Origin of the sequence: Salinimicrobium sediminilitoris, assembly GCF_020866905.1 — a bacterium.
Lineage (GTDB): Bacteria > Bacteroidota > Bacteroidia > Flavobacteriales > Flavobacteriaceae > Salinimicrobium > Salinimicrobium sediminilitoris.
In genome coordinates this window covers 230,687-447,169 of sequence record NZ_JAIVCC010000013.1, presented here as the reverse complement: position 1 = coordinate 447,169, position 216,483 = coordinate 230,687, and the positions used below count along the sequence as shown (strand labels likewise).

The following is a 216,483-nucleotide window of genomic DNA, read 5'->3' as shown; positions in this document are numbered from 1 at the left end:
ATATCACCCACTAAAGTGGGAACTTTCAAGTTCCAAAAAAATACAAATTCCAAAATATCTGCAAACCTGACAGGTCTCCAAGACCTGTTAGGTTTTTCGTTCCCAGACTACCTGTCTTTTGGGGGAGGTTGTGGCTCATTGTAAAGTAGAAATTAGGTGTTGGTCACTGGTTCTCCCGATAGCTATCGGGACAGTATCACCCACTAAAGTGGGAACTTTCAAGTTCCAAAAAAATACAAATTCCAAAATATCTGCAAACCTGACAGGTCTCCAAGACCTGTTAGGTTTTTCGTCTTCAGACTACCTGTCTTTGGGGGAGGTTGTGGCTCATTTTAAGTAGAAATGAGGGGTTGGTCACTAGCTATCGGGACAATATCACCCACGTTTGGAATTTTAAATTCCAAAATACAAATTACAATATCTGCAAACCTCAGAGATTTTAAAATCTGTGAGGATTATTTATCTTCGCTTTGAGCCTTTAGTTAAATCAACTCCATCACCCTTTCCAAAGCCATACCTCGCGATCCTTTGATCAATATGGTTCCTGCATTGAACTCTGATGGCTGAAACCAGGCCCTAAAAGCTTCAAAACTTTCAAATTTTTTGATCTTTTGAGAGGTGGTTTCTGTCTGGCTAAAATTGGAACCTATTGCGTAAACTTTATCTACAGGAGAGGTGGAGTAGTCGTCCAGTAATTGTTGATGTTCTTTTTTAGCTTCGGGACCCAATTCAAACATGTCTCCTAAAATGGCAATTTTTGGAGAGCCATCCATCCCGCTTAGGTTTTCGAGAGCTGCAGCCATACTGGAAGGATTGGCATTGTATGCGTCCAAAATGATCCTTCGGTTATTTTTTAGAATGATCTGTGATCTATTGTTCTGCGGACTGTATTCTTTTATAGCTGCAGTGATCTCTAAGGATGGAATTTCAAAATATGTGCCCACGGTATAGGCAGCCGCCATATTGGTGCCATTATACGCTCCTGTAAGCTTACCGCAGATCTTTGCTCCTTCTACCTCGATCCCTGCATAAGAATCTTCTCTAAAATATTTCAGGGTAACATCGGCTTTTTCAGAAGATCCAAAGCTGAAAACATGTGGATAGGAGGTTTCTTCTTTTTGAAGTGGATCATCCAGGTTCAGGAAAAGCAACTTTTTATGCTCTTTTAGATGGTCATACAGTTCCTTCTTGCCCTTTATTACGCCTTCCACGCTTCCGAAGCCTTCAAGATGGGCTTTACCAAAATTGGTGATGTAGCCATAGTCGGGCATGGCGAGACTGCACAGGAATTCAATTTCCTTTTGATGGTTGGCACCCATCTCTACAATACCAATTTCGGTCTTTTCATTCATGGAGAGAAGGGTAATTGGTACTCCAATGTGGTTGTTGAGATTTCCTGTAGTAGCCACAGTTCTGTACCTTTTTGAAAGCACTGCATTGAAAAGTTCTTTGGTGGTAGTTTTACCATTGCTGCCGGTAAGGGCAAGGATTGGAAGACCCAGGTGTTTCCTGTGGAATGATGCCAATTGCTGCAGTGCTTTAAGACTGTCTTCAACCTGGAGCAACCTTTTATCTTCATTTGGAAGATCTTCGTCAATAACTGCATATAATGCTCCTTTCTCGAGAGCTTCAGCAGCAAATTCATTGGCGTTAAAGTTTTCTCCTTTTAAGGCAAAGAAAATACTGTCCTTCCTGATCTTTCTTGTATCGGTGCTAATTCCGGAGCTATTTAAAAAAAGCTGGTGGAGTCTATCTATGTTCATAAAATAAAGCTATAAAAAAAGCCCTAATCAAATTAGGGCTTTCACATTTATATTTTCAGGAATATTAATTCTTTGCTGTCTTGTTTTTGTTGAGAGACTTGGAGCCTACTCGTGACATTGCATTTCTAAATCCAATATAATCGGTCGCCATATCCTGTGGGAAATATCTTCTTTGTGCAGGGTCCAACCAGTATGCACGGTCTCTCCAGCTTCCTCCCTTATATACACGTACGTTGTCATCTACAAGGGTTGTGCGACCTGTTGAAGTGTCGTACTCGAGGCTTTGCCCACCAACACTGTCTACAGTGGCAGTGTGTACAGGGGAATTATACATTCGTTTGTTTGGGTCTGCCATATCTTCATCCCCGAAAGAATCATAGTATCTTGAGGATTTCCTGTCACCATCTCTAAAGTTTCTTTGATCGCTTTCATTGAAGTTCGTACGAAGGTAAGTGTCTTCAGATGTGATAGGGACTGTTTTTATTTCTCCCGGAAGATTTCTTGCCACTATTCTTCCGTTGCTTAATGTATCATATTCAATTTCATCTACTCCCAATACCTTTACAGTTCCATCTTCTGTAATAGCGTGCTTAGTGTAAACATTACCTCGATAGTAGTTGAAGTCGTTAAATTCATCATCTACGATTGGGCGGTAAACATCGGCAACCCATTCGGCAACGTTTCCGGCCATATCGTAAAGTCCGAAATCATTTGGCTCATATGATTTAACTTCGGCAGTGATATCGGCACCGTCATCGCTCCATCCCGCAATTCCGCCGTAATCTCCATCGCCTTGTTTAAAGTTTGCCATTTGATCTCCACGTTTTCTAGCATCACCGCTTCGGGTGTACTGGCTGTCCCATGGATATTTTTTTCTTCCGCGGTAAACATTATAATTTCTAATCCCTACAAGTGCAAGGGCGGCATATTCCCACTCTGCTTCGGTAGGAAGACGATATTCAGGAAGTAGAACCCCATGCTTACGTTGCACGTAAAGGTTTGTACTATCCTCGGTCATATAACGATCTGTTTTATTTCCTCCACGTACAATACTGTCATTCCCGCCATAGGTCATGCTTGGTGCGTTAAGATAAGTTTCAGTGTTGAAAGTTTCACCGGGTTCGGCAGCAAATCTTGCGCCCTCGAGTGTGAATCCTTCCTTTTCAAGACGAAGTTCGTTCACTCTGTCTGTTCTCCATTTACTGAATTCAACAGCCTGGATCCAGCTCACTCCAACAACAGGATAGTTTGCATATGCAGGGTGACGCAGGTAGTTATTGGTCATGGTTTCATTATAACCCAACCTGTTTCTCCAAACCAAAGTATCTGGTAAAGCTCCCTGGTAGATATTTCTATATCTCTCTTCACTTGGAGGGTAAACTCTTTTTAAATAATCAAGGTATTCCAAATACATAAGATTTGTTACCTCGGTCTCGTCCATGTAGAAGGATTGAACGTGTTGCTGAGTAGGAGTGTTATTCCAGTCATGCATTACATCATCCTGCACACGTCCCATTGTAAAGGTTCCACCTTCTACAAATACAAGTCCTGGACCTGCTTCCTGCTCGTCATAGTCGGCATTGTAGTTAAAACCACCTTCTTTGGAATTAATATCCCAACCGGTAGCACGGGAATTGTTCTTGTAGTCTCTGGAGTTGTTACAGCTAAAAAGGCCAACGCTTACAGCGACGGCAAAAAGAGCTTTTACAGCAACTTTATTTCTCATATTCACAATATCTTTTATAGCAATTATGGCTTTGCAATATAGTAATTAACGCAAAACTACCAAGATTATTTCAACCGAAACGAAATCTTGTAGTTTCCTGTAAATCTTTATGATAACGCGACTTATAATGGTTTATTTCATGGCCTGCCACAACCTGAAAGTAAAAACATTGGGGCATTATACGGCAAAAGTAATGGTTTTTTGTCAACTTTTTTCTTTTCTTTAAGGTTCAGTGGAATTGATCTTCCGGTTTGTGAAGCTTATAGAAAAGGTCAATACAGGGTCAAACTTGAGAAAACACAGGAAAGTGGAGGCTCTGCATAAGCTTCTGTTAAAATAGACGTTATGTTAGGGTAAAATTGAGAAATTCGGTTCTTATAACTTATTCTAAAGGTTTTCGGGTATATTTGTTAATTATTAATAGTCCTATGAAAAAATTATCACTCTTCACCATATCGGTGATTTTGCTGTTTAGTGGGAAATCTTTTGCTCAGGAAGAACGTGATCGTGTGATCACCACGGCGGCTTCTACTTTAATGATCGCGGCCGATGCCCGTGCTGCCGGGCTTGGTGACCAGGGAGTGGCAACCTTTCCCGATGCCTATTCGCAACAATGGAATCCAGCCAAATATGTTTTTGTTGAACATCAGCAAGGTTTGGGCGTGAATTATACTCCTTATTTAAGTGAATTGGTGAATGATATATTTCTAGGGAATATCACCTATTATAATAGGATAAGTGAGAGAAGCGCATTTGGAGCAAGTTTAAAGTATTTTAGTATGGGTAATATTGAAGCCCGTGACTATCCAGACGAGGTGGCCAGAATCCTTAGTCCAAACGAATTCACCCTTGATCTTTCCTATGCGCTTAAATTAAGTGAGCATTTTTCTATGGCTGTAGCGGGAAGGTTCCTGCGGTCTGATCTTAAGATTGCAGAACTTGATCCAGATGCTTCTGCCGCCAGTACATTTGGAGTGGATGTGGCAGCTTTTTATCAAAGTGACCGCATTGACTACACAAGTTTTGACGGGCGATGGAGAGCAGGAGCAAATATTTCCAATATTGGACCTAAAATTAAATATGATGCCGGCGGGCAGGAAAATTTTATTCCTACCAATTTAAAACTGGGTGCAGGATTTGATTTTATCCTGGATATGTCTAACAGGATTGGCACTTATATAGAGTTCAATAAACTTCTGGTTCCAACCCCTAAAGATTTTGATCTTGATGGAGATATGGATGCAGAGGACATTCAGGAGTATAATTCTATTGGGGCTATTGAAGGTATTTTTAAATCTTTTGGAGATGCTCCAGATGGTTTCAGTGAAGAAATGAAAGAGGTGACCTATGCTTTAGGAGCCGAATATGTGTATCAGGAGGTTTTCTCCCTAAGGACAGGATATTTTCACGAAAGTCCTGAAAAGGGATCCCGTGAATTTATTTCTTTCGGGGCCGGGTTTAGGCATACAGTGGTAGATATCGACCTTTCTTACCTGTTCTCAACTTCCGAAGTCGTGAGTCCGCTGGAAGGAACACTGCGGTTTGGATTGACCTTTAACTTTGGAAGGCAATATGAACAGTATTAGTGATTATTTCAAGCTATAGCTGTTTTTTCCATTATGCATATCTTTGAATTACGAAACCAGAACTTAATATACTCCCGGGCTCTTTAGTCGCGGGAGCTTTTTTCTATAGAAACACCAAAAATGAAGACAATTACAATAAGTGCCGATCTTGAAGTTTACGACAATGAAGCTGAATTACCCGGTGATGTACAAAGTTTGATGGAGCAGGCAATTGAAGCCCGGGAGAAATCTTATTCTCCTTATTCACAATTTAAAGTTGGAGCAGCAATTCTTCTTGATAATGGAGAAGTAGTTACCGGAAGCAATCAGGAAAATGCATCCTATCCCGCAGGACTTTGTGCTGAGAGGACAGCCATTTTTTATGCGGGAGCAAAATATCCAAAAGCCAAAATTCTCAAAATGGCTCTAACCGCCCGGTCAGAAAACCATCAAATGGAGGTGCCTACGCCGCCCTGTGGTTCATGCCGCCAGGCTATTGCCGAGTACGAGGTAAAGCAGGAACAGCCCATTGAGATCTATTTCATGGGTGAGAAAGGGAAGGTGGTAAAATCCAGTTCTATTTCAGATCTTTTGCCGCTTATTTTCGACAATTCCTATCTATAACGTTTTCGCGCTTTTTCAAAGAGAAACTGTTTTTAGTTCCTTTTGAAAATAGTATTTTTGTGTTTCGCTTGGCGCAAGCATCGCTTAGCCTTAAAAATAAGTAGTTAAATGAAGAAAATCACAAAAGCCACTTACCTTAAGTGGTATGAGGACATGTTGTTTTGGCGTAAGTTTGAGGACAAACTGGCGCAGGTTTACATTCAGCAAAAAGTTAGAGGCTTTTTACACCTTTATAACGGGCAGGAGGCTATTCTTGCAGGTGCTTTACATGTAATGGATCTATCGAAGGATAAAATGATCACCGCCTATAGAAACCACGTTCAGCCAATTGGAATGGGAGTGGATCCAAGAAAGGTGATGGCCGAGTTGTATGGTAAGAAAACAGGAACTTCCCAGGGAATGGGTGGTTCTATGCATATTTTTTCTAAAGAACACCGTTTTTACGGAGGTCACGGGATCGTAGGAGGGCAAATTCCTCTTGGTGCCGGGCTTGCTTTTGCAGATAAATATTTCAAGAGAGATGCCGTTACGCTAACTTTTCTTGGAGACGGGGCAGCAAGACAGGGTTCGCTTCATGAGACCTTCACTATGGCTGTAAAATGGAATTTACCTGTAGTCTTTTGTGTAGAGAACAATGGTTATGCAATGGGAACTTCGGTTGCACGTACTTCAAAAAGTACAGAAATATGGAAACTTGGTCTTGGATATGATATGCCTTGTGGTCCTGTTGATGCAATGAATCCCGAGAAAGTGGCCGAGGCTCTTGATGAAGCAATTAAAAGAGCACGTAAAGGTGAGGGGCCAACTTTTCTTGAGTTGAAGACCTATCGTTATCGCGGGCACTCTATGAGTGATGCCCAGCAGTACCGTACAAAAGATGAGGTGGCCGAGTATCAAAAAATCGATCCAATCACACAGGTTAAGGATATCATCAAAAAGAACAAATACGCTACAGATAAAGAAATAAAAGAGATCGACAAGAAAGTAAAAGATCTTGTTTCTGAATGTGAGAAGTTTGCTGATGAGTCAGATTACCCAGAAGTGCAGACCATGTATGACGTAGTGTACGAACAAAAAGATTATCCGTTTTTACCCCATAAATTATAAGAATTATGGCAGAAGTTATTAAAATGCCACGTCTTAGCGATACCATGGAAGAGGGTGTTGTGGCAAAGTGGTTAAAACAAAAAGGTGACAAAATCGAAGAAGGGGATATCCTGGCCGAGATCGAAACAGATAAGGCGACCATGGAATTTGAATCTTTCTATGAGGGTACCTTGTTGCATATAGGAATTGAAGAAGGAGAAACTGCACCTGTTGATGCGTTGCTTGCCATTGTAGGAGAAGAAGGAGAGGATATTTCCTCACTTTTGGATGGAAAGGATGATGCATCACAAGACTCTTCTAAAGCTGACTCTAAGAGCGAAGCTAAAGCTGAAGAAAAGGCTGAATCTTCTTCAAAAGAAGATACCTCAGTTTCAACAGAAGATGCTTCTGAAGAAGGTGAGATCCCTGAAGGAGTAGAAGTGGTTAAAATGCCACGTCTTAGCGACACCATGGAAGAGGGAACTGTTGCTTCATGGTTAAAGAATGAAGGAGATGAAGTAGAAGAAGGAGAAATTCTTGCTGAAATTGAGACCGATAAAGCGACCATGGAATTTGAGTCTTTCTATTCCGGGACTTTGTTATATATAGGAATTAAGGAAGGGGAGACTGCTCCTGTAGATGCAGTTCTTGCTATCATTGGCCCTAAAGGTACAGATGTTTCTTCTATTGTTAAAAGCGGTGGGGCTGCAAAACCTGCAGCTTCCAAAAAGCAGGAAGATAAGAAAGAAGAGAAAGCTGAGGAAACCGAAAAGACTGAGCAGAGCACTACAACTTCAGACGGAAAGCGCATTTTTGCTTCTCCGCTTGCGAAGAAAATGGCCGAAGATCTTGGAATAGACCTTGCCGACGTTAAAGGTTCAGGAGAGAATAATCGAATTGTCAAAAAAGACATCGAGAACTATAAACCTTCAGAAAAAACTGCAGAGGCCAAACCGGTAACTGCGGCTTCACAGGAAGAAAAAGCTCAGCCTTCGGCAGTGCAAACTTATACTCCTGCAGGAGAAGAAAGTTTTGAAGAGGTGAAGAATTCTCAAATGCGTAAAACCATTGCGAAGAGACTTGCCGAATCTAAATACAACGCTCCTCACTACTATCTAACCATTGAGGTGGATATGAGTAATGCAATGGCAAACCGTAAGCAGATCAATGAAATTCCAGATGTCAAAGTTTCTTTCAATGATTTGGTGATAAAAGCTTCTGCCATGGCTTTGAGAAAACATCCAAGGGTGAATTCTCAATGGACGGGAGATACTACTAAAATAGCCAAACACATCCATATGGGGGTTGCAGTTGCAGTAGATGAAGGACTGGTAGTTCCGGTTCTTAAGTATGCAGATCAAATGTCATTGACTCAAATTGGTGGTAACGTTAAGGAACTTGCAGGAAAGGCACGAAATAAAAAGCTACAGCCCCAGGAAATGGAAGGCAGTACTTTTACCGTCTCTAACCTTGGAATGTTCGGTATTACAGAATTTACCAGTATCATCAATCAGCCAAACTCGGCAATTCTTTCTGTTGGAGCAATAGTTGAGAAGCCTGTGGTGAGGAATGGAGAGATCGTGGTAGGAAATACCATGAAGCTTACTCTTGCTTGTGATCATAGAACTGTAGATGGTGCAACAGGAGCACAATTCCTTGAAACACTTAAAACCTACATAGAGAATCCTGTGACCATGTTGGCATAAGGAAACCTGTAGACTAATACTTAAAAATCCCGCTTTTCGCGGGATTTTTTTATCTTTAGCCACATGAGAAAAAAAACCCTTACCGTCTTTGTTACTCTGGTGCTTTTAGTCCTCCTTGGCTGTAAACAAACTCAGAAAGTATCTGAAAATTCTAACCCTGAACCCATCACAGAATTTGATTCTTCCACGCAAATAGCTATTGAAGAAGCAATAACTAAAGATGGAATTAGCAGCATCTTGAAATATCTGTCTTCAGATGAACTGGAAGGGCGAAAAACCGGAAGTGAGGGTATTGACAAAGCAGCCGATTATATTCAAATCATTCTAAGAAAGAGCGGGGTAAAACCCTTTTTTGAGACCTATAGAGATTCTTTCCAGGTGAAGGATATGGCAGGTTTTAATGTTGTGGGTCTTGTAGAGGGCACAGATTCCAGCTTAAAAGATGAATATATAATTATTGGTGCTCATTATGACCACGTTGGGATAGTGGAGCCTGTAGAGGGCGATTCAATTGCCAATGGAGCTAATGACAACGCGGCAGGAACCACAGCTGTTTTGAAATTAGCCGCATACTTCGCTGAAAATCCTCCTAAAAGGAGTATTTTATTCACTCTTTTTTCCGCGGAAGAATTAGGCCTTGTTGGAGCAAAACATTTGGCAGAAAGGCTGGAAAAAGAAGCTATAGACCTTTATGTGATGTTCAACATTGAGATGGTGGGCATACCAATGATGGATAAAGATTATCTGGTTTACCTTACAGGTTATGAAAGGTCAAATTTCGCTGAAAAGTTCAATGAATATTCAAATAATCAGGTTCTGGGTTTTCTTCCCCAGGCGAAAGAATATCAGCTTTTTAAAAGGAGTGACAATTATCCCTTTTTTGAGAGGTTTAATGTTCCGGCACAAACAATTTCTTCGTTTGACTTTACCAATTATGAATATTACCATCATGTGAATGATGAATTTGAAGAAATGGATCTTGACCATTTAGAAAATGTTATTGAAAGCCTTATTCCGGGATTGACCGCAATGGCCAATTCCCCCGAGAAGGAAATTAAGATGCACACGAAATGAAAAATATAATTATAACAGGAACCAGCCGTGGGATTGGCCTTGAGCTGGTAAAAAAGCTGGCTGGCGAAGGGCATAAAATATTAGCTCTTTCAAGAAACACTAAACCGGTTGAGACGCTGAGATTGGAAAATGTACAAACTTTTCCTTTTGATATCACTGCGGAAGCTGATCTTGAAAAAGCAGTGGGATTTGTAAAAGAAAACTGGAGGCAAGTGGATATCCTTATTCACAATGCCGGAGCTATCATAAATAAACCTTTTGAAGAAATAACTTCCGAAGAATTTGAAAAAGTTTACAAGATCAATGTCTTTGGAGTAGCAGCTCTTACGAGAAAAATGCTGCCGTTAATGAACAAAAAGGGACATGTTGTGACGGTAAGCAGCATGGGAGGCGTTCAGGGCAGCATGAAATTCCCCGGCCTTTCTGCTTATAGCTCAAGCAAAGCAGCGGTGATCAACTTAACCGAAATTCTTGCTGAAGAATATAAAGAAACCGGTCCGTCATTTAATGTATTGGCTTTGGGTGCAGTGCAAACGGAAATGCTGGAAGAGGCTTTCCCCGGCTATAAAGCTCCGTTGCAACCTTCGGAAATGGCTAAGTATATAGCAGATTTTTCCCTTACCGGAAATAAATTTTATAACGGAAAATTACTGCAGGTTTCCAGCAGTACCCCCTAGGATAATGAAAAATATTCTCGAGAAATATATACCCACTCATGCCGTCGAGCCAATATTTGGCTTGATTAAAGTGAATAATATACATCTCAAGATCGTGAATGAAAGGAAGACCCGGCATGGGGATTATAGGAATCTGCCCGGAGGAACGCATCAAATCACTGTTAACGCCAACCTCAATAGATACCGTTTCCTTATCACCCTGGTTCATGAAATTGCACATTTGGTAGCTTTTGAGCATTTTGGAAGGCAAATTAAACCTCATGGTGCAGAATGGAAAAGAAGTTTTCAAAAACTAATGTTGCCATTCATTAGGCCCGAGATCTTTCCTGCGCAGTTACTTCCTTTGATCGCCCGGCATTTTAAGAACCCCAAGGCGAGTAGTGATACAGATGCTCATCTTGCTGTAGCTTTAAAACAGTTTGATGAGGATAACGATAAAAACTACATTTTTGAGATCCCGCATGGTGGAATATTCAGGATCTATAACGGTAAAGTTTTTAAAAAAGGAGAAAGACGTATTAAACGATACGAATGCCTGGAGGTCAAAACAGGAAGAATTTACCTTTTTCAACCCAATGCGGAGGTGGAATTATTAAAAACAGCCAATTAGTATGAAGGAAAATAATTTTGCAGTTTTAATGGCTGGGGGAGTAGGTTCAAGATTTTGGCCGGTAAGTACAGCAGCAAGACCTAAGCAATTCCGGGACCTGTTAGGAAAGGGGGAAACATTGATTCAAACCACCTTCAACCGACTTGTAGCGCTTGTACCACCCGAAAATATTTATGTGCTTACCAATGAAAGTTATGAGGAGCTGGTAAAGGAGCAGTTGCCACATTTAAGCGCAGAACAAATTGTACTTGAACCTGTAATGAGGAATACTGCGCCTGCAGTATTACTGGCGGCTCTTAAGATTAGAAAAAAAGACAGTAATGCAGTAATGATTATGGCACCCAGTGATCACTGGATAGAAAATGAAAATGCTTTTTTAGAAGACATTACAACTGCTTTTGAAGCTGCAAGAGGTGAGGATAAAATTGTGACTTTGGGAATTAAACCTACTTTTCCCAATACCGGGTATGGCTATATTAAATTCGATCCTACATGGAATGACAAAGTAAAACCTGTTGATGTTTTCACTGAAAAACCTTCATATCAGGTCGCCAGGTCTTTCTTTGATAGTGGTAAGTACCTATGGAATGCGGGAATATTTATATGGAATGTTGATTACATAATCAGATCCTTCCAAAGAAACCTACCCGCGATGTACAAATTGTTTTCCAAAGAAGAAGATGTTCTTAATACTTCCGCAGAAAAGGCTTTTATAAAAGAGAATTTTCCGGCAGCAGAAAATATTTCGATTGACTACGGAATTCTTGAGAAGGAAAAGGGAACGGTATATGTCATTCCGGCTTCTTTCGATTGGAACGATCTGGGTACCTGGGGATCCCTATATGACGAAAGTGTAAAGGATGAAGATAACAATGCAGCTTTAAATGCACGTCTCTATTCCGAGAATGCAACTGGAAATATAATTTCTTCAGATAAAAATAAAGTAGTGGTTATTGAAGGTTTGAGAGACCATGTAATTGTAGATGAAAATGAGATCCTGCTTATAGTGCCGCGGGCGAAGGAGCAGGATATAAAGGGCCTAAGGGAGCGGGTTCAGAAAAAATTTGGAGAAAATCTTGGTTAGTTAATGGAAAATAATTCAGGAAGTAATACGATTTCACCCTCGGGAGAAGAAAACAAAGGCAGGACTGTTCTAAAGGAGATAAAGGAATTCTTGCGGGAACTCCTGGATATACATGATGATACAGATCGTGAGACGACGCTGGAGATAGTGAAGCGCGATATCTCTTTTAAAGGACATAATGCCTGGATCCTTATATTTTCGATATTTGTGGCTTCTATTGGCCTTAACGTGAGTAGTACTGCCGTTGTCATTGGTGCCATGTTAATTTCACCTCTTATGGGACCGATCGTAGGAATAGGATTTTCGGTTGCCATTAATGATATAGATACGCTCAAGCGAAGCCTTGTAAATCTAGGGGTGATGGTAGTGCTTAGTGTACTTACTGCTTACCTGTACTTTCTCATTTCCCCTATAAAAGAGGAAACTCCCGAACTGGTCGCCCGTACCTATCCTACCATTCTGGATGTCCTGGTTGCCATCTTTGGCGGAATGGCATTGATAGTTGCCAAGACCAAGAAAGGTGCAATTGCGAGTGTGATCATGGGAGTAGCTATTGCCACAGCCCTTATGCCGCCGCTTTGTACAGTAGGCTACGGGCTTGCAACTGCACAGTGGAACTATGCAGGTGGTGCTTTATATCTCTTTTCGATCAATTCTGTCTTTATTGCTTTGTCTACTTTTTTAGTAGCTAAACTTCTTAGATTTCCATTGGTAAAGTACGTAAACAGTAGGCACCGTAGAAACACAGCCCGGCTTGCATCTTTAATCGCCATTCTGGTGATGATCCCGAGTATCATTCTATTTGTGAATTTATTAAGGGAGCAGGTCTTTGTAAGTAAGACAAAAGAATTTGTGGATGAGGTGATTAACTATCCCGGCGCTGAGGTCTTTAAATTTGAGCAAAATTACAAGACCAAGATCATAGAGGTCTATCTTATTGGCCGCACAGTTCCCCAGGAACAGATCGCTGAGTGGGTTGAGCAGATCAAGGAGAAACCTAATCTTGAGGATGTGGTATTGGAAATCTATCAGGGATCAGATCAAAGTTCAGAAATGGCAAGCCGACTTTCCTCGCAAGTAAGAGCAGGGATCCTTGAAGACCTGTATGTGAGGAATCAACAGCTGGTAGAGGATAAGGATGCTCGTATCCAGCTTTTGGAGCAGGAATTGGTGAAATATAGAAGTACGGGAATTCCTTTTGAAGCTATTTCAAAAGAAGCCAGGATCAATTATTCAGGGATTCAGGAAATGAGCTATGCCAACAATCTTGTGACTAACTTTTCTAAAATAGACACTATTCCAACCTTTAATGTTAGATGGTCTTCTAATTTAAGCCCTGCGGCGCGAAGAGCCGAAATGAATAAACTGGAGCAATGGCTGCAGTTAAGATTAGCACTTGATACTCTGGTAGTGAGAACAGTTAATTAATTTAAAGCCCCTGTTGCTGTGCCTCACGCACTTTTTTAAACAGGTCTGAGGAATAAACGAAATCGGTTACTGTTTCATCGTCAGTCTTAAAGATCTTCGATTTATCACCCTTCCAGGCAAGCACTCCATCTTTTAAAAAAGCAATATTTTCGCCTATTTCAAGGAGAGAGTTCATGTCATGGGTAATGACCACCGTAGTAATATCATATTCCACAGTAAGTTCGTGAATTAGATTATCAATAACAGTAGCAGTATGAGGATCAAGACCCGAATTTGGTTCATCACAAAATAAATATTTTGGTCTGTTCACAATAGCGCGTGCAATTGCAACACGTTTTTGCATCCCGCCACTTATTTCTGCAGGATATTTTTTTCCGGAATCCACGAGGTTTACTCTTTCAAGAACCTCATCAACCCTGGTTTTTAATTCACTTTTTTTCTTTTTTGTAAACATTCTCAAAGGGAACATCACATTTTCTTCCACTGTCATAGAATCAAATAATGCCCCTCCCTGGAACAGCATGCCCATTTCCTGTCGCAAATCCCTTTTTTGTTCATCATTAAAGGTGGAATAAGGTTTGCCGTCGTATTCAATAGTGCCTTTCTCGGGGGTAAAAAGTCCTAGCATACATTTCATCAATACGCTTTTACCCGACCCGGACTGACCTATTACCAGGTTAGTTTTCCCTGTCTCAAATACGAAATCAATCCCTCTAAGGATATGCTCATCTCCAAAACTCTTATGTAAACCTTTAACTTCTATCATTAGCTGAGTAATAATTGAGTAACTATGTAATTCGTAACAATAATAACCACACTGGTCCAGACAAAAGAGGTAGTACTCGCTTTCCCTACTTCAAGAGAACCTCCTTTCATGTAGTAGCCATGGTAAGAGGGGATGGTGGCCAGTATAAAAGCAAAGAGGAAGGTTTTAAAGAATGCGTAAAAAAGATGGTATGGATCAAACTCTTCCTGTAGGCCCTGTAAAAAAACTTCTGCCGGGACAAACCCTCCCATCACTGCCGCAGTGTATGCTCCCAAGACTCCCAGGAACATTGAAATCGCAATAACAAATGGATAGGTGAACATAGCAATGATCTTCGGAAAAACAAGGTAATTAAGGGAATTTATTCCCATTACTTCGAGTGCATCAATTTGTTCTGTAACCCTCATAGACCCTATACTGGAAGTAATAAAGGAACCTACTTTCCCTGCCATGATTATGGAAATAAAAGTTGGGGAGAACTCAAGAATAATAGATTGTCTTGCCGCAAAAGCAATAAGACTTTTTGGAATTAAAGGATTATTAAGATTGAGCGCCGTCTGTAATGCCACAACCCCTCCAATGAAGAAGGAAAGGAAAGCTACAATTCCCAGGGAGCCAATAATGATCTCGTCTATTTCCTTAAAAATCAATTCTTTTAAAACCGAGCGTTTGGTCATTCTTCCAAATACGCCTTTCAACATTAAGAAATATTCCCCAATAGACTGCAGGTACCTCATTTTAAGCTTTTGTAGCGGCTAAAATACTAATTTTTTGAAGGAATCTATTTAAGCTTAACTTAATCTTAAACTCCCCAAACTTTGTATTTTTACAACAAAATTTTTTAGATGAGATATTATATCCAGGTCTTTCTTTTGACCTTTTATTTTACAGCAGCCAGCGCACAGGAAACTTCTAACAGACCTTTTGATTCGGAAAAAGATCTTTATGCAACCCCTAAACTTGTAGTAGGGGTAGTAGTGGACCAAATGCGCTATGATTACATTACCAGGTTCTGGACTCACTACGGAGATGAAGGCTTTAAAAAACTGGTTTCTGAAGGATTTAACCTTAGAAACAATCATTTCAATTACGTTCCTACTTATACAGGACCCGGTCATGCTTCTGTTTATACTGGCGCTGCACCCGGTACTCACGGCATTATAGGAAATAACTGGTATAACAAATTTGAAAAAGAATATGTGTACTGCGTAGAAGATGCTTCGGTTGAGCCGATAGGAACTATGGATGAGGCCGGAAAAATGTCTCCTCACCGACTAATAACTACGACAGTGGCCGATGAAAACCGACTGCACACTCAAATGAGAGGCAAAACTATTGGAATTGCATTAAAAGATAGAGGAGCAGTGTTACCTGCAGGTCATACTGCCAATGCAGCCTATTGGTTTCATGGTGAAAACGAGGGTAATTGGATCACCAGTTCATTTTATACCAGCCAACTTCCGGAATGGGTAGAAAATTTTAACTCCTCTGGAAAAGCAGATTCTTATCTTAAACCCTGGACTACGGTTGCAAATATTGACAGCTACATTGAAAGTGGGGTAGATGTAAATGATTTCGAAGGTGGTTTTAGCGGCAAGGCAGATACCGGATTTCCTTATGACCTTGGAGCTTTAAAAGATCAAAATGGAGGATATGACATTATAAAAGCCACTCCATATGGGAATAGCCTTACCACAGATTTTGCCATAGCTGCACTTGATGGAGAGCAACTGGGGAAAGATATCCATACTGATTTTCTCACGGTGAGCTATTCTTCTACAGATTACATTGGTCATAATTTTGGGGTGAACTCTAAGGAAATACAGGATGTTTACCTTAGGCTGGATTTGGAGCTGGCACGGCTACTCAAAAATCTGGATGAGAAAGTAGGAAAGGGAAATTATACTTTATTCCTCACTTCAGATCATGGCGGAGTGCATGTTCCCGCTTATTTGGAAACAGTGAATATTCCCTCTGGATATTTTGAATTTGACGAGCTTAAAAAGGACCTTAATAATTTTCTTATGGGGAAGTACCAAAAAGAAAACCTGGTGGAGAATATCTCCAACAATCAAATATTCTTTAATTATAATGAGGTTCTAAAAATGGATGTTTCTTCTGAAGAACTTCAGCAAGAAATTGCCCATTTTCTCTTACAGTACGATAAAATTAACAGGGTGTTTACCAGAAGCCAGTTACAATCGGCTAGTTTTTCAGAAAAGATAGCATCGACTGTTGAGAACGGTTTTAATCAAAAGCGAAGTGGAGATGTTGTTATGGTTCTCGAGCCTTCGGTGATTTCCTATTCCCGCACCGGTTCTACTCATGGAAGTGGTAACAATTACGATACTCACGCCCCATTAATATTTTACGGAAAAGGAATAAAATCCGGAAATAGCCTGGAAAGAACAGAGATCGTTGATATAGCGCCAACAATTTCAGCTTTGCTTGGGATCCCTTTTCCTAATGGAGCAACGGGGCGGCCCCTGCATATGGTTTTTGAAAACTAATTAAAAGATCTTTGACAACATCTTTTTATACCGGAGCCTTCTAATGAAGGCTCCTTCTTTTTTACCCACTAAAAACGGCATTTTTGAAGCCTTTGCTCTTCGGAAGCCGTTCATGTAATCCAGCGCAAGCTTAAGATCTCCTTTTTTCATGGCAAGTTTAACTGAAGCAATTCCAGTAATAAACCAGCCGTAGCGGAGCTTGTAAAAAGCCTCACCCTGTTTCCATTTTGCTGCTTTATTATAAGTTAAGCCGGTAGGGCGCAGGTGTTTTACTGCCAAAGAAGGATCTGTTTTTATTTTCCAGCCATTGTACTGGGCCAGTAACTCATCAACTGTGTCCCAGCCCATGGAAGGCTTTAGTCCGCCAATATCTTCAAAGCAGGCTTTTCGATAGGCTTTGAGAGCACCGCGAATGTGATCTTTATCTGTAAGACTCTCCAGTTTCCAGTTTCCGTTTTTTTCCAAATGACAAAAGCCGCCGGCCATACCCACTTTGGGATCTTCCTCAAAATGTTTTTTTATGGTTTCCAGGTAATTTTCCGGGAAAATAAGATCGGCATCAAATTTACAGATGATATCAAATTCCCCATCCAGCTGCCCGAGACCAAAATTGAAAGCATTGATCACTTTACTGCCGGGTAAATGTGCTTCGGAAGAAGTAGTGCTCCCTAGAGAAATAAAAGGAAATTTTTCAGCGAAATTCTTTACAACTTCAGCAGTGTTGTCAGAGGATTGATCATCGACAACCACGATCTTATCCGGTTTCAGGGTTTGTTCTGAAAGGGATTTGAGGGTCTTTCCGATAAATTCCGCTTCATTATGGGCGGGAATGACAATGTAGAATTTCAATGCTGCAAAAACTTTCAGCTAAAGTACAATTTTTGAATATCTGTTTGAGCAGGAGAGCGTAAACTGAAAGATTTAAAAATCAGGAATGAACAGGTTTAACTTCAGAAAAGCAAAGGTGTCAAAAAAGGTATTTTTGATTATCCTTTTCTTTCGGCATAAACAGCGTAGTAGCGCGGAGTAAATTTCCGAAGCAGCGGTCTTATGCCAATCTTACTCACAGGATTTGTCCACTTATGGCGCTTCTTTATTTCCCAGCCTGCTTTTTCCAGCAACCAGTCGAATTGCCAGTCCTCAAATTCATGGTAATGCCTGTCCCACTTATCGGTTTTGCTTCGGTAGGCGGGAGAGAACCAAAGCCTTAAAGGCACACTTGCGACAAGTTTTTTAGCGCGGATATCCCTCAGCACATTGAAAGGCGCCACGAGGTGCTCAAAAATCTCAAAAGCGGTAACAATTTCGGCAGTGGAGGTCCTTACGCTTTCGGTATCCACGTCTAGGTCTTCTCCCCGTGTATTTGTGACGTGGTAGCCGTGTTCTTCCATCACCTTGGTGAATGGATTACGCACTCCCAGGTCCAGGATATTTGCCGGGGCAGGGGCGACACTCGTTAAAAAATCAGTGGTTTCTTTATATCGCTTATCGGGAAATGTTTTTTCGTACATTTTATAACTGGTACACAATGGCATTGATGTTCATCCCCGCACCAACGCTGGCCAGAATAATAACATCTCCTTTTTCTAAAGATTGCCCCTGCATTTTCCCTTTTAGGATAAGGTCGAGGAGAGTAGGCACCGTTGCAACACTACTGTTGCCCAGTTTGTCAATACTCATTGGCATGATTCCCTCGGGTACCTGTCTTTCGTAAAGCTTGTAAAAACGTTTTAGAATGGCTTCATCCATTTTTTCATTTGCCTGGTGGATGAGGATCTTTTTAACGTCGTCTATATTCTTTCCGCTTTTCTCAAGACAGCTCTTCATAGCATCGGGAACATGGCTTAATGCGAATTCATAGATCTTGCGACCATGCATCTTTATGTATCTGCGTTCGTCTTTTGCTTCGCGGTTGTTCGACTTTCCGAAGAAAATGAAATTTGCTTCTTCAAAAGAATAGGTTGCACTTTCATAAGCAAGAATTCCTCCCTCTTCTTCACTGGCTTCAATAACCGTAGCTCCTGCACCATCTGAATAGATCATGGAATCCCTATCGTGCTTGTCAACCACCCGGGAAAGAGTTTCAGAACCAATCACAAGGCATTTTTTGGCCATCCCGCTTTGAATAAAAGCTTTCGCCTGAATAACGGCTTCCACCCAGCCAGGGCATCCAAAAAGAATGTCATAGGCGACGCATTTAGGATTTTTTATGCGAAGCTTGTGCTTCACCCTGGTGGCAATGCTTGGAACGGTATCGCTCTGCAGGTCGTTATGAAGTACATCGCCATAGTTATGAGCGACAATGAGATAATCCAGTTCTTCGGGGTTGATCCCAGAATCTTCAATGGCGCTGTTTGCGGCCAGATAAGCAATGTCTGAATTGTTTAGCTCGTTATTAATATAGCGCCTTTCGGCAATACCGGTGATTGCCTTGAATTTCTCAATTATAACCGTATTCGACTGAGGAAAAACAGATCCGTCTTCATATAAAAACTTATGTTCCTGAAAATCTGAATTCCTTTCAATTCTTTCTGGAATGTAACTTCCTACGCCCGTGATTTTAATGCTCATTCTGTGTTAGTTAAGGTGTCGCCAAGTTTCAAAATTAATAAATGTATGGCCGGTTTCCTTCAATTTTTACTATAAAAATCACCTTTTATGGTATCGCTAAAAGATCATAGGAAATATTTTCTTCTGGTTAAAAAAGGTAAAGGTTTTCTGTCGATTACTTAATAATTTGTTAAAAAATAATTAACCAAAAAGAGAAAAGGCTGTTGAAAAACCCTGCGAAAGGTTAATCTGCACTTATTAAAGATTTAAATCTATCCGAAAATCAGATAAAAAAGTCTTTTAAACAAATCCAGATGAACGATTAATGATTTTTCAACAGCCTCCTTTTTGTTAATCCTCCATATATTCTTCTATGGGGGCACAGGTACAAATGAGGTTCCTGTCTCCAAAAGCTTCGTCTACTCTTCTAATTGAAGGCCAGAATTTATTTTCGGCCAGGTAATCCATAGGGAAAGCGGCTTTTTGCCTTGTGTATGGGAAATTCCACTCCTCTACGGTCAACATGGCAAGAGTATGCGGAGAATTCTTAAGCACATTATTTGGTTCATCTTCTTTGGCCTCATTAATTTCTTTCCTAATGGAAATAAGTGCGTCACAGAATCTGTCCAGTTCTTTTTTGCTTTCACTCTCGGTAGGCTCTATCATAAGAGTTCCTGCAACAGGGAAAGAAACCGTTGGTGCATGGAAGCCATAGTCAATAAGTCTTTTTGCAATATCTGTAACTTCTATTCCTTTTGCTTTAAAAGGCCGACAGTCCACGATCATTTCGTGTGCTGCTCTGCCACGCTCTCCACTGTAAAGGGTTTTATAATGCTCTTCGATTCGCGCTTTGATATAGTTGGCATTCAAAATAGCAAACTGTGTTGCTCTTTTTAGGCCTTCTGCGCCAAGCATCTTAATATAACCATAGGAAATTAGACATACAAGCGCAGAACCCCATGGCGCCGCAGAAATCGCGGTAATGGCATCATCTCCTCCGGTCTTGATAACAGGATTCCCCGGAAGGAAAGGTACAAGTTGCTCAGCCACACAAATAGGACCAACTCCAGGGCCACCACCACCGTGTGGGATAGCGAAGGTTTTGTGCAGGTTGAGGTGACAAACATCGGCGCCAATTACTCCGGGACTGGTAAGTCCAACCTGGGCATTCATGTTTGCACCATCCATATAAACCTGTCCGCCGTATTCGTGGATAATGTTTATGATCTCAACAATAGCCGATTCAAATACCCCGTGTGTGGAAGGGTAGGTGACCATTAAGGCTGCCAGGTTATCTTTATGTTTCAGAGCTTTTTCCTTAAGGTCATCAACATCGATATTTCCGGTTTCGGTAGATTTTGTAACAACTACTTTCATTCCCGCCATTACTGCCGAAGCCGGATTGGTTCCGTGAGCAGATGACGGGATTAGGCAAATATTCCTGTGGGATTCATTTCTGGATTCGTGGTATTTGCGAATGACCATTAGACCCGCGTATTCCCCTTGTGCGCCCGAATTGGGTTGCAGGGACGTACCGGCAAATCCCGTGATTTCTGTTAATTGCTCTTCAAGTTTCTTGAGAACGATCTGGTAACCTTCTGCCTGTTCAACAGGAACAAACGGGTGCAGGTTTCCCCATTGCGGGTAACTAATTGGCAACATCTCGGCAGCTGCATTAAGTTTCATTGTGCAGGAACCAAGGGAGATCATGGAGTGATTAAGAGAAAGATCCTTACGCTCCAGTTTTTTAATATATCGCATCAACTCTGTTTCTGAATGATAGGAGTTGAAAACCTCATTTTTCAGGAATTCTGTTTTGCGTTCTACTGAAGCCGGAATATGACTTTTTTCTGAAAGCTGGGAAACAGTTATGGTTTCTTTACCTGCAGCTTCAGCAAAAATGGAGACGATGGTGTTAATGTCATCGATATTGGTTGCCTCATTTAGAGAGATTGCAACAACATCTGAAGCCGGATAATAGAAATTCACTTCATTTCTTTCAGCAATTTCTTTAACTTTTGCGGCTTCAGCCTTTACCAGCACAGTGTCGAAAAAAGTAGAATTGAGCTGTGAATAACCTAGTTTTTCAACACTTTCGGCAACTGTTACGGCACAACTATGAACTTTGTTGGCAATAAACTTCAATCCTCTTGGACCGTGGTAAACCGCGTACATTCCTGCCATGACAGCAAGTAGCACCTGCGCAGTACAGATATTTGATGTAGCCCTGTCTCTTTTAATGTGTTGTTCACGGGTTTGCAAAGCCATACGAAGGGCAAAGTTGCCATCTGTATCTTTTGTAACTCCAATGATCCTTCCCGGAATACTTCTTTTATATTCTTCTTTGGTTGCGAAATAAGCTGCATGTGGACCTCCGTAACCCAGGGGAATACCAAACCGCTGAGTCGTACCTACAACCACGTCAACTCCAAACTCACCGGGAGCACGTAGCTTCACAAGGCTCAAAATATCTGCAGCAACTGCAGTTTTTATATTATTTTCTTTTGCTTTTGCAACAAAAGGGGCATAGTCATAAACCTGTCCCATCTTACCGGGATACTGAAGAAAAGCTCCAAAGAAATCCTTAAAGAAATCAAATTCTTCGTGATCTCCAATTACCAGTTCAATTCCCAGAGGGATTGCACGGGTTTTTAAAACATCAATGGTTTGGGGAAGCACAGCTTCAGAAACAAAGAATTTATTTACTTCATTCTTCTTTTGATCCCGCTCTCTTACTTCAAATAACAAAGACATAGCTTCGGCTGCTGCGGTACCTTCATCAAGCAAAGAAGCATTAGCCAGTTCGAGTCCCGTAAGATCGGCTACTACTGTCTGGAAATTAAGAAGAGCTTCCAGCCTTCCCTGGGCAATCTCGGCCTGGTAGGGAGTATAGGCGGTATACCATCCCGGGTTTTCAAGAATATTTCGCTGAATGACCGGGGGCGTTATAGATTGGTGGTACCCCAGACCAATATAAGTCCTGAAAACCTTATTTTTGGCAGCCAGTGAAATACTATGAGCGATGTATTCGTGCTCACTCATGGCAGGAGCCAGTTCAAGATCCTTTTTTAGGCGGATATCATCGGGCAGGGTTTCGTAGATTAGCTGGTCTATTGAATCAACTCCAATGGTCTCCAACATATCTTTTAGATCGTGTTCCCGGGGGCCTATATGACGTGTGGCAAAAGAAAAAGTATTCATCAAGTAAAAGTTGTGTTTTGAAGGGCGAAAATACGCAATTTCAACCTAAATTTTAATGATTTAGAGCAGCAAGATTTGCAAAGTTTTTCCATTCTTTATTCTGCTCTTAAACAATCATGAAGAAGATATTCGATTTCTATATTAACAGCAGTATACACGTGGCTTTGGCAGTTGTTTCCCTTTGCCTTATCACTGTGCTGTATTATGAAGTGGAACTGAATATTTTTCTTCTGTTTTTCCTCTTTTTTGGAGCTGTTTCGGGCTATAACTTTGTGAAGTATGCAGGGGTGGCGGGATTACATCATCGCAGCCTAGCCAGGGAGCTTAAAAACATCCAGGTTTTTTCTATTTTCTGCTTTACAGGATTGGTCTTTACGGTGTTTTTTATTGATCCTGAAATTTTACTTTGGAGTTCCTTTTTTGGCGCGCTAACTTTGCTCTACGCTTTACCGGTATTCAGTAAAAAAAGAAATCTTAGAAGTATATCTGGAATTAAGATCTTCATTATCGCATTCGTATGGGCGGGGGTGACAGTTATACTTCCAGTTTTAGGTGTCAAAAATGCCATTTTAGATGATCTATTATTGGAATTTCTGCAGCGTTTTCTTTTGGTAGTGGTGTGGATCCTTCCGTTTGAAATTCGGGATCTTAAATACGATCTGGAAAAACTGGGAACCATACCCCAGCGGGTAGGGGTGACGCCAACAAAAATTCTGGGATTAATTGTACTGGCAGTGGTAGTGATAATTGAATTTATAAAAGGTGCAGCCACCCTGGAAACTAAACTGGTGCTGGGAATAATAGCAGTAGTGACCGCTATTTTTGTTTGGAAAACCAAAGAAAATCAATCCCGCTACTTTGCTTCTTTTTGGGTTGAGGGAATTCCCGTGCTGTGGTTAATGCTTCTTTTGCTGATTAGAAACCTGTGAGTTTTCTTGTTTGATCTTTTCTTTAAAATTTTCTTTTTCCTGGTGAGAGCAGGCTTTTAAATCGGCTTTTTTCAACAAACCCGAAAGTTTCTTATTGTCCTGATAGTAATCCTTGCACATCCTGCAAAAGTAGAGGTGTAGTTTAAGTTTAATCTTCTCCCGGAGACTTACCTCCTTGTATTCGGTTTTTTCACAGAGTTCTGCTGCTTCTGAACAACTTAGTTTCATAAAACTTATTCCCTTCATATTAAAACCAGTTTTTCTCCAGGCATTTGGCCAGAGCAATTCTGGCCCTGTGAATGATAACCCAGAAGTTAGACGGACTAATATTGAATTCATTACAAATGGCCTCCGTATCTATGCCATCAATAGTTTTCATTTTAAAGATAGTTGCCTGCTTCTCATTAAGCTGGTCAAGGCATTCAAGAATTGCAAGTCCCAGTTCCCGGTTCTCCATTTGATCTTCGGCTGTCATGACAGAGAGATCTGCAACTTTTTCCTCCAGCCAGTCCCCTTCATTGTCGCTGTTGGGAAAATTCATTTTTACTTCTGCCTGCCCTTTAGACGAATTGTTGCGGCGGTAGTAATCAATGATCTTCCGTTTAAGAATGGAAATAAGCCAGGTTCTTTCCGATGCTTCCCCCTTAAAGTTCTTCATGGAATTTAGCCCGGCCAAAAAGGTTTCAGAAATAATATCATTCGCCACTTCCCGGTCATTTACCCGCACAATGGTATAGTTGAACAGGTAATCTGCATACCGGTCAACCCATTTTTCGGGATTAAGATGGTTCTTTTCCATTTCCTGAACGTGGTCTCTCTCTCAAAAATAACAAAAGATTCGGTTATAATTATCCTAAAACCTTGGGCTGTTGCTGCGGAATTTTTGGTGCTCCTTATTTCTTTGGAAGCAATCCTGCCCGTCGTAAAAGGGCTTCCGGGGCAGCTTCTTTTCCTCTGAAGCGTTTGTAGAGGGTCAATGGATGCTCTGTCCCTCCCTGGGAAAGTATCGTGTCCCTGAACTTTTTAGCGGTTTCCCTGTCAAAAATGCCATTTTCTGTAAAAAATTCAAAAGCATCGGCATCCAGTACTTCGGCCCATTTGTAGGAGTAGTAACCGGCAGCATAACCGCCCTGGAAAATATGTGAGAATGATGTGCTCATACAGTTCTCCTTTACTTCGGGGAAAAGTTGTGTGGGCTCAAAGACTTTGTCTTCATGCGCTTTCACATCTGTTATTCCTGAAGGATCTTTACTGTGCCAGCTCATGTCCAGCATTCCAAAACTTAGCTGTCTTAGAGTGGCCATTCCTTCATGAAAAGTGGCCGAATCTTTTATTTTTTCAATAAGCTCATCGGGAATAACCTCCCCTGTCTCGTAATGTTTGGCAAAAAGCTTAAGAGCATCTTTTTCATAGCACCAGTTTTCGAGTACCTGACTAGGAAGTTCAACGAAATCCCAAAAAACGTTAGTTCCCGAAATGCTTGGGTAAATTGTGTTTGCCAACATGCCGTGCAGGGCGTGGCCGAATTCGTGGAAAAGGGTGGTAACCTCGTTAAACGTGAGCAGGGATGGTTCCTCGTCTGTAGGTTTAGTGAAGTTGCAGACAATGGAAATATGCGGCCGCTCATTTTTATCGTGCTGGTGGTACTGCGATTTGTATGAAGTCATCCAAGCTCCGCCGCGCTTGCCTTCCCGTGGATGGAAATCTGCATAGAAAAGAGCGATCTCATTATCGTTCTCATCTGTAACCAAGTAGGTTGTAACTTCGGGGTGATAAACTTCAACTTCAAAAACCTGTTTGAATTTTAATCCGTAAAGTTTTTCTGCCACTATAAAAACTCCGTTGATCACATTATTCAGTTCAAAATATGGTTTCAGTTGTTCGTCATCAAGGTCAAAAAGTTTTTGCTTCAGCTTTTCTGAATAATAGGCGGCATCCCATTTTTGAAGTTGATCTAATTTGTCCAGGTCTTTGGCGAAATCTTCAAGCTCTTTAAATTCATTTTCGGCTGCCGGTTTAGCTTTATCCAAAAGTTCTTCCATGAAAGAATTCACTTTTTCGGGAGTTTCGGCCATTCTTTCCTCCAGTTTAAAATGGGCGTAAGTTGGATAACCGAGAAGATTAGCTTTCTTATGACGCAGCTTTACAATTTGCAGTACATTCTCCCGATTGTCCAGTTTATCACCGTGAAATCCTTTTGCACCAAAAGCTATCGCCAGTTCCTTGCGAAGTTCCCGGTTTTTAGCATATTTCATAAATGGAATGTAGCTGGGATAGTGGAGATTAAAGATCCAGCCTTCTTTATTTTTTTCTTTGGCCAGCATTCGTGCTGCGGTTCTCACACCTTTGGGTAGGCCATCAAGATCTTCTTCCCTGGTGATATGAAGTTCATATTTGTTAGTTTCTGCCAAAACATTTTCCCCAAAGTTGAGACTCAAGGCAGCAAGTTTTTTGTCTAGGTCGCGAAGTTCCTGCTTTTTCTCCGGATCCAGGTTAGCTCCGTTACGTTTGAACATCTTGTACTTCTTGTCCAGTAGGGTACTTTGCTCTACGTTGAGGTTTAGCGAATCTTTTTGTTTATAGACCTCTTTTACTTTTCGGAAAAGTTCCGGATCCTGGATAATATCATTTTTAAAGTCGGTAAGCACCGGGGAGATCTCCTGTGCCAGCTTTTGGATCTCATCGTTGGTCTCGGCGGAATTAATATTAAAGAAAATACTTGTAATTCGATCCAGCTGTTCCCCCGCAAATTCCAGGGCTTCCACCGTGTTTTCAAAAGTGGGAGGTTCATTTGAGGCAGTGATCTTCCTTATATCTTCCTTAGCCTCTTTAATGGCTTCTTCTATGGCAGGTTTGTAATGTTCAGTTTTTATCTTCATGAATGGAGCTGTATCAAACGGCTCCAAAAGTGGATTTCCTTTTATCATAATCACTTATATTGTAACGTTAAGAAACGTATTTTAACAAATTTTTTTAAAAACGTTCGGAAAGTTCTAAAATAATTCTTTACTTCACATGATCTAAAATATAAAGATAGTAGCTTTTAGGTTTTTGATTAATATATTTAGAATGGTTAATAAATACTATTAAAACAACAAGATGCTACTTAAAAGCCACGTGAAAACGTGGCTTTACTTTTTTACATTTTTGGAACCTTCAAGAACTTTCTGCTTTAAGCTTTCCTTATAATCTATAATTTTTTGGAGGATCTGGTTATCGGAACTACCAAGAATTTGTGCAGCGAGAATTCCTGCATTTTTCGCGCCATTTAAGGCCACCGTTGCCACGGGAACTCCGCCGGGCATTTGAAGAATAGAAAGGACAGAGTCCCATCCATCTATAGAATTACTGGATTTAACGGGAACTCCAATCACCGGAAGAGGTGAAAGGGAAGCGATCATCCCCGGGAGATGGGCCGCACCGCCTGCTCCTGCTATGATCACATTGATCCCGCGGGTATGAGCATTTTTGCCGTAGTCAAAAAGCTTATCGGGTGTACGGTGAGCAGAAACTATGTCAACTTCTACCTCTATTCCAAAAGATTTCAAAATATCTATTGACTCCTGCATTACCGGCATATCGCTGGTACTGCCCATGATGATCCCTACTTTGCTCATTGATTTGAAGTTGAGACCTACAGGTTTTTGACACTCCTGTGAGGTCTGTTATTAAATTTTATTCGCTTATTACTTTAATGGTATTTTTCACCTCTTCGGCAATTCTTCTGGCTTCAGCAAGATCGGCATTTACGATAGTTACATGGCCCATTTTTCTGAAAGGTCTGGTGACCTTCTTTCCGTAGATATGAGGGGTAACCCCTTTTAGCTTCAGAATGTCCGAAATGTTCTTGTAAACGACTTTTCCGGTATAACCTTCTTCACCCACCAGGTTGACCATTATGCCGCCGGTCTTACTCTCGGTTTCTCCTAGAGGAAGATCGAGAATTGCTCTTAAATGCTGTTCGAATTGGTTGGTAAATGCAGCTTCTATACTATAGTGGCCGCTGTTGTGCGGGCGCGGAGCCACTTCATTGACCAAAATTTCATCATCTTCTGTCTGAAACATTTCCACGGCCAGTAATCCAACGTGCTGATAAGCCTCGGAAACTTTTTTGGCCACTTTTCGGGCTTTTTCGGCTACAGAAGCATCAATTCGGGCAGGACATATTACATATTCCACCTGGTTTGCTTCAGGATGAAACTCCATTTCCACCACCGGATAAGTTCTCACTTCTCCTGATGGATTTCGTGCCACGATCACTGCCAGTTCATTCTTGAAGGGGATTAGATCTTCGGCTATGCAGGGAGTTTCGGGTAATTCTTCGGCAGTATTTGCGTTTTTAATTACACTCACACCCTTCCCGTCGTAGCCTCCGGTAGTACTTTTCCAAACTAAAGGTAAGAAAAGATCTCCTTTTTGGAGACCTTCTAAAAATGCCTTTTTTGAAGAGTATTTTTTATAGGGAGCAGTGGGAATACCGTGCTTCTCAAAAAAATCTTTTTGAATACCCTTATCCTGTATCTTCTTCAGGGTTTTTGAAGAGGGATAAACTTTTATTCCTTCAGATTCAAGTTTTTCAAGTGCCTCAACATTCACTCCTTCAATTTCGAAGGTGAGTACATCTGCTTTTCTTCCGAAGTTCACAACCGTCTCAAAATCCATAAGATCGCCCTGTGTAAATTCATCGCAGGCAATTCTGCAGGGAGCTTCAGCACTGGGATCGAGCACTACTGTTCTAATGTCAAACTTGCGTGTTTCATAAAGCAGCATTTTTCCTAATTGGCCTCCGCCAAGAATTCCGAGGGTAAAATCTGAAGAAAAATAGTTGATCATTAATGAGGTATTTCAGCAAAAATAATTTTAAAAATCTGAAATGCCGCAAGATTCGGTTATAAATGCACAGGGTTTAGCATCCTGAGTTGAATGGAATATGTATCTTTGCTTCCCAAAAATATTTTTGTTTTGGTACAACTACACGATTTAAAATTCACACCTTTTATTTCTGAAGCCGAGATCAACACAGGCATCGAAAAAGTGGCAGCGCAGGTAAACGCCGATTTTGAAGGAAAGAACCCGGTTTTCCTGGGCGTCCTTAATGGAGCTTTCCTCTTTGCAGCCGAACTTATCAAAAGATTCAAAGGAGACTGTGAGGTTAATTTTGTGAAGCTGAGGTCTTACGAAGGTACAGATACTACCGGAAATGTAGAATCGCTCATGGGGCTTACACAGCCTCTAAAAGGCCGAAATGTGATCGTGATTGAAGATATTGTTGATACCGGGAACACCCTGGTAAGTATTGATAAAATTCTTAAGAAGGAAAAAGTGAACCAGTATAAGGTCGCGACTTTGTTTTACAAACCTGCGTCTTATAAAAAATCTCTTGCCATAGATTATGTTGGTTTGGAAATTCCGAATGATTTTATAGTAGGATATGGATTGGATTATAACGGTCTGGGAAGGAATCTTACCCAGGTTTATAAACTTAAAAATACTAAAATGACAAACCTCGTGTTGTTTGGACCTCCTGGAGCAGGAAAAGGAACCCAGGCGTCAATTCTTAAAGACCATTACAATCTAAGGCATATCTCTACCGGAGATGTTTTTAGGTATAACATAAAGAATGAAACGGAACTTGGAAAGCTTGCCAAAGCCTATATGGATAAAGGCCAGCTAGTACCCGACAGTGTTACCATCGACATGCTTAAAGCTGAAGTAAGGCAGACAAAAGAAGGTAATGGTTTTATATTTGACGGTTTTCCACGTACAGTTGCACAAGCCGAAGCTCTTGAGGAATTTCTAAACGAGGAGGGAACCGAGGTAAGTGCGATGATCGCGCTTGAAGTAGATGATGAGATCCTCGTGGAGCGTTTACTTGAACGTGGAAAGACCTCTGGCAGGCCAGATGACGCCAACGAACTTGTGATTCGCAAGAGGATTAAGATTTATTACGAAGAAACTGCTATCTTGAAGCAGTTCTATTTGAAACAGGAAAAATATTACGGAATAAATGGTGTAGGCTCTATTGAAGAGATCACTGCACGATTAAAGAAAGCTATTGACCAGCTGGTTTAAGACCCGTGGGTAAAGAAAAATGTCATGACTGAAGGGAATTTTGTTGATTACGTTAAGATCCACGTAAGCTCCGGGAACGGAGGAAAAGGATCTGCTCACCTGCACCGCGAAAAATATGTTGCCAAAGGAGGTCCCGATGGTGGAGACGGTGGTAGGGGAGGTCATGTGATCCTCAAAGGAAACAAAAACCTCTGGACACTTTTCCATTTAAAATTTAAAAGGCATGTAAAAGCCGAGCACGGGGAACATGGAAGTAAACAGCGAAGTACCGGTGCCGAGGGTAAGGATGAGATCATAGAAGTACCTCTTGGTACAGTGATTCGTGATACCGAGACCCAGAATATTCTTCATGAAATAACAGAGGATGGGCAGGAGATAATTATTGCCGAAGGTGGAAAAGGCGGACTTGGAAACTGGCATTTTAAATCTTCTACTAACCAGACTCCGCGATATGCTCAACCTGGTATTCCCGGGGAAGAGAATGATGTGACGCTTGAATTGAAAATTCTGGCAGATGTTGGACTTGTAGGTTTTCCTAATGCAGGAAAATCAACTTTGCTCTCAGTCATTACTGCCGCCAAACCAAAAATTGCCGATTACGAATTCACTACTCTTAAACCCAACCTTGGAATTGTAGAGTATCGCGATTTTAAAACATTTGTAGTTGCCGATATACCGGGAATCATTGAAGGGGCTGCGGAAGGTAAAGGTATTGGTCATAGATTCCTTAGACATATAGAGCGGAATTCTACTTTACTGTTTCTTATTCCCGCTGATGCAAAGGATATCAACAATCAATATGAGATCCTTGTAGACGAATTGAGACGCTACAATCCCGAAATGCTGGATAAGGACAGGCTTATCGCTATCTCAAAAAGTGATATGCTGGACAGTGAACTAAAACAGGAACTTAAGTTGGAACTTGATCAAGTTCTTGACACACCATATCTGTTTATTTCTTCTGTTGCCCAACAAGGTCTAACCGAACTAAAGGATAAACTTTGGGAAATGTTGAATAGGGAACCTGTTTAAATCCTGTTAATCTCTTAATATTCAGAGGTGTTTTCTTTAAATTTAAAAAAAACACCTTATGAGAACTCTTAAACTAATTCTTGTTTGTGCAGTAATCTATTCCTGTGGCGGTCCACGTACAGTTTATGATTACGATGAGCAGGCAAATTTCAATTCCTATTCTTCAATAGCCGTATATCCTGAAATAAGGACAGGCCTCAGTGAACTTGACGAAAGACGACTTCTTTCAAGTGTAGAAAGTTTTCTGGCTTCCAAGAATTTGGCAGCAACCGGCGATCCTGATCTCTACCTTAATGTTTATACCGAGCAATATCAGGAACCTAGCCGCACTAATGTAGGATTAGGGATAGGAGGAACCGGTAGGAATGTTGGAGTGGGAGTGAGCGGAGGAATACCTTTGGGTGGACCCGAAACATTTCTAAGGCTTACTTTTGATCTTATTGATGTGGAAAATGATGCCCTGGTTTGGCAGGCTGTAGTCGACAGTAAATTTGATTTTGACTGGAGACCTGAGGAAAGGGAGCAGCATTTTGCTAAAATTGTGGAGGAAGCTATGGTAGGTTATCCTCCAAAAAGGTGATTTATGCTTTTCATTTTTTGCAAAATAAAAAGGCCCCGATCTCCCGGGGCCTTCTTTTTGGTTGGTTAGTTGTGTAATCTAATTCTCGTCCTGCTCTTCAGCTTCAGGTTGGTCCTGTAAATAAGGTGTACTTCCGGTTATTTCCGTGAATTCACTTCTTCGGTTTTTGGCATATTCAGCCTCAGTACACATGTTAGGTCTTGTACAGTCGTTTAACGGTACTTCTTCACCATATCCTTTAGACTCAAGTCTATCTCTGCTTATTCCCTGGCTTACCAGATATTCAAGTGTAGATTCTGCACGACGTTGGGAAAGATCCATGTTGTACTTATCAGAGCCACGAGCATCTGCATGAGATCCGATTTCTATTCTAAGCATTGGATAATTCTTCATGATCTCGGCAACACGGTTAAGAGTTGGTTTAGATTCCGGCTTAATAGTTGCTTTATCGAAGTCGAAGTAGATGTTACCAACTCCGGCGATCTGTCTTCTACCTGTTTCAGGATTGATCTCCATTTCTTCTTTTGGAAGAATTGGTGGTGTGTAATCCTCTCTTGTAAAAGCATAAAGGTTATCAGATCCTCTTCTATTAGAAGCAAGGTATCCCTTTTCTTCACCTTCTTTCAGTACAAATGCGAAATCATCGAATTCACTGTTTAACGAGTTTCCAAGGTTTTGGACTTCACCAAAGGAACCATTCTGCTGCTCACTTTTGAAGATGTCCAAATTCCCGTAGCCCATGTGACCATCAGATGTGAAATATAAAGTACCATCATTTGCGATGTAAGGGAACTGCTCACGATGAGCAGTATTTACATTAGGTCCAAGGTTAACAGGTTCTCCGAATGTTCCATCTTCATTAACAGCTACGCTGTAGATGTCAAATGATCCCATAGATCCCGGCATGTCACTTGCAAAATACAAAGTTGAGCCATCCTCACTTAACGTAGGGTGTTCTACAGAATATTGATCGCTTGTGAAAGGCAATGCTTCGATGTTGGTCCACTCTCCATCAACAAGCTCTGCACGGTAGATCCTTATCGTTGCAACAGGTACTTCTGCCCAATCAACCTTAACTCTTCTAGAATTGGTTCTGTCAAAGTACATAGTTTGTCCATCACTGGAAAAAGCGGCTGAACTCTCGTGAGTGTCTGTATTGATCTTATTATTGAATAATTCAATGTTGCTCAACTTTCCTTCATCGTCGATATTAGCCAGGTAAAGATCAAGATAAGGCTTCTTGTTCCAGGCGTAAATAGGACGATCCTGATTACGGGTAGAGGCAAAAACGATGCGGTCTCCCATAAAAGTGATCCCGAAGTCTGATGACGCTGCATTCTGCATTACCTGGTTTGTAGTGTAGGTATGAGATACGGCAGTGTCAAGTTTCGCAGTCCACTCTTCAAAATCTACAGTTTTGTTATAGTACTCGCTAAAGTACTCATCGGCTTCCTCATCTTGTCCGGTAGCACGCAGAGCGTGTGCAAACCTGAATGAATATTCAGGAGCAACCGTTCCATCATTGTACTTAAGAAAAAGATCGCGATAGGTTTCCGCTGCATTTCCCATTCTATTGGTAAAGAAATAAGAATCGCCCAATCTTTGGAGGACTTCCTGATCTTTATCCTGAACCAACCGGTATGCTTCAGAAGCATCCATGTAGGCTCTTTGATTATATAGGCGGTTAGCTTTCTTTACCTGCGAACTCTGGGCCATGGCCGAGAATCCAATAAGGATAGCTAAAAGTGTCGTATAAAGTTTTTTCATGTTTTTTTAGGTTTTAGAAGAATCTTGGGGATACGTTGTAACCTTTTGAAAGGCCAAGCAGGTCAAGGTCAAACAGCACCATGATTTCATGAGTACCATCATTAAAGTCACCAAGGTTTCCTGTAGTGTAGTCATAGGCGTATCCTATTCTAAGTTCAGGAGTGACTCTAAAATTGACAAGACCACTTACTGTTTCATCAAAGCGGTAAGCAGCACCTACCTCGAACCGATTGTAAAGTAGGACGTTTGCTGTGATGTCAACAGAAAGAGGGGCTCCTTCTACGGCACGGGCCATAAAAGCTGGTTTTAGCTTTAGGTTAGGGTTTAAATCGAACACATAACCTCCAGTTAGGAAGTAGTGAATGTTCTCTTCTCCTAAACGTGCCAACCCTGTTTCATTTTCCAGGTGCTTTGCAGTAAAAAGGTTTGGAGCCGATAAACCAACATAGTATTTATCTCCAAACCAGTAGGCGCCTACCCCAAAGTTTGGGAAAGCTTCACTGATGTTTTGGTTTGCCGCAGGATCGGTAACAGAATTTCCAGTTTCAAGGCCTCTAAGATCAGCATCAAAGAAGGTAACCCCTCCTTTGACCCCAAAAGACAATTTTGAAGTTTCAGTAACAGGAAGAACATACGCTACATCTACGTAAAGATTGTTCTCCTTTACAACATCTCCAATCTCATCATGAACAATGGAGATACCCGCTTCAAGCCTCTCAGTGAGTCCTGTGTGAGCGAAGAAATTCGCTGTTTCAGGTGCTCCGTCTATTCCGGCCCATTGGTTCCTGTAAATACCACCAACGTTAAGCATGCCCAGGTCATCTATCGCATAAGCGGGGTTGATCACGCTCATGTTATACATATACTGGGTATACATTGGATCTTGTTGTGCATTACCCTTTATTGAAAAAAGGGCAATGCAAGCAACTGTAAGAATTTTTATAAAAGAATTTCTCATTTGTTTTGAATGTTTCAAAATTATCTGCTTAAGTACAATTTACCTTGAGTAGGCGCTGTTTGTCCGTCGTTGTAGTACAATATGTAGAAATAAACTCCCACAGGTAATACCCCACTTCCAATCGAGCCTTCAGTAGAAGTTCCATCCCATCCTGGGTTTTCTCCTTTACCAACGTATACTGGCTCTCCCCATCTGTTGTAAATTTCCAACATGTGGTTAGGATATTCCGCAGAGATGCCTGTGATGGCAAAATAGTCGTTAATACCATCCCCATTAGGAGTAAAGATCTCAGGAATAACTATTGGACAGAAGTCAGCAGTCACCGCTAATCTTGTTGAACTTTCACAGCCTTCATCGTTTGTAGAAGTTGCGTAGTAAATAGTGCCGTCTGTAAGTGTAGTCATTCTACTTAATGGATCGGTACTTGTTGCAGTAGCATACCAGGTAATATCTCCATTAGCAGAAACAATCTCTTCAAGATCAGCAAGAGTTCCATCAATAGGAATGCACTCTGCGTTCGACACAAGAACAGGAGCATCTGAATTTGAGAAAGAAACTGTTAAGCTGGCAGCATCAGAGACACAACCGGCAACATTTGTCTGTGTTACGTAATAAGTTCCTTCGGTAAGTTCCTCTGTACTTCCTACTTCGGTTGCTAATGTCTCATCTGAATAAACAGTGAAAGTAGCATCAGCTTCTCCGGTGATATCCAGGTCGGCTATAGTGGCGCCATCAACATCACATTGTGTGAAAGGGGTTACAGTAGGAACTGCTGGACTGTCAGACAAAGTAACTGTTACAGAAGGTCTGTCGTCACAAATTCCTTCAACAGGACCGGCGTAATAAACGCTTCCATCTACAAGAACGGTGGTTACATCAAGTGCTTCTGTAGCATCTGTTGAAGAATACCAAAGAACTCCTGCAGGCATAAGATCGGCCACAGTTGGTTCGCTATCACAGAATGTTTGTTCTGTTACGGTTACTTCAGGACAATTTTGCTCCTGAGTACCTATTACCACAGTAACTGTAGCTGAAGCTGAACATCCATTCTCGCTTGTTACAGTGTAGGTGTAAACTCCTTCTTCATCGGTTGCAGGATCAAAGGTTCCATCAACTTCTTCTCCATCAAAAGTCCAGGTTCCGTCAGCTTCTGGCGTTCCGCCTAGTTCGTCAAAAAGATCAGCCGTTTCGGTAGCATCTTCTTCAAGATTTACTGTAACTGATTGACCTGCGTCTGGATTTTCAAGGACTGTAACCGTAAGTTCGACAGAAGAAGTACAATTTCCTGATCCGAGAGTGTAAATGGTAGTGAAATCCCCGCTCTGGTCTCCTCCCGTATATCTGTCAGCTAACTGTTGAATAGTTGGATTGAAAGTACCATCACGTGAAATTCCCTCGTCCAGTAAGTCTAAATAAAAATTTCTTACCGCAATTACATTTGGAAGCATTTCATCAATATCAGATTGGCAAACTTCTGTTGAATTATCTCCTCCTGCATTAGCATCACCTTCAATAACCTCAATTGTATACACAGCAGAATCCTGACCAGTAACACAATTAATTGATTCATCTACAGTATATGTAAAGGTAAAAGTACCCACACCCGCTTCGGAAGGATTAAACATGTTATTTTCAAGTTCTTCAAAATTACCAGACTGATTAGCATCTGCATTAAGGTATTCTGTAAGATTTAACTCTCCTTCAGAAGAACAGAAGGTAAGAGTAGTTTCTGATCCTGCATTTGCCTCTTCTACATCATTAATAGTAACGGTTAGTTCTGCGGAGTCTACACATTCTCCTTCACCAAGAAAATAGAAGGTGGTGAAATCTCCTGTTTGCTCTTCGTTAACGTATCGGGTGGTAAGTTCACTTAATGGTGGGTCAAAATACCCTGTCCTAGAAACATTTTCATCTAATAGGTTTAGATAAAACCTTCTAACACTTGCGCCTGTATTAAATAGATTGTCTACTTGATCACTGCAAAGAATTCTTTGTTTGTCAGATCCCGCGTTAGCACCTTGTATCACTTCTAATGTATAAGTTGCTGAATCTTCACCTTCTACACAACCAGTTGATGCATCTACAGTGTAAGTGAAAGAAAAAGTACCTACACCTGCTTCGGAAGGATTAAACATGTTATTTTCAAGTTCTTCGAAATAACCGGATTGATTAGCATCTTCATTAAGGTATTCTGTAAGATCTAACTCTCCTTCAGTAGAACAGAAGGTAAGAGTAGTGTCTGAGCCTGCATTTGCTTCTTCTACATCGTTTACAGTAATAGATAGTTCTGTAGAGCCTGAGCACTGCCCTTCACCTACTGTGTAAGTTGTTGAAAAGGTTCCAATTGGATTTTCGACAAATTGAGCTATTAAAATCTCTAACGATGGAGAAAATTCTCCGCCTTCATTAACATCTTCTCCTAATAAGGAATTAAATAATTCCAGAACTTCAGCTTCGGTCATATCTTCAACTTCAGTTATGCAGTACTGCAAAGCAACATCTCCTCCTGCATTAGCATCACCTTCAATAACCTCAACTGTATACGTGGCAGAATCCTGACCGGTTACACAATTAATTGATTCATCAACAGTGTATGTAAAGGTAAAAGTACCCACGCCCGCTTCGGAAGGATTAAACATATTGTTATTAAGTTCCTCGAAATAACCAGACTGATTAGCATCTTCATTAAGGTATTCTGTAAGATCTAACTCTCCTTCAGAAGAACAGAAGGTAAGAGTAGTTTCTGATCCTGCATTTGCCTCTTCTACATCATTAATAGTAACGGTTAGTTCTGCGGAGTCTACACATTCTCCTTCACCAAGAAAATAGAAGGTGGTGAAATCTCCTGTTTGCTCTTCGTTAACGTATCGGGTGGTAAGTTCACTTAATGGTGGGTCAAAATACCCTGTCCTAGAAACATTTTCATCTAATAGGTTTAGATAAAACCTTCTAACACTTGCGCCTGTATTAAATAGATTGTCTACTTGATCACTGCAAAGAATTCTTTGTTTGTCAGATCCCGCGTTAGCACCTTGTATCACTTCTAATGTATAAGTTGCTGAATCTTCACCTTCTACACAACCAGTTGATGCATCTACAGTGTAAGTGAAAGAAAAAGTACCTACACCTGCTTCGGAAGGATTAAACATGTTATTTTCAAGTTCTTCGAAATAACCGGATTGATTAGCATCTTCATTAAGGTATTCTGTAAGATCTAACTCTCCTTCAGTAGAACAGAAGGTAAGAGCAGTTTCAGAACCCGCATTTGCTTCTTCTAAATCATTGATGGTAACGGTAAGCTCTGCAGAATCTTCACATGCAGTACCTAAGCCAACAGTATAAATTGTTCTGAAATCACCAATGTTATTTTCTACATATTGCGCTATCAGTTCTTCAATAGAAGGTTCGAAAGAACCACCTTCCGTACCACCAGCCAGTGCTACATAGAATGCTCTAACATCCTCAGGAGTTTCTTCGAACAACATAGGTATGTCTGAAATACAGATAGTAGTGGAATTGTCTGTAACTTCACCTCCTTCAATTATTGTAAGAGAAATTTCAGCAGAATCTTCGCATTCTGTTCCTTCACCAATGATATAGGTGGTTGAAACTTCAATAGGACCACCGGTTTGATATTGAGTAATTAGTGATGTTAAAGGATCTCCAGTAAAATTGCCATTGGTATCTCTGTCTCCAATCCATTCCGCAAAGAAGATATCCGGATCCGGGGTGGGATCTGTCGATAAATATTCAGTCACTAAATCTACAATTTCAGATTTGCAGAAAACTAAATCCGCATCATCACCTGCATTCCCGCTTTCGAGGACTGTTACGGCAATTTCTGCAGAATCTGCACATTGATCTGTACCACCACTATAGGTTGTACTGTAAGTTCCTGTTCCGTCTCCGCTATTAAAGGCAGCTGTTATTTCAGCAACAGTTTGTGCAGAGAAAGTACCATCAGTATCAGCATCCTCACTTAATAATGACAGTAAAAGATTACGTGTATCGGTTTCGGTTAATGAGTCAGGTAATTCGGCACGACATACAGTTGTAGTAATATTATCTTCTCCGGCATTAAAGTCTTCCTCTATGGTAAAAGATAGTGCTACACTATCTTCACACCCTCCTTCAGTAGTAATAGTATAGGTCGTTGAAAAGCTTCTAATTCCACTCTGATATTGTGAAATAACTTCATCGATGCCTAGATTTTCAAAAATTCCATCAGTTGGAACGGTAGACCCCAGTTGCTCTGTAAAAAGTTCTCTTACCAATTGATCTGCAGGAGTACTTTCAAGACGACTGTCGATCTCAGACTGGCAATAGATGCCATCCCCAACTTGTTCCCCAGCATCTAAATTTTGAACTTCAACTATAACAGGTGTAACATTACTTTCACATGGAGGAAAAGGACTATTTCTGTCATTTACTATTTGAGTAGCATAGTAAGTTTGGCCATTAATGAGTTGAATGTCATTAGCTAATGGGGAATTGGCAGCTGCTGTTCTATACCATCTAATGGCTTGAGTGTTATCATAAGTCCCTTCTGCCTGTAAATCTGCCACAGTAGCTCCCTCACAAAAAACTTGAGGAGAAGTTGCTACTGGAGGAACTGGGGTAATAGGATTATATCCAACTGCAGCTCTCAAGGACGGGCATCCGGCTGTGCCGGTTGACGGCACCTGTGCAACAAAATAACTCTCACCCGGGGTGAGTTCGCCTTCAGCTTCGTTAGTGCCAAATTGAGTAGTGTAAACCTCTACTTGATAACCGGTCCGGGTAGCATTAAAGTAAATTGCCAGATCATCTGCTGTAAAATTAGTAGATGAACAAGGAGTTATTTCGAAACTAGGACTGTTTGGAAAAATAGTGTTGGTTGGCCGTTCTACAACGTTTACCGTTACAGTTACAGCAATACGCTCGCAATCTCCAGATGTTCCACCTATATAATAGGTTACTCCATCAGTTAAAAGCTCATCTTCCGGAATTGGTTGAGTGTCGTTAACATTGTCAGCAGTTTGATAAACTGCACTTCCATCTGTAACAATATCACCTATTGTCTGTAAATAACAAAAGGATTGTTCGGAGTCAGTACCACCCGGAGTAGGACATCCTTCCTGTCCATACATCGTGGTTCCGCTAAATAAAAATAAGGCAAAAAAGAGTAATGGTACTCCCTTCTTACCTAGAGTAAAAATTCGCATAGGCTTTAAGTGTTAAATTTAATCAATTTGTATTTATGGTTTTCATGGTTCAAATATACAGTATACATGCATATTAAAACTTAAACTCCTGTTAAGGCAGAGTTCAAGAGGGGCGCAGCAATGAGCTGTTTAATACGTTGAAGTAGGGGACGTTAAAAGTACAATTTTTTCATTAATAATATTTTTTTAGGAGTTTTTTTACATGCATAAAGTTAAAAAAGTTATTTGTCGAACAAATTGAACTCACAGTTGGACATAGGAACTGCCTTTTTGTTACAAATAATCCTATTATTTTTTTAAATAATTCTAAAGCCAGTCTTTCTGCGTATTGCTTTATATTTACTCAAAAAATAGAAAAATGCGGCTACATTTTATAGCAATTGGTGGTAGCGCGATGCATAATCTTGCTCTCGCACTACATCATAAAGGATATACAATAACCGGGAGTGATGATATGATTTATGAACCTTCCAGATCCAGACTTGAAAAGGAAGGGCTTCTCCCAGGTGAATACGGTTGGTTTAAGGAAAAAATCACAGAAGAAATTGATGCCGTTATACTGGGTATGCACGCCAGAGAAGATAACCCCGAACTGGAAAGAGCCAAACAACTCGGATTGGCAATTTATTCTTATCCGGAATTTTTATATGAGCAGTCAAAAGAAAAAACCAGGGTAGTCATTGGTGGTTCTCACGGTAAGACTACAATTACTTCTATGATTCTCCATGTTCTCAACTACCACCACAAAAATGTGGATTACATGGTAGGAGCACAACTGGAAGGATTTGACACAATGGTTCACCTGACTCAAGAGAATGACTTTATCGTGTTGGAGGGGGATGAATACCTTTCTTCGGCTATAGATCGTCGTCCAAAGTTTCACCTTTATAAACCAAACATAGCTCTGCTTAGCGGAATCGCGTGGGATCACATCAATGTTTTCCCCACTTTAGATGAGTACCTGGAGCAGTTTAAAATTTTTATAGATTCCATAGTTAAAGGAGGTATCCTTGTATATAATGAAGAGGATGAACACCTTAAAAAACTTGTAAAAGAATCTACAAATACCATCAGGAAACACCCATATAAAACTCCAGAGTATCACGTGGAGAATGAACAAACCCTCCTACATACTCCTGAAGGAGACATGCCGGTGTCAATCTTTGGGGAGCACAACCTACAAAATCTGGCAGGCGCAAAATGGATTTGTCAGCATATGGGTATAGACGAAGAAGATTTTTACGAAGCTATTGCCTCTTTTAAAGGAGCATCAAAAAGATTGGAAAAGATTGCCGAAACAAAAAGAACTGTGGTGTATAAAGATTTTGCTCATAGCCCCTCAAAGGTAATGGCTACTACAAAAGCGGTAAAACAACAATATCGCGACAGGCATGTTATAGCTTGCCTGGAATTACACACTTACAGCAGTTTGAACTCAGAATTTCTCCTGCAGTATCAATCGTCTTTGAATACCGCCGATGAAGCTGTAGTTTTCTTTTCTCCTGAAGTTGTGGAAAATAAAAAACTTGATCCTATCTCAAAAGAGCAGATATTAGAATCTTTTTCGAGAAAAGATCTTACTGTATATACCAATCCCTTGGACTTCAAAGAATTTTTAAAAGAACAGGATTATGATAATAAAGTACTCCTGTTGATGAGCAGTGGGAATTATGGAGGTCTGGATTTCGAGGAGATCAAGAACTGGATAACCTAAAATAGCATCTATGAATAGCTTCATTTTGCTATCTTTAAATAAATTGAGCCAATGAAACCTCAAAAATCATCATCTTTTACAATTAAGCATTGGGCAGAGGGAGACCGCCCCAGGGAGAAACTCCTTCAACATGGCAGACAACACCTCAGTGATGCCGAGTTGCTGGCAATTTTAATTGGCTCTGGAAGCAAGAATGAATCTGCAGTCGAGGTGTGCAAAAAAGTACTTTCCAAAGCTGGTGATAATCTTAATGAATTAGGGAGGTTTTCTGTAAACCAGCTAATGGAAGTAAAAGGGATAGGACAGGTGAGGGCTTTAACAATTGTAGCAGCGCTTGAACTTGGCCGTAGGCGCCGCTCTTCTGAAGCTTTGGAAAAGAAGAAGATTTCCTCAAGCACTTCAGTCTTTGAACTTATGCAGCCAAAAATAGGGGAATTGCCTCATGAGGAATTCTGGATCCTTTATCTAAATAATTCGAATAAGGTAATCCAGGAGCTGCCTCTTAGCAAAGGAGGTATAACCGGCACCTTAGTAGATGTTCGGCTGGCATATAAACAAGCATTGAATTTGGGAGCCACGGCCACTATCCTGGTGCATAATCATCCATCAGGGAATCTTAATCCGAGTGCAGCGGATAAACAACTGACTCAAAAATTCAAGACCGCGGGAGAGTCCCTTGATATTAAAGTTCTGGATCATCTCATAATAACCGAAAATTCCTATTTCAGCTTTGCCGATGAAGGCTTGCTGTAAAACCTAATCTATGCTGCTGGTATATACCCAGAAAATCACCCCAAGAATTACATATGTGTTTAAACACGTGTGTACACAAATTTTATGTTTACCGGTAGGTTTCACATCAAAAATTGAAGAATTTGTAGCACATGAAGGAATGAAACTTTCTTATGGCAAACAAAGTTTGGCAAATGAGGTTTTTATTCAGAATGTAGACCTTTTATTGGAGCAGGGAATAAATGATCTTGAGGTAAAGGTACAGGACTGGGATGAGGTACCTTGTTTCTTTGCAGTGGGGGAGGCTAGTTCTATTCCCTTTGATATTTTTGCGGCTTCATTTTACTTACTAAGCAGATATGAAGAGTATCTTCCACATGTAAAAGATGAAGAAGGAAGATTCCAGGCTAGTGAGAGTTTGGCTTTTCAGGAAGGTTTCTTAGAAAAACCCATTATAGATATTTGGGCCCGGAAATTTCAACAGGTCCTTGAGGATAAATTCCCAAATCAAAAATTTCCGAAACGGAATTTTAGCACGCAGACCATAATTGCTGTTACCGAAGCTTATTGCTATAAGAAGAAAGGAATTGTAAGGGTGGTGCTGGGACTGTTCCTGGACCTTTTTAGATTTAAGCCGAAGTACGTATTGCATAGGTTGCAGGTGATGACCAAATTTAAAAAGGATCCCTACGATATCTATTCTAAAGTAATTAGGTTCCTTAAAAAATACGATGTTCCAATGAAGTTTATGTTTCAGTTAAGTGACTTTTCCACATATGACAGAAATATAAATCACAATCGCCTGGAATTCCAAAGTCTTATAAAATCTGTTGCCGATTATGCCGAGGTAGGATTGCAACCGGGATTTTATGCCAACCAAAAATTTGCAGTTTTAAAAGAAGAAAAAAAGCGGCTGGAACAAATAATTAAGAGACCGGTTATAAGTGCTATTAATAACCACTATAACCTGTTGTTGCCCGATACTTATAATCACATGGTGGAACTTGATTTTCAGGACGATTTTTCCATGGGTTATCCCGAAGCTGTGGGCCTGAGGGCGGGAACCTGTACTCCTTTTCTTTTTTACGACCTGAATTTTGAAATAACCACACCTTTATTAATCCATCCCTACGCTATAAATTCTGAAGCTTTTAGTAAATTAAAAGAAAATGAAATAGAGTATAAGGTTCTGGAAATAAAACGACAAATTTCAATGGTAAACGGAAATTTAATTTCGGTATTCACGAATAAAGATTTTTCTGAATACGCCAATGCGAGAAGGAATTTTTCAATTTTAAAGATACTAAATGAAATTCAGTAATATTCGTCATATTTTTTTTGACCTTGACCACACATTATGGGACTTTGACCGCAACTCGGGTTTAGCTTTCAATTCGATTTTTGAAAAGCACAAGATCAAAGTGAGGCTGGAGGAATTTCTCGCCATTTACGCTCCTATTAATGCCGATTACTGGAAGTTGTACCGGGAAGACAAGGTCACTAAAGAAGATCTACGGTATGGCAGGCTGAAGGATTCTTTTGAAGGCATGAAAGTGAACGTTTCAGATTCTCAAATCAAGCAGTTGAGCATAGATTACATTGACCATTTACCACATCATAATTATTTACTTGCAGGCGCGCTGGAAATTCTTGAGTATCTTCAGCCCCAATATGAGCTTCACATTATCACAAATGGTTTTAAAGAAGTTCAACATAAAAAGTTGGAGAGTTCAGGAATTCTCAAGTATTTCAGAACAATTACAACTTCCGAAGATGTTGGAGTTAAAAAACCCCACCAGAGGATCTTTGAAGTAGCTCTGATTAATGCTGCTGCCAAAGTTGATGAAAGTATTATGATAGGTGATAATTTTGAAGCAGATATACTTGGGGCGAAGAATTTTGGAATGCAGGCCATCTTATATAATTATTATAAATCCGAATTTTCTGCAGATCATTACCAGGTGATGGAAATGGAAGAATTAAGGGGCTTTCTGTAATAAGCCGAGACCAATTTCGTTAGATAGAGAACTGTATGAACATGTCCCTCAAAAAAACATTGTCCAAAATAGCATTTTTGACGATCCTGCTCGTGTTTTCTTCTTGTGTGAAAGATGTTGATCTTGACCAGGCCGAAGATATCGTTCTCACCCCCGAAGCGGCTATTGATTTAGTATATTTCACTATAACTTCCGAAGATTTTGCCCCAGGTCCCGGAGTGGTGGAAACAGCAAGAGATGAGACAAGACTGGATTTTCTTGACGACGACTATATTCAGAACAGTCTTGTGCAGGCCGATTTTAACTTTAGGTTTACCAACACCTTTGAAAGTCCTTTGACAGCGACTATTAATTTTGTTTCCCCTGGAAATGCTGTGCAGCATACTATTATTATACCTGTTCCGAAGGGAAGCATTGGATCACCTGCGACTGTAGATCTTACAGAGATCATTAATGAAAATCAAATAAACAGAGTAAGAAGAAGTATTAAAGTGTCTATAGAAATTACAAGACATGAACCCCTTGCTGTTGAAGGGTCTTTGCAGCTGGAATCAAAAGGGTTCTACTACTTTGAATTCGAATAGATGAGATTAATTTTTTTCCTCCTCATAATGACCTTTTCCATGGCCGCCACGGCCCAGAATAAACAGCTCCTGTATAATTTTGATGACTTACCTCAAACGCTGCTTTTAAACCCTGGTGCCGAAACAAATTTTGACATGCATTTTGGCGTCCCTTTTTTTTCGCAAATTCATTTGTCTGCGGGGTCTTCAGGGGTGAATATGTACGATATTTTTAAAGATGATGGTGGTTCTATTAATGACAGGATAAAAGAATCTCTGCATAAACTTTCCAGGAAGGATTTTTTTACCATCAACCAGCAGCTAGAGATTTTCTCCATTGGATGGAGAGATAACAAAAGAAGGTACTATACTGCAGGGGTATACCAGGAGATGGATGCCATAGTCTACTTTCCCAAAGATCCTGCTTTACTCGCTTATGAAGGTAATAAGGATTATATAGGAAAGAACTTTGATTTTTCAGATGCTGCTTTCACTGCAGATGTGCTCAATGTGTTCCACATAGGATTTACAAATTATTATTCTAAAGATCTCAACTACGGCTTTAGGGGAAAGATCTATTCGGGAGTATTTAATGCTCATAGTGTTGACAACCAGGGTGTATTTAGAACTGAACTATCTCCCGAGGGCCCTAATCTTTATCGTCATTACATGTCAAATGTTGATGTCTTAATAAAAACGGCAGGTTGGGCCGATCTGGAAGATTCAAAAGATGATATGTCGAACCGGGAATTAATGAGTAATCTCGTTAAAAAAGCATTTTTAGGAGGTAATGTGGGGTTGGGACTTGATGCAGGTTTCACCTGGTATCCCTCAGATCAATATCGTGTCACCGGGAGTATCCTGGACATTGGATTTATGCGTCAGACTAATAATGTAGAGAACTACAGGTACTATGGAGATTATCAAACCGATGGTATTGAGCTGCTATTTCCCGGCACCCGGGAGTATTGGGATGAATGGGAAGATGATCTTGACAGGAATCTTAAAGATGAGACTCTTACTAATTCCTACACCACCTGGCGCCCTGTGAAATTAAATGCCTCCATAGATTATGGTTTTTCTGAAAACGCCGAACCTTGTAATTGCTACCGTCCTATGGGTAGGAGGAGGTATTTCAACCATCTTGGGGCGCAATTCTTTGCAATAAAACGTCCCCGGGGTCTTAATTATGCCACCACCATTTATTATGACAGGACCTTTAATGAAAATTTTAGAGGTAAGATCACCTACACAGCCGATTCTTTTTCATTTTCCAATATTGGACTCCTGGTTTCTGCCAAACTTTCAAATTTTAATGTTTATCTTGCTGCAGATAACCTGCTGGATTATACTAATCTTGCAAGAGCACAAAATGCTTCGATACAAATTGGTTTCCAGTTAATGTTTAGCAGAGAATGAAATCAATTATTCTATTTTTTACTTTGTTATTTGGAGTGACCGGAAATATTTTTGGACAGGACTTGAGCCACTATCAATATGTGAAAGTGCCCAATCAATTCGAGTTCCTTAAGCACCAAAATCAATATGAACTTAATGCACTTACCGCTTTTCTGTTAGAAAAGTATGGTTTCGAAGCCCTTTATGAAGAGGAGGTTCCGGCTGGCGTTGATCCCTGTAATGTGCTATTGGCGAATGTGCACAATAAATCTGGCCTTTTTAGATCCCGCCTTTATCTTACTCTTGAAAACTGTAAGGATGAGGTGGTATTCACTTCAAAAATAGGCGTGAGCCGGGAAAAAAACTTTCAAAAATCCTATCATGAAGCATTAAGAGATGCCTTTACTTCTTTTAAAGAACTTCGGAAGGATCCTGAGGTGATCATCGATCCTGTTCCCGAAACTGAAATGGCAGAAAAAAATACCACCCCAGGTGAAGTAATCATCGACCCGGTACCGGCCCCTGAAAAAGTTCAGGAAAAACCTTCTGAAGTTATTGTTGATCCTGTAATTACTTCAGAAGAAATGGAAAAGGCTGAAGAAGAAGAGTCTAATAGGACCTCTTCAGAAGATCATCTGCAGTTTGTAAATGGACCTGTTAATTATTTGCTGAAGCAAACTGCAGTAGGTTTCGAGTTATATAGAAAAGGGGAGAAGGAGAAGTTTGGAACACTACTAAAATCGGGAGGGGGAGAGAACTTTTTGTATTCCTCAAAAAACCTTTCCGGAAATGCCTTTTTTGATGCTCAGGGAAACCTGGTGGTTGAATATCTTGATCCTAATACCCAGCAACTGGTAAGCGTTATTTACAAGCGCAAGGGTCAATAGCCATATTTACCTTTCCACCTTTTGTTTAGAAAATCACGCTGTGCCTGTTCCCGCTGGTTATTACCCGGATTAAAGAAAGTGGTGTTGCTAATTTCCTTCGGGAGGAATTCGGCTGCCGCGAAATTTCCTTCGTAACTGTGGGCATATTTATAATCCTCACCGTATCCAAGATCCTTCATTAATTTGGTTGGCGCATTCCGTATCGCAAGGGGAACCGGGAGATTTCCTGTCCTTTTAACCGTGGCCTGGGCTTCATTAATGGCCATATAAGTGGCATTTGATTTTGGAGAGGTTGCAAGATAGATACAGCACTGGCTTAAGATAATTCGTGCCTCCGGGTGACCTATAGTAGAAACCGCCTGAAAAGTATTGTTGGCTAGTATAAGTGCCGTGGGATTAGCATTGCCAATATCTTCGGCGGCCAGGATCAATAATCGACGGGCAATAAATTTCACATCTTCACCGCCTTCTATCATCCTTGCCAGCCAGTATACCGCGGCATTGGGATCACTCCCACGGATGGATTTTATGAACGCCGAAATTATATCGTAATGCTGTTCCCCGGTTTTGTCATAGAGGACAGTATTCTGCTGCACTTTATCGAGCACCATTTTATTGGTGATCACAACCTGATCGCCCTCTTCAGAAGTTACTACCAGCTCAAAAATATTCAGGAGCTTCCTGGCATCGCCGCCGCTCAACCTTAATAAGGCTTCAGTTTCTTCTAATTTGATCTGTTTTTGAGAGATGACTTCATCTTCTTTCATTGCCCGCTTCAGCAGTGCAACAAGATCATCTTTAGAGAAAGAGTTAAGAACATAAACCTGGCTTCGCGAGAGCAAGGCCGGGATCACTTCAAAACTTGGATTTTCTGTTGTTGCACCAATAAGTGTGATCCATCCTTTCTCTACAGCTCCCAAAAGAGAATCCTGCTGTGACTTACTAAATCGATGGATCTCGTCTATGAAGAGGATAGGATTTTTTGTTGTGAAGAGACCATCACTTTTTTTAGCTTTCTCGATAACCTCCCTCACATCTTTCACGCCACTGCTAATGGCACTAAGGGTAAAGAACGGCCGGCCAGATTCGGTAGCAATAATATTAGCTAAGGTAGTTTTTCCTACTCCCGGCGGTCCCCAAAATATTATGCTGGGAATGATGTCTCTCTTGATTTGTTTACGCAGAGCAGCTTCAGGGCCCACGAGGTGTTGCTGGCTTAAGTAATCATCAAGGTTTTTAGGACGTAATCTTTCAGCTAATGGTTTATTCATGAGGTAAAAATAGTAAATTGAAATATGGTTCAGAAATGATTAAGATTCTTGTAAGGTTTAATGACGAAGTGACATATAAAAAAGTCTTTTACAAGAAAAGAGAGGAGGAAAATGACATTTTTAAATGCTTTAGCAGCCAATTATTTAAATGGTTGAATTTTTGTAATGAGAACAATATGAGAGTTCGGAAAACTGAAAAACATGAGCCGTTTATTTTTACAACAGGAGTTGTAGGGTACCCGCTTTTGTTTGTATTGGCCATCTGGATAGTATTTTGGATGGAGATTAGGTTTGGATGGGATTTCACCAACTTCGGAGTATACCCGCGGACAGTTGAAGGTCTAAGAGGAATAATTTTCTCTCCTTTCATTCACAGCGGGATAAAGCACCTTTTTCACAACACGGTACCGCTGTTCGTCCTTACTCTTTCCCTCTTTTATTTTTACAGAAAACTAAGTTGGAAAATCCTCTTTTTGGGGCTTTTACTTTCAGGGTTTCTTACCTGGCTAATAGGAAGGCCTGCTTTTCATATAGGAGCTTCAGGAATGATCTATGTACTGGCCGGTTTTCTTTTTTTTAAAGGTATCTTTTCAAAATATTACCGGTTGGTAGCTCTTTCTCTAATTGTTGTTTTCCTTTATGGAGGCCTTCTTTGGTATATTACCCCAATTGATCCCAAAATTTCCTGGGAAGGTCACTTGTCAGGTCTTCTGTCTGGATTCTTATTTTCGCTTATATACAAGAAGAACATTGCACGGCCACCAAAATATGAATGGGAAAAAGAAACTTATAAAGAAGAAGAGGATCCCTTTATGCGCCATTTTGATGCAAATGGAAATTTTATTGAAAATCCAGACGAAGGGGAAGAGCCGCAATATATTTACCACTATAAAAGATCTGAGGAGGATAAGTCCGGAAAAAGTGGAGATTCGCTCTAGGACGGCTATTCAAGCCTTTGCCTCACCACCTCATACAGGAATGCTCCACAAGCTACAGAAACGTTTAAAGAGCCAATGGTACCCAGGATAGGCAGCTTGGCCTTTGCATCAACCAGCTTAAGAACAGATTCCGAAATTCCTTTTGCCTCGTTACCCATAATTAGTGCAGTGGGTTGGTTGAAATCTACTGAATAAAGAAGGTCGTCTGTCTTTTCTGTGGCCGCTACTACTTTTATCCCCGAGCCCTGCATATAAAAAATTGCATCTTTAATATGGTCAACTTTTATGAGAGGGATCTTAAAAATAGCGCCTGCCGAGGTTTTGACCGTATCGGCAGTTACCGGAGCCCCACCTTTCTTTTGGATGATGATACCATTTACCCCCGAACATTCGGCTGTTCTAATGATAGCCCCAAAGTTGCGCACATCATCTACCTGGTCCAGTAAAAGGAAGAGAGGAGTTGTTTCTTTTTGGAGGGATTCTTCTACTACGGTTTCAAGGTCGGCGAATTCAACCGGGGAAATTTTTGCTACCACTCCCTGGTGATTGCCTTTCACTAAACGGTTCAGCTTTTCTACGGGTACGTAAGAAATGTTGTAATCGCCCGATTTTGTTTTTTGTTGCAACTCCTGAAACAATTGCCCGCTAAGGCCTTTTTGAATATAGATCTTATCAATAGTCTCATTGTTCTGCAGCGCTTCAATGACTGCGCGAATTCCAAAAATGGTGGTAGTATCTTCCATGGGACAAATATAGAGATAAAAAGGTGGCTTTGGATATCTGAAAAAGATTACCTCACCTCCCCGGCAGTGACCTCAATATATTTTTTTACAGAAACAGGTTTTCCTGTGCTGGTGAAGCCTTCAAGATGAACTTCAAATGTCCCTGGTACATCTGAGGTGTAGAATTCCAGATCTTCTGCGGGTAAATCCAACTCAACAGAAGGTGCCCAAAAGAGTTGTGTCCTTCGATCGGGTATTCTTGATAACTGTTCAGCAGACTGATTTCCATATGTTTGTTTGAAATAGTATTTTGTTGGTTCCGGAAGTTTTAAATCTACCTTTTTGATGTAATCCTGGTTGAGGATTTCATCAAAATTGCCTTCAATGGTCTTTACGTCAACTATTCCGGCAAAAATATGAGAACCATAAAAAATGTTATCTCTCAGGATGTTGATACTTTTTACATATTTAGCAGGATAAGTAATAAGCAGATCGTGATCCTGTACCATAGCACCGTCTACTATTAGCAATGTTGGAAGATTATAATTTGTAGCTCCCTGCGGCTGTCTCACTACGATCCTGGATTCCTCTTTGTTCGTGGCTATCCATGCAAACCTAATGATCTCTACAAAGGTTTCTTTTATAGTTTCAAACCGGGTGTAAGCATCAAGATCATAGACGGTTGGTTGCCTGACATAAAAGGGTTCTTTTTTCTCCAGTGCTTTTAAAGTGTCCGGTTTTACGCTGTAGTATGCGTTCTCAATCTGGTTTTGGACGCTGCGGTCGAGAATCCATTCTTCCATTTCGGGGGTGATGTGGAATTTTCCAAACTCTAGATCAGGTGCATTAATGTTTGGAAGGGGATCGAGTTGAATGGTCCAGTTTTCTGCATCTTCTCCAAGGACCTGCATCAAAGCTCCGGAAGTATCATAGCGATCATCTAAATTGATGTAAAATTTCCCCTCATTGTTTGTAGTTGCCACTTTGAAAATATAATCTTCGCCCGGGAGTGAAAAAGCCAGCTTATTACCGGCTAATTTAGGTTTAGCATCAGAAGTTTGGGGAACAATCCGTCCGGAAATAAGGTTCCCGCGCATTTCGGGCACAAAAACCGAATCTTTGCTGCTGTTTTGGTTTTTGTTTTTGAAAAGTTGAGTGAAATCTTCAGAAGTAAATTTCTTCGGAATATTAATGCTGTCTGTTTTGCGAATGGAAAGTGAGTAATTACCTGGGGCTCCTTCTAATTTTAGATTCACTTTTTCTCTCTTCCCAAAAAGGTCATTTTCCACTATAATTTTTACAGGTGCATCGGAAGTTTCTTTTAACCTAATTACGCCTGAATTTCCTTCTATAAGGAGGGAATCTTCTTCAGAATCTGCCGAAATTGCCGACTGATCGCCCAGATATGGATTTATAACTGCGACATCCCCGGCAAAAAAGGTTCCTTCATTCCTCATCCAGTTGGTATAGCCTAACAACTTATAATTTCCTGAAGGAACATTAGTAGGGATAAAAAAATCTCCCTGTCCCACCCCGTTCTTCAGGAGGATTTTATGTTTAAAAATAGTATTTCCGCCTTCACCCAGGAGTTCAATATAAGCAACCTTGCTTGTTTTACTTAACTGGTCAGTTTCCGCCTGGAGGTTGTAAAGCTTGTAATACATGTATTCTCCAGAGAATAATAAGGAAGAATTATAATGGACAAAGATCTTCTCTTGCGGGATTTCCTCTAAAAGTTCTGTGCCTTTAGAAAGGTCCAGAGCCTGGGCATTTAAAGAGCAGGGCAGGAGACACAAACTGAACAGTAAGACAGGTAAATATTTCATTTCAAATTTTATTCTTCCCAAAATTCAGGGACTTCATTGGTTCCATAAACTGTACAATCCACGCACTCTGTAGCTATGACCCGTATAGGGCCTTCTCCAATTTCTCCTTCCACAGGAGGGCCGGCCATACTAAGATAGCGAACAGTACCACCCTGTATCATACCAATTGGAGTGTCAAAATTTTCCCCCGGTCTAAAAGGTATACAGCTTTCAGGAAATTGAGGTCTTGGTTCATCAAACTCAAAAAAATCGTAATAATTGAAGTAGATCCTTTTTGTTGAGATATTACTGAGGGTAAAAAAACCCAGTACTTTCTCGTCTTCATCATTAAGAGAATACATATTTCCATTTACAAATCCCGGTTGGTTTTGGGAGAGTAAACTTTGTGAGCCGGAGATCTTTTTTAAAGTGGAGTAATAGGAATGCGCTTCCCTGGTAAGGGAGTAGCGTTTAACGAGTATACTGTATCGTTGTCCTAAAACCGGATCATCTTTTTGGATGAAGCGAACCAGGTAAGAGTCGAGATTATTTTCCCTTAGGGAAGTTGTATTGGACAGCAGGATCTCCTTCGAGGGTACCGTATTATAGCAAATTGTTTCATTACGGGTATTTGGCACAACCCTCCAGTTTTCTCCTTCAAATTCTATAGTGCTGCGAACTACATAGGGAGAAACAATCTTATAGGTTTCTTCATATTCATAAAGGGCATATTTCGAAGCAGCCTCAGAATTTTCGCTATCTACGAGTAAAGCAACTCCATCGTCTCCTTGCAAAATCATACGTTGTGCGTATAAATCGTCTATTTCATTCCCCGGCAGTAATTCTGCGGGTTCTGATGAATATGCGTCGCCACTCATAGTGTTAATAAGTAGTTGGTACTTATGTTGAGGCTGTACTCCAAATGCTGTGTTGGAAACATAATTTCCGGGTGTGGTTTCGTAAAAGGGGAATTCATTTCCGGCATCATCGGTAACTACGACATTGGCATGAGATTCCGGCTTTGGAAAATCTTCTTCAAGCCTGTAGGTCCTTGTAAGTTTTACTTCCTGAAACTTAACTTCATCTGTAAGAATTGCCTCGACCACCAATGCATCTTCAAAGGTTTCAGTTTCGAAATCGTAGGGTTCTACGCAACTGTTGACCAGGAAGGCTGCTGCCAGTAAGGATATAATTTTATATATGTGGTCTAAATTCATTCTCTCTAAATTTACACACTTAAAATTTAAAATTGTAGGTAATTGTTGGCACCGGGATAGAAAATATAGAACTCTTATATGCCTTTATCTCGCCTTGATCTGTCACAAAAAATACGGAGTAAGGATTGTTCCTGCCCAAAACATTGTAAATCGAAATATTCCAGAAACTGTGGGCAAATTTTTCAATCTTATGGTTCCCCTCTACATTGAAGCTCAGGTCAAGACGGTAGTAATCTGGGATACGGAATTGGTTCCGGTTGCTGTAAAGAACGTACTCCATTCCATTTTGCACATATTTTCCTGTCGGGTAAGTCACAGGCCTCCCTGTTTGATAAACAAAGTTTGCTGAAAAACTGAAACGCTGGGTAACTTTGTAATTAGCTACTACGCTTAGATCATGCGGCTTATCATAATTAGAAGGAAAACACTCTCCGTTATTAACCACTTCCTCCCTGTATTCTCCATCGAGTTGTATGTAAGAGCGGGAGTAGGTGTATCCCAGCCACCCATTTAATCTTCCCTCCGTTTTCTTCATTAGAAATTCTACACCGTATGAGCGGCCATTTCCTTGCAGTACTTCTGTCTCAATACTTTCGTTTAAGAAAAGTTGTGCACCAACTTTATAGTCGAGAATATTTTTAGATGTTTTGTAGTATCCTTCCAGGCTCAGTTCATATTCGTTATTGTCAAAGTTTTTATAAAGACCAAGCGAGTATTGATTTGCCTGTTGAGGTCGAACATATCTGTCTGTTAACTTGTAAGTATCGGTAGGGGAGACCGTGGTATTGTTGGATAAGGTGTGGATGTATTGGTAGGTGCTGTTGTAACTAAGTTTGGTTGAGAGATCTGGCATGATGAAATATCTCGCTGAAAATCTAACTTCCGGTCCACCATAGGTGTCCATCACTTCATTTTTTCCAAAGTATAGGGTGTCAATAACGGTATCATCATTTTTAGGAAGATCATCTTCATAGATCTTTTGTGCTTTCTCTCCCAACGCCGCATACAGGGAATAACGTACACCGGCATTGATCAAAAGGCGATCATTAACCTCGTAATTATCGGAAATAAAGACTGCCGATTCTAATCCTTTTTCCCCGGGAATTGTGAAGGGCTCAACATTCGATTCCGATCCTAGGGGTTTCAGCTCTCCCGGATGCACATTGTACAATTTACCTGAAATTCCATAGTCGAATTTATGGGCATCACTCAGCAGGTAACGCATGTTCAGTTTAGCCTCTGTTTCGTTAATGGTGTAGCCCGAGGAGAAATTGTTGTTCAATTCACTTTCGTAGTCAATATTGAATTTATAATTACTATTGGACAGTATTAAGCTTGCTTCGTTCTTTTTATTGATCTTATGGTCTGCACGTACTGAGAAAAGCAGGTTTTCATAGCTGTAGAGAGAATCTGAAGTTATACTGAAGTGGTCATGGCTAAAATAACCTGTAGTTTTTATAGATGTTTTGTCATTAATTTTGTGGTTGTATTTTGCTAAAACATCATAAAAAGAAGCTTTGCTATTTTTTAGTGATTCCTCTTCCAGAGTTTGCAATATCCATCCGGAATAAGTGCTCCGACCTCCTAACAGTAAACCCGATTTTTCTTTAATTACAGGAATTTCCAAAGCAACATTTCCCGTGACAGGACCTACAGACACTTCTCCTGCAAACTCTTCAGTATTGGCATCTTTTGAGGTAATATCAAAGACAGAGGAGAGTCTCCCACCATATTGTGCGGGGATACTTCCTTTGTAGATGGTCATGTCCCCGGTAGTAAAGGGATTAATTGCCGAAAAGATTCCGAAGAAATGTGCAGGATTGTAAATAACAGCATCATCTAAAAGAATGAGGTTTTGATCTGTTTTGCCACCGCGAACATTAAAACCGGCGGCACCCTCCCCGGCTGTTGAAATACCCGGCAGGGTAGCTGCAACTTTCATAACATCCCTTTCTCCCAGGATCAACGGGATATTTTTGATTTCTTCAATATTGATTTTCTCTTCTCCTGCGATAGAATTACTTACGTTTTCATCGGGATCGGATTCCAACAGGATCTCCCCTAAAAGTTCATAATCCTCTCTTAGGTTTAAGTTTAGGTTTCCATTATTGTAAATCACCAACCTCCTGGTGATATCCTCACTTCCCAGGGATCTTGTTTGTAAAATATGTACTCCTGCAGGAATTTTTAAAGAGTAGAACCCCTGTTGATTAGTCACAGTTCCAATATCGGTGCCTTTGATGAGAACAGCAAGGTTTGAGATTGGTTCTCCTGTTTCGAGATCTTTTACCAGGCCAGAAAGAGTGAAAGTCCCTGTTCCTGAGGTCTTGTCTTCTTTCCCTATATAAACTGTTTGTATTTCTGAATTTGGCCTGTCTTCCTGGCTGTAAAAAACAGGGTTATATTTTTTAGCAATTTCTTTTTTGATTTCTGAAGGAAGAGAGTCTTTTTTCGGGAAAAAACCCTGTGGCAATTCATCGTATACGATATTATTCCGGGTGATCACAATCTGGTTGTTATCCAAGCGGTAGAAGTTAAGAAGTGTCTCCGAAAGAATTTGTTGCAGTGCTTCCTCTACCGGTACATCTTTAAGATTGACTGTAATGTTGCCCTGGTTTACCCATTGTTCAACATAAAAGAATTTTAAATCTGTAGCCTCTTCAAATTTTAGGAGGGCCTGCTCTACAGTAGCATTTTCAAGGGTGATCGTGATTTTTGAAGATTCCTGGGCCATAAGTAGGCCACAGTTCAAAAGAAGCAAAAACGAAATGATTCTTCTCAATGTCTATTGTGTTTTTACAATTGGGAATTAAGGCTTTGAAGCAGTTGTGACAGGAAGCGATCTGGATTTTCTTTTCTTAGCTGCCTGTTGCTTCTATAGAAGATCCTAATTTGTTTTTCATGATCTGGAAAGATCTTTTGAACATCCCTTCTGGATTTTATTGGAAAGTATGAGTCCCCATAAAAGATCACGTGTTGCGGATCATCATTTTCAAATTCATAGTAGGTGAAATTCCTGTCCAGGTGCTTACTGATTTTCTTTACATGTTTTTTCAGTAACATTAACTCCGGCAGGTTCAGCAATACCTCGTGGAATCCCTGAACTTCGGAATTTTCTTTTGATGGTACTCTAATGAAATCGTGATTTCCAATTTTGAAGGAATCGACATTCTCCTTGTGTAGCTCAAAATTTGACACACCTCCTGAGTTCTCAAGTAGGACTAACAGGATGTCATCATAAATATTGTATTTTAAAGAAATATCAAAATAAGGTTGCCCGTCGTATTGTAGGTTTCCTAACACGAAATCTGATGAGAGGAAATATTTGTGCTGGTCGTTTCTAATTATATGTTGCTCCAGGTATTCAACGCCATTAGAGATTCCGGTATTTTCTAAAGCAATAGCCTTGTCAAACACTTTGTAGGAGGTTTCCAGCTCTTCACCATTCTGTGAATAGGAGGAAAGGGCTGTACCAACAAGCAGGAGGCCTAATAACGATAAATGGGTAGTGCGTTTTTTGATTTGTGAAAAGATTTTATTAAATCTGAATAACTCTTTGAAGTTTGCGGTACAAAAGAATTGGTATTATAGGTAAAAATACATTTTTTTTAGAATAAGCAATATTTACTTTCTAGAATTTAAGGGAGTTTTCTAAGAAAGAACATTAATTATATTAAAAAACAAAGCCACCTAAAATTCGCATTTTAGGTGGCTTTTATAATTCCAGGATTTTAAAATCCTTTTTCCTTTTATCTTGGAATTAATCTTGATCCCAGAATATTCGGGTTTGTTGTTCGTCACCTCCCATTGCGCTTATAGCAGCGGCCAGGTTCTCCCCATTAAGAGTTGCCTCTGTAGTAGGATAGGTGAATCTAAGTGGTACAGGAAGACCAGATTGTGCTGCGTTTGGCAACTCAGGAACATCAAGTTTTCTCCATGTAGACCATGCTTCGAAACCTCTGTTGTATAGAGCGATCCATTTCTGCATCCCTAATCTTTGTACCCATACAGTTTCATCCCATGCTACTTCAGGCTGAGCAAGATATTCATTAGCTTCTTCTTCGGTACCACCCCAGTAAAGGATAGAAGATGTGATAGCTTCATTGTAGTGAGCTTCAGCATCCTCTGTGATATATCCTCTTGCAGCAGCTTCAGCTATAAGAAATTCCACTTCAGTGTAGTCAAGGATAACACCCTCTAATGTTGGGTCTTCAAAAATTTCACTGTAGATAGTGCTGTTACCCTGGGTGTTTCCATTAGCACCATAAGTACCACCTTCGTACACACCTTCTCCAAGATTCTGAGCAAAATAATCATTTCTTCTTGGATCATCCAGTTCATTCATTACATCTACAATAGTATGTGCTGCAACGAAATCTGCACGACCAGATTGTACCAAATCTTCCCATAGAGGGTTAGTGTTTGGAGCAGATGCAAGATATTGAATTGTAGCATCGTCTGCGTGAGATTCAAAAACACCTGCGGCAATAGCTTCAGTAGCCATAGTTGCAGCTTTTGCGTCATCAACATTAGCATATCTTAAAGCTAGTCTAAGCTTTAAAGAGTTAGCGAATTTTGACCATTGTGCTGCATCACCATTATATATGTAATCTGCACCGCCGCCAAAACCTCCGGCTCCTGCTTCAAGTTGAGAAATTGCAGCATTCAATCTTACAACAAGATCTGCGTAAATTGCCGCGTCGTCATCATATACAGGCGTGGAATCATCAGCATTTAAAGCTTCTGTGTAAGGAATATCTCCAAAAGTATCAACCAGTACGTGCCAGGTAAATACCTGTAATACTTCGATCATAGCTTTTCTATTCTGAAGGTTAGCTTCAGTAAGAGTTGGATCGGGATTCTCAGTAAGGATCATGTCTGCTTCTTTAAGATCTTTTAATACATCGCGGTATAAAATAATCCATTGAGAACCATTGATGTTCCTTCCAATCAAGTCGTAATTCGCTTCATCGGTATAGGTGGTTTCGGTCCAGTACTGGGCCACCAGTCTAAAAATGTTCGTGTTAACATTTGTATTGACCATTTGGTCAAACAAATTTTTGGTTGCATTTGAAAACAGTACGTCTGCAGGAACTTCTGTTGGATTTTTCGTGTCAACGTTGACTTCCGAAAGATCATCAGAGCATGCAAAGACTGTTGCAGCCATAAAAAGGATGAAAATTATTTTCTTCATGATTTATATTTTTAAAATTGTAGTCTTACGTTAAAACCATATTCTCTGGATGTTGGAATGGCTCCAGACTGGTATCCCTGAATATTTCCAGAGCTTAATCCTGCTTCTGGATCTGAGTAAGGAATATTTTTGTCGATGATCCAAAGGTTTCTTCCTACTGCAGAAAGAGTAATATCTGTCATAGAAATTCTTTCAGATAAACTTGCTGGAAAAGAATAAGACAATGTTACCTCTCTTAGCTTTACAAAACTCGCATCGTATACGTGGTATGCATTAGGTGCATATCCGTAACCAATGGCGTTTGCATAATTCTCCATTTGAGTTCTTGTAGTATTTGGAGATCCATCAGGGTTAACTCCTTCCAATAATAGTCCACCACCATCGGCGATTGGGTCTCTTACAGGATTTCCAAGTTCATTAAGTCCAGCAGTCTTAGCCGGTACTCCGGTTGCGAAACCATACCAGGTATCAAGTGAGAAGATATCTCCACCTTCCTGTATATCAATAAGGAAGCTTAAAGAAATATCCTTGTAAGAGAAAGAGTTGGTAATACCTGCTTTCCAGTCTGGATTGATGTCCCCAATAACCTGTGGAGTTCCATCTACAACAAACCTTCCATTCGTTGGATTGATCACAGGACCGCTTCCATCTTCTAAATAAGTATAGTTAGTTCCCCAGATCGTTCCGTAAGGCTGTCCTACTGTAGCATTAATAGTTATCCCTCCCTGAAGTGCTGCCATTTGCAGGTTCTGGTTGTCTTCAAATAATGAAAGTACTTCACTTTCATTTTTGTACCAGTTGGCGTTGATTCTCCATTCGAAGTCTGTAGTTCTAATTGGGCTACCATAAACACCGAGCTCTATACCCTTGTTTTCGATCTCACCTGCATTTACCCATCTTCTTGTATATCCAGTTGCAGCGGAAACAGTTACTGGCATCAATTGGTCAACAGAATTAGACTGGTAAACAGCAGCATCAAAGCCTACACGTCTTTGGAAAAATGACATTTCTAGACCAGCTTCCCAACTTTTGGTTGTTTCACTCTTAAGATCTGGATTGTTTGCTGTACTGGAAACAGAATAAAGAGGAGTTGTAAAGTTAGTTGGACTAAAGTAAGTGTCATCTACAGACAATGCTGGTGCATAGTTACCTACTTCTGCATAGTTAGCTCTGAACTTACCAAAACTTAACCAGTTGTTATCAAGTAATTCTGAGAATACTAAACTTGTTGACACAGAAGGATAAAAATATACATTTTCCTCTTCTGGTAAGGAAGATACTGCATCAAATCTACCTGTAGCATCCACATATAAGAAATCTCTGTACCCGAAAGATGCACTGGCGAAGTAACCATTTGTATGAAGTTCTGTAACTTCTTCAGTTGGAGGCACCAGGAGGTTTACAGAGTTTGACAGGGCAAATAGACCCGGGATTACCAAACCACCGGTAGTTGATGCTCTCATTATGGAATTATCCATTCTTCTTGCTGTTACTCCTAAAATACCTGCAAGGTTAATATCTTCGTTAAGATCGTGATCGAAATTAAGAAGAAGGTCATAGTTAAGTTCTTTATAGTTTCCGTCATATCTGCGATAATGAGGTACCCCATTACTTCCTACGTTTCTTCTCTCTTCACGAAAGTCACTATAGTAATCCATAGATACACGTCCTGTGGCTGTAAGCCAATCTGTTAACGTATAGTTTATATTAAAGTTACCGTAAAGTCTGTTTCTTTCATCACTCTGATAGTTTTCATAAAGTTGCCAGTATGGGTTATCAGTGTAAATAGGAAGTAAATTTCCACCTTCAGCATTGGCATAGTTCCATGTGATGTTACGTCCGGTTTCGAAGTAGGCTCTTTTCTGAGCTTCAAAATCAACGTTTGCCTGGTTCCATTGACGCATAGACTGGAAAATGTTTGTTCCACTGTATCCTGTACCGTAACGTCCTTTACCGCTTGTATTGGTATAAGTGGCAGTAACTCCTGCAGTCAATTTATCGGTGAAGTCATGAGTAGCTTTTACATCTACCGTGTTTCTTCTTATATTACTGTTTGGAAGAATACCTTCCTGATCGTAAAGCGTATAACCTAATCTGTAGGTGCTTTTGTCAGTTCCTCCATCAAGTGAGATACTGTTGTTATAAGAAACCCCTGTTCTAAAAATAGATTCCGGTCCATTCTCTGCAGCTGTCCATGGAGTAGCTTGTAGGTAGTTTGGAGATTCAGGATATAAGGCGTCCCATTGGAATACCATTAAACTAGGATCAAATCTAGCACCAAAAGATGCATCCTCTGTAAAAGGAACAACAAGATCATCTGTCCCGTCTCCATCTACATCCCAGCTGTCGAAATAACCTGTTTCATAGAATTCTCCATAACCAGCACCGTATTCTTTTTGGTAATCAACAAAAGTGTCATCATCCATCTTCGAGAATGTTACTCCAGAAGAAATTGTAACACCGATGTCTTCATTTTTTTGACCTGACTTGGTAGTAATGATAATTACACCGTTTGCAGCGCGTGACCCATAAAGAGCAGATGCAGCAGCACCTTTCAATACGTTTACGGAAGCTACATCATCTGGGTTGATATCCATTGCGGCGTTACCATAATCGTATCCTCCTCTACCAGTAGTTTGGTCTGAGGTGTTGGTGTTGGCATTACTAATAGGCACTCCGTCAACTACGAAAAGAGGTTGGTTGTTACCTGTTAAAGAGGTATAACCACGGATGATAATATTAGAAGAACCACCTAAAGTACTACTTTTCTTAATGTCAAGACCCGAAACTTTCCCGGATAATGAATTGATAAAGTTTCCTTCTTTTGCGGTGTTTACTTCGGCTCCGCTAACCTCTTCGGTCGCATAACCGAGGGACCGTTTCTCCCTGGAAATACCCAGAGCAGTCACCACCACTTCTTCGAGTTGTGCAGCGTCTTGCTGTAGTACGACATCTATTGTATCTACGTTAGTAACAGGATATTCTGCAGTTTTCATTCCTAAATAGGAAAAAACCAGAACTTCACCCTGACTTACTTCAATAGAATAATTTCCGTCGAAATCGGTTTGCACCCCTTTGGTGGTACCCTTAACGAGTACGTTTACACCTGGGAGAGGCATTCCGTTACCATCGGTCACAGTACCCGTGACTGTGAGGTCTTGTTGTGCAAATGTTATTTGCACGACTAACGCCAGTAACAGCGTTAGCATTCCACTTAACTTTGTTTTCATTTTAAGATTTATTTGAATTAGCCAGTGCCAAATTTGACGATAAATTGTCATGTGAGCAACTTTTTTTCTTTAAAAAATCATTTTCAGTCTCTTTCGGGGTCAATATTTAGCTTTTATTTAACCTTTTTTATGATTTCGTGACATTAATGTAGTTGCCTTATTTATAGCTGAATAGAATGCGTAATAGGGGTGCAATAGATTTCCATCTTTCTGTTTGCATGTGTTTGTAATTAAATTTTAATATAAATTTTTCAGAATTATATTGCCAAGCTGTGTGGTTTGTTAAGAAGCTTAAAAAGTTATTCCTTCGTGTAAAATAATTTCTTGTATTTAGCGAATGTTGGACAGATCAAACTGCAGGAATGCGAATGGTTAGTTTTTTTAAAAAGATGATATGTCTGAAAATTAATTGCTTAAGATTTGATTAATTCGGTTTTATTTCTACCTTTGCAGACCTTTTTAAAAAAGGGATTATATCAAATAAATAATTAGTGTAAAAGAAATTATGCCAACAATTTCACAATTAGTACGAAAAGGAAGAGCCACAATTACCAAGAAGAGTAAATCGGCTGCTTTGGATTCCTGTCCTCAAAGACGTGGAGTATGTACTCGTGTTTACACCACTACACCTAAGAAACCAAACTCTGCTATGCGTAAAGTAGCAAGGGTAAGGTTGACTAATGGTAAAGAGGTGAACGCGTACATCCCCGGTGAAGGACACAACCTCCAGGAGCACTCGATAGTATTGGTTAGAGGCGGAAGAGTTAAAGATTTGCCTGGAGTAAGGTATCATATTGTGCGTGGAGCCCTTGACACCGCTGGTGTTGCAGGAAGAACTCAGCGCAGGTCAAAGTATGGTGCTAAAAAGCCTAAGAAATAATCTATTTCCACGGCAAGTAACAATTAACTTATTACAAAGAAGAAATGAGAAAAAGACAGGCGAAAAAAAGGCCACTTTTACCAGATCCAAAGTTTAATGATCAGTTAGTAACACGTTTTGTTAACATGATGATGTGGGATGGTAAGAAATCTGTTGCCTTTAAGGTATTCTATGATGCTATTGCAATCGTAGAAGAGAAAAAACAGGACGAGGAAAAAACTGCACTTGAACTTTGGAAAGATGCTCTTTCTAACGTTATGCCTCACGTAGAAGTGCGTAGTCGTAGAGTTGGAGGTGCTACTTTTCAAATCCCAATGCAAATTAGACCAGATCGTAAAGTTTCGACCGCTATGAAGTGGTTGATTTCCTTTTCCAGGAAGCGTAACGAGAAATCTATGGCTCAAAGATTAGCTGCAGAGGTTCTTGCTGCTGCTAAAGAAGAAGGTGCGGCTGTGAAGAAGAGGGTTGATACCCATAAGATGGCTGAAGCTAACAAAGCATTCTCTCACTTTAGATTCTAAAAAATGGCACAAAGAGATTTAAAATTTACTAGAAATATTGGTATTGCTGCGCATATTGATGCGGGTAAAACCACTACAACAGAACGTATCCTTTTCTATACCGGTATAAGTCATAAAATTGGTGAGGTGCACGATGGTGCGGCTACTATGGACTGGATGGAGCAGGAGCAGGAAAGAGGTATTACAATTACCTCTGCTGCGACACACTGTAAGTGGATGTACCGCGATCAGGAATTCACAGTTAATATTATTGATACTCCCGGGCACGTTGACTTTACTGTAGAGGTAGAGCGTTCACTTCGTGTTCTTGACGGGATGGTTGCTCTTTTCAGTGCGGTTGATGGTGTTGAGCCACAATCTGAAACTGTTTGGAGACAAGCCGATAAATATCGCGTTCCAAGACTTGGATTTGTGAATAAAATGGACCGCCAGGGTGCAGATTTCTTTAAGGTGTGTAAGCAGGTTAAAGAAATGCTTGGTGGAAATCCTGTTCCACTTCAAATTCCTATTGGGGATGAAATCGACTTCAAAGGAGTTGTTGATCTTATTTCCAAAAAGGCAATTGTTTGGAATGAGGAAGATTATGGAATGACATACGAGACTATTGATATTCCTGCAGAACTTGAAGAAGATGTGAATAAATATAGAGCTGAATTGGTTGAGGCGGTTGCCGAGTACGATGAGGCTTTAATGGAAAAATTCTTCGAAGACGAGAACTCTATTACAGAAGACGAGATCATTGCTGCGCTTAGAGCTGCAACAATTGATATGTCTATTATTCCTATGATGTGTGGTTCTGCCTTTAAGAATAAAGGAGTTCAGGCGATGTTGGATGCGGTAATGCGTTACCTTCCTTCACCGGTTGATGTTGAGGCTATCGTAGGTGTTAATCCTGATACAGAGAAAGAAGAAAGTCGTAAGCCACATGTGGATTCGCCTTTTTCTGCACTAGCTTTTAAAATTGCTACCGATCCTTTCGTTGGACGTTTAGCTTTCTTTAGAGTTTATTCAGGAGCGTTAGATGCGGGTTCTTATGTTCAGAACAACCGTTCTGGGAAAAAAGAGCGTATCTCGCGTATTTACCAGATGCATGCAAACAAACAACAGCCAATTGACAGAATTGAAGCCGGAGATATTGGTGCGGCTGTTGGATTTAAAGATATTAAAACAGGAGATACCCTTACAGATGAGAAACACCCAATTGTATTGGAGTCTATGTCTTTCCCAGAGCCTGTAATTGGTATTTCTGTTGAGCCTAAAACTAAGGCAGATGTGGATAAGATGGGTATGGCTTTGGCTAAATTAGCTGAAGAAGATCCAACTTTCCAGGTTAAAACTGATGAAGTTTCTGGACAGACGATTATTTCAGGAATGGGTGAGCTTCACCTTGAGATTCTTGTAGATCGTTTGAAAAGAGAATTTAAGGTTGAGGTAAATGAAGGTCAACCCCGTGTTGAGTACAAAGAAACAGTTACCAGAGATGCAGATCACAGAGAGGTTTATAAAAAGCAATCTGGTGGTCGTGGTAAATTTGGTGATATTGTATTCACATTAGGACCTGCAGACGAGGACTTTAAAGGACCTGGACTACAATTTGTTGATGAGATAAAAGGTGGTCGTATCCCTAAAGAATTTATTCCTTCAGTGGAAAAAGGATTTAGAGAGGCGATGAAAACCGGGCCAATGGCAGGTTTCACCATGGATACTTTAAAAGTGGTTCTTAAGGATGGATCTTTCCACCCTGTGGATTCCGATCAACTTTCATTCGAATTGGCTGCAAAAATGGGATATAAAGTAGCTGCTAAAAAAGCAGGTGCTGTGATCCTTGAGCCAATCATGAAAGTAGAAGTGGTTACTCCTGAAGAGAACATGGGTGATATAGTAGGAGATTTGAACAGACGTCGTGGACAGGTGAATAACATGTCTGACAGGTCTGGTGCAAAAGTGATCAAAGCTGAAGTGCCATTATCTGAGATGTTTGGATATGTTACTACATTGCGTACCCTTTCTTCGGGACGTGCAACCTCTACTATGGAATTTTCTCATTATGCCGAGACTCCTTCTAATATATCAGAAGCAATCATGAAGGCAGAAAAGGGAACCGCTAACGATTAATTTATCAGGAAAATGAGTCAAAAAATCAGAATAAAACTAAAATCTTACGATCACAACCTGGTAGACAAATCTGCCGAGAAGATTGTAAAAACCGTAAAAAGTACGGGAGCTGTGGTAACGGGACCTATTCCATTGCCAACTCACAAGAAGATCTTTACTGTATTACGTTCTCCGCACGTGAACAAGAAGTCTAGGGAGCAGTTTCAGTTGAGCTCATATAAGAGACTACTGGATATATACAGTTCTTCTTCAAAAACTATCGATGCCTTGATGAAACTTGAATTGCCAAGTGGAGTAGAGGTTGAGATTAAGGTGTGATAGCACTAACGGCTTCGAACCAGTTTCGGGGTCATACATGTCCTGAGCTTTAGGCGAGGGAAAAACGGTGAAAAATACATTCAGGATTGGAAGTGTTTTTCAATCCTGAATATTTTTAAATAAATATAAATTAATAACTAATAATTAATTATGTCTGGGTTAATAGGAAAAAAGATTGGCATGACCAGCATTTTTGACGAGAACGGGAAAAACATTCCCTGTACCGTTATCCAAGCTGGGCCATGTGTAATTACCCAAGTCAGAACCGAGGAGGTTGACGGGTACGAAGCTCTTCAACTTGGTTTCGATGACAAAAAGACTGCTAATAAGGCTGCCGAAGGGCATGCTAAAAAGGCCGGAGCCGCAGCAATGCGCAAAGTCGTTGAATTCAAGGGATTTGAAGGAGAGCACAAACTAGGTGATACTATCACCGTTGAGCATTTTACTGAAGGCGAATTTGTAGACGTTTCCGGTATTTCAAAAGGTAAGGGTTTTCAAGGTGTTGTTAAGCGTCACGGTTTTGGTGGTGTTGGGCAGGCGACTCACGGTCAACATAACCGTTTAAGAGCTCCCGGATCTATTGGTGCGGCGTCTTATCCTGCGAGAGTTTTCAAAGGAATGCGCATGGCCGGTAGAATGGGTGGTGAAAAAGTAAAAGTAGAAAACCTGAGAGTTTTAAAAGTGGTAGCAGATAAGAACCTTATAGTGATAAAAGGTGCTGTTCCAGGACATAAAAACTCTTACGTAATCATTCAGAAGTAATGGAAGTAGCAGTTTTAGATATAAAAGGAAAAGAAACAGGGAGAAAGGCAAACCTTTCTGATGCTGTTTTTGCAGTGGAGCCAAACAACCATGCTGTTTATCTTGATGTGAAACAATACCTGGCTAACCAACGCCAAGGTACTCATAAAGCAAAAGAACGTGCAGAAATTACAGGTTCTACGCGTAAGATCAAGAAACAAAAAGGTACAGGTACTGCCCGTGCAGGGAGTATCAAGTCTCCTATTTTTAAAGGTGGAGGTAGAGTATTTGGTCCACGACCAAGAAATTACTCTTTTAAGTTGAACAAAAGCTTGAAGAGACTGGCCAGAAAATCTGCGCTGTCTATGAAAGCAAATGACAACTCTATAATAGTAGTAGAAGATTTTTCATTTGACACTCCAAAAACCAAAAACTTTATTGAAGTTTTACAGGCTTTGGGGCTTGACGGGAAAAAATCTTTGATAGTGTTGGGTGACTCGAATAAAAACGTATATTTGTCGTCACGCAATTTAAAGGCCTCTGAGGTTGTAAGTGCTTCAGAATTAAGTACTTACAAAATTTTAAACGCAAATAATCTTGTGTTTTTAGAGGGGTCTCTAGAAGGAATTGAGTCGAATTTAAGTAAATAAGCATTATGAGTATCTTAATAAAACCTATTATTACAGAGAAAGCTACGGCAGATAGCGAACTTAACAATAAGTACGCTTTTGTAGTTGATAATAAGGCGAATAAGATTGAAATTAAAGACGCAGTTGAGTCTGCTTATGGTGTTTCAGTTACTAAAGTTCGTACCATTAACGTTCGCCCGGACAGAAAAACCCGTTATACAAAGACAGGTGTTGTCACTGGTAAAACCAGTGCTTTCAAAAAAGCACTAGTACAGGTGGCGGAAGGTGAAACTATTGATTTATATAGTAATCTCTAAGATTAAAAAAATGTCAGTTAGAAAATTAAAACCAGTTACCCCTGGTCAGCGTTTTAGAGTAGTGAACGGATTTGACGCGATCACTACTGATAAGCCGGAGAAAAGTTTATTGGCTCCGAACAAAAGATCGGGTGGTAGAAACAGTCAAGGAAAAATGACCATGCGCTACATAGGTGGTGGTCATAAAAAGCGTTATAGGATTATCGATTTTAAAAGAGACAAGCAGGGAATTCCTGCAACTGTTGCTTCTATTGAATACGATCCAAACAGAACTGCTTTTATCGCCTTATTGAATTATCAGGATGGTGAGAAACGATATATTATTGCTCAAAATGGACTTCAGGTTGGGCAGAATATAGTATCTGGAATGCAAGATGTAGCGCCCGAGATTGGGAACGCTATGCCTTTGTCTATAGTTCCTTTGGGTACTATTATCTCTTGTATTGAGCTTAGGCCGGGACAGGGAGCTGTAATGGCTCGTAGTGCAGGTGCTTTTGCGCAGTTAATGGCGAGAGAGGGAAAATACGCCACCATTAAATTGCCTTCTGGAGAGATCCGTAGGGTATTGGCTAGCTGTATAGCAACTATTGGTGCTGTTTCGAACAGTGATCACCAGTTGTTGATTTCAGGTAAAGCCGGTAGACATAGATGGTTGGGTAGAAGACCGAGAACAAGACCTGTGGTTATGAACCCTGTGGATCACCCAATGGGTGGTGGTGAAGGTCGTGCTTCTGGAGGTCACCCACGTTCTAGAAAGGGTATACCTGCTAAAGGTTTCAGAACCCGTTCTAAGACGAAGTCGAGTAATAAATATATTGTAGAACGTAGAAAGAAATAATAAGATATGGCACGTTCATTAAAAAAAGGACCTTACGTTCACTATAAATTAGAGCAAAAAGTTGCTCAGAATACAGAGTCTGGAAAGAAAGCGGTTATTAAGACCTGGTCAAGGGCTTCTATGATCACTCCTGATTTTGTAGGGCAAACTATTGCTGTGCACAACGGGCGTCAATTCGTTCCTGTGTACATTACTGAGAACATGGTAGGTCATAAATTAGGTGAATTTTCACCAACAAGATCTTTTAGAGGTCATGCTGGTGCTAAGAATAAAGGTAAAAGATAATTGAAGCTATGGGAGTTCGTAAAAGAGAAAGAGCAGAGCAGACTAAAGAAGCTAAGAAGCAAATAGCTTTTGCTAAACTAAATAACTGCCCTACTTCGCCAAGAAAAATGCGTCTGGTTGCAGATCTTGTTCGTGGTGAAAAAGTAGAAAGAGCGCTTCATATTTTGAAATTCAATTCTAAAGATGCGTCTAAGAGTCTTGAGAAGTTGTTATTGTCGGCAATTGCCAACTGGCAATCTAAGAATGAAGATGCAAGCATTGAAGATGCAGAGTTGTTTGTAAAGGAGATTCGTGTTGATGGAGGAAGTATGTTGAAGAGACTACGTCCTGCACCACAAGGTCGCGCACATAGAATTAGAAAACGTTCCAACCATGTTACATTGGTACTAGGAGCAAACAATAATACACAAAGCTAGTTAAGAGTATGGGACAGAAAACAAATCCAATCGGGAATCGTCTTGGTATCATTAGAGGATGGGAATCCAACTGGTACGGAGGAAATGACTACGGCGACAAATTAGCCGAAGACGATAAGATTAGAAAATACATCCATGCTCGTCTATCAAAAGCGAGTGTATCAAGAGTGATTATTGAGCGCACTCTTAAACTTGTAACCGTTACTATCACCACTGCCCGTCCTGGTATCATTATTGGGAAAGGTGGACAGGAGGTAGACAAGTTGAAAGAAGAGCTTAAGAAGATCACCGACAAGGAAGTTCAAATCAACATCTTTGAAATTAAAAGGCCAGAATTGGATGCTCATTTAGTGGGATCCAGCGTTGCAAGACAAATTGAGAATCGTATCTCTTACCGTCGTGCAATAAAAATGGCAATTGCGGCTGCAATGAGGATGAATGCTGAAGGGATCAAGATTGAGATCTCCGGGCGTTTGAATGGGGCGGAAATGGCTCGTTCAGAATCCTACAAGGATGGAAGAATTCCATTGTCAACATTTAGAGCCGACATCGATTATGCTTTAGTTGAAGCTCATACTACTTATGGTAGGCTGGGTGTTAAAGTATGGATCATGAAAGGCGAGGTATACGGTAAAAGAGAACTTTCTCCACTTGTTGGCATGGCCAAAAAACAAGGAGGAAAAACCGGAGCCGGACGAAGTGGTGCACCAAAATCACGTCGTAGAAAGTAATTTTTTAAAGTAAAGAAAAATGTTACAGCCTAAAAGAACAAAATATCGCAAGATGCAAAAAGGCCGTATGAAAGGTGTCTCTCAAAGAGGACACAGGCTTTCAAACGGGACCTTTGGAATCAAATCATTAGATTCAAATTTTGTGACTGCAAGACAAATTGAAGCTGCACGTATTGCCGCTACCCGTTATATGAAGAGGGAAGGTTCACTTTGGATCAAAATTTTTCCAGATAAGCCTATCACAAAGAAACCTCTTGAAGTACGTATGGGTAAGGGAAAAGGTGCTGTTGAATACTGGGCTGCAGTTGTAAAACCCGGAAGAATACTTTTTGAAGTAGGAGGAGTGCCTTTTGATGTTGCTAAAGAGGCTTTGCGCCTGGCAGCACAGAAACTACCTGTGAAAACTAAGTTCATTGTAGCTAGAGATTATCAAGCTTAATTAGACACGTCATGAAACAATCAGAAGTTAGAGAATTGTCTGTAGCAGAATTACAGGAAGAACTTGGTAAGGAAAGGAAAGCATATTCCGATCTTAAAATGGCTCACGCAGTATCGCCATTAGAGAACCCAATACAGTTGAGAACTGTAAGAAGATCTATAGCGCGTATTGCTACAGAGTTAACTAAAAGAGAACAACAATAAGTGTTATTCTGCTGAAAATGGAAAAAAGAAACTTAAGAAAAGAACGTATAGGTGTTGTTACTAGCAATAAGATGGTTAAGTCTATTGTGGTTTCAGAAACTAAGAAAGTAAAGCACCCCATGTATGGGAAGTTCGTTTTGAAAACGAAAAAATACATGGCACACGACGAAACAAACGACTGCAACATTGGAGATACTGTAAGGATCATGGAAACTCGTCCTTTGAGTAAATCAAAATGCTGGAGATTAGTAGAAATAATTGAAAGAGCGAAGTAATTATGGTACAACAAGAGTCTAGATTAAGAGTTGCAGACAATACCGGAGCTAAAGAAGTTTTAGTGATTCGTGTATTGGGCGGTACAAATAGAAGATACGCTTCTGTTGGAGACAAGATCGTTGTCAGCGTAAAAGAAGCTACACCAAACGGAAACGTTAAGAAAGGTGCAGTTTCAACAGCAGTTGTTGTTCGTACCAAAAAAGAAGTGCGCAGACCAGACGGGTCTTATATCCGTTTTGACGACAATGCGTGTGTTCTTCTTAACCCTTCAGGGGAGATGAGAGGTACACGTGTTTTCGGTCCTGTAGCACGTGAACTTCGTGATAAGCAATTCATGAAGATTGTATCATTGGCACCAGAGGTGCTTTAATACAGAAGTAAGATGAAAAAGCTTAAAATAAAAACTGGAGATAATGTGCGTGTAACTGCCGGAGACAATAAAGGTCAGGAAGGTAAAGTGCAGCAAGTATTTCTGGATAAGAATAAAGCCATTGTGGAAGGAGTGAACATGGTTTCCAAGCATGAGAAACCCAGCGCATCAAATCCTCAAGGCGGAATTAAGAAGAAGGAAGCACCTATTCATATTTCCAATCTTTCTTTAATTGACAAGAATGGTGACAACACCAGGGTTGGATATAGAACAGAGAATGATAAGAAAGTTAGGTTTTCCAAAAAATCCAATGAAGTAATTTAGTTATGGCGTACGTACCAAGACTTAAACAAGAGTATAAAGAGAGAGTGATCTCCGCTCTTACAGAAGAATTCAGCTACTCCAATCTTATGGAGGTTCCAAAACTACAGAAGATAGTTGTGAGCCGTGGGGTTGGTGCTGCTGTTGCAGATAAGAAACTTATTGACCATGCGGTAGATGAATTAACAGCTATCACTGGACAAAAAGCCGTTGCGACCATTTCTAAAAAGGATGTTGCTTCTTTTAAACTTCGTAAAGGGATGCCTATTGGTGCTAAAGTTACTTTACGGGGAGAAAGAATGTATGAATTCCTTGATCGTTTAATTACCTCTGCACTTCCACGTGTAAGAGATTTTAATGGGATTAACGCTACTGGTTTTGATGGAAGAGGAAACTATAACCTTGGTGTAACCGAGCAGATTATTTTCCCTGAGATCGATATCGACAAGGTGAACAGGATCAATGGTATGGATATTACCTTTGTAACCAGCGCACCTACAGATAAAGAAGCGAAATCATTGTTAACCGAACTAGGATTACCTTTTAAAAAGAATTAATTATGGCTAAAGAATCAATGAAAGCCCGTGAGGTGAAGAGACAGGAATTGGTAGAAAAGTATGCCGAGAAACGCAAGGCTCTTAAAGAAGCTGGTGATTACGAGGGCTTACAAAAATTACCAAAGAACTCATCACCTGTACGTTTACACAACCGTTGCAAACTAACAGGAAGACCAAGGGGGTATATGAGACAGTTCGGTATTTCCAGGGTTACTTTCAGGGAAATGGCGAACAATGGATTAATTCCCGGAGTTAGAAAAGCTAGTTGGTAAGATTATAAATTGGGAGAAGGTTCCCCGGTAATTATCGAGAGAAAACCCCTTCCGCAAATTAAAATAGATGAATACAGATCCTATTGCAGATTATTTAACAAGAATTAGAAATGCAGTTGCTGCAAGCCACAGAGTGGTGGAGATCCCTGCTTCTAAACTTAAAAAGGACATCACCAAGATACTTTTTGATCAGGGGTACATCCTTAGTTACAAATTTGATGATTCTACTGCCCAGGGCAGCATCAAAATTGCACTAAAATATGATAAGGTTACTAAAGAACCTGTTATCAAGAAAATTCAACGCATAAGTAAACCCGGTTTACGTAAATATGCCGGTGCCAATGAACTTCCTCGTATCCTAAACGGCCTTGGAATTGCTATTGTTTCTACTTCTCATGGTGTAATGACCGGAAAGCAGGCACAACAGGAAAAAGTTGGTGGTGAGGTATTGTGCTACGTTTACTAATATTTAAAGACGAAAAGAAATGTCCAGAATAGGTAAAAGTCCAATCACAATTCCACAAGGTGTTACAGTAGACATTAAAGACGGAGTTGTTACGGTAAAAGGAAAATTAGGGGAGCTAACTCAGGAGTTTTCTGAGATTGATATCATCATCGAAGATGGTGTTATCACTTTTGAGCGTCCCTCAGATAAAAAGGATCACAAAGCAAAGCACGGTTTATATCGCGCTTTGATTAGCAATATGATCGAAGGTGTTACTAACGGATTCACACATGAACTTGAATTAGTTGGTGTAGGATACCGTGCATCTAACCAGGGTCAAAAATTGGATCTTGCTGTTGGGTACTCTCATAACATTGTCTTAGATTTGGCTCCCGAAGTAAAAGTGGAAACAATTTCAGATAAAGGTAAAAATCCTATTGTGAAATTGACTTCACATGATAAACAACTGGTAGGCCAGGTAGCTGCAAAGATTCGATCTTTCCGTGCACCGGAACCATACAAAGGTAAAGGTATTAAGTTCAGAGGTGAACAGTTAAGAAGAAAAGCAGGTAAATCAGCTTAATAAGTAAGATTATGGCAGTTTCAAAACAAGATAGAAGAACTAAGATCAAGAAAAGGATCAGAAGAGATATAAGCGGTACTCAGGGCCGTCCAAGACTTTCAATTTTTAGAAGCAATAAAGAAATTTATGCTCAAATCGTGAACGATGTGGATGGAAAAACTTTGGTAGCTGCTTCTTCAAGAGATAAAGAAGTTGCATCTGCGACTGTAGAGAATAAAATTGAGCAGGCGGCATTAGTTGGAAAAGCTATTGCTGAAAAAGCTTTAAAGGCCGGGATAGAGACCATCTCTTTTGATAGAGGAGGATACTTATATCACGGAAGAGTAAAATCATTAGCAGAAGGTGCTCGCGAAGGAGGACTAAAATTCTAAAAATATGTATCAGGATTATAAAAACGTAGAACTTGTAAAACCGGGCGGACTTGAATTAAAGGATCGCTTGGTGGGTGTACAACGTGTTACTAAAGTTACAAAAGGTGGTAGAGCTTTCGGTTTTTCTGCTATTGTAGTTGTAGGTGATGAAAATGGTGTTGTAGGCCACGGGTTAGGAAAATCAAAAGAGGTAGCCGATGCTATTGCGAAATCAGTTGAAGACGCGAAGAAAAACCTGGTGCGTATCCCTCTAAACAAGGGTACCCTGCCTCACGAGCAAAAAGGTAAGTACGGTGGAGCCAGAGTAATGTTATTGCCGGCCGCTCCCGGTACCGGAGTTATTGCGGGTGGAGCGATTCGTGCAGTACTTGAGGCTGTTGGTGTTCACGATGTATTATCAAAGAACCAGGGTTCATCAAACCCTCATAATGTGGTGAAAGCTACTTTTGATGCTTTACTTCAGTTAAGAAGTGCAGAGACTGTGGCCCGTCAACGTGGTATCTCTCTTGAGAAAGTTTTTAAAGGTTAATAACAAGGAATAATGGGAAGAATTAAAGTTACACAGGTAAAAAGTGCAATCAAACGCACTCAAAACCAAAAACGTACTTTGGAAGCACTTGGTCTAAGAAAGCTTGGACAGGTTGTGGAGCATGAAAATACGCCAAACATCCTTGGTATGGTAAATAAAGTAAATCACTTAGTCTCTGTTGAAGAGACCAAATAAGAAATTCACATGGATTTAAGTAACTTAAAACCTGCGAAAGGTTCAGTTCAAAGTAACAGTAAGCGAGTTGGGCGTGGTGAAGGATCAGGGAAAGGCGGTACTGCTACCCGTGGTCACAAAGGTGCCAAATCTCGTTCTGGTTACTCCAGGAAAATTGGATTTGAAGGTGGGCAGATGCCACTTCAAAGACGTGTTCCTAAGTTCGGGTTCACTAACATCAATCGCAAGGATTACCAGGGGATCAACCTTGATACTCTTCAGGCGATGGTAGATGAAGGTAGAATTACCGATACGGTAGACATGAAAGTTCTTGTAGAGAACGGATTGGCCGGAAAAAATGAGTTGGTTAAGATATTAGGTAGAGGAGAATTAAAAGCAAAGTTGAAAATATCTGTTCATAAATTTACTGCCTCAGCAAAGCAAGCTATTGAAGCTGCTGGTGGTGAAGCCGTTACTTTATAATAGATAACAATGAAATTCATCAATACATTAAAGAATATCTGGAAAATCGAGGAACTAAAAAATAGAATTTTAGTGACCCTCGGTTTGTTGTTGGTGTATCGCTTTGGAGCACAAGTAGTGCTTCCGGGTATTGATGCGTCCCAATTAGCGAACCTCTCTTCTCAAACAGATGGAGGACTCCTTGGACTGCTTAACGCCTTTACCGGCGGTGCATTTTCGAATGCATCGGTTTTTGCTTTAGGTATTATGCCTTATATCTCTGCCTCGATTGTAGTGCAGTTAATGGGTATTGCAGTTCCATACCTTCAAAAGTTACAGAAGGAAGGGGAGAGTGGTCGTAGAAGAATCAACCAGATCACCAGGTGGCTTACCATAGCTATTACGCTTGTACAGGGGCCGGGTTATATTTATAACCTTTTTGCCACTTTACCGTCAAGTGCATTCCTTCTTGGAAGTACAGTAACTTTCGTTACTTCGTCGGTAATTATCCTTACTACAGGTACCATCTTTGCGATGTGGCTTGGTGAAAAGATAACCGATAAAGGTATTGGTAATGGTATTTCCCTTCTTATCATGGTAGGTATTATCGCCACTTTACCACTAGCATTCATACAGGAATGGGCTTCCAGAGTGACTCAGTCAGACGGAGGTTTAATCATGATCCTTATTGAACTGGTTATTTGGTTCGCTATTATCATGGCATCTGTAATGTTGGTTATGGCGGTGCGACAAATCCCGGTGCAATATGCAAGAAGAACTGCAAGCGGGGGATATGAAAAAAATGTATTTGGATCTAGACAATATATTCCATTGAAGCTAAATGCTTCTGGAGTTATGCCGATCATTTTCGCGCAGGCGATTATGTTCATTCCTGCCGCGGTAGCCGGACTTTCACAGTCTGAAACTGCCCAGGGAGTGACTGCTGCCTTTAGCGATATCTTCGGCTTTTGGTACAATCTGGTGTTTGCGTTACTAATTATTATTTTTACGTACTTTTACACCGCGATTACGGTACCTACCAATAAAATGGCAGATGATCTTAAGAGGAGTGGTGGTTTTATCCCCGGAATTAGACCCGGGACGGAGACTGCCGAATTTTTAGACCGCATCATGTCGCAAATCACCCTGCCGGGTTCTGTTTTCTTAGCGCTTATCGCAGTGTTCCCTGCTATTGTCGTTTCTCTTTTAGGAGTACAGGCCGGATGGGCATTGTTCTTTGGAGGAACATCATTGTTGATCATGGTAGGAGTTGCAATCGATACCATGCAACAGGTAAATTCATACCTGTTGAACAGACATTATGATGGTCTTATGAAAACCGGTAAAAACAGAAAAGCAGTAGCATAATGGCAAAACAATCGGCAATAGAACAAGACGGAACGATCATTGAGGCATTGTCAAATGCCATGTTCCGGGTGGAATTAGAGAATGGTCATGTAGTGACCGCGCATATTTCAGGTAAAATGCGAATGCATTATATTAAGTTATTGCCTGGGGACAAAGTGAAATTAGAAATGAGCCCGTATGATTTATCTAAGGCTCGAATAACTTACAGATACTAATAACTATGAAAGTTAGAGCATCAATTAAAAAACGAAGTGCCGAGTGCAAAATTGTGCGAAGAAAAGGCAGACTGTACGTGATTAACAAAAAGAATCCAAAATTTAAACAAAGACAAGGGTAGTTATGGCTAGAATTGCAGGTGTTGATATACCAAAACAAAAGCGAGGCGTTATAGCATTGACCTATATCTTCGGAATTGGAAAGAGCAGAGCTCAGGAAATTCTAAAAGAGGCCAACGTAGAAGAAGGGAAGAAAGTTTCAGACTGGAACGATGACGAGATCGGAAGAATCCGTGAAGCTGTTGGAGCCTTTAAAATTGAAGGAGAATTACGTTCAGAAGTTCAATTGAGCATCAAGCGCTTAATGGATATTGGAAGTTATAGAGGAATTCGTCACAGAGCGGGATTACCGTTAAGAGGACAAAGAACCAAAAACAACTCCAGAACCAGAAAAGGAAGAAGAAAAACAGTTGCAAACAAGAAGAAAGCAACTAAATAATAAGTAGGATGGCAAAAGCAAAAGCAGCTCAAAAGAAGCGTAAAGTTAATGTTGAGTCTATTGGAGAAGCACATGTTACTGCTTCTTTCAACAACATTATAATTTCGTTAACCAATAAGAAAGGTGATGTTATCTCCTGGTCTTCTGCCGGTAAAATGGGCTTTAGAGGATCTAAGAAGAACACTCCTTATGCAGCACAATTAGCTGCAGAAGACGCATCAAAAGTAGCTCACGAAGCAGGTCTTCGTAAAGTGAAAGTATTTGTGAAAGGACCAGGAAACGGTAGAGAATCTGCAATTCGTTCCCTTCACAATGCAGGAATTGAAGTAACTGAGATCATTGACGTTACTCCACTTCCACACAATGGATGTCGTCCTCCAAAAAGACGTAGAGTTTAATTAACAAGTATAACAAAAGTAAGCAAAGAGATCTGCGAAGGACAGTGACCTTAATTCCACGATCGCTTGCTTTATAACAAATTTTTCAATGGCAAGATATACTGGTCCAAAGACTAAAATCGCCCGTAAATTCGGGGAAGCTATTTTCGGAGATGACAAATCATTCGAGAAAAGAAATTATCCTCCGGGACAACACGGTAACAACCGTCGTCGCGGAAAAAAATCTGAATATGCTGTCCAGTTAATGGAGAAGCAAAAAGCTAAGTATACTTACGGTATCCTTGAGCGTCAATTTAGAAACATGTTTGAAAAAGCAACACGTGCCCAGGGAATTACCGGGGAAGTGCTTTTACAATTATGTGAGTCTCGTTTAGACAATGTTGTATACAGAATGGGAATTGCCCCTTCGAGACGTGCTGCAAGACAGTTGGTTTCTCACAGGCACCTAACTGTGAATGGTGAATTAGTAAACATTCCTTCTTACCAGTTAAAGGCAGGAGATGTAGTAGGAGTAAGAGAGAAATCCAAATCCTTAATAGCTATCCAGGATTCATTAGCTAATTCCAGCAGTGTATACGAATGGATCACCTTTAACAATGAGACCAAACAGGGAACTTATGTTTCTGTTCCGGGAAGAGTACAAATTCCCGAAAATATAAATGAACAATTCATCGTCGAATTATATTCGAAATAATAATTCACAGAAGTCGTAATATGGCAATATTAAATTTTCAGAAGCCCGATAAAGTTATAATGATTGATTCTACCGATTTCGAAGGGAAATTTGAATTTCGCCCTTTGGAACCAGGTTATGGATTAACTGTTGGTAACGCTCTAAGAAGAGTACTTTTATCTTCACTTGAAGGGTTCGCTATTACTTCGGTTCGCATCGAAGGAGTAGAGCACGAATTCTCAACTATCCCGGGGGTAGTAGAAGACGTAACCGAAATTATCCTGAATCTAAAGCAGATCAGGTTTAAAAGGCAAATTGATGAAATAGACAATGAAGCCGTTACTATTTCTGTTTCAGGTCAGGAGCAATTAACTGCAGGACACTTTCAGAAGTTTATCTCTGGTTTCCAGATCCTAAACCCAGATCTTGTGATCTGTAATATGGATAAGAAGATAAACCTTAATATGGAAGTTACCGTAGAAAAGGGTAGAGGATATGTTCCTGCTGAAGAGAACAAGAAAGCCAACGCTCCTATCGGTACGATCTATACAGACTCCATTTACACACCAGTGAAAAATGTGAAGTATAGCATCGAGAACTACCGGGTTGAACAAAAAACCGATTATGAGAAACTTGTTTTTGAGATCTCTACAGATGGTTCTATTCATCCAAAGGAAGCCTTGACTGAAGCTGCCAAGACTTTGATCCACCACTTTATGCTGTTCTCTGATGAGCGCATCACTTTGGAGGCCGATGAAATTGCACAGACAGAAACGTATGATGAAGAATCTCTTCATATGCGTCAGTTACTAAAAACCAAACTGGTTGATATGGACCTTTCAGTTAGAGCATTGAACTGCTTAAAAGCTGCTGAAGTTGATACCCTTGGTGACTTAGTATCTTACAACAAGAATGACCTTATGAAGTTCCGTAACTTCGGAAAGAAATCCCTTACCGAACTTGAAGAGTTGGTAAACAACAAAGGATTGAATTTCGGTATGGATCTTTCAAAATATAAATTAGATAAAGACTAGTCGCGGTTAATTTCGCAACTGTCAAAATTATACAGTAACCGTCATAGTTTGCTCCCCAAAATGGGTTGTAGCAAGATGATGAAACAAAAATGTCATGAGACACGGAAAAAAAATAAACCACTTAGGAAGACAAACCGCACACCGCAAGGCTATGCTTGCAAATATGGCTTGTTCCCTAATTGAGCACAAACGTATCAATACTACTGTTGCCAAAGCAAAAGCTTTAAAGCAATTTGTAGAGCCATTGGTAACCAAATCAAAAGAAGATACTACCCACAATAGAAGAATAGTTTTCAGTAAACTTCGCGACAAAGATGCGATCACTGAATTATTCCGTGAGGTAGCTCCTAAAGTTGGTGACCGTCCCGGAGGATACACCAGGATCATCAAATTGGGTAACCGTTTAGGTGATAATGCAGATATGGCACTTATAGAGCTTGTAGATTACAACGAGATCTATAACGTGAACAAACCAGAGAAGAAGAAATCTACTCGTAGAGCCGGTAGAGGTAAGAAATCTGCCGATACTGCTCAAACGAAGCCTGAAGCTTCTGCTGATGACAAGAAAAACGAAGGAAACGAGGAATAGAAATGACTCTTTCTTGATAAATTTTAAAAAGGATAAGCCGTTAAAGCTTATCCTTTTTTTATACCCTGAAATCAAGGTTCCAAAAAAGGTATTTTCAGGAATAAATTTTTAGAAAAGAATCAATATCATTTAGTTCAAAATTATCTGCTTCAAAAGTGATAATTTTGCAAAAGTTTAAAGAGGAAACACTTATGAAATACCAAACAAGAAAAAAAGCTATTCTGTTGCTTGAAGATGGTACGATCTTCCATGGGAAAGCTGTAGGGGATAAGGATGGAAAAGCCTTTGGGGAGGTTTGTTTCAACACCGGAATGACAGGTTACCAGGAAATCTTTACAGATCCTTCTTATTTTGGACAGATCATGGTAACAACGAACGCCCATATTGGCAATTACGGGGCGAATGAAGAAGAAAAGGAAGCCGACACAGCTCAAATATCAGGATTGATTTGTAAGAACTTCAGTTACTATCAAACCCGTCCCGCTGCCGATGAAACCTTAAAGGAGTTTTTGGATCGCAGCGATCTTTTCGCTATTTCAGACGTGGATACACGTGCTTTAGTGACCTATATAAGAGAGAACGGAGCTATGAACGCTGTGATCACTTCACAATTTGAAGATATGGAAGCTTTAAAAGAAGAATTGGCTGCCGTACCTAATATGGATGGTTTAGAGCTAGCTTCTAAAGTTTCAACAAAAGAACCTTACTTTTTTGGAGACGAAAATGCGAGATTCAAGGTGGCAGTTCTTGATGTAGGTGTCAAAAAGAGCATTTTAAAGCATCTTTCTAAAAGAGATGTCTACTGCAAAGTTTTTCCTTACAACGCTACCTATGCAGATATGAAGGCGTGGGAGCCAAATGGTTATTTACTTTCAAACGGTCCCGGGGATCCAAAGCCACTTGAAAGCGCTATCCAGGTCGCAAGGGAAATAATGGAAGATGATAAGCCGCTTTTTGGGATCTGTCTCGGTCACCAGATCATTGCTTTGGCTAACGGAATTTCTACATATAAAATGCACCACGGACATCGTGGAATAAACCACCCCATCTTAAACCTTGAAACAGGTAAGGGTGAGATTACTTCTCAAAATCATGGTTTTTCTGTGAACAAAGAGGAGACAGAAGCTCATCCCGAGGTTGTGGTGACTCATACTCACTTAAATGATCATACGGTTGCAGGGATCAGGATGAAGAATAAGAACTGTTTCTCAGTTCAGTATCATCCCGAGGCCAGTCCCGGTCCGAATGATGCTCATTATCTTTTTGATGAGTTTATCCATAACTTAATTGGTCAGCAAATTTCAGCTGAGTAATATTCTAAAGTTCCATAAAAAATCCTCTTCAAAAGTGTCATTTTTGGAGAGGATTTCTGGTTTCTAAGACTTCTGTTTTTACGTGACCTCCCTGGAGAATTTTTTTTTTGGAGTCATGGAGGAACCTGGTTATTCTTTTACTTTTTCATTATAATTTCCCGCTTAAAATATCTTTCAGTATTGCGATAAGATAATCACAAGTGTCCCGGGTTTTGGCTATTTCTAATGTTTGATGTGCTACTATAATTTTCAGGAGCTAAGTGCTAATCATCTACATCGTATTCGTTAATAAATTTCTCTTAATTCCCTTGAAGTAAAGCCTTTGCTTTTTACTATTCTTTTGAACTATTCGTATCTTGCAGGGGCAAAAAAAGATAATTAATTAAAATTTATAAATATGAGCATAATAATAAATATTCATGCCCGTCAAATTTTTGATTCTCGCGGAAATCCAACCGTTGAAGTGGATGTTGAAACCGAAAACGGAATAATTGGAAGAGCAGCAGTTCCTTCAGGAGCTTCTACAGGTGAACATGAAGCCGTTGAACTTCGTGACGGAGGTAAGGATTACATGGGTAAAGGTGTTTCAAAAGCGATCAAAAATGTAAATGAAGTTATTGCTGAAGAACTTCTAGGATATTCAGTTTTTGATCAGAACATAATCGATCAGGCAATGATCGAGCTTGACGGTACACCAAATAAATCAAAACTTGGAGCCAATGCTATTCTTGGGGTTTCTCTTGCAGTGGCCAAGGCGGCGGCAAATGAACTCAACATGCCTCTTTATCGTTACGTAGGTGGTGTTAGTGCTAATACGCTTCCGGTGCCAATGATGAACATTATCAATGGTGGATCTCACAGTGATGCTCCTATTGCTTTTCAGGAGTTTATGGTGATGCCCGTTAAAGCAAAAGATTTTTCCGAAGCTTTAAAGATGGGTACCGAGATCTTCCACAACCTGAAGAAAGTATTGCATGACCGCGGACTTAGTACAGCTGTTGGTGATGAAGGTGGTTTTGCGCCAACCTTAGACGGAACAGAAGATGCTTTGGACACTATCCTGAAGTCTATTAAAAATGCAGGTTACAAGCCGGGTGAAGAAGTTATGATCGCATTGGATTGTGCTGCTGCTGAATTCTATGAAAACGGAAAATACGACTATACCAAATTCGAAGGAGAATCCGGGAAAATTAGAAGCAGTGAAGAGCAGGCAGAATATCTTGCTGAATTAGCTTCAAAATATCCTATTATTTCCATTGAAGATGGAATGGACGAAAACGACTGGGATGGATGGAAAGCACTTACCGAAAAGATTGGAGATAAAGTACAACTTGTAGGGGATGACCTTTTTGTCACCAACGTTGAGCGTTTATCAAAAGGTATCGAGAACAAGATTGCCAATTCTATTCTTATTAAGGTAAACCAGATTGGTACATTGACCGAAACAATTTCGGCAGTAAATATGGCACATAATGCAGGTTATACTTCTGTTATGTCCCACCGTTCGGGAGAGACTGAAGATAACACCATCGCCGATCTTGCTGTTGCTTTGAACACAGGGCAGATCAAAACCGGTTCGGCTTCACGTAGTGACCGTATGGCCAAGTACAATCAACTTCTTAGAATTGAAGAAGAACTTGGAAGTGTTGCTTATTTCCCTCAGGAAAAAGCCTTTAAGATCAACAGATAGGTTGTCTCATTTTATACTTTAAAAGCCTTTCCTCTTCGAGGAAGGGCTTTTTATTTTAAAATATGATGTTCGTCATACTTTTTGATCTTTTACTCTCCTATTTTTAAGATGGTTCAAAATTAAGTAGATAGCTGGAAATTTAGCTGTCACAGAGATGTTTTATGGCTATTTCCCATTTTTTTGCAGAGTTGAGGAAAAGGGCTGCTCTGGCTAAAAATTAAGGTAGAATTTTGTAAATTAGCAATCCTGAAAATAAATTATAAGCAAATCCATAAAAAATATGTCAAAAGTAGCTACTATAAAAATAGATGGAAAGACCTATGATCTACCAATGGTTGTGGGCACCGAGAAAGAAGTTGCCCTGGATATCACCCAGTTAAGAGGGCAGAGTGGAGCAATAACCTTAGATCCCGGGTACAAAAATACCGGTGCATGTGAAAGTGCAATCACTTTTCTTGACGGGGAAGAAGGAATTTTAAGATACCGCGGATACTCCATCGAAGAATTAGCCGAAAAAGCTGATTTTCTGGAAGTAGCTTACCTTTTGATTTTCGGAGAATTACCAACCGAAACTCAGCTGCAAAAATTCAATACCGATATTCTTGATCAGAGCATTGTGAACGAGGATATGAAAACTGTTCTTAAAGGTTTTCCACAAACTGCACACCCTATGGGAGTTTTATCCTCTCTTACCAGTGCACTTACCGCTTTCAATCCAAAGTCGGTAAACGTGGATTCCGAAGAGGATATGTATAGAGCTATTGTAAAGATCCTCGCGAAATTCCCTGTTCTGGCTGCGTGGACCTTACGTAAAAAGAACGATCAGGTGCTTTATAATAAAGACACCAATATTGGCTATGTTGAAAGCCTCCTGAAAATGATGTTCCAGGATGATAATCCTAAGAAATCTTACAAGCAAAACAAAGTAGTGGTAAACGCACTGGACAAGCTGTTGATTCTTCATGCAGACCATGAGCAAAACTGTTCTACTTCTACCGTAAGAATTGTAGGTTCTTCTCACGCCGGACTTTTCGCTTCAATTTCAGCAGGAGTATCTGCACTTTGGGGGCCACTACATGGGGGAGCAAATCAAGCGGTAATTGAGATGCTTGAGGAGATCAAAGCCGATGGTGGTGATACTTCGAAGTTCATTGCTAAAGCAAAAGATAAAGATGATCCTTTCAGGTTAATGGGCTTTGGTCACAGAGTTTATAAGAACTTTGATCCAAGAGCAAGAATTATCAAGAAGGCTGCCGATGAAGTTCTGGGACAATTAGGTGTTGATGATCCAATACTTGAAATTGCCAAAGGCCTTGAGAAAACGGCTCTTGAAGATCCATATTTCGTAGACAGGAAATTATATCCTAATGTTGATTTCTATTCTGGTATTATCTACCGTGCAATGGGAATCCCTACAGAGATGTTTACAGTAATGTTTGCAGTAGGACGTTTACCTGGATGGATTGCACAATGGAGAGAAATGCGTTTAAGAAAAGAGCCTATTGGTCGTCCAAGACAGGTTTATATTGGAGAGACTAAACGTTCTTTTAAAGAGATAGAGAAGAGATAATATCTCTTTCAATCATAATTATGTAAAGCCCCACATTTGTGGGGCTTTTTTTATGGCTTCGGTTGTATGGAGCTACGGAATTTGGAAACCTAAATCTTTATGAGAATCCCGGTTTAAGCAGAAAAAAATTCCGAAGGAACAAAGTTCCACAAAGCTGCTTTAAAGAAACATTTTGTGCCCTTATGAGGGATGATTCCTTTTCTTATATTTGCAGCAAATTTGGGCACTATGAAACTGAATATTAAAAATGAAACTTCACGTTTAAGAGCTGTAGTCTTAGGAACTGCCGAAAGTCCGGGTCCAACACCGGAATATGAGCACGCCTATGATCCAAAATCAGCCGAGCATATCAAGGCAGGAACTTATCCTGTCGAGGAAGATATGGTGCGGGAAATGGAAGCTGTTCGTGAGGTTCTGGAAAGATATGATGTCAAAGTCTACCGTCCAAAACTGGTTAAAGATTTGAACCAGATCTTTACTCGTGATATCGCCTTTGTCATTGATGATAAATTTATAAAGGCTAATATTCTCCCCGATCGTGAGGAAGAAATAGAAGCCATTCAATATGTTATCGATCAAATGGACCCGGACAAAGTCATTGAATTGCCCGAAGATGTACATGTGGAAGGAGGAGATGTTATGCTTTATAATGATGATCTTTTTATTGGTGCTTACTATGGAGAAGACTATTCTCAATTTATAACAGCACGCACCAATCTTAAGGGGGTGGAGCATCTTAGGAAAATGTTTCCCAATAAAAAGGTGAGATCTTTTAACCTTAGAAAGTCAAACACCGAGGCGAGGGATAATGCCCTGCACCTGGACTGCTGTTTTCAACCTGTAGGCAGAGGGAAAGCCATACTTTATAAAGATGGATTTCTTAATATGGAAGAATACCAGTGGCTGGTCAATTTCTTCGGAAAAGAGAACGTATTTGAGATTACCCGCCAGGAAATGTTTGACATGAATTCCAATGTTTTTTCTATTTCTGAAGATGTGGTTATTTCAGAAAAGAACTTCACCCGACTTAATACCTGGCTCAGGGAGAATGGCATGAAAGTGGAGGAAGTGCCTTATGCCGAAATAGCCAAACAAGAAGGCTTGTTGAGATGTTCAACGCTGCCTTTAATAAGGGATTAAAAATTTTTATGAGACAAATCACAGATACTGTACTAATGGTGCGGCCGGTTGCTTTCAGGATGAATGAACAAACCGCCGTGAATAATTATTTTCAGGAAGGTCTGCACATGGATAACGAGCAGATCAATAAAAAAGCTCAGGAAGAGTTTGACAATTTCGTGGCGAAACTCCGAGATGTCGGAGTGAATGTTATTGTGGTAGATGATGACGAGAAACTGGACACTCCAGATTCCATTTTCCCTAATAACTGGGTCACCTTTCATGAGGATGCTACTGCAGCGATCTATCCTCTTTTTGCCGAAAACCGAAGAAGAGAACGCAGGGCCGAAATTTTTGACAAGATCGAAGCCGAAGGCTACCTCATAAAAGATGTAATTGATTATACCAGTGCAGAGGAGGAAGAACTTTTCCTTGAATCCACAGGGGTTCTTATTATTGACAGGGTGAATGAAAAAGCGTATTGTGCACTTTCTCCCCGCGCTAATGAAGAATTATTAATAGAATTTTGTGAGGATTTTGAACTTACTCCGGTCATTTTTACCTCATACCAAGATGTGGATGGTCGCAGGATGCCCATTTACCACACTAACGTAATGATGTGCCTGGCAGAGAACTTCGCGGTAATTTGCCTGGATAGTATTGATGATCCAAAAGAGCGGAAAAATGTTGTAAAACATTTGAAGTCAGACGGGAAAGAGATCATAGAAATTTCTGAAGCCCAACTCCATCATTATGCCGGGAATATGCTACAGGTACAAGGTGCCGACGGAAAGAAATACCTGGTGATGAGTGATGCAGCAAGAAAAAGCCTTTTGCCTGTTCAGGTCGCGGCAATTGAGAAACACTGTGATATTCTAAGCAGTGATCTAAGCACGATTGAAACCTGTGGTGGCGGGAGTGCCCGCTGTATGCTGGCTGAAGTTTTTCTTCCTAAGAAAGAAAATATGAAGGTTGTCTAAAGTTTTTTACGTCAACCTAAATTATAAATTATAAGCCCTTTCAAAAAGGGCTTTTTTTATATCTCTTTATTCCTGATCTTCTATTCTCGGCAGCGCCTTGTCTGCCTTGTAATGACGTAGCTTCTTTATAAAACTATGCACTTCGTGCTGTCCTGCGCCGGCATGGATCTTTATAAAATGATGATCCTTATAAAAGGAATATTCCTCTGCCCGGCCTTTGTATATTTTCAGCTTGTAAAAAGGAATTACAAGGGAATAAGTTTCCCCTCCGGCTTTAAAACTTATCAATACCCCTTTCGAACGCATTTCCAGCGTACAATTGGTTTGGCCTTCGTTTAAAACAAGCAGGTTGTAAATTTCAATACTTGCTGCAGTGACAGGAAGCTCGCGAAGACTCGTGCTTTTTAGCTCTTCTCTTTCTGCAAGGTTGAAAGGTTTGCCCACCAGGTCATTGATTTCTTCTCTTTTGTCACTAAAATCCTGGGAAATATTAAGTAGCATTTTCTTTTTTCTTAAAGATAAGCATTTGCGCGCAAACCCTTTAACCAAGCTCAAAATTCTGTTATCTTTGCGACTTCCTGTACCGGGCCTGCAGGTGATAAAAAGACAAAACAATGAATGTTCAGGACAAACTTTCCGCTCAGGTAAAAGAAGCGGTGAAAAATATTTTTGATGTAGATCTGGAAACGGTAGAATTTCAGCCTACCCGTAAGGATTTCGAGGGTGATATTACTCTTGTGACTTTTCCCATGTTGAGGCAAATCAAAACCAGCCCCGTCAAACTTGGGGAGGCTATAGGTCAATACCTGGTTGAGAATAACAAGGATATTCAAAAATTCAATGTGGTTCAGGGCTTTTTGAACATTGTTCTTGCAGATCAATCCTACCTGGATTTCTTCGGAAGCATGAAAGACAACACCTCTTTTGGAAGAACTCCTGAAAGGGAACAGTCGATCATGGTGGAGTACTCCTCGCCAAATACGAACAAGCCACTACATTTAGGACACGTAAGAAATAACCTTTTAGGATATTCTGTTGCCGAAATTCTTAAGGCTTCCGGAAAGAAGGTTTACAAAACCCAGATCATTAATGACCGCGGAATTCATATTTGTAAGTCCATGCTCGCATGGCAGCGCTTCGGAAATGATGAAACTCCCGAGACTTCCGGTCTCAAAGGTGATAAGCTGGTAGGGAATTACTATGTAAAATTTGATAAAGCTTATAAAGAAGAAGTTTCCTATTTGCTCGCCCAGGGAAAGACTGAAGAAGAAGCTAAAGCCGAAGCACCCATTTTGAAGGATGCGCAGGAAATGTTGCGTAAGTGGGAAGCCGGGGATAAGGAGGTAGTGGGGCTGTGGAAGACTATGAACCAATGGGTTTACGATGGCTTTGAGGAAACTTACCAGAAACTGGGAGTGGATTTTGATAAAAACTACTATGAAAGTGACACCTATTTACTGGGAAAAAATGTAGTTGCTGAAGGTCTCGAAAAAGGTGTTTTTTATCGTAAAGATGACGGCAGTGTTTGGATAGATCTTACTGAGGATGGTCTTGATGAAAAGATCGTGCTGCGTAGCGACGGGACCGCGGTTTACATGACCCAGGACATTGGTACTGCCATACAACGTGTGAAGGATTTTCATATCAACGGAATGGTTTACACCGTAGGAAATGAGCAGGATTATCACTTTAAAGTGCTTTTTTTGATCCTCAAGAAGCTGGGCTATGAATGGGCAGATAACCTTTACCACCTAAGCTACGGAATGGTTGACCTTCCCACGGGAAAAATGAAAAGTAGGGAAGGAACTGTGGTTGATGCCGATGATCTTATTGATGAAATGACGGCCACCGCCCGAAATATTTCTGAAGAACTTGGAAAATTGGATGGATATTCAGCAGCCGAAAAAGATGAACTTTACCGCATCATTGGCCTGGGAGCCCTTAAATATTATATTCTGAAAGTTGATCCCAGAAAAAGAATACTTTTCAATCCTGAAGAATCTGTCGATTTCCAGGGAAATACCGGTCCGTTTATTCAATATACTTACGCCAGGATCCAATCTATCCTTCGTAAAGCTGAATTTGATTACACCCAGCCAATTCTTGCTTATAATTTAAATGATAAAGAGAAGGAGCTAATAAAGCAACTTCAGGTATATCCTGAAACTATTCAGCTGGCGGCAGAAAATCATAGTCCGGCATTGATTGCCAATTACACCTATGAACTGGTTAAGGTATTCAATAGTTTCTATCAAAACGTCACTATTCTTGGAACCGAGGATGACACTGAAAAGAAATTCAGGGTGCAGCTTTCAAAAGCAGTGGGGGATGTTATTAAATCTTCCTTTGAACTTCTGGGGATTCAGGTGCCGGAGAGAATGTAGGTCGAAGTACGAAGGTAGAAGTGGGATTGTAGAAGTTAAAGATAACAGGTGTCAAAAATGTCATTTTTGACACCTGTTCCAGATGGAATTTTTTTCCGGGGGAAAAATAGAAATTATAAAGTTGAAGTGGAGTTGAAAAAGTTTTCACTTCAGCCTCAAATCATTAAATTTGCAACTGCCGACTATAGCCGGCGGTTTAAAAAAATCTGAGAGATTATGTTCGAAAGTTTAAGTGATAAGCTGGATAATGCCTTACACGTCCTTAAGGGACACGGGCAAATTACCGAAGTTAACGTTGCCGAAACCCTTAAAGAGGTAAGGCGTGCCCTTGTAGATGCCGATGTGAACTATAAGATCGCCAAGGAATTTACTACCACAGTAAAGGAAAAGGCATTAGGACAGGACGTGCTTACCGCTTTAAAACCAGGGCAGATGATGGTTAAGCTCGTTAAAGATGAGCTTACCCAGTTGATGGGTGGAGATGCAGAAGGAATTAATCTTTCGGGAAATCCATCGGTGATCCTTATGTCGGGTCTTCAGGGGAGTGGTAAAACCACTTTTTCGGGAAAACTGGCGAATTATTTAAAAACCAAGAAAGCAAAAAAACCTTTACTGGTTGCTTGTGATGTTTACCGTCCGGCGGCAATTAATCAGTTACACGTAGTTGGAGATCAGGTAGGAGTTGAGGTCTTTAGTGATGAAGGTAATCAGGATCCTGTTGCTATTTCTAAAGCAGCGATCGCTCACGCAAAAGCAAACGGTCATAACGTGGTGATCATTGATACCGCCGGTCGTCTTGCCGTTGATGAAGCGATGATGACCGAGATTGCCAATATCCACAGCGCCATCCAGCCGCAGGAAACACTTTTTGTAGTGGATTCGATGACAGGACAGGATGCGGTGAATACAGCAAAAGCCTTTAACGACCGACTAAACTTCGACGGGGTTATCCTTACCAAACTTGATGGGGATACTCGTGGTGGAGCGGCAATTTCCATTAAATCTGTCGTTAATAAACCAATAAAATTCATTGGTACAGGGGAAAAAATGGATGCAATTGATGTATTCTATCCTTCCCGTATGGCCGATCGAATTCTGGGAATGGGAGATGTTGTGTCTCTTGTGGAAAGAGCCCAGGAACAATATGATGAAGAGGAAGCAAGAAAGCTTCAGAAGAAAATTGCCAAAAACGAATTCGGGTTTGACGACTTCCTAAGTCAGCTTCAGCAGATCAAAAAAATGGGATCCATGAAGGATCTTATGGGTATGATCCCCGGGGCAGGAAAGATGTTGAAGGACGTGGAGATCGATGATGATGCTTTTAAACCAATTGAAGCCATTATCCACTCAATGACTCCCGAAGAACGTTCAAAACCTTCAGTAATTAATGCTTCCAGAAAAAAACGTATTGGAAAAGGATCGGGAACATCTGTTCAGCAGGTGAATCAGCTTTTGAAGCAATTCAACCAAATGAGCAAAATGATGAAAATGATGCAAGGCGGTGGCGGAAGAAAGATGATGCAGATGATGAAAGGAATGAAGTAAGTGATCAGTATTCGGTGATCAGTATTCAGAAAAATAAAAATTGATGAACTTTCAGGATTTATTTGCTTATCAAAAGTCTGTTTCACTGTCTATGCAAATATTGGAGATTTCAACACAATTCCCAAAGAAGGAGACTTACTCTTTGACCGATCAAATTAGACGCTCTTCCCGCAGTGTTTCAGCAGCAATTGCTGAAGCTTATAGAAAAAGAAATTATCCGAGGCACTTCGCAAGCAAATTGGCAGATGGTGATGCCGAAAATTCTGAAACACAAGTTTGGTTAGAATATGCTTATAAATGTCAATACTTAGCTGAAGGATCTTACAAGAAATTAATGATCGAAAGTGAAGAAGTAGGCAAATTAATTAATTATATGATTCTCAATCCCAAAAAATTTGGGGTGAAAACAGAAGAATAAATTCCAATATAAACTGATCACTGACCACCGATCACTGAACACTAAACATATGACTCTCCTCGACGGTAAAAAATTAAGCAACGAAATCCAGGATGAAATAGCCCTGGAAGTACAAAAAATGAAAGAGCGCGGGGAGAAAGTCCCGCATCTGGCTGCCATTATTGTTGGTAGTGACGGCGCAAGCCTTACTTATGTGAACAGTAAAGTGCAGGCTTGTAAAAGAGTAGGCTTCGAATCTTCAGAATTTCGCATGTCTTCAAATACCAGCGAGCTTGAGCTTTTGGCCAAGATCGAGGAACTCAACAACAATGATGATATCGACGGCTTTATTGTACAGTTACCACTACCTCCACAAATAAATACTCAGAAAGTACTTTTAGCAGTAAGTCCCGATAAGGATGTGGATGGATTCCATCCCACCAACTTCGGAAAAATGTCTCTTGACATGACTTCCTTTATTCCTGCAACACCTTTTGGCATTCTGGAGATGCTTGAGCGTTACAATATTCCTACTAAAGGAAAACATACCTGTGTAATTGGGCGCAGTTACATTGTGGGAAGACCAATGAGCATCCTCATGGGGAGAGAAGGCTTTCCAGGTAACTCAACGGTAACCTTAACTCACGAATTCACAAAGAACATTACCCAAATAACTTCGCAGGCAGATATTATTATAATCGCAGTAGGAATTCCCAACTTCCTTAAAGCCGAAATGGTCAAGGATGACGCAGTTGTCATTGATGTTGGTATCACAAGGGTGCCAGATGAATCCAAACCTAAAGGTTACAGGATCTCAGGTGATGTGGATTTTGAAAATGTTTCAAAAAAGGTAAGCTATATCACTCCAGTTCCCGGAGGGGTTGGGCCTATGACCATTGCCATGCTGCTGAAGAATACCCTGTTGGCCAGGGATACTCATCGCAGCAGAAAAATGGAGTTAAAGAATTAGATTAAGCATTTGCTTCTTTTGCCTCTGAAATTTTCCAATCCAGGTAAGCATGTAGATCGGACTCTATGAAGCGAACAGCTACTGTAAAAAGGGCGAAATCATCCACATAACCTACTCCGGGTAGAAAATCGGGTAACATGTCCATGGGATTGAATACATAGAGAAGTGTAAGGCCTATTGCTGCAATGGTAAACCATGGTGGAGCTGTGTATTCTCCCCTACGGTAGTCTTTTAACATACCAAACATGAGCTTTCCAAGTTCGGCGTACTTTTTCATTCCGGAATTGTTCAGCTTTTTATCAATGGCCTCTTTGTTATCCATTACCATATCCAAATCTCCGTCTTCTACTTTGGAGACCTCAGATTTCAGGTAATCTTTGTTGATCTTCTTTTTTACGTTTTCAAGCATAGCATTAATTTTTTAGGTTAAATCTTATTTTCTGTTTTTCCGTATTCGTGCTTGTATATCTTTAAGATAAGCAAAAACAGGGATACGAGCAAAGGCCCAAATATGAGTCCTATGAACCCAAAAAGGGGAACACCTACTACCACTCCAAAGAGGGTAATCAAAGGATGCACACTTGCAAGCCTGTTTAGGATGTAAAGCCGCAAAATGTTATCTGTGATCCCGACAATTACGAATCCATAGATCATAATAAAAATTGCCTGCCATTCCATTCCCATGGAATAAAGCAGGATCGTCACCGGGACTATACCAATGGCTGTTCCAATAAAAGGGACCATTGCCCCAATGGCAGTGATCACGAACCAGAAGAGTGGATCGGGTACTCCAACAATGAGGTAACCTATAAGAGCTACAATCCCCTGGAAAAATGCCACAAGTGGAATTCCCAGGGCATTCGATTTCACCATTTCATCCCCTTCATGCCCAATTACCTCAAGATTGTCTTCTCCAAGAGGGATGTAGGAGATAACCACATCCTTAAGACTATGCCGGTATATAAGCATATAATACAGGAGGAAGTACATGATACTTATAGCAATAAAGGCATTAAAAGTCCCGGCACCCAGTGATTGCAGGTTGTTAGAAAGCCAATCGGCGACCCTTGCGGAGTCGATACTCTTACTTAGATCATAACCTACGTAGATTTCGGCCTCGTTAATCTGATCTTTCACTGCCTGCAAAACCATTTCGGAATTTGCTACGGCCTTGCCGATCTTTGAGGTAAGCATAATGGCCGTAAGCGTGATAGGTACCAGAATTCCAATAAAAGAAAGGAACATGAGCATCGATGCAGCCATCACCGGTTTCCAGCCACGTCTCACCAGCCAGTTCATAGGTTTTTTAAGCACGACATAAAGCGTGATTGCTCCCAAAATTCCTGAGAGATAAGGTAATATCTCCCGAAAGATTAAAACCAAAAGGAAAATAATAAGGAGTAGTACGAACAATTGTCGTACTAAAGATGGTTTTAATCTGTTCATTTAAATTATGTAATTATTTTGCGAATAACTGGGCCGGGTTTTTAAAGGCTTTAAATTCTAGTGCATTGCCACAAGGATCTTTAAAAAACATGGTAGCTTGTTCCCCTGCCTGTCCTTCAAATCTAATATAGGGTTCAATAACAAAAGAAATGTCTTTTTCCGCAAGTTCTTTAGAGAAAGATTGGAAGGTATCCCATTCCAGGACTACTCCAAAATGAGGAATAGGTACATCTTTTCCATCTACTGGATTACTTCCCGTATTTCTTCCTTCGGAAGCCGCTTTATAATGGATCACCAATTGATGGCCAAAGAAGTTGAAATCTACCCAGTGGTCACTGCTTCTTCCTTCTTCGCAGCCTAAAGTATCCCTGTAGAATTTCCGGGCTTTTTCAAGGTCATCGACCGGAATGGCAAGGTGAAAAGGTTGAATCTTCTCCATGGATTAATGGTTTCTCAGGGCGCTGATCAATTCTTTTTTGCTCATTTTTGAACGGCCATCAATTCCCACTTCCTTTGCTTTCTTGTAAAGGTCTTCTTTACTGCGGTCCTCGTACTTCTCTCCTTTACCACCTTTCTCGCCGGAATTCGAAGAATTGGCGATCCTGGCAGCTTTCTCTTTACTGGCTCCTTTATCTCTAAGAGCTTCGTATTGATCTTCGTTTTTGATTCTGTTGTCTGGCATAATTTTTTTATTAAAAATAAGCAGATACAGCAGATAATTTGCTTAATTCTCTGTTAAGATTCCCTATTTCTGGGGTTATTTGGAGAATTGCGTTTGTGGTGGGATTTTTTTGAAGCCGTTCCTTTTGGCGCTTTTTTCTGTTTTGGTGGAGGAGTTTTTTGGTCCTGTTTTAAAGAGGCTTCTTCAGTCTTAATAGATTCTCCGGTAAGTTGGTCGAGTCCATCAAGTTCTTTTTGGGTGAGATGACGATACTGTCCAACTTCGACATTCAGTTTAATATTCATGATCCTTACCCGCTTGAGCTTTACTACTTCAAAGCCAAGATATTCGCACATCCTGCGTATTTGCCTGTTAAGGCCCTGGGTGAGTACAATCCTGAATGTGAATTTACTCAGTTGTTCTACCTCACATTTGCGGGTAACGGTGTCTAAAATGGGAATTCCCGATGACATTCTTTGAATGAAGTCGGCTGTGATTATTCTGTCAACCGTAACTATGTATTCTTTTTCGTGATTGTTTCGGGCCCTGAGGATTTTATTAACAATATCCCCGTCATCTGTAAGTAAGATAAGGCCTTCACTTGGTTTGTCCAGGCGTCCTATTGGAAAAATACGAGTGGGGAAATTAATATAATCCACAATGTTCTTTTTCTCGGCTGGATTGGTGGTGCAAACAATTCCGATTGGTTTATTAAATGCCAGGTAAACATTATCTTTTTTCGGCGGAACGATAAGTTCACCATTGACGCGTACTTCATCGTCCGGACTCACTTTAGTTCCCATTTCGGGCACCTGCCCATTGATCGTAACTCTTCCCTGTTCAATAAGTGTATCGGCCTTTCGGCGGGAGCAGTAACCTACTTCACTCAAATATTTATTTAACCGGGTAAGATTTTCAGAAGACATTTAGAAGTTTTAAAAAATTAATCCCAATCGATCATAAAGTATTTGATCTTCGCATCATCGGGAATTTGTGATGCCTGGATACGGGTTTGCGTATCATATCGCAGTTCCACAGGGAGCTGCTTTTTATCAATAGTAACGTAAATGTTCAAGTCATCTATAAAGACCACGGCTGCACTTAAGGTATTTTCAATTCTGGAAATATTGTAGTTTTCAACAAGGTCCTTAAAGGTGCTTTCTTTGCCTACTCCTTTAGCTGTCTTATAGCGGGGGTCAAGTACCTGGATAAATCCTATGGTGCTGGTAGAATCAAAAGCCTGTACCGGTTCTATTAAAAGAAGTTTATTACCCTTGTTGTCGTAAACTTCGATTTCATTGCTTTTTCGGAATAATTCGCTGGTGCCTACCTGTTTCACAATGGAATCTTCGGCAAAGATCGAATCAAGCTGATTAATTTTTATATCACTGGTCAAACGCCCAATGCTGTTGGCGCTAATTAAAAAAGGATCCTGCTCTTTTTCGCATGAAATAAGGAAGCCGGTTGTGATAAAAAGTAGAAGTAAAAGGGCTTTTCGCATTTTTGTAAGGTTATTTTAAAAGTTTATTGAGTACTCCCATGACACCTCTTATAAAAGTGGCACTGGTGAGAACTTTAATTACAGCTTTTTGAGAACCGTCACCAGATCTACTGCGCCGGCCCGATGTGGTTTTCCTTATTTTCTTTCTCTCTTCCGCGGCTTTTTCCCTGGCTCTTTCCTGGTCTGCCCTCTCAATTTTTTGGGTCAGGATCTCATACGCACTTTCGCGGTCAATTTGTTGATTGTATTTTTCCTTAAGAGCCGAAGATTCAATAAGTTCCTGTAACTCTTCCGAACTCAGGATGTCCATTCGGCTCATCGGTGCCCTTAACATTGTCGCCGCAAGGGGAGTAGGCCTTCCTTTTTCATCCAGTGCCGTCACCAGCGCTTCCCCAATTCCTAACGTAGTGAGTTCATTTTTGGTATCGTAATATTCTGAAATAGGATAATTTTCTGCAGCCAGTTTAATTGCTTTGCGATCTTTAGCGGTAAATGCTCTTAGTGCATGCTGAATTTTTAATCCCAGTTGCCCCAGCACATCTGCAGGAACATCGGCAGGATTTTGGGTGACAAAAAATAAACCTACGCCCTTTGATCTTATAAGTTTGACGATGCTTTCAATTTGATTAAGCAAAGCATCGGAAGCTTGATCAAAAATTAAATGAGCCTCATCTATAAACAGCACCAGCTTTGGTTTATCACTGTCTCCCTGTTCGGGAAAACTGTTGTAGACCTCGGCGAGGAGGCTTAGCATAAAGGTGGAAAAAAGCTTCGGTCGATCCTGAATGTCGGTAAGTCGTAAAATATTAATGTAACCGTGCCCGTCGCTGGTCTTTCTTAGCAAATCCTCGACCTCAAAAGATCTTTCGCCAAAAAAGAGATCTGCTCCCTGTTGCTCCAGTGCTACAATTTTCCGAAGAATAGCGCCGGTGGATGCAGATGAAATCCTTCCGTAGGACTTTTCAAACTCCTCTTTGCCATCTTCTGTCGAATATTGAAGGATTTTCTTTAGGTCCTTAAGATCCAGAAGTGGCAGGTGGTTGTCGTCACAGTATTTGAAAATGACCGATAATATTCCACTTTGGGCCGGGGAAAGTTCAAGGATGCGGGATAGGAGTACAGGTCCAAATTCACTGGCTGTAGCCCGTAGTCTTACTCCCTTTTCTTCGGAAAGACTCAGGATCTCCACCGGAGAAGCACTGGCTTCAAAAGGAAATTTCAGCTTGTCATGCCGAGCCTGGATAAAAGTCTCTCCGGCTGAAGGTTTTGCCAGGCCACTCATATCTCCTTTTACATCCATAAGCAATACCGCAACTCCCTTTTTTGAAAGGTTTTCAGCAAGGATCTGCAGTGTTTTGGATTTTCCGGTGCCGGTAGCTCCGGCTATAAGGCCATGCCGGTTCAAAGTTTTCAGCGGAATTTTTACTGCAGCATCTGGATAGACTTCCCCGTCATGCATGGCAGCACCCAAATAGATGTAATCACCTTTTGTTTGATAGCCGGAAGTAATATCTTCTGTAAAATGCTGTTTATTGAACACCTTCAAAATTTTTATAAATGTAAGAATTGTGAGGGATTAGACTCCTTTCTAATCCTTCGAATTTATCGAACTGCAGGATTAAGCATCTTAAAAGTTCCCTGTTCTGCATTCATCTCAGCTCTTATTCCATTGGGAATGGTGAAGTTATCGCTAATGTGCCCAATCATAGTGCCCGAAAATGCCGGAATATTTAATGGCTTTATAAAATGGTCCAGCACCTCTTCCATGGTCAAAGAGCCGTAGCCTCCTGCACCTCCCGGTTCGCAATCGCTGCATTTCCCGAAGATAAATCCGCTTATTTGGTCGAGTACACCTCCAAGTTGCAGTTGAGACATCATTCTGTCTACTGCATAGATCCGTTCCCCAACATCTTCCAGGTACAGGATCTTTCCCTCCCAGTTAGTAGGGAAATAAGGAGTTCCCATAAGCCCTGTGAGGACAGAGAGATTGCCTCCCAACAGTTCTCCGGTAGCCGAACCGGCAGTGATGGTCCTAATTCTATTGTTGGTTTGTGTTAGCAGTCCTCCCTTATCCACAGGATTGGAATATTGCACGGCGTCAGCTTCAAAAAGCAGATCCTTAAAGTGTTCGACTGCAAAAATATTCCAGGTTGAGGTTGCCAAAGGACCGTGAAAAGTCACCAGTCCTGTTTTTTTGTAAATCGCAAGATGTAGTGCGGTTATGTCACTGTAGCCTATAAATATCTTCGGGTTTTTTTGAATAGCTTCATAATCCAGTAAATTGAGAATACGTGCTGCTCCAGATCCCCCCCTTAGACATATGATGGCATTGATGGATGGATCTTTAAACATGAGGTTAAGTTCCTGTGCCCGCTCTTCATCTGTGCCTGCGAGATGGCCATATCGCTTTTTCACATGCTCTCCCAGTTTTACTTTAAGCCCGAGTGCCTGCATGGATTCCACTGCAATTTCATAAGGCTCAGATTCAAAAATGGCTCCAGAAGGGCTCACGATTCCAATAGTATCTCCCGGCTGAAGACGCTTTGGAAGAATTTCTTCCCCGATCCCGGTGTCAAAATTCATTAAAGCCGGTGCTACGCAGCTATATAGAGGTAAAGCCAGGCTACCAAATCCCATATTTTGTAAAAACTTCCTTCTTTCCATAATTAGTAGTTGAGGTAAAGTTCCCTAAGCACGTCGTCCATCCTGGATTTCACGACTGCTGTTGGTACCATATAATGATTATTCATAAAGCTAAAGATAAGGACCCTGCCCGATGATGTTATTAAATATCCGCTTAGGCTGTGGTTGTTGCTTAAATTTCCGGTTTTGGCGAAAACAAATGGAGGTTTGCCAACGGGAGCCTTGTAATCTTTCTTCAAACTACCCGAAACTCCTCCTGCGGGCAGCAGAGCGAAAAGTCGTTCCCGGGGAATTTCCCTGTATATTTTTTCCAGTACCCAAACCAGGCTTCGGGGAGTCAAGAGGTTGTAGCGGGAGAGACCAGAGCCATCAACCCATTTAATTTCATCGGGCATCTCCTTAAAAAATTCGTTTTGCACATAGTCAATTGCTATTTCTGCCTTAAGGGTATCAGAGATCTCTCCTGCAGCCATGAGGAGTAGCTGCTCGGCAAAAAGATTATCACTGTCCTGCAACATCTTTTTGTAAAGACTGTCCGATGGCCGGCTAAACAATTTATGCTGAAGATTTATATGCTTCGGAAGATTTCGGATTAAATTCACCTTTCTCTTCAGCGTATCGGAAAGCAGTCGTGCACTGAGTTCGGCTGAAGTAATGAAGGGCACCTGCTGTTCAAAAGCTGAATGTCTTAAAAGTGGAATTTTGAATCTGTTCTCTTTTAGATTTCGCTGAATCCCGGAAGAAAAGCCTGTACTGTCTTTTTTCATTTGATTTTCAAAAAAGGACGGTTCAGCTTTAAGGGAATCTTCAGGAGAAAAGCTGAAGTTCACAGTATTTCCATAAAGCGGAAAAGGAGAGCGTTCAGCAGAAAAGCTATAATTGTAATCATCCCATGCCCAACCTGGTCCAAAAGGTGTTTCTGTGGCTTCAGGATAAATGAGCATAAGGGTTTCGGAATGGGAATTAAAAAACTCCAGGATTTTAGAAGAATCGAAATCGCTGTGTAAAAAAGTAGGATCCCCGGTGGGGGCGAAATAAAGGGTGTCATTCGAAAATTCATATTTCAAAGCAGGAATTGAATCTTCAAGAATTTTTAATCCTGCGTAAAAGCTAAACAGTTTGATGTTGGAAGCAGGAGTGAAATATTTATGGGAATTGTGTTCAATAATCACTTTCCGGGAGTGAGGGTCATAAACCATGAACCCCGTGAACCGGGAATTGGAAGCTTCGGCCTTAGAAAAGCTCTTTTTAAGTTCCCGGCTTACATCTTTACCCGGCGCACAGGAAAAAAGGAGCAGAAATCCGAAGAAAACTGGAAGGATCTTTATGATTCGGCGTAAAACAGGCAAAAATTTGTTGCTTTAAAAGAAAGGGTTAAAGTAAGAAAACTTTGACAGGAGTCCGAAAAATTTATTGATCTGAAAGGGGTTCAAAAAATGCCATTTTTGACAGGTGTGCTTTTCTTTACTCCGCAGGGTCCGGTCATGGTTTTTATGTACCTTTGCCGGTTATGAATGAGAAGGAAATGAACGAATTGGTGGAGCAGGGAAATATGCTGCCGCTAATGGAGGAATTTTATACCATACAGGGCGAAGGTTTTCATAAAGGAACTGCGGCTTATTTTATAAGAGTGGGTGGATGTGATGTAGGCTGCCACTGGTGTGATGTTAAGGAAAGCTGGGACGCAAAATTGCATCCTCCTACCGGCGTGGAAACTATTGTCGACAATGCTTTAAAGAGCAGTAAAACAATAGTGGTTACAGGTGGAGAACCTCTTACATGGAATATGGAGCCGCTAACCAGCCGTTTAAAGGAAAAAGGGGCTAAGATCCATATTGAAACTTCAGGGGCTTATCCTCTTACGGGGACCTGGGACTGGATATGTCTTTCTCCCAAGAAAATTAAACTTCCTACCGAGGAGATCTATGAGGTTGCCAATGAATTAAAGGTGATCGTTTTTAACAAACATGACTTTAAATTCGCCGAGGAACAGGCGGCCAAAGTCAATGAAAACTGCATTCTTTACCTGCAACCCGAATGGAGCAACAGGGAAAAAATGATGCCTCTTATCGTAGAGTATGTCATGCAGAACCCAAACTGGAAAGTTTCCCTTCAAACGCATAAATATTTGAATATCCCATAAAAAAAACGCCCTCTTAAAAGGGCGTTTTTTAGTCTGTTTTCAATAGGTTATTGGGCCTCTTTGAATGGTACTATTACATAACTGTCATCCCAGCCAATGAAAAGATCGGCGCCATCATTACTTTTTGCGAAATTCATGGAAAGCGCGTCAATAGGTACAGGTGACTTTCTCACCGGCACGGTAATACGAGCTACATCTTTTTCTACATGATAATCATACGCACCCCATATGTTGGTGCTATTGTTTAGGATGATCGTCCATTCCTTTTCTCTTGGAATGGTGAAAAGTGTATAGGTCCCTTGTTTGATGGTTTTACCTCCTACCATAAGGTCCTGGTAAAGAGTAATTTCGGTTGCCTCGTTGGCTCCTGTTCTCCATACTTCTCCATAAGGTACCAGCTTTCCAAAAACTTCTCTGTCGCGGGTTTGGGGCCTACTGTAAAGCACTCTTGCTAAAGGTTCATTGTTTTCACCTCTAAACAAGGCGACATCCATAGGGCTTACATCAAGTTTTGAGAAGTTTGGACCGTCATTATCCTTTAAAGTTTCTGTTGTGTCCTGTGCATATAATTGGGTGGAAAGAGACCCGGCCAGAACTGCGAACATTATAAATATTTTCTTCATTTCGTCTTTATTTTAAATTTGGTTTAAATATAAAGCATGCTGTCGGATTTTTAGTTAAGATTTTCCTTATTTACCGTTAAAAAGATGGAAAAGTAAATCGGCGGGTTTAATGAAAAATTTTTACCCGAAACACCGGGTTTGGGATAAGTTCTATTTTGTGAATAAGCTGTTTCTTCTTTGGGTTTAAACATATCATTTAAAAATGTTGAGAGTATTGATTTATAAAAGTCTAATGCGTAAATACAATAGTTCATCTAACTTTTCTCAAATGGCTACAGGAGAGGTTTTTTCCACATAAATTGTTGATAACTTAGAGGCTTTAACAAAGGTGGAGGTGGATTTACAGGTATGATTTTGGTATATTTGTTCGTTATAGAAATTGATAAAATTTTAACGAATTTAAGTATGAGCGAAGAGGTTAAAAGAAGCAGTTATTCGGCTGACAGTATTCAGGCACTGGAGGGCATGGAACATGTGCGTATGCGACCTTCCATGTACATTGGGGATACTGGAGTGAGAGGCTTGCACCACCTGGTTTATGAGGTGGTAGACAATTCTATTGATGAAGCCCTGGCGGGACACTGTGATGTTATAAAAGTCACTATAAACGAAGATAATTCTATTACAACAGAGGATAACGGTAGAGGTATCCCTGTAGATTTACATAAAAAAGAAGGAGTATCTGCGCTTGAGGTTGTAATGACCAAAATTGGTGCAGGAGGGAAGTTTGATAAAGACTCTTATAAAGTTTCAGGTGGACTTCATGGGGTAGGTGTGAGTTGTGTTAACGCACTCTCCGATCATCTAAAAGCCACAGTTTACCGCGATGGTACTATCTGGGAGCAGGAGTACGAAAAAGGGAAGCCAATGTATCCGGTGAAATCTGTCGGTACGACAGATCTTAATGGAACTGTAGTTACTTTTAAACCCGATGTTTCTATTTTTCAGCAAACCTCCGAATATAATTATGATACCCTTGCCAGCAGGATGCGGGAACTTGCCTTTTTGAATAAAGGGATCACAATTACACTTACAGACCGCAGGGAGAAAGATGATAAGGGAGAATTTGTTTCTGAAGTTTTCCATTCAGAAGAAGGGCTTAAGGAGTTTATAAAGTTCCTTGATGGAACAAGAGAGCCTATCATTAGCGAAGTAATTGCGATAGAAGGGGAGAAAAACGATATCCCAGTGGAAGTAGCTATGGTTTATAACACTTCTTTCAACGAAAATCTTCACTCTTACGTTAACAATATCAATACACACGAGGGAGGTACTCACCTTGCCGGTTTTAGGAGAGGATTGACTACCACCTTGAAAAAATATGCCGATGCTTCAGGATTACTTGATAAACTGAAGTTCGAAATTTCAGGAGATGATTTCCGGGAAGGGTTGACAGCGATAGTTTCGGTTAAAGTTGCAGAGCCTCAGTTTGAAGGGCAGACTAAGACCAAGCTTGGAAACAGGGAGGTTACTGCTGCGGTTTCGCAGGCAGTTTCTGAAATGCTGGAAAACTACCTGGAAGAAAATCCTAATGATGCGAAGACCATTGTTCAAAAGGTGATACTTGCTGCGCAGGCACGTCATGCCGCCAAAAAGGCTCGTGAAATGGTGCAGCGAAAAACGGTGATGAGCGGGGGTGGATTGCCTGGAAAACTTTCAGATTGTGCATCCCAGGATCCGCACGAGAGTGAAGTGTTCCTTGTAGAGGGTGACTCGGCGGGAGGAACGGCCAAACAAGGTCGTGACCGTCATTTTCAAGCTATTCTTCCTTTAAGGGGTAAGATCCTGAATGTAGAAAAAGCGATGAGCCATAAGGTTTTCGAAAATGAGGAGATCAAGAACATTTATACTGCTCTTGGTGTCACAATAGGAACTGAAGAGGATAGTAAGGCACTAAACCTTTCCAAATTGAGATATCATAAAGTAGTGATCATGTGTGATGCCGATGTTGATGGAAGTCACATCGCTACTCTAATTCTTACTTTCTTCTTTAGATACATGAAAGAATTGATCGAGGCAGGTCACATATTTATTGCGACGCCGCCGCTATATCTCATTAAAAAAGGTAGTAAAAAGCGTTATGCCTGGTCCAATAAGGAGCGTGATGAGATCGCCAATTCCTTTAGTGGAGGGGTGAGCGTGCAGCGTTACAAAGGTCTTGGGGAGATGAATGCAGAGCAGTTATGGGATACCACTATGAATCCTGAATTCCGTACGCTACGCCAGGTAACGATTGACAATACAGGAGAGGCCGACAGGATCTTCTCGATGTTGATGGGAGATGAGGTGCCGCCTCGTAGAGATTTCATTGAAAAGAATGCCGTTTACGCTAATATTGATGCGTAAAACACCAGTAAATATTTAAAGAAAGCCCTGCAGAAATGCAGGGTTTTTTGTTTGTAGGAGTCTTCTGAAGAAGCTATACTTTTTTTATTATTTTTACTCAACTTCAAAAACAAACCTTGTGAAAAAAATCTTTTCTTTTCTTTTCTTGTTATTATTGTTTTCACCTGCTTCTGCCCAATCTGAAGACGTGAATGATTTTATTGATGACGTCCTTCTCATTGGTGGGGGATTTTCTGATCCTGCAGCCCAGGGAGCCGGCTACCAGGCCAGTGCGGGCTGGTTCAGTTCAGCAATACCTCTTGAAAAATGGGAATTTCGTTTATCTCTTTATGGTAATGCTCTTTTTGTACCTTCAGGTAAAAAGGAATTTAGTCTTTCGAATTCAGATCTTAAAATCCTACAGATTGACGGCGCTGAAAATGCTGTTTTGCCAACAGCTTTTGGTGGTGGCAGTTCCATAACCCTAAGTGGAGAAATTAATCTCAATGGACTGGTCATTCCTGTAAATGATTTTAAAGCCATAGAGGGAATTGGAAGGAGTTACGTTCCGCATGCTTTTCTTCAGGCCGCTGTAGGTGTTTCAGCAGGAACTGAAATCACTGTTCGTGCGATGCCAAAAGTTACTATTGATGGAGTTGCAGCCAGTACCTACGGAATGGGAGTAAAGCACAACTTGAGCCAGTACTTTGGCTACAATTATCCTGAAGATTTCCAATTTGCTCTGGGAGCTTCTTATTCCAAATTAACTGTAGGGTATGCATTTGATCCTACAGGGGCTGAAGGTTTAATTCTTTTAGATGAAATTGATGTTGATGCCAATCTTTTTATGGCTGAAGTTATTGGGTCAAAAAACTGGGGGCTCTTTGAGATCTTTGCTGCAGCCGGTGCAATGAATTCTTCGTTCAGCTACACCTTTGGTGGAACGGGACAGGTAGACCTTGTAAATGCTCAGGTTGACACTCTTGAGGATTCAATAATTCAATTTAAAGGAGACCTTGGTTTTAACGTACATTTTGACCGTTTCAGGTTGAGCGTAATGGGCACGGTAGGAGAATTTTTCAATGCGAATTTAGGACTTCATGTAAGGATTTAAAGTGCGGTTTTTGCCGTTAAATTTGAAGGAAAACTCCTGTGAAATTCGTACTTTAGCAGCACTGTTAGTCAAAATTAACCAAACTAATTTACAATGAAAGTTACTATAGTAGGTGCCGGAGCTGTTGGAGCCAGCTGTGCGGAATACATCGCCATTAAAAATTTTGCTTCAGAAGTGGTTTTAATTGATATTAAAGAGGACTATGCCGAAGGAAAGGCTATGGACCTTATGCAAACCTCTTCTCTTCTTGGATTCGATACTAAAATCACCGGAAGCACAAATGACTATTCAAAAACTGCAAATTCAGATATCGCTGTAATCACAAGTGGTGTGCCACGTAAGCCTGGTATGACCAGGGAAGAACTTATAGGCATCAATGCAGATATTGTAAAATCTGTCTCTCAAAGCCTTCTTGAGCATTCACCAAATGTGACTTTGATCGTGGTGAGTAACCCGATGGATACTATGACTTACCTGGTTCATAAAACCACTAAGCTTCCAAAGAACAAAATTATAGGAATGGGCGGTGCTTTGGATAGTGCCCGATTCAAATATAGAATTAGTGAAGCACTTGGCTGTCCGGCATCTGATGTTGACGGGATGGTTATAGGAGGGCACAGTGACACTGGTATGGTGCCATTAACCAGACTTGCCACACGTAATTCTGTACCTGTTTCAGAATTCCTTTCTAAGGAGCGTATAGAGCAGGTTTCAGAAGACACAAAGGTGGGTGGAGCTACGCTTACCAAAATGTTAGGAACCAGTGCATGGTATGCACCAGGGGCCGCTGTTTCTTCTCTTGTACAGGCAATTGCCTGCGACCAGAAAAAAATGTTCCCATGTTCTGCCCTTTTAGAAGGGGAGTACGGGCTTAATGATCTGTGTATTGGAGTGCCGGTGATCCTTGGCAAAAATGGAATTGAGAAAATTGTGGAGGTGGAACTTGATGATGCCGAGAAATCCAAACTGAAGGACAGTTCAGAGGGAGTTTCAAAAACCAATGATCTTCTCGACCTGAAGAAATAATTTTTCACGAAGAATAGCTTTAGAAGAAGCTTCTCGAAAGTGTCATTTTTGAGAGGATTTTTCCTGCCGTCAGAATCGCCGGCACCTCGGAGAAACCTCGATATGACAGTACTTTAGAGAAGCTTCTTATTTTAATTTTAAAAGTTAATTTTTTCAAAAAATATAATTGGGTTTTCTATCTTGAAAACCTATATTTGTCCGTTTTAAAAAAATGAACATAAATTAAAGAATAATGCAGAACAAGGGAATAATCAAGGTATTCGCAATATTGTTTGCCCTGGTATGTATTTACCAGTTGTCTTTCACATTTATTGCTGGCAATATTGAGGACGATGCCGAAGAATTTGCACAGCAGGAAATTCCGCAAAGTGTTGATAATTATGTCACCGCCCGGGAGAGAGCAGAACAGAGGTATCTTGATTCCATAGGGAATGAAGAGGTTTTTATGGGGATCACCTATAACACGGCCAAGGAAAAAGAGCTTAATAAAGGTCTTGACCTTAAAGGAGGGATCAATGTGATCCTTCAAATTTCTGTTAAGGACATTCTTAGAGAGCTGGCTAACAACAGTAAAGATCCTGCCTTTAACCAGGCATTAGTTAGAGCCGATGAGGCTCAAAAAACAAGTCAGGAGAACTACCTTGACCTCTTTTTTGATGCTTTTGAAGAAATTCCTGATGCACGTCTTGCTTCTCCCGATATTTTTGCCAACAGAAACCTTAGCGACGAGATCAATTTTGAAATGACTAATGAGGAAGTAAAGCCTATCATTAGAAGAAAAATTGATGAATCCATTGTTTCAGCATTTGAGGTTCTTAGAAAACGTATTGATAAATTTGGAGTTACTCAACCTAACATTCAGCGTCTTGGGTCTTCAGGAAGAATTCTTGTTGAATTACCGGGAGCTAAAGAAATAGAACGTGTACAGGACCTTTTACAAAGTACAGCTCAATTGGAGTTCTGGCATGTTTACAAGAGCAATGAATTTCAAAACTTCTTTGTGCAGGCCAACAACCTGCTTAAGCAGATGGAAGTTGAAGAAACGGCCGAGGCTAGTGTAGATACTGCAGAGGCAGAACAGGATGAGATCGATGCTTTATTAGAGTCGGCCAGTGATACAGCTCAAATAGCTGAACAAAACAACCCTTTGTTTGACTTAATGGCTGCTCCCGGTTTCCAGGGAGGACCTGTTTTAGCAACATTTAATATTGCAGATACTTCCAAAGTGAGGGAGTATTTAAATAATCCGCAGGTGCGAAACCTTCTTGAAGGTGAACAGCGTTATGCGAAATTCGTTTGGGGAATTGTAGATGAAGATGCTCAGGTTGCTCCATTGTATGCACTAAAAGGAAACAGACAAAATGAGCCACCACTTTCAGGTAGTGTGATCACAGATGCGACTCAGGCTTACGACCAGGTAGGTAGAGTGGCAGTGACTATGCAAATGAACGGGAAAGGTGCTAAAGTCTGGGAAGAGATGACAGGTTTTGCATCTGAAAATCAAAGCCAGATTGCTATTGTTCTTGATAATGTGGTTTATTCTGCTCCAGGAGTTTCGACCGGACCAATTTCAGGTGGAAGAAGTGAAATCACAGGGGACTTCAGCATTACCGAAGGACAGGATTTAGCTAACGTTTTACGTGCAGGTAAATTACCGGCTTCAGCAGATATTGTGCAGAGCGAGATCGTTGGACCGTCACTTGGTCAGGAAGCTATTGACAGCGGTATCACTTCTTTCGCAATTGCTTTGGTCCTGGTATTGCTTTGGATGATCTTCTACTACGGGAAGGCAGGTATTTTTGCTGATATCGCCCTCGTGGTGAATATACTTTACATCTTTGGTGTTCTTGCAGGACTCGGGGCGGTACTTACTTTACCCGGTATTGCCGGTATCGTTCTTACCATTGGTATATCTGTGGATGCGAACGTACTTATCTTTGAGCGTATTCGGGAAGAATATGCAAAAGGCAAGGTGCAGAAAGATGCGATTAGAGATGGTTTCAACAACGCTCTTTCTTCAATTCTTGATGCAAACATCACCACAGGTCTTACTGCATTGATCCTATTGGTTCTTGGAACCGGTCCTATTAAAGGATTTGCCACTACCTTATTGATTGGTATTGCAACTTCTCTTTTTACTGCGATCTTTATCACAAGATTGTTTATTGACAGGTATGCTAAGAACCCGAATAAGAGCCTTGACTTTTCAACTTCGGTTACAAAAAATCTTTTCTCTGGCCTTACCATTAAGTTTCTTGAAAAGAGAAAGACATTTTATATAGTTTCAGGAGTATTTATCCTTGTAAGTTTAGGATCATTGTTTACCCAGGGATTGAACCAGGGGGTTGATTTCGTAGGGGGTCGCAGCTACACAATAAGATTTGACAAGTCTGTAAATCCAACTGAACTTCAGGATGAGCTGGTTACCGAATTTGGAAGTGCAAGTGCCAAGACTTTTGGAGCTGCAAACCAAATTAAGGTTACAACAAAATATAAGGTTGAAGAAGAAGGAAGCGAAGTAGATGAAGAGATCACTCAGAAACTCTTTAGCGCAGTACAAGCTTATCTTCCTGAAGGAACAACTTATGCCGACTTTACTGTAGGAGGAGAGGGCGAAAGAGAGATTGGAATTATGCAGTCTATCAAGGTAGGTCCTTCTATTGCAGATGACATTAAACAAGCTTCAATTTGGGCGGTATTAGGATCCCTGTTGGTGATCTTCCTTTACATCCTGTTGAGGTTTAGAAAATACCAGTTCTCACTGGGGGCGGTAATTGCTGTTATTCATGACGTGTTGATCGTACTTGGTGTATTCTCATTGACGTATAAGTTCATGCCGTTTAACATGGAGATCGATCAGGCGTTTATTGCTGCTATCCTTACAGTTGTTGGTTACTCGCTGAATGATACCGTGGTTATTTTTGACAGGATAAGGGAGTTCTTTAATGAGCATCCTTCCTGGACCAAGAAAGACGCTATTAATGCCGCGATCAACAGCACGGTGAGCCGTACAGTAAATACCTCTTTGACTACCCTTGTGGTACTTCTTGCGATCTTCATCTTTGGAGGGGAAAGCATTAGAGGGTTTATGTTTGCTCTTATTGTAGGGGTGATAGTAGGTACTTATTCTTCTATCTTTATTGCAACTCCTATTACTTATGATACTTTTAATAAGGAGACTAAGAGAAGAAAACTGAAACAAAAAGAAACAGTGGCTTAGTCACAAGCTTCTTGAAAATAAGAAAAGAGCCTTCCCACCGGAAGGCTCTTTTTTTTGCCCTTTTTGGAAGGTAAAGAGGTGTTTATTGGCTATATGATTTAGATAGGGACATGATGTTGTGCCGGTTTATCAATCGGGAAGCGAATACACATACAAGTGGTACGGAAAAGGATCGAAATATAGGTTGCCTAATCCTGGAACCGGATCCTATGCGTCAAAAATGTTATTTCTGAAGGTTTTTTTCTCTGTTGAATGAGACCAAAGCTCTTCCATAGTTCAGTAGAAAATTACAAACCGAGCAGTTAAAAGAGGAGGGCAAAAGTATATGAAGTGCATTGCTGAAGCTATTTCAGGATTTTATAGATCGTAACTTCAGAAGGAATTAGATCTTTAAACACGAGAAACACCAAAAAGAGGGAGTGCAAAAGTCAATTTTGAACAGCTTAAAAAATGTCAATTTATAAGACTTTTTCTGCTATTCCCGATTTAGGATAAGGCTATCGCCTACAGTTAGGTTCCATTGATCTGAGAGTTCTGCATTCACTTCCAGAACGTATTGGGCCGGGGCTTCAGAAGGAATAGTTTCCAGGCTTTTTGGTTTGGCGTTTTTCGAAATGCTCACAATCCTGTTTTCTGAATCTAAAAAGATAAGATCCAGAGGGATATTGGTGTTCTTCATGTAAAAACCACGCGGTTCCTCTTTCTCAAAAATGAACAGCATTCCCTGGTCCTGTTCCATGGAATTACGGTACATAAGCCCTGTTTCCCTTTGATAATCATCATCGGCTATTTCCAGTTGTAGATGTTGGATAGTGTCTCCCGATGTCTTTACAAGATAAGCCTCAGCTTCCTGAGTGAAAGTGATAGGTTCTGAAATGGACTCCTGTACTTTTTCCGCCTTGTCCTTGCAGCCCGTTGCCAGAATGCCTGCGAACAGGAGGCTCAAAAATGACTTTTTCCGAATCATTTTACCCGGGTTTTTGGTGAAGGCCTGTACATAAAGTAAAAGCCGGCGAGAATAAATGGAACACTTAGCCATTGTCCCGTATTAAGCACCCAGTTTACCCTTTCACCTACTTGAGGTTCTTTCACGAATTCCACAAAGAATCGTACTGACCAAAGAAGAACGAGAAACAAGCCGAAGATATAACCCAGTTTTTCTCTTTTCAAAGTTTTCCAGTAGGTAAGCCATAATATTATAAAGACGATCAAATAACAGGCGGCTTCGTATAACTGTGCCGGATGCCTTGCAAAATCTTCACCTAATTTAGTAAACACCACTCCAAAGTCGCTGTTGGTGGGTTTTCCAATAATTTCGGAATTCATGAAATTCCCTATTCTTACGAAGATTCCTCCGCAAGCCACAGGAATCACAATCCTGTCCAGGATCCATAGTACCGGCTTGTGCAGCACATTGCGGCAATAAAGGTACATTGCCGTGATAATTCCAATGGCAGCTCCATGACTCGCAAGTCCTCTAAAGCCCGTAAATTGAAATTCAGGTTCAAATCGTACCGGCAGGAAGATCTCAAGAAGATGGTTTTGAAAGTAATCCCAATCATAAAAGATCACGTGTCCCAGCCTCGCACCAATGAGCGTGGCAAGAACAGTATAAATAAACAGGGAATCCAGCTTTTCTATGGAAACACCTTCCCTTTCATAAATGCTCTTCATGAGGTACCAGCCAATGGTAAAGGCCACAACAAACATTAAGCTGTAGTAATGTATTACGAAAAAACCGAGATCTATACCTTCGGAAGGATTCCAGTAGATTTGATTGAAAAGCATGAAGAAATTTTATTATTGGTAGGTAAATATACGTATTTGGTGCCTTTTCCGATTATTTTTCCTTCTGAAGTTTCTCCGGAACGGGGTCATAACCATGACCTCCCCAGGGATTGCAGCTTGCAATACGTTTAATTGAAAGCCAACTCCCCTTAAAAGCTCCGTGTTTTTGAAGCGCTTCAACCGAATATTGAGAGCAGGTTGGAGTATAGCGGCAGGTTGCGGGCGTAAACGGCGAAATGACTTTCTGGTAAAATCTTACCAGACCAATAAGAGGGTATGAAAGCCACTTTTTCAAAGGCCAATTTTTATTCGATAGTAAAACTTGTGCCGTCTTTACCGTCCTTCAGCTGTATTCCCATTCCTGCAAGTTCATCCCTAATTTTGTCGCTAGTAGCGAAATCTTTATTCGCCCGGGCCTCTGCTCTGAGCTTAATAAGCAAATCTACAGTGCCGGAAAGTTTATTGCTAAAATCGTTGTCTGCAGCTTCAGTTGTGTCTACTAAACCGAGAACCTCAAAAATAAAGTCGCTCATGGTCTTTTTTAGGAGCTCAAGATCTTCAGCAGTTATTTTAGCTTTTCCTTCTTTGAGAATGTTGATCTGTTTTACGGCTTCGAAAAGTTGTGCTATTAGAATTGGGCTATTAAAGTCGTCATTCATCGCATCATAGCACTTCTGTCTCCATTCGGCTATATCAAGATCAGATTTTTCTGAAGTTTGAATGTTTTCAAGACTGTGATAAGCATCCATTAGGCGTTGGAAACCTTTTTCACTGGCTACAAGGGCCTCATTGGAGAAATCGAGTATGCTTCTGTAATTTGCCTGCAGCATGAAAAACCTTGCTACAGTAGGGGCAAAACCTTTTTCAAGGTTAGGATTGTCCCCGGTAAAGATTTCATTGGGAAGAATGTTGTTACCTGTACTCTTGGCCATTTTTTTGCCGTTTAGAGTAAGCATGTTGGCGTGCATCCAGTAATTCACCGGTGTTTTGCCTGTTGCTGCTTCTCCTTGAGCAATCTCACATTCATGGTGAGGGAACTTTAGGTCCATTCCGCCGCCGTGAATATCAAATTCTTCTCCAAGATACTTGGAGCTCATTACGGTACATTCCAGGTGCCAGCCGGGAAAACCATCACTCCACGGGGAAGGCCAGCGCATAATATGCTGGGGCTCGGCTTTCTTCCAAAGTGCAAAATCCTGCGGATTTTTTTTATCGCTTTGTGCTGTCAATTCCCGTGTGTTGGGAATCATATCTTCAAGCTTTCTACCACTTAATTTTCCGTAATCGTGAGATTCGTTGAATTTTAATACATCAAAATAAACCGATCCATTGGCTTCGTATGCGTAGCCCTTTTCCAGGATATCTTTAATGATTTCGATTTGTTCTACAATATGTCCTGTAGCCGTAGGTTCGATGCTGGGAGGAAGGTTGTTGAATTTTTGCAGGATATTGTGAAAATCAACTGTATAACGCTGCACTACTTCCATAGGCTCGATTTGCTCGAGACGAGCTTTTTTTGCAATACGATCTTCCCCAGAGTCGGCGTCATTTTCTAAATGACCCGCATCGGTAATATTTCGAACATACCGCACTTTATACCCCAGGTGTTTAAGGTATCTAAAGACAAGGTCAAAGGAGATAAAAGTGCGACAGTTGCCAAGGTGAACATTGCTGTAAACCGTGGGGCCACATACGTACATGCCAATGGCACCTTCGTTAATGGGGGTGAAGACTTCTTTTTCTCCAGATAGTGAATTGTAGATCTTTAGTTCCTGCTGCTGGTAAAGTGCCATAGAATAGTGGAGAATTTAAAATTCAGTTTCCAGATTGATGTAGTCCAAAAAGTCACGTCGGGCTTCGGGATCTTTGAATCGGCCGCCGTATTCACTAGTGACGGTGCTACTTTCAATATCCCTTATTCCGCGGCTGTTTACGCAAAGATGTTTTGCATCAATAACGCAGGCTACATCTTCTGTTCCCAGAACTTCCTGTAGTTCTTTTACTATTTGCATTGTTAATCTCTCCTGTACTTGTGGACGCTTCGCGTAATAATCAACTATGCGATTCATTTTTGAAAGCCCTACAACAGTACCATTGGAGATATATCCAACGTGTGCTTTTCCAACAATTGGAAGCAGGTGATGTTCACAGGTAGAGTAGAGGGTAATGTTCTTTTCTACCAGCATCTCCCCGTACTTGTACTTATTTTGAAAAGTAGAGGCTTTTGGCTTTACCTGGGGATGTAACCCGCCAAAGATTTCGTTGACAAACATTTTCGCAACTCTCTTAGGGGTGCCTTTAAGACTGTCATCGGTAAGGTCCAGACCTAAGGTCTCCAGGATACTTTTTACGTCAACCTGGATGCGTTCAATTTTTTCTTCATCGCTTATATCAAATGCATCTTTGCGCATTGGTGTATCTGTGTTGGGGCTTACGAATGCATCTCCCATTTCATCAATAGCCTCGTCTATATTGTCTTTTTTCATAATACGTTATAAGGTACGGTCTAAACACTGTGTATTTAAGCTTGCAAAGATACATATTTAAACCCTTTTCTGGTAATATGTAGCAGCAAGTTCGATTGCAAAAAGGTCCTGAATTAAAAAAACAGCCCGAAGGCTGTTTTAGAATTTATATGTGAGATTTTACAACCCGAAACTTAGTGAAAGCACATAATTAGAATTTTCTCTTGAATTTCTAAAGCGATCTGTTAATCCGGTTTGATATAATTGAGGATTGTTTTCCCTTGAAGAATGGTCATACGCCAAATCAATTTTTATATTTCCGAAGTTATACCCAAGTCCTGCGGAATAACCTTCAAGGTCACCCACTGTAAATCCATTGCTGTAAGGGCTCTCCTCAAACCTGTAACCACCTCTAAGGCTCCAGTTCTCAATCCTGTATTCTCCTCCAAGTCTAAAAGTTGATGCTCCCTTCAATTCATTTGAAATAAGATCATTTTGAGCCCTAAAAGCAGGATCATCTGTAGGTTTAAATTTCGTGGTGGAATAATCTTTATATGTGTAGTCAAAGCTTATAAGGGCTGCTGAGCCAAAAAGATAGGCTAAACTTCCTGTATAACCGGCGGGAGTTTGCAACTTGTAATCGGGATAAATGTTCACAACATTTGGATCAACAATGGCCTCACCAAATTCCAGACTGTAAGTTTCAAGGTACTGAGTGGTTTCTTCAGAAATATTATACCATGTTGGAGATTCATAAGCTATCCCGGCTCTAACATTTTCACCAACTTTTGCCAGAGCACCCAATTGAAAACTAAATCCGCTTCCCAGGGTGCTAAGCCGGTCCTCAAAAAGTATTTCATTTATTTCACTTCCGGTGTTACTATTTACTTCAAAAAAGGAAGTCATTCTTTCATAATTGATGAAATGGCTATTCAAGTTAAGTCCCAGGTAAAGAAAATCCTGATATTGTGTTGCAAAGTTAAAAGAGAACTTACCGTTTAAACCGGTAGCAGCATAGGCATATTCCTGGTCGAAACTTCCTGTTGCAACATTAGAAGTGTAGGGAGCAAAAGGGCTGCTCGCGTTATCGGGTTCGTAATCATATAAGTAACCTTGATACCCCAAAAATGCCTGCTGGGCTGCAAATCCTTCTCTTTCTCCAAGATCGGCATAAACGCCTGCTATAGTTTCATTTCTTGTTAAATCTACTTCAAGTAAGTCTACAGGAATTCCTTGTGTGAATTCGAGAAAGTAGTTATCGATGGAACGAGTGTTAGTTCCAAAAGCTAAAAAATCATCCTCATAGCTGGATGATTTATTGTAATTAAAGCCAAGGCTAAATTTCTTCCAGTCTGCATTTTCATCAAAACTGTTGAATACAAAAACTGCCCCTGCCTGTCCTAGATCGGTATTTGAGTTAGAGTTACTATTGAAACCGTTCATGAAGCTCACCTCATTGCTGCTGTTCTCGACATTTAAGCTAAGAGTTGCAGAACTGTTGAGAAATACAGCCGAGCCGGCGGGATTTACATTTAGAGAAGAGATATCTCCTCCCAATGCCCCAAATGCTCCACTCATAGCACGGTAACGTGCTGTTCCATTAAGGTCTGTGCCGGAATACCTTACGGCATCTGTAATATTTTGTGCCTCTACAGACATAGAAATTATGGCTGTAAAGGCAAAAATCAATTTTTTCATTTATAAATTTTTAGTCTAGACTATTTTCCACCTCTTCCACGGCTGGACCTGCTGGAAGATGAACCGGTACCTGAGGACGAGGATCTCGTATTCGATGATGAGGATCTATAGGAACTATTGTTGCTCCTTGAAGAACGACTCGATCTTGCTTCCGGTCTCGGGTTTGAAGATGAATTGCTCCTTACAGCAGGTGACGATCGTCTTTGAGAAGAACTTCTGTAGGTATCATTTGTTCTTGTCGAAGAGGACCTAACCCTGGTTGAGCGGGTTTGATAGGTTCGATTATCATTAACCCTTGTTCCTGCAGCTCTGACATTTCTGGTGTTTGAATATCCCTGTATTCTGGAAATTCTACTTTCAGAATTAGCTTGTCTGTCGCGATAACTGTTAGAATAGCTGTCTCTGCGACCAGTATTATAGGCTACGTTGCTTCGATTGTAATATGGGTAGTAATTAGAGTAACCTCCGTATGGGTGGTAAGGGGAATATCTATGACCGTAGCCGTAGTAACCGCCCCATCCAAATCCCCAGCCAATGTTCCATCTCCAGGAATTATAAGTATATGGTGATCCAAAATAAAAGGGATCATAAAATCCATAAGGGTAGTATCTTGGACCCCAGAATGGATCGTAGAAGCCGGTGTAATAGGGGTAGCCGTATGGATAATAGAATGAACCATATGCAGGATAATTATTATAAATGTTTACCGCAATCTCATCTGGATCTGTTCCCCATGCAGCTCTACCGGGTTCATATTCCATGCCCTCTGCTCCAAACATGTTTTCATCATACTGGCCCGAGGAATATGATTCGACATCAGTAAAAATGGCTCCGTCTTGAGAAACAGCTCCAAATTGCTCGGCTTTTTCTCCAAAGAGATTTTTATAATAAAGGGCGTCTTCATAAGATTCCTCGTAATCATTAGCAGTATAAGCCTCGCCGCTTTGTGAGGAACTGTAAATTCCATCATTTTCATACCCGGCATACTGGTAAGAACTACAGGAAGCTAATAAAAACAGAGAGCCCAATGCAGGAAGAAGGCTTCTCACGTTTAAAAGCTTGTAGTATCGTTTCATGGCGTTGAATTTATTATTGAACAAAGATAAAAATAGTTAGTTTTGCACTAACTTTATTTCATTAACAAGGTGCAAGATTTGTGCCAAAAGACTGGAGATGGCAAAGAACCTCACTACAAGAAAAGAAGATTATTCGAAATGGTATAACGAACTGGTAGTAAAAGCCGATTTGGCTGAAAATTCGGCCGTTAGAGGCTGTATGGTGATCAAACCGTACGGTTATGCTATTTGGGAAAAAATGCAGGCGCAGCTTGATAAAATGTTTAAAGAGACCGGTCATCAAAATGCTTATTTTCCCCTATTTGTTCCCAAAAGTCTTTTTGAGGCTGAAGAAAAGAATGCCGAAGGTTTTGCAAAAGAGTGTGCTATTGTTACTCACTACAGGTTAAAGACCGATCCGGACAATGCTGGTAAGTTAATAGTAGATCCTGAAGCTAAACTGGAGGAGGAGCTCGTTGTTCGGCCAACTTCTGAAGCAATCATCTGGAACACGTATAAAGGTTGGGTCCAGTCTTACCGGGATTTGCCTATCCTAATCAATCAGTGGGCAAATGTGGTGCGTTGGGAGATGCGTACGCGCCTCTTTCTACGTACTGCCGAATTTCTTTGGCAGGAAGGGCATACTGCCCATGCTACAAAAGCTGAGGCAATAGCCGAAACTGAACAAATGAATAATATCTATGCTGAATTTGCTGAAAATTTTATGGCAATGCCGGTAATTAAAGGAAGAAAGACCGAAAGTGAAAGATTTGCAGGTGCTGTAGATACCTATTGTATTGAAGCCATGATGCAGGACGGTAAAGCCCTGCAGGCTGGAACTTCCCACTTTTTAGGTCAAAATTTCGCAAAGGCTTTCGATGTTAAATTTGCAAGTAAAGAAGGTAATCTTGAACATGTATGGGCTACTTCCTGGGGTGTTTCTACCAGGTTAATGGGAGCTCTTATTATGACGCACAGTGATGACAACGGACTGGTTTTGCCTCCAAATCTTGCGCCTGTGCAGGTAGTGATAGTGCCAATCTATAAGGGAGAAGAGCAGTTAGATCAGATCTCTGAAGTGGCGAATAAATTTGCTTCCGATCTTAGGGCACAAGGCATATCGGTAAAATATGACGATCGCGATACTCAAAAACCCGGATGGAAATTTGCCCAGTACGAATTACAGGGAGTGCCGGTAAGGATAGCTATAGGTCCCAAAGATCTCGAGAAAGGTTCTGTGGAACTGGCAAGAAGAGATACCTTGAAAAAAGAATTCATCGCTCAGGAGGATGTGGTGAGCAAAGTGAAAGGTTTGATGATTGAAATTCAGGAGAATCTGCATCAAAGAGCCAGAACCTTTAGAAATGAGCATATCACACCGGTAGAAAACTTTGAGGAATTTAAAAAGGTGCTTAAAGAAAAAGGCGGATTCATTTCTGCGCATTGGGATGGCACTGCCGAGACTGAAAACAGGATAAAAGAATTGACCAAAGCCACTATTCGCCTTATTCCGTTTAATGGAGAGAAGGAAGAGGGGACCTGCGTGTACACAGGAAAACCGTCTGTAGGGAGAGTTCTTTTTGCGAAAGCTTATTAATTTTCAAAAAATTTTCCTGAACATTTGCGGCATTGAAAAATAGTTGTATTTTTGCATCCGCATTTGAAAATAAATGGTCCGTTCGTCTAGGGGTTAGGACGCCAGGTTTTCATCCTGGTAACAGGGGTTCGATTCCCCTACGGACTACAAAGGTTTACAAGTCGTGTAAACCAGCTTTGAAATAATAATAATGGTCCGTTCGTCTAGGGGTTAGGACGCCAGGTTTTCATCCTGGTAACAGGGGTTCGATTCCCCTACGGACTACTGAGAAAGAATTAATTTAATAACAGTGTAATGGCAAATCATAAGTCATCGTTAAAGAGAATACGTAGCAACGAGACAAAGCGTCTTAGAAACCGCTACCAGCATAAAACTACAAGGAATGCCATCAAGAAGTTGCGTGATGCAGAGAAAGAAGAGGCAGAGACTTTATATCCTACTGTAGCTTCTATGATTGACAAATTAGCGAAGAAGAATATCATTCATGATAATAAAGCCGCTAACCTTAAGTCAAAGTTGGCTAAGCACGTTGCTGCGCTTTAATTAAGATAGTGTTCAATTTATAGAGAATGCCTTTCGTTTAAAAACGAGAGGCATTTTTTCGTTCTAAATATTAAGAAGTACCTCGCAGTGAAAGCTGCGGGGTTTTGTGGGATCAAGAACAAAAGTTGTGGACTAGCTAAATATTGTAGTTAATCTATAAAGGAAAAATTCTACATTTTTTACACCTCTGAATTGACTTCTAAAGGCTTTAATTTTTGCATTGAAAGATTCTGCGGAAGCATTTGTACTTCTATTTTTAAAGTAGTTTAAAATTGATCTGTAGTTGAGACTTATTGTGTTGGCGACGGTATTAAAGGATTTAAACCCTGATTCCTCTACCTCTTTGTACCAATGAGCTAATCTTGTATACCCTGCTTCAATAGTTGATGTTTGGTTAAATAGATTTCTAAGGTTGTTGACCAGTTCATAAGCTTTAGCAATGTCTGGATATTGATCGAATAAGATCTTAGCTCTTTCAGATTGACTTTCTGTCCATTTCGATGGGGTTTTGTATAGCAGATATCTACTCCTGGCCAACAATTGTTTCCTTGTGTCTCCATTGCTAAGATTCTTTGGTATATAACTTTGACCTTTCGTTTTTCCCTTCTGTATTTGCTCGTTTTCATAATCAATGGCTTCCCATCTATGTTTGATTCGGAGGTTCTGTAAGGCTTCAATAGCCAGCTTCTGAACGTGGAATCGATCTGTGACTTGGATTGCTTTAGGAAAACACTTTTGTGCAATGAGCTTCATTGAATGAGCCATATCTAAGGTGATCTCCTTTACCTTATTACGTTGAGAGGAGGGGATCTTCAGTAATTGCTCAATGATGGATTCTGCTCGAGTACCCGCTATAATAGCGACCAATGCTCCTTTTTTACCTTTAGCTTTTTTATTGGTGATGATCGTGTAGAGTTCTCCTTTGGACAAAGCAGTCTCATCGATGGAGAGATAAGGTCCCATATTCTCTGGAAAGATCAGCCATTTTCTGGCATGCTTCTTTTCTTTCCACTGTTTGAAGTCGCTTAGATAATCTTTGTATTGCCGCTGTAACTTCTTTCCATTGACACTGTAGAAACTACCAATGGTATGACAGTCTGAGGCTTTAGTATCGACTAATTTCTTTTAAAAAAGCAGCGAACTCGTTGGTCATACGTGTTCCCTGTGCTACTAGATTCCAATCTCTCTGCACTATCTGGCCGGTATCTTTATCCAGCCATCGACGGCGCTTTACATGAAGATAAACCGTGTTTCCCCGGAGCGGAAAGTCTTGAATAGTGATTTCTTTGTGGAAACCTTTAGACATTAAGATTCTGGAGGAATGTTCCTGGGGAGGGACATTACGCTCTTCAAAATAAAAATGAAGTATTTCTTTTTCTTTTCTACTCTTTACTAAATCAAAATTCTCCACAAGGAATTGTGGCAGTACAAGCTTAATCAGATCCAGGTAATTATTATCCACCTACAGTATTTTTCTGCAAATATCCAGATTTACTTCAATTCCTCCACAACATTTAGGAATGATCCGTTTTGTGATTTTAACCACCCCGTCCGCTACCGCGGACATCCCGCCTTAAAATAAGAAGGGGAGCCTTTGGTCTGTTTTACGACCTCTTGGAGGTCGTCGTCCGCTGACGGACATATCTGTCTCCGGACGTGTGTTCTGCAATTACTAAATGCGCCCCTCCTACTTGAGGAGGAATGTCCGCCACTGGCGAATGGGGGAGGTGCTCGTTCTATTCGATTCTTCTTTAGAACCGCCTTTTAGCTCCCCTCCTCGTTGAGGAGAAAGCGGACGGGGTGGTGCTCGTTTCCACAATTTTTCTCTTAAACCGTAAGACAAAAAAAATCCGGAGCATCAAAGATGTCCGGATTTTATCATTTTTGGAAGGTATGTTCCTTATCCGTTCATAGAGATCAGGAATTCCTCATTGTTCTTAGTTTGTTTAATTCTGTCATTGATGAATTCCATCGCTTCAACAGGATTCATGTCTGCAAGATACTTGCGCATCACCCACATTCTTTGTAGTGTAGTTTCGTCAAGAAGGATATCATCTCTACGAGTGCTGGAAGAAGTAAGGTCAATGGCAGGGAAGATCCTTCTGTTGGCAATTTTTCTATCCAACTGAAGTTCCATGTTACCTGTACCTTTAAATTCCTCAAAGATTACCTCATCCATTTTTGAGCCGGTTTCGGTAAGAGCTGTAGCGATTATAGAAAGAGATCCACCTCCTTCAATATTACGGGCAGCACCAAAGAATCTTTTTGGTTTGTGTAGTGCATTGGCATCCACCCCACCGGAAAGTACTTTTCCGCTGGCAGGTTGTACCGTGTTGTAAGCTCTGGCTAAACGCGTAATGGAATCCAGAAGGATCACTACGTCATGTCCACACTCTACCATACGTTTGGCTTTTTCAAGCACTATGTTTGCAACACGTACATGTTCATGAGCTTCTTTGTCAAAAGTTGAAGCGATTACTTCTCCTCTTACATTACGTTGCATGTCGGTCACCTCTTCAGGGCGTTCGTCAATTAGAAGGATGATCTGGTATACTTCAGGATGGTTTGCTGCTATCGCATTGGCGATATCCTTAAGTAGCATTGTCTTACCAGTTTTTGGTTGAGAAACTATCATTCCTCTTTGTCCTTTTCCAATAGGAGAGAACATATCTATTACCCTTGTCGAAACTGTGCTCTGTCTTTCAGCAATATTGAATTTTTCCTGTGGGAATAGTGGCGTAAGGTGTTCAAATGACACCCTGTCTCGTACTACCTGTGGAGCAAGACCATTAATTTTATTGATCTTGATAAGCGGAAAATACTTTTCTCCCTCTTTTGGGGGTCTTACCTGGCCAAGAACTGTATCTCCGGTTTTTAAACCGAATAATCTTATCTGTGACTGGGAAACGTATATATCATCTGGAGAAGAAAGATACATGTAATCTGATGATCTAAGGAAGCCGTAGCCGTCCTGCATGATATCAAGTACTCCTTCGCTTTCTATGATCGCGTCAAATTCGTAATCGGGTTCTTTATAGCGGTTTCGGTTATCGCGGTTCCCGGAATCTCTGTTCCCGCTGTCGCGATTTTCCCTGTTGCCATTATTGTCCCGGTTCCCGCTGTCACGATTGTTGTCCCGACTGTTATCACGATTTCCCTGGTTCCGGTTATCTCGTGGTTCCTTTTGACGGGAATCTTTGCGGTTGTCTTTTTGTTGATTTCGGGAAGAAGAATCCTTAGAAGATTGTTGTCTTGGAGAATCTTCTTTTTTTCCTTTTTGCTCACTCCTGTTGTCGGAAGAAGCTTTTGTTTCCTGAGGCTGCTCTTTTTTCCCTTCAGATTTCCCTTCAGATTTTCCTCCGGAAGTTTCTGATTTTTTATCAGAAGTCTTTCGCTGGTCTCCGGAGCTTTTTGGAGTGGTGGGTTTCTCTTTTCTGGGGCGGGTTTTTCGCTGATTCCTTCCGGAGTTTTGATCTTCCTGAGGCTGAGGTTTTTCTTCTTCGTCTGTCAGTGCCTCCTGAACTTTTTTCGGATTTGCCGCCTGGTAGTCGAGAATTTGGTATACCAGGTCAAGCTTCTTTTGCGTGCGGTACTTTGGAACCCGTAGCGTTTTGGCTATTTCCTGAAGTTCAGGCAGCTTTTTAGCCTTTAATTCTGAAATTTCAAACATGAATGTTCTTAAATAAAATTGGTCTTTGGTTTAACTAACCTTCTCGAGGAAGAATCGAAAAAATTTTTTGGAGTCTAAGTAACCTTTATTGAATTGGTTACGAATCGATACTGCAATTATACGACATTATTTTCAGATTATTAATATGGTTTCTAAAAAGAATCTGTTATTTTTGTGCCTCTATTGAAGAGAAATGCTACAAAGAATTCAGACTGTTTACTTGTTAACTGCGGCTTTTTTTAGTGCTGGTTTTGTCTTTATTTTTAAGCTGTGGAATGACCAGACAGGTAATGCGGTGTATATCGAAGATGTTTATACTGCTCTAGGTTTAACCTTGCTTTCGGCTTTGATCTCAATAGTTACGATCTTTTTGTTTAGGAATAGAAAGCTTCAGTTTGTGCTGGGGCGTATCAATATCTTATTAAACTTAATTTTACTAGGATTATTTGTCTATTGGTCCCTAACTATATCTGGAGAAACTTCGGTTTCAGAGAAAGGTATTGGGATGCTGACTCCTGTATTTTCTATCGTTTTTTTAGTGCTGGCCAATAAGGCTATAAAAAAGGATGAAGATCTTGTAAAATCTGTGGACCGGTTGCGATAAACCTTCTATCTTAGTAGTATTAGTGCGTAAAAACCCGAAGTGAAAGCTTCGGGTTTTTTAGTTCAAGGTTGGAAGTGGTTTAAAGTTTAAAGTTCAAGGTTCCAGGTTCAAGTTTGCAGAGGTGTTTGAATGTTGTCATCTCGACAGAGTTTTCTGAACCGAAGTGAAGAAAACGACGAGAGATCTCAACAGGTTTTCTACAAGGGTTGGGCAGATTTCTCAGTCACTGAAAAGGCTCCTTCGAAATGACATTTCATTTTTAGCCACTGATCCTGGTCTTAGTTGTTAGTTGTATATTGAAATTTTTTCTTTCCTAATGAACATCCAGAAAAGATCAATGTTTAGTGAAAAAAATCGTACTTCTAACTTTGTAAATCTAACTTCGATTTTACCGCCTACTTAAGCCTGCGCACTACCAACTTCAAAACCTCTGACCACTAAATACTGACCACTGACCCTACTTTTTCCCCAACTCAATCACTTCAAGATCCTTAATCTCCTTGCCATCGATCACAAATCTTAACATCGTCCTCACCTGGTGGAAGCCCTGCTTGCCTGCCGCGCCGGGATTCATATGAAGAACGCCGAGTTTTTTGTCATTCATCACCTTAAGAATATGGGAATGACCACTTATGAAGATCCTTGGGGGGTTAGCTTTTATTTCCTCTTTTACGGCAGGAGAGTAGCGGCCGGGATAACCTCCAATATGGGTGATCCATACATCCACTTCTTCACACATAAAACGGTTGTTAAGCGGAAATTCTTTTCTCACTTCTGCGCCATCAATGTTGCCAAAAACGGCTTTTAAAGGTTTAACTTTTTTCAGGGAATCGCTTACTGCAGTTGTCCCAATATCCCCCGCATGCCATAGCTCATCTGCGTCTTCTGCATATTTCAGGATCCGTTCATCCAAATGTCCATGAGTATCACTAAGAAGGAGTATTTTTTTCATTGAGAATTTTTATGGTGAGATTAACAATCTAAAGGCAGGAAGAATGAGCAGTTGCCTTTAATGGCTTATCTTTGTTTCTTTAATTTGCAAAAGTAGAAATTTAGATTGAGATATTTTTTGGAGCTGGAATACTTCGGAAAGGCTTATCATGGTTGGCAACGTCAACCTGAAGCAATTTCGGTGCAGCAAGTTGTTGAAGAATCTCTACGCACCCTGCTTCAGGAGGAAATCGAAGTAGTGGGTGCGGGAAGGACAGATGCCGGAGTACACGCCCGGCAAATTTTTGCCCATTTTGATTCCGAAGCAAACCTGTCCAAAAGTTTTATTTTCAGGATAAATTCTTTACTGCCAAAAGACATAGCGGTAAAAGATCTACTGTTTGTAAAAGCTGATGCTCATGCGAGGTTTAATGCTGTTTCACGCTCCTACGAGTATCACATCACATCACGAAAAAATGTTTTTGTTAATGATTCGGCTTATTTTGTAAAGAGGGAACTGGATGTGGAAAAGATGAACAAAGCAGCTAAAATTTTATTGCAATATTCAGATTTTAAATGTTTTTCCAGATCCAGAACAGATGTTCACACCTACAACTGCAGCATAGAGGAAGCAAGATGGGAGCAGCAGGATAGTACCCTTATCTTTTACATTACTGCCGACAGATTTTTGAGAAATATGGTAAGGGCCATTGTAGGTACCTTATTGCAAATTGGATTGGGTAAAATTGAAGTGCAGGAATTGCATCGAATTATTAAGAGCAAAGACAGGAGCAAAGCCGGAGCCTCTGTACCGGCTCACGGATTGTATTTAACAAGGATCTTGTATCCCAATAGTATTTTTAATTAATGGCAGCATCAACGGGAAACGCATTTGATTTTGGACTGTTTAAGCGATTGCTCAAATATGCGCACGTGTATAAGTGGGCATTTTATTTTGTGGCCGTTGCTGCTATCCTTTTATCCTTTCTAAGTGTAATGCGGCCTTATCTATTGCAGCTTACAATAGATAATTCAATTGTGCCGCAGGATAATGATCAACTCCTGTTCTACATAAGTCTTATGGTGGGAGTTTTACTCCTGGAGGTAATTTTTCAATTCTGCTTTATTTATTTCGCGAACTGGCTGGGCCAGGAAGTTATTCGGGACCTAAGGGTAAATTTATTTAAACACATGCTGCAGTTCAAAATGAAATATTTTGACAATTCTGCAGTGGGGCGCCTGGTGACCAGGGCAGTGAGTGATATAGAAACTATATCCAGTATTTTTAGTGAAGGTTTATTTGTGATCATAAGTGACCTGCTAAAAATGATCGTTATTCTTGGTTTTATGTTTTATCAAAGTTGGAAGCTTACTCTTCTTGTCCTGGTAGTGCTTCCTTTTATCTTGTATGCGACACGAATTTTTCAGAAGAAAATGAAATTGGCATTTGAAGAAGTTCGAACTCAGGTGGCGAATCTTAACACTTTTGTTCAGGAGCGAATTACAGGTATGAAGATCGTGCAGCTTTTCACCCGGGAAGAAAAGGAATATGAGAATTTTAAAGAGATCAATGATAAACACCGCAAGGGCTGGGTAAAAACCGTGTGGTATAACTCCATATTTTTTCCAATTGCCGAGATGGCGACTTCTATTACAATTGGTTTGATCGTGTGGTATGGAGGGTTAAGAGTTGTGGCTGGAAGCGAAGCCATTACTCTTGGGGTTATCGTTGCCTTCGTCGAATTGAGCCAGATGCTCTTTAGACCACTTCGTCAAATAGCCGATAAATTTAATACGCTACAAATGGGAATGGTGGCCGCAAACCGGGTTTTTGGAGTTCTGGATACAAAATCTTCTATTCCCGATAATGGCAAGACCGTGGTAGATCACCTTAAAGGAGAAATAGAATTTGAGGATGTTCGTTTCAGTTATGTTGGGGATGAAGAAGTTCTTAAGGGGGTTTCCTTTAAAGCCCAGGCGGGAGAAACTGTTGCTATTGTTGGAGCTACCGGTGCAGGAAAATCCACCATCATTAATTTGCTTAACCGTTCTTACGAAATCTCCAGCGGGCGTATTCTTATTGATGGAATAGATGTAAAAGATATTACTCTCAAATCACTTAGGGGAGAAATTGCCATTGTTCTCCAGGATGTTTTTCTTTTTGCCGATACCATTCTTAATAACATTACGCTCAACGATCCCACGATCACCAAGGAATCTGTGGTGCAGGCGGCTAAGGATATTGGTGTTGATGAATTCATTGCCAGTCTGCCGGGCGGTTACGACTATAACGTCAAGGAGCGTGGGGTTATGCTTTCTTCGGGACAACGTCAATTAATCGCATTTTTGAGAGCTTACGTGAGTAACCCGAGTATCCTGGTGCTTGATGAGGCAACTTCTTCTGTCGATTCCTATAGTGAACAGCTCATACAGGATGCGACGCTCAAGATCACCGAAGGTCGTACTTCAATTGTCATTGCTCACCGACTGGCAACCGTGAAAAAGGCCGATAAGATCCTGGTGATGGATGCCGGTAAAATAGTAGAAATGGGAACTCATTCCCAGCTGCTTAAGAAAGAGAACGGCTATTATAAAAATCTTTATGAGGTCCAGTTCATGCAGGAAGAAGAAACCCTTTAAACAAGGTCTGCTTTTAACTTTTGGACCAGATCATCCCTGTCTTCATACATGACAAATTCCCCGTCTTTAATATAAGAGATCTGTCCTGTTTCCTCGCTCACTACAAGGGCCAGAGCATCTGTTTTTTCAGTAATTCCTACGGCAGCTCGGTGTCTCAGTCCAAACCGTAGTGGTATAGTGCGGTCATTGGATACAGGCAGGATCACTCTGGTAGCGGTGATATAATTGTCTTCTATGACCAGCGCCCCGTCATGCAAAATACTGTTCTTGTAAAAAATAGATTCAATAATGGGTTGATTGACCAGGATCTTCATTGGGTCTCCACTTTGTTTAATAAAATCCAGACTGGTATTCCGCTGGATCACAATAAGAGCACCGGTATTGGTTTTACCCATGTTTTCGCACGCCTTTACAATCGCCTCAACGTCATTCGGGGTTTCAAGGTCATCCTTTATTAACTTCAATGTTTGAAGAAAGCGTCTTCTTCTGGCAAAATTAGTGGAACCAATCATGAGGAGGAATTTTCTTATTTCCTGTTGGAAAACCACTATTAAAGCAAACATTCCTACTCCTATGAACTCACCCAAAACACTACTAAGCATTTCCATACGAAGTAACTGCGTGAGCTTCCAGGCAAAATAAATGATCACGATCCCAATAAAGATGTTGACAGCTACAGTGCCTTTAACTAATTTATATATATAGTAGAGCAGGGCTGCAATAAAGATGATATCAACAATATCGAGAATGCGTAGATCTAGAAAATCCAAAGTAGGCGTGTGTTTTGGTAAATGTAAAAAAATATAGGTTAGTTTTTTAACTGCTGCAGTAATTTCACGCATTCCACCGCTTCTTTCACGTCATGTACCCGAAGGATATTAGCTCCTTTTAATAAAGAAACTGTGTTAAGAACAGTTGTGCCGTTGAGGGCTTCTTCTGGCGTTGTGTGAAATGTTTTATAAATAAGCGACTTCCGGGAGAGACCTGATAGGATGGGTAAATCCAGGTTTTTAAATAGTTCCAGGTGGGACAGTAATTCAAAATTCTGGGAAATATTTTTAGAAAATCCAAAGCCGGGATCTATGATGAGGTCATTGATCCCAAGCTCTCTTGCGCGGTCAATTTTTTCAGAAAAGTAGAAGAGGATATCTTTGGTAAGATCCTCGTATTGGTTGAGATCCTTCATAGTTTGAGGGTTCCCTCTCATATGCATCATGATATAGGGTACCTGCAGTTTTGCAACAGTTGCCATCATTTTGTCGTCAAGGTTTCCTGCGGAAATATCATTGATCATAGCCGCCCCTGCTTCCACACACGGTCGTGCCACTTCACTGCGGAAGGTATCTACAGAAATAATAATGTTCGGAAATTTCTTAATCAGCACCTCCACAACCGGAAGGATTCGCTGCAATTCTTCAGCTTCTGAAATATCTGTGGCTCCGGGCCTGCTGCTGTAAGCACCTATATCAATAAAATCTGCTCCCTCTTGAAGCATTTTGTCTGCCTGTTGCAGATGCTCCTCCAGGTTTTGTCTTTGTCCCCCATCGTAGAAAGAATCTGGGGTGATGTTAAGAATACCCATTACTTTGGGAGTGGAAAGATCTATTAGATGGCCTTTGCAGTTGATATACATCCTAAAAAATGCTGTTTTTTGGTTGGAAAAATTAACTTTGACAAAAAGAATAAAATCAGCGAAATTTACACAAATTACCCGTTTCTATGAAGGACACCTCTGCTCAATATGATTCTGTTATTGCCGAATGTCGCGGCCTTTTTATGAAGAAGATGAAAGATTACGGCTGTGCCTGGCGTATTTTGAGACTTCCCTCGCTTACGGACCAGATATTTATTAAAGCTCAGCGAATAAGGGGGCTGCAGGAAAACGAGGTGAGAAAAGTGGATGAAGGAGAAGTGCCCGAATTTATTGGTATCATCAATTATTCGGTAATGGCTTTGGTGCAGCTGGAAAAAGGAGTCGCAATACAACCCGATCTTTCAGTAAATGAAGTAGAAGAGCTTTATGATCGAACGATTGCACGTACAAAGCAGCTCATGGAAAATAAGAATCACGATTATGGGGAAGCCTGGCGGGATATGAGAGTAAGTTCCCTTACAGATCTTATTCTCCAAAAGGTCCTTCGAGTAAAACAAATTGAAGATAATAAAGGCAAAACCCTGGTAAGTGAGGGAATCGAAGCAAATTATGAGGATATGATCAATTATGCGGTTTTTGCTTTAATACATATTCACGAAAATAGCGAATTGAGTAAAACATAAAACGGTTTGATATGAAACTACTAGTAGGCATTTCCCGGTGGGTAACAGGTATTCTATTCATTTTTTCGGGATTTATTAAACTCAACGATCCTATTGGTTTTTCATTTAAACTGGAAGAATATTTTAGTCCTTCGGTGCTCAATCTGGAATTTCTAGCGCCATTTGCCCTGGTAATTGCTCTATTGGTGGTGGTCTTTGAACTAGTGCTTGGTGTCATGTTACTTATAGGCTACCTCCCAAAATTTACGACCTGGGCATTGCTTCTTATGGTTATATTTTTTGGCTTTCTCACCTTCTATTCGGCCTATTACAATAAGGTGACAGATTGTGGGTGTTTTGGGGATGCCATTCCTCTCACGCCCTGGCAGTCCTTTTATAAAGATATGTTCCTCCTGGTACTTATACTAATCCTCTTCTTTAACAGGAAATACATCACTCCTTATTTTGCCAAAGCCTCTCATAGATGGATCGTTTTTCTGTCGTTCATGCTCTGTTTCGTGTTTGCGTATTATGTATTGATGTACCTGCCGGTTTTTGATTTCCGGGCGTATAAAGAAGGGACAAATATTGAACAGGCTATGACCGTTCCCGCTGGAGCGCCCGAGGCAGTCTATGATTATCACTGGAAGTTTAGAGTGAACGGGGAAGAAAAAATCTACACTACCAGGGGCGCCTACCCTTCGGTGCAGGGAGAATTTATAGAAGTGGAAACCGAAATGGTCCAGAAAGGTTACGAACCTCCCATTCACGATTTCTCCATAGAAAAAGATGGAGAAGATCAAATCTCAACAATCCTTGCTGAAGATAAGCTCCTCATGATCGTTGCTTACAGCCTTCGCCGCAGTGAAAATGATGGTCTCCGCAAACTACAGGATGTAATTGAGAAGGCCCGCAGCAATGGATACAGGGTTGTTGGACTTTCGGCTTCGGGAGAAGACCTTAAGGAGAAAATAAATGAAAAATACAACCTGGACCTGGATTGGTATTTTAGTGATGAAACTGCTCTTAAGACCATCATTAGGAGTAACCCGGGGCTTGTGAAGCTTGAGGAAGGCACTATTCTCCAAAAATTGCACTGGAACGATTCCGACAAGCTTGAGCTTTAAAGGCTTCAAAAAAGGCATTTTCGGAAAGGAATATTTCTGCAGTAATTTTAGATAATACTCACTTCAGCAAAAAAAAAATCTTCTGAAAATCTGAAGCGAAAAAATTCAGATAACTTCAGAATTACCGGTGTCAAAAATGGCATATTTTATATCTCATTTTTCTTGGTTTTTCTTGGCTTTCCGCAGGTTCTTAAAGTCTGCAGCCTTATATTTGCACTTCCAAAACCAGCTAAAATTCCGGCTGAGTTAAACGGTTCATTATTAAGATTTTCCGGAGGGATTTTATAAAAGTTTTGGCTAAACCATCAAAAACAGAATACTAACTTACCATTAAACATTGATTATGAGAGATAAAATAGTAGCCGGAAACTGGAAAATGAATAATGATTTGGCTCAAACTGAAGATTTGCTGTCAAACATTAAAAAACTTTATAAGGAATCTGAAGGTGTAAGAGTGATTGTAGCACCATCTTTCACCAACCTGCACCACGCGTTTGAATCATTACGAAAGTCGTCCATTGACGTGGCTGCACAAAATATGAATGAGAACAGTGAAGGAGCTTATACAGGTGAGGTTTCTGCAAGAATGCTTACCAGTATTGGGGTGAAAACAGTCATTTTAGGACATAGTGAGCGCCGTGCCATTTATAAGGAAACAGATGAACTGCTGGCCAAGAAAGTAGATGCTGCATTGGAAAATGACATGGAGGTGATCTTTTGCTGCGGAGAGGAACTTAATGAAAGAAAAGCCGACAAACATTTTGATGTTGTAAAACGACAGCTGGAAAAAGGACTTTTTCATGTATCTGAAGCCAATTGGAAGAAAATTGTAATTGCATATGAACCGGTATGGGCGATTGGAACTGGAGAAACCGCTTCTCCCGAACAGGCACAGGAAATGCACGCCTTCATACGAAAAACTGTTGCCGAAAAATTTGGCAATGATTTGGCCAATGAGGTCGCAATACTCTATGGCGGAAGCGTTAAGCCTGGAAATGCCCAGGAAATATTTGCAAAAGAAGACGTAGATGGCGGACTTATTGGCGGTGCCAGTCTTAATGCCGAAGATTTTATGGCTATTGCCAATGCCTTTTAAAAATGGAGAATATGAATTATCTGGAGTTTAAATTTTTGATTGAGCCTCCACAACCGGCTTCCGAAATTCTTATTGCCGAGCTCGGCATGATGGGGTTTGAAAGCTTTGTGGAGAATGAAGACGGGATCACAGCATATATTCCGAAAGAAGAATATGATGCCGAGTCCATGACGGGAATACACATTCTCCAGTCCAATGAATTTGATATTTCCTTTACCCAGACCGAAATTGAACAGGTGAACTGGAATGTTGAGTGGGAAAAGAATTTCCACCCTATTGTCGTAAACGAGCAATGCGGAGTAAGAGCTCCCTTTCACCCAAAACCCGATGTGACTTATGATATAGTGATCGAGCCAAAAATGTCATTTGGAACGGGTCATCATGCGACCACTCACATGATGATTGAATTCCTGCTTGAGCAGGACCTGCAAGGGAAGAAAGTTCTTGATATGGGTTGCGGTACAGGGGTATTGGCCATAGTGGCCGAAAAAAGAGGCGCATCACAGTTGGATGCTATTGATATTGACAACTGGTGCTACCAAAATACCCAGGAGAATGTTGAGCGCAATGAGTGTATTAAGATTGAGGCTTTCGAAGGTGGGGCAGAGTTGCTCCAGGACCGTCATTATGATGTCATCATAGCTAATATAAACAGGAATATTCTACTGGAAGACATGCCGAGTTATAACAGATCCCTCAACCCGGGCGGTGAAATGTACCTCAGCGGATTCTATTCCGGAGATATCCCCGTGATAAAAGCGGAATGTGAAAAATATGGCCTGGAATATGAAGATTCCAAAGAGCGGGAAGAATGGGTGGCTTTAAAGTTTAACAAAAAGAAGGATTGAGAAGAAATTCTTATATTTGAAGCTGTTTTTGTAAATGAAAATGTCTGGTTATGAGCACACAAGAACAAGTTCTTGAAAAGAAGAAAGTAGAAAGCAAGGAGTCAAAGCTGCACGAGATCGTCCTCTATAATGATGACTACAATACTTTTGATCATGTTATAGAAACCCTTATTATAGCCTGTGATCACACACCCGAGCAGGCCGAGCAGTGTTCTCTGCTCGTGCATTATAAGGGAAAATGTACTGTGAAAACGGGTACGTATAAAGAACTCGAACCCCGCTGTGGAAAGTTGCTTGAAGAAGGCTTGACCGCCGAGATCGTTTAGATAGTAAAATCGTTTTTTATATGGGCAGGAGTTATACTCCTGCCTTTTTTTATCTGTATTAGCAAAAATACTGGATTATTATCTGCTCCAATCTAGTCTTTTATGAATTTATTAAGGATTTGTTCCTAAAACACTAATTTCCTGTTAAGCCTTTTTAGTAAGTTTGTAGTATGAAAAAACAGCAGATCCTATGGACTGCTCTCTTTCTTTGTCTAATCACGCTGCTTGGATGTCAGGACGGGGACAAGGAGGAGATGCCACCGCAGCCCTTGCCGGGTACCGCAGGGCATTATTACCTTTTGGGGTTGGAAACTTCAGATCCCGGGGAAAAACTCAGACTATACAATAAAGGCCTGGAGGTAATAACAGACAAGAGTGATACTTCTCTTGTAGCCTTACTCGATGGTAAGATCTATGCTTTCCGCATGCTTGACGAGCATGATAGTGTTCCTTTTTGGGTTGACAGCCTTATTGCCACAGCAGAGATGCAGGGGGATCTTTTTTACCAGGCAAAAGGCTATTTCAGGAAATCTCAAATTTATAGAAGGGTAAATCCTGAAGCCCAATTGCGAAATGCTTATTATTCGCGCAATTTGTACTTGAAGTTAGGAGACACCGCCCTGGCAGGTAGACGTTCGCTGGACATGGCAAATGCCCAGCTGGGACTGGGGGACTATCCCGGGAGCCAGGAAATGGCTACAGAAGCCTTAAAATATATAAATAGTGAAAGGGATTCTAACTATGTGAGTTCTGCACACAACGTGCTTGGTCTTTCTTATGGGGCGCAGGGGCTTTATTCGGAAGCACTTAAGGAATATAATCAGGCTTTAAATTACGCAGTTAACAGGCAGGATAGTCTAAGTTATCTGCACAATATCGCACTTCTTCACAAAGATCAGCACAATTACACCGAGGCGATCAACATCTTCAAAGAGATAATAAAATCTGAAGAAGTAGATGAGAATTCACGAATAAGGTTTCGGGAGAATTATGCTTTTACCCAATGGTTACAGGATTCTACCTTTAATTCGGGAATAATTCTTCAGGAAGTTTTAGAAAAGAGACAGGAGATAGGGGATAAGGAAGGTTTAATTGCCAGCTATTCGCACCTTTCCAATTACTACCTTAATAGTGATAAGGCAAAATCAAAATATTACGCCGAGAAATTTTATGAAACGGCTACTTCCCTCTCATATCCTACAGGTGAAATGGAGGCATTGGAAAGGCTTATCTCTCTTAGTGACGGTAACTCCAGGGATAAATATCTCGATCGATATCTCTTCTTAAATGACAGTCTTGAAGACGCCAGTACAAAGCTGAGGTATCAATTCGCGAAAATTAGATTTGATGAAGAACGAAAGGAGCAGCAAATTGACCTTTTGGAGGCCGAAAATGTAAGTCAGCAACTTAGAGCAGAGAAACTGCGCACGAGAAATATTGTTAGTTACCTCACCGCTATGGTAATTTTGATCCTTTCGGGAGCACTTTTTTACAACTACAGGCAGCGAACTAAAAGAGAAAATATTAAACAGATCTATCTTACAGAAAGCAGGATTTCAAAAAGAATACATGATGAACTGGCAAATGATATTTACCATGTCATGAGTTCGTTAGAGCCGGTAGCTCCACCGCCAATAGTAGACAAACTGGAAAAAATTTACCAACGAACCCGTGATTTTTCAAGGGAGAACAGTGAAATTCATACAGGAAGTGAATATCTACAGAATCTTCTCCATATGCTTTCTGGGGCTGTCCCGCCGGGAACCAGGTTGATCATACGTGGTGAAAACAGCATTAACTGGAACGGTCTTGAACCCGAAAAAAAGATCGTATTATATCGTGTGCTTCAGGAAATGATGGTGAACATGAGGAAACACAGCGATGCAAAACTCGTAGCGCTTATTTTCTCTCCTGAAAATGAAAATTTAAAAATAAGCTATTCAGATAATGGAGTAGGCTCCAAAAAGGACATCCTAGAAAACGGAAACGGAATAAAAAACCTGAAGGCACGTCTAAAAACAATTAAAGGAAATGCCGTTTTTGAAACCTCGGGGAAAGGCCTCAAAGCAGAATTTCTTATTCCATTTAGTTCTTAAAAAGCCGTTTGACTAAAAAAGATTTCCGGAGCTTATTTATTCGTCCTTTGCAGGTGGAGTGTATTTAAGAAAGTACATCTTATCTCCACTGGGATGATCCCATTCATTGAATAATTTAAAACCATACCGGCGATAGGCAAGACTTATGCGTCTTATCCTGGTTTCCGCGTAAATGGGAAGCTGCAGGTCCCTGGCAATTGCGTAGAACTGATTTTTCATGTCATAGGCCGTCTTGGCATCATCACTGCCACGGGCATCACTAAGAATTCCCCAAAACCAGCAGTAAAGGTATTCGCCTTCCTTTGGTCTTTGGGCCTTTACATACTTTTGCACTTTCAAAGCATTCAATCCCTTAGAAATTCCGGTAACATTAACTGCCAGTTTAATGTCCATAATAAGGTCTTTCCAGAAATTTTTGTCCTTACTGCTGGTTTTAAAAAGAATTGCTATCCCTTTTCCGTCTGGAGAAGTTATGAGCGCATCTTTTTCAATGGCTTTTTCGACCATGTGTTTCGCGAGGTAGTGAAATCTTTTTTCCCTTTTATGATCATCTTTAACGATCTCCATGGAAGTAGGTATTTCCTGTAGTAGGGTGGAGACGTTATCAATTATTTGCTGCTTGTTCAAGGAGTATTAATTTTTGCGAAAGATAGAAAATTGACTGCAGTTAAGCTTCTGTGAAAAAGGAAAAAATTTAAGTTCAAATGGGCTTCAGGAAAAAAATCATTAATATTTTCTCATCTTTGAGCAGGTTTGGAATGATTTTTACATTTGTTTACTGTTTAGCAAAATCTTATGAAAAAAATAGCAGCTCTTCTTATCGTACTTGTTAGCTTGAATGCAAGGGCACAATCTAATTCACAGCAGGATTCCCTTGCTCTTAGGAAACTTTATGATGTCGCTTTACTTCACGGGCAGGGTTATGCCTGGCTTGATCATTTGTCCAATTACATTGGAGGAAGATTATCGGGTTCGGTGAGTGCACAGCAGGCGGTAGAATACACTAAGGCCGAAATGGAAAAATTAGGTCTTGATCGTGTTTGGTTGCAGCCGGTAATGGTGCCAAAGTGGACGCGTGGCACTCCCGAATACGCTTACGTGCAATCCCAGGGAGGGCCTTCAACTATTGTAAATATACTTGCTTTGGGTGGTTCTGTTGCCACTCCAGATACCGGCCTTAGAGCCAATGTGATCGAGGTGCAGGGTATTGAAGACCTGGCGAGATATGGAAGAGAGCAGATCGAGGGTAAGATCGTTTTTTACAACCGCCCAATGCGTGCCGATCTTATTCACACTTTTGAAGCCTATGGAGGTTGTGTGGATCAAAGATATTCTGGAGCTGCCGAAGCTGCTAAATATGGTGCCGCCGGAGTAATAGTGCGATCGCTTTCTCATAAAATTGATGAGTATCCACACACTGGCTCTATGAGTTATGGGGATGTGCCAAATAATGAAAGAATTCCTGCAGCGGCAATTAGTACTAAAGATGCCGAGTACCTCAGCAGCATGCTTAAATTAAATAAGGACCTGGAATTTTATTATAAAATGAACTGCCGCAATTATGAAGATGTTGAATCTTATAATGTAATTGGAGAGATCAAAGGCAGTGAACGCCCAGATGAATATATCATAGTGGGGGGGCATTTGGATTCCTGGGATGTTGGTGACGGGGCTCATGATGATGGCGCAGGAGTTGTTCAATCTATGGAGGTGTTGAGACTGCTGAAAGAATCGGGAATCAAACCTAAAAGGACAATAAGAGTAGTGCTCTTCATGAACGAAGAAAATGGTCTTAGAGGCGGGAATAAATATGCTGAAGTTGCAAAGAAGAATAAGGAAAATCACATTTTTGCACTCGAAAGCGATTCCGGAGGCTTTACTCCACGAGGTTTTTCCTTTGAGGCGAGAGATTCCCAGTATGAAAAAATCCAGGGCTGGAAACCCCTTTTTGAACCCTATTTAGTTCATTACTTCGCAAGAGGAGGTAGCGGGGCCGATATTGGTCCCCTTAAAAATGGCAGCACGGTCTTAGCCGGGCTTCGTCCAGATTCGCAACGATATTTTGACCACCACCACTCCGCGACAGATACCTTTGATGCTGTAAATAAACGGGAACTGGAATTGGGAGCCGCAACCATGGCTTCGCTGGTTTACCTGGTGGACAAATACGGATTTGACGATATAGAAAATGAGTCCGAAATCCTGAAATAAAAAGAATGGCCGGGTTGTCGCCCGGCAATTAAACTTTCTATCTTTGCAGCCTCAAACTTTTAAGGTTGCAGCTTACAGCTTACACAAGAGAATTTGGTAAAAACCTGAACATTGCATATCCTGTGATGCTTGGGCAGCTGGGCCATGTTATGGTCGGCCTGGCCGATAATATCATGGTTGGCCAACTTGGAGCTGCACCCCTGGCCGCCGTATCTCTTGGCAACAGTCTTGTCTTTATTGCCCTTTCCCTTGGGATCGGGTTTTCTTTTGCTATCACGCCTCTTATTGCTGAAGCCGATGGTTCAGGAGACATCGAGACCGGGAAAAGTTACTTCCATCACGGGGTGATCATGTGCGGTATCAATGGATTATTTCTTTTTATCCTGTTGTTACTGGCCAAACCAATTTTATATCATCTTGACCAACCGCCAGAAGTGGTCGACCTCGCAATTCCTTATTTGGAGATAGTCGCATTCTCTATGATCCCGCTAATGTTTTTCCAGGCTTATAAGCAGTTTGCCGATGGTCTTTCCCAAACGCGCTATGCAATGTATGCCACCTTGATCGCCAATGTTGTGAATGTGGTATTTAATTACCTGCTCATATACGGGATCTGGATTTTTCCAAGACTTGAACTGGAAGGGGCAGCATTGGGGACCTTAATTTCGCGATTTTTTATGTTGTGGTTCCTGTGGGAGATCTTGAGGAGAAAGAAAAAATTCAGAAAATATTTTATCTGGTCCAAAAGAGGCCTGTTAAGGATTGATATTTTTAAAAAGTTATTTGCCCTTGGATTTCCTACCGCTTTACAAATGCTGTTTGAAGTTGCTATTTTTACCGCTACTGTTTTTCTCGCCGGTACTTTAGGAACAAATCCGCAGGCAGCAAATCAAATTGCCCTCAATCTCGCATCAATGACTTTTATGATTGCGGTTGGGTTAGGGGTGACCGCAACCATTCGCGTGGGAAACCAAAAAGGGAAAGCAAATTTTCATGAGCTTCGACGTATTGCGTTCTCAACTTTTTTACTCGTTTTCTTGATCGAAGCAGTCTTTGCGGTAGGTTTTATTTTGCTGAAGGATTGGCTTCCCACGCTTTATATCGATAATGCCGAAGTTATTTTACTGGCCGCCCAGTTGTTGATCGTAGCGGCCCTGTTTCAACTGAGTGACGGAATGCAGGTTGTAATACTTGGAGCATTAAGAGGGCTGCAGGATGTAAAGTTTCCAACGCTTATTTGCTTTATAGCTTACTGGATCATTGGTTTTCCTGTATCCTGGTACCTGGGGAAAGAATCTGCTCTAGGCAGCATGGGGATCTGGTATGGGTTACTCGCCGGTCTTACTGCATCGGCATTAATGTTGTATCTTCGGTTTAATTATTTAAGCAATAAATTATTACTTACGGTAGAGCCTGCGGGCCAGCCTGCCGAACAAAATGTACAATAGAAACTATGGACTTTCCAAAATTCCTCTTAGGTGATAATACAGATTATCCCGATGCAATTTTTATCATTCATACCGAATTTCCAAGGTTCATTATAAACCTGGAAAATGACGAGGTAGAATGGCTGGAAGATTTTGATGCAACCGATGAAAAGGAGCTTTCTTCTGAAGCCGAAGGCTTTATTCAACAGGCCACCGATTTTTATGACCGGGAAATTTCCAGATACGAAGACTAAATTATGGAGCAGTTGGTAGAACTGGATCACGAAATTTTCCTTTTTCTCAATAATCTTGGGAATCCCGCCTGGGATGACTTCTGGAATTTCATTACCAATAAGTTTGCGTCTATCCCATTTTACATGCTGCTTGTTTTTTTTCTATACAGGGCACTGGGATGGAAGAAGACTTTGCTAAGCCTCGTACTGGTAGCGGCGGTGATCACCTGTACAGATCAACTTTCCAACCTGTTTAAACATTTTTTTGAGCGTCCCCGCCCGTGCAGGCAGGAAGGTGTGATGGAATACGCACGATTTGTAGCAGTGAGGTGCGGCAGGTACGGCTATTTTTCTGCGCATGCAGCAAGTTCGGCAGCTCTTGTTGTGTTTCTTGGAATGATCCTCAAAACTTACTGGAAACACATTTTTGGAGTATTAATAGTCTGGGGGCTCCTGGTTTCCTACAGCCGTATCTATATCGGCGTACATTATCCCGGAGATATTCTTACCGGCTGGATAATTGGGATAGGAATTGGATATACTTTCTACCTGCTATTTCGATTTTTGCTGAAAAAGTATTTTAGTCCTTCCGTTTCAGGAGATAAAACTGCCTGATCAACCTGTCCTTATATCCCGAAGCTTCAGGATTGACGTAGTTGAGGTCATATCTTTCTGAAGACAGCATTTCAAAATCCCCTTTTAGAGAGTCTATTAGGACTGAATCCCGTTCCCTCATAATAATTCCGAATTTCTCTTCTTCAGGTAATCTAAGGTTTTCCCTGGTTAACTTCGGAATAGGTTTTCCAAACTCCCAAATGATCTCGGGGGTTTCAGTAGCATACTCATAGACCTGGAAACCACCGGCTTCAGAAACCTTCCGAAGTTCATCAAAATTCCTGAAATCCGGGTTTTTCAGAAAAGCGTTTGAAAGCGGAAATGCAAAGACAATTATTCCGCAGATAAAGGCAACAGTGAGATGAAAAATTTTCGGATATTCTCGCTTTTTCAGAAAGTATAATAAAGCAAGTCCAAGTCCGAAAAGTACTATGGATGCAGAGATATACCAGAACCAGTGACCTTCCAGTTCGAGCAGGAAGTAGCCGGCAACCGGGAATACTAGTCCTATAGTCGCGATCAAACCATGATTAAAATAAACAACCCAATTTTCCTTTTTTGGGAGTTCTTTGAAGTTTCTAAAGAGGTATTCTATATAAAAGCTGGTGTTTAAGGCCATGGGTATTAAAACCGGCAGGAGGTAGCGGGATTTTTTTTCGGGAATGATCGATAGCAAAACCACTGCAGCCAGGGTCCATAAAAGAGCGAATTTATAAGCCTTTTTATTCGAGACCCGCGTCTTCAAATAAGGATACAGTAAAGCAACAAAGGCCGGAATTGTCCATATTCCACTTTGGGTAAAGAAGCTCCAATAGTAATAAAATGGCCGTACGTTGTAATTTGTCCAGCGGGTAGTCTCCCTTGAGGTGATTTCTATAAACGAAACAGGATCTGCCAGTCTTACGTATAAAAACCACCAGCCACTAATGAAGAGGGCTATTATTAGAAAGATAAAAAAGGCTCTCCACTTTTTTGTAAATCCTTTGAAGCCATAAATACTTCCATAGGCGATAAGGAAAGGCAGGAGCAAGGCATAAAGGGAAACAGGTCCTTTACTTAAAAAAGAAAAGCCAAAAAATAATGCTCCAAAAATGGCATTTTGTATCAGGTTTTTTTCACTGCTAAAAAAGTTCCACAGAAAATAAATTGCCGCCATCATGAACGAATGGGTGAAAATATCCCATTGCCCATTTCGCCCCATGAAGATGATATAAAAAGAACTGGCCAGGATAAGCGTAGCCAAAAATGAATGCTTTAAAGTGACCCCCAGTTTCGGAATGAACCTGTAGAAAACGTAAAGCAGCAGGAGGGTTAGAAGGGCTGCCGGAAGTCGCATTCCAAAGATACTTCTGAATCCGAAGATCATGCCGCTTATGGCGGTCAGCCATGTAGGCAACGGGGGCTTTTCATAACGGGCTTCGGCGTTCATGGTGGTGAGGATCCAATTTCCATCGGTCACCATTTCCCGGGCCGTAATAAAATTACGCGCCTCCATAATGTTTACATAGATCACGTCGAGGTGGACCAGGAAGATCAGAACCCAGACAAGGAGGATGTAGAGCAGGTATTTTTTATTTTTAGTCATCTTCTCTTCTTATTAAAACCATATTCCTTACGTAGATCACACTTCCCGCCAGGTGTCCTACAAACAGGACAGGATCTTTCCGCAAAATTGCATAAATGAGGATCAAAACCGCGCCTGCAAAACTGAGGAGCCAGAACCCCATTGGTAATACAGACTTTTTTATCCTTTCAGAATAAACCCATTGATAAACAAAGCGCAATGTAAAAATTACCTGAGCGGTGGATCCTAATACCAGTAGCCATAATGGTATTTTGTCATTATAGAACAGGTTTTGAACGTCATAAACATTGTTGTTATATGAATAAATGAACAGAATTACCGGGAAAAAATAAAGAAAAAGCTGCAGCCATCGTGACATTTTTTTCCATTCTCCCTGTAACTGCATATTACGTATGTAGATAAAATAAGTAAGAGCCTGGCCCAGCATTATAGAGAAATCACTACGTAAGTAGCCATAAACGAACAGTAAGAAAGAAGCGAAAAGAGAGACCTTCCAGAAGTTGGAAGGGGTGAGAACCTTTTTTTGTTTTTCAGAAGCTATCCATTGTAGCAGGAGCCTGGCCGAGAAAAGGGCCTGGGCAATAAACCCAATAGTATACACCTGCCAGCTACTCATTCTTTTGAGCTACTTTGTAATTGATGTAATTCCTCCTCATCCACAAATAAGCAAAGCAATCTACAAAGGGACCCACGAGCCTATTGAGCAGGTGGAATTTCGCTTTCCCTGCGATCCTGGGGTAATGTCTCACGGGAACCTGTTTTATTTTACCATTTTGGAGAAGGATCATCGCGGGCAGAAACCGGTGCAGTCCTTTAAACATGGGAATACGTTTCGCATAATCTGCTTTGATTACTTTTAAGGGGCAGCCGGTGTCATCCATGCCATCTTGGGTAAAGCTGCGTCTTATACCATTTGCAACAAGGGAAGAAAGGTTCTTTTTAAAAGAATCTTTTCTATCGGTGCGCACCCCCGTTACAAGGTCATATTCCCCTATCTGCTCCAGCAGCAAATCAAAATCTTCGGGATCTGTTTGAAGGTCTGAATCTATATAGCCAATCAAAGGAGTTTCGGCACGATCAAAACCTGCTTTGATAGCCGAACTTAAACCGTAATTCTGGTCAAAAGAGATATACTTAAAAGCTGTGTTACGACGTGAAATTTCCTGAACCAGTTGAAGACTATTGTCTGTAGATCCGTCATTGACAAACAGGACGCAGGTTCTAATAGGTGCTTTTTGTATGTATTTATCTAATTCCTGCTCCACCCTTAATAAATTAGGTGCTTCGTTGTAGAGAGGAACTACGATAGTAAATTGGTATTCCATTAAAATTAAATATGCGCAAAGGTAGTAATATTACAATTTCTATACAGCCACAGGGTAAAGGCGCTTTTTAGAAAATTACTCGTTTCTTTGTAACCGTAAAACTCGAGAAAAAGACATTTAAATATGAAGGTATTAATAACGGGAGCAGCCGGATTCATTGGATCACATGCTGCGGAACGTTTACAAAAAGAAGGTTACACCGTGACCGGACTCGATAACTTTTCAGATTACTACGATGTTTCTTTAAAAGAGCTTAATGCTGAAACTCTTCGGAAAAAAGGAATTGAAGTGATCAAAATGGACCTGCGAAAGCCTGAAGCCTTTGATTCACTTTCTTCAAATTTCGACTTCATTATTCATTTTGCGGCTCAACCCGGAATTTCTTCTGAAAGTACTTTTGAAGAATATTTCAGCAACAATGTAATAGCCACTCAAAATCTCCTGGAGTTCGCTGAACAAAATGAAAACCTGAAGCATTTTTTCAACATTTCAACTTCTTCAGTTTATGGTCTCGAGGCAACTTTCCGTGAAACTGTAGCACCAAAACCGGCCTCCTGGTACGGAGTTTCAAAACTAGCCGCAGAACAGCTTGCGCTGGTATTGAGCAGGGGGAAAAAGATAAAGTGTTCTTCTCTAAGACTATTTTCTGTTTACGGCCCACGAGAACGTCCCGAGAAGCTTTATACCAAACTAATCGCCTGCGGATTAAAAGGAGGGGCTTTTCCTATTTTTGAAGGGAGTGAAAAACATCTAAGGAGTTTTACCTATGTAGGCGATATCGTCGACGGGATCTTTAAAGCCGTACAAAATCATGAATTGTTGGATGGAGAGATCATTAACCTTGGAGCCGAAGAAGAACACAAGACTCAGCAGGGAATTGAAATGATAGAGGAGATCCTTGGGAAGAAGATTGAACTTGAGGTAAAACCAAGAAGACAGGGGGACCAGTCCAGAACCTTAGCCAATATTCAGAAGGCGAAAAAAATGCTGGGATATCAACCAAAAACCACACTTAAAGAAGGGCTGCGGCTTCAGGTAGAATGGTACAGGGAAAATTTTCTATAGTTCCCGGTATTGCTGAAGCAAATAATTAGCTGCTTCAAAGGGAGTTGTTTCGTTGTTCTCCAGCGCTTCGAGCTGCTGTTTTAGCAATTTCTTGATCTCCGGATGGTTGTAAAAGCGGCTTTTTAAATGCTCATTAATCGTTTGTAATAACCAAAATTTATTCTGTTCATGCCGTTTTTTGCTGAAATCCCCGCCGGCTTTCATTTTTTGCTCATAATCTAAAATAAGCTCCCATACTTCAGAAATTCCCTCTTTATAATATGCACTGCAAAGTAAAACCTTAGGCTGCCAGCCACTTTCTTTGGCCGGATAAAGGTGCAAAGCCCTGCGGAACTCGGCTCGGGCTCTTTCGGCCGGTTTTTTATTTTCACCATCAGCTTTGTTGATGACAATAGCATCGGCCATTTCCATGATTCCGCGTTTTATTCCCTGAAGTTCGTCTCCAGCGCCGGCCAGTTTCAGAAGCAAAAAGAAATCGGTCATACTGTGAACGGTGGTCTCACTTTGTCCCACGCCCACGGTTTCAATAAGAAGGGTGTCAAAACCTGCCGCTTCACATAAAATGATGGTCTCACGTGTCTTTTTTGCCACCCCTCCAAGGGAATCTCCCGAAGGGGAAGGTCGAATAAACGCATTCTTATGGTTTACCAGGGTCTCCATCCTGGTCTTATCTCCCAAAATACTTCCGCCCGAAATTGTGCTGGTGGGATCTACCGCCAGCACTGCTACTTTTTTTCCGGCGTCAGCCAAATGGCCGCCAAGGGCTTCAATAAAGGTGCTTTTTCCAACTCCGGGTACACCTGTTATCCCAATCCTGATTGATTCATTTGCAAACGGCAGGCATTTTTCAATAAGTTGAGCGGCCTTTTCCTGTTGCTTTGGCTGGTTGGTCTCGACGAGGGTAATTCCCTGGCTCAGGGCTGATTTGTCCCCCGATCTAAGCCGGGCGAACATTTCATCAACCGTGAATTCCTTCTTGCGGGAATCCCTTATTTTTTTGGCCATTGCCGCGTTAATCTCCGATGAGGGGCGACTGCCTTCTTTTTCATGTAGAGCCGATGGATTTTTCAAACTGGGAATTAATTTTTAGGTGGAGATCTTATTTGTATATTGAAGTACTAAAATAATAAAATAAAAGATCATTATGAAGACATTGTATACTGGTGTAGCTACCACAACCGGCGGGAGAGAAGGAAGCGTAAAAAGTGATGACGGAGTTCTCGACCTAGATCTTAGTATGCCCAAATCCATGGGCGGTAATGGTGAGGAAAAGACAAACCCCGAACAACTTTTTGCTGCCGGCTATTCTGCCTGCTACGGGAGTGCATTGCAGGTTGTAGCCAAAAAACATAAGGTAGATCTGGGAGATTTTTCTGTGACAGCTTCTGTAGACCTTGGACAAACTGAAGAAGGAGACCTGCAACTTTCGGTCATTCTTGATTCTTACATTCCGGGGGTAGATGTGGAGACAGGCGAAAAGCTGGTAAATGAGGCGCACGAAATTTGTCCATACTCAAGAGCCACCCGCGACAACGTTGATGTAACGCTTAATCTTATGCTGGATGATGAGGAAGAATAGATTCTTCACGTTTTACCATTCAAAAAGGGCATTTTTTAATGCTCTTTTTTTATGACTTTATTTCAGAGAAATTAAAGATTTTCATCGTCTTCTGAATCCGGGTTATAGGCCAGGTGAAGGCTATTGTATACTGCTTCCACGTTGCGCTGGTTTTCCATGAGAACGATCAGGGTATCGTCTTCTTCGATTTGGGTAGCGCCGTTTGGAGTAAGAAACTGGCCATTGCGGGAGATCATTGCAATAATAGCATTCCGAGGAAAATGAATATCTACAATCCTTTTTCCTACGGTAAAATTATCTGGCGAAATGGTGATTTCCCGAATAAGGGACTTTGTGCCATCTGCGAGAAAGGCGTCAACAGGGGATATTCTTTTTGCCTTTTTTGGAAGTGCAACATGCAGCCATTTTGCAACTGTTGAGAGCGTAGTGCCCTGCACGAGTACTGAGGTGAGGGAAACAAAAAATACGATGTTAAAGATCATGTGCGCCTTTTCGATACCCGCCAGAAGGGGATAAGTGGCGAAAACAATTGGCACGGCTCCCCGCAGGCCAACCCAGGAAATATACCAGCGGCGGCGCATCTTCATTTTAAAGGGAGCAAGACTTAACATGACTCCTATGGGCCGGGCGATAAGAATAAGAAATCCTGAAATTAAAACCCCAAGACCAAGAACCGGGATAATATCACTTGGAAAGACAAGAAGCCCAAGAGTGAGGAAAAGAACGATTTGCATAAGCCAGGCAACCCCGTCAAAAAAGCGCATAATTGTACGTTTGTGGATGAGGTCTTGATTTCCAAGGTAAACTCCGGCAAGATAGACAGCTAAAAAGCCGTTTCCGCCCAGCCTGTCTGTAGCCGAAAAGGCCAGGAACATCAGGGCAATCGCAAGTACAGGATAAAGCCCTTCAAAATCCAGAGTGATTTTATTAATGATAATTTTGCTCAGCTTTCCGAAGAGAAAACCAAGCGCACCGCCAATGAGTATCTGTTGGAGAAAAAGCGGAATTATTGAAAGCAGACTTTGATCCTGGTTCACCACCAAACCCAAAAACGCTATAGTAAGAAAATAAGCCATGGGGTCATTACTCCCGCTTTCCAGCTCCAGCGTAGGTCTAATATTTGCTTTTAACGCCATGTTCTTTGAGCGAAGAATAGAGAAAACTGCAGCTGCATCTGTTGAGGAAACAATCGCTCCTAACAACAGTCCTTCATAAATAGTAAAATCTGTGATCGCCCAAACAAAGGTCCCCACAGAAAGTGCAGTAAAGAGGACGCCAAGGGTAGAAAGGGAGATTCCATGCCAAACAATAGGCTTTATACTCTTCCAGTTGGTGTCCAGACCTCCAGAAAAGAGGATGAAATTTAAAGACACTATACCTATAAACTGTGCAAGTTGAGGGTCATCAAATTCAATCTTTCCAATTCCTTCGGAACCTGCTAACATTCCCACCGAGAGGAAAAGTATAAGCGTGGGTACTCCAAATTTATATGAGGTTTTCCCTGCCAGGATACTTATAAGAAGCAGAATTGAACCTATTAAAAGTACATTCTCTGTGGTAATATCCATTTATAGGGCTTATTCTGTTTCGGCAAAGAAAACCAATTTTAGGCTTTTTTGGGGGTTATTGAGGTTGATTTTCCTTAAGTAACTGCGGAAATTTTTCCTTGAACCTGTTCATGCGGGGAACAGAAACATTCCGTATATATGGATCATTGGGATTAAGCTTCTTGTAATCCTGGTGATAATCTTCTGCCACCCAGAACTTTTGAAAAGGCAATACCTCTACAGCAATCGCCTTTTTATACTGGCCAGCCAGTTCTTTCATTTTTTGCTCAATGATTTTTTTTTGATCGGCATTTTGATAAAAAATGATCGAACGGTACTGGGAGCCGAGATCGGGACCCTGTCCATTTTTTTGAGTAGGATCCATTGAGCCGAAGAAAACATCTGTAAGAGTAGCGAAATCCACTACCTCGGGATCATAAATTACTTCTACTGCTTCGGCATGACCTGTCCGGCCGGTGTTACTCTCTTCATAGGTTGGGTTCTTAGTATGTCCGCCGGAATAACCTGAGACCGCTTCTTTCACCCCAGCTACACTTTCAAAAACTGCCTCCACACACCAAAAACAGCCACTGGCAAAATAAGCTCTTTTAAGACCATCCTGAAGAGGTACTTCCACCGGTTCGGCATTGGCTATTTCGGGTAAAGTAACCGGCTCGCCCGAGGAATTTCCGCAGGCAGTTAGACTGAAAAAGAGAGTTAAGATCAAATATTTCATTTCATTCTTTTTTATATGTTCCTTCTAATGTTTTCTTACCGTAAAGTGCATAATCTGTCACTACTTCTCCGTTTTTTGAGAACCCGAGCCAGTCGAGTTCTGCACTTCCGTCCTGTTGAAAGGTGAGAGTAGCCACGGGAGTATTGGTATCGAATTCATTCCAGGGCAAGACCCTGTCGGGGGAACTCTCTCTGGAAGCTGAGACGAAATATACATCTGCCGTGTTATCTCCTGTTTTTTTACACATAGCATTTATATACATCTTATCCTTGTCTATACACCACTCTGTGGCATGGTTGTATGAAATTTCTATGCATTCGCAGCTACAGTCAGCAGCTGATTTGTTTTCTACCAGTTTTCGGTATTTTCCTAAATTACTTTTCATAGGCTCAACTTCAGACAGGGCCACTTCTTTTTCTGTCTGTACCGCGTCTCTTTCTTCCTGGAGATTTCCGGGAGGCAGAGTGTCGGCAGAGATTGTGTCTGGATCTATTCTTTCAGAGGTGTCGGAGCTGCCCGTTTTTCCATCGTTGCAAGAGAATAAAACAACTGCTGTGAGAATGAAAAATATTTTTTTCATAGTTGTAAGTTTAGTTTTTAAAGTTAAGCCATACAAATTAGATTTCTGTGAAACAGATGTTAATGGAAAAAGAAACAAGATCGCTGCGCTTCAAGAAACAAGAGCCAAGATTGAGGTTTTAATGTTTAATAGTCTCAATAGTCAATAGTCAATACTCACATCTCAAATCTATTTTCAACAAAAAACCCCTCACTGTTGTGAAGGGTTTAAATACTTTATGGAAGTAAAATTAGAACTTTTGGAAAAGTTCATTCATTTTTTGTCTTTCTTCCTGTGCCAATTCTTCATCTACAAGGATTCTACCACTGTGCTCATCTGTAATGATCTTCCTGCGACCGGCTATTTCCATAATAACCTGCGGTGGAATGGTAAAAAATGAACCTCCAGATGCTCCTCTTTCAACAGGAACTACGGCAAGACCGTTCTTTACACTGGTACGAATTCTTTTATAAGCATTTACCAGGCGATCTTCAATTTGCTGTTCAAACTCTTTTGACTTGTCAAGAAGGGCTTTCTCTTCCTTCTCAGTTTCAGCAAGGATCTCATCAAGCTCTCCTTTTTTGTGTTCAAGGTGTTTTTGGCGTTCGGTCAAGCGTTCTCTCGTTTGCTCGATCACCTCTTTCTTCTGGTCGATCTGTGCACGGTACTCTTTGATCTGCTTTTCAGCAAGTTCTATTTCGAGCTCCTGGAATTCGACTTCTTTTGAAAGTGCATTGAATTCCCTGTTGTTACGTACATTTTTTTGCTGCTCGTTATATTTTTTGATCAATGCCTTCGCATCTTCTATCAAAACTTTTTTGGTGTTGATACCCTGGTCGATCACTTCCAGGTCGGCATCCATTTTCTCCATACGAGTGTTAAGGCCCGCAACTTCATCTTCTAAATCTTCTACCTCAAGCGGAAGTTCACCTCGTACATTTCTTATTTCATCCACGCGGGAGTCTATAAGTTGAAGATCGTACAACGCTCTTAACTTCTCTTCTACAGTAACATCGGATTTTTTTGCCATAGTTAAAAATACTTGATAGGATTGGTTTCTGTGTTTGATAAAACGACTGCAAAATTAGCAAATTTTTTCTTAAGAAAAGAGGCTAAGAGGTTTTTTGTGTACCGCTCACTTTCGTAATGCCCAACATCGGCCAGCACCAGTCTTTGCTCGGCTTTATAGAAGTCGTGATACTTAAGATCTGCAGTAATAAAAATATCTGCCCCGGCGGCTATAGCTTTATCAATGGCAAAACTTCCGCTTCCTCCCAAAACAGCAACTTTTTTAATTGGTTTTCCCAACAGTGATGAATGCCTTATGAGTCCACTTTTAAAGGTCTCTTTCACCTGCCTTAAAAAAGCCTTTTCTTCCATTTCTTCCTCGAGTTCTCCAATCATTCCAAGTCCAATTTGTTGATTGGTATTTTCAAGACTGGTGACCTCATATGCAACCTCTTCATAAGGATGACTGTCAAAAAGGGCATTTAAAATGTTCTTTTCAAGATGCTTCGGAAAGGTCACCCCAATCTGCGCTTCTTCCTCATAATGGGTTTCTCCTTTTCTTCCAATGACGGGATTTGATTCCTCATTTCCGCGGAAGGATCCACTGCCAATAAGATTGAAACTGCAGTGATCATAATTTCCAATAGTTCCTGCGCCGGCGGCAAATAAAGCCTCTCTAACACTTGCAGCATCATTCTTTGGAACAAAAGTGAGTAATTTCTTAATTGTGTTTCCCTGGGGGACAAGGATCTTCCTCTTATTTAGCCCCAGTTGTTCGCAAATTACGTCATTTACACCTTTAAAGCTGTTGTCAAGGGCAGTGTGAGTCGCGTAAATAGCGATGTCGTTCTTTATGGCCTTTAGCACAGTTCTTTCAACATAATTGCTGCCCGTAAGTTTTTTAAGGCCTGAAAAAATTATGGGATGAAAACTTATGATGAGGTTACAATTCTTCTCCAATGCCTCATCCACCACATCTTCCAGGGTGTCCAGGGTCACCAACGCACCTGTGACCTCGGTATTTGGGGAGCCGGTGAGCAAACCAACATTGTCATAAGCTTCGGCATAGGCAGTAGGAGCAAATTTTTCAATTTCCTGAATAACGTCTTTAATGAACATAATTTCTTTTTTACTGAAGAAGTCAAAGATAAATATTCTGATGCCAAGCGCATAAAATCAGAAAGTTTCTCTGGAGTTTTTATTTTCTTAGTGGATCTTCAGAAGAAATTTCCACAGAAACAGAGTTTCAAAAAAGGGAAATTTTAACTATAATTTTTTTTGCTGTTGCTATAAAAGATCTTTTCCGTTTCCTGAAAAAAATTACCTTCGCATCCATGTCTGCAAGAAAAATACTTTATCCTTTTTCCATTCTTTACGGGGGAGTGATGCGTGTGCGTAATAAGCTTTATGACCGCGGAATCTTACCTTCCCAAAGTTTTGACCTGCCTGTTATCGTGGTGGGCAACCTAAGTATGGGTGGCACAGGTAAATCTCCCATGGTGGAATATCTTACTCACCTGCTCAAAAAGGATCATAAAGTAGCAACTTTAAGCCGTGGTTATAGGAGAAAAACCAAGGGGTATATTTTGCTTTCGGGCAATGAACCGGCGACAGAAGTAGGGGATGAGCCCCTGCAGTTCAAATATAAATTTCCGGATGTTGTGGTGGCTGTAGATGAAGTTCGCACTCATGGAATAGCAGAACTGCTTAAAGAAGATCCAAAGCCCGGGGTCGTGTTGCTGGATGACGCTTTTCAACACAGAAGCGTTGCTGCCGGATTGTATATTCTACTCACTTCATATCAAAAAATATATCGCAATGATCTTGTGCTTCCCGCAGGTGACCTGAGAGAACCGGTTTCGGGAGCAAAAAGGGCTAAAGTGATCGTGGTAACGAAATGCCCTGCAGATCTTTCTTTGGAAGAGCAGATGGAGATAATCAAAAAACTGAAACCCACTCCCGAACAGGAAGTTTTTCTTAGTAGTATAGAATACAGCGAAACTGTTTTTGGAAGAAATAATTCCCTCAAATTAAAGGAGCTTCAAAAAACCCCTTTTACGCTGGTAACAGGTATAGCCAATCCAAAACCTCTTGTGGATCATCTTCAGGAATTAGGGTTGATCTTTGAGCATAAGGCATACAAAGATCACCATAACTTCACAGAAGCCGAACTGCGGGAACTTCAACACCAGGAGCTTATTATCACTACCGAAAAAGATTATATGCGGCTCAAAAATGAAATATCCAGAGAGAAGATCTTTTATCTCCCAATAAGGAACAGGTTCCTTCATAGAGGTGGGGAGTTTGATGCTCTGGTACTGGATTATGTGCAAAAAAAATGAGACCTTTTACAGTCTCATTTTTTATTATTTGGCTAATTCAAACTATCTTATACAATAACCTGAGTCAGACCTAAATCAAACCTCATGCCAGTTTTTTAAATCGTGGCTTTTTCCTGACTTAAATATTTATTTATTTTTTGAAAGAATTCTTCCGTTTTATACGGTTTAGGAATAATATCGTTAAAACCATTGAGATAAAATTCATCCAGGCTCTCTTCGAGGGTTACGGCAGTAAGAGCAATTATAGGAATGGTCTCATTGAATTTTCTTATCTCCCGGGTAGCCTCGATCCCGCTTATCCCGGGCATGTGGATATCCATTAAAATGAGGTCGAAATTCTCGTTTTCTGCTTTTGAAATTGCTGCAGTTCCATTGTCGGCCACGTCGCAAATGACCTTATTTTTTTCCAGGATTTTGCGGGTGATCATTTGATTGATCTTATTGTCTTCTACAATCAGAATTTTCTTTTCATGCATGATGTCGTTTGACAACGGCTCGGGAATTTCATTGATCTTCTTATCCTGAGGATTCGCCGGTTCAAGAGCTTCAAAAGTTAATTCAAAATGGAATAAGGAACCCTCTCCAAGTTCGCTTTCCAGGTGAATCTCGCTGTCCATTAAATTAAGCAGGTTTTTCACAATGGAAAGTCCCAGCCCGGTACCGCCAAATTTCCGGTTGATTTGAAGGGAACCCTGGGTAAAGTTCTCGAAGATCGCTTTTTGTTTTTCCTTGCTTATCCCTTCCCCGGTATCCTGAACTTCAAATCTTAAAAGTACCCTGCTATCCTTCTGGCTAAGGCGCTTTACACGTACCCAGATGTCTCCGTCTTCGGTGAATTTGATAGAATTGCCTATAAGGTTGATAAGGATCTGTGATATCTTAAGTGGATCTCCTTTTAATTTTCTTGGGATATCCCTGTCGAATTCGAGGTGCAGTTTAGTTTTCTTGTCTTCAGCCGAATTCTTTAATGCAATCAAGACATCTGTTATCCTCTTTTCTAAGTTGAAGGAACTCTCCAGCATCTCCACTTTCTTAGCTTCGAGTTTGTTGAGGTCAAGGATATTATTGATTAGAGAAAGCAGATATTCTCCCGAGAACTTGAGGGAATTGAGATGTTCCTTTTGATTTTCGGTTGGACTCTCTTCCAAAAGCAGGTGGGTTAAACCTGTCACTGCGTACAACGGGGTCCTAAGCTCGTGGGTAATGGTGGAAAGAAACTGCGCTTTAGCAAGAGAAGCTTTTTCGGCGTTTTCTTTGGCGGTAATTAATTCTGAATTCTTCTTTTGTAGCAGGTCATTTGCGCGGGCCCTGAGATTATTGTTTTTATAGAGGGAAAGGGTAAGAAGGGACAAAATAGTTATCAAAGCCACACTAAGAATAGTAGTCAATTTGTTGACCTTTAAATTTCTCTCTTTCTCTTCATTTTTTCTCGTCAACTCACTAACAGTGCTCTTGAGCGCATCAACCCCGTAGCGGGCATTTGCGTCCAGAGCTAAGGCCTCCCTGTTAAGGGCATCCAATGAATCCTGAATTTTATTGTTCTGCTTAAGAAGTGCCAGGGCCTCTGCAGGATTTCCCATTTGCTCCTGAAGCTGACTTTGAACCAGCATGGTATGCTGTACCATACCTGCAAAATTGTTCCTGCGGGCATATGACATACTTTTTTCTGCCTCGGCTATAGCCTCTTCCCATTGATCTGAAGCCTGATAGGCACGTGCTTTATAGAAGTGAACCCGGCCGCGCTCATATTCATTGTCGCTGCCACTAGACTTTAATTTTTCCTCGGCTGAATTAAGTAGTGTAAGGGCAGCATGTGGTCTATTTGCAGTATTTAAATAAAGAATTCCGCGGTTGAGGTCCACAATTCCAAGACCTTCAAGATCGTTCTGTTTTTTGTAAAGAGCTTCAGATAGATCGAAATATTCGGTTGCCCGATCGAACACTTTTTTGGCAGTAAAAATTTTTCCGAAGTTAAGATAGCTGTAGGCAAGGCCTTCCTCATCTTCTATATCCCGCTGTATCGAAATTGCCCGTTGCAACTCTGTGGCTGCCTTATCGTTTTCTTGACGTACATAATGCAGTTGTGCCAAAATACTACTGGAGAGGGCGATCAACCTTTGATGGTTGATAGATCGTGACAGTTCAAGAGCGGTATGCAATTCACGCATTGCCTGATCAAAGTTTACACTGTTGATTGACTCTTCTGCGTCTTCCAATAATTGCTCAATAGTGACATTGATTTCATCTGCTTCCTGTAGGTTTTTTTCCTGAGGATAGGAAAAGGAATAGAAAAACAACGCCACCATCAAAAGAGTAAAGTTCTTCATTGGGACCTTAATAACTTGCTAAATATAACTATTTAATTGATACATGGGAAATTAAATCAATGAGTCGGCTGGAATAACCAATCTCATTATCATACCATCCAATGATTTTCACAAAATTGCCTCCCACTACAGAGGTCATTTGCGCATCAAAAATACAGGAGTGGGTATTTCCGTTAATATCAATTGAAACAATAGGGTCTTCGGTATATTCTAAAATGTTTTTAAGAGGTCCTTCGGCAGCTGCTTTTTTAAAGGCGGTGTTTATTTCTTCAATGCTGGTTTCCCTTTCCACGTGAAGGGTCATATCTGTGAGGCTGCCATTTGCTACCGGCACCCTGATTCCACAGCCGCCAATAACCTCACTCAATTTGGGGAAAATCCTTGTGAGTGCCTTTGCTGCACCGGTGGTGGTGGGAACAATGGATTGCCCTGCAGCCCTGGCCCGTCGTAGATCTTTGTGAGGCTGGTCGTGCAGGCTTTGGTCTGTAGTGTAGGAATGGACAGTGGTAATATATGCTTGTTTTACTCCCGCCAGTTCATCTACGATCTTCAGCATGGGGGCAGCATTATTGGTAGTACACGAAGCATTTGAAATAATATCTTCTGTCCCGTCGAGGATGTTTTCGTTTACACCCAATACTACCATTTTTATGGAATCATCCTGGGGAGGAACACTTAAAATAACCTTTTTAACACCCTGTTGAAAATGTGGCTCCAGATCTTTCCGTGATTTGAATTTACCTGTGCTCTCAACTACCACATCGACCTTATACTTACTCCAGTTAATCTCTCCCGGACTCCTGTGATTCAGCACTGGTACTTCCTTTCCGTCTACCATTATAGTATTAGCGGTTGAAGAAATCTCCCTTTTTAGCACCCCATGAATGCTGTCATATTTGAGTAGGTGAGCAAGGGTGGGGGCAGTAGCAATATCATTAAGAGCTACTACTTCCAGGTTTTTATGGTCGAGTAGTAACCGGAATAAATTTCGTCCAATCCTACCAAAACCATTAATCCCAACCCGGATCTTTTTGTTTGTCCCTGCTGAAGGTTTTGTCTCCCCCATTAAGTGAGATGTTTTTGTGCTTTATAGGATGATCTTACCAGGGCACCACTTTCTACATGCCTGAAGCCCATCTCGAGGCCTATAGTTTCGTATTTTTTAAACTGCTCCGGAGTAATAAATTCATGAACCGGAAGATGTTGTTTTGTAGGTTGTAAATACTGGCCTATAGTCACAATGTCGAGATCAACTTCTCTCAAGTCTTTAAGAGTTTGGATCACTTCTTCTTCCTTTTCACCCAGTCCAAGCATAATTCCCGACTTGGTTCTCTTAACCCCCTGCTGCTTCAGGTATTTTAGAACCTGTAAGCTGCGTTCATATTTGGCCTGGATTCGCACTTCGCGGGTCAATCTTTTAACCGTTTCCATGTTGTGGGAAACTATTTCGGGATTTACTTCGATTATTCGGTCAATGTTTCTTTCCACTCCCTGAAAATCCGGTATTAAGGTTTCAAGAGTAGTATCGGGGTTCATACGTCGTATGGCACTTACAGTCTCTGCCCACATGATAGACCCCATATCTTTAAGGTCATCACGATCTACACTTGTGATCACCGCATGCTTGATCTTCATTAATTTTATAGAACGTGCGACTTTTTCCGGTTCATCCCAGTCCAGCGTTTCTGGTCTTCCGGTTTTTACACCACAAAAACCACAGGAACGGGTACAGATGTTTCCAAGGATCATGAAGGTTGCAGTTCCTTCTCCCCAACATTCGCCCATATTTGGACAACTTCCCGAGGTACAAATCGTGTGAAGGTTATATTTGTCCACCACACTTCTCAGCTCGGTGTACTTTTTTCCGGTAGGTAATTTCACCCTTAACCACTTGGGTTTTGGGGTTCTTTGAGTAGGGATTTGCTGTGTTTCCATAAGTCAGCAAAGGTACAATTAGAATGCCTAAAAACCAACGCTAATATGGAAGGCAAAAGTGAGTGCGGTTGGTGAGCAGGAAATGACTTTAAATTGGATTTTTTAAAGTGCGAATTCAGAAATAAGGAAGGAATCAAATCCTCTGAAGACTTTGTTGTCCGGTAAAGAGCCGGGAGCATTCCGTTATTAAAATAAGATCCCACTGAGTAATGTTCCCTGGTCAGGATCCTTTTTTCAGGAAGTTCTTTTTTCAATTACTTCCGATAAAAGTTTTTTTGCCCTCAGCAGTTTTACTTTCACATTGTTCATGGGCTCCTGTAGATGAGCCGCAATCTCTTTATAGCTCATTTCCTGAAAATATCTCAGGTTAATTACCTCCTGGTAAGGTGTTTTGAGCTTTTTGATATCTCTAAGAAGTTGGGCCAGGTTCTGTTCCGTAATAAGGGTGTCTTCGATGCTAGGCGTCTCATCGGCAATTCGGTGCACCCTGGCGTCCTCTTCATCGGTGGTGCGGGCCCTGATGGAGGCATTCTTCTTTCTTACCAGGTCCACATGAATGTTTTTTGAAATTGTAATGAGCCAGGTCTTAAAAGTATAGCTGGGATCAAAAGTATCGATCTTATCAAAAGCTCTTGAAAATGCCTGAATGGTTATGTCTTCGGCATCAGATTCGTTTTGGGTGCGCTTAAGCTGAAAACCATAAACATCATTCCAAAACCTGTCCAACAGGTAGTTAAAAGCCGCCTGCTTCCCTTTTTTAGCCTTCTCAATTTGTTCCTGAAGTAGATCGGGCTCTATTTCCAATGAGTGGGTTTTGAAATAATATTAGCAATAAATATAATTAATTGAGCTGAAATAAGGAACAATTCCAGAAAAGGAAAAACCCAGAAAAGATCTGTCTCGCCAAACTTCTTTCCGGAATTGTAAAAGACCATGCCCTGTACAACCCACCTTACGGCAAGAAGACCAAGGGCAGCTTGCCAAAAAGGACCAAATAGCAGGATGAAAAATAATATCCAGAAAAGTAGCTGGGTAGTGTAAAACAGCCCCAGCATAAATTGGTGTTCAACTTTATAATGGGAAGCAATGGAGACATGTCGTCTTTTTTGCGTGAACCATGATTTAAAATCCGATTTTGGTACACTGCGGGTGATCCCTAAAGGCGAAAAACACAAGGCGGTATTCCTTTTATTGGCTGCCTGGTTTACAAATAGATCATCATCTCCCGATTTTATATGTAGATGAGTAGCAAAACCATTTTGAGCAAAGAATTCTTCCGAAGTATAGGCAAGATTACGCCCTACTCCCATGTACGGTTTGCCCCAACCTGCATACGAGAAATACTGGATGGCCGTAAAAAGTGTTTCAAACCGGATAATTTTATTCAGGATGGAGCGGGTTTGGATAAAATATCCGCCGTAGCCAAGTACAATACTCTTTTTCTCCTCAAAGTGAGCGCTCATTTCCTTTAGCCATTGGCTGGTCTCGGGTCTGCAATCGGCATCGGTGAAGAGTAGATAAGGTTTTTTGGCCTTTTTAATACCCAGGGTGATCGCGTATTTTTTATTGGCCCAGAAGGCTTCATTATTTTGTACGTCAACAATTTTTAGCCTTGAATCACGACTTTGAAAATCCTCAAGCACCTCAAGGGTTTCGTCTATTGAAGCGTCATTGATTACCACCACCTCAAAGTCGGGATGATCCTGAGACAGGATCACGGGAAGAAAGTTTTTTAAATTTTCGGCTTCATTCTTTGCGCAAATAATAATCGAAACCGGAAGATTCTTATATGCGGGTGGATTTTCATTTTTAGCAAAGGCAAACTTTAAAAAGCCCAGGTAATAGCACAGGTTGATTAGGCCAATGAAAACAAAGGCAATAAGGATGGTTAGCATTTATGTGGCGGGAATTATTTTACCGTTTGAGGTTGATCACAATCTTTGGCTTCATCGGGTAATTTTCCGCAGTAACTACAGGCTTCTCCTTCTTTATTTAGAAAAGGACTTTGGCTGGCACAGGTACCGGCAAACTTCCCGTCTTTCTTTCCCCAGATTTTGATGGCGATACCGGCCACTGCAAGAGCTAAAAGGGCTATAGTGATTAATACGAGTTCCATATTCAAAAGTTTTGGCAAAAATAAACAATAATGTACAGTATATAAAAGGTATGCAAAAATTTGTCCAGCCTTTATTTGGTTCACTTTTTAAGGCTTAATTCAGGGAATTTTAACTTAAATTTATTTGCCTTAAATATGTTTTGGGTTTATATCACAATAAATTGCAGATAATGCTTTAAAACCAAAAATTATGAGTTACAAATTTTTAAAAATTGTCATAGTCGGTCTTTTAATTGGTCTTTCCTCCTGCCAGGATAAAGAGAATCGGGGGGATTCTGAGACAGAAATTTTTCCCGCAGAGGAGAAGAAGGATGAATTAAGAGAGGAAGATAGACCCATGCCTCGTAGTTATCTCCTTGCAAAAATGAGGGAGAATGATGAATTGAGCACCTTTACAGAAGAACTAAAAAGAACTGGTCTGGAGGAAGAATTCGAGGGTGAAGAAGGAATCTATACCATTTTTGCGCCTTCAAACGCAGCTTATGACAGGATTCCTGCCAAAGAGATGAAGGAAGGAGACACCCTGGAGGCAGGAGAGGGTCAAAAAGATCTTTTGCGCTATTATATGGTAGAAGGGGAATTGACCTTAGGTGCTCTGCGCGAAGAAATAAGAACTTCAGATGGTGGAAGATATGAATTTGAAACTGCACTGGGCGAGAAACTTTGGGCAGTTGAGGAAGGAGATGATATCGTACTTATTGATGTGTTAGGGAACAAAGCGAAAATTCTTACTTCCCAATTGGAAGAATATTATGGCGCCTATCACATCATTGACAACGTACTGGTTCCCGGTGAAAATAATGATGCCGAAGTACAGGAATAATATTGAAAGGATTATTGGTAGGCTTTTGTGAATAAATTTTCCTTTTAACTAAGGATTATAATTTGATATTGGTTTAACTGAAGCTTTTTAATAAATTCATATCTAAACAGTTAAATACAGGATATTATGAAGATTAAGAATATAATTTTATTTAGCGGACTCTTATTGCTGGGTTTCAACTCATGTAAAGACAATGAAAGAGAGGTAGATACAGAGGCTGAAACTCTTGAAATGCAGGAAGAGAATTTTGAAGAAAATGTGGAAGAGCTGCGTCAAAGAAATGCGACTGTAGACGCCATTGAAGGAAACCCCGAATTAAGCACTTTTGCTACAGGCCTTAATGTCTGGAACGTTGAGGATACCCTGGACCAGGTGACAGGATCTTATATGGTCTTTGCGCCAAGTAATAGAGCTTATAGTCTAGTCTACAGACAACAGGGGTACGATATTTTGACCACAACTCCCGAGGCTGTTATTCCCTACCACATCGTAAAGGCAGACTATACCATGGATGAACTTAGAAGTGAAATCCAGAATGCTAATGGTTCTCTTGTGCTTCCAACTTTTGAAGGGGAAAATATAACCTTTACTATGGAAGGAGATAAAATTGTGCTTACAGGCACAACTGGTTTGAAAGCCAATATCACCGAAAGTTTTGAGATAGCAAACGGTACTGCTTATATCATAGATAGTGTGTTGATGCCGGAAGGAATAGCCACAGTTACTATTACTACGGAAGAGTAGAACTAGTTTGAATAAAATGAATAAGGCCTCAAAAATGACATTTTTGAGGCCTTATTTATTTTTACCCTGTTCAAATAATATTGACCTCAGGGTTGATTTCAATTCCAAACATCTCCCGAATTTTTTGCTGAATTTTCCTCGACAGTGCCAGTATTTCCTGTCCTGTGGCATTTCTATAGTTCACAAGCACCAGTGCCTGTTTTTTATGAACTCCCGCATCTCCTTCCCGGAAGCCTTTGAGTCCGGCACGATCTATTAACCAGCCGGCAGGAACCTTCACATGGTCTTCATCGATCTCATAAAACGGAATTTCCGGAAATTGCTGCTGAAGGTCTTTTAGTGTTTCCTGTGAAACAATCGGATTTTTAAAGAAACTTCCGCTGTTACCCAGCTCCCTGGGATCTGGTAACTTTGATTGACGTATACTTATCACGGCTTTGGAAACATCTTCAATTGTAGGATTTTTGACACCCTGCTCTTCCAGGTATTGGTCTATGGCGCCATAGGAAGTGTTAAGCTTATGATCTTTCTTGTAAAGCCTGAAGCTAACGCTTGTTATTATGTACTTGCCTTTTGCTTCATTTTTAAAGATGGAATCTCTGTAGCCAAAACGACAATCCTCCCGGTTAAAGGTCTTTAATTCCAGGGTTTGTAAGTCCATTGCGGTACAACTTACAAAGCTGTCCTTAAGTTCCACACCGTAGGCGCCAATATTCTGAATTGGGGCTGTACCTACTTTCCCCGGGATCAATGAAAGATTTTCAAGGCCACCAAAGCCTTTATTTATAGAGAATAACACGAATTCATGCCAGTTCTCCCCGGCCATGGCCTGCACTACGACTTCATCTTCGGTTTCTTCAAGGATCTCACGGCCCTTCAGGTTTATGTAGATCACCGTTTGCTTTACATCTTTGGTGAGAAGCATATTACTTCCGCCGCCAAGGATTAAAAGCTCTGATGCATACATGTTCTTCAAAACCTCCCGAAGTTCTTCGACAGAAGTTACTTCCACTAATTTGCGGGCGTTCACATCTATGCCGAAAGTATTATATGGCTTAAGGGAAACGTTTGTAAGAACCTTCATATTTATCCTTTGTACTGCTTTAATGCTTCCTTTAGGAGCTCTATAGCTCTCAACAGGTTTTCTTTCTTAAGTACATAAGCGATTCTCACCTGGTTCTTTCCTGTGTTTGGAGTAGAATAGAAGCCGGCGGCAGGAGCTACCATTATAGTTTCGTTGTCCATTTCAAAGCTTTCCAGGAGCCACTTGGCAAAGTCTTCGGCATCTGCAACAGGTAATTCTGCAATACAGTAGAAAGCGCCTTTAGGGTTCGCTACTCTTACTCCCTCGATCTGCTCAAGACCCTGGACGAGGGTGTTTCTTCGGGAAGTGTATTCCTCAATTACTTCATCAAAATACTCCTGCTCGGTATCAAGGGCAGCTTCACTTGCGATTTGGGCAAAGGTCGGCGGGCTTAGACGTGCTTGTGCGAATTTCATCGCTGTAGCCATAAAGTCTGCATTTTTGGATACTACACATCCAATACGCGCGCCGCACATGCTATAGCGTTTGGAAACGGAATCAATCATAATGGCGTTCTGCTCCAATCCGGGAACACTCATGATAGAGTGGTGTTGTGCCCCGTCATATGCAAATTCGCGGTAAACTTCATCGGCCACAATGAACAGATCGTGTTTTTTGACAACTTCGGCCAATTGATCGATCTCCTCTTTCGTGTATAAGTAACCTGTGGGATTCCCGGGGTTACAAATAAGAATGGCTTTTGTTTTAGGAGTTATGAGTTTCTCGAATTCAGAAATTGGAGGCAGGGCAAAGCCGTCCTCGAATTTAGATTTTACAGGTACTACTGTAACTCCAGATGCTGTTGCGAAACCATTGTAGTTTGCGTAAAATGGCTCGGGAATGATCACTTCATCTCCTGCATCACAAATACTCCCCATTGTAAACATCAATGCTTCAGACCCACCTGTGGTGATGATCAATTCATTGGCCGAAATATTGATGTCATGCTTGCTGTAGTAGGCGGCAAGTTTGGTACGATAACTTTCGAAACCTGCAGAGTGGCTGTAGGAAAGAACTTCGATGTCGTTGTTCTTAACTGCGGCTAGGGCTTTCGCCGGAGTTTTAATATCAGGCTGCCCAATGTTTAGCTGATAAATTGTGCGACCTTTTTTAATGGCGGCTTCAGCGTAGGGGACCAATTTTCTTATAGGAGATTCGGGCATTGACTGCCCCTTGTTTGAAATGCGTGGCATACTTAAAATTTTGGCCTACAAAGTTGCAAAAATTAAACTTGACAACGATAATTTTCGTAATTTTTATGATATCCTAATTCGGCCGTCATGCTTACGTTTAAGCTGTTCATATTGCTGTTATGTGCCGCCATTACTTCCGGGTTTGGTCAGGAGAACTTCAGGATCAAAGATGGAAAGAAAAAGGACCGGATAAAATTTGAAATGGTCAATAACCTCATTATTGTACCAGTGGAACTTAATGGGACCCAACTTTCCTTTCTTGTAGATACAGGTGTAAAGACCACAGTATTACTCACGCTCAATGAAGAAGATACTCTTTTACTCAAATCGGCCGAAAGGATCTTTTTAAGGGGTATAGGCGGGGAAGAATTGATCAAAGCTTATAGATCTTCCAATAATGAGTTTAGGTTAGGAAATACAACCAGTACTAATCTTAATTTTTACGTCATTTATGACCCCGATATTAATTTCTCTCCCAGGCTGGGAGTTCCTGTTCACGGGATCATTGGCTACGATCTTTTTAAAGATTTTGTAGTGGAGATAAATTATCCAAGGCGCTTCCTTGTGCTTCACGATCCTGAAAAATACAGTAAAAAACTCAGAAGATATAAGGAAGTGCCCCTGGAGTTTTTTCAGGATAAGCCTTATGTGCAGGTGGGTCTTAACATTGAGGGAAAGGAGTCGAGGGCGACCTTACTTCTGGATAATGGTCTGAGCGACGCGCTATGGCTTTTCCCCGATTCCGAAAAGATACATGTTCCCCAAAATACTTTTCACGATTTTCTTGGCCGGGGCTTGTTGGGTGATGTGGTAGGGGAGCGTAGTATCGTTGAAACATTAACTATGGGAGAAGAGGTTCTAAATAATGTCTCTGCCTCTTTTCCCGATAGTCTTTCGGTTGAAGGATTAAAAACATATCACGCTCGCAACGGGAGTATGGGGGCAGAGATTCTAAAGCGGTTCCATGTAGTTTTTGATTACCGGGATCAAAAGCTTTACTTGAGGGGCAACAAATGGAGAAATAACGAATTCAGGCATAATTTAAGTGGGATAGTACTGGAACATAAGGGGTACCAGATTGTAGAATCTTATGAGGAAGTTGTGAGATCTATCTCTTCAAGGGAACTGAGTAAAAATGAAATCATCCTTGAGCCGTCACTCTATAGGAAGTTCGAATTAAAGCCAGCATTCCAAATAGCCAGGTTAAGACCAGATTCTCCTGCAATAAAAGCAGGGCTCAAGGTGGGGGATGAGGTGCTAAAGATCAATGGGCGTGACACCTGGAAGCTGGACCTTAATGATTTTAATAGCTTTTTTACCTCTGGAGAAGGTAGAAAAATTAAAATGCAAGTGCTTCGGAAGGACCAAAAGATGGAATTTGAATTTCAATTGAGAAATCCTTTAAAATAAAAAAGCCCCTCTAAAAAGGGGCTTCTAAAATGTCATTTTTGGAAAGTCTTATTCCAAAACCTTTCCTTTGATCTTGATCGATTTTGCAGGCTCTTCTGCATTAGAATAAACCGTGATGGTCTTTCTTATAGGGCCAACAATTTTAGTGTCATATTTAACCTTGATCTCGCCAGTTTCACCTGGAGCTATAGGATCTTTAGGTCTTTCGGGGATTGTACATCCACAACTTGATGTCACATCTGTAATCACAAGAGCAACATTTCCAGTGTTCGTGAATTCAAAGACGCGTACGCCGTCACTTCCCTTTGCTATTTCGCCATAGTCTATTACTTCAGACTTAAATTCGATTTTTGCTGTTTCCTGAGCCTGAACTGCGAAACCCACTAAAACGAAAATGGCAATTGCAATTAATTTTTTCATAGTTTTTAATTTAATCAGAATTGTAAATATACTACTAATCTGTTTATTGTAGCAAATAAAAAGGCAATCCACTGCTCTGCCTTTTTTAATCCTGAAGTTATAATTACTTTTGCCAAGATATTCCAAAAACCGCACCAAAGAATGACTGTAGCATCAAATTACGTAGCCCGGGAAGTTGAAAATAAATGGTATGACTACTGGATGAAAAACAATTATTTTCATTCTGAAGTTGATGAAAGGGAGCCGTATACGATCGTGATTCCGCCGCCCAATGTTACAGGGGTATTGCACATGGGCCACATGCTTAACAACACGATTCAGGATGTGTTGATCAGGCGGGCAAGGCTAAAAGGTTATAATGCCTGCTGGGTGCCGGGAACAGACCATGCTTCTATTGCTACGGAAGCAAAAGTCGTGGCCAAGCTTAAAGCTGAAGGAATTGATAAAAATGATCTTTCAAGGGAAGAATTCCTGAAGCATGCGTGGGACTGGACTCATAAACATGGCGGAATTATCCTCGAGCAATTAAAGAAACTCGGCGCTTCCTGTGATTGGGAACGCACCAAATTTACGATGGACGATGATATGTCTGCTTCGGTGATCAAAGTCTTTGTGGATCTCTATCGCAAAGGACATATTTACCGGGGATATCGTATGGTAAACTGGGATCCAGAGGCGAAAACCACGCTTTCCGATGAAGAAGTGATCTATCAGGAGCGGCAGGGGTATTTGTACTATCTAAAATATAAAATTGAAGGCACAGAAGATACGCTTACCATAGCAACCACCCGTCCCGAGACAATTTTGGGAGATACTGCAATTTGTATTAACCCAAATGATGAGCGTTTTTCCCATCTAAAAGGCAAAAAAGCAATTGTGCCTTTATGCGAGAGGGTTATTCCTATTATTGAGGATGAATATGTTGATGTGGAATTTGGTACCGGATGTTTAAAAGTGACTCCGGCGCATGATGAGAATGATAAGATGCTTGGCGACAAGCATAATCTAGAGGTGATCGATATTTTTCACGACGACGCTACCCTGAATTCCTTCGGAATGCAATACGAGGGATTGGATCGTTTTGAAGCCCGAAAGCAAATGGTGAGGGACCTGGAGGAAAAAGGGATCCTTGTTAAAACCGAGGAGCACGTAAATAAAGTGGGGACCAGTGAGCGCACCGGTGCCGTTATTGAACCAAAATTGAGTGATCAATGGTTTCTTAAAATGAAAGAATTGGCCCAGCCTGCTCTTGATGCTGTATTAGAAAAAGAGGTGAACCTGGTGCCCGATAAATTTGTAAATACCTACCGTCACTGGATGGAAAATGTTCGCGATTGGAACATTAGCCGTCAGTTGGTATGGGGGCAGCAAATTCCGGCGTTCTTCTATGGAGATGGCAAGGAAGACTTTGTTGTGGCCGAAACTCCTGAAGAAGCCCTTGAATTGGCCAGGAAACAATCTGGAAAAGATCTAACAGCGGCGGATCTAACACAGGACAAAGATGCACTGGATACCTGGTTTTCTTCTTGGTTATGGCCAATTAGTGTGTTTAACGGGATCCTGGAGCCGGACAATAAAGAAATAAATTATTATTACCCAACCAATGATTTGGTTACTGCACCCGAGATCCTTTTCTTCTGGGTGGCGCGAATGATCATTGCCGGATATGAATACAGGGATCAAAAGCCTTTTAATAACGTTTACCTTACCGGAATTGTGCGCGACAAACAGCGTCGTAAAATGTCAAAATCCCTGGGTAATTCCCCCGATCCTCTTGGGCTTATCGATGCTTATGGTGCAGATGGGGTTAGAGTAGGGATGCTTTTGAGCTCCCCTGCAGGGAATGACCTAATGTTTGAAGAAGATCTGTGTAAGCAGGGTGGGGCGTTTGTAAATAAAATATGGAACTCTTTTAAGCTGGTGAACTCCTGGGAAGTTTCAGATAAAGCTAAGCAACCCGAAGCTGCTAAAATTGCCATTCAGTGGTATAAGGCAAAATTCCAGAAGAGCCTGCAAGAGATTGATGATAACTACAAAAAGTATCGCATGAGTGATGCTTTAATGGCAACTTATAAGCTGGTGTGGGACGATTACTGTTCCTGGTTCCTGGAAATGGTGAAGCCGGTTTATGGCCAACCAATGGACAAAACAACTTTTGATGCAGTGACAGAGATCCTGGAGGACAATTTAAAGATACTCCATCCCTTTGTGCCTTTTGTATCTGAAGAGATCTGGCAGTCAATGAAAGAGCGTTTAGAAAATGAAGCGCTTATCATATCATCCTGGCCGGAAGTTGAAACCTTTGATGCTTCTTTAGTTGAAGAATTTGCAGTGGCTTCCGAAGTTATTTCGGGGATAAGGAGTATCAGGAAAGAAAAGAACATCTCTTATAAAGATCAGATTGAACTACAGGTGCTTAACAACGAAAATGTGGCCGGTACTTTTGATCCTGTTATCGAAAAACTGGGTAATATATCTACGCTTGGATACACAGATGCACAAGTGAAAGGTGCACTGTCGTTCAGAGTTAAATCGAATGATTATTTCATTCCTGTTGCCGGTGCGATAGACGTTGATGCCGAAAAAGCCAAACTTGAGGAAGAACTAAACTACACCCGCGGATTCCTAAAATCGGTAGAAAAGAAGTTGTCTAATGAGAAGTTTGTTGGCGGTGCTCCTGCAAAAGTTGTGGAGAACGAGAAGCAGAAAAAAGCTGATGCCGAAGCAAAAATCGAAGCAATACTGGCAAGCTTAGAGGCGCTTTCTTAAAGATTCAGGTTTTTTGAATAGAGTAGTTTCACCAGTTGGTTTTTGTTCTTAAAAACTAACTGGTTCATTTACTTTTCAAAGGTTTTCAAGGCATCTCGACAAAGTAGGTCCTTCCGTAGTTGAAAGGATCGAAAGGAGGTTTTCAGAACCTGTGAGGTTTGTGTTGGGACCAGAGATAATTATACTTTTCCAAAATGCAGAAGGCTGAAATTTAGATCTGCAAGGGTGGAGATTTTGTTTCTGTCACCGAATTATTGGAACCCCAAATTCTTTGTACCCAATATACCCAAGCTAAACTCTAAGTTTATGAGAAAGCTTTGGGTATACCTTTTTTAGGGCTGTGAAACAGAGATTTTCGGCAATTGACATGCCCGAAAACTTTCCGGTAAATGTGCTTTTTGGAACTGGTAAATTGAAAATTCCTTTCTTAACTAATCGACAATATTCTCATCGACAAGTTTAATGTATGCCTCCTTTGCTTCCTGCGGAGTCATGTTTCGCACCTGGAGCAGAGCGTTCAGTTTAAAGGCATTTTTGACGTCACTGTCCCCAGAAGGAATATATACTCGGGTGTGCTCTGTCGCCTGTTTATAAAAAGCATAGAGCTGCAGCATGATATCTGGAGGGAACTTCAGGGAAGTCTTACTGGCTTTTTCATAAGCCCTCAAAAATTCCTTATCAACTTCTTCAGGAGTCATGGCTGTTAGATTAGGAAACTTTGGCAATGAGACTAATTCCACCTTTTACTTTTTGATTCAGTTTAACTTCCAGAGGGGTGCCTAAGGGAAGAAATACATCTACCCTGGAACCAAATTTTATAAAGCCGCTGTCACTACCCTGTACAACTTCTTCGCCTACCTTGGCATAATTGACTATTCGCTTTGCCAGAGCCCCGGCGATTTGCCTATAAAGGATTTCTCCGGCAACTTTATTTTCAACGACTACTGTAGTGCGTTCATTTTCTTCACTTGCCTTTGGATGCCAGGCAACAAGATATTTTCCCGGGTGATATTCGCTGTATTTTACAACTCCACCTACAGGATGTCTCGTAACATGCACGTTAATAGGTGACATGAAAACAGAAACCATTAACCGCTTATCTTGAAAATATTCTTTTTCGTAGACTTCTTCAATGACCACTACTTTACCGTCAACCGGTGAAACCACATGAACATCGTTGATCTCAGTGTTTCTTTTGGGATTTCTAAAGAATTGGAGTACCAGGAAAAACAATATAATTGACCCCACAAGAATAACGACCCGAATCCAGTAGGTGAAAATAAAAGTCTGTGCAAGCAGGTTTACAATGATCAACAGGATCATCGCAGTTCCCATTATTTTATATCCTTCTTTATGAAACATAGTTTATTAGTTGTAAATAGGCATAAACAAAAGGGCTCGAGAAGATAATGCTATCCAGCCTGTCGAACAAGCCACCGTGTCCCGGCATTAGCCTTCCGCTGTCTTTGACCCCTGCCTGTCGTTTAAATTTAGATTGAATGAGATCTCCCAGGGTTCCAAAAATGCTTAAAATCACCGCTAATCCTATCCATTTTTCAATGTCCAGCAACCCGGTAAAGAAAAACACAAGATAGGCGGCAATTGCACTAAAAGTAAGGCCTCCCACGAAACCTTCTACTGTCTTTTTTGGAGAGATCCTTTCAAAGAGCTTCTTTTTTCCAAAATTTTTACCTACAAGATAGGCAAAAGTATCGTTTATCCAAATAAGGGAAAATATCCCTACCACCAGTTCTGGTGTGAAATCTCCGGTATAGCTGGGAATGAGAGTAAGAAAGATCATGGAGGCAATAAGATAGAAGATGATAATCACATACTTCTTCTTTTCAAAAAGCGGAATTTTATTGACCAGCATAAGGTCCTTGACCAAAAAGAGATTCACAAAAATGGTGATCATCAAAAGGACAAGGGTGGCATATGGACTCCAGCGCATGTAGCTGAAAATGACAAACAGTCCAATTAACAGAAAATATCCAAGAAAACTTTTAAGATGTAGCAGTCGCTGCAGTTCCCTTAAACAGATAACTCCAAATAATAGAAAAAGGGTGGTAAAGGCGAATTCAGAGGCGAAAATGGAGACCACGAGTATAGATACGTACATGACTCCCGATAAACCCCGAATAATATTTTCCTTCATATTACAGATCTTCCAGAAGCAGCAAATATAGGTTTTTTGTGCTACTTCCATAGCTCATAAAATCCCCTTCTTTGTTGGTCTCAAAATTCTTGATGGTTGTAATATTTGAAGGAATGCGATCTTTGTTTTTAAATTTAATGCCTCTTAGGCCTTCTCCAATTGCATCCACAAGCTTACTTGTAGAGGCAAGAATAACAAAATTATAAGGTAATTCTTTTAATTTCTTTTCCTTAATTTGATTCGAGGAAATGAGTATGGAGCCATCATTGGCAATGAGATACTCACAGGTGCTAAGAAAAAAAGCCGCTTCGCCAGAATAGCTGAATTCCAGATTCTGGTCAGAGAATTTCTCCCTTAAATTTTGATCAAAACAACAAGCTTCCTTTTCATACCAATCATTCTCCAACATGATGTTTTCAAATGTTTCTATCAACTCCTCGTTACTCTCACAATATAGAAATTTGCCGCCGTTGTTTTTAAAGTTGAGCATAAAACGCTCATCTGTTGGGAGCTTAACATCTGGCATGTACTTGCTACGGTCAGAATTATCTTCCTTATCCTGACCTTTGTCTGATTTAGATTTAGGGTTTAAAAAATTTCTAAATAGACTCATATAGGTTTTCGGTTACTCAGGGTAGCATTTCACCCAAAGGTAAAAAATCTTAACTTACAGATTAGGATAAGTTAAGATTTTTTACGGGTAATTAATATATTATTTTCCTTCGGAAGTCGGGGCGTCTTGAGCCTCTGAAGGCGTGGTGTCACCTGGGATCGTTCTTTCGGTAACAGTTTCTTCCTGTGTAGGTACCTTTTTTTCCTGGCTATTGCCGCTCATGATCTCATCCCGGCTTTTGTATGGCCTCTTGCCAAAGATCTCTTCAAGATTGTCTTTAAAAATAACCTCTTTCTCCAGTAGGATCTCAGCCAATTTAGTAAGCTTGTCCTTGTTTTCTTCAAGTAATTTTATCGCTCTTTGATACTGTTCTTCAATAAGATTCGAGATCTCTTTATCTATTAATTCTGAAGTCTTTTCACTGTAAGGCTTCGTGAAGTTGTATTCACTTTGACCTGATGAATCGTGATAAGTAAGATTACCAACTTTCTCATTAAGCCCATAAACTGTCACCATGGCCCTTGCCTGCTTGGTTACCTTTTCCAGGTCACTAAGAGCTCCTGTGGAAATCTTGTTGAAAATCACCTTTTCAGCAGCCCGTCCTCCAAGGGCAGCACACATTTCATCAAGCATTTGTTCCGGCCTCACAATAAGTCTTTCTTCCGGAAGATACCATGCAGCTCCCAGAGACTGTCCCCGAGGTACAATTGTAACCTTGACCAATGGCGCAGCGTGTTCGAGGATCCAGCTTACTGTAGCATGTCCAGCTTCGTGGAAAGCAATTGCCTGCTTCTCCTCGGGAGTAATGATCTTGTTCTTTTTCTCAAGACCACCCACAATACGATCTACTGCATCAAGGAAATCCTGTTTACCAACGGCAGTTTTGCCTTTACGGGCAGCAATAAGGGCTGCTTCATTACAAACGTTGGCAATATCGGCACCCGAGAATCCCGGGGTCTGTTTTGCCATGAACTCGGTATCCAGCTCGTCTGCTACTTTCTTAAGAGGTCTCAGGTGAACTTCAAATATTTCCTGTCGTTCCCTAACATCGGGAAGATCAACATAGATCTGTCTATCGAACCTTCCGGCACGCATAAGGGCTTTGTCAAGTACATCTGCCCTGTTGGTGGCGGCAAGTACGATCACATTTGTATTCGTTCCAAAACCATCCATTTCTGTAAGAAGCTGGTTAAGGGTATTCTCACGCTCATCATTAGAGCCGGAGAAATTACTTTTCCCACGGGCACGTCCAATGGCATCAATCTCATCAATAAAGATAATTGCAGGGGATTTCTCCTTGGCCTGTTTGAAAAGGTCTCTTACCCTTGAAGCTCCAACACCTACAAACATCTCTACAAAATCTGACCCGGAGAGTGAGAAGAAAGGTACTTTTGCTTCTCCTGCCACTGCCTTTGCCAGTAACGTTTTCCCGGTTCCCGGAGGACCTACTAATAAAGCTCCTTTAGGAATTTTTCCTCCTAAAGAGGTATATTTTTCGGGCTGCTTAAGGAAGTCCACGATTTCCTGAACTTCTTCTTTCGCTCCTTCAAGTCCCGCTACATCTTTAAAGGAAACTTTTACATCTGTATTTTGATCAAAAAGCTTGGCTTTAGATTTTCCAATATTGAAGATCTGTCCACCGGCACCTCCGCCTGCACCTCCGCTCATGCGACGCATGATGAAGATCCATATTCCAATGATAAGGATAAACGGTAACAGGGTCAACAGGATGTCCCCTAATAAATTTTGCTGGGTCTCAAATACCACAGGGGTATCAACATTAGTTTCGGCTTTTACCTCTCTAATATCGTCTTCAAGATTTTGAAGATCTCCGAATTCGAAAGTATAGGCTGGAGAATCTCCACCGGGGAAAATTTCCTCCTGGACTGCATCCTGGTGTACTTCCTTTGATTTCGCTTCTTCGGTAAGGAATACCCTTGCCTGGTTGCGGTTAACTATAACCACTTTTTCTACGTCCCCCTGCTCAAGGTAATCCAGAAATTCAGCGGGATTGGTCTTGGCAGGTTCATTGAACCCGCTTCCGCTGTAAAAATTGATTCCCAGGAAAACAAGTATTATAGCGGCATAAATCCAGTATGCACTGAATTTAGGCTTTTTGGGCTCTTTATTTTTAGGTTGCTCTTTGGCCATGCGTTCTTTCTTAACTCTTAATAATTTGTTTCAATTGAGGTGGATTTTGCATCCCCCCAAAGACTCTCAATATCGTAAAATTCTCTTATGTGCTTTTGGAAAACATGCACTACCACACTTACGTAATCCATTAGTACCCATTCGGCATTGTCCGATCCTTCAATATGCCAGGGCTTGTCTTTAAGCGATTTGCTAACGGTTTTTTGAATGGAATTTACGATGGCATTTACCTGCGTATTTGATGTTCCATTGCAGATTATGAAATAATCGCAAACAGTATTTTCTATTTCCCGAAGATCAAGAATGTCAATGTCATTTCCTTTCACTTCTTCAATCCCCTTGATTATATGTGCTATAAGTATGTCGTTGTTAGCTTCTTTTTTTACCATTAAATTTATTTTCTTTGCGCAAAGTTATTACTTTTTAAGGTTTTTTGAACCTTGGTTTTCATAACATTTAACGCCAGCATTATCTATCGTTCGTATGCACCTTATCAAAGTTAGTGCCATCAACTCCACCAATTCTTTTGCCCGGGAGCTTCTTAAAGAAAATTCTCAACTGCCACTTACCTGTATTGTGGCTAAAAAGCAATTGCAGGGCAGGGGGCAACGGGGGACCGCCTGGGACGCCGAAGAAGGTAAGAACCTTACCTTTTCGGTATTTTTACCCCGGCCGAAAATTGATCCTTCGCTTCAATTTTTGCTAAGCGCCACGGTCGCAACTTCCTTGCTCACCGCGTTAAAAAGTTTTCTACTGCCACGACTTAAAATAAAATGGCCTAACGACATCTTGTCAGCAAACCAGAAAGTGGCGGGAATTCTTATTGAGAATATTCTTGCTGAAGGAAAGGTAGTGGGATCTATTATTGGAGTTGGTCTTAATGTTAACCAGAAAGATTTTCCAAACCTGCCACAAGCTGCATCCATGAGTACTGTCACAGGACAGGAGTTCGATTTGGATGAAGTGCTGAAGGTAATTCTGAAGGAATTGGAATCCGGTTTCGCAGAACTTTCCGAAGAAAATTCCGAAGCTATATTAAGCACTTATAAAAATGACCTTTTTCGCAGGTTGATCCCGTCGACCTTTAAATATCCCGACGGGCAACTATTTACCGGAATGATCCTCGATGTCACCCCGGCAGGAAAACTGCTAGTGCAAATAGATGAAAAGGAAACTGCCGAATTTGACCTGAAGGAAGTTAGTCTCTGCTATTAGATCTTCGCCAGGTTTTCTGAAAGATTCGTAATGAACTTCTTAAGAGGTCCTTTCACCATCATTGCCATCATAGTATTAAACTTCCCGTGGAAGAATAATTGTGCAGAACTCTGGTTTTCTCCAAGGGATTCTATTTCCACATCAAGGGAAAAATTGAATTTATCTGAAGTTGATCCCAGTTTAATAAATTCCGGTTCACGCGTCTCCTTTATTTGAAGAGCAATCTCGGGCATTCCCTTAAGTGCAAAAGCAAAAGTGTCCTGAGATTTAACTTCGAACTTTTCTTTGCTTTCGGGCATGATCTGTTCGTAGTTACTCACATCTGTGAGGAAATTGAACAATTCCTGCTGACTCTTCTGTACTGTTACTTTATCACTCTGTAATTCCATGGCTTATTTTTTCCAGTTAGCCGGATCTTTGTGCCAGCTTTTCAGGAGCTCGCTTTCGGCTTGATTTATATAATTTGTTTTCAAAGCTACTTCCAAAAGGTAATCATAGTTACTTAAGGTGTGTAGCTCAATATTTGCTTTTTTAAAATTTTGATTGGCGGTTTCAAACCCATAAGAAAAAATGCCGAGCATCCCTTTTATCTGGAGATTGGCTTCCTGTAGTGCCTTAACAGCATTCAGGCTGCTATTTCCCGTACTTATCAGGTCTTCGATCACAACAACCGTTTGGCCGTCCTCAACTTTTCCTTCTATCTGGTTCTTTCGACCGTGGGATTTTGGTTCGGGTCGAACGTATGCAAAAGGCAGGCTAAGGTATTCTGCAACCAGCATTCCTATTCCTATTGCCCCGGTGGCAACTCCAGCAATTACGTCGGCTTTACCATATAGCTGCTCTATTTGGCGCGCCATGTGTTCCCTTACAAAATTGCGGATTGGAGGATAAGAAAGAATAATGCGATTATCACAGTAAATAGGAGAGTTCCAGCCGCTCGCCCACTTAAACCCTTGTTGTGCATCTAATTTTATTGCTTTAATTTGCAATAATAACTCAGCAGTTTTGCGAGCTGTTTCCTTGTCTAAAATCATAGTGCAAATGTATAAAGTTTTTGTAAATGATATTCCTATAATTCTCTCTACGGAAAAGGATTTGGGCGAAAAATACCTTTCCGTTCCGTTAAAAGAAGTGAAAATTAAGAGGATTATCAAAAAAATTAACAAAGGTAAGTTGCTCTATGTGAATCTTTACCATGATAAAAGAGAGAAGCTGCTAAAGCACCTTTTTAAGAAGTTACCTGTGGTTACTGCCGGGGGAGGAATGGTTTTAAACCCCCAAAAAGAGGTGCTGTTCATTTACCGCAACGGCCGCTGGGATCTTCCTAAAGGAAAGGTGGAAAAGAATGAGAGTATCGAAACAGGAGCAATTCGTGAGGTAGAAGAGGAGACGGGTGTGAAAAATCTGAAGATTTCTAAATTTCTCCAAACAACATATCATATCTTTCAACGCAAAGGGCGCTACAGGCTTAAGGTTACCTACTGGTATGAAATGACGACCGACTATGATGGTGAACTCATCCCCGAAGAAAAAGAAGGTATTAAAAAGGTGAAGTGGAAGAACATGGAGAAGGCGCAAAAGGCTCTTAAGAAATCCTATGCCAATATTAAACTACTCTTCCCCGAAGAGATCTTACCGGTTCACTCTAAAGACCGGGTATCTTAAATGTGAACTTTCATAATACTCACTTTTTTTATGGATCCAGGCTAACTGCGCATACCAGTTTGCTGCAAATTCAGGATCGTTAGTTTTCTTAGCCATAAATTCTTCTTCGATCTCGGGATAATCATCCAAAAATTCCCTTGCAATTTCCTCAAAAACATAAGGGGAGAAACCTTCTTTTTGCTGCAGGACGCTGTCGAAGAAATTCCAGTTAAAAAATGAATCCGGAGCCTCAGGTTCGAGTGTCGCCATTAGATATTTTGCTGCTTTTTGCTTTATGGGTATAAAAATATCTCCTTTTCTAAGATTCACCTTTTGTCGGCTGCTTTCCACCTCCACATTAGAGTGCGGGTAATGACCTTCATAAGCATTCTCGCGTGTCTCGTAATTCTTTATGTTATAAACCTCTACAACCATACTGGTGTCCTTTTCAAAGGGGATCATTTCAACGTTATTCATTTCCAATAGATCCAAAACCGGCCACCATGCCTGGGGAACAATGTAGCCCTGCGGCATTTTCACCTCCCGGGAAGCCGTAAAGTTGTCGTAATAATCAACAGGTTTGGTAAATGGACGGGTAGTGTCATATTTAAGCCGTTCAAAACCTGTTACCTGGCTGGGAATTCTTTCTGCTTCATAACCTTTGAACTGCAAATTGGAAACTTCACTGCTGTCAACCACAAAATCAAAGGCATAACTGCTTTTGCTTTGAAACTCCTTCAGGTCCTTTGCCCGCAGCTTTTTTATCAATTCAGTATCCTCGTCGGCAATGTCGATCATAGAACGCATAAATTCATAAGTGCCGTGTACCCGTTTATCGTATGGCTTAAGCATATGCGTTTCGATCATTACCCCAAGTGTGTTCCAAAGAGCAGCGTATCCCGTGGAGTAGCGGGGAGTATCAAGGAACTGTGAAAATCCTTTTTCAGGAACATCTCCAAAAACATTAACATAAGGAGTTACCTCCCATTCCTTCTTTTTTAGCGCTTTTTCAAGGGCGGGTCTCAAATCGGTCTTAATATATTTTCCAAGGGCTCCACCCATCTGGTCATGCTGTGTAAAGAGATGAGTGAGGGTGTATTGATAATCGGCCCCGTTACTAACATGAGTATCAATAAAAACATCTGGATCAACGAGATGGAAGATCTCGTAAAAGCTTCGGGTATTTTTTGTGTCGGCTTTTATGAAATCCCGGTTGAGATCGTAATTCTGTGCATTTCCGCGGAAACCGTAAGCTTTGGGCCCGTTTTGGTTCGTACGGGTAAAGGAATTGCGGTTCAATGCGCCTCCTACGTTGTAGACTGGAATTGCTGCAATAACAGTATTTTCAGGAAGAGCGATCGAATCCTGGGCGAGGTCCCGGAACAACATCATAGTAGCATCAATCCCGTCACTTTCCCCGGGATGAATTCCGTTATTGATCATTACAACGCTATGATCTGCCCTAAGGTTCTCAAAATCAAATTCCCGGTTACGGCTGTAAGTAACCAGGTGCAGGGGTTCTCCACTGTCGGTTTCTCCAATACGCTTTAGGTTTATTGTGGAATATACAGCAGCGAGATCCTCGTAATAGTCAATGATTTCGGTATATGTGGCAGTCTCGGTTCCACCAGATTTCTCAAAGACAGTAGTGAAATCGTAATCCTGTTCCAGAATGTAATTAGAAAAATCACAGGAGCTTAGGCCAAGTGCGAAGATCGCCAGAAACAGAATCTTTTTCATGCAGGGATTTTTAACAGCTGTAAACATAAAGAAAAACTTCAAAAGCCTAAAGAAATGCTAAGAATAAAGCAGGCTTTTCCAGGCTTCAAAAAAAGCTTAATTTAGCTAAGGCTTCTGCTTTGAATTAAAGGTAAGGTGCCAAAAATATCATTTTTAAAACTTCTTTCCATTCGGAAAACAAAACGCACATCTTGAGAAAATATCTTTTTCTGCTCTCTATCTTTCTTTTCTTCGGAAATCTTTCTGCCCAGAACATAAAAGGAAAAGTAGTTGATGCCTTTACCAGTAAACCTCTCGAAAAGGTTAAAATTACTTCTGAAAAACTTTCTGAACCCGTTTATTCCGGTCCTTCAGGGGAATTTTTGCTTTCGTTGGAAGAACTGCCTGTTAATGTCATTTTTGACTATCCCGGTTACGGCCGAAAGGTTCTTCATATCGAAAATTATTCCGAAGATTTGATCGTGTTACTTGCACCTTCCGAAGGTTCCCTTTCCGAAGTAGTGCTACGCAGTACCATTATTCCGCAGGAGCTTCTTCAAACCCCGTCGGCTGTTTCTGTGTTGAGCGGGGAAGAGCTGGAAAGATTTGATGAGACCAATATTATGCAGAACTTTAGTACTGTACCGGGAGTGAATGTGCATCAAGGTGCGCTCAATACAAATAAAATGAGTATTCGCGGAGTTGGGGCACGGTCTCAATATAGCACCAACAGGGTAAAGGCTTATTTTATGGAGATCCCCATTACCAGTGCCGAAGGTGAAACCACGCTTGATGACCTGGATCCTGCCGTTGTGGAGCGTGTCGAGATCATAAAAGGACCTACTTCCAGTGTTTATGGGGCCGGTCTTGGCGGGGTAATCACTCTTTTTCCTGCCCGGGCAGAGGAGCAGGGAACTAATGCAAAGGTAAAAGGAACTTATGGCAGCTATAACTTAATTCGGGGAACTGTGCAGGCCTCCCATGCTTCGGAATCTTCAAATTTAGTGGCAACCTATAACCATGTCGAAACTGATGGCTGGCGGGATAATTCGGCTTATAATCGTGATTCCTTTACCATGTTTGGGCAGGTTGCGGGGGGAGAAAACGGGCAGCTATCGGTACTTGGGCATTTTGTTCGGCTTAAAGCTTTTATTCCAAGTTCCTTGAACCGGGAAACCTTGCTCACAGACCCTTCTTCGGCAGCTTTCACATGGGGCGCGGCAAAAGGTTATGAATCTTATGACAAAGGTTTGCTGGGGCTTTCTTACAAGTACAACTTTAGTGAAACTTTTCACAATACTACCAGCATTTACGGCACTTTTAGAGATGCTTATGAGCCAAGACCATTTGATATTCTCAATGAAGAGCAAACGGCTTTGGGAGCCAGGACAAAATTTAATCTCGAAGGGGATTTTCTAAATGCTCCATCCCGTCTGAGCTTTGGAATGGAGCTTTACAATGAATGGTATGACATCGCCACTTATGAGAATCTATACGAGCAATTTGAGGATGAAGGAAGTGTCCCGGGAATTAACCTGAGCCATAATGAGCAGGACAGGATCTATTACAACTTCTTTTTTCAATGGAATTTGCAGGTCACTTCCCGGTTAAAACTGGAAGCTGGACTGAACCTGAACTCCACTTCCTATGAGCTAAGCGATTTATACGAGGAAGATGAAGTAGACCAGTCGGGCGACTATACTTTTGAGGATGTACTTTCGCCAAGGTTTGGTGCCGTATATTCAGTTTCTCCGGGCAAGAATTTCTATGCTTCTGTGAGCCACGGATTTTCAACTCCAACAGTAGCTGAAACCCTCACTCCGGAAGGTTTGATCAATACAAGCCTGAAGCCCGAAACAGGGATCAATTATGAAGCAGGCTTTAAAGGGAATTTCCTGAATAACCGTTTATATGCTGAAGTTGCGGCTTTTTCCATACAGGTTGACAATCTCTTAGTAGCCGAACGTGTAGCCGAAGATCAATATATTGGCCGTAACGCCGGAAAAACCGACCATAACGGGCTGGAGCTCCTGCTTAATTACAATTTTCCAATATTTTCGGCACTTCGCGCCCGTACTTTTGTCAATGCAGCTTACAACTCTTTCAGCTTTGATGAATTCATAGATGAAGAAGAGGATTTTTCGGGTAATGATCTGCCGGCCGTACCGCAGGAAACCGTTAATGCGGGGCTCGATCTAATAACTTCCTTTGGTCTAAGCCTGCGCACCACCTACCAGTATGAAGGACAAATGCCGCTGAACGATGCCAATACAGAATTTAGAAGTTCCTATGATCTTCTACATTTTAAAGCCTCATTAAAACCACTGGAGATGTTGAGTCCCGGGGTGATGAATGACTGGGAATTCGAAATTTTTGGCGGAGTGAACAATGCACTTGACGAGAAGTATGCGGCCTCGGTAATTCCAAATGCCGTTGGCTTTGGCGGCGCAGCACCGCGCTACTTTTATCCGGGTATGCCTCAGAATTTTTATGGAGGATTGGCGGTTGGTTATAAGTTTTAAGAGACTAGAGACTAGAGGAGAAATTAATGATTTATAATTCAGGGTTTTCCCACCCCGCCTGTCGGCACCCCTCCGTGGGAGGGGAAGTATGAAATGATCTATGAATTGCCTTCGACTTCAGGCGGAGGATAAAGAAATAATTTGGAAAAAGGGGCTTTAGCCCAACCGAATACCTGAGAATGATTTTTTAGGTATTTATAATTCAGGGTTTTCCCACCCCGCCTGTCGGCGGCACCCCTCCGGAGGAGGGGAAGTATGAAATGATCTATGAATTGCCTCCGACTTCAGGCGGAGGATAAAGAATAATTTGGAAAAGGGGCTTTAGCCCAATTATCTACGGAGCAATATTTTCCAGTTCACCAATCCCCAATTAACCAATCCCCAATAAACTACCGGCTATTTCCTAACCACATCGGGTACCATGAAATGGTAATCTCCGCCGTTGCGTATCACATCCCGAACAACTGTAGAGGAAATATGGCTTTTTCCGGAGGAAGTGATGAAGAAAACCGTTTCCACTTCGCTTAATTTATAGTTGGTTTGTCCAATCGTCTTTTCAAATTCCAGGTCTATTGCGTTTCTAAGGCCGCGCAGGATGAAACCTGCATTTTGAGACTTGCAGAAATCCACAGTCATACCTTTATAGGTCATTACTTTGATCTTCGGCTCATCCTTAAAGGTCTCTTTCAAAAAACGCACCCGGTCTTCAAGAGAAAACATGTATTTTTTATCTGAATTAATCCCAATTGCAAGAATGATCTCATCGAAAAGCGGAAGGCCGCGGTTGATAATATCTACATGTCCCAGGGTTATGGGATCAAAAGAACCCGGAAATACAGCTGTTTTCATTGGAAAAAATTTATCCTAAAATAGACATTTTTGAGCACCTAGTATTTTAAGGCGGTTTCTATCGCACTGCCAAAGAGTTCTTCCAGGGAAATACCCGCTGCCTGAGCCTGCTGTGGCAAAATACTCGCCTCGCTAAGCCCGGGATTGGTGTTCATCTCAATGAAATGCGGCTCATCGTTGTGGAATATAAATTCTGAACGGGAAAAGCCTTTCATCTTCAGTTTTCGATAAATAAGTTTGGCGATTTCCTGCACCTTTTTTGTCTGCTCTTCAGAAATTCTTGCCGGAGTGATCTCCTGGGACTTTCCGAGGTATTTGGCTTCGTAGTCAAAAAACTCATTTTCAGAAACAATTTCGGTGACCGGCAGTGCAAAAATTTCTCCGTTATGTGTAATCACACCCACAGAGACTTCGATTCCATCGAGGAAAGATTCAATAATGATCTCGTCATCCTCTTTAAAAGCAAATTTTGTGGCAGGAATAATTCCTTCGCTCTTTTTGACTTTTGTGATCCCAAAGCTGCTTCCGGCCTTGTTGGCCTTGACAAAACAGGGCAGTCCTACTTTGGCAATGATCTCTTCGGGATCTACTTCATCTCCTTTATCGACAAAGAAATTTTCCGCAGTTTTTATTCCGAAGGGTTTAAGCACGCTAATAAGATCTCTCTTATTAAAAGTGAGTGCCGACTGGTAAAAATCACAGGATGTTTGCGGAATATCCAGTAACTCAAGATACGCCTGCAGGAGACCATTCTCCCCGGGAGTACCGTGAATGGTGTTAAAAACACAATCAAATGTTATGAGTTTTCCATCTATCGTGACGGTGAAATTGCTTCTGTTAATTGGATAAGGTTCGTCATTTTCCCCAATGACAAACCACTCTTTCTGCAGGATGTGTACCCGGTAAGGGTTGTATTTACTGCGATCAAGGTTATTATATACTACATTACCGCTGTTAATAGAGATGCGGTATTCGCTGGAGAAGCCGCCCATGGCTATGGCTACATTTTTCTTCATAATTCAATATGGCCCGATTATTTGCGTTAACAAAAGTAGCGACTATAAATGAATGTCTCCAAACCCACCTGTTTTTATATCTTTGTTTTTTATTTTAAACTATGAGTTTTTTCCGATTTTTATTTAGCAAAACCTTTTTGATACAGTTGGTTTTGGCAGTATTAGCGGTTGTTTTGATCGCTTTTATTATGCTGCAGTGGTTAGATTATTCTACCAGGCAGGATCAAAGAATTACAGTCCCTAATCTTGAACGTTTGTCCCTGGATAAAGTGGACGAGCGCCTTGCAGAACTTGAACTGCGCAGGGAGATCCTGGATTCGGCTAATTACAATCCCGATTTTCCACCATATTCTGTGATCGACCAGGTGCCGCTTCCGGGAAAAGAGGTAAAGGAAAACAGAAAGATCTATTTGACGCTGAATCCCTCGGGCTTTACGAAAGTGGAAATTCCTGAAAATCTAATCCGAAGAACCCGAAGACAAGTGGAACCAACCTTACGTTCCCTTGGTTTTGAAATAGGGACTATTTCTTATAAGCCCGATGTGGCTAAAGATGTGGTGCTGGAAATGCGTCACAGGGGGCAACTCCTGGAGCCGGGAATGAAACTTATGAAGACTTCAAAGATTGATCTTGTCCTGGCAGATGGATCAAAGAGGTATGGAATGGAAGAAGAAGAGGATTCCAATGCCGAAGATCAAATTATAAATGACCTGAAAGAAGAAGAATATGATTTCTGAAAATAATAAACCGGAGCCGGAAGATAATGATGATGAGCTGTATGAGCACCACCGGTTTGTAGCCGATAAAGGCCAACAACCTTTAAGGGTAGATAAATTTCTGATGAACTACATCGAGAAAGCTACCCGAAACAAAATACAGACAGCAGCCAAAGAAGGAAATATTCACGTTAATGAGATTTCGGTAAAATCGAATTATAAGGTGAAGCCGGGAGATGTAGTGCAGGTGTTGTTCGAACATCCACCATACGAATTCCTCCTTACACCCGAAGATATTCCTCTGGATATAGTTTATGAAGATGATTCCCTGCTCGTGGTAAATAAGCCTCCGGGGATGGTAGTGCATCCCGGTCACGGGAACTACAGCGGTACTCTTATCAATGCCCTGGTATATCATTTTGATAACCTGCCGCAAAACAGCGATGAACGCCCCGGCCTTGTGCACAGGATCGATAAAGACACCAGCGGCCTTTTAGTTATTGCCAAGACAGAAAAAGCAATGACAAAGCTGGCAAAGCAATTCTTCGACAAGAGCAGCGAGCGAGAATATGTGGCACTGGTTTGGGGTAACGTAGAAGAGGATAAAGGAACTATTGAAGGTAACATTGGCCGTCACCCGAAGAACAGGCTGCAAAATACAGTGTATCTCGGGGAGGATGAAGACAAGGGAAAACCGGCAGTTACCCATTTTAAAGTTCTGGAAAGACTTGGGTATGTAACTCTTCTTTCCTGCCGCCTTGAAACTGGACGTACTCACCAGATTCGGGTACATTTAAAACATATTGGGCACACGCTTTTTAACGATGAACGTTATGGCGGTGACAAAATTCTCAAGGGTACAACATTTACTAAATACAAGCAGTTTGTAGAAAATTGTTTTAAAGTGTTGCCAAGACAGGCTTTGCACGCGAAAACGCTCGGCTTTAAACATCCTGAAACAGGGGAGTGGCTTAGTTTTGATTCTCCTATCCCGCAGGATATGGAAGATTGTATTGAGCGGTGGAGGAACTACGCGAAAAATCAAAAGGAATTCATTGATGAATAAACTTTTTTGATAAGCCTATCAACAGTAAAAAACAATCCCGGCAGGAAATCTTGTCGGGATTTGATATTTTTGAGGGGTAAAGCAAAAAATCCTTAAGAGAACTCCATGAAAATAGTCGTATCCCCCGCCAAAACTCTGGACTACGAATCTAAATTACCAACTACCAGAGGAACCCAGCCGTCATTTCTCGAAACCACAGCTTCCATTAACCGGAAACTGGCGAGAATGTCCAAAAAGGAAATAGCCGATCTTATGGGTATCAGCGACAAGCTCGCCGACCTTAATTACAATCGTTATCACGAGTTTTCTGAAGAACATACAAAGCAAAATTCCCGTCCCGCAGTTTATGCTTTCGCCGGGGATGTTTATACCGGTCTTGATGCCTATAAAATTCCTTCTGAAAAATTGGATTTTATGCAAGATTCTTTGCGGATCCTTTCGGGCTACTACGGAATATTAAGGCCGCTGGATCTCATGCAGCCATACCGTCTTGAAATGGGTACTAACCTGCATGTTGGGCGTAAAAAGAACCTCTATGAAGTATGGCAGGAAAAAGTGACAGATTTTTTGAATATAGAACTGGAAGAAGATGAACTGTTTGTGAATCTTGCGAGTCAGGAGTATTTTAAGGCTGTAGATACTTCAAAGCTGAAAGTTCCGGTGATTTCCCCTGTATTTAAGGATTTTAAGAACGGGAAATTAAAGATCATCAGCTTTTTTGCAAAAAAAGCCCGTGGTGCTATGGCTAGGTATATTATCGAATCCGAGGCACAGACCCTTGAGGAGATTAAAGCTTTTGATCTCGATGGATATCGATATTCGGCTGAAGAAACTTCGAATGAAAACGAACCTGTTTTTACGAGATAGCTTCAGCAGTAGTTTATTGTTAAAGTATTTAAAAAAGCGGTGTCTCACCGCTTTTTTCTTTTTAATTTCTGAACCTGCACAAGGTCCCGAAAATGACATTTTTGGAGGGTCTTCAGCAGCAACACTTTAATAATAAAAAAAGCAACTTCATAAAATGAAAATTAAAAAGGTTTTAGTAGCAAACAGGGGAGAGATTGCAATAAGAATTTTTAGAGCATGTACCGAGATCGGTTTAAGAACTGTAGGAATTTATACCTTCGAAGATCGATACTCCCTCCACAGATACAAGGCCGATGAATCCTACCAGATAGGGGCAGATAAAGATCCTCTTAAACCTTATTTAGATATTCAGGCCATCATTAAAGTGGCAAAGAAAAATGGTGTGGATGCCATACACCCGGGTTACGGATTTCTTTCTGAAAATGCCGAATTTGCCAAACAATGTGAGGAGAACGATATCATTTTCATAGGTCCAAAAGTCTCTGTTCTCAAGTCATTAGGGGACAAAGTTAAGGCCAAGGAAGTTGCTGTAAAGAATGATATTCCGGTAATACGAAGCAACGAAAAAGATCTTACAATTGTTGAAATCGCACTGGAAGAAGCTGATAAAATCGGGTATCCGGTGATGCTGAAGGCTGCTTCAGGTGGAGGTGGTCGTGGAATGAGAGTGATTAGGAGCGAGGAAGACCTCAAGAACGGGTTTAATGAATCCCGAAGGGAGGCTAAAAATGCTTTTGGAGATGACACAGTTTTCCTCGAGAAATTTGTGGAAGATCCTAAACATATTGAGATCCAGATCGTAGGTGATCACCATGGAAACCTGGTGCACCTTTTTGAGCGAGATTGTTCTGTACAGCGCCGGTATCAAAAAGTGATCGAATTTGCCCCGTCCATGGGACTGGATGAAAAGGTAAAACAGAACCTTTACGATTATGCGGTCAAACTTTGTAAGGCCGTTGATTACAATAATATTGGAACTGTGGAATTCCTTGTGGACAGGAGCGGGGAGATCTTCTTTATTGAGGTGAATCCGCGGATACAGGTGGAACACACAGTTACAGAGATTATTACGAATATTGATCTCGTCAAGGCACAGATCTTTATTGCCGGGGGATATAAACTGAGTGATAAGCAGATTAAAATTGAATCCCAGGAATCTATTAAGATCAGTGGCTATGCTTTACAGTGCCGTATCACTACAGAAGATCCTACTAACGATTTTAAACCGGACTATGGTACGATCACGACCTATAGAAGTGCTTCAGGTTTTGGAATTAGACTGGATGCCGGAAGTATTTATCAGGGAGTAAAAGTTTCTCCTTTCTTTGATTCCATGCTTGTAAAAGTATCTGCGAGCAGCCGTACTCTTGACGGTGCCTGCCGAAAAATGCGCCGGGCTCTGGCCGAATTCAGGATTCGGGGCGTGATGACAAATATTGGATTTCTTGACAATATCCTGTCGCATAAAACATTCAGGGAGGGCGATGTGACCGTGAATTTTATCAAAGAACACCCTGAACTCTTCCAGATCAAAAAGACCAGAAACAGAGCCACCAAAATGGTGAAGTTTCTTGGAGATGTGATCATCAATGGAAATGATGATGTAAAAAACCCGGAAAAAAAGAAGTTCATTACTCCCGTAGTACCTTCTTTTAAAGATGATAATGGCTACCCAAAAGGAACTAAAGATCTGTTAACCGAATACGGACCCGAAAAATTTTCAAGGTGGTTGCTTCATGAAAGTAAGGTGCATTTCACTGATACTACTATGCGCGATGCTCACCAGAGTTTGCTGGCTACCCGCATGCGTACTTATGATATGGAAAAAGTAGCTGAAGGTTTTGCACGAAATCACCCGGAAGTTTTCAGTATGGAAATTTGGGGAGGAGCGACCTTCGATGTTTGTATGCGCTTCCTGAAAGAGGATCCATGGGAAAGGTTGCGAATCCTTAGAGCGGCTATGCCAAATGTTCTTATGCAAATGTTGCTTCGCGGTTCCAACGGCGTGGGCTACACTGCTTATCCCGATAACCTTATAGAAAAATTTGTGGAACAGTCCTGGGAGAATGGGATAGATGTCTTCAGGATCTTTGACAGTCTTAACTGGATGGAATCCATCGCACCTTGTATTGAACACGTTCGCAACAGGACCAACGGTCTTGCAGAAGGTACGATATGCTACACGGGAGATCTTATGGACCCTAAAGAGTCAAAATACAACCTGGATTATTATGTTCAACTTGGAAAAGACATAGAGAATGCCGGAGCTCACATCATAGGGATCAAAGACATGGCTGGTATCCTGAAGCCCGATGCGGCGTATGAGTTAATATCTGCATTAAAATCCAGGATAAATGTTCCAATCCATTTGCACACGCATGATACCTCCTCAATACAGGCAGCTACTTACCTCAAAGCCATAGAGGCCGGTGTTGATGTAGTAGATGTGGCACTTGGTGGGCTCTCCGGACTTACCTCTCAGCCTAATTTTAATTCAATAGTTGAAATGCTTAGGTTCCATGACCGGGGCAGAATTTTTAATACAGATAAATTAAATGAATACTCGCAATACTGGGAGGCTGTAAGAAGCTACTACTACCCCTTTGAATCCGGACTTAAAGCTGGATCGGGTGAGGTTTATAAACACGAGATCCCCGGCGGACAGTACTCCAATTTAAAACCCCAGGCAGAAAGTCTCGGTCTTGCAGATCGTTTCCACGAGATCACCGAAATGTACAGCAAGGTAAATGAGCTTTTTGGAGATATTATTAAGGTAACACCGAGCTCCAAAGTAGTGGGAGATATGGCGCAGTACCTGGTGAGCAATAATCTTAGCATAGAAGATGTGCTGGAGAAAGGGGATGAAATCTCTTTCCCTCAGTCGGTAAAAAGTTTCTTTAGGGGAGACCTTGGACAACCTCATGGAGGATTCCCGGAGAAAATTCAAAAGATCGTTCTTAAAGATGAGAAGCCATACAAAGAAAGGCCTAACGCACATCTTGAACCTATTGATTTTGAAACGGAATTTGCCGAATTTGAAAAGACATTTGGAGAAGGAATGGGCAGAAATGTGGAGATCACAGATTTCCTTTCCTATAAATTGTATCCCAAAGTGTTTACAGATTTCTACAACCACCATATGGAATTTGGTGGCGTAATGAATGTGCCTACAAAAAGCTTTTTCTATGGAATGGAACCTGGAGAAGAGATCATTGTAGATCTTGACCGCGGTAAGACCTTGTTGATCGAATTCCTTTCAATAGGAGAGACCGATGAGGATGGAATGGCAAAAGTGTTCTTTAAGGTTAACGGACAAACCCGCGCTGTCGATGTTAAAGACCAGTCGGTCAAGGTAGAGAAAGTGGTACATCAAAAAGTAGATAAGAATGATAAGAAGCAGGTAGGAGCCCCTCTACAGGGAGCTCTGTCTAATATACAGGTGGAGCCGGGGCAAAAAGTGGAAAAAAATCAGCCGTTGTTTGTGATCGAAGCTATGAAAATGGAAACTACTATCACCGCCAATGCTTCGGGAGAGGTTGATAAGATCATCCTTAAAGAAGGAGATATGGTCTACGCAGATGACCTGGTTGTTGTGCTTAAATAGTATTGAGATGTGAGATATGAGATATGAGATTAGATATGAGATTAGATATGAATATTGAGAACTATTGGCTGTAAGATCAAGTATATTTTGAGAAGCGGTAGTGAATTAAATTTATATCGAGAACACAGCCAGGAGCCAGAACCAGATGGCGTGGATTTGCAATCCGTGCCGATTACTTCTACTTGCAACCGGCCCGACAATAAAAGATCTAAAACCTTAAAACCTAAATTTTAAAATTTGAATTCCGAACTTTTCCATCATACGCATCCTTACAAACCTTTTATTCCCGAAAACGCCACAAAACTTATTGTGGGTACTTTGCCGCCGCCGCGTTTTACTACAAGAGAACTAAAAGAAGGGGACGTGGATTTCTGCTATGGCAGCAGGGACGGAATGTTATGGCAGATCATTGACAGGATCTTTGATCTCGATCTCAAGTTTGAAAATACTCCCGAAGCCGTGAAACAGCGCAAGGAATTCCTGGCGGGTAAAGGTATTGGGATTTGTGACACTGTGGAAAGTTGCAGGAGGGATAAAGTGGATGCGTCAGACTTGGGGATGCTTCACGTTGAATTGCGTGATCTTCTAGGGATACTGCGGGAAAATGAAAAAATAGACACCCTTCTTTTCACAGGTGGCAATAGTAAGAACGGGCCGGAATTCTTCTTCAGGAAATTACTGAAGGAGCAGGATATAAAGATCAAAGTCATCTCTAATGATGTGCCGCGGGTTCACCAGTTCCTGCTGGATGGACGCTTGATCAATACCGTCTCCCTTACCGCACCATCAGGGTCGGCAAACAGAGCTATAGGAAGTATGGAATTGTATAAACATTTGAAAAAACAAGACCCCGAATTCAATACAATTGATTTCAGGGTCTTGCAATACCGTCAGTTTTTTGAAGACTAGACGGATTCTTTTTCCAGCGGATTTTTTATTTGCTGAGGTCTAGTAGTAAACTTTCCTCTTTTCGGTCGCAGTTTTCCAAAAGTAGGCAGGGGAGTTTTACCTCCTTTGTTCTTTTTTTTCTCCTTTTCCATTACTTTTTGTTCTGCTGATCTTTAATGTTTTTTTTCTCAAGATCAAACTCGTTCGTTTCTCTATCGCGGTTTCCTAATTCTCCACTAAGAGGATCATTATCACTGCTTCTTTTTCTTTTATCGTGTTTATCTTCTATGCGTCCCATAATTTCGTTTTTTGAATTCACTTCAAGATACGAAAATTTATACCGGGGCTCTATTAAATACTTGTTAATAAGAGGGTTAATTATCTTATGGAATTGATAAAGTCGGCAATCCCCGAGGTGCCGCTGTCAGTAAGTTGCTTAATAAATGCACTGCCAATAATTGCCCCGTTCGTCACTGCCGTAGCCTGCTCGAAACTCGTACTGTCTTTTATTCCGAATCCTACAATAAGAGGGTTCTGTAATCCCATTTTTGACACCCTGTCAAAATATTCTTTTTGTGCTTCGCCAAAACCTCCTGTTCCTCCCGTAACTGCCGCGGTACTTACCATATAGATAAACCCTTCGGAAGCTCTGTCAATCTCCCAAATTCTTTCTTCTGAAGTTTGTGGGGTAATAAGGAACACCGGAAGTAGATCGTACTGCTTAAATATCTCTTTGTACTGCAGCTCGTATTCTTCCAAAGGAAGATCGGGGATAATAAGACCGTCAATACCTATTTCGCTGCACTTGCGGCAGAATTTCTCTACCCCGTATTGAAGAATGGGATTAAAATACCCCATGATCAACAAAGGAATGTCGATGCTTTCCCTGATGTTTTCCAGTTGAGAAAAAAGTTTGTTGGTGGTCATGCCACTTTTTAAAGCAGCTTCAGAACTTTTTTGGATCACAGGACCATCGGCCAGGGGATCGCTAAACGGCAGCCCTATCTCCACCATGTCCACGCCGCTGTTTTGCAGCTCCTGTAAGATGGTTGTCGTATCTTCAGGTTCGGGGTATCCGGCTGTAAAGTATATGGAAAGCAGCTTTTTTGAAGGCTTTTCCTGAAGTTTTTGTTTGATTCTGTTCATGTTCTTTTTTTGAAACCTCACAGGTTTTAAAAACCTGTGAGGTTTGATTTTATTTTCCTTGCGTCAAGCTGAATTTGTTTTAGCTTCTCATTGATCCTGAAACAAGTTCAGGATGACGGGGTTTTCAATTGTGTTTTGCGTCAAGCTGAATTTATTTCAGCTTCCATCAGATCCTGAAACAAGTTCAGGATTACAGGGTTTTAATTTTGTTTTACATCAAGCTGAATTTATTTCAGCTTTTCATTGATCCTGAAACAAGTTCGGGATGACGGTTGTTTTCAATTGTGTTCTGCGTCAAGCAGAATTTATTTCAGCTTCCATCAGATCCTGAAACAAATTCAGGATAACGGGGTTTACAAATTAAAATGTTCGATATATGTGTTGAGGTCCTTGTCTCCACGCCCCGACAGGTTAACCACCACAACTTCATCTTTCTTAAATTTCCGCTTGTCAAAAATGGCAAGTGCATGGGCGGTTTCTATGGCGGGAATGATCCCCTCCAGTTTACAAAGTTGTAACCCGGCTGCCATAGCGTCTTCATCGGTGATAGAGATAAATTCTCCACGTCCTGTCCTAAACAGGTTGGCGTGCATTGGCCCCACTCCGGGATAATCAAGGCCGGCAGAAATTGAATAAGGTTCAGTGATCTGTCCGTCATCGGTTTGCATAAGCAGGGTTTTGCTGCCGTGAATGATGCCTTCCCGGCCTAGAGCAGAGGTGGCAGCGCTTTTTCCGGTAAGGATGCCCTCTCCGGCAGCTTCCACAGCAATGATATTTACCTTTGCGTTATCAAGGTAGTGATAGTAGATCCCGGCGGCATTACTGCCTCCACCTACGCAGGCCACCACATGATCTGGTGCCTCACGACCTTCTTTTTCCTTAAGCTGGGTTTTCACCTCTTCAGAAATCACACTCTGGAAGCGGGCTACCATATCGGGATAAGGATGAGGCCCTACAACAGAACCAATAATATAATGCGTATCCAGCGGATTGTTGATCCAGTCACGGATTGCTTCATTGGTTGCGTCTTTCAGGGTTTTACTGCCCGAAGTTGCCGGCACTACGGTAGCACCAAGCATTTTCATTCGCGCAACATTAGGAGCCTGTCTTTTGATATCCACTTCCCCCATATAGACAATACATTCAATCCCCATAAGGGCGCAAACGGTAGCAGTAGCAACTCCATGTTGACCAGCCCCGGTTTCGGCGATAATGCGGTTCTTGCCCAGGCGTTTTGCCATGAGGATCTGCCCCACGGTGTTATTCACCTTGTGTGCCCCGGTATGGCAAAGATCTTCCCGTTTTAAATAGATCTTTGCCCCATAGTTTTGGCTGAATCTTTCAGCAAAATAAAGTGGGGTCGGTCTCCCTACATAATCCTTCAGCAGTTGGCGGAATTCCTTTTGAAAATCCTCCTCCTGCATGATCTCTAAATATTGGGAGCGTAGTTCCTCCACGTTTGGGTATAACATTTCAGGAATAAAGGCCCCGCCAAAATCCCCGTAATATCCTTTTTCGTTTACTTGATAACTCATAATGTTCAATTATATAGCCGTTCCCTGAAGATCTTCAAAGCTTCGGCGTCTTTTACTGCCGGGGCAGTTTCAAATTTGCTGTTTACGTCAATACCGTAAAACAGGTCTTGATTTCCTTCTGTTTTGAAGTTGCTGTACAACAGTTTTATTGCAGCAATTTCTTCCAATCCTATACCGCCACTTAAGAAAAACGGTGTAGAAGACGGGTATTCTTTTAAAAGATCCCAATCGAAGGTGATCCCGTTTCCGCCTTTATTTTTTCCACGGGTGTCAAATAGAAAAAAATCAACTATGTCCTCATAGGGTTTTAGGCGGTCGAAATTAAAAACTTCTTTCATTCCAAAAACCTTAATGATCTCTAGAGGAGTTTCTGATCTGGAAAAATGATCTTTCAAATTCTCACAAAATTCCGGAGACTCCTCCCCGTGTAGTTGAACAGCTGCAAGATTATAATTTTTTGATTTTTCCAGGATCTCCTCTTCTGAAGCATTTACAAAAACTCCGGTAATCTTAATTCCCGGCTCTAAAATTTCTATTTCTTCTGAAACGTAACGCGGGGAATCCCTGTAAAAAATCAACCCAAGGTAATCGGGCTGTAAAGCCTCGATCCTGCTCAGATTGTCGGGCTCCCGCATTCCGCAGATCTTCAGTTTCAGGTCCATCAGTCTTTATTTTTTAATTTCTGAATAAATTCTAAAGCACTTCTTCCGGGATCTTCGGTTTTCATGAAATTTCCGCCGATAAGAAAGCCCTTAAATCCACTTTTTTGAAGCTCCAGTATTGCTGAAGTTTCACTAATCCCGCTTTCGGAGATCTTCACGTATTCGTTTGGAATCTTTTCGGCCAAAGCCTTGCTGATTCCCAGATCTACTTCAAAAGTTTTCAGGTTCCGGTTATTTACCCCAATCATATCTACGGTGTCAAAAATGGCATTTTCCAGCTCCTCTTCATTATGCACTTCCAGCAGCACCTCAAGACCAAGATCTTTTGCCTTTTTGGAAAGACTTTTGATCTCTTCGGGCTTCAGTATAGCTGCGATCAACAGGATCACATCTGCACCCATGGCTTTGGCTTCTACGATTTGATATTCGTCGATCATAAAATCCTTCCGAAGCAATGGAAGCTTCACTGTTTCTCGCGCAATTGCCAGATCATCCAGGCTGCCGCCAAAGAATTCCTCATCTGTTAGCACCGAAATTCCCGATGCACCCGCGGCTTCATATCCAGCCGTCACTGTGGCAGCATCAGCTTCCAGATTTATCTCGGGATGAGAAGGGGAGCGGCGTTTGAATTCTGCGATAATCCCCGTGGAGGAATTCTTAAGGTTTTCCTTTAACGAGTAACATTTGCGATGAAAGTGGGGCAGGAGTTGCAGGGATTCGGCAGGCACTTCTTCCTTTAGAATGGCCACTTCTTCTCTTTTTCTTGCTGCTATTTTATCCAGTATGTTCATTTCTATTTAACTAATTTAATTGCTGCAGTTTTTTAAGCGCATTTAAAGCACGGCCTGAACGCAGACTTTCCTTTGCTTCCAAAAATGCATTTTCCAGACCAGTATTTTTCGCGGTATTTATTGCCACTGCCGCGTTGGCGCAAACTACATTTTCCTGTGCTGCCGTACCTTTATTGCTAAGTACGTTCATGAAGATCTCTGCCGCTGATGATACACTGTCTCCTCCTGAAATTTCGGTTGCACTAATAGTTTTCAGGTGCAGGTCGGCCGGTCTTAACATGGCTTCGGTATTATTGGTGATCATTTTGGTATTTCCGGTAAGGGAGATCTCATCATAACCATCAAGGGCATGTAAAATGGTAAAATTCTTATCTGTTTTCTGGTAAAGATAAGCATACATTCTGGCGAGTTCCAGACTGTAAACCCCTACGACCTGATTCTTTGGAAAAGCCGGATTCACCATGGGTCCCAGCATATTGAAAAATGTTTTTACTCCCAGATTCTTCCTTATGGGTGCTACGTTCTTCATTGCCGGGTGAAATAAAGCGGCATGCAAGAAACAAATTCCCGCCTCATCCATACTTCTCTTTAAGAAATCCTGCTCATTGCTGAATTTTATTCCCAGGTGCTCCATGACGTTTGAACTTCCGCAGCTTGAAGACACTCCGTAGTTACCGTGCTTAGCTACATTTACTCCGGCGCCTGCCGTCACAAAAGAGGCAAGCGTGGAAATATTAAAGGTGTCCTTGCCATCGCCCCCGGTACCACAAAGATCAATGGGGTCATATTGAGAAAGATCTGTGGAAAGGCACATTTCCAAAAGTGCATCTCTAAAACCTTCCAGTTCTTCAAGGGTAATGCTGCGCATCATGTAAACCGTAAGAAAGGCGGCAATCTGACTGTCATTGTATTCGCCGGTAGAAATGTTCACCAAAACCTTTCTGGCCTCTTCCTTTGAAATGGTTTCGTGATTGATCAACCTGTTTAAAATGTCTTTCATCCTGCTAAATTGTTTCGGCTTCCCGATTATTTGATTCTTCTCTGCTCTTCTTTACCGGACTATTGATCCAGTTTGCAATCATCTTTTTGCCCTGTGGCGTTAAAACCGACTCAGGATGAAATTGCACTCCGCGCACATCAAAGTCCCTGTGGCGCAATGACATTACTTCCCCATTCTCATCATAAGAAGTGGCCTCCAAACAATCTGGCAAAGCTTTGTCTACTACCCATGAATGATAACGTCCTACTTCCAGCTCATTTTCTAATTGATCAAACAGAGGTTCATCTTCTACACATAATTTTATTTTGGAGGCTACTCCATGATGCACTTCTTCCAGATTAATGATTTTTCCTCCAAATACTTCTCCTATAGCCTGCTGACCTAAACAAACACCAAAAATGCTCTTTTTGGAGGCATAGGTGGAGATTATTTTTTTGAGAAGGCCTGCTTCGTCAGGAATTCCGGGGCCGGGTGAAAGCAGGATCTTGTCGTATTTTTCTATATCCTCGAGATCCACTTCATCATTGCGGCGTACAGTTACCACACAATCCAATTCCTCCAGATAATGTACCAGGTTGTACACGAAGGAATCGTAATTGTCGATTACCAGGACAGTTGGCTTAGCTCCTCCTTTGTTCTCTTTGGAGGGAAGGGAAGTACCGGTATTATATTCTTTATTTTCCATTTTTATTTTCTTTTTCTCTCCTTTTTAAGGAGGGGTGCCCGCAGGGCGGGGTGGTTATATCTCTTCTGCCAGTTCCAGTGCTTTTTTAAGTGCTCCTATCTTATTGTAGACTTCCTGTAATTCCCCTTCGGGTGTTGATCCTGAAACTATTCCGGCGCCGGCCTGGTAATAGAGTCGGTGGTTTTTACTTAAAAAAGACCTGATGATGATGGCGTGGTTGAAATTTCCATTGAAGTCCATAAATCCTATGGCACCACCATAAAAATCCCGATTGACATTTTCGTATTTTTCAATAAGCTGCATGGCCTTATGTTTTGGGGCGCCGCTTAGTGTTCCTGCGGGAAAAGTATCGGCCACCATTTGCATGGTGCTTACATCCCCATTTTTAATACCTGTTACTTTACTCACCAGGTGGATCACGTGAGAGAAATACTGGATCTCCTTATAATTTTCAACCTTTACCTCTTTACTGCTGCGGCTTAGATCATTCCGGGCGAGATCCACCAGCATTACATGTTCTGCATTTTCCTTTTCATCTGCGGCTAAAACTTTTGCGCTTGCAGCATCCTGTTCATCATTTCCGGTACGTTTGAAGGTTCCTGCTATGGGATGTATTTCGGCTTTCCCTTCCTTCACCACCAGCTGGGCTTCAGGGGAACTTCCAAAGATCTTAAAACTTCCGTAGTCAAAATAGAAGAGATAGGGAGATGGATTCACATTCCGCAAGGCGCGGTAGACATTGAATTCGTCACCTTTAAATGCCTGAGAAAACCTTCGGGAAAGGACCAGTTGAAAAACGTCGCCGCGGTGGCAGTGTTCTTTAGCCTTTAAAACCATCTGGCGGTAACCTTCATCGGTTTCATTTGAAGCCGGTTCTCCTTCCGCAGAAAAAGCATAGGAAGCGAAATTCTTGACTTTGAGAAGTTGCTCTATTTGCTCAAGATTGCTCTTTGAATTAAAGCTATGGTCGAATATATAAGCCTCATTGTTGAAATGGTTAATGGCTATTATATTCTGATAGATCGAATAGTTGATCTCCGGGATTTCCAGATCTTCCTTTTTCTTTGAAAGGTTAAGCTTCTCAAAATACTGCACACCATCATAAGCGATATAACCAAAAAGCCCTTCGTTGATAAAATTAAAGTCGGGACCTGTAGTGCTGAATTTTTTAGAAAACCCATGAATACCAGCAGGAACGTCAAATTCCGGTGAAATTTCAGTTTCTTTGGAAGTACCGTCGGGAAAGGATTCGATAAATTGCCCTTTTTCAACCTTTACTCCTGCAATAGGGTTGCAGCAAATGTAGGAGAAGCTGTTTTCGTTCCCGTGATAGTCACTACTTTCCAGCAACAGGCTGTTGGGAAAAATATCCCGAAGCCTTAGGTATACGCTCACAGGGGTAAAGGTATCGGCCAGGAGTTTTTTATAGGTAGTGTTGAGTTTGTACATGTTTTTCTTCTGTTTTTACTGAAATACGGACATAAAAAAAGGCTTGTCGTGATTGACAAGCCTTTGTATATGATTACAGGAGGTGTTGCTCACGACGATTCACGTAAGGACTTCCACCACCAGTTATTTTTGTTTATCATGTTCATTTGAATAGCAAATATAGAAGGGAATTATTTCTAAAAAAATATTTTTTGGAAAAATTTCTAAGGCATAAACAATCTGAAGTTGGAAAGGAGCTCTAAAAGAGCAGGTGATTCTTATATTTGTGAGCATAAATTTAAAAAATAAAATTATGAAAGAAATAAATCAGGAAGAGTGGAGAGAAAAAATTGCAGAAGATAATGATGCCGTTATTCTGGATGTTCGAACTGAACAGGAAGTAGAGGAAGGGTATATTCCCGGAGCAAAAGTTATTGATATCTATAAAGGGCAGGAATTTATCGATGAAATTGATAAGCTGGATAAGAGTAAGAATTATTACGTCTATTGCCGTAGTGGAAGCAGAAGCGGCCAGGCCTGCACTATCATGGATCAAAAGGGATTTAAAAACACCTATAACCTTCTTGGCGGATTTTCTCAGTGGGAAGGAGAGAAGACAGAATAATCCTACAAATAAATGTTAAAGTTCTAAAAGGCAGAATCCCGGAGATTCTGCCTTTTTTATTTTTTCATAACAGCAGCAGGAGCAAAGGTTATAAGGATATTTTAACATTTCAAAACCGGTATAATTACATTGATTTTTTGCTGTTAAATTCCCCAAAATGCTGATGTAGTCGCTGTTAAAAAGTTTCATTTAAAGATTTAATAACATAGATTCGAAAAATCTTTTAACAATAACCTAAAATCTTTACTATGAATTTAAAGAAGTACTACTCCGGTTTTGCGGCTGCTTTGGCCGTAACTGCAATGGTGTCGTGTTCCCAGGACGAAACGCCGAATTCACCAACTCCAGAGGAGCCTCAGGCTGCCCAGTCCTATTCTGAAATTATCCCGGGCCAGTACATTGTCGTATACAGGGAAGAAGGAAAAATGAGTGGCGATCACCAGCTTAACAGTTTGCAGGTTCAGCAAAAAACTCAGGCTGTATTAACCATGAACGAGGTGGAAGGTGCCGAGATCGTAAATGTTTATAGCGCTGCACTATCGGGCGTGACACTAAGAATGTCCAAAAGTGCTGCTCTAAAATTGAGCAAAAGCAATGATGTTGCTTATGTAGAGCAAGACAGGATTGTAGCTCTTGCCCCTCCATGTGGGACTAAAAATGGCGAACCATGTCCAGATGACGGCGGTGGCGATACTGGTGGAGGAACAGGTACTCAGACAACGCCTTATGGAATAACACGCGTTAATGGCGGAGTTGCCTACACCGGTAGCAATGTGGCCTGGATCATTGACAGCGGGATCGACATTGACCATGAAGATCTTAATGTTGATGCTTCCCGTGGGTTTAACGCCTTTACTTCTGGAAGGGATGCCGGGTCTCCAGATGACAACAATGGTCATGGAACACATGTGGCAGGTACTGTAGCTGCTCTTGATAATAATGTGGGAGTAATTGGAGTTGCTGCCGGAGCAACCGTTGTTCCTGTAAAAGTACTTGACAGCCGTGGAAGCGGATCTTATTCCGGAGTTATTGCCGGGGTGAACCACGTAGCTCAATACGGTCAAACAGGAGATGTTGCCAATATGAGCTTAGGAGGACCAACTTCTAAAGCGCTTGATGATGCAGTATTAGCTGCATCTTCAAAAGTGAAATTCGCTCTTGCAGCGGGTAATGAAAGTGCAGATGCCAATAATTCCTCACCGGCCAGAGTAAATGGAACAAATATTTATACAGTTTCTGCACATGATTCTTCAGACAGGTTTGCATCGTTCTCTAACTATGGAAATCCACCTGTAGATTACGCAGCACCCGGAGTATCAATTAACTCAACATGGAAAAACGGCGGGTACAATACTATTAGTGGAACTTCAATGGCCTCACCACACGTAGCCGGTATCCTTTTATTGGGTAACGTCTCTTCCGGGGGAACAGTATCGGGAGACAGGGATAACAATCCAGACACTATTGCTGTACATTAAGAGACAAAAATTTTAAAAAGAAAGCATCCTTCGGGGTGCTTTTTTTAGTTTTAATGACTTTGGTCAGCCCTGCGGCAAAGTGTTATAAGTACCTTTATACAAACTTTACCACCCATGCGTACTCTCGGATTAATTGGCGGCACTTCCTGGCATTCGTCCATAGTTTATTACCGGCTCATCAATGAGATGGCCGGGAAAAGGACAGGATCTCAAATAAACCCTCCCCTCATACTTTACAGTCTTAATGTAGAACTTATGCGGGAGCATGATATTGATAAAATAAAAACAACTTATTTGCACATAGCGCGTAAGCTTGAAATTGCCGGCGCCCGGGCAATAGTTATCTGTGCCAATACCCCACACCTGGTGTACGAATATGTGCACGATAAAATATCCATTCCCATTTTACACATTGCCGATGCTATAGGGATGGAAGCTACTCGTAAGGGTTATAAGAAATTGGGGTTGCTGGGCACACGGGCTACAATGAAAGGAGATTTCCTTCATAAGCGACTTAAAGAGAAATTCGGGATTGAAACTGTTATTCCTGAAGAGGATTTTATGGATGAGATCCACCACTATATTGCTGCGGAACTCACCCGCGGAAAATTTACTGAATCTGCAAAGTCTTTCTTTCTGGACCATATCCAGTTGCTAAAAGAAAAAGGGGCCCAGGCAGTGATAATGGGTTGCACCGAACTACCGCTTTTAATAAGTGAAGAGGACACAGACCTTCCTTTGTTGCAAAGCACTAATCTTCATGCAAAAATGGCTGTGAATTTTATCTTTCAAAAAGAACAGACAGGTACATAAATAAAGAAGAGAGATCCCCCAATCTCTCTTCTTCATTTTAAACAAAAATTTACAAATTACCTTTTGATTAGATCATGTCTTAACTAAAGGTAAGTGTAAAGATAACGTATGTTTGCTTTTAAAACCTATGGGTGAATTCCCCTAATTTTTAAGCATGAAATCTTCTGTATTTCGCCATGAGGAACATATATGCCGCATAGGCTACAAGACCGGCAGCCACTACTCCCATTAACCATGGACCATAGGCCGAATCCTGAAGGAATCCAAAAGCTTCCTGTGTTGTCTTTATTTCTGAAGGATTAGAATTTACAGCAGCCTTGACTGCAAAGAATCCAATGATCACCAGGATCACCCCACGGGCACTCAAACCAAATTCGGCAGTTTTCTTTATGCTCTCTCTTTTCTTTTTGTCGTCAAGGGCAGCAAGACCAAGTTTCTTATAATAATCGTTCTTATAGGCTTTTACAAATTGGAAAATACCGGCGATGATAATTCCTACACCTACTATCCCAATGATCCAGAGTCCTGTTTCACTTGCCAAAAAAGAGGATTTTTGGGCAGAACCGGAGGAGCCCGAACTACCTCTTCCCGACCCGAATGCTTTTAAGGCCGCAAGAACCCCAAAGCCCAGATACAGGAGTCCACTACAAAAGAATGCGATGCGTTTTGCCGCACCCTTTTTGTCATCTCCAATATTCTCTGGATCCTTTATAGCCTGTATAAATCTCCAGGCAGCATAACAGGCTAAACCTATCGCCATTAAAATAAGCAGGATGTTACCGAATGTTTGTTTTTCCAGAAATTCAAGAACCTTTAACTGCCCTGCCTTTTGGCCACCCATATCAAAAGCGGCTTTAAAGGTCAAAACGCCAATAATTCCATATACCACTCCCTTTGCCACAAAGCCGGTGCGGGCCATAGTCTTAATCTTACTGTCTATCATAATTTTGGTGTTGGTTTTTTTCTAAATTAAAGGAAAGAGACGTGATCCACCAATGAATTATGTATATTTTAAGGTATTGTCCTTAAAAAGCTAAGAAAAAGGAAAAAAATGTGGTTTACCCGGGGCCTCTTTTACGGCTTAAGCAGCTCCTGTAATTTTGGGTTCTCTGCTTTTTGAGCATAGGTGTATGCAGTATTCCCCTTCACATCCCTCATTGATTTATCTGCTCCGTTTTCCAGCAACAGGTGAGTGATCTCCAGTTGATTGAACATCGCTGCGAAAATAAGAGGTGTAGCCCCGCCGAAATTCCTGGCATTGACATCAGCACCACGGTTGATCAACAGCCGGGCGATTTCAAGGTTGCCTTTGAAACATACTCCCATGAGGGCTGTATTTCCCGCAACGTCTTTTGCATCAATATCGGCAGCATGCCCGAGCAGGACCTTTGAGACTTCAGGTTGTTCATTGTAGGTTGCAAGAACAATAGGAGGGAAGCCTTTTTCATCCTTTTGGTTTGCCAGGGAAGGATCCTGCTTCAGCATTTGTTCGACTGCTTCGGTTTTACCCGATCTAATATTTTCGTAGAAATCCATATCTGTATATTATGAGGAATCAAAATGTAATTTTTAAAGCAAATTTTTTTGAGGTTGAATTAATCTTAACCTGTACAATCCAACTTCTGTTTGAATTTAGTATTTATAAACCAGGAATGGTACCTGTACCTTTGCTTTTTTGCTCGGCAGAACCTTCCGGTGGATACTGGATCTTGTCTTCGATCTCTTTGATATGCTCAGGATCGAATTTAGGCAGCTGCAAGTCTCCTTTCTCTTTCCATTGGCGAACCTTCTCTTCGGCAGTTTTGGATTTTTCCTTTGAAAGACCGGTATCTTTTCCGAAGTAAATGGTTTGAGATGGGAAAGCGAAACCTGTACCGCTCTCTCCAACCACATCCATGATACGCAGGAGCAGGTCTTCCTTCACTTCCAGGTATTCATCATAGGTGCTCACCTTTATATACGTAAAAATTTCAAGGTTTATGGAATCCGATCCCAATTCTATGAAGCGAACCCTTGTAGTGTCTGAAGTTACTATGGGATGAGCATATAAAATGGATCTCAACTCAACCAGGAGATATCTTATTTGGTCTGGAGTGGTTTCATATCTTAAACCTATGACTGTATTAAACCAGAATTTATCCCGGTGGGCATAATTTTCAATTTTACTGGAGGAAAATTCCCCGTTGGGAATAGTAACTACTGTCCTGGCTAGGGTCCTTATCCTTGTCGAACGCATCCCCACCTTTTCCACGGTTCCTACTGTATCTCCCACTTTACAGAAATCACCTACTCTTATTGGCTGGTCGGTAATAAGGGTTACACTCCCCACAAAATTTTCGATAGTTTTTTGAGCTCCCAGGGCAAGGGCAATACCACCAATTCCCAGGGCAGCAAGCCCGGTGGTGACATCTACTCCTATAGTTCCTAAAACGGCAATTATACCAAAAATTATGATTGCAATTTTCGCAGCCCTTTTCAAGAAAAGCGCAACAGAGACTCCCGAAAGATTTCCGCGGGAACTCATCCTGTTTGTGCTAAAGTTTCCTAAGAATTCTGACAGGCGCCACAAGAGGATTAGGAAAGCCAGCAAACCAATAATTATCGAGATGCCACTAAATCGCTGCCGCAGGATGATACTAATTCCTATTTCCTGTGACAGCATAACAAAAAGCCATACTGCAAGATAAAGTTTGACCGGCAGGGATAAAGCCTTTAGCACCCCGGCAGTAGGCTCTGTTCGGGCTCTTTTCCAGATAAGGGGAATAATATAAAGGAAAAAATGGATGATGAGCCAGGCAACTACGTACGAAAAAGCAGCTAACAGCAGGATGGCCAGCCATTGTCCAATTGTTGCTCCCCACAGCTCATATCGCTCTAAAATTGGCGGCATTATACGGCTAAGAAGCAGGACATTTTCTTCCAGGACCGAAAGCTCCTCAATATATTGTACGGTTTGATCTGAAAACAACCAGAGTGGTCCTCCCAAAGGTCCTTCTACCTTTTCGAGCAAAATATCATAATCTTCCCCCGAAGAGCTAATCGTTCCCACCCGCTCCAAATGATTGGGCAGGTCGTCATCAAGCCGACCCTCAATATCTTTGCTCAGCCACGAATAGGGCATCATTTGCCCGCGTTGATTGAGCAGGATTTGAAGTTCCCTTGCCAGTTCGGCACTTCGCTCATCTTCTAATCCTCCTTCAGGAATTTTAAAATATTCACCCGCCAGATCATAATTTTTATCGGCTACGGCAGAGATGAATCCGGCGACACTTCCACGGGGAGTACGTCTTTTTAGGGCATCTTCGGGCCATTCGGGTTCTTCGGCTTCTGTTTCAGATTGCATTCCCGGGATTTGCGCATGCATTTCGGCAGAAGCCAATAGCTGAAAAACAAAGATTAAGCTGAAGAGTATTAGAATATTTCTTTTAAAAATGGGGTTTTCGGGGAAGGTTTCTGTCATGATTCTCAGCTGAAGGTTCTGCTAAATAAGGTGCCGAAAATGGCATTTTTGATCTGCTTTTCTTCGGAATTTTTCAGGAAGATATAAAGATAAGAAAAATCAAATAAGCTACTGAAGGTGTTAAGGAAGCTTTTAGATTTCCAGGACGGCTAAGCCTCTTCCGAAGAAAGTTTTCGCGGCACGGTACGTCGATGCTGGATGTACATTTTCACATCTTCCAGAATGAGATAAAGACAGGGCACAATTAACAGGATAATGGAAGTGGCAAAAACGATCCCAAAGCCAAGCGAGATAGCCATGGGAATAAGATAATAAGCCTGGCTTGAATTTTCAAGAATAATAGGAGTCAAACCTCCAAAAGTGGTAAGCGTAGTAAGTATTATTGGCCTGAAACGGCGGAGACCTGCTTCGTGAATGGCTTCATAAATGGAACTGTTCTTCCGCTTTTTATTGGCATAATCAATCATGATAAGGCTGTCATTCACCACTACGCCCGTGAGGGCGATCACCCCCATTAGGCTCACCAGGGAAAGATCGTAACCCAAAAGGATATGTCCTATCACTGCACCTACGATCCCAAAAGGGATAGCTGCCATCACAATAAGCGGCTGGGCATAGCTGCTAAAGGCTATTGCCAGTAGCACATATATGATCAACATGGCCATGGAAAAGGTGTCCCAAAGGGTGTCTGTTGACTCGCGCATATCGGCCTGGCTACCTTCAAAGGTCCAGGTAAGCCCCGGGTAATCGGCCCGCAATAGTGGCAGTACTTCATTCTGGATCGCTGCAAGCACCTGTCCTACAGTATTGGCGGGTTCTACATCCAGGCCTACGTTCACCACCCGGCGGCCGTCGCGCCTGTTGATGCTGCTAAAAGCCTCATCTTTTTCTATCTCTACCACATCCATCAAAGGCACCTCCACTCCTTGCGAGGTTCTTATTAGAAAATTCTCCAGGTTTTGAATATTTCGTCTCTCCTCCAGGGGCAGTTTTACCCTCACCTCGATCTCGTTTGTGGCCCGCATTTGCCTCATGGCCAAAGCTCCATAAAAAGCATCCCTTACCTGCCGCCCAACCTCGTTGGAGGTGAGGCCAAGATTTCGCCCCTGTGGAAGGAGCTTGAAATCGAATTGCTGCTTTCCTTTATTATAGTTGTCATTAATGTCGCGGGTATTTTCAAAAGCCTCAAGTCTTTGGGAAAATGCCGTACTGGCTTTTTCCAGCACCTCAATATTGGTGTGGCTAAGATCAACACTTATTGCCTGTTGATAGCCGCCGGGGCCGCGCTCGGCTTCAAATGTTATCTGGTCTACACCTTCAATTTCACCAATATTATCCCGCCATAATTCGATTACCTCCCTGGCAGTCATTTCCCGTTCATCGGGTGGTTTCATCACGATCTCCACATCAATAAAGTTTTGTCCTCTCACATTGGTTTTCACCCCTTCGGCAGCTTCAAAAAGGTTGTGCTTTTCAAACATTTCAAAGGTAGAGTTGGTGATCTCTTCGGCTACTTTCGCGGCTTGTGGGGTAGTGGTGCCTTCGGGCAGGCGCACCCCGGCTTCGATTTCATCGGCAGCTACTTCGGGCATCATGATCATTCCCATATGGTCGCTGTAGCCATAGCCGCCCACCATAATTAAAAGTGCAATGGCTGCGGTAAGGGTTATATAGCGATACTTGAGGGATTTGTCGAGAAGCGGCCGGTAATAATTCTGTATAAATCTGTCAAAAGCATCAGCAAATTTTTGCTGCCATTTTTCCAGTTTGAGGGCCAGACCTTTTGGCTTTTTCTCTTTAAGATGGCCAAGATGGGAGGGGAGGATGAACAGGGCTTCCAGCAGGGAAACTGCAAGGATCACGATCACCACTACGGGTAAAGGCCACCAGAATTTCCCTGTTTCCCCCGGCAAAAGTAACAGCGGTACAAATGCGATAATGGTGGTTGCTATACTAAAGACCACAGGTCTGGAAACATCTTTGGTTCCGGCAATGGCGGCCTGCATGGGTTTGAGGCCTTTCTTACGATATTCATATACGTTTTCTCCTACTACAATGGCATCATCGACTACGATACCAAGCACCACGAGGAATCCGAACATAGAGATCATGTTGATACTTACGCCCACCAGTGGAAGAAAAATTATTCCCCCTATAAAGGAGATGGTCATCCCCATCATCACCCAAAACGCCAGTCGGTATTCAAGGAACAGGGTGAGGATGATCAAAACTATGCCTATTGCCATTAAGCCGTTTTCTGTTAGCAGGGACAGCCGATCACTAAAGTCTTCGGCGCGGTTGCTGTCTATGCGGTAACTTACTCCCGGCGGCAACCTAAAGTCATCCAGTATTTCCTGTACCGTCTCGGCAATAACGAGGGGAGACTGGTCTCCGACCCTAAAGATCTCCAGGCTCACTGCCGGCTGCCGATTAAACTGTCCGTGAAAGCCTGATTCTTCAAAACCATCGGTTACTGTAGCTATTTCACCCAGGGTTACCTTTGCTCCTGAATTGGAATTGATAATTGCAATCCTCCTGAATTCTTCTGCCCATTGTTTCCTCTCTTTCATCCTGAGCAGGATCTCTCCCGATGCGGTTTCCACGGCTCCGGCCGGCACATCTTCGCTTGATTCAGCTACGATTCGGGCTACTTCGTTCAGGGTAAGGTTATATTTCCGCAGGTTATTTCGGGGGATTTCTATATGTGTAAAATAATCGGGCACATTCCCCAGATCTACCTGGGTGATCTCCGAATTGCTAAGCAGGATATTCCGAAGTTGTTCTCCAAGTTGACGCAGGGTCCAGATATCCACCTGTCCATACAGGCTTATTTCCATCACATCCTGCTGCTGCAACTGAAGGCTTACCTGGGGCTGTTCAATATCATCGGGAAAGGTGCGAATCCTGCTTACGGCCTGATCAATATCCTGAAAAGCTTTCATTCGGTTGGCGCCCGCTATGAGTTCAATGGCAATTTCCCCCGAACCTTCCCTGGCGGTAGAAACGATCTCCTTTATCCCCTGTATCCCGCGAATAGCCTCTTCAACCGGTAACAGGATTCCCTGCTCCACTTCGGCAGGAGCAGCTCCCGGATACTGTACATTTACATTGACATAATCTAACTGAAACTGAGGAAAAACTTCTTTCTGGATCTGTAGCATGGTCCAGATACCACCGGCTATGAGCAGGACCATCATTAAATTAGCAGCAATAGAATTGCGCGCCATATATGCAATGACTCCTTCCTTCCTGGTATTTGACTCTTTTTCGGCCATTACTCTATGCTATCCTTTTCGCTTCCTTTCTTTTGCGCAGTAGTATCTTTCTCTGTACGTAAGGCTATTCCTTCGGCTACCGTACTCAGGTTGGTGGTGATAATCTTTTCTCCCCCTTGCAGCCCCTTGCTTATATATGCGTACTGGTTATCGGTTAATAAAACTTCCACTTCTTTTATGCTGAGTTTTCCATCCATCATGACCCACACTTTATTATTATCGCGCAGGTAATCCCTGTTAAGCCGTACCACGTTCGATATCTCATTTCCTTCCACCAAAGTTTCCACAAAGGTGCCAATGATGAGCTCGGGTTTCCCTGCAGCTGTGTCCTGGGCAAGAGGATCCGGCACTTCCACCAGAATTCTCGCCTGTCGGGTTTGATTGTCTAGAGCTCCCACCTGGCTGGCAAGATATCCAGTACGGTAGGTGTCGGGTGGCCAGGCTGCAGTGTTCCTAATTTGAACGGGAGATCCTTTTTTATGTTCTGAATCGGGAAATGTTAGCCAGCGCAAACGGGAAACCGGCAGACTCAGGATCACTCTATATTGCTCGGTACCTACAATTCGGCCCAGATCTTCACCGGGAGCAACCTGTGAGCCGGTGGTCACATTTTGTGTGATAATATGAGCATCAAAAGGAGCACGAATGGTACTACGATCCAGATCCAGGCGGGCTTGATCTACAGCTGCCTGTGCAGCCTTTATCCTCGCCCTTACCGCGTTGAGCTGAGGTTGCCGCAACACCAGGGATTTTTCCTGCTGCGTCAAAGTTTGACCTCCCACCAGTTCAAGATCCTGTTGTGCCACTTCCTGGCGTCCCATTTCCACATCAAGTTCCGTTTGTGCCTGTAATAGTTCACTTTGTCGCAGTTCAAGGTTGTTCCGATAGTCTGCAGGGTCTATTTGCAGGAGCACTTCCCCTTTCTTTACAAATCCCCCGGGCACAAAAGCAGGGGCACGACGCACTACTTCCCCACCTACACGGGCACTAATGATCACATCTTCTACAGGTTCCACTGTGCCCGTAGCAACCAGCAAAGGCGCAAAATTGCCTTCTTCTGCTTCTGTCACATTTACCAACATGGCCATTTCTCTTGTAGCTCCCTCTTTTTGGGCCGTGGGTTCACTCATAAAAATAAAAGAGGTCACCACTATTGCCAAAACAATAATGCCTATGCAAATAAGAATGATCTTCTTTGTACTCATGTTTTTACATTTAAAGGCTGGTTTCTCGTTGGATATCAAAGGCACCTGCCAGGGCCCTGTACAGGCCTATTCTTATCTCCAGCAACACCTGCTGCGCCTCAATTATTTCCCTTTCCAGTTGCTGTTGCTCATCAAGCGCCAGCAGTACATCCAGGTATGGGCTCAACCCGTTGAGGAATTCAATTCTAAGTTGCCGGGAAGTTTTATTCGAAAGCTCAATTCTTCTTTCAAGTACCTCCAGCCTTTCAAGTTGTTTTTTTTCCTGAAGAAGTGCGTACTCGACTTCCTCAAAAGCTGTAAGAACTGCCTGTCCATATTCAAAAAGTCGTTGATTCTTTACTGCTTCAGCACGATCTACTTCTGCTGAAAGTCTTTTACCGTAAATAAGTGGTGCCACTAAATTACCGGCCAAACTGTAGGTCCAGTTCTCGAACAGGTTGCTTACTTCCGAAGAATTAAAACTCCCGGTTGCGTCGAGGGAAATAATGGGAAATTTACTCCTTACCGCATATGCCATTTCCCGGTCGGCTGCCAATACAAGATTATAAGCCCTTTGCAGATCGGGCCTGCGACGAATTAGTTCCAGAGGTAAACCGGTATCAGGTAGCGGAGGCATTGAAGGTAGAACGCCAGATCGAAAATCTTCTATGTTCTGTGGCGGGCGCCCCAGCAGTACTGCCAACCGGTTCTCCAGTACTTCAAGATTAGTTTCGTAAAAGATCCTTAGATCGCGTGTGCTTTCCAGCAGCTGTTCCTGCCTCAAAATGTCAACAGCACGTATTTGTCCGCCGGCAAATCGGGCGCGGATCAATTTTACAATATCTTCATTGGTTTGGATTTGTTCCTCAATAAGCGCCAGCTGTCTTCGGGCAGTGAGAAGCTCATACCAGGTGTTAGTGATCTCGGCCGAAATTGTCATCGCAGCGGTTTGATAGTCGCGTAAAATAGCTTCAGAAGTATATTTTTCTGCTTGTATTCCGGCACGAATGCGGCCCCAGAGATCTATCTCATAGGAGGCAGCAAGACCGGTCTCTAATCTCATGTCCCGGGAGAAAATTGTTGGCCGTCCGTCTTTTGAGACTCCCGCAAAGGCATCTACCTGAGGAAAAAGTAAAGATTTTTCCCTTTTCACAACAGCTAGGGCAGCCTGGTATTCCTGCCAGTTTCCGGCCAGCATAAGATTCTCCTGCAAGCCCTGTTCCACCAGGGAATCAAGGATAGGATCCTCAAAGCTCGTCCACCATTCATCGGGAAGGGGAGTGGCGCCCGGGGTTGAAAATTCCTCAGGTTCGGGGATAGGAGCTTCCTGCGGTGCGAGCCTGGGAGTGCAGGAAATAAGAATAAAAGCGCCGAGACCAAGGAGCAGCCTGGAGCTCTCAAAGAGGTAAGTTCTTGAGGGAAGAGTGAAATATGTGAATTCCGGCTTCAGTTAAAATTGATGTTTAAGTTGAACTTCATCTTCAAACCCTTAAAGATCGAAGGGTTTTAAAGTTACAGATTTTTCGCATATAGGCAACCGGGATAAAAAGGTCTCAAAAATGACATTTTTGGAAGGTATTCCGGGGCTTATTCAAAAAATTATAGAATATACAGTTACAACTAAAACACTTCAAGTTGATTTATTAGATTAAGCCGATTTATGGATGGTTTAGCCTGGGTAAGGTTTTGGTTACAGTTCTCTATGATGATATTCATTTTCTGAAGTACTTTGATGAATCCTTCTTTGGGTAAAGCTACGCCGTGAATTCTCCTGTGTAATCACCATTAAGCACAGTAATTTCTGAAGATTTTTTTTTGAACTGGGGTGAATAGTGAAATTGCTGTTGAAATGGTATCTTGCACACCCTGTAACCAGGTAAAATATAATAAATTGAACCTTCCGGATATCTTCCGTTTTAGAAAAAAGCACGAGTATAAAGTAGGCATTAGCCTTAGTGGTGGCAGTGCCCGCGGGTATGCTCACGTGGGGGTGCTGCAGGCGCTGCATGAACACGGGATTGAGCCGCAGATAATCTCGGGCACCAGCATGGGCGCAGTTGTGGGATCTCTATATGCTGCAGGATATTCTCCCGGAGGTATAAAAAAGATCCTTACTGAAGAGACTTTTTCAAAGATGACCGGCTTTTCATGGAGACGCACCGGGCTCTACAAACTGGAAAAGATGAAAGTGGCACTCCAGAGGTATATCGCCAAAGATGATTTCTCGGGTCTAAAAAAGCCGTTCTATCTCGCACTTTCCAACCTCAATAATGCCTGTGGCGAAATGCGTAGCAGCGGCCCTCTCTTTGATTATATTGTCGCCAGTTGCTCCGTTCCGGGGTTTTTTGCACCTATTGTGCTGGAGAAGACCAATTTCGTAGATGGCGGACTTTTCTGCAACCTTCCGGCTTCGGCTATCAGGGAAAAATGCAAATACCTTATAGGTTCCCATGTTAATTTTCCGGGTCAAAAAGATAGTTTTCCGGGGCCGCGAAGTATTATGGAACGTGCTATAAATCTCGGGATTACCCAGAATTCAAAACCTGAAATGGATCTGTGCGATTTTTTAATTGATCCGCCGCAAATGCAAAATTATACTTTGCTTGATTTCGCAAAAATCGAAGAAATTATTCGGGCTGGATATGAGCACACCAATAAAATGATAGAGAGCGGGGAGATTCCTGTGGAGAAACTCAGGACGAAAGTAAAATAGTCAATTAGCAGCGATACTGTGTAGGCCGGGAAATAACTTCCCATACAAATTCAGCAGAAAGATAATGCTATGTTTCAGGGACGAAACACAAAGCAACTTTTGACAAAATAAAAAAGCAGCTTCCTTCGCAAAGAAAACTGCTTTTCAATATTTGGAATAATTTATTGTATTGGGGTATATTCAAATCTTTGTCCACCTACAGAGATTCCTGCCATGGCGCCACCTTTAGGAACAGTAACAATTGCCACCCCGTCCTGGAATTCCAGATCTTCAGAAAATCCTTTGTCGAGGATTACGCCAGAGGCGTTGGCACTTACTTCATAACTGCCATCTTTAAAGCGTTGAAGAGCTTCTTCGGTTTCAAAGAAAAGTACCTCTACGAAGGCTTTTCCTCCCAATTGCAGCCCTATATCCACCTGCTTTAGATCGGCGTAGCCAATTAAATTTCCGTTGTCATAAACAACCCCGTTACCCGAGGCTCCGCCTATGATATAGGCTCCTTTCCCCACATTGGGAAAAATAGCGTATCCTTCAGCCGAATTAAAATATTCAGCCATCATAGGATGTTCTCTCTCGATCATTGCCTTTTCCTGTGACGCATCGGTAATGAGGTCATCACTTGTTTTTTTGGCCGATCCACAAGCTGTCAGAACCAGAACTAACAATACAGTAGCTGTTCTGACCAGGTTTTTTGTCAAAGTTTTCATCTTAATTGGTTTACATTTAATGCTTTAAATTAGAGAGATTTATGGATATTTGGTGTTAACCAGATGTTATTTTATTGACGGGTTTCATATCTGTAAATGACATTTTTGAACTGTAACATTCATTCTCAATTTTCCTTTCTGAAAACCCTGAATTTTCCCCGGCGTCACCTTTTGGCGCCATTCAGGTTTATGTTTGTATCAAATAAGAGGTTATGGGAGATGCAAATAAATACCAACTGCTGGATTTTTTGGCAGAATGTTTCCTGGAGCGGGGAGCTTCGGTAACATATCTTGACATGGGAGGAATTTCAGGATTAAGAGTAATTTCTGAAGAAGGGCCGGCCCGGCTCTATTTTTCCGCGGAAGAAGAGGTGTCAAAAATGGCATTTTTGAAAGGGGATCTTTCCGAAGAAATTATTATTCCCGTGCTCAAAACCCAGGAGGAGATACGGCTTAAGGCTGCCCTGGCTCAACAGGGAATAGAGAATATAACGGTCTATAAACTTTCCCTGCATGAACGCTACATTTGGTACAGCAGGATATTTTTAAGTAAAAGTCATGATAATTCCGTTTCGGTCAATGGTTCCTGTGGATTGTAGGGGTGTACAGAACGGGAGGCCGGAGCGGAAATTATCTCAATACCGGGAAAAGTATTTTGGACCATAATAGAAAGGTAAAAAAGATTTCCACTAGAAGAAGGCTTGAGCTAAAGGAAAATTTTATACTGAATATTGTATATTGAGAATTACTATTAAACCTAAAAACCCGGAATTTTGAATATTTTATATCTACACGGCCTGGACAGTAAACTAAGCCCCGAGAAAAAAGCCATTTTAGAGAAGTATGGAAAAGTCTATGCGCCCGATCTTAATTATTATGATAATCCCGATGCGATACAGACCATCATTGATCTCCATACAGATGTGGAGATCGATGCAGTAATAGGCAGCAGCATGGGCGGTTTCGCAGGATACTACGTTTCAAATGCCCTTTCTCGCCCGGCGCTCTTGTTCAATCCTGCATTGATGAAGCGGTCTGTCCCTCAAAATGTTCCGTCGCAAGAGAATTACAATAATTTGAAGCAGATCGTTATTGGCCAAAAGGATGATGTTGTTTCCCCTGCAGACACCCTCACTTTTTTGTCAGAAGATTTTAATCCTGTAACAGATATCCACTTACACCTTGTTCCCTGGTTGGATCATAATATTCCCGTGGAGTTTTTTGAAGAGGAAGTGGAGTCTTTCTTCAGGAAATTGGGCTACTAAAATTGAATTTGCTCCCGGTATAAAAAAGTCTTCCTTCTGAAAATCTCTCCGGGACTTTTTGGTTTCCCGCGAGAGACGTAAATTAGTAAAATCAAAAAAAAGAAAGATGAAAAACTGGTATATAAGTATTGTTGTCGTGCTGGGAATGATCACAATGACACCCGCACTAGAGGCACAGGAAACGGAAGTGATGGTAAGGGTTAAGTCGAAAGACGCCAAATTTATTGGCAGTTCTATTGGGGGAGCCATGGTCCTCATCAAAAATGCTGAAACAGGAGAAGTGCTGGCCAGCGGAAAAACGAGTGGAAGTACTGGAGACACAGAGCTTATCATGAAGCAGGCCCATAGCCGTAACCAAAGACTTACCGATGAAAATACGGCAGGATTCCTGGCCACACTGGATCTTGAAGAACCGGTGTTTGTGACCGTGGAAGCACATGCCCCATACAATAAGAAGCAGGCAAGGGTAATGAGCAGCACCCAGCTGTGGTTGATACCCGGGAAAGATATTACCGGCGACGGATTGATCCTGGAGGTGCCGGGATTTGTTGTGGATATACTTTCCCCTCAAACTCATGAGCGAATTAGTGAAGAGAGTACCATAATAATAAAAGCAAATGTTGTAATGATGTGCGGTTGCCCGGTCACGCCCGGCGGAATATGGGATGCCGAAAAATATGAAGTTAAGGCTATCCTAAGCCGCGAAGGAACAAAGGTGAGTGAACTGGAACTCAAGGCAGGAGATAAGCCCAGCACATTTACTGCAGAAACTACACTCGAAAAGGGACTTTATGAACTGCTTATCTACGCTTTTGATCCTGTTAGTGGAAATACCGGTCTGGACAGAACAAATTTTATTGTGAATTAGTTTTGACGGTAGATCAACAGGAAGCTAAAATATCCCCGGCCTAAGAATGGGGGCAGGGGGTGGCGGTTGTTTTAAAACCCCATCCATTGGCCATTCCCGACCTCACTACAGGTTCCATGCACGTCTTTGAAATGGCACTCAAAATTTATTTTGTGGTGCAGGGAAATAGTCATCGGGAGTTTCAGCGGATTAAAATTTTCTCTTCAAAAATGTTAAAAAATCATCTGTTTTAATTTTTAAATCCTTGAAAATCATAACTTAACTGATTATATAGAAAGTTATGAGAAAGAAACCGACCATCCAGATTTTACCCGTCTTCTTAGTTTTATGTCTCAGCTTTGGAACTTTCTCCTGTAATGAAAGCAAAACTCAGGGTGATCCTGAGCAGGTAGCTTCAGGGGAAATGAGCCTGTTGCAGAATTCTTCCGAAGATATTTTGGCAATGAATTCTGAAATTCTTCCAGTGGAGGCTACAAAGGATACTAATGTCCTGCTCACAGTGGATACCGAAAATATTACGGAAGAGACAGTAGAAGAATTTGTAAAAATATCTGATGACAGATCGGGTTCCTCAGAAGGCGTTTTACCCTCAGATCATGTTGCTTTGGTTGAAAAGAACATGAAAATATTCTGGAGTGCAGAAGCTTTAGATCCTCAATTAGAAACTACGGTAGATGTGCTGGGGATCTTTAGAAAACCAGAGGGCGGTGCAGAAATTCTGGACGGGGTTTTCCGCGATCCTAATAAAGACGGAATTGTCATGGGAAAGATCAAAAATAAAAAGGTAAACGGGCTGGAATATTATAATATCATGATAAGGATTAATGAGGAAACTCCCAGGACTTTTGTAATTGATCCAAAGCTGCAAATGAAGCATGATTAAGAAGAGAAAGGGGATAGCGAAGAGGCTTTTATGTTGAAGCACTGGACCTCTGGCGGTTTTCCTGGAACCAGATTTTATTTTTGTTCAGTTATATTCCTCTTCGGTTTCAAATAAATGCAAACTGAAAGGTGCCGGTTTTTTACTTCATTCAAGCCTATCTATCACATTGGCTTTATCTTCGATGAGGTCACAATTCACAGCTGAAATATCCCTTTCCGGCGGTCCAATAATAATTCTTCAAAAAAGTCTTCATGTCGGGTCTGGCAAAATTGACTGCCATGAAACTTTGGCGGTTATATCTCCTACAGTCTTATGAATTAATTTTCTACAAACTTGAGCTCAATGATAAATGTCATTGAATAAGACGGTTACAGTTGGTAAATTCAGATAATCTAAATATTTAGAAAATGGAAATTTCACTATTCCTGGCGAAATTCTGGGGTTGGTACCTGTTGATATTCTTTTTTATCCTGAGCTTCAACCCGGTGAGGATCAAACAAATATTTGATGATCTTAAAGATCAAAAATTTCAGATCCTTGCAGCCTTCATTGCTATAGTTGTGGGATTATTAAATATTCTGTTCCACAACATCTGGCAGCCCGACTGGCGGTTTATTATCACGCTGCTGGGATGGGCCTCACTTTTTTTGGGACTGGGGCTGTTTGTTTTTCCGGCTCCCACTACCCAAAAACTGCAAGTGCTGAATGTAAAACTGGTTCAGACCATTTATTTTCTCCTGTTTCTGCTGGGTATATTTCTGCTGAATATGGGATACCAAATCGTTCAATATTAACTGAAAAAAAATTACCTGTCATGGATAAGTATATACGGAAGTTTAGAGAAATTGGAATGAAGGATGTTCCTCTGGTGGGTGGAAAAAATGCTTCCCTGGGGGAAATGTTTACCGATCTGGCCTCACATGGGGTAAGGATTCCCGATGGTTTTGCCACTACGGCCGAAGCCTTTAGAAGTTATCTTAAGGAAAATGAGCTCGATCAAAAACTGGAAAAGCTTCTGAAGGACCTGAAGCGGCCAGATTATTCCAACCTGAATAAGATAGGGGAAGAGGCAAGGCAGCTTATTTTGGGTGGTAATTTTTCCGAAGATCTCGAGCAGGCAATAATACAGGCCTATAAAGATCTGAGTGGAGAAAAGCATATTGAGGTTGCTGTGAGGAGCAGTGCTACGGCCGAAGACCTTCCACAGGCAAGTTTCGCCGGTCAACATGATTCTTTTCTCAATATTTCCGGGGAAGAGGCATTGCTAAAATCTGTAAAGAACTGCTTTGCTTCTCTCTATACAGACAGGGCGATAAAATACAGGGAAGACCAGGGATTCGAGCACCGGGAAGTTGCCCTTTCTGTTGGGGTTCAAAAAATGGTGCGGTCAGACCGCGGCAGTTCGGGGGTTGGCTTCACTATTGATCCTGAAAGTGGTTTTAAAGATGTGATCCATTTGGCCGGAGTGTGGGGACTTGGCGAAAACATTGTGCAGGGAACGGTAAACCCTGATGAATTCTATGTTTTTAAGCCGGCTCTTGTAAAAGAAAAGATGGCGATTATTCAGAAAAAACTTGGGGCTAAGGAGAAAACTATGGTCTATTCCGGTTCAAACGGGCATGCCTCAACAATGAATATGGATACCGAATCTAAAAAGCAGGACCAGTTCGTATTGAATGACAAAGAAATACTGGCCCTTGCCAAGTGGGCCCTGGAAATAGAAGAGCATTACGGAAAGCCTATGGATATTGAATGGGCTAAAGACGGAATCACCAATGAGCTCTTTATAATTCAGGCAAGGCCAGAAACAGTCCATACTTCAGTAAAAGAAGAACTTCAGCTGCAATATAAGCTTCTGGAGAAAGGTAAGGTTCTGGCTAAAGGAAATGCTATTGGTTCCAAGATCGCGGTGGGACCTGCCCGAATTCTCGAGTCACCCCGCGAGGCAGATAAACTTCAGAAAGGGGATATCCTGGTTACCCAAACCACAAGTCCCGACTGGGATCCACTGCTCAAAAAGGTTGCCGGGGTTGTGACAGATCGTGGGGGACGTACAAGTCATGCTGCCATAGTTGCACGGGAACTCGGTGTTCCTGCAGTGGTAGGTTCGGGTGCTGCTACTGGCAACATCAAGGATGGGGAAATAATCACCGTGTCTTGTGTGGAAGGGCAAACCGGATTTATTTATCAGGGAGAGCTTAAATTTGAAACACAGGAGATCGACTTTGGAGAGATCAAAATGCCTACTACAGAGGCCAAGCTTATTCTTGCAGATCCGGAAAGGGCATTTCAGCTCTCTTTTTATCCTAACAACGGTGTAGGCCTTCTTAGAATGGAATTCATTATCACCCACATGGTTAAGGTACACCCGATGGCCCTAATAAAATTTGATGAATTAAAAAATGAAGAGGCTAAAAAAGAGATTAGTCACCTCACCAGGAATTACCCGCAAAAAGAAGAATATTTTGTCGATCAATTGTCCCAGGGTATTGCCACCATTGCAGCTGCTTTCTATCCTAAAGAGGTGATTGTGCGAATGAGTGACTTTAAAACAAATGAGTATGCAAATCTTATTGGGGGTAAACAATTTGAGCCTGAAGAAGAAAACCCGATGCTGGGCTTTAGGGGAGCCTCCCGGTATTACCACGACCTGTACCGGCAGGGATTTCTGCTGGAATGCAGAGCGCTGAAAAAGGTAAGGGAAGAGATGGGTCTCGAAAATGTCAAATTAATGATCCCATTTTGCCGAACCGTAGAAGAGGGTGAAAAAGTAGTCAACCTCATGGCCGAAAATGGATTGAAACGCGGAGAGAACGGCTGCGAGATCTATGTCATGGTAGAAATACCAAGTAATGTGCTCCTATTGGAAGAATTTGCCAGGGTATTTGACGGATTTTCAATTGGATCCAATGACCTTACCCAACTTACTCTTGGGATAGACAGGGATTCGCAGTTAATTAGCTCCCTTTTTGATGAAAATAATCCCGCTCCCAAAAAGATGATCTCCCTTGCCATTGAAAAAGCCAATAAAACCGGGAAAAAAATAGGCTTGTGCGGACAAGCTCCCAGTGATTTTCCTGAATTCGCATCCTTCCTTGTAAAGGCAGGAATAAACAGTATTTCATTCAATCCTGATGCTCTTATAAAAGGGATCAAGAATATTAAAAACGCTGAAGAAGAAAAAGAGGAACCCGTGGTTTGATCTGTGCCACTTCTAGATCACTTCAGGAGTGGTACAGGATTTCAGGTACTAAAGTTACTCCCGGCGTCATTTAATGCAGCCGGGAGTAATTTTTTACTTAATGATCATTCCGCCGTCAATTACCTGGGTGGTACCGGTCATGTATTTGCTGTCATCGCTGGCAAGAAAGAGGGCAAGATCGGCTATCTCAGAATTTTCTGCATAGCGTACAAAAGGAATATTGGCCTCGAAATCTTTACGGGAATCTGCAGGTTGTTCGGGGTGTATTTGTTCTTCAATAGAATGCATCATTCGGTTATTCACAGGTCCCGGATGTATGGAGTTAACTCTTATTCCTTTATCTGCAAATTCCAGGGCAGCCGTTTTCATAATTCCTACCACTGCATGTTTGCTCGCAACATAGGCACCTAAATGAGCAAACCCTTTGAGGCCTGCTACAGAAGAGGTGATAATGACACTCCCTCCCTGGCTCATTTTTGGAATTAATTGTTGACACCCCAACCACACACCTTTTAAATTGACTGCGATTACTCTGTCAAAGACATCTTCGGGATATTGGGATATTGGAAAGAATTTACCTTCTATACCCGCATTTAAGAAAGCAATGTCAATCCTGCCGAATTTCGACAGGGTAGCTTCAGTAATAGCCTTGTTATCTGCGAGCTTTGAAACATCGGCTGCGAAGGTGGCTGTTCGTTCCTTATTCATGCTTTGGGTAACGTTCCGAAGGTCATCTTCAGTGAGATCTACCAACATCACCTTTGCCCCATGCGAAAGAAACAGTTCAGCTGTAGCTTTTCCAATTCCACCGGCCGCCCCGGTTACGACACAAACCTTATCCTTAAGTTTTTCCATTTTTTTTATATTTTATTGGTTCGTTCAGTTGCGCTGGCTCGCCGGAGCAGATCAATGGCTTCTGAATCTTCTACAGGAGCAAAATTTTCATAGAATTGGCTAACACCTCTAAAGTATTCGGGAGTTTCCAGACAAACCACCTCATTTATTAAAGGGTGGTCTTCCATTTTCCTGATAGTTTTAGCAGGGGCCACCGGGACGGCTACAATAATTCCTGCCGGAGACTGCTTTGCCAGGAGATCTACAGTTACTAAAACAGTACTGCCGGTCGCCACCCCGTCATCCACCAGAATGATCCATCTGTCTTTAAGTTTAATACCGGGAAATGTCTTGTGGTACATGTGGTCCTTCTCCTTCACGTCCTTCTTGACCCTTAAAATTTCGTTTAATAAATAATCTTCAGGAATTCCCTCGGCGGTATGATTAAGAGAATGACCTCTCATCCCTACGGCACCAATGGCATATTCCCGGTCGATGGGATGGCCTATTTTTTTGGAAATGACCACATCCAGGGGAGCTTTTAATATTTTTGCCACCTCATAACCTACCGGCACTCCGCCTCTGGGAATAGCAAGTATTACCGGATCCAAATTCCGGAACTTTTTTAGAGCAGCTGCCAGTAATTCTCCCGCTTCTTTTCTATCGTAGAACATAGTTTACAAAGTCTTCGTGTGATTTAATTATCTGAATATAAGACTTTTAAAATTATGAATTAATGATATTTATCATTTGCGGGGTTGCCTTCAATTTTTCTGGTTATCCTTTTTAAAGACTTCTTCCTGTTGGGCGGGCTACGTACAGTAGGCAAAGATCCTGTAGATTTTTTTTTGTAAAACCTGGCTGTTAATTCTTTTTCAGCCAGATACTATAAATAATTTACTGTCAAAGCATCAATATTTACTATAAGGAGTTAAAACTTATAATTCTTAATTATTGTAAATTTATAGGAATAACTAACTAAAATTTAATTAAAATGGCAGACAATGAACACCGAAATTCCCCCGGGACCCACAAAGCCTGGGAAGTTAACGAATCCAGTAGATGCCCCTTCTTAGGCGGGGCCTTAGATAAGACTGCCGGCAGCGGAACTACAAACCGTGACTGGTGGCCTAATATGTTGAACCTTAGTATTCTGAGACAGCATTCAAACCTCTCCGACCCAATGGGTGAGGACTTTAATTATGCTGAAGAATTCAAAAGCCTCGATCTGGCTGCAGTGAAAGAAGATCTTAATAAACTCATGACCGATTCCCAGGACTGGTGGCCGGCAGACTATGGTCACTATGGAGGGCTCTTTATCCGTATGGCATGGCACAGTGCGGGAACCTACCGTATTAGTGATGGAAGAGGAGGGGCTAGTTCGGGTTCCCAGAGATTTGCACCTCTAAACAGCTGGCCCGATAATGCCAATCTTGATAAAGCCCGCTTATTGTTATGGCCAATCAAACAAAAATACGGAAGAAAAATCTCCTGGGCAGATCTTATGATCCTTACAGGAAACGTTGCTCTCGAAACCATGGGACTAAAACCATTTGGATTTGCCGGGGGCCGTGAAGATATCTGGGAATCTGAAGAAGATATCTACTGGGGTTCTGAAGGAGAATGGGTTGGTAATAAAGAACGCTACGCAAGGGAAAATGAACTTGAACAGCCACTTGCAGCCTCTCACATGGGGCTTATCTACGTAAATCCCGAAGGTCCAAATGGTAACCCAGATCCCCTGGGTTCTGCCAAAGACATTCGTGAGACCTTTGGCCGTATGGCTATGAACGATTACGAGACCGTGGCTCTTATCGCCGGGGGACATACCTTCGGAAAAACCCATGGAGCGGCAGATCCTGTAGAATATGTTGGCGCAGAGCCCGCAGGGGCAGATATCATTGAAATGGGATTGGGCTGGAAAAATAAATTGGGTACCGGAAATGCAGAAAGCACTATTACCAGTGGTATAGAAGGAGCCTGGACAAACACCCCGACAAAATGGAGTAACGGCTTCTTTGATAATCTCTTTGGCTATGAATGGGAATGCCATAAAGGTCCAGGTGGGGCCTGGCAATGGAAGCCTAAAGACGGGGCAGGAGAGGGCACCATCCCCGATGCTCATGACCCCAATAAAAAGCACGCCCCATTCATGCTAACATCGGATATTGCATTAAGGGAAGACCCCGAATATTTCAAGATCTCAAAACACTTCCATGAAAACCCTGAGGAGTTTGCAGATGCTTTTTCAAGGGCGTGGTATAAATTGACCCACCGGGATATGGGACCGCTTTCCCGGTATCTGGGACCCGAGGTGCCTTCGGAAGAACTTATTTGGCAGGATCCAATTCCCGAAGTAGATCATGAATTAATAAACCGTGACGATATCGCCGAACTGGAGAAAAAGATCTTTGCTTCAGGCCTTTCTGTCTCCCAGTTGGTGACCACCGCCTGGGCTTCGGCTTCTACTTTTAGAAATTCAGATAAACGTGGAGGCGCCAATGGAGCACGTCTTCGCCTGGAACCACAAAGACACTGGGAAGTGAACAATCCACCTAAACTTCAGCAAGTGCTTACAAAATTTGAGGAGATTCAGGAGGAATTCAACCGTGCTCAAAAAGGCAATAAAAAAGTATCCCTGGCCGATCTTATTGTGCTTGGTGGAAACCTGGCTGTTAAAAAAGCTGCAAAAGATGCAGGCTATGAGATAGGCGTTCCTTTTGCCCCCGGAAGAACGGATGCTCTTGAGGAGCAAACAGATGCCGAAGCCTTTGAGCCGCTGGAGCCCAGAGGAGACGGTTTCCGCAACTATGTAAAAAAGAACGAATATATTTCAACCTCTGCAGAGGAGATGTTGGTAGATAAGGCGCAGTTACTTTCCCTTACTCCGCCTGAAATGACTGTCCTGGTAGGAGGGATGAGAGTTCTGGGAGCGAATTATGATGGATCAAGTCACGGTGTATTTACTAACAGACCCGGGCATCTTACCAATGATTTCTTTGTAAATCTATTGGATATGACCACAACCTGGCAGGCCCGAACCGATGCTCAAAATGTCTTTGAAGGTCGTGACAGGAAATCCAATGAGGTAAAATGGACCGGCACAAGAGTTGACCTTATTTTTGGTTCCAACTCAGAACTTCGTGCCCTTTCGGAAGTCTACGCACAAAATGATTCTAAAGAGAAGTTTGTCAAAGATTTTGTAAAAGCATGGGATAAAGTAATGAACCTGGATCGTTTTGATTTAAAGAATTGATCTGTGTCACCGGTTTATTAGAAAGAGGCGATTTGGGAACAAATCGCCTTTTTTCATGAATAACAATAACGAATATTATTCGGAAATGAACCGGTATCGCTGTGGCTGTCCTACCACTCTTGTCTACTTCTCCGCTGCCCAAAGTATGCCTTTAATAATGTGTTCTAAAAACAGGGGTTCCTTATAGGCTTCATTAGTGTGACCGCCACCGGTGTAGAAAGCTCTGCCGCCATCGTACTCATGATACCAGGCAATGGGATGATGATTTCCGTTCTCTCCACCTTCGTAGGATTGTTCGTCCAGAGTAGCAAGAACCCGAATCTCGGGATTCAAACTCTTGTAGTTGTACCACTCGTCCTCGCGTTCCCATATTTTTGGCAGGTGAGATGTAGAAGGATGGCTTTGATTTACAACATGAACTTCTGCTTTTTGAATATGAGGATGAGATTTGAAGTAGCCACCTACCAATTTGCCATACCAGGGCCATTCATATTCGGTGTCGGCTGCGGAATGAATTCCAACAAAGCCTCCGCCAGCCCGAATGAACTCTTCAAAGGCTGTTTGTTGAGGGATATTGAGAACATCTCCCGTAGTGTTTAAAAAAATCACAGCATCATATTCCTTCAGGTTTTCAGGAGTAAAAAAATTAGAATCACTGGTAGTATCAACCTGAAACCCCACTTCTCCTCCTAATTTAATTAGCGCCGCCTTTCCAGCGGGAATGGATTGATGTACAAAACCCTGCGTTTTGGTGAACACGAGAATTTTATCTTTCTGTGATTTTCCCGATCCCAGCAGAATCAGAGCCATTGCTCCAAAAAAGATGATTAAAGTGCTATTTTTAAGAGGTGTTATTTGTGGCATTTTTTTAATCTTGATGTTTTTGTAAAGCTAAGAAAGATCTGAACATCAAATCTTCATGAATTTTTTCTTTGGGGGTTAATCTGCAAATTGAATTCACACCACCCCGGAAGTGAGCAAAAAAAATAACCCCTGAAACTTTTAGTTGCAGGGGTTACTTAATGATCTACGGTAAA

General features: G+C 41.4%; 205 protein-coding genes and 2 tRNA genes. 111 read left to right on the top strand and 96 right to left on the bottom strand.

All coding sequences use genetic code 11. From position 1 onward, the window contains the following. Positions 1–482: 482 nt before the first annotated feature. Both LA313_RS13355 and gldJ read right to left on the bottom strand, forming a co-directional pair. Positions 483–1,763, bottom strand: a complete 1,281-nt coding sequence (locus LA313_RS13355) for a UDP-N-acetylmuramoyl-tripeptide--D-alanyl-D-alanine ligase (RefSeq protein WP_228915803.1) — start codon at positions 1,761–1,763, stop codon at positions 483–485. Between the two features lie 64 nt (positions 1,764–1,827). Continuing rightward, positions 1,828–3,489, bottom strand: coding sequence for a gliding motility lipoprotein GldJ (gldJ, locus tag LA313_RS13350; protein ID WP_228915802.1), 1,662 nt, complete (start codon positions 3,487–3,489; stop codon positions 1,828–1,830). Positions 3,490–3,917: 428 nt separating this feature from the next. Here gldJ and porV point away from each other — a divergent pair, with 428 nt between their 5' ends. The 9 genes from porV to LA313_RS13305 all read left to right on the top strand — a co-directional run bounded on the left by porV (position 3,918) and on the right by LA313_RS13305 (position 13,343). Then, entirely contained in the window at positions 3,918–5,075 is a 1,158-nt protein-coding gene (gene porV / locus LA313_RS13345) for a type IX secretion system outer membrane channel protein PorV (RefSeq protein ID WP_228915800.1), read from the top strand. Positions 5,076–5,195: 120 nt separating this feature from the next. Continuing rightward, positions 5,196–5,678 (top strand): cytidine deaminase, encoded by a 483-nt coding sequence (gene cdd / locus LA313_RS13340; RefSeq protein WP_228915798.1) that lies wholly within the window; start codon positions 5,196–5,198, stop codon positions 5,676–5,678. A 108-nt stretch (positions 5,679–5,786) separates the two neighbouring features. Beyond that, on the top strand, positions 5,787–6,785 hold the full coding sequence (gene pdhA, locus LA313_RS13335; RefSeq protein WP_228915796.1) for a pyruvate dehydrogenase (acetyl-transferring) E1 component subunit alpha: 999 nt from the start codon (positions 5,787–5,789) through the stop codon (positions 6,783–6,785). 5 nt (positions 6,786–6,790) lie between these two features. Continuing rightward, a complete protein-coding gene (locus tag LA313_RS13330) occupies positions 6,791–8,470 on the top strand; it encodes a pyruvate dehydrogenase complex dihydrolipoamide acetyltransferase (RefSeq protein WP_228915794.1) in 1,680 nt (559 codons plus the stop codon). 63 nt (positions 8,471–8,533) lie between these two features. Beyond that, positions 8,534–9,544 carry a M28 family metallopeptidase gene (locus LA313_RS13325; protein WP_228915792.1) on the top strand — a complete coding sequence of 337 codons (1,011 nt, stop codon included), beginning with the start codon at positions 8,534–8,536 and terminating at the stop codon, positions 9,542–9,544. Further along, positions 9,541–10,221, top strand: coding sequence for an SDR family NAD(P)-dependent oxidoreductase (locus tag LA313_RS13320; RefSeq protein ID WP_228915790.1), 681 nt, complete (start codon positions 9,541–9,543; stop codon positions 10,219–10,221). The genes LA313_RS13325 and LA313_RS13320 overlap by 4 nt, the downstream gene beginning before the upstream one ends. 4 nt (positions 10,222–10,225) lie before the next feature. After that, a complete protein-coding gene (locus LA313_RS13315; RefSeq protein ID WP_228915788.1) occupies positions 10,226–10,831 on the top strand; it encodes a SprT-like domain-containing protein in 606 nt (201 codons plus the stop codon). Between the two features lies 1 nt (position 10,832). Further along, a complete protein-coding gene (locus LA313_RS13310) occupies positions 10,833–11,915 on the top strand; it encodes a mannose-1-phosphate guanylyltransferase (RefSeq protein ID WP_228915786.1) in 1,083 nt (360 codons plus the stop codon). Between the two features lie 3 nt (positions 11,916–11,918). Next, positions 11,919–13,343: a DUF389 domain-containing protein gene (locus LA313_RS13305; RefSeq protein ID WP_228915784.1), complete on the top strand. Its 1,425-nt coding sequence runs from the start codon at positions 11,919–11,921 to the stop codon at positions 13,341–13,343. A gap of 1 nt (position 13,344) precedes the next feature. Here the strand turns inward: LA313_RS13305 and LA313_RS13300 are convergent, their stop codons facing one another. Together LA313_RS13300 and LA313_RS13295 are read right to left on the bottom strand one after the other, a co-directional pair. Continuing rightward, positions 13,345–14,109: an ABC transporter ATP-binding protein gene (locus LA313_RS13300; protein ID WP_228915782.1), complete on the bottom strand. Its 765-nt coding sequence runs from the start codon at positions 14,107–14,109 to the stop codon at positions 13,345–13,347. After that, complete coding sequence (locus LA313_RS13295) at positions 14,109–14,846, bottom strand: MlaE family ABC transporter permease (protein WP_228915780.1); 738 nt, start codon at positions 14,844–14,846, stop codon at positions 14,109–14,111. Before LA313_RS13295 ends, LA313_RS13300 begins: the two co-directional genes overlap by 1 nt. Positions 14,847–14,954: 108 nt before the next feature. On the opposite strand from LA313_RS13295, the gene pafA reads away from it, so the two are divergent. Next, positions 14,955–16,619: an alkaline phosphatase PafA gene (gene pafA, locus LA313_RS13290; protein WP_228915778.1), complete on the top strand. Its 1,665-nt coding sequence runs from the start codon at positions 14,955–14,957 to the stop codon at positions 16,617–16,619. Here the strand turns inward: pafA and LA313_RS13285 are convergent, their stop codons facing one another. The 4 genes from LA313_RS13285 to gcvP all read right to left on the bottom strand — a co-directional run bounded on the left by LA313_RS13285 (position 16,620) and on the right by gcvP (position 22,370). Next, positions 16,620–17,468 carry a glycosyltransferase gene (locus LA313_RS13285; RefSeq protein WP_228915776.1) on the bottom strand — a complete coding sequence of 283 codons (849 nt, stop codon included), beginning with the start codon at positions 17,466–17,468 and terminating at the stop codon, positions 16,620–16,622. A gap of 137 nt (positions 17,469–17,605) precedes the next feature. Further along, positions 17,606–18,130: a methyltransferase gene (locus LA313_RS13280; protein WP_228915774.1), complete on the bottom strand. Its 525-nt coding sequence runs from the start codon at positions 18,128–18,130 to the stop codon at positions 17,606–17,608. A gap of 1 nt (position 18,131) precedes the next feature. Beyond that, positions 18,132–19,190 (bottom strand): 3-oxoacyl-ACP synthase III family protein, encoded by a 1,059-nt coding sequence (locus tag LA313_RS13275; protein WP_228915772.1) that lies wholly within the window; start codon positions 19,188–19,190, stop codon positions 18,132–18,134. A gap of 330 nt (positions 19,191–19,520) precedes the next feature. Then, on the bottom strand, positions 19,521–22,370 hold the full coding sequence (gcvP, locus tag LA313_RS13270; RefSeq protein WP_228915770.1) for an aminomethyl-transferring glycine dehydrogenase: 2,850 nt from the start codon (positions 22,368–22,370) through the stop codon (positions 19,521–19,523). 116 nt (positions 22,371–22,486) lie between these two features. Between gcvP and LA313_RS13265 the strand changes: the two genes are divergently transcribed. After that, on the top strand, positions 22,487–23,299 hold the full coding sequence (locus LA313_RS13265; protein WP_228915767.1) for a UbiA prenyltransferase family protein: 813 nt from the start codon (positions 22,487–22,489) through the stop codon (positions 23,297–23,299). Here LA313_RS13265 and LA313_RS13260 read toward each other — a convergent pair. The 5 genes from LA313_RS13260 to LA313_RS13240 all read right to left on the bottom strand — a co-directional run bounded on the left by LA313_RS13260 (position 23,267) and on the right by LA313_RS13240 (position 28,132). Beyond that, positions 23,267–23,545, bottom strand: coding sequence for a hypothetical protein (locus tag LA313_RS13260; RefSeq protein ID WP_228915765.1), 279 nt, complete (start codon positions 23,543–23,545; stop codon positions 23,267–23,269). The genes LA313_RS13265 and LA313_RS13260 overlap by 33 nt on opposite strands. A 1-nt stretch (position 23,546) precedes the next feature. Continuing rightward, positions 23,547–24,098, bottom strand: a complete 552-nt coding sequence (locus LA313_RS13255; protein WP_228915763.1) for a sigma-70 family RNA polymerase sigma factor — start codon at positions 24,096–24,098, stop codon at positions 23,547–23,549. A gap of 94 nt (positions 24,099–24,192) precedes the next feature. Then, a complete protein-coding gene (locus tag LA313_RS13250) occupies positions 24,193–26,226 on the bottom strand; it encodes a M3 family metallopeptidase (RefSeq protein WP_228915761.1) in 2,034 nt (677 codons plus the stop codon). 204 nt (positions 26,227–26,430) lie between these two features. Next, the gene (purE, locus tag LA313_RS13245; RefSeq protein WP_228915759.1) at positions 26,431–26,916 is read right to left on the bottom strand and encodes a 5-(carboxyamino)imidazole ribonucleotide mutase; all 486 of its coding nucleotides are present in this window, start codon (positions 26,914–26,916) and stop codon (positions 26,431–26,433) included. A gap of 58 nt (positions 26,917–26,974) precedes the next feature. Further along, the gene (locus LA313_RS13240; protein ID WP_228915757.1) at positions 26,975–28,132 is read right to left on the bottom strand and encodes a 5-(carboxyamino)imidazole ribonucleotide synthase; all 1,158 of its coding nucleotides are present in this window, start codon (positions 28,130–28,132) and stop codon (positions 26,975–26,977) included. Between the two features lie 90 nt (positions 28,133–28,222). On the opposite strand from LA313_RS13240, the gene LA313_RS13235 reads away from it, so the two are divergent. The 3 genes from LA313_RS13235 to LA313_RS13225 are packed head-to-tail and all read left to right on the top strand — an operon-like array spanning position 28,223 to position 30,983. Next, entirely contained in the window at positions 28,223–29,371 is a 1,149-nt protein-coding gene (locus LA313_RS13235; RefSeq protein WP_228915755.1) for an adenylate kinase, read from the top strand. A 24-nt stretch (positions 29,372–29,395) separates the two neighbouring features. Continuing rightward, on the top strand, positions 29,396–30,403 hold the full coding sequence (gene obgE, locus LA313_RS13230) for a GTPase ObgE (RefSeq protein WP_228915753.1): 1,008 nt from the start codon (positions 29,396–29,398) through the stop codon (positions 30,401–30,403). A gap of 58 nt (positions 30,404–30,461) precedes the next feature. Then, on the top strand, positions 30,462–30,983 hold the full coding sequence (locus LA313_RS13225) for a DUF4136 domain-containing protein (RefSeq protein WP_228915751.1): 522 nt from the start codon (positions 30,462–30,464) through the stop codon (positions 30,981–30,983). A gap of 78 nt (positions 30,984–31,061) precedes the next feature. Here LA313_RS13225 and LA313_RS13220 read toward each other — a convergent pair whose 3' ends face one another. Genes LA313_RS13220 through LA313_RS13210 form a run of 3 tightly spaced genes read right to left on the bottom strand, consistent with a single transcriptional unit; the run spans position 31,062 to position 38,912 of the window. After that, the gene (locus tag LA313_RS13220) at positions 31,062–32,750 is read right to left on the bottom strand and encodes an OmpA family protein (RefSeq protein WP_228915749.1); all 1,689 of its coding nucleotides are present in this window, start codon (positions 32,748–32,750) and stop codon (positions 31,062–31,064) included. Positions 32,751–32,763: 13 nt separating this feature from the next. Beyond that, a complete protein-coding gene (locus LA313_RS13215) occupies positions 32,764–33,708 on the bottom strand; it encodes a PorP/SprF family type IX secretion system membrane protein (protein WP_228915747.1) in 945 nt (314 codons plus the stop codon). 20 nt (positions 33,709–33,728) lie between these two features. Then, a complete protein-coding gene (locus LA313_RS13210) occupies positions 33,729–38,912 on the bottom strand; it encodes a gliding motility-associated C-terminal domain-containing protein (protein ID WP_228915742.1) in 5,184 nt (1,727 codons plus the stop codon). 358 nt (positions 38,913–39,270) lie between these two features. On the opposite strand from LA313_RS13210, the gene LA313_RS13205 reads away from it, so the two are divergent. From LA313_RS13205 to LA313_RS13175, 7 genes are read left to right on the top strand one after another with little or no spacing between them, the layout of a single operon-like run. Beyond that, positions 39,271–40,626, top strand: coding sequence for a UDP-N-acetylmuramate--L-alanine ligase (locus LA313_RS13205; RefSeq protein ID WP_228915740.1), 1,356 nt, complete (start codon positions 39,271–39,273; stop codon positions 40,624–40,626). Positions 40,627–40,677: 51 nt separating this feature from the next. Beyond that, a complete protein-coding gene (radC, locus tag LA313_RS13200; protein ID WP_228915738.1) occupies positions 40,678–41,379 on the top strand; it encodes a RadC family protein in 702 nt (233 codons plus the stop codon). Positions 41,380–41,389: 10 nt separating this feature from the next. Then, on the top strand, positions 41,390–42,679 hold the full coding sequence (locus LA313_RS13195) for a polysaccharide deacetylase family protein (RefSeq protein ID WP_228915736.1): 1,290 nt from the start codon (positions 41,390–41,392) through the stop codon (positions 42,677–42,679). Then, positions 42,666–43,355: a YjjG family noncanonical pyrimidine nucleotidase gene (locus LA313_RS13190; RefSeq protein WP_228915734.1), complete on the top strand. Its 690-nt coding sequence runs from the start codon at positions 42,666–42,668 to the stop codon at positions 43,353–43,355. The genes LA313_RS13195 and LA313_RS13190 overlap by 14 nt, the downstream gene beginning before the upstream one ends. A gap of 41 nt (positions 43,356–43,396) precedes the next feature. Beyond that, complete coding sequence (locus LA313_RS13185) at positions 43,397–43,939, top strand: hypothetical protein (RefSeq protein WP_228915732.1); 543 nt, start codon at positions 43,397–43,399, stop codon at positions 43,937–43,939. Next, complete coding sequence (locus tag LA313_RS13180) at positions 43,940–45,337, top strand: DUF5723 family protein (protein ID WP_228915730.1); 1,398 nt, start codon at positions 43,940–43,942, stop codon at positions 45,335–45,337. After that, positions 45,334–46,203 carry a hypothetical protein gene (locus LA313_RS13175; RefSeq protein ID WP_228915728.1) on the top strand — a complete coding sequence of 290 codons (870 nt, stop codon included), beginning with the start codon at positions 45,334–45,336 and terminating at the stop codon, positions 46,201–46,203. Before LA313_RS13180 ends, LA313_RS13175 begins: the two co-directional genes overlap by 4 nt. Here the strand turns inward: LA313_RS13175 and LA313_RS13170 are convergent. Further along, entirely contained in the window at positions 46,197–47,474 is a 1,278-nt protein-coding gene (locus tag LA313_RS13170) for a replication-associated recombination protein A (RefSeq protein ID WP_228915726.1), read from the bottom strand. The genes LA313_RS13175 and LA313_RS13170 overlap by 7 nt on opposite strands. Positions 47,475–47,650: 176 nt before the next feature. Between LA313_RS13170 and LA313_RS13165 the strand changes: the two genes are divergently transcribed. Beyond that, the gene (locus tag LA313_RS13165; RefSeq protein ID WP_228915834.1) at positions 47,651–48,412 is read left to right on the top strand and encodes a rhomboid family intramembrane serine protease; all 762 of its coding nucleotides are present in this window, start codon (positions 47,651–47,653) and stop codon (positions 48,410–48,412) included. Positions 48,413–48,417: 5 nt separating this feature from the next. Here the strand turns inward: LA313_RS13165 and rlmB are convergent, their stop codons facing one another. The 7 genes from rlmB to LA313_RS13130 form a co-directional block, all read right to left on the bottom strand. Beyond that, on the bottom strand, positions 48,418–49,155 hold the full coding sequence (gene rlmB, locus LA313_RS13160; protein WP_228915723.1) for a 23S rRNA (guanosine(2251)-2'-O)-methyltransferase RlmB: 738 nt from the start codon (positions 49,153–49,155) through the stop codon (positions 48,418–48,420). Positions 49,156–49,202: 47 nt separating this feature from the next. Next, the gene (locus tag LA313_RS13155) at positions 49,203–50,960 is read right to left on the bottom strand and encodes a hypothetical protein (protein ID WP_228915721.1); all 1,758 of its coding nucleotides are present in this window, start codon (positions 50,958–50,960) and stop codon (positions 49,203–49,205) included. A gap of 8 nt (positions 50,961–50,968) precedes the next feature. After that, positions 50,969–52,156, bottom strand: coding sequence for a DUF4249 domain-containing protein (locus LA313_RS13150; RefSeq protein WP_228915719.1), 1,188 nt, complete (start codon positions 52,154–52,156; stop codon positions 50,969–50,971). Between the two features lie 19 nt (positions 52,157–52,175). Next, positions 52,176–54,938: a carboxypeptidase-like regulatory domain-containing protein gene (locus LA313_RS13145; protein WP_228915717.1), complete on the bottom strand. Its 2,763-nt coding sequence runs from the start codon at positions 54,936–54,938 to the stop codon at positions 52,176–52,178. A gap of 14 nt (positions 54,939–54,952) precedes the next feature. Further along, positions 54,953–55,573, bottom strand: a complete 621-nt coding sequence (locus tag LA313_RS13140) for a hypothetical protein (protein ID WP_228915715.1) — start codon at positions 55,571–55,573, stop codon at positions 54,953–54,955. A 343-nt stretch (positions 55,574–55,916) separates the two neighbouring features. Continuing rightward, a complete protein-coding gene (locus LA313_RS13135) occupies positions 55,917–57,350 on the bottom strand; it encodes a SusD/RagB family nutrient-binding outer membrane lipoprotein (protein WP_228915713.1) in 1,434 nt (477 codons plus the stop codon). Between the two features lie 11 nt (positions 57,351–57,361). After that, a complete protein-coding gene (locus tag LA313_RS13130) occupies positions 57,362–60,580 on the bottom strand; it encodes a SusC/RagA family TonB-linked outer membrane protein (protein WP_228915711.1) in 3,219 nt (1,072 codons plus the stop codon). A gap of 505 nt (positions 60,581–61,085) precedes the next feature. Here LA313_RS13130 and rpsL point away from each other — a divergent pair. From rpsL to ctlX, 37 genes are all read left to right on the top strand, one after another. Next, on the top strand, positions 61,086–61,460 hold the full coding sequence (rpsL, locus tag LA313_RS13125; protein ID WP_029037125.1) for a 30S ribosomal protein S12: 375 nt from the start codon (positions 61,086–61,088) through the stop codon (positions 61,458–61,460). Between the two features lie 44 nt (positions 61,461–61,504). After that, the gene (gene rpsG / locus LA313_RS13120) at positions 61,505–61,981 is read left to right on the top strand and encodes a 30S ribosomal protein S7 (protein WP_228915708.1); all 477 of its coding nucleotides are present in this window, start codon (positions 61,505–61,507) and stop codon (positions 61,979–61,981) included. A 3-nt stretch (positions 61,982–61,984) separates the two neighbouring features. After that, on the top strand, positions 61,985–64,096 hold the full coding sequence (gene fusA, locus LA313_RS13115) for an elongation factor G (RefSeq protein ID WP_228915705.1): 2,112 nt from the start codon (positions 61,985–61,987) through the stop codon (positions 64,094–64,096). Between the two features lie 12 nt (positions 64,097–64,108). Next, positions 64,109–64,414: a 30S ribosomal protein S10 gene (rpsJ, locus tag LA313_RS13110; RefSeq protein ID WP_010181931.1), complete on the top strand. Its 306-nt coding sequence runs from the start codon at positions 64,109–64,111 to the stop codon at positions 64,412–64,414. 150 nt (positions 64,415–64,564) lie between these two features. Further along, a complete protein-coding gene (gene rplC, locus LA313_RS13105) occupies positions 64,565–65,176 on the top strand; it encodes a 50S ribosomal protein L3 (RefSeq protein ID WP_228915703.1) in 612 nt (203 codons plus the stop codon). Beyond that, a complete protein-coding gene (gene rplD / locus LA313_RS13100) occupies positions 65,176–65,805 on the top strand; it encodes a 50S ribosomal protein L4 (RefSeq protein WP_228915701.1) in 630 nt (209 codons plus the stop codon). Before rplC ends, rplD begins: the two co-directional genes overlap by 1 nt. Before the next feature lie 5 nt (positions 65,806–65,810). Then, positions 65,811–66,101, top strand: a complete 291-nt coding sequence (gene rplW, locus LA313_RS13095; protein WP_228915699.1) for a 50S ribosomal protein L23 — start codon at positions 65,811–65,813, stop codon at positions 66,099–66,101. Positions 66,102–66,111: 10 nt separating this feature from the next. After that, entirely contained in the window at positions 66,112–66,939 is an 828-nt protein-coding gene (rplB, locus tag LA313_RS13090; protein WP_228915697.1) for a 50S ribosomal protein L2, read from the top strand. A 6-nt stretch (positions 66,940–66,945) separates the two neighbouring features. Next, entirely contained in the window at positions 66,946–67,224 is a 279-nt protein-coding gene (gene rpsS, locus LA313_RS13085; protein ID WP_029035468.1) for a 30S ribosomal protein S19, read from the top strand. An 8-nt stretch (positions 67,225–67,232) separates the two neighbouring features. Then, the gene (gene rplV / locus LA313_RS13080; RefSeq protein ID WP_228915695.1) at positions 67,233–67,640 is read left to right on the top strand and encodes a 50S ribosomal protein L22; all 408 of its coding nucleotides are present in this window, start codon (positions 67,233–67,235) and stop codon (positions 67,638–67,640) included. Positions 67,641–67,648: 8 nt separating this feature from the next. After that, on the top strand, positions 67,649–68,371 hold the full coding sequence (gene rpsC / locus LA313_RS13075) for a 30S ribosomal protein S3 (RefSeq protein WP_228915693.1): 723 nt from the start codon (positions 67,649–67,651) through the stop codon (positions 68,369–68,371). A gap of 19 nt (positions 68,372–68,390) precedes the next feature. Further along, entirely contained in the window at positions 68,391–68,810 is a 420-nt protein-coding gene (rplP, locus tag LA313_RS13070) for a 50S ribosomal protein L16 (RefSeq protein WP_029035471.1), read from the top strand. An 11-nt stretch (positions 68,811–68,821) separates the two neighbouring features. Continuing rightward, positions 68,822–69,013, top strand: a complete 192-nt coding sequence (gene rpmC, locus LA313_RS13065; protein ID WP_228915691.1) for a 50S ribosomal protein L29 — start codon at positions 68,822–68,824, stop codon at positions 69,011–69,013. A 17-nt stretch (positions 69,014–69,030) separates the two neighbouring features. Further along, the gene (gene rpsQ, locus LA313_RS13060) at positions 69,031–69,288 is read left to right on the top strand and encodes a 30S ribosomal protein S17 (protein WP_228915689.1); all 258 of its coding nucleotides are present in this window, start codon (positions 69,031–69,033) and stop codon (positions 69,286–69,288) included. A gap of 2 nt (positions 69,289–69,290) precedes the next feature. Then, positions 69,291–69,659 (top strand): 50S ribosomal protein L14, encoded by a 369-nt coding sequence (rplN, locus tag LA313_RS13055; protein ID WP_228915687.1) that lies wholly within the window; start codon positions 69,291–69,293, stop codon positions 69,657–69,659. A 12-nt stretch (positions 69,660–69,671) separates the two neighbouring features. After that, positions 69,672–69,983 carry a 50S ribosomal protein L24 gene (gene rplX / locus LA313_RS13050; protein ID WP_228915686.1) on the top strand — a complete coding sequence of 104 codons (312 nt, stop codon included), beginning with the start codon at positions 69,672–69,674 and terminating at the stop codon, positions 69,981–69,983. A gap of 2 nt (positions 69,984–69,985) precedes the next feature. Beyond that, positions 69,986–70,537 (top strand): 50S ribosomal protein L5, encoded by a 552-nt coding sequence (rplE, locus tag LA313_RS13045; RefSeq protein WP_228915684.1) that lies wholly within the window; start codon positions 69,986–69,988, stop codon positions 70,535–70,537. 2 nt (positions 70,538–70,539) lie between these two features. Next, positions 70,540–70,809, top strand: coding sequence for a 30S ribosomal protein S14 (gene rpsN / locus LA313_RS13040; RefSeq protein WP_228915682.1), 270 nt, complete (start codon positions 70,540–70,542; stop codon positions 70,807–70,809). Positions 70,810–70,876: 67 nt separating this feature from the next. Then, positions 70,877–71,275, top strand: coding sequence for a 30S ribosomal protein S8 (gene rpsH / locus LA313_RS13035; protein ID WP_228915680.1), 399 nt, complete (start codon positions 70,877–70,879; stop codon positions 71,273–71,275). 19 nt (positions 71,276–71,294) lie between these two features. Next, a complete protein-coding gene (gene rplF / locus LA313_RS13030) occupies positions 71,295–71,837 on the top strand; it encodes a 50S ribosomal protein L6 (protein ID WP_228915678.1) in 543 nt (180 codons plus the stop codon). An 11-nt stretch (positions 71,838–71,848) separates the two neighbouring features. Further along, complete coding sequence (rplR, locus tag LA313_RS13025; RefSeq protein WP_228915676.1) at positions 71,849–72,208, top strand: 50S ribosomal protein L18; 360 nt, start codon at positions 71,849–71,851, stop codon at positions 72,206–72,208. Between the two features lie 4 nt (positions 72,209–72,212). Then, positions 72,213–72,737, top strand: a complete 525-nt coding sequence (gene rpsE / locus LA313_RS13020; RefSeq protein WP_228915673.1) for a 30S ribosomal protein S5 — start codon at positions 72,213–72,215, stop codon at positions 72,735–72,737. Positions 72,738–72,749: 12 nt separating this feature from the next. Continuing rightward, positions 72,750–72,932, top strand: a complete 183-nt coding sequence (rpmD, locus tag LA313_RS13015) for a 50S ribosomal protein L30 (RefSeq protein ID WP_029035482.1) — start codon at positions 72,750–72,752, stop codon at positions 72,930–72,932. 9 nt (positions 72,933–72,941) lie between these two features. Then, the gene (gene rplO / locus LA313_RS13010; protein WP_228915671.1) at positions 72,942–73,394 is read left to right on the top strand and encodes a 50S ribosomal protein L15; all 453 of its coding nucleotides are present in this window, start codon (positions 72,942–72,944) and stop codon (positions 73,392–73,394) included. Between the two features lie 9 nt (positions 73,395–73,403). Further along, a complete protein-coding gene (gene secY / locus LA313_RS13005; protein ID WP_228915663.1) occupies positions 73,404–74,741 on the top strand; it encodes a preprotein translocase subunit SecY in 1,338 nt (445 codons plus the stop codon). Beyond that, on the top strand, positions 74,741–74,956 hold the full coding sequence (gene infA / locus LA313_RS13000; RefSeq protein ID WP_006988529.1) for a translation initiation factor IF-1: 216 nt from the start codon (positions 74,741–74,743) through the stop codon (positions 74,954–74,956). Before secY ends, infA begins: the two co-directional genes overlap by 1 nt. A 5-nt stretch (positions 74,957–74,961) precedes the next feature. Beyond that, positions 74,962–75,078, top strand: a complete 117-nt coding sequence (ykgO, locus tag LA313_RS12995; protein ID WP_037325435.1) for a type B 50S ribosomal protein L36 — start codon at positions 74,962–74,964, stop codon at positions 75,076–75,078. Between the two features lie 2 nt (positions 75,079–75,080). Beyond that, a complete protein-coding gene (gene rpsM / locus LA313_RS12990) occupies positions 75,081–75,455 on the top strand; it encodes a 30S ribosomal protein S13 (RefSeq protein ID WP_029035485.1) in 375 nt (124 codons plus the stop codon). A gap of 8 nt (positions 75,456–75,463) precedes the next feature. Then, positions 75,464–75,853 (top strand): 30S ribosomal protein S11, encoded by a 390-nt coding sequence (gene rpsK / locus LA313_RS12985; RefSeq protein ID WP_228915661.1) that lies wholly within the window; start codon positions 75,464–75,466, stop codon positions 75,851–75,853. A gap of 88 nt (positions 75,854–75,941) precedes the next feature. Further along, positions 75,942–76,547, top strand: coding sequence for a 30S ribosomal protein S4 (rpsD, locus tag LA313_RS12980; RefSeq protein ID WP_228915659.1), 606 nt, complete (start codon positions 75,942–75,944; stop codon positions 76,545–76,547). Positions 76,548–76,567: 20 nt separating this feature from the next. Next, positions 76,568–77,560 carry a DNA-directed RNA polymerase subunit alpha gene (locus LA313_RS12975; protein WP_228915656.1) on the top strand — a complete coding sequence of 331 codons (993 nt, stop codon included), beginning with the start codon at positions 76,568–76,570 and terminating at the stop codon, positions 77,558–77,560. Positions 77,561–77,654: 94 nt separating this feature from the next. After that, the gene (gene rplQ / locus LA313_RS12970; RefSeq protein WP_228915654.1) at positions 77,655–78,149 is read left to right on the top strand and encodes a 50S ribosomal protein L17; all 495 of its coding nucleotides are present in this window, start codon (positions 77,655–77,657) and stop codon (positions 78,147–78,149) included. A gap of 191 nt (positions 78,150–78,340) precedes the next feature. Continuing rightward, positions 78,341–79,462 carry a glutamine-hydrolyzing carbamoyl-phosphate synthase small subunit gene (carA, locus tag LA313_RS12965; RefSeq protein WP_228915652.1) on the top strand — a complete coding sequence of 374 codons (1,122 nt, stop codon included), beginning with the start codon at positions 78,341–78,343 and terminating at the stop codon, positions 79,460–79,462. A gap of 397 nt (positions 79,463–79,859) precedes the next feature. Then, positions 79,860–81,152 carry a phosphopyruvate hydratase gene (gene eno / locus LA313_RS12960; protein WP_228915650.1) on the top strand — a complete coding sequence of 431 codons (1,293 nt, stop codon included), beginning with the start codon at positions 79,860–79,862 and terminating at the stop codon, positions 81,150–81,152. A gap of 280 nt (positions 81,153–81,432) precedes the next feature. After that, complete coding sequence (locus LA313_RS12955) at positions 81,433–82,722, top strand: citrate synthase (RefSeq protein ID WP_228915648.1); 1,290 nt, start codon at positions 81,433–81,435, stop codon at positions 82,720–82,722. 228 nt (positions 82,723–82,950) lie between these two features. Next, entirely contained in the window at positions 82,951–83,862 is a 912-nt protein-coding gene (locus LA313_RS12950; RefSeq protein WP_228915645.1) for a dimethylarginine dimethylaminohydrolase family protein, read from the top strand. Between the two features lie 8 nt (positions 83,863–83,870). Continuing rightward, the gene (gene ctlX, locus LA313_RS12945) at positions 83,871–84,821 is read left to right on the top strand and encodes a citrulline utilization hydrolase CtlX (RefSeq protein ID WP_228915643.1); all 951 of its coding nucleotides are present in this window, start codon (positions 83,871–83,873) and stop codon (positions 84,819–84,821) included. 66 nt (positions 84,822–84,887) lie between these two features. On the opposite strand, the gene LA313_RS12940 is transcribed toward ctlX, so the two are convergent. Beyond that, positions 84,888–85,322 (bottom strand): hypothetical protein, encoded by a 435-nt coding sequence (locus LA313_RS12940; protein ID WP_228915641.1) that lies wholly within the window; start codon positions 85,320–85,322, stop codon positions 84,888–84,890. A gap of 113 nt (positions 85,323–85,435) precedes the next feature. Here LA313_RS12940 and argS point away from each other — a divergent pair, with 113 nt between their 5' ends. The 4 genes from argS (at position 85,436) to LA313_RS12920 (ending at position 90,117) form a co-directional block, all read left to right on the top strand. Beyond that, positions 85,436–87,205: an arginine--tRNA ligase gene (gene argS / locus LA313_RS12935; protein WP_228915639.1), complete on the top strand. Its 1,770-nt coding sequence runs from the start codon at positions 85,436–85,438 to the stop codon at positions 87,203–87,205. Positions 87,206–87,421: 216 nt separating this feature from the next. Next, positions 87,422–88,750: a signal recognition particle protein gene (gene ffh, locus LA313_RS12930; RefSeq protein ID WP_228915636.1), complete on the top strand. Its 1,329-nt coding sequence runs from the start codon at positions 87,422–87,424 to the stop codon at positions 88,748–88,750. A gap of 43 nt (positions 88,751–88,793) precedes the next feature. After that, positions 88,794–89,168 (top strand): four helix bundle protein, encoded by a 375-nt coding sequence (locus tag LA313_RS12925; RefSeq protein WP_228915634.1) that lies wholly within the window; start codon positions 88,794–88,796, stop codon positions 89,166–89,168. A 49-nt stretch (positions 89,169–89,217) separates the two neighbouring features. Next, positions 89,218–90,117 carry a bifunctional 5,10-methylenetetrahydrofolate dehydrogenase/5,10-methenyltetrahydrofolate cyclohydrolase gene (locus LA313_RS12920; RefSeq protein WP_228915632.1) on the top strand — a complete coding sequence of 300 codons (900 nt, stop codon included), beginning with the start codon at positions 89,218–89,220 and terminating at the stop codon, positions 90,115–90,117. 1 nt (position 90,118) lies between these two features. On the opposite strand, the gene LA313_RS12915 is transcribed toward LA313_RS12920, so the two are convergent. From LA313_RS12915 to LA313_RS12875, 9 genes are all read right to left on the bottom strand, one after another. Then, a complete protein-coding gene (locus tag LA313_RS12915; RefSeq protein ID WP_228915630.1) occupies positions 90,119–90,526 on the bottom strand; it encodes a YkvA family protein in 408 nt (135 codons plus the stop codon). Between the two features lie 17 nt (positions 90,527–90,543). After that, positions 90,544–91,563: an AI-2E family transporter gene (locus LA313_RS12910; RefSeq protein WP_228915628.1), complete on the bottom strand. Its 1,020-nt coding sequence runs from the start codon at positions 91,561–91,563 to the stop codon at positions 90,544–90,546. A gap of 13 nt (positions 91,564–91,576) precedes the next feature. Then, positions 91,577–92,002 carry a VOC family protein gene (locus tag LA313_RS12905; protein ID WP_228915626.1) on the bottom strand — a complete coding sequence of 142 codons (426 nt, stop codon included), beginning with the start codon at positions 92,000–92,002 and terminating at the stop codon, positions 91,577–91,579. Positions 92,003–92,005: 3 nt separating this feature from the next. After that, positions 92,006–92,245: a DUF7218 family protein gene (locus LA313_RS12900; RefSeq protein ID WP_228915624.1), complete on the bottom strand. Its 240-nt coding sequence runs from the start codon at positions 92,243–92,245 to the stop codon at positions 92,006–92,008. A gap of 53 nt (positions 92,246–92,298) precedes the next feature. After that, positions 92,299–93,150: a 23S rRNA pseudouridine(2604) synthase RluF gene (gene rluF, locus LA313_RS12895; RefSeq protein ID WP_228915622.1), complete on the bottom strand. Its 852-nt coding sequence runs from the start codon at positions 93,148–93,150 to the stop codon at positions 92,299–92,301. A gap of 17 nt (positions 93,151–93,167) precedes the next feature. Further along, a complete protein-coding gene (locus LA313_RS12890; protein ID WP_228915621.1) occupies positions 93,168–93,725 on the bottom strand; it encodes a hypothetical protein in 558 nt (185 codons plus the stop codon). A 10-nt stretch (positions 93,726–93,735) separates the two neighbouring features. Then, on the bottom strand, positions 93,736–95,265 hold the full coding sequence (locus tag LA313_RS12885) for a helicase HerA-like domain-containing protein (protein ID WP_228915620.1): 1,530 nt from the start codon (positions 95,263–95,265) through the stop codon (positions 93,736–93,738). 62 nt (positions 95,266–95,327) lie between these two features. After that, complete coding sequence (locus LA313_RS12880) at positions 95,328–96,389, bottom strand: S66 peptidase family protein (protein WP_228915619.1); 1,062 nt, start codon at positions 96,387–96,389, stop codon at positions 95,328–95,330. Positions 96,390–96,391: 2 nt separating this feature from the next. Then, positions 96,392–97,717 carry a D-alanyl-D-alanine carboxypeptidase/D-alanyl-D-alanine-endopeptidase gene (locus LA313_RS12875; RefSeq protein WP_228915618.1) on the bottom strand — a complete coding sequence of 442 codons (1,326 nt, stop codon included), beginning with the start codon at positions 97,715–97,717 and terminating at the stop codon, positions 96,392–96,394. 161 nt (positions 97,718–97,878) lie between these two features. On the opposite strand from LA313_RS12875, the gene LA313_RS12870 reads away from it, so the two are divergent. After that, positions 97,879–98,511 (top strand): 7-carboxy-7-deazaguanine synthase QueE, encoded by a 633-nt coding sequence (locus tag LA313_RS12870; RefSeq protein ID WP_228915616.1) that lies wholly within the window; start codon positions 97,879–97,881, stop codon positions 98,509–98,511. A 47-nt stretch (positions 98,512–98,558) separates the two neighbouring features. Here the strand turns inward: LA313_RS12870 and LA313_RS12865 are convergent, their stop codons facing one another. After that, positions 98,559–99,134 carry a DUF2911 domain-containing protein gene (locus tag LA313_RS12865; protein ID WP_228915614.1) on the bottom strand — a complete coding sequence of 192 codons (576 nt, stop codon included), beginning with the start codon at positions 99,132–99,134 and terminating at the stop codon, positions 98,559–98,561. Positions 99,135–99,539: 405 nt separating this feature from the next. Here LA313_RS12865 and gyrB point away from each other — a divergent pair, with 405 nt between their 5' ends. From gyrB to secDF, 4 genes are all read left to right on the top strand, one after another. Next, complete coding sequence (gyrB, locus tag LA313_RS12860) at positions 99,540–101,480, top strand: DNA topoisomerase (ATP-hydrolyzing) subunit B (protein WP_228915611.1); 1,941 nt, start codon at positions 99,540–99,542, stop codon at positions 101,478–101,480. A gap of 118 nt (positions 101,481–101,598) precedes the next feature. Continuing rightward, positions 101,599–102,573 carry a DUF6588 family protein gene (locus LA313_RS12855; protein WP_228915610.1) on the top strand — a complete coding sequence of 325 codons (975 nt, stop codon included), beginning with the start codon at positions 101,599–101,601 and terminating at the stop codon, positions 102,571–102,573. A 93-nt stretch (positions 102,574–102,666) separates the two neighbouring features. Continuing rightward, positions 102,667–103,599 (top strand): malate dehydrogenase, encoded by a 933-nt coding sequence (mdh, locus tag LA313_RS12850; protein WP_228915609.1) that lies wholly within the window; start codon positions 102,667–102,669, stop codon positions 103,597–103,599. Between the two features lie 232 nt (positions 103,600–103,831). After that, entirely contained in the window at positions 103,832–106,819 is a 2,988-nt protein-coding gene (gene secDF / locus LA313_RS12845; protein WP_228915602.1) for a protein translocase subunit SecDF, read from the top strand. A gap of 475 nt (positions 106,820–107,294) precedes the next feature. Here secDF and LA313_RS12840 read toward each other — a convergent pair whose 3' ends face one another. From LA313_RS12840 to LA313_RS12810, 7 genes are all read right to left on the bottom strand, one after another. Then, positions 107,295–107,786 carry a DUF192 domain-containing protein gene (locus LA313_RS12840; protein WP_228915601.1) on the bottom strand — a complete coding sequence of 164 codons (492 nt, stop codon included), beginning with the start codon at positions 107,784–107,786 and terminating at the stop codon, positions 107,295–107,297. Next, on the bottom strand, positions 107,783–108,607 hold the full coding sequence (gene lgt, locus LA313_RS12835) for a prolipoprotein diacylglyceryl transferase (RefSeq protein WP_228915600.1): 825 nt from the start codon (positions 108,605–108,607) through the stop codon (positions 107,783–107,785). Before lgt ends, LA313_RS12840 begins: the two co-directional genes overlap by 4 nt. A gap of 52 nt (positions 108,608–108,659) precedes the next feature. Further along, on the bottom strand, positions 108,660–108,902 hold the full coding sequence (yidD, locus tag LA313_RS12830; RefSeq protein WP_228915599.1) for a membrane protein insertion efficiency factor YidD: 243 nt from the start codon (positions 108,900–108,902) through the stop codon (positions 108,660–108,662). Between the two features lie 10 nt (positions 108,903–108,912). Beyond that, complete coding sequence (gene cysS, locus LA313_RS12825; RefSeq protein WP_228915598.1) at positions 108,913–110,400, bottom strand: cysteine--tRNA ligase; 1,488 nt, start codon at positions 110,398–110,400, stop codon at positions 108,913–108,915. A gap of 15 nt (positions 110,401–110,415) precedes the next feature. Further along, the gene (folE, locus tag LA313_RS12820) at positions 110,416–111,093 is read right to left on the bottom strand and encodes a GTP cyclohydrolase I FolE (RefSeq protein WP_228915597.1); all 678 of its coding nucleotides are present in this window, start codon (positions 111,091–111,093) and stop codon (positions 110,416–110,418) included. Between the two features lie 159 nt (positions 111,094–111,252). Beyond that, positions 111,253–112,770, bottom strand: a complete 1,518-nt coding sequence (locus LA313_RS12815) for an OmpP1/FadL family transporter (RefSeq protein WP_228915595.1) — start codon at positions 112,768–112,770, stop codon at positions 111,253–111,255. A gap of 20 nt (positions 112,771–112,790) precedes the next feature. Further along, positions 112,791–113,846: a hypothetical protein gene (locus tag LA313_RS12810; protein WP_228915593.1), complete on the bottom strand. Its 1,056-nt coding sequence runs from the start codon at positions 113,844–113,846 to the stop codon at positions 112,791–112,793. A 97-nt stretch (positions 113,847–113,943) separates the two neighbouring features. Between LA313_RS12810 and proS the strand changes: the two genes are divergently transcribed. From proS to rpsT, 4 genes are all read left to right on the top strand, one after another. Further along, on the top strand, positions 113,944–115,422 hold the full coding sequence (gene proS / locus LA313_RS12805) for a proline--tRNA ligase (RefSeq protein WP_228915591.1): 1,479 nt from the start codon (positions 113,944–113,946) through the stop codon (positions 115,420–115,422). A gap of 75 nt (positions 115,423–115,497) precedes the next feature. Then, positions 115,498–115,569, top strand: a tRNA-Glu gene (locus tag LA313_RS12800). A 45-nt stretch (positions 115,570–115,614) separates the two neighbouring features. After that, positions 115,615–115,686: transfer RNA gene (locus LA313_RS12795), tRNA-Glu, on the top strand. 30 nt (positions 115,687–115,716) lie between these two features. Then, positions 115,717–115,965 carry a 30S ribosomal protein S20 gene (gene rpsT / locus LA313_RS12790; RefSeq protein WP_228915589.1) on the top strand — a complete coding sequence of 83 codons (249 nt, stop codon included), beginning with the start codon at positions 115,717–115,719 and terminating at the stop codon, positions 115,963–115,965. A gap of 132 nt (positions 115,966–116,097) precedes the next feature. Here rpsT and LA313_RS12785 read toward each other — a convergent pair whose 3' ends face one another. The 3 genes from LA313_RS12785 to rho all read right to left on the bottom strand — a co-directional run bounded on the left by LA313_RS12785 (position 116,098) and on the right by rho (position 119,635). Beyond that, positions 116,098–117,051: an ISAon1 family transposase gene (locus LA313_RS12785; protein ID WP_456300205.1), complete on the bottom strand. Its 954-nt coding sequence runs from the start codon at positions 117,049–117,051 to the stop codon at positions 116,098–116,100. A 19-nt stretch (positions 117,052–117,070) separates the two neighbouring features. Then, positions 117,071–117,427: an ISAon1 family transposase N-terminal region protein gene (locus LA313_RS12780; protein ID WP_228915584.1), complete on the bottom strand. Its 357-nt coding sequence runs from the start codon at positions 117,425–117,427 to the stop codon at positions 117,071–117,073. A 438-nt stretch (positions 117,428–117,865) separates the two neighbouring features. Then, positions 117,866–119,635: a transcription termination factor Rho gene (gene rho, locus LA313_RS12775; RefSeq protein WP_228915582.1), complete on the bottom strand. Its 1,770-nt coding sequence runs from the start codon at positions 119,633–119,635 to the stop codon at positions 117,866–117,868. Positions 119,636–119,828: 193 nt separating this feature from the next. On the opposite strand from rho, the gene LA313_RS12770 reads away from it, so the two are divergent. Beyond that, positions 119,829–120,239: a DUF4293 domain-containing protein gene (locus LA313_RS12770; RefSeq protein WP_228915581.1), complete on the top strand. Its 411-nt coding sequence runs from the start codon at positions 119,829–119,831 to the stop codon at positions 120,237–120,239. 457 nt (positions 120,240–120,696) lie between these two features. Here the strand turns inward: LA313_RS12770 and LA313_RS12765 are convergent, their stop codons facing one another. Beyond that, positions 120,697–121,191, bottom strand: coding sequence for a metallophosphoesterase family protein (locus LA313_RS12765; protein ID WP_228915579.1), 495 nt, complete (start codon positions 121,189–121,191; stop codon positions 120,697–120,699). 105 nt (positions 121,192–121,296) lie between these two features. Here LA313_RS12765 and truA point away from each other — a divergent pair, with 105 nt between their 5' ends. After that, positions 121,297–122,037, top strand: coding sequence for a tRNA pseudouridine(38-40) synthase TruA (gene truA, locus LA313_RS12760; protein WP_228915577.1), 741 nt, complete (start codon positions 121,297–121,299; stop codon positions 122,035–122,037). Continuing rightward, complete coding sequence (locus LA313_RS12755; protein WP_228915575.1) at positions 122,037–123,809, top strand: ABC transporter ATP-binding protein; 1,773 nt, start codon at positions 122,037–122,039, stop codon at positions 123,807–123,809. The genes truA and LA313_RS12755 overlap by 1 nt, the downstream gene beginning before the upstream one ends. Here the strand turns inward: LA313_RS12755 and LA313_RS12750 are convergent. Together LA313_RS12750 and folP are read right to left on the bottom strand one after the other, a co-directional pair. Continuing rightward, on the bottom strand, positions 123,806–124,579 hold the full coding sequence (locus LA313_RS12750) for a diadenylate cyclase (protein ID WP_228915830.1): 774 nt from the start codon (positions 124,577–124,579) through the stop codon (positions 123,806–123,808). The two genes, LA313_RS12755 and LA313_RS12750, sit on opposite strands and share 4 nt — an antisense overlap. Before the next feature lie 38 nt (positions 124,580–124,617). Continuing rightward, positions 124,618–125,442: a dihydropteroate synthase gene (gene folP, locus LA313_RS12745; protein WP_228915573.1), complete on the bottom strand. Its 825-nt coding sequence runs from the start codon at positions 125,440–125,442 to the stop codon at positions 124,618–124,620. Between the two features lie 86 nt (positions 125,443–125,528). Between folP and LA313_RS12740 the strand changes: the two genes are divergently transcribed. From LA313_RS12740 to LA313_RS12715, 6 genes are all read left to right on the top strand, one after another. Continuing rightward, positions 125,529–126,086, top strand: a complete 558-nt coding sequence (locus LA313_RS12740) for a DUF1599 domain-containing protein (protein WP_228915571.1) — start codon at positions 125,529–125,531, stop codon at positions 126,084–126,086. An 11-nt stretch (positions 126,087–126,097) separates the two neighbouring features. Continuing rightward, positions 126,098–127,192 (top strand): BT_3928 family protein, encoded by a 1,095-nt coding sequence (locus tag LA313_RS12735; RefSeq protein ID WP_228915569.1) that lies wholly within the window; start codon positions 126,098–126,100, stop codon positions 127,190–127,192. Between the two features lie 343 nt (positions 127,193–127,535). Then, positions 127,536–128,288, top strand: a complete 753-nt coding sequence (gene tpiA, locus LA313_RS12730) for a triose-phosphate isomerase (protein WP_228915568.1) — start codon at positions 127,536–127,538, stop codon at positions 128,286–128,288. A gap of 2 nt (positions 128,289–128,290) precedes the next feature. After that, on the top strand, positions 128,291–129,136 hold the full coding sequence (gene prmA / locus LA313_RS12725) for a 50S ribosomal protein L11 methyltransferase (protein ID WP_228915566.1): 846 nt from the start codon (positions 128,291–128,293) through the stop codon (positions 129,134–129,136). Between the two features lie 50 nt (positions 129,137–129,186). Beyond that, positions 129,187–129,462, top strand: a complete 276-nt coding sequence (locus LA313_RS12720; RefSeq protein WP_228915564.1) for an ATP-dependent Clp protease adaptor ClpS — start codon at positions 129,187–129,189, stop codon at positions 129,460–129,462. Positions 129,463–129,632: 170 nt separating this feature from the next. After that, a complete protein-coding gene (locus LA313_RS12715; RefSeq protein WP_228915563.1) occupies positions 129,633–131,558 on the top strand; it encodes a tetratricopeptide repeat-containing sensor histidine kinase in 1,926 nt (641 codons plus the stop codon). 36 nt (positions 131,559–131,594) lie between these two features. On the opposite strand, the gene LA313_RS12710 is transcribed toward LA313_RS12715, so the two are convergent. After that, positions 131,595–132,185, bottom strand: coding sequence for a hypothetical protein (locus LA313_RS12710; protein WP_228915562.1), 591 nt, complete (start codon positions 132,183–132,185; stop codon positions 131,595–131,597). A gap of 168 nt (positions 132,186–132,353) precedes the next feature. Here LA313_RS12710 and LA313_RS12705 point away from each other — a divergent pair, with 168 nt between their 5' ends. From LA313_RS12705 to LA313_RS12690, 4 genes are all read left to right on the top strand, one after another. After that, positions 132,354–133,769, top strand: a complete 1,416-nt coding sequence (locus tag LA313_RS12705; RefSeq protein WP_228915561.1) for a M20/M25/M40 family metallo-hydrolase — start codon at positions 132,354–132,356, stop codon at positions 133,767–133,769. A 65-nt stretch (positions 133,770–133,834) separates the two neighbouring features. Continuing rightward, on the top strand, positions 133,835–135,217 hold the full coding sequence (locus LA313_RS12700) for an MATE family efflux transporter (RefSeq protein WP_228915560.1): 1,383 nt from the start codon (positions 133,835–133,837) through the stop codon (positions 135,215–135,217). Positions 135,218–135,222: 5 nt separating this feature from the next. After that, positions 135,223–135,450, top strand: coding sequence for a hypothetical protein (locus LA313_RS12695; protein ID WP_228915558.1), 228 nt, complete (start codon positions 135,223–135,225; stop codon positions 135,448–135,450). Between the two features lie 3 nt (positions 135,451–135,453). Beyond that, positions 135,454–136,044, top strand: a complete 591-nt coding sequence (locus LA313_RS12690) for a phosphatase PAP2 family protein (RefSeq protein WP_228915556.1) — start codon at positions 135,454–135,456, stop codon at positions 136,042–136,044. On the opposite strand, the gene LA313_RS12685 is transcribed toward LA313_RS12690, so the two are convergent. Genes LA313_RS12685 through LA313_RS12675 form a run of 3 tightly spaced genes read right to left on the bottom strand, consistent with a single transcriptional unit; the run spans position 136,010 to position 138,954 of the window. Next, entirely contained in the window at positions 136,010–137,629 is a 1,620-nt protein-coding gene (locus LA313_RS12685) for an ArnT family glycosyltransferase (RefSeq protein WP_228915554.1), read from the bottom strand. The genes LA313_RS12690 and LA313_RS12685 overlap by 35 nt on opposite strands. After that, entirely contained in the window at positions 137,622–138,245 is a 624-nt protein-coding gene (locus tag LA313_RS12680) for a lipid-A-disaccharide synthase N-terminal domain-containing protein (RefSeq protein WP_228915552.1), read from the bottom strand. Before LA313_RS12680 ends, LA313_RS12685 begins: the two co-directional genes overlap by 8 nt. After that, positions 138,238–138,954: a glycosyltransferase gene (locus tag LA313_RS12675; RefSeq protein WP_228915550.1), complete on the bottom strand. Its 717-nt coding sequence runs from the start codon at positions 138,952–138,954 to the stop codon at positions 138,238–138,240. The genes LA313_RS12680 and LA313_RS12675 overlap by 8 nt, the downstream gene beginning before the upstream one ends. A 123-nt stretch (positions 138,955–139,077) precedes the next feature. Here LA313_RS12675 and LA313_RS12670 point away from each other — a divergent pair, with 123 nt between their 5' ends. Beyond that, positions 139,078–140,019, top strand: a complete 942-nt coding sequence (locus tag LA313_RS12670; protein WP_228915548.1) for an NAD-dependent epimerase/dehydratase family protein — start codon at positions 139,078–139,080, stop codon at positions 140,017–140,019. Here the strand turns inward: LA313_RS12670 and meaB are convergent. Next, a complete protein-coding gene (gene meaB, locus LA313_RS12665) occupies positions 140,014–141,099 on the bottom strand; it encodes a methylmalonyl Co-A mutase-associated GTPase MeaB (RefSeq protein ID WP_228915828.1) in 1,086 nt (361 codons plus the stop codon). The genes LA313_RS12670 and meaB overlap by 6 nt on opposite strands. Positions 141,100–141,163: 64 nt before the next feature. On the opposite strand from meaB, the gene LA313_RS12660 reads away from it, so the two are divergent. Continuing rightward, positions 141,164–141,598, top strand: a complete 435-nt coding sequence (locus tag LA313_RS12660) for an organic hydroperoxide resistance protein (protein ID WP_228915546.1) — start codon at positions 141,164–141,166, stop codon at positions 141,596–141,598. A 71-nt stretch (positions 141,599–141,669) separates the two neighbouring features. On the opposite strand, the gene LA313_RS12655 is transcribed toward LA313_RS12660, so the two are convergent. The 5 genes from LA313_RS12655 to LA313_RS12635 all read right to left on the bottom strand — a co-directional run bounded on the left by LA313_RS12655 (position 141,670) and on the right by LA313_RS12635 (position 146,567). After that, positions 141,670–143,166, bottom strand: coding sequence for a potassium/proton antiporter (locus LA313_RS12655; RefSeq protein ID WP_228915544.1), 1,497 nt, complete (start codon positions 143,164–143,166; stop codon positions 141,670–141,672). Between the two features lie 55 nt (positions 143,167–143,221). Further along, entirely contained in the window at positions 143,222–143,881 is a 660-nt protein-coding gene (gene msrA / locus LA313_RS12650) for a peptide-methionine (S)-S-oxide reductase MsrA (RefSeq protein WP_228915542.1), read from the bottom strand. Position 143,882: 1 nt separating this feature from the next. Further along, positions 143,883–144,461 (bottom strand): hypothetical protein, encoded by a 579-nt coding sequence (locus tag LA313_RS12645; protein WP_228915540.1) that lies wholly within the window; start codon positions 144,459–144,461, stop codon positions 143,883–143,885. A 229-nt stretch (positions 144,462–144,690) separates the two neighbouring features. Further along, the gene (locus LA313_RS12640; RefSeq protein ID WP_228915538.1) at positions 144,691–145,470 is read right to left on the bottom strand and encodes a zinc ribbon domain-containing protein; all 780 of its coding nucleotides are present in this window, start codon (positions 145,468–145,470) and stop codon (positions 144,691–144,693) included. Positions 145,471–145,472: 2 nt separating this feature from the next. Then, complete coding sequence (locus LA313_RS12635; RefSeq protein WP_228915536.1) at positions 145,473–146,567, bottom strand: Nif3-like dinuclear metal center hexameric protein; 1,095 nt, start codon at positions 146,565–146,567, stop codon at positions 145,473–145,475. Positions 146,568–146,782: 215 nt separating this feature from the next. Here LA313_RS12635 and lpxK point away from each other — a divergent pair, with 215 nt between their 5' ends. Continuing rightward, the gene (lpxK, locus tag LA313_RS12630; RefSeq protein ID WP_228915535.1) at positions 146,783–147,790 is read left to right on the top strand and encodes a tetraacyldisaccharide 4'-kinase; all 1,008 of its coding nucleotides are present in this window, start codon (positions 146,783–146,785) and stop codon (positions 147,788–147,790) included. A gap of 95 nt (positions 147,791–147,885) precedes the next feature. On the opposite strand, the gene LA313_RS12625 is transcribed toward lpxK, so the two are convergent. The 6 genes from LA313_RS12625 to LA313_RS12600 all read right to left on the bottom strand — a co-directional run bounded on the left by LA313_RS12625 (position 147,886) and on the right by LA313_RS12600 (position 154,168). Then, a complete protein-coding gene (locus LA313_RS12625) occupies positions 147,886–150,117 on the bottom strand; it encodes a hybrid sensor histidine kinase/response regulator (RefSeq protein WP_228915533.1) in 2,232 nt (743 codons plus the stop codon). A 28-nt stretch (positions 150,118–150,145) separates the two neighbouring features. Beyond that, positions 150,146–151,183: a type I glyceraldehyde-3-phosphate dehydrogenase gene (gap, locus tag LA313_RS12620; protein ID WP_228915531.1), complete on the bottom strand. Its 1,038-nt coding sequence runs from the start codon at positions 151,181–151,183 to the stop codon at positions 150,146–150,148. Continuing rightward, complete coding sequence (gene lipA, locus LA313_RS12615; RefSeq protein WP_228915529.1) at positions 151,183–152,052, bottom strand: lipoyl synthase; 870 nt, start codon at positions 152,050–152,052, stop codon at positions 151,183–151,185. Before lipA ends, gap begins: the two co-directional genes overlap by 1 nt. Positions 152,053–152,286: 234 nt before the next feature. Continuing rightward, positions 152,287–152,856, bottom strand: coding sequence for an RNA polymerase sigma factor (locus LA313_RS12610; RefSeq protein WP_228915527.1), 570 nt, complete (start codon positions 152,854–152,856; stop codon positions 152,287–152,289). Further along, on the bottom strand, positions 152,847–153,947 hold the full coding sequence (locus LA313_RS12605; RefSeq protein ID WP_228915525.1) for a glycosyltransferase: 1,101 nt from the start codon (positions 153,945–153,947) through the stop codon (positions 152,847–152,849). Before LA313_RS12605 ends, LA313_RS12610 begins: the two co-directional genes overlap by 10 nt. A gap of 14 nt (positions 153,948–153,961) precedes the next feature. Continuing rightward, complete coding sequence (locus tag LA313_RS12600; RefSeq protein ID WP_228915524.1) at positions 153,962–154,168, bottom strand: membrane or secreted protein; 207 nt, start codon at positions 154,166–154,168, stop codon at positions 153,962–153,964. Positions 154,169–154,358: 190 nt separating this feature from the next. Here LA313_RS12600 and LA313_RS12595 point away from each other — a divergent pair, with 190 nt between their 5' ends. Beyond that, positions 154,359–154,991 carry a fasciclin domain-containing protein gene (locus tag LA313_RS12595; RefSeq protein ID WP_228915522.1) on the top strand — a complete coding sequence of 211 codons (633 nt, stop codon included), beginning with the start codon at positions 154,359–154,361 and terminating at the stop codon, positions 154,989–154,991. Between the two features lie 126 nt (positions 154,992–155,117). Beyond that, positions 155,118–155,735 carry a fasciclin domain-containing protein gene (locus LA313_RS12590; RefSeq protein WP_228915520.1) on the top strand — a complete coding sequence of 206 codons (618 nt, stop codon included), beginning with the start codon at positions 155,118–155,120 and terminating at the stop codon, positions 155,733–155,735. A gap of 70 nt (positions 155,736–155,805) precedes the next feature. Here LA313_RS12590 and murB read toward each other — a convergent pair whose 3' ends face one another. Together murB and LA313_RS12580 are read right to left on the bottom strand one after the other, a co-directional pair. Continuing rightward, positions 155,806–156,819, bottom strand: coding sequence for a UDP-N-acetylmuramate dehydrogenase (gene murB / locus LA313_RS12585; protein WP_228915518.1), 1,014 nt, complete (start codon positions 156,817–156,819; stop codon positions 155,806–155,808). 2 nt (positions 156,820–156,821) lie between these two features. Then, complete coding sequence (locus LA313_RS12580; protein ID WP_228915516.1) at positions 156,822–158,012, bottom strand: pyridoxal phosphate-dependent aminotransferase; 1,191 nt, start codon at positions 158,010–158,012, stop codon at positions 156,822–156,824. A gap of 87 nt (positions 158,013–158,099) precedes the next feature. On the opposite strand from LA313_RS12580, the gene LA313_RS12575 reads away from it, so the two are divergent. Further along, positions 158,100–159,422 carry a retropepsin-like aspartic protease gene (locus LA313_RS12575; protein WP_228915514.1) on the top strand — a complete coding sequence of 441 codons (1,323 nt, stop codon included), beginning with the start codon at positions 158,100–158,102 and terminating at the stop codon, positions 159,420–159,422. Positions 159,423–159,470: 48 nt separating this feature from the next. Here the strand turns inward: LA313_RS12575 and LA313_RS12570 are convergent, their stop codons facing one another. Further along, entirely contained in the window at positions 159,471–159,842 is a 372-nt protein-coding gene (locus LA313_RS12570) for a DUF1573 domain-containing protein (protein ID WP_228915512.1), read from the bottom strand. Between the two features lie 141 nt (positions 159,843–159,983). On the opposite strand from LA313_RS12570, the gene LA313_RS12565 reads away from it, so the two are divergent. After that, entirely contained in the window at positions 159,984–162,611 is a 2,628-nt protein-coding gene (locus LA313_RS12565; protein WP_228915510.1) for a valine--tRNA ligase, read from the top strand. 431 nt (positions 162,612–163,042) lie between these two features. Here LA313_RS12565 and LA313_RS12560 read toward each other — a convergent pair whose 3' ends face one another. The 6 genes from LA313_RS12560 to rsfS all read right to left on the bottom strand — a co-directional run bounded on the left by LA313_RS12560 (position 163,043) and on the right by rsfS (position 167,919). Further along, positions 163,043–163,351, bottom strand: coding sequence for an acyl-CoA-binding protein (locus LA313_RS12560; protein ID WP_228915508.1), 309 nt, complete (start codon positions 163,349–163,351; stop codon positions 163,043–163,045). Next, positions 163,320–163,973: a phosphatidylserine decarboxylase family protein gene (locus tag LA313_RS12555; RefSeq protein WP_228915506.1), complete on the bottom strand. Its 654-nt coding sequence runs from the start codon at positions 163,971–163,973 to the stop codon at positions 163,320–163,322. Before LA313_RS12555 ends, LA313_RS12560 begins: the two co-directional genes overlap by 32 nt. Next, positions 163,963–164,766: a phosphatidate cytidylyltransferase gene (locus LA313_RS12550; protein WP_228915505.1), complete on the bottom strand. Its 804-nt coding sequence runs from the start codon at positions 164,764–164,766 to the stop codon at positions 163,963–163,965. Before LA313_RS12550 ends, LA313_RS12555 begins: the two co-directional genes overlap by 11 nt. A gap of 1 nt (position 164,767) precedes the next feature. After that, on the bottom strand, positions 164,768–165,379 hold the full coding sequence (locus LA313_RS12545; protein WP_228915503.1) for an LUD domain-containing protein: 612 nt from the start codon (positions 165,377–165,379) through the stop codon (positions 164,768–164,770). Between the two features lie 99 nt (positions 165,380–165,478). After that, a complete protein-coding gene (gene ftsH / locus LA313_RS12540) occupies positions 165,479–167,530 on the bottom strand; it encodes an ATP-dependent zinc metalloprotease FtsH (protein ID WP_228915501.1) in 2,052 nt (683 codons plus the stop codon). Between the two features lie 17 nt (positions 167,531–167,547). After that, a complete protein-coding gene (gene rsfS / locus LA313_RS12535; RefSeq protein ID WP_228915500.1) occupies positions 167,548–167,919 on the bottom strand; it encodes a ribosome silencing factor in 372 nt (123 codons plus the stop codon). Between the two features lie 94 nt (positions 167,920–168,013). Between rsfS and LA313_RS12530 the strand changes: the two genes are divergently transcribed. Next, on the top strand, positions 168,014–168,745 hold the full coding sequence (locus LA313_RS12530; RefSeq protein ID WP_228915499.1) for a biotin--[acetyl-CoA-carboxylase] ligase: 732 nt from the start codon (positions 168,014–168,016) through the stop codon (positions 168,743–168,745). Here LA313_RS12530 and LA313_RS12525 read toward each other — a convergent pair. Then, positions 168,742–169,134, bottom strand: coding sequence for an SRPBCC family protein (locus LA313_RS12525; protein ID WP_228915498.1), 393 nt, complete (start codon positions 169,132–169,134; stop codon positions 168,742–168,744). The two genes, LA313_RS12530 and LA313_RS12525, sit on opposite strands and share 4 nt — an antisense overlap. 3 nt (positions 169,135–169,137) lie before the next feature. Then, positions 169,138–169,779: an orotate phosphoribosyltransferase gene (pyrE, locus tag LA313_RS12520; protein ID WP_228915496.1), complete on the bottom strand. Its 642-nt coding sequence runs from the start codon at positions 169,777–169,779 to the stop codon at positions 169,138–169,140. A gap of 7 nt (positions 169,780–169,786) precedes the next feature. On the opposite strand from pyrE, the gene LA313_RS12515 reads away from it, so the two are divergent. Further along, positions 169,787–170,410: an NUDIX hydrolase gene (locus LA313_RS12515; protein ID WP_228915495.1), complete on the top strand. Its 624-nt coding sequence runs from the start codon at positions 169,787–169,789 to the stop codon at positions 170,408–170,410. On the opposite strand, the gene LA313_RS12510 is transcribed toward LA313_RS12515, so the two are convergent. Then, positions 170,378–172,129, bottom strand: coding sequence for a M14 family metallopeptidase (locus tag LA313_RS12510; protein WP_228915493.1), 1,752 nt, complete (start codon positions 172,127–172,129; stop codon positions 170,378–170,380). The two genes, LA313_RS12515 and LA313_RS12510, sit on opposite strands and share 33 nt — an antisense overlap. A 191-nt stretch (positions 172,130–172,320) precedes the next feature. Between LA313_RS12510 and LA313_RS12505 the strand changes: the two genes are divergently transcribed. Next, positions 172,321–174,630 carry a TonB-dependent receptor domain-containing protein gene (locus tag LA313_RS12505; RefSeq protein WP_228915491.1) on the top strand — a complete coding sequence of 770 codons (2,310 nt, stop codon included), beginning with the start codon at positions 172,321–172,323 and terminating at the stop codon, positions 174,628–174,630. A 396-nt stretch (positions 174,631–175,026) separates the two neighbouring features. Here the strand turns inward: LA313_RS12505 and coaD are convergent, their stop codons facing one another. Further along, positions 175,027–175,479: a pantetheine-phosphate adenylyltransferase gene (gene coaD / locus LA313_RS12500; protein ID WP_228915489.1), complete on the bottom strand. Its 453-nt coding sequence runs from the start codon at positions 175,477–175,479 to the stop codon at positions 175,027–175,029. A 38-nt stretch (positions 175,480–175,517) separates the two neighbouring features. After that, positions 175,518–176,495, bottom strand: a complete 978-nt coding sequence (locus LA313_RS12495; protein ID WP_228915487.1) for a D-alanine--D-alanine ligase — start codon at positions 176,493–176,495, stop codon at positions 175,518–175,520. A gap of 152 nt (positions 176,496–176,647) precedes the next feature. Here LA313_RS12495 and LA313_RS12490 point away from each other — a divergent pair, with 152 nt between their 5' ends. From LA313_RS12490 to LA313_RS12470, 5 genes are all read left to right on the top strand, one after another. Continuing rightward, on the top strand, positions 176,648–177,232 hold the full coding sequence (locus LA313_RS12490) for a PASTA domain-containing protein (protein ID WP_408641376.1): 585 nt from the start codon (positions 176,648–176,650) through the stop codon (positions 177,230–177,232). Beyond that, on the top strand, positions 177,222–178,277 hold the full coding sequence (locus LA313_RS12485) for an RluA family pseudouridine synthase (RefSeq protein WP_228915478.1): 1,056 nt from the start codon (positions 177,222–177,224) through the stop codon (positions 178,275–178,277). The genes LA313_RS12490 and LA313_RS12485 overlap by 11 nt, the downstream gene beginning before the upstream one ends. Positions 178,278–178,382: 105 nt before the next feature. Then, positions 178,383–179,144 (top strand): peroxide stress protein YaaA, encoded by a 762-nt coding sequence (yaaA, locus tag LA313_RS12480; protein ID WP_228915476.1) that lies wholly within the window; start codon positions 178,383–178,385, stop codon positions 179,142–179,144. 154 nt (positions 179,145–179,298) lie between these two features. After that, the gene (locus LA313_RS12475) at positions 179,299–182,748 is read left to right on the top strand and encodes a pyruvate carboxylase (protein ID WP_228915473.1); all 3,450 of its coding nucleotides are present in this window, start codon (positions 179,299–179,301) and stop codon (positions 182,746–182,748) included. Between the two features lie 237 nt (positions 182,749–182,985). Then, positions 182,986–183,657 carry a uracil-DNA glycosylase family protein gene (locus LA313_RS12470; protein ID WP_228915470.1) on the top strand — a complete coding sequence of 224 codons (672 nt, stop codon included), beginning with the start codon at positions 182,986–182,988 and terminating at the stop codon, positions 183,655–183,657. A gap of 130 nt (positions 183,658–183,787) precedes the next feature. On the opposite strand, the gene LA313_RS12465 is transcribed toward LA313_RS12470, so the two are convergent. The 8 genes from LA313_RS12465 to LA313_RS12430 all read right to left on the bottom strand — a co-directional run bounded on the left by LA313_RS12465 (position 183,788) and on the right by LA313_RS12430 (position 190,904). After that, a complete protein-coding gene (locus tag LA313_RS12465; protein WP_228915467.1) occupies positions 183,788–183,934 on the bottom strand; it encodes a hypothetical protein in 147 nt (48 codons plus the stop codon). 80 nt (positions 183,935–184,014) lie between these two features. Beyond that, positions 184,015–184,782, bottom strand: coding sequence for a tryptophan synthase subunit alpha (trpA, locus tag LA313_RS12460; RefSeq protein ID WP_228915465.1), 768 nt, complete (start codon positions 184,780–184,782; stop codon positions 184,015–184,017). Positions 184,783–185,135: 353 nt separating this feature from the next. Then, the gene (gene trpB, locus LA313_RS12455) at positions 185,136–186,317 is read right to left on the bottom strand and encodes a tryptophan synthase subunit beta (protein WP_228915463.1); all 1,182 of its coding nucleotides are present in this window, start codon (positions 186,315–186,317) and stop codon (positions 185,136–185,138) included. A 5-nt stretch (positions 186,318–186,322) separates the two neighbouring features. Beyond that, positions 186,323–186,979 (bottom strand): phosphoribosylanthranilate isomerase, encoded by a 657-nt coding sequence (locus LA313_RS12450; protein ID WP_228915461.1) that lies wholly within the window; start codon positions 186,977–186,979, stop codon positions 186,323–186,325. After that, on the bottom strand, positions 186,979–187,770 hold the full coding sequence (trpC, locus tag LA313_RS12445) for an indole-3-glycerol phosphate synthase TrpC (RefSeq protein ID WP_228915458.1): 792 nt from the start codon (positions 187,768–187,770) through the stop codon (positions 186,979–186,981). The genes LA313_RS12450 and trpC overlap by 1 nt, the downstream gene beginning before the upstream one ends. A 10-nt stretch (positions 187,771–187,780) precedes the next feature. Next, positions 187,781–188,770 carry an anthranilate phosphoribosyltransferase gene (trpD, locus tag LA313_RS12440; protein ID WP_228915456.1) on the bottom strand — a complete coding sequence of 330 codons (990 nt, stop codon included), beginning with the start codon at positions 188,768–188,770 and terminating at the stop codon, positions 187,781–187,783. Between the two features lie 4 nt (positions 188,771–188,774). Next, positions 188,775–189,455, bottom strand: coding sequence for an anthranilate synthase component II (locus LA313_RS12435; protein WP_228915454.1), 681 nt, complete (start codon positions 189,453–189,455; stop codon positions 188,775–188,777). A 54-nt stretch (positions 189,456–189,509) separates the two neighbouring features. Then, positions 189,510–190,904: an anthranilate synthase component I family protein gene (locus LA313_RS12430; protein WP_228915452.1), complete on the bottom strand. Its 1,395-nt coding sequence runs from the start codon at positions 190,902–190,904 to the stop codon at positions 189,510–189,512. A 292-nt stretch (positions 190,905–191,196) separates the two neighbouring features. Here LA313_RS12430 and LA313_RS12425 point away from each other — a divergent pair, with 292 nt between their 5' ends. The 3 genes from LA313_RS12425 to LA313_RS12415 all read left to right on the top strand — a co-directional run bounded on the left by LA313_RS12425 (position 191,197) and on the right by LA313_RS12415 (position 193,799). After that, positions 191,197–191,508 (top strand): rhodanese-like domain-containing protein, encoded by a 312-nt coding sequence (locus LA313_RS12425; protein ID WP_228915450.1) that lies wholly within the window; start codon positions 191,197–191,199, stop codon positions 191,506–191,508. Between the two features lie 248 nt (positions 191,509–191,756). Then, on the top strand, positions 191,757–192,986 hold the full coding sequence (locus LA313_RS12420; RefSeq protein ID WP_228915447.1) for a S8 family serine peptidase: 1,230 nt from the start codon (positions 191,757–191,759) through the stop codon (positions 192,984–192,986). A gap of 114 nt (positions 192,987–193,100) precedes the next feature. Continuing rightward, positions 193,101–193,799 carry an aspartate/glutamate racemase family protein gene (locus LA313_RS12415; RefSeq protein WP_228915446.1) on the top strand — a complete coding sequence of 233 codons (699 nt, stop codon included), beginning with the start codon at positions 193,101–193,103 and terminating at the stop codon, positions 193,797–193,799. A gap of 148 nt (positions 193,800–193,947) precedes the next feature. On the opposite strand, the gene LA313_RS12410 is transcribed toward LA313_RS12415, so the two are convergent. The 6 genes from LA313_RS12410 to LA313_RS12385 form a co-directional block, all read right to left on the bottom strand. Next, on the bottom strand, positions 193,948–194,742 hold the full coding sequence (locus LA313_RS12410) for a DUF1206 domain-containing protein (protein WP_228915444.1): 795 nt from the start codon (positions 194,740–194,742) through the stop codon (positions 193,948–193,950). Positions 194,743–194,873: 131 nt separating this feature from the next. Continuing rightward, complete coding sequence (locus LA313_RS12405; protein WP_228915443.1) at positions 194,874–195,335, bottom strand: ankyrin repeat domain-containing protein; 462 nt, start codon at positions 195,333–195,335, stop codon at positions 194,874–194,876. A gap of 103 nt (positions 195,336–195,438) precedes the next feature. After that, positions 195,439–197,259 carry a mechanosensitive ion channel family protein gene (locus tag LA313_RS12400; protein WP_228915442.1) on the bottom strand — a complete coding sequence of 607 codons (1,821 nt, stop codon included), beginning with the start codon at positions 197,257–197,259 and terminating at the stop codon, positions 195,439–195,441. 149 nt (positions 197,260–197,408) lie between these two features. After that, positions 197,409–200,534, bottom strand: a complete 3,126-nt coding sequence (locus tag LA313_RS12395; RefSeq protein WP_228915438.1) for an efflux RND transporter permease subunit — start codon at positions 200,532–200,534, stop codon at positions 197,409–197,411. Continuing rightward, positions 200,534–201,739, bottom strand: coding sequence for an efflux RND transporter periplasmic adaptor subunit (locus LA313_RS12390; RefSeq protein WP_228915435.1), 1,206 nt, complete (start codon positions 201,737–201,739; stop codon positions 200,534–200,536). The genes LA313_RS12395 and LA313_RS12390 overlap by 1 nt, the downstream gene beginning before the upstream one ends. 10 nt (positions 201,740–201,749) lie before the next feature. Next, positions 201,750–203,075 carry an efflux transporter outer membrane subunit gene (locus LA313_RS12385; protein ID WP_333473563.1) on the bottom strand — a complete coding sequence of 442 codons (1,326 nt, stop codon included), beginning with the start codon at positions 203,073–203,075 and terminating at the stop codon, positions 201,750–201,752. Between the two features lie 534 nt (positions 203,076–203,609). Here LA313_RS12385 and LA313_RS12380 point away from each other — a divergent pair. Further along, positions 203,610–204,431 (top strand): patatin-like phospholipase family protein, encoded by an 822-nt coding sequence (locus LA313_RS12380; RefSeq protein WP_228915432.1) that lies wholly within the window; start codon positions 203,610–203,612, stop codon positions 204,429–204,431. 161 nt (positions 204,432–204,592) lie between these two features. On the opposite strand, the gene LA313_RS12375 is transcribed toward LA313_RS12380, so the two are convergent. Next, positions 204,593–205,138, bottom strand: coding sequence for a lipid-binding SYLF domain-containing protein (locus LA313_RS12375; protein ID WP_228915431.1), 546 nt, complete (start codon positions 205,136–205,138; stop codon positions 204,593–204,595). A 212-nt stretch (positions 205,139–205,350) separates the two neighbouring features. Here LA313_RS12375 and LA313_RS12370 point away from each other — a divergent pair, with 212 nt between their 5' ends. The 6 genes from LA313_RS12370 to ppsA all read left to right on the top strand — a co-directional run bounded on the left by LA313_RS12370 (position 205,351) and on the right by ppsA (position 211,356). Next, on the top strand, positions 205,351–205,737 hold the full coding sequence (locus LA313_RS12370; RefSeq protein WP_228915430.1) for a hypothetical protein: 387 nt from the start codon (positions 205,351–205,353) through the stop codon (positions 205,735–205,737). A 174-nt stretch (positions 205,738–205,911) separates the two neighbouring features. Further along, entirely contained in the window at positions 205,912–206,403 is a 492-nt protein-coding gene (locus LA313_RS12365) for a YqiA/YcfP family alpha/beta fold hydrolase (protein WP_228915429.1), read from the top strand. A gap of 106 nt (positions 206,404–206,509) precedes the next feature. Continuing rightward, positions 206,510–207,271, top strand: a complete 762-nt coding sequence (locus LA313_RS12360; protein ID WP_228915428.1) for a hypothetical protein — start codon at positions 206,510–206,512, stop codon at positions 207,269–207,271. 280 nt (positions 207,272–207,551) lie between these two features. After that, complete coding sequence (locus tag LA313_RS12355) at positions 207,552–208,154, top strand: hypothetical protein (RefSeq protein WP_228915427.1); 603 nt, start codon at positions 207,552–207,554, stop codon at positions 208,152–208,154. A gap of 407 nt (positions 208,155–208,561) precedes the next feature. Further along, complete coding sequence (locus tag LA313_RS12350) at positions 208,562–208,948, top strand: hypothetical protein (RefSeq protein WP_228915425.1); 387 nt, start codon at positions 208,562–208,564, stop codon at positions 208,946–208,948. A 20-nt stretch (positions 208,949–208,968) separates the two neighbouring features. After that, positions 208,969–211,356: a phosphoenolpyruvate synthase gene (gene ppsA, locus LA313_RS12345; RefSeq protein WP_228915423.1), complete on the top strand. Its 2,388-nt coding sequence runs from the start codon at positions 208,969–208,971 to the stop codon at positions 211,354–211,356. 93 nt (positions 211,357–211,449) lie between these two features. On the opposite strand, the gene LA313_RS12340 is transcribed toward ppsA, so the two are convergent. Both LA313_RS12340 and LA313_RS12335 read right to left on the bottom strand, forming a co-directional pair. After that, positions 211,450–212,211 carry an SDR family NAD(P)-dependent oxidoreductase gene (locus LA313_RS12340; RefSeq protein ID WP_228915421.1) on the bottom strand — a complete coding sequence of 254 codons (762 nt, stop codon included), beginning with the start codon at positions 212,209–212,211 and terminating at the stop codon, positions 211,450–211,452. A 5-nt stretch (positions 212,212–212,216) separates the two neighbouring features. Next, positions 212,217–212,864: a phosphoribosyltransferase gene (locus LA313_RS12335; RefSeq protein ID WP_228915419.1), complete on the bottom strand. Its 648-nt coding sequence runs from the start codon at positions 212,862–212,864 to the stop codon at positions 212,217–212,219. A 320-nt stretch (positions 212,865–213,184) separates the two neighbouring features. Here LA313_RS12335 and katG point away from each other — a divergent pair, with 320 nt between their 5' ends. Further along, positions 213,185–215,446 (top strand): catalase/peroxidase HPI, encoded by a 2,262-nt coding sequence (gene katG / locus LA313_RS12330; RefSeq protein WP_228915417.1) that lies wholly within the window; start codon positions 213,185–213,187, stop codon positions 215,444–215,446. Positions 215,447–215,569: 123 nt separating this feature from the next. Here the strand turns inward: katG and LA313_RS12325 are convergent, their stop codons facing one another. Further along, entirely contained in the window at positions 215,570–216,310 is a 741-nt protein-coding gene (locus LA313_RS12325) for a ThuA domain-containing protein (protein WP_228915415.1), read from the bottom strand. Positions 216,311–216,483 lie beyond the last annotated feature (173 nt).

Excerpts from the sequence above, each read along its gene's own strand:
- LA313_RS13355 (WP_228915803.1), bottom strand. The coding sequence starts at position 1,763 with ATGAACATAGATAGACTCCACCAGCTTTTTTTAAATAGCTCCGGAATT.
- gldJ (WP_228915802.1), bottom strand. The coding sequence starts at position 3,489 with ATGAGAAATAAAGTTGCTGTAAAAGCTCTTTTTGCCGTCGCTGTAAGC.
- porV (WP_228915800.1), top strand. The coding sequence starts at position 3,918 with ATGAAAAAATTATCACTCTTCACCATATCGGTGATTTTGCTGTTTAGT.
- cdd (WP_228915798.1), top strand. The coding sequence starts at position 5,196 with ATGAAGACAATTACAATAAGTGCCGATCTTGAAGTTTACGACAATGAA.
- pdhA (WP_228915796.1), top strand. The coding sequence starts at position 5,787 with ATGAAGAAAATCACAAAAGCCACTTACCTTAAGTGGTATGAGGACATG.
- LA313_RS13330 (WP_228915794.1), top strand. The coding sequence starts at position 6,791 with ATGGCAGAAGTTATTAAAATGCCACGTCTTAGCGATACCATGGAAGAG.
- LA313_RS13325 (WP_228915792.1), top strand. The coding sequence starts at position 8,534 with ATGAGAAAAAAAACCCTTACCGTCTTTGTTACTCTGGTGCTTTTAGTC.
- LA313_RS13320 (WP_228915790.1), top strand. The coding sequence starts at position 9,541 with ATGAAAAATATAATTATAACAGGAACCAGCCGTGGGATTGGCCTTGAG.
- LA313_RS13315 (WP_228915788.1), top strand. The coding sequence starts at position 10,226 with ATGAAAAATATTCTCGAGAAATATATACCCACTCATGCCGTCGAGCCA.
- LA313_RS13310 (WP_228915786.1), top strand. The coding sequence starts at position 10,833 with ATGAAGGAAAATAATTTTGCAGTTTTAATGGCTGGGGGAGTAGGTTCA.
- LA313_RS13305 (WP_228915784.1), top strand. The coding sequence starts at position 11,919 with ATGGAAAATAATTCAGGAAGTAATACGATTTCACCCTCGGGAGAAGAA.
- LA313_RS13300 (WP_228915782.1), bottom strand. The coding sequence starts at position 14,109 with ATGATAGAAGTTAAAGGTTTACATAAGAGTTTTGGAGATGAGCATATC.
- LA313_RS13295 (WP_228915780.1), bottom strand. The coding sequence starts at position 14,846 with ATGAGGTACCTGCAGTCTATTGGGGAATATTTCTTAATGTTGAAAGGC.
- pafA (WP_228915778.1), top strand. The coding sequence starts at position 14,955 with ATGAGATATTATATCCAGGTCTTTCTTTTGACCTTTTATTTTACAGCA.
- LA313_RS13280 (WP_228915774.1), bottom strand. The coding sequence starts at position 18,130 with ATGTACGAAAAAACATTTCCCGATAAGCGATATAAAGAAACCACTGAT.
- LA313_RS13275 (WP_228915772.1), bottom strand. The coding sequence starts at position 19,190 with ATGAGCATTAAAATCACGGGCGTAGGAAGTTACATTCCAGAAAGAATT.
- gcvP (WP_228915770.1), bottom strand. The coding sequence starts at position 22,370 with ATGAATACTTTTTCTTTTGCCACACGTCATATAGGCCCCCGGGAACAC.
- LA313_RS13265 (WP_228915767.1), top strand. The coding sequence starts at position 22,487 with ATGAAGAAGATATTCGATTTCTATATTAACAGCAGTATACACGTGGCT.
- LA313_RS13260 (WP_228915765.1), bottom strand. The coding sequence starts at position 23,545 with ATGAAGGGAATAAGTTTTATGAAACTAAGTTGTTCAGAAGCAGCAGAA.
- LA313_RS13255 (WP_228915763.1), bottom strand. The coding sequence starts at position 24,098 with ATGGAAAAGAACCATCTTAATCCCGAAAAATGGGTTGACCGGTATGCA.
- LA313_RS13250 (WP_228915761.1), bottom strand. The coding sequence starts at position 26,226 with ATGATAAAAGGAAATCCACTTTTGGAGCCGTTTGATACAGCTCCATTC.
- purE (WP_228915759.1), bottom strand. The coding sequence starts at position 26,916 with ATGAGCAAAGTAGGGATCATCATGGGCAGTACCAGCGATATGCCGGTA.
- LA313_RS13240 (WP_228915757.1), bottom strand. The coding sequence starts at position 28,132 with ATGATCAACTATTTTTCTTCAGATTTTACCCTCGGAATTCTTGGCGGA.
- LA313_RS13235 (WP_228915755.1), top strand. The coding sequence starts at position 28,223 with ATGGAATATGTATCTTTGCTTCCCAAAAATATTTTTGTTTTGGTACAA.
- obgE (WP_228915753.1), top strand. The coding sequence starts at position 29,396 with ATGACTGAAGGGAATTTTGTTGATTACGTTAAGATCCACGTAAGCTCC.
- LA313_RS13225 (WP_228915751.1), top strand. The coding sequence starts at position 30,462 with ATGAGAACTCTTAAACTAATTCTTGTTTGTGCAGTAATCTATTCCTGT.
- LA313_RS13220 (WP_228915749.1), bottom strand. The coding sequence starts at position 32,750 with ATGAAAAAACTTTATACGACACTTTTAGCTATCCTTATTGGATTCTCG.
- LA313_RS13215 (WP_228915747.1), bottom strand. The coding sequence starts at position 33,708 with ATGAGAAATTCTTTTATAAAAATTCTTACAGTTGCTTGCATTGCCCTT.
- LA313_RS13210 (WP_228915742.1), bottom strand. The coding sequence starts at position 38,912 with ATGCGAATTTTTACTCTAGGTAAGAAGGGAGTACCATTACTCTTTTTT.
- LA313_RS13205 (WP_228915740.1), top strand. The coding sequence starts at position 39,271 with ATGCGGCTACATTTTATAGCAATTGGTGGTAGCGCGATGCATAATCTT.
- radC (WP_228915738.1), top strand. The coding sequence starts at position 40,678 with ATGAAACCTCAAAAATCATCATCTTTTACAATTAAGCATTGGGCAGAG.
- LA313_RS13195 (WP_228915736.1), top strand. The coding sequence starts at position 41,390 with ATGCTGCTGGTATATACCCAGAAAATCACCCCAAGAATTACATATGTG.
- LA313_RS13190 (WP_228915734.1), top strand. The coding sequence starts at position 42,666 with ATGAAATTCAGTAATATTCGTCATATTTTTTTTGACCTTGACCACACA.
- LA313_RS13185 (WP_228915732.1), top strand. The coding sequence starts at position 43,397 with ATGTCCCTCAAAAAAACATTGTCCAAAATAGCATTTTTGACGATCCTG.
- LA313_RS13180 (WP_228915730.1), top strand. The coding sequence starts at position 43,940 with ATGAGATTAATTTTTTTCCTCCTCATAATGACCTTTTCCATGGCCGCC.
- LA313_RS13175 (WP_228915728.1), top strand. The coding sequence starts at position 45,334 with ATGAAATCAATTATTCTATTTTTTACTTTGTTATTTGGAGTGACCGGA.
- LA313_RS13170 (WP_228915726.1), bottom strand. The coding sequence starts at position 47,474 with ATGAATAAACCATTAGCTGAAAGATTACGTCCTAAAAACCTTGATGAT.
- LA313_RS13165 (WP_228915834.1), top strand. The coding sequence starts at position 47,651 with ATGAGAGTTCGGAAAACTGAAAAACATGAGCCGTTTATTTTTACAACA.
- rlmB (WP_228915723.1), bottom strand. The coding sequence starts at position 49,155 with ATGGAAGATACTACCACCATTTTTGGAATTCGCGCAGTCATTGAAGCG.
- LA313_RS13155 (WP_228915721.1), bottom strand. The coding sequence starts at position 50,960 with ATGAAATATTTACCTGTCTTACTGTTCAGTTTGTGTCTCCTGCCCTGC.
- LA313_RS13150 (WP_228915719.1), bottom strand. The coding sequence starts at position 52,156 with ATGAATTTAGACCACATATATAAAATTATATCCTTACTGGCAGCAGCC.
- LA313_RS13135 (WP_228915713.1), bottom strand. The coding sequence starts at position 57,350 with ATGAAGAAAATAATTTTCATCCTTTTTATGGCTGCAACAGTCTTTGCA.
- LA313_RS13130 (WP_228915711.1), bottom strand. The coding sequence starts at position 60,580 with ATGAAAACAAAGTTAAGTGGAATGCTAACGCTGTTACTGGCGTTAGTC.
- rpsL (WP_029037125.1), top strand. The coding sequence starts at position 61,086 with ATGCCAACAATTTCACAATTAGTACGAAAAGGAAGAGCCACAATTACC.
- rpsG (WP_228915708.1), top strand. The coding sequence starts at position 61,505 with ATGAGAAAAAGACAGGCGAAAAAAAGGCCACTTTTACCAGATCCAAAG.
- fusA (WP_228915705.1), top strand. The coding sequence starts at position 61,985 with ATGGCACAAAGAGATTTAAAATTTACTAGAAATATTGGTATTGCTGCG.
- rpsJ (WP_010181931.1), top strand. The coding sequence starts at position 64,109 with ATGAGTCAAAAAATCAGAATAAAACTAAAATCTTACGATCACAACCTG.
- rplC (WP_228915703.1), top strand. The coding sequence starts at position 64,565 with ATGTCTGGGTTAATAGGAAAAAAGATTGGCATGACCAGCATTTTTGAC.
- rplD (WP_228915701.1), top strand. The coding sequence starts at position 65,176 with ATGGAAGTAGCAGTTTTAGATATAAAAGGAAAAGAAACAGGGAGAAAG.
- rplW (WP_228915699.1), top strand. The coding sequence starts at position 65,811 with ATGAGTATCTTAATAAAACCTATTATTACAGAGAAAGCTACGGCAGAT.
- rplB (WP_228915697.1), top strand. The coding sequence starts at position 66,112 with ATGTCAGTTAGAAAATTAAAACCAGTTACCCCTGGTCAGCGTTTTAGA.
- rpsS (WP_029035468.1), top strand. The coding sequence starts at position 66,946 with ATGGCACGTTCATTAAAAAAAGGACCTTACGTTCACTATAAATTAGAG.
- rplV (WP_228915695.1), top strand. The coding sequence starts at position 67,233 with ATGGGAGTTCGTAAAAGAGAAAGAGCAGAGCAGACTAAAGAAGCTAAG.
- rpsC (WP_228915693.1), top strand. The coding sequence starts at position 67,649 with ATGGGACAGAAAACAAATCCAATCGGGAATCGTCTTGGTATCATTAGA.
- rplP (WP_029035471.1), top strand. The coding sequence starts at position 68,391 with ATGTTACAGCCTAAAAGAACAAAATATCGCAAGATGCAAAAAGGCCGT.
- rpmC (WP_228915691.1), top strand. The coding sequence starts at position 68,822 with ATGAAACAATCAGAAGTTAGAGAATTGTCTGTAGCAGAATTACAGGAA.
- rpsQ (WP_228915689.1), top strand. The coding sequence starts at position 69,031 with ATGGAAAAAAGAAACTTAAGAAAAGAACGTATAGGTGTTGTTACTAGC.
- rplN (WP_228915687.1), top strand. The coding sequence starts at position 69,291 with ATGGTACAACAAGAGTCTAGATTAAGAGTTGCAGACAATACCGGAGCT.
- rplX (WP_228915686.1), top strand. The coding sequence starts at position 69,672 with ATGAAAAAGCTTAAAATAAAAACTGGAGATAATGTGCGTGTAACTGCC.
- rplE (WP_228915684.1), top strand. The coding sequence starts at position 69,986 with ATGGCGTACGTACCAAGACTTAAACAAGAGTATAAAGAGAGAGTGATC.
- rpsN (WP_228915682.1), top strand. The coding sequence starts at position 70,540 with ATGGCTAAAGAATCAATGAAAGCCCGTGAGGTGAAGAGACAGGAATTG.
- rpsH (WP_228915680.1), top strand. The coding sequence starts at position 70,877 with ATGAATACAGATCCTATTGCAGATTATTTAACAAGAATTAGAAATGCA.
- rplF (WP_228915678.1), top strand. The coding sequence starts at position 71,295 with ATGTCCAGAATAGGTAAAAGTCCAATCACAATTCCACAAGGTGTTACA.
- rplR (WP_228915676.1), top strand. The coding sequence starts at position 71,849 with ATGGCAGTTTCAAAACAAGATAGAAGAACTAAGATCAAGAAAAGGATC.
- rpsE (WP_228915673.1), top strand. The coding sequence starts at position 72,213 with ATGTATCAGGATTATAAAAACGTAGAACTTGTAAAACCGGGCGGACTT.
- rpmD (WP_029035482.1), top strand. The coding sequence starts at position 72,750 with ATGGGAAGAATTAAAGTTACACAGGTAAAAAGTGCAATCAAACGCACT.
- rplO (WP_228915671.1), top strand. The coding sequence starts at position 72,942 with ATGGATTTAAGTAACTTAAAACCTGCGAAAGGTTCAGTTCAAAGTAAC.
- secY (WP_228915663.1), top strand. The coding sequence starts at position 73,404 with ATGAAATTCATCAATACATTAAAGAATATCTGGAAAATCGAGGAACTA.
- infA (WP_006988529.1), top strand. The coding sequence starts at position 74,741 with ATGGCAAAACAATCGGCAATAGAACAAGACGGAACGATCATTGAGGCA.
- ykgO (WP_037325435.1), top strand. The coding sequence starts at position 74,962 with ATGAAAGTTAGAGCATCAATTAAAAAACGAAGTGCCGAGTGCAAAATT.
- rpsM (WP_029035485.1), top strand. The coding sequence starts at position 75,081 with ATGGCTAGAATTGCAGGTGTTGATATACCAAAACAAAAGCGAGGCGTT.
- rpsK (WP_228915661.1), top strand. The coding sequence starts at position 75,464 with ATGGCAAAAGCAAAAGCAGCTCAAAAGAAGCGTAAAGTTAATGTTGAG.
- rpsD (WP_228915659.1), top strand. The coding sequence starts at position 75,942 with ATGGCAAGATATACTGGTCCAAAGACTAAAATCGCCCGTAAATTCGGG.
- LA313_RS12975 (WP_228915656.1), top strand. The coding sequence starts at position 76,568 with ATGGCAATATTAAATTTTCAGAAGCCCGATAAAGTTATAATGATTGAT.
- rplQ (WP_228915654.1), top strand. The coding sequence starts at position 77,655 with ATGAGACACGGAAAAAAAATAAACCACTTAGGAAGACAAACCGCACAC.
- carA (WP_228915652.1), top strand. The coding sequence starts at position 78,341 with ATGAAATACCAAACAAGAAAAAAAGCTATTCTGTTGCTTGAAGATGGT.
- eno (WP_228915650.1), top strand. The coding sequence starts at position 79,860 with ATGAGCATAATAATAAATATTCATGCCCGTCAAATTTTTGATTCTCGC.
- LA313_RS12955 (WP_228915648.1), top strand. The coding sequence starts at position 81,433 with ATGTCAAAAGTAGCTACTATAAAAATAGATGGAAAGACCTATGATCTA.
- LA313_RS12950 (WP_228915645.1), top strand. The coding sequence starts at position 82,951 with ATGAAACTGAATATTAAAAATGAAACTTCACGTTTAAGAGCTGTAGTC.
- ctlX (WP_228915643.1), top strand. The coding sequence starts at position 83,871 with ATGAGACAAATCACAGATACTGTACTAATGGTGCGGCCGGTTGCTTTC.
- LA313_RS12940 (WP_228915641.1), bottom strand. The coding sequence starts at position 85,322 with ATGCTACTTAATATTTCCCAGGATTTTAGTGACAAAAGAGAAGAAATC.
- argS (WP_228915639.1), top strand. The coding sequence starts at position 85,436 with ATGAATGTTCAGGACAAACTTTCCGCTCAGGTAAAAGAAGCGGTGAAA.
- ffh (WP_228915636.1), top strand. The coding sequence starts at position 87,422 with ATGTTCGAAAGTTTAAGTGATAAGCTGGATAATGCCTTACACGTCCTT.
- LA313_RS12925 (WP_228915634.1), top strand. The coding sequence starts at position 88,794 with ATGAACTTTCAGGATTTATTTGCTTATCAAAAGTCTGTTTCACTGTCT.
- LA313_RS12920 (WP_228915632.1), top strand. The coding sequence starts at position 89,218 with ATGACTCTCCTCGACGGTAAAAAATTAAGCAACGAAATCCAGGATGAA.
- LA313_RS12915 (WP_228915630.1), bottom strand. The coding sequence starts at position 90,526 with ATGCTTGAAAACGTAAAAAAGAAGATCAACAAAGATTACCTGAAATCT.
- LA313_RS12910 (WP_228915628.1), bottom strand. The coding sequence starts at position 91,563 with ATGAACAGATTAAAACCATCTTTAGTACGACAATTGTTCGTACTACTC.
- LA313_RS12905 (WP_228915626.1), bottom strand. The coding sequence starts at position 92,002 with ATGGAGAAGATTCAACCTTTTCACCTTGCCATTCCGGTCGATGACCTT.
- LA313_RS12900 (WP_228915624.1), bottom strand. The coding sequence starts at position 92,245 with ATGCCAGACAACAGAATCAAAAACGAAGATCAATACGAAGCTCTTAGA.
- rluF (WP_228915622.1), bottom strand. The coding sequence starts at position 93,150 with ATGTCTTCTGAAAATCTTACCCGGTTAAATAAATATTTGAGTGAAGTA.
- LA313_RS12890 (WP_228915621.1), bottom strand. The coding sequence starts at position 93,725 with ATGCGAAAAGCCCTTTTACTTCTACTTTTTATCACAACCGGCTTCCTT.
- LA313_RS12880 (WP_228915619.1), bottom strand. The coding sequence starts at position 96,389 with ATGGAAAGAAGGAAGTTTTTACAAAATATGGGATTTGGTAGCCTGGCT.
- LA313_RS12870 (WP_228915616.1), top strand. The coding sequence starts at position 97,879 with ATGAATGAGAAGGAAATGAACGAATTGGTGGAGCAGGGAAATATGCTG.
- LA313_RS12865 (WP_228915614.1), bottom strand. The coding sequence starts at position 99,134 with ATGAAGAAAATATTTATAATGTTCGCAGTTCTGGCCGGGTCTCTTTCC.
- gyrB (WP_228915611.1), top strand. The coding sequence starts at position 99,540 with ATGAGCGAAGAGGTTAAAAGAAGCAGTTATTCGGCTGACAGTATTCAG.
- mdh (WP_228915609.1), top strand. The coding sequence starts at position 102,667 with ATGAAAGTTACTATAGTAGGTGCCGGAGCTGTTGGAGCCAGCTGTGCG.
- secDF (WP_228915602.1), top strand. The coding sequence starts at position 103,832 with ATGCAGAACAAGGGAATAATCAAGGTATTCGCAATATTGTTTGCCCTG.
- LA313_RS12840 (WP_228915601.1), bottom strand. The coding sequence starts at position 107,786 with ATGATTCGGAAAAAGTCATTTTTGAGCCTCCTGTTCGCAGGCATTCTG.
- lgt (WP_228915600.1), bottom strand. The coding sequence starts at position 108,607 with ATGCTTTTCAATCAAATCTACTGGAATCCTTCCGAAGGTATAGATCTC.
- cysS (WP_228915598.1), bottom strand. The coding sequence starts at position 110,400 with ATGGCACTTTACCAGCAGCAGGAACTAAAGATCTACAATTCACTATCT.
- folE (WP_228915597.1), bottom strand. The coding sequence starts at position 111,093 with ATGAAAAAAGACAATATAGACGAGGCTATTGATGAAATGGGAGATGCA.
- LA313_RS12815 (WP_228915595.1), bottom strand. The coding sequence starts at position 112,770 with ATGAAAAAATTGATTTTTGCCTTTACAGCCATAATTTCTATGTCTGTA.
- LA313_RS12810 (WP_228915593.1), bottom strand. The coding sequence starts at position 113,846 with ATGAAACGATACTACAAGCTTTTAAACGTGAGAAGCCTTCTTCCTGCA.
- proS (WP_228915591.1), top strand. The coding sequence starts at position 113,944 with ATGGCAAAGAACCTCACTACAAGAAAAGAAGATTATTCGAAATGGTAT.
- rpsT (WP_228915589.1), top strand. The coding sequence starts at position 115,717 with ATGGCAAATCATAAGTCATCGTTAAAGAGAATACGTAGCAACGAGACA.
- rho (WP_228915582.1), bottom strand. The coding sequence starts at position 119,635 with ATGTTTGAAATTTCAGAATTAAAGGCTAAAAAGCTGCCTGAACTTCAG.
- LA313_RS12770 (WP_228915581.1), top strand. The coding sequence starts at position 119,829 with ATGCTACAAAGAATTCAGACTGTTTACTTGTTAACTGCGGCTTTTTTT.
- LA313_RS12765 (WP_228915579.1), bottom strand. The coding sequence starts at position 121,191 with ATGAAAAAAATACTCCTTCTTAGTGATACTCATGGACATTTGGATGAA.
- LA313_RS12755 (WP_228915575.1), top strand. The coding sequence starts at position 122,037 with ATGGCAGCATCAACGGGAAACGCATTTGATTTTGGACTGTTTAAGCGA.
- folP (WP_228915573.1), bottom strand. The coding sequence starts at position 125,442 with ATGTATATCAACTGCAAAGGCCATCTAATAGATCTTTCCACTCCCAAA.
- LA313_RS12740 (WP_228915571.1), top strand. The coding sequence starts at position 125,529 with ATGAAGGACACCTCTGCTCAATATGATTCTGTTATTGCCGAATGTCGC.
- LA313_RS12735 (WP_228915569.1), top strand. The coding sequence starts at position 126,098 with ATGAAACTACTAGTAGGCATTTCCCGGTGGGTAACAGGTATTCTATTC.
- tpiA (WP_228915568.1), top strand. The coding sequence starts at position 127,536 with ATGAGAGATAAAATAGTAGCCGGAAACTGGAAAATGAATAATGATTTG.
- prmA (WP_228915566.1), top strand. The coding sequence starts at position 128,291 with ATGGAGAATATGAATTATCTGGAGTTTAAATTTTTGATTGAGCCTCCA.
- LA313_RS12720 (WP_228915564.1), top strand. The coding sequence starts at position 129,187 with ATGAGCACACAAGAACAAGTTCTTGAAAAGAAGAAAGTAGAAAGCAAG.
- LA313_RS12715 (WP_228915563.1), top strand. The coding sequence starts at position 129,633 with ATGAAAAAACAGCAGATCCTATGGACTGCTCTCTTTCTTTGTCTAATC.
- LA313_RS12705 (WP_228915561.1), top strand. The coding sequence starts at position 132,354 with ATGAAAAAAATAGCAGCTCTTCTTATCGTACTTGTTAGCTTGAATGCA.
- LA313_RS12695 (WP_228915558.1), top strand. The coding sequence starts at position 135,223 with ATGGACTTTCCAAAATTCCTCTTAGGTGATAATACAGATTATCCCGAT.
- LA313_RS12690 (WP_228915556.1), top strand. The coding sequence starts at position 135,454 with ATGGAGCAGTTGGTAGAACTGGATCACGAAATTTTCCTTTTTCTCAAT.
- LA313_RS12685 (WP_228915554.1), bottom strand. The coding sequence starts at position 137,629 with ATGACTAAAAATAAAAAATACCTGCTCTACATCCTCCTTGTCTGGGTT.
- LA313_RS12680 (WP_228915552.1), bottom strand. The coding sequence starts at position 138,245 with ATGAGTAGCTGGCAGGTGTATACTATTGGGTTTATTGCCCAGGCCCTT.
- LA313_RS12675 (WP_228915550.1), bottom strand. The coding sequence starts at position 138,954 with ATGGAATACCAATTTACTATCGTAGTTCCTCTCTACAACGAAGCACCT.
- LA313_RS12670 (WP_228915548.1), top strand. The coding sequence starts at position 139,078 with ATGAAGGTATTAATAACGGGAGCAGCCGGATTCATTGGATCACATGCT.
- LA313_RS12660 (WP_228915546.1), top strand. The coding sequence starts at position 141,164 with ATGAAGACATTGTATACTGGTGTAGCTACCACAACCGGCGGGAGAGAA.
- LA313_RS12655 (WP_228915544.1), bottom strand. The coding sequence starts at position 143,166 with ATGGATATTACCACAGAGAATGTACTTTTAATAGGTTCAATTCTGCTT.
- msrA (WP_228915542.1), bottom strand. The coding sequence starts at position 143,881 with ATGAAATATTTGATCTTAACTCTCTTTTTCAGTCTAACTGCCTGCGGA.
- LA313_RS12645 (WP_228915540.1), bottom strand. The coding sequence starts at position 144,461 with ATGAAAAAAATATTTTTCATTCTCACAGCAGTTGTTTTATTCTCTTGC.
- LA313_RS12640 (WP_228915538.1), bottom strand. The coding sequence starts at position 145,470 with ATGGCAAAAAAATCCGATGTTACTGTAGAAGAGAAGTTAAGAGCGTTG.
- LA313_RS12635 (WP_228915536.1), bottom strand. The coding sequence starts at position 146,567 with ATGTTCATTAAAGACGTTATTCAGGAAATTGAAAAATTTGCTCCTACT.
- lpxK (WP_228915535.1), top strand. The coding sequence starts at position 146,783 with ATGTCTGCAAGAAAAATACTTTATCCTTTTTCCATTCTTTACGGGGGA.
- LA313_RS12625 (WP_228915533.1), bottom strand. The coding sequence starts at position 150,117 with ATGAAGAACTTTACTCTTTTGATGGTGGCGTTGTTTTTCTATTCCTTT.
- gap (WP_228915531.1), bottom strand. The coding sequence starts at position 151,183 with ATGGGGGAGACAAAACCTTCAGCAGGGACAAACAAAAAGATCCGGGTT.
- lipA (WP_228915529.1), bottom strand. The coding sequence starts at position 152,052 with ATGGAAACACAGCAAATCCCTACTCAAAGAACCCCAAAACCCAAGTGG.
- LA313_RS12605 (WP_228915525.1), bottom strand. The coding sequence starts at position 153,947 with ATGCTAACCATCCTTATTGCCTTTGTTTTCATTGGCCTAATCAACCTG.
- LA313_RS12600 (WP_228915524.1), bottom strand. The coding sequence starts at position 154,168 with ATGGAACTCGTATTAATCACTATAGCCCTTTTAGCTCTTGCAGTGGCC.
- LA313_RS12595 (WP_228915522.1), top strand. The coding sequence starts at position 154,359 with ATGAGTTACAAATTTTTAAAAATTGTCATAGTCGGTCTTTTAATTGGT.
- LA313_RS12590 (WP_228915520.1), top strand. The coding sequence starts at position 155,118 with ATGAAGATTAAGAATATAATTTTATTTAGCGGACTCTTATTGCTGGGT.
- murB (WP_228915518.1), bottom strand. The coding sequence starts at position 156,819 with ATGAAGGTTCTTACAAACGTTTCCCTTAAGCCATATAATACTTTCGGC.
- LA313_RS12580 (WP_228915516.1), bottom strand. The coding sequence starts at position 158,012 with ATGCCACGCATTTCAAACAAGGGGCAGTCAATGCCCGAATCTCCTATA.
- LA313_RS12575 (WP_228915514.1), top strand. The coding sequence starts at position 158,100 with ATGCTTACGTTTAAGCTGTTCATATTGCTGTTATGTGCCGCCATTACT.
- LA313_RS12570 (WP_228915512.1), bottom strand. The coding sequence starts at position 159,842 with ATGAAAAAATTAATTGCAATTGCCATTTTCGTTTTAGTGGGTTTCGCA.
- LA313_RS12565 (WP_228915510.1), top strand. The coding sequence starts at position 159,984 with ATGACTGTAGCATCAAATTACGTAGCCCGGGAAGTTGAAAATAAATGG.
- LA313_RS12555 (WP_228915506.1), bottom strand. The coding sequence starts at position 163,973 with ATGTTTCATAAAGAAGGATATAAAATAATGGGAACTGCGATGATCCTG.
- LA313_RS12550 (WP_228915505.1), bottom strand. The coding sequence starts at position 164,766 with ATGAAGGAAAATATTATTCGGGGTTTATCGGGAGTCATGTACGTATCT.
- LA313_RS12545 (WP_228915503.1), bottom strand. The coding sequence starts at position 165,379 with ATGAGTCTATTTAGAAATTTTTTAAACCCTAAATCTAAATCAGACAAA.
- ftsH (WP_228915501.1), bottom strand. The coding sequence starts at position 167,530 with ATGGCCAAAGAGCAACCTAAAAATAAAGAGCCCAAAAAGCCTAAATTC.
- rsfS (WP_228915500.1), bottom strand. The coding sequence starts at position 167,919 with ATGGTAAAAAAAGAAGCTAACAACGACATACTTATAGCACATATAATC.
- LA313_RS12530 (WP_228915499.1), top strand. The coding sequence starts at position 168,014 with ATGCACCTTATCAAAGTTAGTGCCATCAACTCCACCAATTCTTTTGCC.
- LA313_RS12525 (WP_228915498.1), bottom strand. The coding sequence starts at position 169,134 with ATGGAATTACAGAGTGATAAAGTAACAGTACAGAAGAGTCAGCAGGAA.
- pyrE (WP_228915496.1), bottom strand. The coding sequence starts at position 169,779 with ATGATTTTAGACAAGGAAACAGCTCGCAAAACTGCTGAGTTATTATTG.
- LA313_RS12515 (WP_228915495.1), top strand. The coding sequence starts at position 169,787 with ATGTATAAAGTTTTTGTAAATGATATTCCTATAATTCTCTCTACGGAA.
- LA313_RS12510 (WP_228915493.1), bottom strand. The coding sequence starts at position 172,129 with ATGAAAAAGATTCTGTTTCTGGCGATCTTCGCACTTGGCCTAAGCTCC.
- coaD (WP_228915489.1), bottom strand. The coding sequence starts at position 175,479 with ATGAAAACAGCTGTATTTCCGGGTTCTTTTGATCCCATAACCCTGGGA.
- LA313_RS12495 (WP_228915487.1), bottom strand. The coding sequence starts at position 176,495 with ATGAAGAAAAATGTAGCCATAGCCATGGGCGGCTTCTCCAGCGAATAC.
- LA313_RS12485 (WP_228915478.1), top strand. The coding sequence starts at position 177,222 with ATGATTTCTGAAAATAATAAACCGGAGCCGGAAGATAATGATGATGAG.
- yaaA (WP_228915476.1), top strand. The coding sequence starts at position 178,383 with ATGAAAATAGTCGTATCCCCCGCCAAAACTCTGGACTACGAATCTAAA.
- LA313_RS12475 (WP_228915473.1), top strand. The coding sequence starts at position 179,299 with ATGAAAATTAAAAAGGTTTTAGTAGCAAACAGGGGAGAGATTGCAATA.
- LA313_RS12465 (WP_228915467.1), bottom strand. The coding sequence starts at position 183,934 with ATGGGACGCATAGAAGATAAACACGATAAAAGAAAAAGAAGCAGTGAT.
- trpA (WP_228915465.1), bottom strand. The coding sequence starts at position 184,782 with ATGAACAGAATCAAACAAAAACTTCAGGAAAAGCCTTCAAAAAAGCTG.
- trpB (WP_228915463.1), bottom strand. The coding sequence starts at position 186,317 with ATGAGTTATCAAGTAAACGAAAAAGGATATTACGGGGATTTTGGCGGG.
- LA313_RS12450 (WP_228915461.1), bottom strand. The coding sequence starts at position 186,979 with ATGGACCTGAAACTGAAGATCTGCGGAATGCGGGAGCCCGACAATCTG.
- trpC (WP_228915458.1), bottom strand. The coding sequence starts at position 187,770 with ATGAACATACTGGATAAAATAGCAGCAAGAAAAAGAGAAGAAGTGGCC.
- trpD (WP_228915456.1), bottom strand. The coding sequence starts at position 188,770 with ATGAAAGACATTTTAAACAGGTTGATCAATCACGAAACCATTTCAAAG.
- LA313_RS12435 (WP_228915454.1), bottom strand. The coding sequence starts at position 189,455 with ATGGAAAATAAAGAATATAATACCGGTACTTCCCTTCCCTCCAAAGAG.
- LA313_RS12430 (WP_228915452.1), bottom strand. The coding sequence starts at position 190,904 with ATGTACAAACTCAACACTACCTATAAAAAACTCCTGGCCGATACCTTT.
- LA313_RS12425 (WP_228915450.1), top strand. The coding sequence starts at position 191,197 with ATGAAAGAAATAAATCAGGAAGAGTGGAGAGAAAAAATTGCAGAAGAT.
- LA313_RS12420 (WP_228915447.1), top strand. The coding sequence starts at position 191,757 with ATGAATTTAAAGAAGTACTACTCCGGTTTTGCGGCTGCTTTGGCCGTA.
- LA313_RS12415 (WP_228915446.1), top strand. The coding sequence starts at position 193,101 with ATGCGTACTCTCGGATTAATTGGCGGCACTTCCTGGCATTCGTCCATA.
- LA313_RS12410 (WP_228915444.1), bottom strand. The coding sequence starts at position 194,742 with ATGATAGACAGTAAGATTAAGACTATGGCCCGCACCGGCTTTGTGGCA.
- LA313_RS12405 (WP_228915443.1), bottom strand. The coding sequence starts at position 195,335 with ATGGATTTCTACGAAAATATTAGATCGGGTAAAACCGAAGCAGTCGAA.
- LA313_RS12400 (WP_228915442.1), bottom strand. The coding sequence starts at position 197,259 with ATGACAGAAACCTTCCCCGAAAACCCCATTTTTAAAAGAAATATTCTA.
- LA313_RS12395 (WP_228915438.1), bottom strand. The coding sequence starts at position 200,534 with ATGGCCGAAAAAGAGTCAAATACCAGGAAGGAAGGAGTCATTGCATAT.
- LA313_RS12390 (WP_228915435.1), bottom strand. The coding sequence starts at position 201,739 with ATGAGTACAAAGAAGATCATTCTTATTTGCATAGGCATTATTGTTTTG.
- LA313_RS12375 (WP_228915431.1), bottom strand. The coding sequence starts at position 205,138 with ATGAAAACTTTGACAAAAAACCTGGTCAGAACAGCTACTGTATTGTTA.
- LA313_RS12370 (WP_228915430.1), top strand. The coding sequence starts at position 205,351 with ATGGGAGATGCAAATAAATACCAACTGCTGGATTTTTTGGCAGAATGT.
- LA313_RS12360 (WP_228915428.1), top strand. The coding sequence starts at position 206,510 with ATGAAAAACTGGTATATAAGTATTGTTGTCGTGCTGGGAATGATCACA.
- LA313_RS12355 (WP_228915427.1), top strand. The coding sequence starts at position 207,552 with ATGAGAAAGAAACCGACCATCCAGATTTTACCCGTCTTCTTAGTTTTA.
- LA313_RS12350 (WP_228915425.1), top strand. The coding sequence starts at position 208,562 with ATGGAAATTTCACTATTCCTGGCGAAATTCTGGGGTTGGTACCTGTTG.
- ppsA (WP_228915423.1), top strand. The coding sequence starts at position 208,969 with ATGGATAAGTATATACGGAAGTTTAGAGAAATTGGAATGAAGGATGTT.
- LA313_RS12340 (WP_228915421.1), bottom strand. The coding sequence starts at position 212,211 with ATGGAAAAACTTAAGGATAAGGTTTGTGTCGTAACCGGGGCGGCCGGT.
- LA313_RS12335 (WP_228915419.1), bottom strand. The coding sequence starts at position 212,864 with ATGTTCTACGATAGAAAAGAAGCGGGAGAATTACTGGCAGCTGCTCTA.
- katG (WP_228915417.1), top strand. The coding sequence starts at position 213,185 with ATGGCAGACAATGAACACCGAAATTCCCCCGGGACCCACAAAGCCTGG.
- LA313_RS12325 (WP_228915415.1), bottom strand. The coding sequence starts at position 216,310 with ATGCCACAAATAACACCTCTTAAAAATAGCACTTTAATCATCTTTTTT.